The organism is Streptomyces sp. TRM68367, from assembly GCF_014495685.1.
Lineage (GTDB): Bacteria > Actinomycetota > Actinomycetes > Streptomycetales > Streptomycetaceae > Streptomyces.
The window spans coordinates 1-205,450 of the sequence record NZ_JACTVI010000006.1 but is presented as its reverse complement, the minus strand read 5'-3'; the positions used below and the strand labels follow the sequence as shown (position 1 = coordinate 205,450).

Here is a 205,450-nt window from a genome sequence, read left to right as displayed (position 1 = left end):
CAGCCCTGTCTGGCAAAGGGGAAGGAATCTGCCAGACACCAACCTCCCAACCAGACACACCGTAATTAAGCAGCGACACACCACTAGAACAGGGCACTGTAGGCGTTCAGTGCAAGCTGGCCGCCCAGATGGGCGTAGAGGACGGTCGAGTCCGGGCCGATCTCGCCGCGGGAAACCAGGTCGATCAACCCGGCCATCGACTTGCCCTCGTACACCGGGTCGGTGATCATCCCCTCCGTCCGGGCGGCGAGCCGCATGGCCGCGAGCGTGGCCTCGTCGGGGATGCCGTAGGTGCCCGCGTGGTAGCGCTCGTCCAGTTCCACGTCGGCTTCGGTCAACTCGGCCTGTACGCCGATGAGCCGGCCGGTGCGGTGGGCGATGCGGGCGATCTGCTCGCGGGTGGCGGCGGGCTTGGCCGAGGCGTCGACGCCGATCACGCGCCGCCGCCGGCCGCCGGCCTCCTCCAGGGCGCGGAACCCGGCGACCATGCCCGCCTGCGTCGACCCGGTCACCGAGCACACGATCACAGTGTCGAAGAAGACGCCCAAGTCGCGTTCCTGCTCGGCGACTTCGTACGCCCATCCGGCGAAGCCCAGGCCGCCGAGCGGGTGGTCGGAGGCGCCGGCCGGGATGGGGTACGGCTTGCCGCCCGACTCCTCGACCTCCTTCAGGGCCTGTTCCCAGCTCTCCTTGAAGCCGATGCCGAATCCGGCCCGCACCAGCCGTACGTCGGCCCCGGCTAGCCGGCTGAGCAGGATGTTGCCCACCTTGTCGTACACGGCGTCCGGCCAGTCCACCCAACTCTCCTGCACCAGCACGCACTTGAGTCCGGCACGGGCGGCGACGGCGGCGACCTGGCGGGTGTGGTTGGACTGCACCCCGCCGATCGAGACGAGGGTGTCACAGCCCTGGGCGAGTGCGTCGGCGACCAGGTACTCCAGCTTGCGGGTCTTGTTCCCGCCGTACGCGATACCGGAGTTGCAGTCCTCGCGTTTGGCCCACAGGGCGGCGCCGCCGAGGTGCGTGGTCAGGCGCTCCAGGGGGTGCACGGGCGAGGGCCCGAAGAGGAGGGGATAACGCGCGTGGTCGGCAAGGGACATGGGAGTCCTCCAGGTGTCAGGGGTCGGCCAGCTCCTCCAGGCCCCGCCAGATCTCCGCGGTGACGTCGACGGCCGCGGCCACGTCGCCGGGCGCGCAGGCCTCGATCAGCCGGTCGTGCAGTCCGGCCGAACGGCAGGTGCCGCCCTCACCGAAGCGCCGTCGCGCCAGGCGGCGGATGAGCGGGCTGTAGCGGGTGATGGCGGCGGCCGCGCGGTTGCCGCTCACCCGGACGAGGACGTCGTGCAGGGCGTCGTCCGCCTCCAGGGCGGTGTCCACGTCGCCCACGCGCACGGCCGTCGCGAACCGTTCGTTGGCGGCGCGCATCGCCTCGATGTCCGCGGCGAACAGCCGGAGGCACGGCGACCCGGGTGACCAGCTCGTGCATGGCTCCGACCACGGCAGCCGCGTCCCGTACGTCGGCGGCCACCAGCGGCGTCACCCGCGTGTAGCTCTGCGGCTTGCTCTCCAGGAGCCCTTCGTCGACCAGCCGGGCGAACGCCTCGCGCACCGGCGCCCGGGACAGCCCGAGCCGCTCCGCGAAGTCGGCGTCGCGCACCACCGCTCCGGGTTCGATGTCGCCGGTCACTATGGCGTCCCGGATCACTTCGTAGGCACGGTCTCTGAGCAGGACTCGGCGGACGGGCTGCACGGCCTCCATGAGCTGACATGTTAGATATCAAGTGACGATCAGCACCCGGTCGTGCTTCCTCTTCCTCACTGGTGCGCCGCGCTACTCACACAACTTGGACATGTGTGAACCGTGGGTTCAGCGCCAGGGGCCGTCCGTCGAATCGGACAGCCCCAGCCATACGAATGACCCCGTGTTCTAACGCTGCTGGCGCTTCCAGGGCCCCGTGATGGCGAGCAGAATGCCCGGCTCCTGGATGCTGGCGAACAGGGTGCGGCCGTCGGGCGAGAAGGTGACGCCGGCGAACTCGCTGTATTCGGGCTCCTCTTCGGTGCCGATGTTCACCTCGTTGCGGGCGATGGGGTACGTACGTCCGCTGTCGGTGGCGCCGAACAGGTGCTGGATGCCCTCGCCGTCCTCGGCGATGACCAGGCCGCCGTAGGGGGAGACGGTGATGTTGTCGGGGCCGTCGAGGGCGCCGTCCTCAGCGGGGTCGGGGTTGACGCCGAGGAGGACCTTCAGTGTGAGGGTGCGGCGGCTCGGGTCGTAGAACCAGACCTGGCCGTCGTGCTGGACCGGGCTCTCCTCGCGGGCGTACGAGGAGACGATGTAGGCGCCGCCGTCGCCCCACCACATGCCCTCCAGCTTGCGGGCGCGGGTGATCTCGCCGGGGCCGAACTGCTCGCGCACGGCGGTCTTCCCGGCGTCTCGGTCGGGTACGTCGATCCAGTCGACGCCGTACACGGTGCCGATCTTCGTGGCGCGGGAGAGGTCGTCGACGTGACGCCCGCCGGAGTCGAAGCACTTGGGGGCCTGGAGGACGCCGACGTCGTCGGCGAGGGTGCGGAACTGGCCGCGGCCGTGGCGGAAGCCCTTCGGCGGCACCCAGCGGTAGAACAGGCCGTTGGGGTCGGCGTCGTCCTCGGTGAGGTAGGCGTGGCCGCGCCGGGGATCGATGACAACGGCCTCGTGGTCGTACCGGCCGAAGAACTTCAGTGGCTTGGGGTCGCGGTTGGCGCGCCGGTCGAGGGGGTCGACCTCGAAGACGTAGCCGTGGTCCTTGGTCATGCCGTTCTCGCCGGCCCGGTCGGAGTTCTCCTCGCAGGTGAGCCAGGTGTCCCACGGGGTGCGGCCGCCCGCGCAGTTGGTGGAGGTGCCGGCGATGCCGACCCACTCGGCGACGCGGCCGTCGGGGCGCACCTCGACGACCGTGCAGCCCCCCGAGGCGGCCGGGTCGTACACGAGTCCCTCGGTGAGCGGCACGGGGTGCTCCCAGCGGGCGCGCGAGCCCTTCAACTCGTGGTTGTTGACCAGGAGGGTGGTGCCGCGGGGGCCGTCGAAGGTGGCGGTGCCGTCGTGCTTCTGCGGCGTGAACTCGCCGGACTCCAGCTTGGTCTTCCCGCTGTACGTGATGATCTTGTACGAGAACCCGGCGGGCAGGGCGAGGATGCCCTTGGGGTCGGGGAGCAGCGGGCCGTAGCCGACACCGTGGTGGGTGACCGCCGACTCCTCGGCTGCCTCGTCGGCGGCATCGGTGTCGTACGACGCGAGGGCGTTCGGCGCGGAGGCGAGGGCGCCGACGCTGCCCGCGAGCGCGACACCGGCTCCGGTGATCGCGGACGTTCTGGCGAAGTCCCTGCGGGTGAGCGACATGGTGTCTCCTGTGACGGTGGGTGTGCCGTGGAGGGTGGCGGACCTCGATCGGCCACACGGTGGCGCTCACGCTTGAACGGCAGTTGAACGAGGGCCGACTTCACCGGCGCCCCTTCTGTGAATCCGTGACACCTGATCCCCGCCGCCCACTTGGTCCCCCCCGCAACGGCGGTCAGCCGGTACAGCGCGATCCGGCGGTGCCGAACTCTCCGCAGCCCGCACGCGGCACACCCGTCATGGGGCACGGCCGGTTCGGCACCGCCGATCACCACCGTCGTGGCTGAGCGCCGTCGCGGCGGGATGAGGTGAGCGGCGATTGCCGGAAGCCGGGCAGCGGGCGGCGCTCAACCCCCTTGCTGTGACCGCGCCTTGAACGCGGCCTTCCTCGCCTCCTTCGCGATCTTCTTGTCGGGGTGCAGGCGGCCCATGGCCTCCAGGACGTCCGGTGTGGCCGGGTGGTCGACTCGCCAGGCCGCGGCGAAGAAGCCGCTGTGCTGCTGGGCGAGTCCCTCGACGAGTGCGCGCAGTTCGTCGGAGTTGCCCTCGGCGGCGAGCTGCGCGGCCAGCGTGTCGATGGTGAGCCAGAAGACCATGGCCTCCGACGGCGGCGGCACGTCGGGCGCCCCGTGCTCGGTCAGCCACACGCGCGCCAGCCCGCCCAGCTCGGGATCGTCGAGGACTTCCCGGAGCGCCGGCTCGGCCGTGGCCCCCACCAGCGACAGCGCCTGCTGGCAGTGCAGCCGCCGCAGTGGCGCCCCGGCGTCCGCCCCGCGCGCCGCCGCCAGCAACTCGCGTGCCGCGGCGAGGGGTTCGCGGCGGGCCAGCCACAGCTCGGTCTCGGCGTGCGCCGCCGCCGGCGGAAAACCGGCCGTACCGTCGAGCAGCACGTCCGCACCCTTGTCGGACAGATCCCCGACCGCCGGTGCCGTGAGCCCGGCCTCCAGCAGCCGGTGCCGCAGCCCGTACAGCCCGAGCGGCGTCAGTTTGACCATGCCGTAGCGGGACACGTCCGTGTCGTCGACCGGCGCCGCGGGCTCCTCGTCCGCGTCGGCCATCAGCGCCTCGTCCACCGGCTGGTACTCCACGAGCCCCACCGGCTCCAGCAGCCGGAACTGGTCGTCCAGCCGCATCATCGCGTCGGACACCTGCTCCAGCTCGTCGTTCGTCGGCTCACCCATGTCGCTGGGCACGATCACCGACGCGGCCAGTGCCGGCAGCGGCACCGGCGCGTCGCCGGCCCCCTCCTCGCCGGCCGTCAGCACGTACAGGTTGCCGAGCACACCGTCGAGGAGCTCGGCCTCGGCCTCCGGATCCCAGTCGAGGGACGACAGGTCGACCTCGCCGCCCGCGTCCACGGCGTCGATCAGTTCACCGAGGTCGGGTGCGCTCGCCTCGGCGAGCACCGTCTCCAGGGCGGCGAGCCACACCCGGAGCACCTCCTGTGGCGAGCCGCCGGTGAGCAGCGCGAGGTCGGCGCCCGCCGTGACCGTGCCCTCCTCCTCGTCCACGACCTCGACGAGCCCGGTGTCCACCGCCAGCCGCCACGCCTCGCTCGCGTCGGCGGCGGCGTCGTCGTCCCCGGTCAGCGCGAGCGCCTCGGCCGCGGCGGGAAGCTGCTCGTCGACGAGCCCGCCACCGGCGTCGACACGGGTTTCGGGGCCGGCCCAGCGGGCGAGCCGAGCGGCCCGGGACAGCAAGGGCGTGGACAGCGCGTCGCGCGCCAGCTCCGCTTCGGAGTGCAGCCGCACCGGCGGCAGGGGGAAGCTGTCTGACATCGGCTGTTTCTCCTAGGACGCCTCGTACGACTCAGCCGCTCAGCCTAGACGGATTTCCACCCATGCCGCCCACTTCATCTCCCCGCCGTCGGCCGTACATGGCTGAAACCTTGACAAGTGCCGTGAGAAGGCACGAGATTGACGCGCGTAGAGACCGGGGGGACAAGCGCACACTGCGCTACGCGCGTCACCCCGCCCGCTCCACCCCTCGTCCCGGCGCTTCGTCACGTCCCCGGAGGGATCTTCCGTTGCCGAGCAAGTCGTCCGCGCGTCTCGCCGCGCTCACCGTAGCCGCCGCCTGTTCCGCGGCGTCCACCCTCGCCCTGACCTCGCCCGCGCACGCCGACGCCGTGCGGATCCATGACGTTCAGGGCAGCACCCGAATATCCCCGTACGCCGGCAAGCAGGTCACGGACGTGGCCGGAATCGTCACCGGCGTGCGCACGTACGGCTCGTCCAGGGGCTTCTGGATCCAGGACCCGTCCCCGGACGCCGACCCGGCCACCAGTGAGGGCGTCTTCGTCTTCACGAAATCCACCCCGAAGGGGGTCGCCGTCGGCGACGCGGTCACCATCTCCGGCACCGTCGCGGAGTACGTCCCGGGCGGCACCTCCTCCGGCAACCAGTCGCTGACCGAGATCACCCGCCCGACGTTCACGGTCGTCTCCAGCGGCAACCCGCTCCCCGCGGCCACCGCCGTAGACGCGAGGTCGGTGCCGGACGCCTACACCGCGGCCGGCGACGCCGCGGCGAACGGCTCGGTCAACGCCCTCCCCCTCCGCCCGTCGACGTACGCGCTGGACTACTACGAGTCCCTGGAGGGCATGAACGTCCGGGTCGCCGACACGCGCGTGGTCGGCGCGACCGACCCGTACACCGAGCTGTGGGTGACCGTGAAGCCGTACGAGAACCGCAATCGCCGCGGCGGCACGGTGTACGGCTCGTACGGCTCCCAGAACACCGGCCGCCTCCAGATCCAGTCCCTCGGCTCCACGGCCGCCTTCCCGAAGGCGAACGTCGGCGACACCCTCGCCGGCACCACGTCCGGCCCGCTGGACTACAACCAGTTCGGCGGCTACACGCTGGTCGCGAGCGAGCTCGGCACGCTCAAGAAGGGCGGTGTGGAGCGGGAGTCGACCCGCAAGCAGCGCCGCGACGAGCTGGCGGTGGCGACGTACAACGTCGAGAACCTCGACCCGTCCGACGACACGTTCGCCGCGCACGCATCCGCGATCGTGAACAACCTGAAGTCGCCCGACATCGTGTCCCTGGAGGAGATCCAGGACAACAACGGCGCCACGAACGACGGCGTGGTCGCCGCCGACGAGACGGTGCGCAAGCTGACCGACGCGATCGCGGCGGCGGGCGGCCCGCGCTACGACTGGCGCGCGATCGACCCGGCCGACGACGCCGACGGCGGCCAGCCCGGCGGCAACATCCGCCAGGTGTTCCTGTTCAACCCCGAGCGGGTCTCCTTCACCGACCGCGCGGGCGGCGACGCGACGACCGCCACCGGTGTCACGAAGGTGCGCGGCAGGGCGGCCCTGACGGTCTCCCCCGGCCGCATCGACCCCGCGAGCCCGGCCTGGGAGAACAGCCGCAAGCCGCTGGCCGGCGAGTTCGTCTTCCGCGGCCGTACGGTCTTCTTGATCACCAACCACTTCGCCTCCAAGGGCGGCGACCAGGCCCTGACTTCCCAGTACCAGCCGCCGGCCCGCAGCTCGGAGACCCAGCGCCACCTCCAGGCGACGGCGGTGAACACCTTCGTCAAGGACATCCTCGCCACGCAGAAGAACGCGGACGTGATCGCCCTCGGCGACATCAACGACTTCGAGTTCTCCGGCACCACCAAGCTGCTGGAGGACGGCGGCGCGCTGTGGCCGGCGGTCAGATCGCTGCCGGAGAGCGAGCGTTACTCGTACGTCTACCAGGGCAACGCCCAGACCCTGGACCAGATCCTGATCAGCCCGTCGATCCGCCGCGACTGCGACTTCACGTACGACAGCGTGCACATCAACGCCGAGTTCCACGACCAGATCAGCGACCACGACCCGCAGGTGCTGCGGTTCCGTCCGTAACGCCCTTCGGGCTCAGGGGTCCTTGCACTATGAGCGCCCGATTAGGTCGCGTGCAGGGGCCCCTTAGGAGGGCTGGCTGAACACGCGGTTCAGCCAGCCCTGCCAGGCTGCCTCGTTCGCCTCGGCGTCGGCGCCGGGCGCGAAGTCGTGCACGGACATGCCGACCGTCCCGCCCCAGTGGTTGCGCCCGAAGAACCGCACCAGCGCATCCCCGGTCCGCAACCCGATGAAGTACGGATTCCGGAAGTCCACCACGGCGTCGAACTCCTCCGGCCCCCGAGCCGCCACGCGCGTGCCCTCGGCCACGTCGTCCCCGAGTCCCAGCGCCCGCCCGACGACGGCGAGGGCATCGGCACCCCCGGACGCCTCGGGCCCCTCGAAGGTGGCGAAGGCGACCGGCCGGGGCGCGAAGTGGACCAGGTACTCCCTGAGCGTGTGCAGGTAGAAGTCGGTGTGCTTGCTGGCACCGTCGTACTGGTTGTCCCAGTCGTCGGTGAAGATCCCGCTGTGCACGTACCGCACCCAGGCACGCCGCCCCTCGTCACGCGGTTCGACGACCCAGTCCAGCTGGTTGAGGCTCTGGGTCGGCATCCCGACGTCCTCACTGCGCACGGTCAGCCGGCGCGGCGGATCCCAGGCGGTGAACGTCGAGCCGAACGGCCCTTTGGCCCCCTCGCGCGGCTCCTCCGGGAACTCCTCCGGCCACAGCCAGCCGCCCGAACCGGTGGTGACGGCCTCCCACACCTGCTCCGGCGTGGCGTCGACCTCGAACTCCCGGGCGATCTCGAATTCCTTGGACATGACGGGCTCCTGCTCCTACTGCTCGATTTCCGGGGCGGGCTGGACCTTGACCATGGGATGAAGGGCGACGACGATCCGGTGATCGCGCCCGCCCTCGGCGTCGGCCGCGTCGTACTTGCGGATCAGCGCACTGACCCCGGCCGTCAGCTCCTCGACGAAGGCGGCCCGGTCGGCGGCCGAGGCGAAGCGCACCTCACCGTCGAGCGCATACGTCGCGAGCCGCTTCCTCGCCTTGGCCGCGCCGGTGATCAGCGAGCCGACGTCCCGCACCAGCCGTGCACCGAGGGCCAGCAGCCAGCGCGCCGACAGCTGGTCCCGGAACCGGTCCGGGTCCGGCTGCACGGAAGCGAGGGCGAGCGGCGAGATGACGTACGACGCGGCGGTAGCGCGCATCAGCCGCTCGGTGACGTTGCCCTTGCGGCGCTCCCCCGCCAGCTCGACCAGGCCGTGCCGCTCCAGGGCCTTGAGGTGGTAGTTCACCTTCTGCCGGGGCAGCCCGACCTTGCCGGCCAGCATGGCGGCTGACGCGGGCCCGGCGGCCAGCTCGGCGAGCAGCCGGGCCCGCGTGGGGTCCAGGGAGACGGCGGCGGCCTCGGCGTCCTCGATCACGGTCACGTCCAGCATGACTCCACCCTCCCACCGAACACTTTTTTTGTCCAGACGGTTTGAGTTTTCGGCTCGCGAAGGACCGATGGCCAGTGCGCCTGGACGCTCTTCCACTCCGCGTAGTTGAGGACCTGGTGCCGTCGATGCTGAGACCGATCACCTCACCAGCACCACCAGTCACACAGCCTGGCCCGTAGGACGGATAAGGCGCAAGCTTGAATCAAAGGGCTCAAACTCCCGCAAACTTAGCGGAGGGAATCGAGATGACGGAGCAACCCACCACCGGTCCCCCGCCCTGGCATCTGGCAGGCGACTGGTTCGACGTATGCAAGTGCGCCATCCCGTGTCCCTGTACGTTCGCGCAGGCCCCGACCTACGGCGACTGCGAGGGCGTGCTGGCCTGGCACGTACGGGAGGGCAACTTCGGCGATGTGCGGCTCGACGGCCTCAACGTGCTCATGCTCGGCTCCTTCGTGGGCAACCCCTGGGCCCGCGAGCACACGGACGCCTACGCCGCGGTCTTCTTCGACGAGCGCGCCGACGAACAGCAGCGCGCCGCGCTCCAGGCGATCTTCGGCGGTGAGGCGGGCGGATGGCCCGCGGAGTTCGGCGAGATGTTCGGCCCCGAGATGAGGGGCATGGACTTCGCGCCCGTCCGTATCGAGGTCGACGAGGACCTGGCAGCCTGGCGCGCGGAGATCCCCGGAAGGGTGACGGCAACCGCCGAAGCGCTGACCGGCCCGACCACCCCGGAAGGCGCACGGGTCCAGGTCCACAACGCCCCCGGCGCGGAGGTGGGACCCGGCCAGATCGCCACCTGGGGCCGCGCCACCACCGACCGTGCCGACGCCTTCGGCTTCACCTGGCACCGTTCAGGCAAATCGAGCAAACACTTCCCCTTTGACTGGACCGGCCCGACCTGAACGCGGATCGGTGTGGTGAGTGAGGGCTTTGAGGCCACACGCTCCCCCACGCACCCACAGTCGCCGACGGCGGGAAGGGGACGTGTCGGGGAGTGTCCGCCGCAGCGGCCGGCGTCAACACACGACCACCCCGTCGCCGACCACATCGCCGGACCGAGGACGGACACTCCCCGGCGCGGCCCCGACCCACAACCCCACCGCAGGCGTTACGCGCACCCCCACCGAAGCCGCACAGGCCGCCGCGGGCATCCAACACATCCCGCACCCGAACCCACCGGCCGAACCCCCGCGCAGACGAATGACCCGGCGCAGCTCAGTGGTGATGGCCATCGTGGCGCCTGCGGAGCACCCCCGCTGCGAGCAGCGCCCCCGCCGCCGCCCCCGCGATCAGCACCGGCCGCGGATGCCGACGGACCGGCGTCGGCACATTGTGTCCGACGGTGCTGCGCAGTTGCACCGTCATCGCCCCGGCCTTGTCCCTGATGTCGGCGGCACGTGCCCGCGCGCGGCCTTTCACATCCGTCCGCCCCGCCAGCTCCGCCACTGTCTCGCCGAGCTCGCTCCGCGTCCGCGCGATCTGCCGCCGCAGCTCATCGGGCCCCTTGGCCCCACTCCTCGCATCCGTCATCGATGTGCCCTTTCCCTGATCTCCTCGACATCGGCCCGCACACTGCCCAGCGTCTCCTCGGGCGCAGCCGGCGCCGCCCGCCGCAGCTGGGCACGCCCGGTCACCGCCAGCACCCCGGCGACGGCAAACAGCACCGCCGTCACGACGAGCCCCGCGGCCCACACGGGCAGCACCAGCGACAGCGCGGCGACCCCCGTACCCGCCAGAGCCAGCAGACCGGCGTAAGCAACGGCACCCGCGGCGCCCATCAGCCCGCCGCCGCGCCCCGCACGCCGCCCCTTTTCGGCCAGCTCCTCCTTGGCAAGGGCCACTTCCTGCCGCACAAGCCGGGAGAGCTGCTCCGCACCCTGACCAACGAGCTCACCCACCGAGTGGTGCCCGTCGCGGGGCCTGTCACGCACAGCCCGCCCGGATTCCATGGTCCCGGTCACGGTATTCCGCACCTCCTCGCATGCCGCCGCCTCAGGGCGCCGACCGCCACCGCACGGCGTCGACCGGCTCCTCACGACCCCGTCGGCCGGAACACCGGGTACCCAACCCGACCTCCACTACCCGCCCGCCCCACACTCATCCCGCCCCGGCGCCGACGCCCCGCCCCGCCCCGGGGACACACCCCGCCGCGACGCCCCCGTTCCCCACCCGCTACTCCCGCGCCGCGCCCCCGGCCCCACGCTCACCCAGCCGAGCCAACTGCGCCTGAAACCAGTCCAGCCGCGCCTGCAACAACGCGGCCTCCGCCACGAGTTCGGGCACACCAAGCCCCTCACCGGGACCAAGCCAGCCACGGCCTCCGCACCCACACCCCGCCCCCGCACACACCCCCGGGACCTCTTCGGGCGCCGCGGCCTCGGCCTCCCGGGCCTCTTCTACCGCTTCGGGCAGTTCGAGGCCTTCCTCGTGGACGACGGGCCGCACCTCCGCGACACCGGTGGCCAGTGCCTTGCCGATCCTCATGACACCTCCCATGACATTCCGCCCATGACATGATCGATGTCCCCGGCACCCTCAGCCATGCCGCAGCACGCCTTACGAATATCTCGTAGAAGAATTAAGTGGAGCTACACCTTTTCTCTGCCGAGACTACTCCCGTGACCAACCCCGCCTCCGCCCCCGCCGCGAGCCCGACCTCCACGGCTCCGCCCGCCCCCGCGCCTCCACCTTTCGGCCGGGCCCTCTGCGCCATGATCACCCCCTTCACCGACACCGGCGCCCTCGACCTCGACGGTGTCGCACGGCTCGCCGACCGGCTGGTGTCGGAGGGGTGTGACGGCCTGGTGCTGTCCGGTACGACGGGCGAGTCGCCGACCACCACGGACGAGGAGAAGTCGGCGCTGATCCGCGCGGTGCGGGAGGCGGTAGGCGGCCGGGCGTCGATCGTCGCGGGCGTGGGCACGTTCGACACCCGGCACACCGTCGAGCTGGCGTGGCAGGCCGAGAAGGCGGGCGCGGACGGCCTGTTGGTGGTGACGCCGTACTACAGCAGACCCCCACAGGACGCGGTGGAGGCGCACTTCCGGGAGGTCGCGGACGCGTCCGGGCTGCCGCTCGTGCTGTACGACATCCCGGGCCGCACGGGCACCCGGATCGAGCCCGAGACGATGATCGGGCTCGCCGGGCATCCGAGGATCGCGGCAGTCAAGGACTGTGCGTACGACCTCCTCGGCACGCAGAAGGTGCTGGCCCGCACGGAGTTGGCGTACTACACGGGCTGCGACGAGTACGTCCTGGCGACGCGCGCGATCGGTGGCGCCGGATACATCAGCACGGTCGCCAATGTGACCCCACGTCACTTCCGGTCGATCATCGACGCGTTCGACGCGGGCCGTACGACCGAGGCGGCCCGCCGCCAGCAACAGGCCTGCGAACTGGTCGAGTTGGCGATGGCGTCCGGCCTGCCCGGCTCGGTCACCGTCAAGGCCCTCCTGAACGCGCTCGGCGTGCCCGCGGGCCCGGTCCGCGCACCGCTGCGGCCCGCCGGCCGCGAGGCGACCGACGGGCTGCTGGCGGCGTACCGACGCCTCGTCGGGGCGTGATCAGCGCGGGGCGAAGACCGGTTCCCACGCGTAGGAGACGTCGTCATCCTGCTGCCGGTCCGGGACGGCCCCTGTGCCTCTTGTGACGCGCGTGGTGCCCTGCCGCTGTGCCTGCGCACGGAAATGGGCCGGGCCCGTACCGCACAGGGATGCGGGGCCCGGCCCGTTTCCGAGAGTGCGGCCGCTACCAGCGGTAGCCGTCTCCGAAGAGCAGGGTGTGCTCCAGCACGTCCTCCTTCGGGTCGTCGACCTGGCCCACGTTGATCAGCCCGATCCGGGGGCCGTTGTGCGAGTGCTTGTTGGTCTCGACGGCATGCGCCGCACCAGCGGGCAGCCCGCAGGCCACCACCGCCGTGACCGCCCCCGTCAGGCAGCGCGCCACGATCCTCACTCGCTTGATCCTCATACCAAGGTTCCTCGTTTCGTCGGTTCGGCGTCTGATCGGACTGAAGCGTCCACCTGTTCATCTGACGGAACCGCCGGGAGGTCACGCCGGGTAACTCGTACGGGAGTCAGTTGTGGCTGTGCAGGATCTCGTTCAGGCCACCCCACACCGCGTTGTTCGGACGGGCCTCGACCACGCCGGTGACCGAGTTGCGGCGGAAGAGGATGTTGGAGGCGCCGGAGAGTTCGCGGGCCTTGACGATCTGGCCGTCGGGCATGGTGACCCGGGTGCCGGCGGTGATGTAGAGGCCGGCCTCGACGACGCACTCGTCGCCGAGGGCGATGCCGACGCCCGCCTCGGCGCCGATCAGGCAGCGCTCGCCGATGGAGATGATGACGTTGCCGCCGCCGGACAGGGTGCCCATGGTGGAGGCGCCGCCGCCGATGTCCGAGCCGTCGCCCACCACGACACCCGCGGAGATGCGGCCCTCGACCATCGACGTGCCGAGGGTGCCGGCGTTGAAGTTGACGAAGCCCTCGTGCATGACGGTGGTGCCCTCGGCGAGGTGCGCACCGAGGCGGACCCGGTCGGCGTCGGCGATGCGGACGCCCTTGGGGGCGACGTAGTCCGTCATCCGCGGGAACTTGTCGACCGAGGTGACCTGGAGGTGCAGACCCTCGGCGCGTGCGTTGAGGCGGACCTTCTCGATGTCGTCGACGGCGACCGGGCCGAGCGAGGTCCAGGCGATGTTGGCGAGGAAGCCGAACATGCCGTCCAGGCTCTGGCCGTGCGGCTTGACCAGGCGGTGGGAGAGCAGGTGCAGGCGCAGGTACACGTCGTGCGCGTCGATCGGCTTCTCGTCGAGGGAGGCGATGACCGTGCGGACCGCGACGACCTCGACGCCCCGGCGGGCGTCCGGGCCGACCGCCGCGGTCGCGCCGCCGCCGAGCAGCTCCGCGGCACGTTCGGCGGACAGCCGCTCGGTGCCGGACGGGCCAGGGCCCTCGGCACTCGCAGTGACGAGCTCGGGCGCGGGGAACCAGGTGTCGAGGACGGTGCCGTCGGCGGCGATCGTGGCGAGGCCGGCGGCCACGGCGCCGGTGGTGCGAGGAGCAGTCGTGTCGGTCATGAGGGCAACCTAACGTGACGGGGGCCGCCCGGGGAAACCGGTCCGAGAGGCATCTCACGTGCCGAGCGGCCCACCCGCGGACGGCTCGGGCCCGCACGCCGTCGGCCGCCCGCGGACGGTTGAGAGCCTCACGCCTCCGCCGTCCGCGGCGGCTCCAGGAGGGTTCGGGCTCCGGGAGCCGGCCGCAAGCCGTTGACGGTCACCGATCCCGGCCTGCTCCCGGCGCTGGAGTCGTTGATCGAGCCGCACACCCGGTGATCCCGTCTCTCCGTTGCGGTGGACCACCCTGTCGCTGCGTGCCCTGGCCTCGACCCTCACGTCACAGGGCCACCGGGTCAGCGCCGCAACCGTCGGGCGCCTGCTGCACGGCCTGGGTTACAGCCTGCAGGGCACCGTCAAGTCCAGGGTTGGCGGGCCGGCGAACTGGCCGGAGCGCTGGTAAGAGAGCTTCGGTCGCCTTGATGAGGATGAGCGGTACGAGGAGATCAGTCCGAACTGAATCCACTCGCCGACCGCCAACAGAACGGCAGATCGGCCGATCTCGTGCACGCGGGGCCCCTTCACTTTTCGGTGACCCGAAGGGCGGTCAGCTTGTCGAAGACGGCCCGCAGTTTCGGCTCGCGTTGGGCAGGGGCTTGTCGAGGACCTTCTTCCCGGCCGGGGTGAGTCCGTGGCCGTGATGAGTGGTCTTGCCGACGTCCAGGCCGAGGAACACGCCCACGTCTTCGGTGTCGAACATCGCGCCCTTCCAGGAGTGTTGAGCGTGCCGGCCTTGGCGATGGTGTCGTACGCGCGCATCCACGTTATGCCAGGCACGGGACTCACGCCTCACACGACACCTTCCCGAACCCGAGAGCCACGCCTCACCGAGCGGCTCATCGCCCCCCCTGGCTTCACGCCGCACCACCACCCCCGCCCAGCCCGGAAGTTCACTCCGCCCCGCCGATGATCCGCCCCAACGCCTCCCGCGCGTACTCCTCGTCGTACGACGCGCCCGTCAGCAGCACCTGCAGACTGATCCCGTCCATCAGCGCGACCAGCGCCCGCGCGGTGACCGGGCCGGTCCGGCGGGCGACCAGGTCGACGAGGTCCTCGCACCACTCGGCGGCGACGGGACGCAGGGCGGGGCGGCGCAGGGCGGCGAGATAGAGCTCGTACTCCAGCTCGACGCCGGCACGGTCGCCGTCCAGCCACTCCCCCAGGACGCGGGCGAGTTCCGCGGCGAGGTCGGCATCGGGGCCGGTCAGGGCGGGGTGCGCGGCGACGACCTTGGCGAAGCCCTCGCTGGCCTGGCGCAGCGCGGCGACCATCAGGTCGTCGAGGGTCTTGAAGTGGTACGTCGTGGAGCCGAGCGGCACATCCGCCTCGGCCGCGACGGAACGGTGACTGAGCCCGGCAATGCCCTTGGCGCCGACGACCCGGATCGCCGCGTCGATGATCCGCTGCCGCCGCTCGGGGTCGTAGCGCCGCGCCATCAGTGCGCACCGCCCAGGTTCAGCACCACCACACCCACGATGATCAGCGCGATCCCGGCGGCCTTGGCGACGGTCATCCCCTCCCCCATGAACAGGATCCCGATCGTGGCGATGGCCGCCGTACCGGCGCCGGACCAGATCGCGTACGCCGTGCCCACGGAGACGGTCTTCAGGGTCTGGGCGAGCAGCGCGAAGGAGACGAGGTAACCGACCGCGGTCAGCAGCGATGGCCAGAGCCTGCTGAACCCGTCGCTGTACTTCATGGCGGTCGTCCCGGCCACCTCAGCGGCGATGGCGGCGGCCAGCAGCAGATATCCCATGTGTACGAGCGTACACAACGATGCGTACTGCCGTACACAACGGGGACCGCCCGCCGTTACGGACAAGATGTGGAAACCGCTCTCCCAAACCACTCCTCCAAAGCCACAGCTTCCACTAGTGTTTCCCCGGTCACAGCGGGTCATCGCAGCCGCGGCCGCCGTCACGGGCGCCGCTGGAGGAACAGCGCATGCCAGAGAACAAGCCACGGCCCCCCTTGGACGAACCGTGGGAGAACGGCTGGGCCCCGGACACCTCCCGGGCACCGGGAACGCGTCGGCTCTGGCTGGCCGGCGTCCTCGCCCTGGTGACGGTCACCGCCTGCATCACGGCGATAACCGTCATGGATCGGAAATCCGGCGAACGGTCACAGGCGACCCCGGCGGAGTCCGTCAACACGACCGTGCCGGGCCTGATCTCCTTCGGCACCCCGTCGAAGAGCGGCGAGCCCATCAGCCACAAGCACTCCCGGCCGTCCCCTCACCCCTCGAAGACCACACCCCCCGCGCCCACCACCCCCGAGCCACGGCCGAAGGCCCCCAAATCCCCGGCACCGGACAGGACTTCACCGGCCCCGAACCGGCCCCCGGCCAGCGCCCCGTCCACCACGTCCGTCCGCGCGGTCAACTACCCCGACCGCTACTGGCACCTGAGCGACGGCTACGTACTCCTTGACCGGATCGGCTCCGGCCCCGAACAGCGCGAGGACGCGACCTTCCAGCGGGTCAAGGGACTTGCCGACTCCTCCTGCTACTCCTTCCGCACCTCGGACGGCGGCTACCTCCGCCACCGCAGCTTCGTCCTGCGCGAGGACAGCGACGACGGCTCCGCCCTCTTCCGCCAGGACGCCACGTTCTGCCCCCGCTCCTCGTCCTACTCGGGCGCGATCATGCTGGAGTCGGTGAACTACCCCGGCCGCTTTCTGCGCCACCGCAACTTCCAGCTCCGCCTGGACCGCTACGAGTACTCCGACGTGTACCGCGCGGACTCGGCCTTCCGGATGGTCGACGGGCTGGCCTGAGCACGAGAAACGGCGACGCCCGGACAGGCGTCGCCGTTTTCTTCAGCTTCTTCAGCCGGTGTGTCTCAAACGTTGAACCCGAGCGCCCGGAGCTGCTCGCGGCCGTCGTCCGTGATCTTGTCGGGGCCCCACGGGGGCATCCAGACCCAGTTGATGCGCAGTTCGTTGACGAGGCCGTCCGTGGCGGACTTGGCCTGGTCCTCGATGACGTCCGTCAGCGGGCAGGCCGCCGACGTCAGGGTCATGTCGACGGTCGCGATGTTGGACTCGTCGACGTGGATGCCATAGATGAGGCCGAGATTGACGACGTCGATGCCCAACTCGGGGTCGACGACGTCCATCAGGGCCTCGCGGAGCTCTTCCTCCGAGGCCGGCTTCATCTCCACGGTGTCACTCATGCCGTCTTCCTTTCGGCGTCGGCGCCCAGCACCTGGGCCGTCGCGTCCTTCCACGCCATCCAGCTCAGGAGGGCGCACTTCACCCGGGCCGGGTACTTGGAGACTCCGGCGAACGCGACCGCGTCCTCCAGGATGTCCTCCATCGCGTCGTCCGGCTCGATCCGGCCCTTGGACTGCATCAGCTCCAGGAAGGTCTCCTGGATCTTCTGCGCCTGGGACAGATCCTTGCCGACGAGGAGGTCGTTCAGTACGGAGGCGCTCGCCTGGCTGATGGAGCAGCCCTGGCCCTCGTACGAGACGTCCCTGATCGTCGTGCCGTCGTACTTCACGCGGAGCGTGATCTCGTCGCCGCACGTGGGGTTGACGTGGTGCACCTCGGCGTCGCCATCCCGCAGACCACGCCCGTGGGGGTTCTTGTAGTGGTCCAGGATGACTTCCTGGTACATCGAATCAAGCTTCACGACCCAGCCAGCTCCTCAGCCGAAGAAGTTCCGTACGTGCTCCAGGCCGTCGACCAGGGCGTCGATCTCGGCCGGCGTGGAGTACAGATAGAACGACGCTCGCGTGGTCGCAGGAATTCCGTAGCGGAGGCAGACCGGCCGCGCGCAGTGGTGGCCGACCCGGACCGCGATGCCCTGTTCGTCGAGGACCTGGCCCACGTCGTGCGGGTGGATGTCGCCGAGGGTGAAGGAGATCGCCGCCCCACGGTCCTCGGCCGTCGACGGGCCGATGATGCGCAGATCGGGGACCTCCCCCAGCCGCTTCACCGCGTACTCGGTGAGCGCGTGCTCGTGGGCCAGGACCTTGTCCATGCCGATCGAGGAGAGGTAGTCGACCGCCGCGCCCAGACCGACCGCCTGGGCGATCGGGGGGGTGCCCGCCTCGAACTTGTGGGGCGCCGGGGCGTACGTCGACGAGTGCATCGACACCGTCTCGATCATCTCGCCGCCGCCGAGGAAGGGGGGGAGGTCCTCCAGCAGCTCCTGGCGGCCCCAGAGCACACCGATGCCGGTCGGACCGCACATCTTGTGGCCGGTGAAGGCCACGAAGTCGGCCTGGAGGGCCTGCACGTCCACTGGCATGTGGGGGGCTGCCTGGGAGGCATCGATGCAGACCAGCGCGCCTACCTCCTGCGCGCGGCGCACGATCGCCTCGACCGGGTTGACCGTGCCCAGGATGTTCGACACCAGCACGAAGGAGACGATCTTCGTCTTCTCCGTGATGATCTCCTCGATGTTGGACAGGTCGAGGCGGCCGTCATCGGTCAGGCCGAACCACTTCAGCTTCGCGCCCGTGCGCTGCGCCAGCAGCTGCCACGGCACGATGTTGGAGTGGTGCTCCATCTCCGTGATGACGATCTCGGTCTCGTCGTCCACGCGGTAGGGATCGTCGGCCCAGCCCAGCATGTTCGCCACGAGGTTGAGCGACTCCGAGGCGTTCTTGGTGAAGATCACCTCGTCGCGGCTGGGCGCGTTGATGAACTCGGCGACGTTGTCGCGCGCGCCCTCATACAGCGCCGTGGCCTCCTCGGCGAGCACATGCACACCGCGGTGGACGTTGGCGTTGTAGCGCTCGTAGTACTCGCTGAGTGCGTCCAGCACCTGACGCGGCTTCTGCGAGGTCGCCGCGTTGTCCAGGTACACGAGCTTCCGGTCGTCGTGGACCAGACGGTCCAGGATGGGGAAGTCCTTGCGGATCGCCTCGGTGTCGAGGAGGCCCGGCAGCTGTGTCACGCGGATGCGCCACCCTTCGTGTATACCTCGTAGCCCTCTTCCTCCAGCTTGTCGGCGAGTTCGGCACCGCCGGACTCCACGATGCGGCCCGCGGAGAACACGTGGACGTAGTCGGGCTTGATGTAGCGCAGGATGCGCGTGTAGTGCGTGATCAGCAGGGTGCCGACCTCGCCCGTCTCCCGGACGCGGTTGACGCCCTCGGACACGACACGGAGCGCGTCGACGTCGAGACCGGAGTCGGTCTCGTCGAGGACCGCGACCTTCGGCCTCAGCAGCTCCAGCTGGAGGATCTCGTGGCGCTTCTTCTCACCGCCGGAGAAGCCCTCGTTGACGTTGCGCTCGGCGAAGGACGGGTCGATGTTGAGGCGCTCCATGGCCTCCTTGACCTCCTTCACCCAGGTGCGCAGCTTGGGGGCCTCGCCGCGGATGGCGGTGGCGGAGGTGCGCAGGAAGTTGGAGACCGAGACGCCGGGGACCTCGACCGGGTACTGCATCGCCAGGAACAGGCCCGCGCGGGCGCGCTCGTCGACCGACATCTCCAGGACGTCCTCGCCGTCGAGGGTGACGCTGCCGCCGGTGATCGTGTACTTGGGGTGACCCGCGAGCGAGTAGGCGAGGGTCGACTTGCCCGAGCCGTTGGGGCCCATGATGGCGTGCGTCTCGCCCTGCTTCACGGTGAGGTCGACACCCTTGAGGATTTCCTTCGTGCCGTTCTCGACCTCGACGGTGACGTGCAGGTCTCGGATTTCAAGCGTTGCCATGGGTGCCTCAGGACTCCTGGGTGAGGGAGACGAGCACGTCGTCCCCTTCGATCTTTACGGGGTATACGGGGACGGGGCGCGTCGCCGGAAGGGCGTCGGGCTTGCCGGAACGGAGGTCGAAACGCGAGCCGTGCAGCCAGCACTCGATGTGGCAGTCGTCCACCTCGCCCTCCGAAAGCGAGACGTTCGCGTGCGAGCAGATGTCGTAGATCGCGAACACCTCGCCCTCGGTCTGCACGACGGAGACGAACGTGCCGTCGAGTTCCACCCGCTTGGGGGTGTCGTCCTCCAGCTCGCTCAGCCCACAGACGCGTACGTATGCGGTCATCCGACCGACGCCTCCAGCTCCTCCTCGATCTTGGCGATCAGGCGCTCCTCGATGTCCGGGACGCCGATCTGCTGGACCAGCTCGGCGAAGAAGCCGCGGACCACCAGACGGCGGGCCTCGTGCTCCGGGATGCCGCGGGCCATCAGGTAGAACAGCTGCTCGTCGTCGAACCGGCCGGTCGCCGAAGCGTGGCCGGCACCGACGATCTCGCCGGTCTCGATCTCCAGGTTCGGCACCGAGTCGACGCGGGCGCCGTCGGTCAGCACGAGGTTGCGGTTCATCTCGTACGTGTCCGTGCCCTCGGCCCTGGCCTCGATGAGCACGTCGCCGATCCACACCGCGTGCGCGTCGTCGCCCTGGAGCGCGCCCTTGTATGCGACGTTCGACCTGCCGTGCGGGGTGTTGTGGTCGACCAGGAGGCGGTGCTCCTGGTGCTGGCCCGCGTCGGTGAAGTACAGGCCGAAGAGCTCGGCCTCGCCACCGGGGCCCGCGTAGGACACGCGCGGGTGCAGCCGTACGAGGTCGCCGCCGAAGGTGACCACGACCGACTTGAACGACGCGTCCCGGCCGACGAGGGCGTTGTGCTGGGCCACATGCACAGCCTTCTCGTCCCAGTCCTGGACGCAGACGACGGTCAGCTTGGCGCCGTCGCCCAGGAGGTAGTCGACGTTGGCGGCGAGCACCGCGTCACCGGTGTGGTCGATGACGACGACTGCCTCGGCGAAGGCGCCCAGCTCGATGACCTGGTGGCCGTAGGCGACCCCGCCCTCGCCGTGCACGGCGATCCGGATCGGCTCGGCGAGCACCGTCTCCTTGGGGACGGTGACCACACCGGCCTTCTCGAACGCCGAGTAGGCCTGGGCGGCGACGCGGTCCACCGGGGTGCCCGCCCTGCCGAGCCGCGCGTCGTCGCGGCCGACGGTCTCGACGGTGACACCCTCGGGGGCCTGCACGTCGACCTTCACGCCGTCGCCGGTCGCGACGGCCGTGCCGTCGTGCAGGCCGCGCAGCCGCTCCAGCGGCGTGAACCGCCACTCCTCCTCGCGGCCGTGCGGGACCGGGAAGTCCGCCACGTCGAAGGACGGGGGCGCGCTCATGCGTGTGGCGACGGTCGACTCGGCCGCGACCGCGACCGCGCCTGCGGTGGTGGAACCCACCGGTGATGGTCCCCCCGCCCGAGCGGATTCGAGGGTGGGGGAGTTCTGAGCCTCAGCCATGGCTGTCGTAGTGCTCGCTTTCCTATACGTTGCGACCATCGGCCCGCCCCGGAAGGCGGGCCGCCTGCTGCTCGGAGGGCTGACGCGTCAGCCGACCGCGCCCTCCATCTGCAGCTCGATCAGCCGGTTGAGCTCCAGCGCGTACTCCATCGGCAGCTCCTTGGCGATCGGCTCGACGAAGCCGCGCACGATCATCGCCATCGCCTCGTCCTCCGACAGACCGCGGCTCATCAGGTAGAAGAGCTGGTCCTCGGAGACCTTGGAGACGGTCGCCTCGTGGCCCATGGAGACGTCGTCCTCGCGGACGTCGACGTACGGGTAGGTGTCGGACCGCGAGATGGTGTCCACCAGCAGAGCGTCACACAGCACGTTCGACTTCGCGCCCGGGGCGCCCTCGCCGATCTCGATCAGACCGCGGTAGGACGTACGGCCGCCGCCGCGCGCCACGGACTTCGACACGATGTTGGACGAGGTGTTCGGCGCCATGTGGACCATCTTCGCGCCGGCGTCCTGGTGCTGGCCCTCGCCCGCGAAGGCGATGGACAGGGTCTCGCCCTTGGCGTGCTCGCCCATCAGGTAGACGGCCGGGTACTTCATCGTCACCTTGGAGCCGATGTTGCCGTCGACCCACTCCATGGTCGCGCCCTCGTAGGCCACGGCGCGCTTGGTGACCAGGTTGTAGACGTTGTTCGACCAGTTCTGGATGGTCGTGTAGCGGCAGCGGGCGTTCTTCTTGACGATGATCTCGACGACCGCGCTGTGCAGCGAGTCGCTCTTGTAGATCGGGGCGGTGCAGCCCTCGACGTAGTGCACGTAGGCACCCTCGTCGACGATGATCAGGGTCCGCTCGAACTGGCCCATGTTCTCGGTGTTGATCCGGAAGTAGGCCTGGAGCGGGATCTCCACGTGCACGCCCTTCGGCACGTAGATGAACGAGCCGCCGGACCACACGGCGGTGTTCAGCGCGGCGAACTTGTTGTCACCGGCCGGGATGACGGTCCCGAAGTACTCCTTGAAGAGCTCCGGGTGCTCCTTCAGCGCCGTGTCGGTGTCCAGGAAGATGACGCCCTGCTCCTCCAGGTCCTCGCGGATCTGGTGGTACACGACCTCCGACTCGTACTGGGCCGCGACACCGGCGACGAGGCGCTTCTTCTCGGCCTCGGGGATGCCCAGCTTGTCGTAGGTGTTCTTGATGTCCTCGGGCAGGTCCTCCCAGGACTCCGCCTGCTTCTCCGTGGAGCGCACGAAGTACTTGATGTTGTCGAAGTCGATGCCCGACAGGTCCGAGCCCCAGTTGGGCATGGGCTTTTTCTCGAACAGCCGCAGGCCCTTGAGGCGGAGCTTGGTCACCCACTCCGGCTCGTCCTTCTTCGCGGAGATGTCCCGGACGACGTCCTCGCCCAGGCCGCGACGCGCGGACGCACCGGCCTCGTCCCGGTCGGCCCAGCCGTATTCGTACTTGCCCAGCCCCTCAAGCTCAGGGTGGGCAGTCTCCGTGGGGAGAGTCATGCGGGGTTCCTCCCGGCCGTGCTAGCAGATGCCTTGGTAGTGGTCTTGGAAATCTGAGGGATGAACGTCGTGCAGACGCCGTCGCCGTGGGCGATCGTCGCCAGCCGCTGCACATGCGTACCGAGCAGCTCGGCGAAAAATTCCGTCTCCGCCTCGCACAGCTGCGGGAACTGCTCCGCGACGTGGGCCACCGGGCAGTGGTGCTGGCACAGCTGCTGCCCCTGTTGCGGGTGGGGCGCACTGCGCGCCGTGGCAGCGTACCCGTCCGTGCTCAGGGCCTTGGCCAGTGCTTCTGTGCGCTGTTCGGGGGCGGCGGCCTCGACCGCCTTGCGGTACGCGCTCGCGTGGGCGCGGATCCGGGCGCGGGCGAAGGCGGCGACCGCCTGATCCCCGCCCTCGCGCGCGGCGATCCAGCGCAGGGCGTCCACGGCGAGCGTGTCGTACGACTGGTCGAAGGCGTCGCGGCCGCAGTCGGTGAGCGCGAAGACCTTGGCGGGACGGCCACGCGTGCGCGTGCCGTACACCCGCTGCTCACGGGCCTCTACGACGTCGTCGGCGGCCAGCGCGTCGAGGTGCCGGCGGACGGCGGCCTGGGTGAGGCCCAGCCGCCCGGCGAGTTCGGCGACGGTCGACGGCCCGTGGTCCAGGATGGACCGCGCGACCCGGTTGCGGGTGGACCGCTCCCCGGTCGCGAGTTCCTCCTGAGGGGTCCCCGAGGGGGTCTCCTGAGCCGCGCCGACGTTTTTCACAACGCCATTGTTGCGTAATTCCTCAGATACGGGCAAGCCGCGTCCGGGGCGCCGGGTGGTGCCCTGCGTCACTTAGGCATACCTAATCTGACCAGCGGGAACGATCTTTGACCGATCAAATGGGTGGCACGCCCAGGGATCCTCCGGAACACTCCCAAACCATGCCCACACCCCCTCCGACCGGCCCACTCGTCACCCGCGCCACGCTGACCGAAGACCTGCGCACGCTGGGCGTCCGCCCCGGCGAGACCCTCCTCGCACACTCCTCCCTCAGCTCCCTCGGCTGGGTGTGCGGCGGCCCCGTCGCGGTCGTCCAAGGACTGCTCGACGCGCTCGGCCCGGACGGCACGCTCGTGGTTCCCGCCCAGTCCGCCGACCTCTCGGACCCGGCCTGGTGGCAGTATCCGCCCGTGCCCCAGGAGTGGTGGGAGACGATCCGGGCCACCATGCCCGTCTACGACCCCCGGCTCACTCCCACACGCGGGGTCGGCGTCATCCCGGAGACCGTGCGCACCTGGCCCGGCGCCCTGCGCAGCACCCATCCGCAGACGTCGTTCGCGGCCGTCGGTCCCCGCGCGCGTGAGGTGACCGAGGAACACGCGCCCGACTGCCGGCTCGGCGAGCACAGCCCGCTGGCGAAGCTGGAGCGGCTCGGCGCCCGGGTGCTCCTGCTGGGCGCCGGATACGACGCCTGCACCAGCTTCCACCTGGCCGAGTACCGGATACCGTCCCCGCTCGTCGCGGTGGGGCGTCCGGGACCCGAAGGCTGGGAGACAGTGACCGAGGTGTCGATCAGCTCGGACGGGTTCGAGGAACTGGGCCGCGACTTCGAACGGGACCGTCCCGTCGTCGTACGAGGGAAGGTCGGTGCGGCCGACGTACGGCTGTTCCCGGTGGCGGACGCGGTGGACTACGCCGAGCGGTGGCTGCCACCGCGCCGGCCCCGCAAGGAACAGTCCTGTTGACCCGCTCGCCCCGCCCGCCTGGGCTCCCGCCCGTGTGACCTCGGACGCGACCCGCGCACCGACGGCGCCTGGGTGATCCTCACATGGTGATTCGCCGGCCCGGAGGCCGGTGCGCCACGCTGTGCGGGGGCAGCCTCCTGTGGCGGATGGTGCGCATGAATCCTACTTTGTCACAAAGGCCCTACTTTCCAGGATGGCGATGGACTCTCCGCACGTACCCGTTCACGTACTGGTCATCGAGGACGACCGGGACGTGAGCGCGCTGCTGGAGCGGTATCTCAGGGGTCTGGACTGCCGCGTGACGGTGACGGACTCGGGTGAGGAGGGCCTGGACCGGGCGTTCGCCGACCCCCCGGACATGGCGATCATCGATGTGCTGCTGCCCGGGATCGACGGGCGGGAAGTCATCCGGAGGCTGCGGGCGGACGAGCGGACGAAGGGGTGCCACCTCGTGGTCTCCTCCGTGCTCGACTCGGACGAACTGGTGGAGCTGGCGACGGACGAACTGCTGGCCAAACCGTTCCGGCAGGCGGCGGTGGCACGGCTCCTCGCCTCCTACCGGAACGCCGTCTCGCAGGAGGAATGATGGCGCGTGTCCTGATAGCCGACGACGACGCCGACATTCGCGGCCTCGTGGCGTTCAAGCTGAGTCAGAGCGGTCACCAGGTCACGGCTGTGGAGGACGGCCTGGCCGCGCTGCACGTGGCGCGGGGGCAGCCGCTGGATCTCGCACTCCTCGACATACGGATGCCGGGAATGTCGGGACTGGACGTCTGCCGGGAACTGCGTGCGGCCCACGACACCGCGTCGCTCGCCGTCATCCTGATCACGGCCCGGTCGCAGGAGGGAGACGTCGAACTCGGCTTCGCGGCGGGCGCCGACGACTACATCATCAAGCCCTTCAGCCCGCGCGAGCTGTCCAGCCGGGTCAACGCAGTGCTCACCCGGGTCGAGCGGTGATCCCTCTCGGCTTCGTCACCGATGCGCTGCTGTACCTGCTGGCCGTCGTGCTGGCGCTGAGCCTGCTGACCGCCTCGATCCGCTGTGTGCGTACATACCAGAGGCGCAGACGCGAGCGGGTTGCGGCGCCCGTACGCGGCCTGCTGCTGGAACTCCTGTGCGCCGAGGAGGACGGGCAGAGCGAGCTGCTGGACCGCCTGGCGCAGATCGACAGGCGGACCTGGGCGGCGCTGGAGCCGACCGTCACGGCGATGCTGGTCAAGGTCTCCGGAAGAGCGCGCGCGGCGCTGGTCCTTCTGTGCGAGCGACGGGGGTCCCCCGCGGAGGCCGTCGCCGAGCTGCGCAGCCGCAGCGCGGCCCGGCGGGGGCGCGCCGCACAGGTACTCGGTCAGCTCCGCCACCGCCCGGCGGCCCCGTCACTGTGCCGTCTGCTCGACGACCGTGACCCGGAGGTGCGGCTGGCCGCGACACGGGCGCTGGGACGGACGGGTGATCCGATGGCCGTACCGTATCTGCTGAGGAGCCTGCACGGGCCGCGTACCGTGCCGTACAAGGTTGTCACCGCGGCGCTGGCCTCCCTCGGCCCTGCCGCGCAGCTCCGGGTCGCGGCAGGCCTTCAGGACCCGACGCCTCTCGTCAGGGCCGTGGCCATCGAGGTGCTCGGCGTGACCAGAGCGATTGCCCGCACCACCGAGGTCGTCCGTGCGCTGCGCGAGGATCCGGCGACCGAAGTCCGGGTCCGGGCGGCACGCGCGCTGGGCAGGCTGGGCATGCCCGACGGCCTGGAACCGCTGCTGGCGGCCATCAGGACCGGTCAGCCGGGCGCCCTGCGCATCGTGGCGGCCGGGGCCCTGGGCAGTCTGGGGGCCGGCGCCGCGACAGGCCCGCTGACGGAGCTGCTCGGCGACGCGGACCCGCATGTGGCGGGCACGGCGGCGCGGGCGCTGCTGCGGCTCGGCCCCGTGGGTGAGGCGGCGCTCCGCGAGGCCGCGGACGGCCGCTCGGACGCACCGGCCGCAGCCCAGGCCAGGGCAGTCCTCGGGGAGGCGGCCGTCGGAGGCGTGCGTCACGACGTCCTGGTGGAGGTGGCTCTGTGAGCGCGGCGGGCGTCGAGATGTGGGAGGGACTGCTGGGCACGTTGCACGGTCTGATCGCGCTGTGCGACACCGCGGTCATCCTCTACTTCCTGGCCATCAACACCGGCCATCTGGTGCTGATCCTCTTCGCCCTCACCGAGCTGGTCAGGAGGCTGCGCCGGGCTCCCTTCGCCGGCTACGAGGACGCCTCCAGCAGTCCCTTCACCCCGCCCATCTCGGTGATCATGCCCGCGTACAACGAAGCGGCGGGCATCACAGAGGCCGTACGGGCCATGCTGCTGCTGCACTATCCGGTGTTCGAGATCATCGTCGTCGACGACGGCTCCACCGACGGCACGCTCGACGCCCTCGCCGACGCCTTCCACCTCGCCGAGGTGGATCACGTCGTACCCGAGGACGTCCCCGTGCGGGGCAGCGTCACCTCGCTGCATCTGCCCAGGGGAGGCCCCGTGCCCCTGGTGGTGGCACGCAAGGGCAACGGCGGCAAGGCCGACGCGCTCAATGTCGGGATCAACCTGGCGCGTTATCCGCTGCTGTGCATGGTGGACGCCGACTCCATCCTCGACTCCCAGTCCCTGCTGGCCGTGGCGAAACCGTTCAGCGACGACCCGCTGCGGGTGGTGGCGACCGGTGGCGTGGTCGGCGTCGCCAACGGCTGTACCGTCCAGGCCGGGCGCGTGGTCGAGGCACACGTCCCTGCGGACCTGCTCGGACGCGCCCAGGTCATCGAGTATCTGCGCGGCTTCTTCCTCGGCCGTACCGGATGGTCCAAGGTCGGCGGCCTGCTGATCATCGCCGGCGCCTTCGGCCTGTTCCGCCGGGACGCGGTGGTGGCGGCGGGGGGCATGGACCCCGAATGCATCGGCGAGGACGCCGAACTCGTCGTCCGCCTCCACCGGCACCTGCGCGAGCAGGGCCGCCGCCACAGCGACTACCGCGTCGTCTTCGTCACCGAGCCGATCGCCTGGAGCGAAGCACCCTCCAGCCTCCGGGTCCTGGGGCGCCAGCGGCGTCGGTGGCACCGTGGTCTGACCGAGATCCTGATCAAGCACCGCCGCATGATCGGCAACCCCCGCTACGGCCGCATCGGGATGGTGGCCCTCCCGTTCTACGTGCTCTTCGAACTGGTGGCCCCACTGGTGGAACTCGCCGGCCTCGTGCTGGTGCCCCTGGGCGCGCTGATCGGCGCCGTCGAAGTGGACTTCATGTGGCGTTTCCTGCTCGCCGCCTACGCCTACGCGATGGTCGTCAGCCTGGTGTCGGTCGCGGTGGAGGAGTACGCCTACCACCGCTTCTCACGGTGGCGGGACGTGTGGGGTGCCCTCGTCGGCGTGGTCGTCGAGAACATCGGCTACCGCCAGTTCACGGCGTGGTGGCGGCTGCGCGGTATGTGGGACGCGCTGCACCGCGCCCCGCAGGTGTGGGGTTCGATGACCCGCACTGGATTCGGCCCGCCCGAGCGGAGCCGGGAGGACCGGCCATGAGGATCACCACAGGGCGGCCTGGCGTCTGCGTGGCACGCCGGCTCACCATTGCCTTCGGACTGCTGATCGCTCTGCTCCTGCTCGTCGGGGCGGGCGGGCTGTCCGCGGCCGTGATGGCGAACCGGTTGCACGACAGGGCCATGGAACCACAGCCGACCCTGCGCGAGAACGCGCGCGTGCACGACCAGGCAGCCGCTGTGCACCGTGCCGTGCGCTCCTATCTTCTCACCGGTGACACGGGAGAGCTGAACGTCTACTTCCGCACACGCGACACGCCGTTCGCGACGCTCGCCGAGGCCCGGCGCCACGCCTTTCCCGGAGCGCGGGAGAACCTTGCCGCGCAGGAGCGGCAACTGCGCGCCTATGTGCGGGTGGCCGACCAGCAGGCCGAGGCGGCGCCCGGCAGCGGCCAGGGGGTCCGTCTGACCGAGGAGGCCTCGCGGCTGTTCGCGACGTTCGAGGCCTCCAACCAGCGACTGATCAACCAGCTGAACGAGGAGAGCCAGCGTCTGGAGGACCGCGCCCACAGGCTCGTCGACAGTGCCATCGCGGGCACCGCGGTCGCGCTGGCCGCCGGTGGGGCCCTGGCCGTCTTCGCGGCGGTGCACACCACCCGTGCCCTGACCCGGCCGCTGCGGAACACCGCTCGCACCCTTGGCAGACTCGCCGCAGGGGAGCAGTCGGCGCGGGCCGAGGAGGACGGACCGGAGGAGATCAGGGCGGTGGCGCGCTCGGTCAACCTGCTCGCCGACGAGGGAGACCGGCTGCGGGCGATCGAGCAGGAGCGCGCCAGACTGTCGCGCACCGCACGGGCCATCGGCGTCCAGATCCGGGAGCAACTCGACGTCGAGCAGGTCCTCGACACGGCGTGCGCCGGAATCGGTGAGGGGCTGGAGGCCGATCACGCCTTCGTTCTCCTCACCGAGCAGGACAGTCCGCTCGTCTGCGTCATGCGTGCCTGGAGTGCGGGCAGAGGGCTGCTCCCCGCGCAGGAGCAGCCGATTCCGCCCGTTCCCCTCGACGTGGTGCGCGACCACTACCGGCGGGGAACCGCATGGTGCCGCAACGATCTGTCCGCCGCGCCGGCCGAGGGTTCACCGCTGCCCGGGGCGCCCGGCTCCTTCGGCGAGGGCGGCCTGCTGCCGGACGCTCGGGCGGCGGCCGAGGCGCTGGGCCTGGTGGGCGTGCTCGTCATCCCGCTCGGCGTCGGTGACGAACCGCTCGGTGCCCTCTTCCTGGCGCGTACCCGGCGGGACCGCCCCTGGCTCCCGGTGGAGATCGAAATCGCCGAGTCCATGGCCGCCGGCGTCGGCCGCGCGCTGCACACCGCGCTGCTGTACAAGAAGGAGACACACCTGGTGGAGAAGCTGCGCGCTCTGGACAAGGCCAAGAGCGACTTCCTGTCCACCGTCTCCCACGAGCTGCGCACCCCGCTGACCAGCATCGTGGGATACATCGAGTTGCTGAAGGACGAGGAGACCGGGCCACTCAGCCCGCCGCACCAGCACATGCTGGACGTCGTCGACCGCAACGCCAACCGCCTGCGGGCGCTCATCGAGGACCTGCTGACCCTGTCGCGCATCGAGTCGGGGGCGTTCGGCTCGAGGAAGGAACCGGTCGACCTGTGCCGGCTTGTGGCGTCGGCGGTCGACACCTTCCGGCCGGCCGCCGAGGCCGCCTCCGTCACCCTGGAGACACACTGGCCCTCCTCCCGCCCCCTGATGCTGGAGGCCGACAGTGACCAGCTCGACCGGGTCCTGATGAACCTGCTGTCCAATGCCGTCAAGTTCACCCCGAGGGGCGGAAAGGTCACCGTACGGGCCGAGGCCCGGGACGGCGAGGCGGTCCTGAGTGTCAGCGACACCGGCATCGGCATCCCCCCGGCCGAGCAGGAGAAGCTCTTCCAGCGGTTCTTCCGTGCGTCGAACGCCACCGCCGCGGCCATTCCGGGCACCGGTCTCGGGCTGACCATCGTCCTGACGATCGTGGCGAACCACGGCGGCGAGATGCAGGTGGACTCCGAGGAGGGCCGCGGCACCACCTTCACCGCCCGGTTGCCGCTCACCGCCGCGAGCGGGGCAGCCGCCTCGCCGTGAACCGCCCCGCCGCATGCGGGCGCCTCAGACGGTGTCCTCGAAGGTCACTCCCCGCGACCGGTAGTCGGCGACGGCTGCCTGTACATCGGCCGGGCTGAGCACCTGGTCCTGGACGAAGTACACGTAGTCGACCTTTTCCTCGTACGCACGGGTCTTCCGGCTGTTGATCCCCAGCAGGTTGATCAGCCAGTGGTTGAAGCGGATGCTCATCGTCGACTCGGGCAGGTACGGCTCGTTGTGCGTGGCGAAGAGCCGGCCATCGATGTAGTAGGTGATGGCCGTGCTGTCGACCGTGATGACCAGGTCGTGCCAGCCGGCGAAACTCGCGCGCTCCTGTGTGGTGACGTGCTCCTCCTGGGGCGGGTCCTCCGAGTACGTCTCCCAGGAGCTGGCGAGCAGCGCACTGCCGGTGATGCCCCATCCGCCGTTGGGCAGGTACTCGAAGTCGAGTTCGCTGTAGGCCGGGTCCATCGGGTAGTTCAGCGGCGAGATGGTGAAGAACGTCTGCACCATGCGGTCGCCGTCCGGTCCGTAGACCGGCACATCGCTGAAGCGGACCCGCGCGGCATAGGTGCCGTGCAGGAACTTGCGCTGCTGGTAGATCTCGGTGTGCTCGGTGCCGGTCGCCGTGCCGTTGGTGCCGGAGCGCATCGTCATGACGGAGTTGCCGGACTCGGCGGCGAAGGTGATGTTCTGCGGCCTCCACGTGGCACCGGGCACGCCCGGCCCGCCCTGGCCGGACCGCAGGGTCCAGCCGCGCTGGGTGAGCCGCGGATCCGTGTAGCCGGTGTAGTTGAAGTCGTCGAACAGCGCCGGCCCGACGACGGGCTGAGCGGCCGCGCGCGGGGCGGAGGCATGGTCGGCGGCTGTCGCCGTGCCGGGGTGGACGGCGAAGGCCGCGCACATCAGCCCGGAGACGACGAGGGCGGCAACGCCCCTCATCCGGGTGAGCAAGGCGCATCTGATCATGGATCAACTGCCTTTCTGCGCAAGGAAGATGACGTCCGCGTCCCACCCTGGCGGACCCCGGCCAGTGAAGCATCGTCAGAAGATCGGCATACGCCGGATACAACCGGTTCACCCGAATGGCCCAAACTGCATGGTTCGCGGGATTTGGGAGTCTGGGATTCTGCGGTCGTGGCCGTCTCAGCGCAGACGTGCGGCGCCCCGGCTCATACCAGGCGTACGGCGCCCTTGACGGCCAGGTAGACGCCGAAGACCAGGCAGATGACCATGCCGATGGCGCGGGTATGCCGTTTCGCCGCGGCCAGCATCGGGGTGAGCACCGCCTGCGCCTGCACGGGGGCGATCAGGTACAGCACGAGCGGCACGAGCACGGCGAGCAGCGCCAGCACCACGACGATGGCCAGGAGGACGACCTGGTCGGCCGTCGAAACGGAGTCGTCGAGGGCGATTTCCTTCACCGCGGGAACGAACAGCGCCAGGCTGGAGAAGTTCACCGCCATGAGGCCGGCCCCGAGCAGGGCACAGGCCCCGGGACTGGTGACGGCGTGGCGCGGGTGGCGGTGTGATGTGCCGTCGGCGGGTCTGAGCGCGGTGCGCACGGCCAGGAGCAGCAGGAGCGCGCCGAAGACGAGGTCGACGACCGGCGAGACCCTGAAATGGTCCTGTCCCCGGGCGTTACGGAAGAGAACGAGTCCGGCCGCCCCGATGACGGCGAGCGGAACCGCGGCTCCCGCCGTGAATGACCCCGCTCGCCGGCGGGGGCGGACCGGGTCGGACAGGAGCACGACGGCGGCCACGAAGAGAGTCGGGCTGAGCGCGGCTCCCAGAGCCAGCGGCAGGACTTTGGCCAGCAGTGTCGTCACGAGGTCAGTCAACGCCGCCGCGGCGCCGTGCCGATGTGGACACGCCTGGCCCGGCTGCGGCAATCACCCGGAGAGGAACGGCCCGGAAGAGGGGATCAACAACCCGCCCGTCCGGGGCTGTGGGCGCGTACCTAGACTCGGGGCCATGCGAAGCGAGCCCGTGGTCCAGGTCCAGGCCCTGGTGAAGCGGTACGGCACGAAGACCGCGGTGGACGGCCTCGACCTGGTGGCCCGGGCGGGTGTGACCGCCGTGCTCGGTCCCAACGGGGCGGGCAAGACGACCACGGTCGAGACCTGCGAGGGGTACCGGCGGCCGGACTCCGGCACGGTGCGCGTCCTGGGCCTCGACCCGGTCAGACAGTCCGGCGCGCTACGGCCCCGGATCGGGGTGATGCTGCAGTCCGGGGGCGTGTACTCCGGCGCGCGGGCCGACGAGATGCTGCGCCACGTCGCCAAGCTGCACGCCCAGCCGCTCGACGTGGACGCGCTCATCGAACGGCTCGGGCTCGGCTCCTGCGGCCGTACGACCTACCGGCGCCTGTCCGGCGGCCAGCAGCAGCGGCTCGCGCTGGCGATGGCCGTGGTCGGGCGCCCAGAGCTGGTGTTCCTGGACGAGCCGACCGCCGGACTCGACCCACAGGCCCGCCGCGCCACCTGGGACCTCGTGCGCGACCTGCGCGCCGACGGCGTCTCCGTGATCCTCACCACCCACTACATGGACGAGGCCGAGCAGCTCGCCGACGACGTCGCGATCATCGACGCCGGCCGGGTCATCGCCCAGGGCTCCCCCGAGGACCTGTGCCGCGGCGGCGCCGAGAACACGCTGCGGTTCACCGGACGGCCGGGACTGGACGTGGGTTCACTGCTCAAGGCCCTGCCCGCCGACTGCTCGGCCGCCGAGCTGACCCCGGGCTCCTACCGGGTCGTCGGCAAGGTCGACCCGCAGCTGCTCGCGACGGTCACGTCCTGGTGCGCGCAGCACGGGGTGATGCCGGAGAAGATCTCGGTCGAACGGCACACCTTGGAGGACGTGTTTTTGGAGCTCACCGGCAAGGAGCTGCGCTCGTGACCACCGTCGGCACCGGGATGTACACGCCCAAGCCGGGAGCCGCCCCGCTCCCCCGCATGATCGCCGCCCAGGCCGCGCTGGAGGCGCGGATGCTGCTGCGCAACGGCGAGCAGCTGCTGCTGACCGTGGTGATCCCCACGCTGCTCCTGGTCCTCTTCAGCACCGTGGACATCGTCGACACCGGCGCCGGCGACGCGGTGGACTTCCTCGCACCCGGCATCCTCGCGCTCGCCGTGATGTCGACGGCGTTCACCGGACAGGCCATCGCGACGGGCTTCGAACGCCGGTACGGGGTCCTGAAGCGGCTGGCCTCGTCCCCCCTGCCCCGCTGGGGCCTGATGACCGCGAAGACGGCGTCCGTGCTCGTCACCGAGATCCTCCAGGTCGTCCTGCTGACGGTGATCGCGTTCGCGCTCGGCTGGTCGCCGCACGGCGCTGGGACATTCACAAGCGTGCTCGCGGTGCTGCTCCTGCTGATTGCCGGCACGGCGGCCTTCTCGGGCCTGGGCCTGCTGATGGCGGGCACGCTGAAGGCGGAGGCGACGCTGGCCGCCGCGAACCTGGTGTTCCTGCTGCTGCTCGTGGGCGGCGGGGTGATCATCCCGCTGGACAAGTTCCCGAGCGGGGCGCAGGACGTCCTGGGCCTCCTGCCCATCTCGGCGCTCTCGGACGGCCTGCGGGACGTGCTGCAGCACGGGGCCGGCATGCCATGGGGCGACCTGGGGATTCTCGCCGGGTGGGCGATCGTGGGGCTGGCGGCTGCCGGGAAGTTCTTCCGCTGGGAGTAGGGCCATGACGGACCCTCGTGAAAGCGTGCACAAGCGGCGCCCTACGATGGGGCGCGTGCCAAACGTGACCCGCGCCGACGCCGTGGCGGCCGTGCGCAACCCCCTCGCCTTCATCGCCGAACGCTGGACCCCGGCACCCCGGACGGTCCAGCGGGCGGCCCTCTCCGCGCTCGTCATGTCGGTGATCATCGTGGTCACCGGCGGTGCCGTACGGCTGACCGGCTCGGGCCTCGGCTGCCCGACCTGGCCCAAGTGCACCGACGACTCGCTCACCGCGACCAGCGCGATGGGCGTGCACGGCGCCATCGAGTTCGGCAACCGCATGCTGACGTACGTGCTGTGCGCCGCCGTCGGCTGGGCGATCATCGCCGCGCGCTCCCAGAAGCCGTACCGGCGCAGCCTGACCCGGCTGGGCTGGACGCAGTTCTGGATCGTGATGAGCAACGCGGTGCTCGGCGGCATCGTGGTGCTGGTCGGCCTCAACCCGTACACCGTCGCGGCGCACTTCGTGGCGACGTCGGCGCTCATCGCCGTCGCCACGGTGATGTGGCAGCGCACGCGCGAGGGCGACGCGCCGCCCCGGCCCCTGGTCGGCAAGGCGGTGCGGCAGCTGGTGTGGTTCCTGGTCGCGGCTGCCGTGCTGCTGATCCTGGTCGGCACGGTGGTCACCGGCGCGGGTCCGCACGCGGGTGACTCCCGTGAGGTCGAGCGGATGCCGGTCGACTGGGAGACGGTGGCCAAGGTGCACGCCGTACTGGCGTGGATCGTGGTGACGCTGACGTTCGCGCTGTGGTTCGTCCTGAAGGCGGTGGACGCACCGAAGGGGCCGCCTGGGCGGACGCGGGAGCTGTTCCTGATCCTGCTTGCGCAGGGTGTCATCGGTTACGTGCAGTACTTCACGGACCTGCCCGAGCCCCTCGTCGGTCTGCACATGCTCGGATCGGCCCTGATGTGGATCTGGGTACTGCGGGTGGCGCTGTCGCTGCGGGAGCGATCCGAGGAGGTGGCCGGGGTGCCCGGGCCCGCGGCCGAGGCCACGCTGACGAAGGCCTGACCCCGCCGCCCTCCGAAAAGGGCTCACTCCAGGCCGTACACCCGCCGCGCGTTCCCCGCCGCAATCATCCCCGCCACCCGCTGCGCGTCCGCCAGGGACCACGCGCCCTCGGCCGCCCAGGTGCCCAGCACGCGGGCGAGGGCCTCGCGGAACAGGCGGGCCGCCACGACATGCAGCTCGGGCAGGACCTGGGCGCCGCTGGAGAAGAGGATCTTGCCGAAGGGGGCCAGCTCCAGGATCTCCGCGAGGACGGTCGCGGCGCGGGCGCCGGTGCGGACCAGTGCGGCGCCCGAGTCGGCGTACACGTGCGGGAACACACCGGCGAGGTGGGCGGCGTGCCGGTGGTACGGGTAGCCGTGCAGCAGGACCAGGTCGGTGCCGAGCCCGGCCGTGGCGCGCACGAAGTCCGTCAGCAGCACCGGATCCGTACGGTCGATGCGCAGCCCCGGCGCACCGAGCCCCGCGTGCAGCTGGAGCGGCAGCCCCGAGGCGACCGCGATCCACAGCAGGTGCCGTAGCAGCACCGGGTCGCTCAGCTCGCCGCCGACCCGGCGCCCGGCCAGCCAGCGGCCGACGGCGCCGCGCACCTCCCCCGGCCCCGGCGGCTCGGGCGCCAGCGCGAGTCCGTGCCGTACGCCTGCGACGGAGGTGAAGGCGACGGCGTGCGCCGCGGCGACGTGCACCGACTCGGCGACGTTGGCGAGGAAGGATTCGACGGTGCCGGAGGTGTCGGCGACCTGCTCGGCTAGCAGTTCCAGGCGCACGATCTCGTGGGCGTCGGCCGCCGCGGCGGTGGCGAGTTCGGCGGGGCCGGTCAGGTCGCCGGGCAGGCCGGTGTCGACGAGGTACGCCGTGATGCCGCTGCCGCGCAGCAGCCTGCGGCCCGCCTCCAGTACGCCGAGTTCACGGCGCCGGGCGAGGTAGTGGGCGGGGGCGCAGTGCGGTTCCAGACCGAGGAGCGGGGGGCACCAGCGGCGTACGGCGAACCCGGTCTGGGTGTCGAAGAGCGTCGTGCCGGGGGCGGGTGGGCCCTCGGTGCGGGCCAGTTGGGCCTCGAAGGTGCCGAGGCCCAGCTCGGTTCTCAGTACGCCGTGGCAGTACTGGTCCACGAGGGACGGCGTTTCGATCATCCGGGCTCCCCGTGGAGTGGGCCGTGTGCTCCTCACACGTCCTAACGGGTGAACCGGGTGTCAGGTGTTGCATGCCGTTCGTGGGAGTGCCGGTTTGTTTGGCGGCTGCGGGTTGTGTGGCCGGTCGCGCCCACGCGGCGGAGCCGCACATCGGTACAGACCCGCGCCCCTTTGCGGCGCCTTTCAACCGCCGATTTGAATGCCTGCCATGCGTTTCCATTCATACGGGCCCGTCTTCACCTTTGACGCGAACTCGCCGTCGAAGGATTCGTGGACGGTGATGCCGGACTTCTCCACCGCCTTCTCCGCGATCGCGTAGGTCGGGGCCACCAGGTCGCCCCAGTCGCCGTCCTCACCGACCAGGACGATGCGGGCGCCGCGCTGGCCGATGTAGGCGACCTGGCCCTCGGCGCCTCCGTGGGCCTTGGCGAAGGCGTTGATCTGCTTGGCGAGCCGGGCCGCGCTGCGTTCGGCCTTGGCGGCCTTCTTGCCGTCGGCGGTCTCGTCCGCCTGCTTGCTGTCTGCCATGGTCAGGATGCTACCCACGGGTAGATCAAACAGCGACGGGCGGGACGCGTGGCTTTGGCCACGCCCCCGCCCGTCGAGGACCGGCTACCGGAGGAAGGGGTCCACCGCGACCGCCACGAACAGCAGCGACACGTAGGTGATCGACCAGTGGAAGAGCCGCATCTCCTTGAGCTTGGCGCCCGTCACCTCGGCCTTCGCCCGGTTCATCAGCGAGTGCGCCTCCCACAGCCACCAGCCGCCCGCGGCCAGCGCGACCGCCGTGTAGAACCAGCCGGTGTAGCCGAGTGGCTGCAGCAGCAGGGAGACGGCGACCATCACCCAGCTGTAGATCACGATCTGCTTGGCGACGACCTTGTTGGAGGCGATGACCGGCAGCATCGGCACGCCCACGCGCGCGTAGTCCTCCCGCACTTTCATGGACAGCGGCCAGTAGTGCGGCGGCGTCCAGAAGAACATGACGAGGAAGAGGATGACCGGCGCCCAGGAGAGCGAGTTCGTGACGGACGACCAGCCGATCAGCACCGGCATGCAGCCGGCGATGCCGCCCCACACGATGTTCTGCGACGTACGGCGCTTGAGGATCATCGTGTAGACGACGACGTAGAAGAGGAGTGCGCCGAGCGACAGCCAGGCCGACAGCCAGTTGACGGTGAGGCCGAACAGCAGCGTCGAGACGACCGCGAGGGCGATGCCGAAGGCCAGGCACTCGCGCGGGCTGACCATACCGGTGACCAGCGGGCGCTGCGCGGTGCGGTCCATGAGCGCGTCGATGTCCCGGTCGATGTACATGTTGAGCGCGTTGGCGCCGCCCGCCGAGAGGTAGCCGCCGACGCAGGTGAGCAGCACCAGCGTCAGGTCCGGCACGCCCTGCTGGGCGAGGAACATCACCGGAACAGTGGTGATCAGCAGCAGCTCGATGATGCGCGGCTTGGTGAGAGCCACGAACGCCTTGACACGGGCCCCGAACGGCCGGTGGGCCGGGCTTTGGCTCGCACCGATTACCCCCGCTGGACGGGATTCAACGGCCGTCACGCACACCCCTACAGAGACATCCCAGCAAGCCTCCCCGTGTGAAGTCCCGGTAAAGGCTCGCGCGTACCACGCCACTGTAGACGTTGCCCATACCTCGGCATTCGCGGGGGTGGGGTCGTGTTGGGGAGCGTGCTCCGGCGGACGTGACGGGGCCCGACGGCATGGTCGTCCGACGGGCGCACGACAGCTCGATTGAGCACTCGGACGAGCGGCTGCGTATTCACTTGCCGAATGCGGTCAGGGCTGGTGGGGAGGCGGATCTCCACGAGTCCCGGCAGTCTGGAATGACTCGAAAAGACGCACGTACTTCCGGGGGTAGGCTCGAAGCCGCCGGCCGACGCACGGATACGCCGGCAGCCGGTGGGCGCCCACGTGCACCGGCATCCGAACATGTGGAGAGGAGCCCTGACTCAGGGTGAGCACCAAGCCGACCACCACAGACCTCGACTGGACCGAGCTGGACCAGCGGGCCGTCGACACCGCGCGCGTCCTGGCCGCCGATGCCGTACAGAAGGTCGGCAACGGCCATCCGGGTACGGCGATGAGCCTGGCGCCTGCCGCCTACACCCTCTTCCAGAAGGTGATGCGGCACGACCCGGCGGACGCCGACTGGGTAGGCCGCGACCGTTTTGTTCTGTCCGCCGGTCATTCCTCCCTGACCCTCTACACCCAGCTGTACCTGGCCGGCTTCGGCCTGGAGCTGGACGACCTGAAGGCGTTCCGTACGTGGGGTTCGAAGACCCCCGGTCACCCCGAGTACGGCCACACCGTGGGCGTGGAGACCACCACCGGCCCGCTGGGCCAGGGTGTCGCCAACGCCGTGGGCATGGCGATGGCCGCCCGCTACGAGCGGGGCCTGTTCGACCCGGACGCCGCCCCCAGGGCCTCCCCCTTCGACCACTTCGTCTACTGCATCGCCGGTGACGGCTGCCTGCAGGAGGGCATCTCCGCCGAGGCGTCCTCGATGGCCGGTCACCAGAAGCTGGGCAACCTGATCCTGCTGTGGGACGACAACCACATCTCGATCGAGGGCGACACCGAGACGGCCGTCTCCGAGGACACCGTCAAGCGGTACGAGGCGTACGGCTGGCATGTGCAGCGTGTCGCCCCCAAGCCGGACGGCGACCTCGACCCGCACGCCATCTACAACGCGATCGAGGCCGCCAAGGCGGTCACCGACCGGCCGTCGTTCATCGCGATGCGCTCGATCATCGCCTGGCCCGCCCCGAACGCGCAGAACACCGAGGCCGCGCACGGCTCGGCGCTCGGCGACGACGAGGTCGCGGCCACCAAGCGCGTCCTCGGCTTCGACCCGGACAAGTCCTTCGAGATCGCCGACGAGGTGATCACCCACACCCGCACGGCGATCGAGCGCGGGCGGCAGGCCAGGGCCGAGTGGGAGAAGTCCTTCCAGGAGTGGCGGGGCAACAACCCGGAGCGCGCCGCCGAGTTCGACCGGATCAGCAAGGGCGAGCTGCCCACCGGCTGGGAGGAGAAGATCCCGGTCTTCGAGGTCGGCAAGGGCGTCGCCACGCGTGCCGCGTCCGGCAAGGTGCTCCAGGCGCTCGGTGCGGTCGTCCCCGAGCTGTGGGGCGGCTCGGCCGACCTGGCCGGCTCCAACAACACCACCATCGACAAGACCAGTTCGTTCCTCCCGGCGGACAACCCGCTGCCGGAGGCCGACCCGTACGGCCGTACCCTCCACTTCGGCATCCGCGAGCACGCGATGGCCGCGGAGATGAACGGCATCGCGCTGCACGGCAACACCCGTATCTACGGCGGCACATTCCTGGTCTTCTCCGACTACATGCGCAACGCGGTGCGCCTGTCGGCCCTGATGCACCTGCCGGTGACGTACGTGTGGACGCACGACTCCATCGGCCTGGGCGAGGACGGCCCGACCCACCAGCCGATCGAGCACCTCGCCTCGCTGCGCGCGATCCCGGGCCTGAACATCGTCCGCCCGGCGGACGCCAACGAGACCGCGATCGCCTGGCGCGAGATCCTCAGGCGGTACACCAAGGAGTTCGGCAAGGGGCAGCCACACGGCCTCGCGCTGACCCGTCAGGGCGTTCCGACGTACGAGCCCAACGAGGATGCGGCGCGCGGCGGTTACGTGATGATCGAGGCCGAGGAGCCCTCCGGGCAGAACACCGCGCCGGAGGTCATCCTGATCGCGACCGGTTCCGAGGTGCACGTGGCCGTCGCGGCGCGTGAACAGCTGCAGGCCGCGGGTGTGCCCACGCGGGTGGTGTCCATGCCGTCCGTGGAGTGGTTCGAGCAGCAGGACCAGGGGTACCGGGACAGCGTCCTGCCGCCGTCCGTCAAGGCGCGGGTCGCGGTCGAGGCCGGGGTGGGCCTGACCTGGCACAAGTACGTCGGGGACGCCGGCTGCATCGTTTCCCTGGAGCACTTCGGTGCGTCGGCCGACGGCAAGGTCCTCTTCCGCGAGTTCGGGTTCACCGCCGAGAACGTGGCTTCCGCCGCCCGGGAATCGATCGCCGCAGCCCAGCGCTGACGCTCATATACGACACGTAGGAGAAGGAATTTCCATGACAGACGCACTCAAGCGCCTCTCCGAGGAAGGCGTCGCGATCTGGCTGGACGACCTGTCGCGCAAGCGGATCACGTCCGGCAACCTCGCCGAGCTGATCGACGAGCAGCACGTCGTGGGCGTCACCACCAATCCGACGATCTTCCAGAAGGCGATCTCGTCCGGCGACGGCTACGAGCAGCAGCTCACCGACCTCGCCGCGCGCAAGGTCACCGTCGAAGAGGCCGTCCGCATGATCACCACGGCGGACGTCCGGGACGCCGCCGACATCCTGCGCCCGGTGTTCGACGCCACCGGCGGCCAGGACGGCCGGGTCTCGATCGAGGTCGACCCGCGTCTGGCGCACAACACCCGCGCCACCGTCGCCGAGGCCAAGCAGCTGGCCTGGCTGGTGGACCGCCCGAACACCCTGATCAAGATCCCGGCCACCAGGGCGGGCCTCCCGGCGATCACCGAGACGATCGGCAACGGGATCAGCGTGAACGTGACGCTGATCTTCTCGCTGGAGCGCTACCGCGAGGTCATGGACGCCTATCTGAGCGGCCTGGAGAAGGCGAAGGCCAAGGGCCTGGACCTGTCCAGGATCCACTCGGTGGCGTCCTTCTTCGTGTCCCGCGTCGACACCGAGATCGACAAGCGGATCGACGCGCTGGGCACCGACGAGGCCAAGGCGCTGCGCGGCAAGGCCGCCGTCGCCAACGCGCGTCTCGCGTACCAGGCGTACGAGGAGGTCTTCGCCTCCGATCGCTGGTCGAAGCTGGAGAACGCGGGCGCGAACAAGCAGCGTCCGCTGTGGGCCTCGACCGGCGTGAAGGACCCGGCGTACAAGCCGACCCTGTACGTCGACGACCTGGTCGCGCCGAACACGGTGAACACCATGCCGGAGGCCACCCTCCAGGCCACCGAGAAGCACGGGCAGATCACCGGCAACACCGTCGCCGGTACCTACGAGCAGGCCCGCGCGGACATCGACGCCGTCGAGCGGCTGGGCATCGCCTACGACGACGTGGTCCAGCTCCTGGAGGACGAGGGCGTCGAGAAGTTCGAGGCCTCCTGGAACGACCTGCTCAAGTCGACCGAGGCCGAACTGGAGCGCCTCGCCCCCACGGAGGGCTGAAGCCTTGCCTCCCCTTTCCGGATCCGGAGCGAACCCACTCCGTGACCCTGCCGACCGACGGCTCCCGCGCATCGCGGGGCCGTCGGGCCTGGTCATCTTCGGGGTCACGGGCGACCTGTCACGCAAGAAGCTGATGCCCGCGGTGTACGACCTCGCCAACCGGGGTCTGCTGCCGCCGGGCTTCTCGCTGGTCGGCTTCGCCCGCCGCGAGTGGGAGAACGAGGACTTCGCCGCCGAGGTCCACGACGCCGTCAAGGCCCACGCCCGCACGCCCTTCCGCGAGGAGGTCTGGCAGCAGCTCATCCAGGGCATGCGCTTCGTGCAGGGTACCTTCGACGACGACGACGCCTTCGAGCGGCTGCGCGGCACCATCGAGGAACTGGACAAGGCGCAGGGCACGGGCGGCAACTTCGCCTTCTACCTGTCCGTGCCGCCGCGTTCCTTCCCGGTGGTCATCCAGCAGCTGAAGAAACACGGGCTGGCAGACCAGACGAGGGGCTCCTGGCGCCGTGCGGTGATCGAGAAGCCGTTCGGCCACGACCTGAAGTCGGCCGAGGAGCTCAACGCGACCGTCGAAGAGGTCTTCGCCCCCGACCAGGTCTTCCGCATCGACCACTACCTGGGCAAGGAGACCGTCCAGAACATCCTGGCGCTGCGCTTCGCCAACCAGATGTTCGAGCCGATCTGGAACCGGTCCTTCGTGGACCACGTGCAGATCACCATGGCCGAGGACATCGGCATCGGCGGCCGGGCCGGCTACTACGACGGCATCGGCGCCGCGCGCGACGTCATCCAGAACCACCTCCTCCAGCTGATGGCGCTCACCGCCATGGAGGAGCCGTCCTCCTTCGACGCGGACGCGCTTGCCGCGGAGAAGACCAAGGTGCTCGGCGCGGTACGGCTGCCGAAGGACCTGGGCCGGGACACCGTGCGCGGGCAGTACGCGGCCGGCTGGCAGGGCGGCGAGAAGGCGGTCGGTTACCTGGAGGAAGAGGGCATCGACGCGGCCTCGAAGACCGACACGTACGCCGCGATCAAGCTGGAGGTCGACAACCGGCGCTGGGCGGGTGTGCCGTTCTGTCTGCGCACCGGCAAGCGGCTGGGCCGCCGGGTGACGGAGATCGCGGTCGTCTTCCAGCGGGCTCCGCACTCCCCCTTCGACACGACGGCCACCGAGGAACTGGGGCAGAACGCGATCGTCATCCGCGTCCAGCCCGACGAGGGCGTCACGGTCCGGTTCGGCTCGAAGGTGCCGGGCACGTCGATGGAGATCCGGGACGTGTCCATGGACTTCGCCTACGGCGAGTCGTTCACGGAGACCAGCCCGGAGGCGTACGAGCGCCTGATCCTGGACGTCCTGCTCGGCGACGCCAACCTCTTCCCGCGCACCGAGGAGGTCGAGCTGTCCTGGAAGATCCTCGACCCGATCGAGGAGTACTGGGACAAGAACGGCACGCCTGCCCAGTACCCGGCCGGTACCTGGGGACCCGTCGAGGCGGACGAAATGCTCGAGCGAGACGGACGGAGCTGGCGCCGGCCATGAAGATAGACCTCACGGACACCACGGCCAGCAAGATCAACAAGGCACTGGTGCAGGGCCGCCGCGCCATCGGCACGCCCGCCGTCGGCATGGTGCTCACGCTGGTCATCGTGACGGACGAGGAGAACGCCTACGACGCGCTGAAGGCCGCGAGCGACGCCTCGCACGAGCACCCCTCGCGCACGCTCGTGGTCATCCGGCGCGTCTCGCGCACCCCGCGCGACCGGACGCAGTCCCGCCTGGACGCCGAGGTGCGGGTCGGCGCGGACGCGGGCACCGGCGAGACGGTCGTGCTGCGCCTGTACGGCGAGGTGGTGAACCACGCCCAGTCGGTCGTGCTGCCGCTGCTGCTGCCGGACGCGCCGGTGGTGGTGTGGTGGCCGGTGAACGCCCCGCTGGACCCGGCCAAGGACCCGCTGGGCGCGCTGGCCCAGCGCCGGGTCACCGACAGCTACTCGGCGGAGAAGCCCGTCGAGGAGCTGCGGGCCCGGGCCGGCAGCTACCAGCCGGGCGACACCGACCTGGCGTGGGCCCGGATAACGCCGTGGCGCTCGATGCTGGCCGCCGCCCTGGACCAGGTCACCTGCGAGGTCATCTCCGTCGCGGTGACCGGCGAGGAGCACAATCCGAGCGTCGAGCTGCTGGCCATGTGGCTCGCCGACCGGCTCCATGTGCACGTGCGGCGCGGGGTCTCCGCCGGTCCCGGGCTGACCGAGGTGCGGATGGAAACGACCTGCGGTCCGATCACGCTGAACCGGCCGGACGGGGCGATGGCCACGCTGTCGCTGGACGGGCAGCCGGACCGGGCGGTGGCGCTCAAGCGGCGTGAGACCGCCGACCTGATCGCGGAGGAGCTGCGGCGACTGGATCCGGACGACACGTACGCGTCGGCGCTGCGGTTCGGGGTGGACCGGCTGGGCGGGATGGCGCCGGTCACACCGCCGACCGCGCCTGCCCTCGCTGCCGAGCCGGCCCGGGGTTCGGAGCCGGCCCGGGTGTCGGCACCGGCGCTGCCGCCTGCGTCCTCGTCGCGGTCGGTGGATGCCTCGAGTGCGCCGGGCGCTTCGAGTAAGTCGAGTACGAGTACGTCAGGCTCACCTGGTTCATCGGGCTCCTCGGACGACGGTGAGGGCGACCGGCCGTCCCCCGCGCAGATGCCCCCGGTCAAGAAGGCGGCCCCCTGATGACCACGGCACCGCAGCTGGTCGTGCACCGCGACAAGGAGCTGATGGCGCAGGCCGCGGCGGCACGGCTGATCACGAAGATCGTGGACGCGCAGACGTCCCGCGGCTCGGCGTCGGTCGTGCTGACCGGCGGCCGCAACGGCAACGCCTTGCTGGCGGCGCTGGCGGCGGCCCCGGCCCGGGACGCCGTCGACTGGGGCCGGCTGGACCTGTGGTGGGGTGACGAGCGGTTCCTGCCCGAGGGCGACCCGGAGCGCAACGTCACCCAGGCGTGCGAGGCCCTGCTGGACGACGTACCGCTGGCCCCGGAGCGCGTGCACGCCATGCCCGCTTCGGACGGCCCGCACGGCACCGACGTGGACGCGGCGGCCGCCGCCTACGCGGAGGTGCTGGCCCGGGCGGCGGGCCCCGAGAACCACGGCCCCGTCCCGGTGTTCGACGTCCTGATGCTGGGCGTGGGCCCGGACACGCACGTGGCCTCGCTGTTCCCGGAGCTTCCGGCGGTCCGGGAGACGGAGCGGACGGTGGTCGGCGTCCATGGCGCGCCCAAGCCGCCGCCGACCCGGGTGACCCTCACGCTGCCCGCGATCCGCGCGGCCCGCGAGGTGTGGCTCCTGGCGGCCGGCGAGGACAAGGCGAAGGCCGTGGCGATCGCCCTCTCGGGCGCGGGCGAGATCCAGGCCCCGGCCGCGGGCGCCTACGGCCGCTCCCGCACCCTGTGGCTCCTGGACGCGGCGGCAGCCTCCCAGCTCCCGCGGTCCCTGTACCCGCCGGCACTGGCATAAGCCCGAGCGGCCAGTCCGCCATGGCGCGACCCGGGGCGGCGAGGTGGGACTTCCTCCCCTTCGCCGCCCCTCGCCGTGCAGCCCTTCGGCGATCGCGGACCGGATCGCGTCGGCGTACGGTCCGGGCGGCACGTCATCGAGGCGCGCGGCGGCCCGCTCGCAGTGCTCGCGCGCCCGGTCGTGGTCGCCGAGAGCCGTGTATGCGGTGGCCATGTTCACGTGCAGGGAGGCGTAGCAGCCGGTGACCCGTTCGTCGCCCACCCGGTCCGCGCGGTCCAGGCTCTCCCGGTTCCAGCGCAGGGTCTGCTCGAGTGTGGCCTGGTGGCGGGCGAGGTAGTGGGCGGCGACGCACGCCTCGTAGTCGTCGGTGGCGCTGTCCCACGCCTGCTGGAAGAGGGCGCGGGCGTCGGCGGTCCGGCCGTCGGCCTCGGCCCGCATGCCGTCGGAGCAGAGCCTGCGGACAGGGTTGGTCGGGTCCATTGGGTACGGCTTTCTCGATTCATCGATTTGTGGTCGGTGGTGCGGCTGTCACACAGGGGCGCCGGTGTCCTGGGCCGGCATCGCCAGTGTCGTGAAGCTGCCCTGGTCCGCGGAGCGGACGACCACCGGCCGGTCCGGTGTCGAGATCTCCAGCAGCACGTCGGGGCCGACACCGGCGTCGACCGCCGCCAGCAGGACGTCCGGGTCGAAGGCGATGCGTACCGGCGCTCCGGTGCGGACGGCGGTGAGCGTGGTCGGGGCCGCGCCTCGGAAGGCCACGTCCAGCCGCTGCCCGTCGGCGTGCAGCGTGACCGGCCCGCTGTGCCGCGCGGCGGTCAGGACGGTGCGCAGGGCCGCCCGGTCGGTGATGACGCGGTGCCGGATGACCGGCAGGTCGTCGAGGAGCAGCTGGTAGTCGGGGAACTCCTCCTCGACGGCGGGCAGAGGGAGTGACCCCGAGTCGCCGGTCAGCCGCGCGCCCCGTCCGTCCACCTCGATGCCGACCTCGGGACGGCGCAGCGCCCAGGCCGCGGCCTCCGTCAGCTCCGTGACGTCGATCAGGGCGCGGCACGGCTCGCCCTCGACGCGCAAGGGCCGCAGCGCCCGGACTGCCAGCCGGTAGCGGTCCGTGGCCACCAGCCGCACTTCCTGATGGTCGATCTCGATCAGCACGCAGCCCAGCGCGGGGAACTCCTCCCGTACGGCCGCACCGGCCGCCGCGGGCGCGACCTGCCGCACGGCACCGGCCAGCTCCGCACCGCCGAGCCACGCCCCGGTCCGTGGCTCGCAGTCCAGCAGCTCGCGCAGGATCTCCTCGATCACCGCCTGCGCCGACGCCGCGCTCTCCCGGGCCTTCCCGGCGTACTCCCGCAGCGCGGCACGGGCGTCCTCGGGGCTGCCGTCCAGCACCACGCCGGCCTCGCCGAGCGGCACTCCGGTCTCGCGCAGCCGCCGTACCAGCACCGCGCGGGCCTCCTGCTCGGGGGCGTAGCACCGGTAGCCGGTGCCGTCGTCCACGTGGGCGGGGCGCAGCACCTCGCAGTCGTCGTAGAAGCGCAGCGCGCTCGGTGCCAGCCTCACCCGGCGCGCGAACGCCCCGATGCTCATCAGCCCGTCGGTGTCGTAGTCCATGCCGGCGATTGTGGGCCTTCAAGCGACTCGAAGGTCAAAAGAGCCGCCGGGCTGCCGTGGGAAGCGGACGGGCGCGCGCCATCCACCTCCCACCCGTGGGTCACTGCCGACCGCGCAACTCCCGGTACGTGGCGACCAGAGCCTTCGTGGACGCGTCCAGGCCCTCGACCTCGGCGCCCTCGGTCAGGGCGGGCTCGACGCGCTTGGCGAGGACCTTGCCCAGCTCCACGCCCCACTGGTCGAAGGAGTCGATGTTCCAGACCGCGCCCTGGACGAACACCTTGTGTTCGTAGAGCGCGACGAGCTGGCCGAGCACGGACGGGGTCAGTTCGCGCGCGAGGATCGTGGTCGTCGGGTGGTTGCCCTTGAACGTCTTGTGCGGCACCAGCTCCTCCCGCACGCCCTCCGCCCGCACCTCGTCCGGCGTCTTGCCGAAAGCCAGCGCCTGCGTCTGCGCGAAGAAGTTGGCCATCAGCAGGTCGTGCTGGGCGCCGAGCTGCTCGCTCAGCTCGTCCACCGGCCGGGCGAAGCCGATGAAGTCCGCCGGGATCAACTTGGTGCCCTGGTGGATGAGTTGGTAGTAGGCGTGCTGCCCGTTGGTGCCCGGCGTGCCCCACACGATGGGCCCGGTCTCCCACTCCACCTCACGCCCGTCCCGGCCGACGTACTTGCCGTTGGACTCCATGTCGAGCTGCTGGAGGTAGGCGGCGAACTTGGACAGGTAGTGGCTGTACGGCAGCACCGCGTGCGACTGCGCGCCGTGGAAGTTGCCGTACCAGATGCCCAACAGGCCCAGCAGCAGTGGCACGTTGGACTCGGCGGGCGCGGTACGGAAGTGCTCGTCGACGAGGCGGAAGCCGTCGAGCATCTCCCGGAAGCCGTCCGGGCCGATGGCGATCATCAGCGACAGGCCGACCGCCGAATCGTAGGAGTACCGGCCGCCGACCCAGTCCCAGAACTCGAACATGTTCGCCGTGTCGATGCCGAACTCGGCGACCTTCTCGGCGTTCGTCGACAGCGCCACGAAGTGCCTGGCGACGGCGGCCTCGGCACCGAGCGTTTCCAGCAGCCAGGTGCGCGCGGAGGTGGCGTTGGTGACCGTCTCGATGGTGGTGAAGGTCTTGGAGGCGATGATGAACAGCGTCTCGGCCGGGTCCAGGTCGCGGATGGCCTCGTGCAGGTCGGCGCCGTCCACGTTCGACACGAAGCGGAAGGTCAGCGAGCGGTCGGTGTAGGCGCGCAGCGCCTCGTACGCCATCGCCGGGCCCAGGTCGGAGCCGCCGATGCCGACGTTGACGACGTTCCGGATGCGCTGTCCGGTGTGGCCCGTCCACTCCCCGGAGCGCACCCGGTTCGCGAAGTCGGCCATCTTCTCGAGGACGGCGTGCACCGCGGGGACGACGTTCTGCCCGTCGACCTCGATCACGGCGTCACGCGGGGCCCTGAGCGCGGTGTGCAGCACGGCGCGGTTCTCGGTGGTGTTGATCTTCTCGCCGCGGAACATGGCGGCCCCGAGGCCCAGGACGCCGGTGGCGGCGGCCAGTTCGCGCAGCAGCCGCAGGGTGTCGTCGGTGACCAGGTGCTTGGAGTAGTCGACGTGCAGGTCGCCGACCGTGAGCGTGTACCCGGAGCCGCGGCCCGGGTCGGCGGCGAACAGCTCGCTCAGCTGCACCTCGCCGAGCTCTGCACGGTGCTTGGCCAGAGCGGTCCACTCCGGCATCTGGTTGAGCCTGGTACGGCCGTCTGCGTTCATCTCGGACTTCCGCCTTCTTCCTTGCCTGCCTGTGGCTGCTGCGTACCTTGCCCCGCTGCCCGTCCCAACCTAATTGATCAGCGGTGGACGTGGGCTGTCGTAGCTCCGTCGTCCGGTACAACGACAGGTACGTCCGGCTTGCGCACGGGTATCAGCGCGATGACAGCCAGGACGAAGAAGGCGGCGGTGAGCAGCGCCGGGCTGTTGCTGCCCCAGGCGGTCGCGACGGTCCCGCCGAGCAGTGCGCCCAGGGGCGCGCCGGCGACCGCCAGCGTCCGGTAGGCGGAGCTGACCCGGCCCAGCATCTCCGCGGGGCTGCGCTGCTGCATGAGCGTCGTGGTGTTGACGTTCCACACCAGCCCCATGAACCCGAAGGCGGCCATCGCGGCCACCAGTGCGGCCAGGCTGCGCACCGAGCCCATCACGAGGAGCGCGGCGATCTGCGCGACTCCGGCGACGAGCACCGCGCGGACGGCACCGACGCGGGCCACCAACCGGCGATTGGCCGCTCCCCCGGCCAGGCTGCCGGCCGTGTACGCGGTCATGGCGGCCGCGTATCCGGCGGTGCCCGCGTCCAGCCAGCCGGTCACGAGGAGCACCAGCGTGGCGATGAGGGCGCCCATGCCGATGTTGCACAGGGCCGTGGCGGCGCACAGCCCGCGCAGCACCCGGTCCCGGGCCAGGGTGCGCAGGCCCTCGCCGATCTCCCGGCGCAGGGTGCTGCCCGCCGGTCTCGGCTTCCGCTCGGGCGCGCCGGCGCGCAGGGAGGCGACCAGCGCGGCGGCCACCAGGAACGTGACGGCGTCGGCCGCGAAGGGCGCGGCGGCCCCGGCGGTCAGCAGCAGCGGCACGACGGGCCCGCCCAGCAGGCCGCCCGCGACGCGCTGGCCGGTCATCAGACGCGCGTTGGCGCTGCCGAGCGCCGCCCGGTCCACCAGGGAGGGCAGCAGGGCCGTGGCGGCGTTGTCGAACAGTGTCTGGAGGGTGGTGAGGGCGAACGCCAGCGCGATCAGCAGGCCGATCGAGGCGTGACCGAGCGCGACGGCCACCGCGAAACCGGCGACCAGCAGTCCGCGTACGGCATCCACGGTCCACATCGCGCGCCGCTGGTCCACGCGGTCGGCGACGGCGCCGCCGAGCAGCCCGAACACCAGCCAGGGCAGATAGCCGCAGGCGGCGACGCAGGCGACGAGCAGCGGATCGTCGGTCAGCGTCACGGCCAGCAGCGGCAGCGCGGCCGTACGCAGCGCGTCTCCGAAGCTGGACAGCACCGCGGCGCTCCACAACCGTCCGAAACCCCCGCGCCACGCGGGCCCGCGCACACCCGCGGCCTCGACCGTCGCCACAACTCCCCCTCACGGTTCGCCCGATACACAAACCGTAGAGGGCACCACTGACAATCGGTCCGCGGAAGAGCCGGCCGCCGGAAGGACGGCCAGGGGAGAAACAACTCCGGCCAGGCGCCCTCGGGTGCCCGGCCGGTTCAACTCCTAGATCTCGCCCCGCAGTTTGGCGAGCGCCTCGGCGAGGATCGCCTCGCCGTCGGCATCGCTGCGGCGCTCCCGCACATACGCCAGGTGCGTCTTGTAGGGCTCGGTGCGGGGCGGGTCCGGCGGGTTGTCCCGGTCCTGCCCGGCGGGAAAGCCGCAGCGCGGGCAGTCCCAGGTGTCGGGGACCTGCGCATCACTGGCGAAGCTGGGCTGTGTCTCGTGCCCGTTGGAGCACCAGAAGGAGATGCGCAGACGCGGCGCGGACTCGCCGCGCTCGGCCTCGCCCATCGGCCCCGCCCCGACCCGGCTTCCTCGGATCGCGTTGCCACTTGCCACGGTCGTAACTCCCTGCGTGATGGTGCGGCGAAGCGAGTCGGCGTGCCGCTTCGCTGCGAGCGCCTCAGTCTACGTAAGGCCCAACGCGCGTCCAGTGATCGGAGTTACAAGCTCCCCACTCTGACGCAAGCCCCATGATAGGCCGCGCTCACGAGCGCGTACCGAACATGGGGCCTTGCGTCGGAATGCGTGCGGAATACGCGCAGTGGTCAGTTGTTCGCCTTCATCAGCAGACCGAGCACGACAATGCACGCGAGCCACAGCAGACCGACCACGACGGTGATCCGGTCGAGATTGCGCTCGGCGACCGAGGAGCCGCCGACGGACGACTGCATGCCACCGCCGAACATGTCGGACAGGCCGCCGCCCTTCCCCTTGTGCATCAGCACCAGCAGCATCAGCAGCAGGCTGAAGACGATCAGGGCGATGGAGAACCCCAGAACCACGGCTGGACCAACTTCCTCGGATTCGGATGGACGACGGGGCCCAGCAGAATGTGCTGGACCCCGCCAGGGTACGACGTTCCGCCGCTACCGCATACTCACTGGTCGCGGAAGCGCACGATCTTGACGAATTCATCGGCGTCCAGGGAGGCACCTCCGACCAGGGCGCCGTCAATGTCGGCCTGGGCCATGATCTCGGCGACGTTGCCGGACTTGACCGAGCCGCCGTACTGGACGCGGACCTTGTCGGCGAGCTCCTGCGAGTACAGCTCGGCGATCTTGCCGCGGATGGCGGCGCAGACCTCCTGGGCGTCGCCGGCGCCGCAGACCTTGCCGGTGCCGATGGCCCACACCGGCTCGTAGGCGATCACGATCGTCTCGGCCTGCTCGGCCGGGAGATCCTTCAGACCGCCTTCGACCTGGGCGAGCGTGTGCGGGACGGCGCTGCCCGCCTCGCGGACCTCCAGCTCCTCGCCGACGCACAGGATCGGGGTCAGGCCGTGCTTGAAAGCGGCCTTGACCTTGGCGTTCACAAGTGCGTCGCTCTCGTTGTGGTACTGGCGGCGCTCGCTGTGGCCGATCACCACATACGTGCACTTCAGCTTGGCCAGCATCGGGCCGGAGATCTCGCCGGTGTAAGCGCCGGAGTCGTGCGCCGAGATGTCCTGGGCGCCGTACTTGATCTTCAGCTTGTCGCCGTCGACCAGGGTCTGCACGGAGCGCAGGTCGGTGAAGGGCGGCAGGACGGCGACCTCGACGGCCTCGTAGTCCTTGTCGGCCAGGGCGAAGGCGAGCTTCTGGACGTGGGCGATGGCCTCGAGGTGGTTGAGGTTCATCTTCCAGTTGCCCGCCATCAGCGGCGTGCGAGTCGTCATGCGGGGTCAGTCCTCCAGTGCGGCGAGGCCGGGGAGCGTCTTGCCCTCGAGGTATTCGAGGGAGGCGCCGCCACCGGTCGAGATGTGGCCGAATGCGTTCTCGTCGAAGCCCAGGGTGCGGACGGCTGCGGCGGAGTCGCCGCCGCCGACCACGGTGAAGCCCGGGGAGTCGATGAGGGCCTGGGCGACCGCCCTGGTGCCCTCGGCGTAGTCGGGGTGCTCGAAGACGCCCATGGGGCCGTTCCAGAAGACGGTGGCGGCGTCGGCGAGCTTCGAGGCGTACAGCTTGCGGGTTTCCGGGCCGATGTCGAGGCCCTCCTGGTCGGCGGGCATGGCGTCCGCGGCGACGGCCGTGGGGTTGGCCGGGGCCTTGGTCTTCAGGTCCGGGAAGCCGGGCCCGACCAGCGTGTCGACCGGCAGGACCAGCTCGACGCCGGTCTTCTCGGCGCGCTCGACGTACTCCTGTACGACCGGGATCTGGTCCTCCTGGAGGAGGGACTTGCCGATCTCGTAGCCCTTGGCCTTGAGGAAGGTGTACGCCATGCCGCCGCCGATGAGGATCCGGTCGGCCTTGCCGAGCAGCTGGTCGATCACGGCGAGCTTGTCGGAGACCTTGGCGCCGCCGAGGGCGACCACGTAGGGCCGCTGGACTTCCTCGGTGAGCTTCTTCAGGACGGCGACCTCGTTCGCGATGAGGTAGCCGGCGGCGTGCGGCAGGCGGGCCGGGAGGTCGTACACGGAGGCGTGCCCCCGGTGCACCGCGCCGAAGCCGTCACCGACGTAGAGGTCGGCGAGGGCGGCGAGCCGGTCGGCGAAGGCGCCGCGCTCGGCGTCGTCCTTGGCGGTCTCGCCGGCGTTGAAGCGGAGGTTCTCGATGACCGCGACCTGGCCGTCGGCGAGGCCGGCGACGGTCGACTGCGCGGACTCGCCGACCGTGTCGGTGGCGAACCGGACGTCGGGGCCGAGGAGTTCACCGAGGCGCGCGGCGGCCGGGGCGAGGGAGAACGCCGGGTCCGGGGCACCCTTGGGGCGGCCGAGGTGCGAGGCGACGACCACGCGGGCGCCCGCCTCGGCGAGGGCCTTGACGGTGGGCAGCACGGCGCGGATGCGGCCGTCATCGGTGATGCTGGTGCCGTCCAGCGGCACGTTCAGGTCGGCGCGGACGAAGACCCGCCGGCCCGCGACGCCTTCGGAGAGGAGTTCGTCGATCGTCTTCATGAGGGGGCTCCTGAGGAGGGCTCGTGATCGCTCGGAAACGCTCGTGATCCAACATGTCCGAGCTGTACGTGAGTCAGGGCTCGGACAGCGCGTCCCTGCGCTGCCCGAGCCCTGGCCTCACATCAAAGGTGCCTGCTTCGGTGTTGATCAGAGCTGGTTGCCGACGAATACCGTCAGGTCGACGAGGCGGTTGGAGTAGCCCCACTCGTTGTCGTACCAGCCGATGACCTTCACGTTCTTGCCCTCCTGGACCATGGTCAGGGAGGAGTCGAAGGTGCAGGACGCCGGGGCGTTGACGATGTCGGAGGAGACGATCGGGTCCTCGGTGTACTCCAGGAGGCCCTTCAGCTCGCCCTCGGCGGCCTTCTGGAAGGCGGCGTTGACCTCTTCCTTGGTGACCTCGCGGCCGAGCTCGACGACCAGGTCGGTGACCGAGCCGGTCGGGACCGGGACGCGCATCGCGATGCCGTCCAGCTTGCCCTTGAGCTGCGGCAGGACCAGGGAGGTGGCCTTGGCGGCACCGGTGGTGGTCGGGATGATGTTCTCGGCGGCGGCACGGGCGCGGCGCAGGTCCTTGTGCGGGAAATCCAGGATGCGCTGGTCGTTCGTGTACGCGTGCACCGTCGTCATCAGGCCCTTGACGATGCCGAAGTTCTCGTCGAGGACCTTCGCCAGCGGCGCCACACAGTTGGTGGTGCAGGAGGCGTTGGAGATGACGTGGTGGTTCGCCGGGTCGTACTTGTCCTGGTTGACACCCATCACGATGGTGATGTCCTCGTCCTTGGCCGGAGCCGAGATGAGGACCTTCCTGGCGCCGCCGTCGAGGTGCTTCGCGGCGTCTTCCTTCTTGGTGAAGATGCCGGTGGACTCGATGACGATGTCGACGCCCAGCTCGCCCCAGGGGATGTCGGCGGGGTTGCGCTCCGACAGGACCTTGATGGTCTTGTCGCCGACGCTGATCGTGTCGGCGGTGTGGGAGACCTCCTGCTTGAGGCGGCCCAGGATGGTGTCGTACTTCAGCAGGTGGGCGGTGGTCGCGGTGTCACCCAGGTCGTTGACAGCCACGATCTCGATGTCTGCACCCTGCTCCAGCAGCGCGCGGAAGTAGTTACGACCGATGCGGCCAAAGCCGTTGATGCCTACGCGGATCGTCACGAACCGATCTCCTCGTTGGTACGCCGGCTCTCGATGCCGGCGAGCTGTATGGGATGTCCCCGACCACCCCCGACCCTACCTCCCCGGGCCGTCGGGGGTGACATCTAGATGCCCCATACACGGCAGGGCGGTCCGTACCCGCCAGTAGGGGTACGGACCGCCCGGACCGGAGCCCGCGACAGGGGTCGGTTCACTCGATTTCGCTACGGAGTGTCAGTGCCTGTTGACTGGGGTCGTCACCCTTCCAGTGCCCCGAGGGCCTTCTTGATGAGCGCCTTTCGGTCGGCCGCCGCGGGGATCTGCTCCAGGCCGAAGCCCAGCAGCACGGTGTCGCCCGTGGTGACCGCGCCGTAGGTCTGGAAGAGCGCTCCGCTGCGGGACCAGTCCTTCTGGACGGCCGGGCTGCCCGGGGGCGGTCCGGCGACTCTCCAGGCGCCGAGCGAGGTCTCGAAGCCCTCGGTCTCGGTGGCGGTGCCGCCGACGACGAGGGAGGCCTCGTCGGCGAGGACGCCGTGGCCGCCGGTGCCGGGGTCGGTGACGTAGCTGATCGACACCTCGACCGTCTTCCCCGCGTACGCGCTCAGGTCGAAGGCCACCTGCTGCCAGCCGTCGGAGGCGCCGGTGAGGCTGTTCCACTTCCCGGTGGTGCCGGTCGCGGTGCAGCCGTCGGCCGCCACGGTCAGGTAGTGCTTCAGCCACGGGTGCTCACCGACGTAGAAGCCGCCCGCGCAGTCGGCCGGCACGGCGGTCCCGGTCGCGCCGCCCGCCTCGGGGAGCGTCGTCCAGTCGTCGCCCCCGGCGGTGCGGGCCTCGACCAGCACGTGGTCGTAGCCGGACTCGGTGTCCCACAACAGCCGGGTGCCGAGCGTGGGCTTGTCGGCCGCGCCGGTGCCGGTGAGGTCGATGGTGCGGGTGAGGCGCTTGTAGGCATCGTCGGTGTGGACGGCGGCGGCCATGAACGAGCCCGCATACGGCCCGTACGGGTTGGCCGTCCCGGCGAACTGTCCCGCGCCCGCGCTCGCGAACTGGGGGAACTCGTCGGCGGGCAGCTCGTCGGAGGTGACCCCGTACGTGCCGGCCTTGTCCAGCGGGTTGCCGGGCGTGCCCCCGAGGGCGCCGGTGAAGCCCCCCAGCTTGCCGGCGCCGGTGAAGCCGGTGGCCCCGGAGGTCGACGTACGCGAGTAGGCGCCCAGGTAGTACTGACTGAAGTCGTCGGACAGGACACCGCCGCCGAGGTCGACGCTGCCGCCGGCCTGCTCGCCGGCCTCCAGGAGCTTGCCGCCCTCGTTGAGAAAGGCGCGCAGCTGGAGCTGGGTGGCGACGCCGGGGACGCTCGCGCCCGTGTAGTGGAGGACGGTGTCGAAGTGGCTCAGCACGCCGAGCGCGTCGGGCGCGCCCCGGGTGGCGACGTCCCAGATCACCGCCCTGCGGCCGTTGGCCCTGAGCGCGTCGACGTATTTCTGCGCCTGTGTGGCGGCCTGGCCCTCCTCGGCGACGACGAGGGTGTCCGCCCGGGGCCGCTCCGCGACGGTGTAGGTGAAGCGCTTGCTGGAGACGGGCTTCCCGCTCTTCGTCTCGCCGGTGAACCACACCTCGACCTTGTCACCCGGGTCGCCGTCGGCGACCTCGGCCCGGTACTCGTCGAAGTGAAGGTTGTCGTCACCGCCGTACGTCTGGCCGCCCTTCCACGGCTTCAGCGCCATGTCCTCGGTGCGGCCGCCGTTGACGCGGTACTTGAGCTCCTTGTCCCGCACCGACTTGCGTGCGACGACGGAGACCTCCTGGTCGGCACCGCGCGAGTACGACGTCGTGAACGCGGCCGGGGTGAAGTCGGCGGCGCTCAGGCCGACCGCGGAGGACGGCCGGTCGGGGTGGGCGGCGGACTCGGCGACGGAGAGCGCGAAGGGGATGTTCTTCGCGAACTCCTGCTGGATCAGCTTCTCGTCGTCCGGGAAGGTGAAGATGGAACGGCAGTCGGTGGGCTTCCACGCGTCGTTCGGGTCGGCGTTCGAGGCGGTCTCGCAGGTCGACATCTCCGGGGTGAACATCGCCATGCCGTTGACGTTGGCCGCGTGGCCGTCCGATTCGCCGTTGGTGGTGTACAGCTCGGAGGAGAGCTGCGGGTGGTAGCCGGGGATCGCGGGCTCGTCGGGGGTGCCGGCGAGGGCCTCGTAGAGGACGTCGTCCGGGGTGTGGGTGGCGACCTGCCAGCCGACGCCGTAAAGGATGAGTTCGGCCGCGGAGTGGTAGTTGATGCCGTAGGTGAAGCCGATCCGCTTCTGGAAGGCGTCCATCGCGCGGGTCTCGGGCTCGGAGTTCGGTCCCGCGCCGCGGTAGGTCTGGCTGGTGGGGTTGGGGGACGAGCCCTCGTCGTCGTAGCCCCACTTGTAGGCGAAGTTGCGGTTGAGGTCGACGCCGTCCCCGGTGGTGATGGTGCCGTCGCCGTTGACGTCCCGCAGGTTCTTGCGCCACAGGCGGGTGTCGTCGCTCTCGAACGTGTAGTCGTAGCCGTCGGGGTTGGCCGTCGGGACGAACCACAGCTCGGTCGTGTCGACGATCTTCTTGATGCGTTTGTCGGTCTTGTAGTGGTCCAGGTAGTGGTGGAGCAGCCGCCTTGTCATCTCCGGCGTGATCCACTCGCGCGCGTGCTGCGCCGACAGGTACAGCACGGCGGGCCTGGAGCCGTCCTTGGACTTCTTCGCGCCCTTGGTGAGCTTCAGCGCGAGGATGTCCTGGCCCTTGATCGTCTTGCCGATGGAGACGACCTTGGTCAGGCCGGGATGCCGCTGGCCGGCCCTGAGGATCTCCTCCTTCAGGCCGCCGCTGCCGCCGTACGGGCGGAACACGCTCTGCGCCGCGTCCTCGACGCGCGCCTCGGCCTTGGTGGAGAGGGTGTGTTCGGTGAGGTCGACACCCTGTTTCTCCAGCTTCTTCGCCTGCTGGTCGGTGAGGTAGAGCTCGACGGTACCCGTGCCCTTGTCGGGCACCCGTTCGCCGAGTTCGTGGCCGTCCTGTCCGGCCGCCAGCAGCAGAGGTACCTGCTGCTGCGTGACGTCGGCGCGGAAGACCTTGACTTCGGCGGTGTCGGATGCGGGTGAGCTTCCGGGTTCTGCCCGGGCGATGGGTGCGAGGCTCGCTCCGCCGATCAGGAGCGCGCCGACAGCGAGGATCGATCTCGCTCTGTGTCTCATGAACCCCCCTAGCGGTGGTTCGCCACAAGGACGAATGGTTGCCAGGCTCATGCCACCGCGCGATCCGGTCAAGAGCGCCTCAACGACACGCAAACGCCGGTGCCGATCACCCAAGTGGGCGTCGGCACCGGCGTGTTGGTTCCGTGTCAGGTTGGTGCTGTGTCAGCTCACCCCACGAGGTTGTCGGCCAGCTCCTCCGAGAGGTTCGCCTCCGTACCCGGGATGCCGAGGTCGCCGGCGCGCTTGTCGGCCATGGCGAGCAGGCGGCGGATACGGCCGGCCACCGCGTCCTTGGTGAGCGGCGGGTCGGCGAGCGCGCCCAGCTCCTCCAGGGAGGCCTGCTTGTGCTCCATGCGCAGGCGCCCGGCGGCGGCCAGGTGCTCGGGGACGTCGTCGCCGAGGATCTCCAGGGCGCGCTGCACGCGGGCACCGGCGGCCACGGCGGCGCGCGCGGAGCGGCGCAGGTTGGCGTCGTCGAAGTTGGCGAGGCGGTTGGCCGTGGCGCGCACCTCGCGGCGCATCCGGCGCTCCTCCCAGGCCAGCACCGACTCGTGGGCGCCGAGCCGGGTGAGCAGGGCGCCGATCGCGTCACCGTCGCGGACGACCACCCGGTCCACGCCGCGCACCTCCCGGGCCTTCGCGGCGATCTGCAGGCGGCGGGCGGCGCCGACCAGGGCGAGCGCGGCCTCGGGGCCTGGGCAGGTCACCTCCAGGGAGGAGGAGCGGCCGGGCTCGGTCAGCGAGCCGTGCGCCAGGAACGCGCCGCGCCAGGCCGCCTCGGCGTCACAGGTGGCGCCGGAGACCACCTGCGGGGGCAGGCCGCGGATCGGGCGGCCCCGGCCGTCGACCAGGCCGGTCTGGCGGGCCAGCTGGTCGCCGCCCGCGACGACGCGCACGACGTAGCGCGAGCCGCGGCGCAGTCCGCCGGGCGCCATCACGATCAGTTCCGAGCTGTGGCCGAAGATCTCCAGGATGTCCCGCTTGAGGCGGCGGGCCGCCATCGCGGTGTCCAGCTCCGCCTCGATCACGATGCGCCCGCTCACCAGGTGGAGGCCGCCGGCGAACCGCAGATTGGCGGAGACCTCCGCCTTTCTGCAGCAGGTCCGGGTGACGGGGAGCCGGGAGATCTCGTCCTTCACCGCTGGCGTCATCGCCATGGGCCGATCCTTCCATGCATCCGAAAAATACGGTCGTACGCGGCGGCCAACAGCTCCGGGTCGTGCCTCGGTGTCCCGTCGGGCCGGACCACGGGCGCCAGCTCGACCGCGGCCCCGAACCGCTTGGCGGCGTCGGTCAGCGAGGCGCGGTCGGGCACGGCGGCCTCGTCGGCCAGCACCACGTCCAGGGCGAGTTTAGGGGCGTGTCGTCCCAAAACCTCCAAATGACGCTGCGGGGAGAAGCCCTCGGTTTCTCCGGGCTGCGGGGCGAGGTTCAGGGAGAGCACCCGGCGCGCCTTCGTCGCCGTGAGTGCGTCGCGCAGTTCGGGCACCAGCAGGTGCGGGATGACCGAGGAGAACCAGGAGCCGGGGCCCAGCACCACCCAGTCGGCGTCGAGGACGGCCTCCACCGCCTCGGGGACGGCCGGCGGCTCCTGCGGCACGAGGCGCACGGTCTGCACCTCGCCGGGGGTGAGCGCGACCGTCGCCTGCCCCCGTACCGTGTCGATCTCGTCGGGCCGCTCCGGGTCGTGCCCCCTGACCAGGGCCTGGAGCTCCAGCGGGACGGCCGACATGGGCAGCACGCGCCCGTGCGCGCCGAGCAGCTTGCCGACCAGGTCCAGGGCCTGGACGTGGTCACCGAGCTGCTCCCACAGGGCGACGATGAGCAGGTTGCCGACCGCGTGCTCGTGCAGCTCGCCCTGGGACTGGAAACGGTGCTGGATGACCCGGGCCCAGGTCTGGCCCCAGTCGTCGTCGCCGCACAGCGCGGCCAGCGCCTTGCGCAGGTCGCCGGGCGGCAGCACGCCCAGCTCGTCGCGCAGGCGCCCGCTGGAGCCGCCGTCGTCGGCCACCGTGACGACGGCGGTGAGGTCGCCGGTGATGCGGCGCAGCGCGGCCAGCGAGGCGGACAGACCCATGCCGCCGCCGAGGGCGACGACCTTGGGCTGGGCGCCGCGCCGGCGTGGTCTGGCGCCGCGGGCCTCGACGGACCGGCCGCCGCGTCCCTCGGGCACCACGCGGCGCAGCCGGCTCAGCCGTGGTGTACGTCCGGTCATTCGCGTCCCATGTCCCGGTGCACGACCACCGTCTCCACACCCTCGGCGGCGAGCCGGGCGGCGAGCTTCTCCGACATGGCGACGGAGCGGTGCTTGCCGCCGGTGCAGCCGACGGCGATGGTCACATAGCGCTTGCCCTCGCGCCGGTAGCCGGTCTGCACGAGGCGGAGCAGCTCGGCGTACCGGTCGAGGAACTCCTTGGCGCCGGGCTGGTTGAAGACGTACGCCGACACCTCCTCGTTGAGGCCGGTGTACTGGCGCAGCTCCGGGACCCAGTGCGGGTTGGGCAGGAACCGCATGTCCACGACCAGGTCGGCGTCGACGGGGAGGCCGTACTTGAAGCCGAACGACATGACGGTGGCTCGCAGCTCGGGCTCCTCCTCGCCGGCGAACTGGGCGTCCATCTTGGCGCGCAGCTCGTGCACGTTGAGCCCGGAGGTGTCGATCACCAGGTCGGCGTCGCCGCGCAGCTCTCGCAGCAACTGGCGCTCGGTTGCGATGCCGTCGACGATGCGGCCGTCGCCTTGGAGGGGGTGCGGGCGGCGCACCGACTCGAAGCGGCGCACCAGGGCGTCGTCGGAGGACTCCAGGAAGACGATCCGCCGGGTGACCCCGCGCGTGTCGAGGTCGGCGAGGGACTCGCGCAGGTTGTCGAAGAAGCGACGGCCGCGGACGTCGACGACGACCGCGATCCGCGCGACGTTGCCCTGGGAGCGGGCGCCGAGCTCCACCATGGTGGGGATCAGCGCGGGCGGCAGGTTGTCGACGACGAACCAGCCGAGGTCCTCCAGACACTTGGCGGCCGTCGAGCGGCCGGCCCCGGACATGCCGGAGATGATCACCAGCTCGGGGATGGCCGCGTCGGGGGCCCCGCCCGCCTCGCTGGTCGCGCCCGTACTCACCTGTGCTCCGTCTCCGCCTTGATCTTGTTGCCCGTCGTGCTTGTTCACATTCATGTCTCCTGCCCCCGTCGCTCGTCCGAGGCGCCCGTCTTCACGGGCTCCCCACTGGAGCCCATTGTTCCGGGTTCCTCCTCCATGATCTCCCCAGTCGCCGTGTTGACGGCAGGTGCGGCCGGGGTCGCCTGGGCGAGTGCCACAGCAATGGTTTCAGCCGTTTTGCGGCCTATGCCGGGAACCTCGCAGATCTGGTCGATGGTCGCGGCCCGCAGCTTCTTCACCGACCCGAAGTGCTTGATCAGGGCCTGCTTGCGGGTCTCGCCGAGACCGGGCACGTCGTCCAGGGGGCCGACGCGGAAGCGCTTGGCGCGTTTGCTGCGCTGGTAGGTGATCGCGAAGCGGTGGGCCTCGTCACGGACGCGCTGGAGCAGGTACAGGCCCTCGCTGGTGCGGGGCAGCACCACCGGGTCGTCGTCGCCGGGCAGCCAGACCTCCTCCAGGCGCTTGGCGAGGCCGCACACGGCGATGTCGTCGATGCCGAGCTCGTCCAGGGCCTTCTGGGCGGCGGCGACCTGCGGCTGTCCGCCGTCGACGACGACGAGCTGGGGCGGGTAGGCGAACTTCTTGGGCCGGCCTTCGTCGTCCTTGAGGTCGTCGGTTTCGTCGGTGAGGGTGTTCTCGCCGTCGGCCCACTCGCCGGTCTTCTCCTTCTCGGCGAGGTAGCGCCTGAACCGGCGGGTGATCACCTCGTGCATGGACCGGACGTCGTCCTGACCGGCGAAGCCCTTGATCTGGAAGCGCCTGTACTCGCTCTTGCGGGCCAGTCCGTCCTCGAAGACGACCATGGAGGCCACGACGTCGTCGCCCTGGAGGTGAGAGATGTCGAAGCACTCGACCCTGAGGGGGGCGCTGTCCAGGTCGAGGGCGTCGGCGATCTCCTCCAGGGCACGCGAGCGCGTGGTCAGGTCGGAGGCGCGCTTGGTCTTGTGCAGGGCGAGCGCCTGCTGGGCGTTGCGCTGCACGGTCTCCATGAGTGCCTTCTTGTCGCCGCGCTGTGGGATGCGCAGCGAGACGTTGGACCCGCGGCGGCCGGTCAGCCACTCCTGGACCGGCTCCACCGGGTCGGGCAGGGCCGGAACCAGCACCTCCTTGGGGACGGCGTCCCCGCTCTCCTCGCCGTACAGCTGCTGCAGGGCGTGCTCGACCAGGGCGCCGGTGGTGATCTCCTCGACCTTGTCGGTGACCCAGCCGCGCTGGCCGCGCACGCGTCCGCCGCGCACGTGGAAGATCTGCACGGCCGCCTCCAGCTCGTCCTCGGCGACCGCGATCAGGTCGGCGTCGGTCGCGTCGGCGAGCACGACCGCGTTCTTCTCCATGGCCTTCTTCAGGGCCTCGATGTCGTCGCGCAGGCGGGCCGCACGCTCGTACTCCAGCTCCCCGGCCGCCTCGGTCATCCGCTTCTCCAGGCGGCGGATGTACGTGCCCGTGCGGCCGGTCATGAAGTCGCAGAACTCGTCGGCCAGCTCGCGGTGCTCCTCGGCGGAGACCCGGTCGACGCAGGGCGCGGAGCACTTGCCGATGTAGCCGAGCAGGCAGGGGCGGCCGGTGCGGGCGGCGTTCTTGAAGACGCCGGCCGAGCAGGTGCGCACCGGGAAGACGCGCAGCAGCAGGTCCACGGTGTCGCGGATCGCCCACGCGTGCGCGTACGGCCCGAAGTAGCGCACTCCCTTCTTCTTGTGGCCGCGCATCACCTGCACGCGCGGGAACTCCTCGCTCATCGTCACCGCGAGGTAGGGGTAGCTCTTGTCGTCGCGGTACTTGACGTTGAACCGGGGGTCGTACTCCTTGATCCAGGAGTACTCCAGCTGCAGCGCCTCGACCTCCGTGGACACCACCGTCCACTCCACGGACGCCGCCGTGGTGACCATGGTGCGGGTGCGCGGGTGCAGGCCCGCAAGGTCCTGGAAGTAGTTCGCCAGGCGCTGGCGCAGGCTCTTCGCCTTTCCGACGTAGATCACCCGGCGGTGCTCGTCGCGGAACCGGTACACCCCCGGAGAGTCCGGGATCTCTCCTGGTTTGGGGCGGTAGCTGGAGGGGTCGGCCATGTCTCACACCCTACTGGCGGGGACCGACACTGCGGCGGCCCCGGCGGGCATGGCGGCCGCCGGACGGGCGCTCGGCGGGCCCGTTCCGGCGGTCGTGCCCGGTCACCCGCACGGCCCAGCGGCCCGCGCCCGGCGCCCCCGCTGCGGACCGCTTCCCAACTCCCTGCCCCACCTGGTGGGTTACGGCCCGCCGGAAGCGGGAATGCAGGCTTTCCGTAGCGACAACGCGGCGCCGCCCACCGGGCGGGGGCCGTGTCGGTGCGGACACAGGTTGTCAGAGCGGCCGGCCGTCTCGGACGAGAAGGCGCCGGTCACCGGTCGAAGGGCGGCTCCGATGCGACAGACGCGGATCGACAGACGACGGCGGCCGATCCGTGCCCGCCGCTACGCGGACGACCCGTACGCGCCGGCCGAGGTTCTGGACCTGGATCCCCGCGACCCGGACATAGTGCGCGCCAAGCGCCTGCGGCTCGCGGCGCGGAAGGAAACCGACGGTTCCTAGTAGCGCTTCGTCGGGTTCTGGCTCTGGGCCTGCTTGTGGGGAGGGGGCGGCCGCAGGTGGTGCAGGTGCCGGTCCAGCACTGCAGTAGGTCCTGGAGCGCGTCCAGGACCTGGTAGAGCGTCAGACCGGCGTGTGGGCTTTGGGGCGGGTCCGCCGGAGGGTGAGGAAGCCCTGGGCGGCGGTGACGAGGGGGACGTGGTGGTGCCAGCCGCGCCAGGTGCGGTGGTGGGCGGGTCCCAGCCCTCCGTACTCAGGCTGATACGGCTCGGCCTTGGCCGAACGGGCGATCTCCTTGGGGTCTACCGCATGACGTAGGACAACAGAGCCGGAAGGCAACGCTGCGGCCGTAGCCGGCATCGGCCACGATCACCGGCACTGAAAGCCCCTGAGCAGCCAGCCGGTCCAGCAGTCCCAGTGTGGGAGACGGCCGGGAAGTATCTCTTCGCCCCGGCGGTCCTGGAGCGGCTGCGCACCACGCTGCTGCTCACCGTGCTCGCCATGGCCATCGGCATCGCGGGCGGGATCGTACTGGCCTCCTGGTTGCACGCGATCCTCGCCACCCCAGGAGTGGACCTGCGCCCCGCGCCCGGCTCCCGCGTCTGCTCGATCTCCTGGCCGGTCGACGCCATGCTGCCGTCCGGCGCCGAACCCCGCAACGGACGGGGCGGTCGCACGCCGTTGTTGGATCTCAGGTGTTGTCGCGGATTGGTCAACACGCTTCAATGCGGGGGAGCTCGGGACCCCGAGCGACGGCGCACGGGTGTGAGGTCCTCCCCTGCGTCGGCGCGGGCGGTCCCGGCCGGCCCGCGCGAACGGTCTGCCCAGCCGTTGTGGACTTCACAGAGAGGCCCTGCATGCCGCAGCACGCCACACCGCACGCGGACGTCGCCACCGCGGAACTTGACTCGCTCCTGCGCGGCGGCCCCTTCCACGTCGCCCTGCGGGCCGCGATCGCCGCCCGCGGCCTGCCGCTGCAGCGCGTCCAGCACCATCTGTCGCGGCACGGCGTGAAGGTCGGCGTCACCAGCCTGAGCTACTGGCAGCAGGGCGCCCGGCGGCCCCAGCGCCCGGAGTCGCTGCGGGCCGTACGGGCGCTGGAGGAGATCCTGCACCTGCCCGAAGAGTCGCTGATCCGGCTGCTCGCCGAGTCCGCCGAGCGCGCGGCCGGACAGCGGCCCGGCGCCCGGTCCTACCGCTCCCTGGTGGCGGCCTCGGGCGTCCTCGACCAGCTGCTGGCGGAGCTGGACTGGGCGGCGGACGGAGGGCTGCACAACCTCGGGCACCACGAGCGGGTCCGCATCGGGGCGCGCCGGGAGCTCGCGGGGCGCGAGGCGCAGTACATCGTGCGCGCCCACCGGGACGGCGCCGACCGCTTCGTGGCCGTCCACCACGGCGACCCGGGGTGCGTGCCGGAGCGCATGACCGTGCGCGCACTGGAGAACTGCCGTACGGGACGCGTCCGCCTGCACCACGACACCGGCGTTCTCGCGGCCGAGCTGTTCTTCGACACGCGGCTGCGGGCCGGGGACACCTTCCTCTTCCGGTACGGCGTCGAGGACGGCACGGCCGGTGTGTCCCGCGAGTATCTGCGCGGCTTCGGCGCCCCGGGCGGCCAGTACGTCCTCCAGGTGGGGTTCGACGCGCAGGCCGTGCCGGTGCGCTGCCGCCGGTTCACGCAGCACTCGGCGGCGGCGCCGCGCAGCGGCCGGCAGGAGCTGGCGATCAGCGAACGGCACCGATCGGTGCATCTCGTGGTGCCGCGGGTTCGGTCCGGAGTCGTCGGGATCGAGTGGGACTGGGAGTGACCGGGCGGCCCTCCTGCCCGGTCTGAACCGGCGCCGGCGCGAGGGTGGTTCCTCGCAGCCTGCTCGGTATGGGCGGTTGGAGCGGCACGAACCTGGTCGACTTACCCGATCGACGTAAACGCTTGCGCAAGCGTTTACGTCGGCCGCCGGATGAGATACGGTCCGGGCTTGAAGCCGCGACGGGATCGACGGGATGCCGCGGCGGCAACGCGTGGAGAGCCTGCGACGGCGGCGGACGCCTGCGAGAACAGCACGGCGCCTGCGACGGCGACGGGAAGACCGCGGCAGCAAGGCCAGGGTCGTGACGGGGAGGCCGGGGCCGTGACGGGAAGGGAGCGCCATGCCGACCATGGCCGATGTCGCGCGGAGCGCCGGGGTCTCCGTGGCGACCGTCTCGCATGTGCTGAACGGCACCCGGCCGGTACTACCTCACACCCGCCAGGCGGTTCTCGACGCCGTCGAGGAGCTCGGGTACACCCCGAACTCCCTGGCCCGTTCCCTGGTGACCTCCCGCACCCGGTCCATCGGGCTGGCGGTGTCGGCGATCAGCAACCCCTACTTCACGGAGATCCTCCAGGGCGTCGAGGCCAGTGCCCTGGACCACGGCTACAGCCTGCTCATCGCCGACCCGCACGACGATCCGGAGCACGAGCGCAAGGTCGTCCAGCTGCTGCACGAGCGCCGGGTGGACGGCATGATCGTCGCTCCCTCGGCGGACCCGCGCGGCCTCCTCGCCTACCTCGACCGGCACGCCGTACCGGCCGTCTTCCTCGACCGGGTCGTCGACACCCGCACCGACGCGGGCCCGCGCTTCGACCAGGTCTGCGCCGAGAACGCCGGACCGACGGCCCGGCTGGTCACTCACCTCGTCGGCCTCGGCCACCGCCGGATCGCCCTGGTCGCGGGCCGCCCCGGGCTCAGCACCACCGACGAGCGGATCACTGGGTATCGGCACGGCCTCGCGAGCGCCGGGCTCCCCTTCGACGAACGGCTTCTGGTGCACGGCGACTCCGAGTCGGCGGGCGCGGAGCAGGCCACCGCGGCCCTGCTGGCCCTCGCCGCGCCGCCCACCGCGATGGTCACCGCCAACAACGCGATGACCATCGGCGCGCTGCGCGCCCTGAACCGGCGCGGTCTGTCCGTGCCCGGGGACATCGCGCTGTGCTGCTTCGACGACTTCGCCTGGGCGGACCTGTTCGCGCCCCGGCTCACCGCGATCGCGCAGCCCAGCAGGGAGATCGGCGCCCTCGCGGTCCAGGTGCTCCTGGATCGCATAGCCGAGGCGGACCGGCCCGCCCGGACCGTGCGGCTGCCCTGCAGGTTCGTCCACCGCACCTCGTGCGGCTGCCCCGACGCACCGACGCAGCCCGATCAGACCGCTCTGCCCGATCACCCCGGTCTGCCCGAGAAAGGAACCGTCTCATGATCGTCGTCGCCGGTGAGGCCCTGATCGACCTGGTGCCGCAGGGCACGGGCGCCCTCGCGACGCTGACGCCGGCGCTCGGCGGCGGCCCGTACAACACTGCGGTGGCGCTGGGCCGCCTCGGCTCCCCCGCCGCGTTCTGCTCCCGGGTGTCGTACGACGCCTTCGGCGAGGCCCTGCTGGACCGGCTGCGCGAGACCGGCGTGGACGTGGCGTCGGTGCAACGCGGCACCGAGCCGACGACGCTCGCCGTCGCCACGGTCGGCGCGGACGGCTCTGCCGCGTACTCCTTCTACGTCGCGGGCACGGCGGACCGCCTGTTCACGGCGCCCGCCACGCTGCCGCCGGGCACGCGCGCGATCTCCTTCGGCACCTGCTCGCTGGTGCTGGAGCCGGGGGCGAGCGCGTACGAGGAGCTGATGCGGGCCGCGGCGGCACAGGGCGTGTTCACGACGCTGGACCCGAACATCCGGCCCGGACTGATCCCGGACGCGGACGCCTACCGGGCCCGGTTCAAGAGCTGGCTGCCGTCGGTGTCGCTGCTGAAGCTGTCCGCGGAGGACGCCGAGTGGCTCGGCGGCACGCCCAGGGAGTGGCTGGCGGCCGGTCCGGCGGCGGTCGTGATCACCCAGGGCGGCGACGGGCTGACCGCGTTCACCCGCGACGGCAGTGTGTACGCGGTGCCGGGCGAGCGGGTCGAGGTGGTGGACACGATCGGCGCGGGCGACACGGTGAACGCCGCACTGCTGCACGGGCTCGCGCTGCGGGAAGCACTCAGTGCGCAGGGGGTGGCCGCCCTGGGCGCGGACGGCTGGGCCGGGCTGCTGGGTTTCGCGGCCCGCGCGGCGGCGATCACCTGCTCGCGGGCGGGGGCGGAACCGCCGTACGCGCACGAGCTGGAGGGCTGACACCTTCCGCGATCAGGACGGACGACACGGAACGCGTCCCGTGCGCGTCGCTCAGCCGGCCTCCCCCACGGCCCGCAGCGCGCCGGGGCGACGGCCGTTGAGGCGGTCCAGGGCGGCGGCCGTGGCGTCGTCCGCGGGCAGGTGAACGATCACGCGCTGGCCTTCGTCGGGCAGCGCGAACGTCTCGTGCAGCAGTCGCAGCGATCCGGCCTCCGGGTGCTCGATCTGCTGGGAGCCCGTCCGCCGGGGTGCCACGGCCAGGTCGGCGAACCGGTCGGCGAAGTCCGCGCCCGCCGTCACCGTCAGCTCGTCGGCCAGCTCGGCGAGGTGCGGGTCCCGCAAGGGGACGCCGTGCCGGAGCCGGGCGACGAGGTCGTCGGCCACCCGGTCCCAGTCGCGGTAGGCGCTGCGGGCCCGCTCGTCGGCGAACAGGTACCGCAGCAGGTTGGGGCGCTCGTCGTCGAGCAGGCCGATGGGTCCGACCAGGCGTTCGTAACCGGCAGTGTGGGCGAGGACGTCGCCGATCCAGTTGACCACCAGTGCGGGAGCCGGCTCCAGGTGGTCCAGCACGGCCCGTATGGTGGGGCGCGCCGTGCGGCTGAGCGACGGGGCCGCCGCGCAGACCAGCGGGTCGCCGCCGTCCGCCTCCTTGGTCAGGCGGCGCAGCAGCATCCGGTCGGCGAGAGACAGGTTGAGGGCGTCGGCGAGGGCGCCGAGCACCTGGGCTGAGGGGTTGCGGTCGCGCCCCTGTTCCAGCCGGGTGAGGTACTCGACGCTGACGCCCGCGAGCGTGGCCAGTTCGGCGCGCCGCAGGCCCGGGGTGCGGCGCCGCGTACCGGTGGGCAGGCCGACCTCGGCGGGGCTGACGGCTTCACGCCAGGTGCGCAGGAACGTGCCCAACTCGTTGTCGCTCACCCGCCGAACGTACCCCGCCCGCGCGCGTGAAGGGTGTCCCTGCCACTACCAGGCTCCGGCCGGTCTCCCTCTTGGGCCGCGCGCCCCTCAGGGTGGAGGCCATGACCAAGGACACCGCTACCGCCGCTTCCGCCACCGCTCTGCCGCTGGCCCCGGGGAACTGGGGCCTGGACCCGTTGCACTCCTCCGTGAACTTCACCATCCGTCACCTGGGAATCGCCAAGGTCCGGGGGCGCTTCGAGCGGTTGGAGGCCGAACTGTTCGTCGGGGAGCGCGTCGAGGACGTGCGGGTCTCCGCGACCGTCGACCTGGCCTCGATCGACACCGGCAACGCCGACCGGGACGCGCATGTACGCGCCTCCGACCTGCTCGACGTCGAGAAGCGCCCGACGATGACGTACCGCTCGACGCGTGTGGCGGGTGAGGGTGAGGACTGGACGATGGAGGGCGAGTTGACGATCGGCGAGGTGACCCGCCCGGTGACGCTCGCCGCGGAGTTCGGCGGGCTGGTCGATGTGCCCATGGACGGCAGCCGGCACGCCGGGTTCGAGGCGACGGGCGAGATCCGGCGCAGCGACTTCGGGCTCGACTTCGCCCCCGGTCTGCTCGGGGAAGTGGTGAAGATCCAGCTCGACATGCAGTTCGTGGAGCCGAAGAACGCCTGACCGCACAACGCCGCGCCGTGTCCCACAGGGAGTCCCTGGGGGGAGACGGCGCGTCGCGTCGGCAGGAGCCGGTCAGCCCTTGGTCGTCCGCGTCGTCTTCTTCGCGGCGGCCTTCGTGGACTTCGCGGCTGTCTTCTTGGCTGCGGTGCTGTTGACCGTCTTGGTGGCGGTCCTGGTCGTCCTGGTCTGCGCCGGGACCGTCTTCTTCGCCGCCGTCCTGCGCGGGGCCTTCACCGAGGACGCGTCGCTGATCCGGTCCGCACCGAGGACCTCGCGCAGGAACTTGCCGGTGTGGCTGGCCGGAACCCCGGCGACCTGCTCCGGCGTGCCCTCGGCCACGACCAGGCCGCCGCCGGCGCCGCCCTCTGGGCCCATGTCGACGACCCAGTCGGCGGTCTTGATCACGTCGAGGTTGTGCTCGATGACGATGACCGTGTTGCCCTTGTCGACCAGCCCGGACAGGACGCTCAGCAGCTTGCTGATGTCCTCGAAGTGCAGACCGGTGGTCGGCTCGTCCAGGACGTACACCGTGCGGCCGGTGGAGCGGCGCTGCAGCTCGCTGGCGAGCTTCACACGCTGCGCCTCACCGCCGGACAGTGTGGTCGCGGACTGGCCGAGCCGGACGTAGCCGAGGCCGACGTCGTTGAGGGTCTTCAGGTGGCGGGAGATCGCCGGGACCGCCTCGAAGAAGTCCATGGCCTCTTCGATCGGCATGTTCAGGACGTCGGAGATGGACTTGCCCTTGTAGTGGACCTCCAGTGTCTCCCGGTTGTAGCGGGCGCCGTGGCAGACCTCGCACGGGACGTACACGTCCGGGAGGAAGTTCATCTCGATCTTGATCGTGCCGTCGCCCGCGCAGTTCTCGCAGCGGCCGCCCTTGACGTTGAAGGAGAACCGGCCCGGCATGTAGCCGCGGACCTTCGCCTCGGTGGTCTCGGCGAACAGCTTGCGGATGTGGTCGAAGACGCCGGTGTACGTCGCCGGGTTCGACCGCGGGGTGCGACCGATGGGCGACTGGTCGACGTGGACGACCTTGTCGACGAGGTCGTCGCCGTCCACGCGCGTGTGCCGCCCGGGGACGTTTCTCGCGCCGTTCAGCTCGCGGGCCAGGTGCGTGTAGAGGATGTCGTTGACCAGCGTGGACTTGCCGGAGCCGGACACGCCGGTGACCGCGGTGAACACGCCCAGCGGGAAGGACACGTCGATGTCCTGGAGGTTGTTCTCGCGGGCGCCGTGCACGGTGAGCCCGCGGGAGGGGTCGACCGGACGGCGGATGTCGGGCAGCGGGATGGCCTTCTTGCCCGCGAGGTACAGGCCGGTCTGCGACTCCGGGTTGTCGAGCAGCTCCTTCAGGGAGCCGCTGTGCACGACCTTGCCGCCGTGCTCGCCGGCGCCGGGGCCGATGTCGACGATCCAGTCGGCGGTCTTGATGGTGTCCTCGTCGTGCTCGACGACGATCAGCGTGTTGCCCATGTCGCGCAGCCGGACCAGGGTCTCGATCAGCCGGTGGTTGTCGCGCTGGTGCAGACCGATGGACGGCTCGTCGAGGACGTACAGGACGCCGACGAGGCCGGAGCCGATCTGGGTGGCCAGGCGGATGCGCTGGGCCTCGCCGCCGGAGAGCGTGCCGGCCGCGCGGTTCAGCGAGAGGTAGTCCAGGCCGACGTCGACCAGGAACCGCAGCCGCTCGTTGACCTCCTTCAGCACCCGCTCGGCGATCTTCTTGTCGCGGGCGGTGAGCTTCAGCTCGCCCAGGAAGTCCGCACAGTCGCTGATGGACATCGCGGAGACCTCGGCGATCGACTTGCCCATGATCGTGACCGCGAGGACGACCGGCTTCAGGCGCGTGCCCTCACAGGTGGGGCAGGGCACCTCGCGCATGTAGCCCTCGAAGCGCTCGCGGCTGGCGTCGCTCTCGGCCTCGCTGTGCCGGCGCTTGACGAACGGGACGGCGCCCTCGAAGGCCGTCGTGTAGGCGCGCTCGCGCCCGTACCGGTTGCGGTAGCGGACCTCGATCTGCGTTCGGTGGCCGTGCAGCAGGGCCTTCCTGGCGCGCTGCGGGAGGCCCGCGAAGGGGATGTCGGTCCGGAAGCCCAGTGCGTCCGCGAGGGCGCCGATCAGGCGGCCGAAGTAGTCCTTGGTGTGGCCGTGCGACCAGGGGTGGATGGCGCCCTCGTCGAGGGACTTGTCCTCGTCCGGGACGATCAGCTCGGGGTCGACCTCCATGCGCGTGCCGATGCCGGTGCAGTCGGGGCAGGCGCCGAACGGCGAGTTGAAGGAGAAGGAGCGCGGCTCCAGCTCCTCGAAGGACAGGTCGTCGTACGCGCAGTACAGGTGCTCCGAGTACATGCGCTCGCGCTCGGGGTCGTCCTCGGGGAGGTCGACGAAGTCGAGCACGACCATGCCGCCGGACAGGCCGAGGGCGGTCTCGACGGAGTCGGTGAGGCGGCGCTTGGCGGAGCCCTTGACCGTGAGGCGGTCGACGACCACCTCGATGGTGTGCTTCTCCTGCTTCTTCAGCGTGGGCGGGCTGGACAGCTGGATCGTCTCGCCGTCCACCCGCGCGCGGGAGTAGCCCTTGGTCTGGAGGTCGGAGAAGAGATCGACGAACTCGCCCTTGCGCTCGCGCACCAGCGGCGACAGCACCTGGAAGCGGCTGCCCTCCGGCAGCTCCAGGACCCTGTCGACGATGGCCTGCGGCGACTGGCGCGAGATCGGGCGGCCGCACTCGGGACAGTGCGGCTTGCCGATGCGCGCGAAGAGCAGGCGCAGGTAGTCGTAGACCTCGGTGATGGTGCCGACCGTCGAGCGCGGGTTGCGGGAGGTCGACTTCTGGTCGATGGAGACGGCCGGGGACAGGCCTTCGATGAAGTCGACGTCCGGCTTGTCCATCTGGCCGAGGAACTGCCGGGCGTAGGAGGACAGCGACTCCACGTAGCGCCGCTGTCCCTCGGCGAAGATCGTGTCGAAGGCCAGCGAGGACTTGCCCGACCCCGACAGGCCCGTGAAGACGATGAGCGAGTCGCGCGGGAGGTCGAGCGAGACGTTCTTGAGGTTGTGCTCGCGCGCTCCACGAACGATGAGACGGTCGGCCACGCCGGTCCGCACCTTTCTTGAGAGAAGTGACAGGGGCGGGGCCCCCGTGCTTTCTCAGACTAGAGGGAGCCACTGACAACGCCGGTCGGATTCACGGGTTGCAAACAATCCCCGGGCATCCAGGATGCCCGATGCCACGACCGACCTTATAGCACGTGCTTTCGATTAGCGGCACGCCTTCACCACCTTCACCCAAAGGTGTGGCCGGGCTAGGGTCAGCTCCATGATTGATCACGCGCATGACCTGGCGTCTGTACGTGACGCTACCGAGCGGCTGCTCCTCGCGGTCGGCAAACTGGACAACGCGTCCGTGACCGAGCCGTCACGGCTTCCCGGCTGGAGCCGCGGCCACGTCCTGGCCCACATCGCCCGCAACGCGGACGCCCTCGTGAACGTCCTCCAGGGGCGACCCATGTACGTCTCCGCCGAGGTCCGGGACGCCGATATAGAGCGCGACGCCACGCGCCCCCTGGACGTCCACCTCGCCGACCTGCGCGAGAGCACGGCGCGCTTCCAGGAGGCGGGAGCCGCACCGGCGGACTGGTCGCGCACGGTGGAGCTGCGCAACGGCGTGACCGACTCGGCGGCGCGGGTGCCGTTCCGGCGGTGGGCCGAGGTGGAGCTGCACCACGTGGATCTGGGGATCGGGTACGAGCTGGAGGACCTGCCCGAGGAGTTCACCCAGCGCGAGATCGACTTCCTCGCCGACCGGTTCCGGGGCCATCCCGACGTACCCGCCGTGGTCATCGAGGAGGACGACGGCCACCAGATCCCCACGGGCCGCCAGGACGGCGAGCCCCGCACCGTCAGCGGCCGCAACGCCGACCTGCTCGGCTGGCTCGCGGGCCGCCGCGACGGATCCGGGCTGACCGTGACGGGCGGCGCGCTTCCGGGCCTGCCGCCGCTGTAGCGCCCGAGAGGCCCCGGGAGAGCCTGGACGGGCCCTGGCTCCCCCGCTATAGGCTGCGGCCATGACGTACAGCGGACAGGTGACGGTCGGCGGCCCTGCCGACGTACACGAGCTCAAGGACCTGATGATCAGCAAGATCGCGGTCGGTCCGATGAACAACAACGCCTATCTGCTGCGCTGCCGGGCCACGGACGAGCAGCTGCTGATCGACGCCGCCAACGACGCGGGCGTGCTGCTCGGGATGATCGGTGACGACGGCATCGCGTCCGTCGTCACCACGCACCGGCACGGGGACCACTGGCAGGCGCTCGCCGAGGTCGTGGCGGCCACCGGCGCCCGCACGTACGCGGGCCGGCACGACGCCGAGGGGATCCCCGTGCCGACCGACGCCCTGGTCGACGACGGCGACACCATCCGGGTGGGGCGCGTGGAACTCACCGCGCGCCATCTGGTCGGGCACACACCGGGCTCGATCGTCCTCGTCTACGACGACCCGCACGGGCATCCCCATGTGTTCACGGGCGACTGCCTCTTCCCCGGCGGCGTGGGCAACACGCGCAAGGACCCGAAGGCGTTCGCGAGTCTGATCCACGACGTCGAGACCAAGATCTTCGACGTGCTCCCGGACGAGACGTGGGTGTACCCGGGCCACGGCGACGACACGACGCTGGGCGCGGAGCGCCCGCAGCTGCCGGAGTGGCACGCGCGCGGGTGGTGACCGCCAGAGCGCAGGGAGTGGTGAACCTCAGCGTTGACACGCGCGGGGTGGTGAACTCCGGGGGGCGCGCCCCGCGTTCGCGCCCCGTGTGAACACTTCGCACATGCTGACGCCGTGTGCGCGCTCCCGACCTTCGTGGTTGCGCAGTCAACTGGAAGGAGCCCCGCACAGGATGACGGCTCCTGGGCGGCAATGGGCCGCTGCTCGACGGGTCACCGCCGCCCTCGACCCGGAGCTGGTCGGGGAAGTCCTCACCGTCGTCCGGGACTTGAAGGACGAGGGCATGACCATGGTGCTGGCCACGCACGAGATGGGCTTCGCCCGTGACGTCGCCGACCAGGTGTGCTTCCTGGACGGGGGCGTGGTGCTGGAGCGCGGCAGCGCCGAGCAGGTCTTCGGCGATCCGCAGCAGGAGCGCACGCAGCGGTTCCTGCGGCGGATCGTGGAGGCGGGACGGCTGTAGGCCGGAGGCTACGCATCGGTCTGCCCTGCCCCCGCCAGCGCCGCGACCCGCTCCACGCCGAACACGTATCCCTGCACCCCGCACCCCCCGATGACCCCGTCGGCCCGCAGCGACACGTAGGAGTGGTGCCGGAACGACTCGCGCTGGTGGATGTTGGAGATGTGGACCTCGATCACCGGCAGCCCGTCACAGGTGTTGAGCGCGTCCAGGATGGCGACGGAGGTGTGCGAGTAGGCGCCGGGGTTGATGACGATCCCGCAGTGGTTCAGCCGCGCCTCGTGAATCCAGTCCACCAACTCGCCCTCGTGGTTGGACTGGCGGAAGTCCACCGTGCCGCCGTGCGCGGCCGCCGCCTTGGCGCACATCGCCTCGACGTCGGCGAGGGTGTCGGAGCCGTAGATCTCCGGCTGGCGCTGGCCGAGCAGGTTCAGGTTGGGGCCGTTGAGGATCATGATCGGGGCGTTGGCCAGGGTGCGGGGCACGGTTCCTCCGGTCCGGTCGGGGCGAGGCGGGGCGGGGCGGGGCGGGTCGGGGCGGGGCGGGGCGGGGCGACGGTGTGGCATCGCTGCTCATCCCCGGTTTATCACGGCCGAGGGCCGCACCTGGGGCGGCTGTCTGGAGATCTTCGGGTGGCTGCTGATGGCCGACCGCGAGATCGCGCACGATCTGTCGGAGTACGGCGGCGGCGTGCTGTTCCTGGAGACCTCGGAGGAGTTGCCGAGCGCCGCCGAAGTCTTCCGCACCCTGCGGAACATGGGCGAGCGCGGGCTGCTCGGACGCTTCTCCGCGCTCCTGATGGGCCGCCCGAAGACCTGGTCCTTCGAGCACCCCCACAGCCCCGAGGAGGCCGCACGGTACGCCGCCGAGCAGCGTGAGGCCGTCACGCCGCGATGCGGACGTACGCGCCCGACGCCGTCACCGTCTTCGACGTGGACTTCGGACACACGGACCCCCAACTGGTCATCCCCTACGGGGGCGTCGTGCGCGTCGACGGCCCTGCGCGGCGCATCACCGTCACGTACTGACCTGCGCCCAGCGCCTCCGTGCGCCCCGTAACCGCCGGTCACCGTGGGTAGTTGTGGCGGCATGCGCGTTGTACGGACCCGTAAGGGCACCCTCCATGCTGCGCCTCACGACCGCCTCGCTCGCGGGGACGGCCATCGAGTTCTACGGCTTCTTCGTCTACGGGACAGCGGGGGCGGTGGTCCTGGGACCGCTGTTCTTCCCGACGTTCTCGCCGGTGACGGGGACGCTGGCCGCCTTCGGCACGTTCGGCGTGGGATTCGTCGCGCGCCCGCTGGGGTCGGTGCTGTTCGGGCACATCGGGGACCGGCGGGGGCGGCGGCCGGTCCTCGTCGGCTCGCTGCTGCTGACCGGCGGCGCGACGGTCGCCGTGGGCTGTGTGCCGACGTACGACACGATCGGTGTCGCCGCTCCCGTGCTGCTCCTGGTGCTGCGCTTCCTGCAGGGGCTGGGGCTCGGCGGAGAGTGGGGCGGAGCCGTGCTGCTGACCGCGGAGCACGCCCCCCGCCGAGCGGCGCGCGCTGTGGTCGAGCTTCCCGCAGGTCGGGCGGGCGCTCGGCTTCCTGCTCGCCAACGGGGTGGTGCTGGGGCTCTCGGCGACGCTGTCGGAGGCGCAGTTCGGGCAGTGGGGGTGGCGGGTGCCGTTCTGGGCGGCGGGCGTGCTGGCCGTGGTCGGACTGTGGCTGCGGTCGTCGCTCGCCGAGAGTCCCCGGTTCCTGGAAATCGACGACCACGCGCGCGTGCCGTTCGCCGAGGTCGTGCGCGACCACTGGCGGCTGGTACTGCTGACCGGCGGCGCCCTCGCCGTCGGGTACGCGGTCTTCTATGCCGTGACGACCTGGTCCCTGGCGTACGCGACGGAACGGCTCGGGGTGAGCCGGAGCGTCATGCTGACCTGCATCATGGCCGCGGTACTGGTGAAGGGCGCGCTCACGCCGGCGGCGGCGCTGCTCGGCGACCGGTACGGGCGACGGCCGCTGTGCCTGGCCGGGTGCGCGGCGGCCGCATTGTGTGCCCTGAGGTGTGGCGGCGTATCTGACGGGGGTCGCGCTGTTCAGCCTGGCGTGCTTCGCGCTGCTCCCGGAGACCCGTCCGGTGCGGGCGGTGGCGGCGGAGCCGGCGGCGGGGTGACGGGGCGGCCCGGGTGACGGTGGGCGACCACCTCGGCGTGGTGCACGCCAGCCGGCACGGACCCGGCGAGGACCGGCTTCCAGCGCGACCACACGAGTGATCACTCAGCGGTCGTCGCAGATGCGAACGGGCCCTGCACGCCGTCGTGCAGGGCCCGTTCTCGGGGGATGGTCAGACGTCGATGCTGTCCTTCGGGGCGTCTTCGCCGCGCGCCTGTGCGGCCTCGGCGGCCGCCTGCTTGCGGGAGGCCAGCAGGCTGGTGATCGTGGTGACGATCAGGACGGAGCAGATCACGCCGAGCGAGACCGGGATGCTGATCTCGGGGACGTGGACGCCGGACTCGTGCAGCGCGTGCAGCACCAGCTTGACGCCGATGAAGCCGAGGATGATCGACAGGCCGTAGCTGAGGTGCACCAGCTTCTTCAGCAGGCCGCCGATGAGGAAGTACAGCTGCCTGAGGCCCATCAGCGCGAAGGCGTTGGCCGTGAAGACGATGTACGGGTCCTGGGTCAGGCCGAAGATCGCGGGGATCGAGTCGACCGCAAAGAGCACGTCCGTCATACCGATCGCGAGCATCACGACCAGCATCGGCGTCATGACGCGCTTGCCGTTCTGCTCGATCCACAGCTTGGTGCCGTGGTAGCGGTCGGCCACACCGAAGCGCCTCTCGGCGGCCTTGAGCAGCTTGTTCTCCTCCCAGTCCTCCTCGGGCTCGTCGGCCCTGGCCTCCTGGATCAGCTTCCAGGCGGTGTAGATCAAGAAGGCGCCGAAGACGTAGAAGATCCAGAAGAAGCTGGAGATCATCGCGGCACCCGCGGCGATGAAGATCGCGCGGAGCACGAGGGCTACCAGGACACCGATGAGCAGTACACGCTGCTGGTACTGCGAGGGCACCGCGAACTTCGCCATGATCAGGACGAAGACGAAGAGGTTGTCGACGCTCAGCGACTTCTCGGTGATGAAGCCCGCGAAGAACTCGCCGGCGGGCTGGCCGCCGCCGAAGACAAGCAGTCCGAGTCCGAAGAGAAAGGCCAGGACGATCCAGACGACCGTCCAGATCCCGGCTTCCTTGATCGATACGTCGTGCGGCTTGCGGCCGATGAAGAAGTCGACCGCGATCAGGGCGGCGAGCCCCACGATGGTCAGGACCCACAGGTTCACAGAAACATCCACTGCGCCTCCGGCAGTTCGTTAGACGGCAAACGTCAGCGACTTCGCTGCCGGAGGTCTCTTCCACCCGTGACGGGCCGACGCCCCGGGATCTGGCCTGATCCGTATTGACGGGTACGCCGCAGCAGACAGGGAGTACTCCCCTCCGTGCTCGACACCGTACCCCAATTACCAAGAACAGGTAAAGCACTTGGCAAAAGAACGGCCAAATCCCCTGGTCGGCGGATTTTACATGTACTTGAAGCGAGCGGTCGCGACCTGCTGGAGCACCTGCTGGAGCACCTCGCTGCCGGGCGGCACGAGCGAGGGCTCGTATGTCCAGGCGTGCCCGACCCACGGGTCGGCGAGGTGGTCGTCGGCCACCGGGGTCAGTCGCAGTAGCGAACGCCACAGCGGGTCGAGCAAAGGCCCGTAGCCCGCGGACTCCGCACGGTCGGCGACCATCATCAGGTGGACGCCGACGGCCGGGCCCTCGTCCGCGAGGTAGCGCAGCTGGTTCACGGCCCGGTCGTCGAAGCCGTGCGGGAAGTCGTTGACGATCAGCAGCTGCTGCGAGGTGTCGAAGCCGGGCGGGAGCGAGTCGGCCGCGCCGCCGCGCACCGCCATCTGCACCAGGTCGACCCGCTCGGTCAGCCGGGCCAGTACGTCCGCCACCCCCGCGGCACCGAGGGCGGGCGGGGCCGCGAGCACCCCGGTCTGCACCAGCGGTGCGAGCGGCTGGGCACCCGAAGCGGCCGGGTCGATGACGTGCACGGTGAACTCGCCCGCCGGGTGGACCGCGAGCAACCGGGCCGCGTGCGCCACCGCCACCTCTATCGCCGGCCGCCCCAGGTCGTGGGAGTCGGCGAACGATCCGTCGACCGATCCCATGCGCCCGCTGTCGATCCACAGGCCGCGCTCCAACGGCAGCCGGGCCAGCAGCGGAATGCGCACCTGGGCCGCCTCGGGCAGATGGAGGTCGCCCAGCCGCAGGGCCATGGGTATCTCCACCGGCACCCGGTAGCCGTGCCAGACGGGGCTGTCCCAGCCGGCGTACGCGGGCGGCAGCGCGGGCTCGACGACCTCGGCCTCGGCGGTGAGCTGGGTGAGGTCCCGGTCGAAGGCCTCCCTGGCCTGGTCGACGAGCTGGGCGTGCCTGGCGCGGGCCGCCTCGCGGGCCGCGTCGCCCTGCCCGCCGATCCGGCTACGCGGGCCGGAAAGGACCTGCTCCAGCTCCTTGTCCATGCGCGACTCGGCGAAGTCGACGGCGCTGCGGTAGGCGGCCGTGGTGCGGGCCAGGTCCTCGAACATGCCCCACACCTGGTTGTAGAGCCGCTCGTCCATGGACCAGCCGGTCGCATCGCCCGCGACGGGCCGCGCGGACTGCCCGGGCTCGGCCGGGGGTGCGGCCGGCGGAGACGGTGGCGGGGCGGCGTTGCGCCGCGCCGGGTGGCTGTAGTCGATCGGGCCGCCGGGGGCCGGCGGCTGAGTGACGGACAAGGCATCCGCCCCGTCCTGGTGGTTCGGCGGCGCGGAATGCGCGGGCTGTTGGGCGCCGTGCGGCCCATACGGGGACGCCGGCAGCGGTGCGGGCTGCTCGGGTGTCTGGCCGCCGGGCATGCCCTGAGGTCCGTACATCGGCGTCGGCGGTACGGGGCCGGTCGTGCCCTGGGGTGCGGTGCCGCCCTGGTCCGGGCCGAGCGCGGGGGCGGCCGCCTGGCGGGTGCGCTCGCCGTCCGCCGTGCGCGGCGGGGGTGCCTGTACCGAGCGGGACAGGCCCCGGGCCACCGCGTCGTTGATGCTGCCCGCGAGCTGGTGGGCCTCGGGCAGGCCCTGGTCGGTGAGGAGTTCGGCGAGGCCGCCGGCGTAGCCCTGGCCGACGGCGCGCACCTTCCAGGCGCCCTGCCTGCGGTAGAGCTCCAGGGCGACGACGGCCGACTCGGCGTCCAGGCCGGTGATGGTGTATCTGGCGATCTCGGCGCCGTCAAGGTCGGTGACGGCGACGAAGGGGGCGGCGACGGCGCCGAAGCGGACCGGGCCGGCGCCGGCGGGCAGGGCGAGCAGCACGTTGACGCGGTGCACTGCCTCCGGCATGGCGCCCAGGTCCACCGCGAGGCGATGGTCGGCGGCCGCCTGCCGGGAGACCTCCAGGCCCTGCAGGGTGGGGGTGCCGGGGTGGGCCACCCACTCGACGCCGTGGACCTTGCCGTCCGCGTCGCTGAGCGTGGCTCCGGCCACGATCGGCGTGCCGGCTGAGATCCGGATCTCCAGACGGATCTGGGAGAGCGGGTGATTCTGCCCCCGCATCAGCTCGGCCGTCATCGCCTTCGCCCCCCCTGTCGCGTGTCCTGCGTGTCCTGCGCCGGTCACCGGCCCGCCCCGACCGGTCTCCCCTGTGGAGGAACGGCGTCTGTTGGAAGACGTCTCTCAGAGAAGCGGCAGGATCGTCGGCATCAGGTCCTGGAAGGTGCGGCCGTTGGCCGGGGAGCCGAGGGCCGTCATCGTCCAGCCCGGGCCCGAGCGGTGCACCTTCGCCATGATCTGGGCCGTGTAGGACCCGCCGCCGGCCAGCGTGTAGCGGGCCAGCTCCTGGCCGTTGGTCTCGTCGACCAGGCGGCAGAACGCGTCCTGCACCTCCTGGAAGGTCTGGCCCGTGAAGGAGTTCACGGTGAACACGATCTGGTCGATGTGGACCGGGATGCGCTGCAGGTCCACGAGGATCGCCTCGTCGTCGCCGCCCTGGCCGACACCGCCGACGAGGTTGTCACCGGTGTGGCGCACGCTGCCGTCGTCGCTCACCAGGTGGCGGAAGAAGACGACGTCGACCGGCTGCTTCTCCGCGAAGAGGACGGCGGAGGCGTCGAGGTCGATCTCCCGTGTGCGCGAGCCGAACAGGCCGCGCCGGGGAGCCGCCTGCCAGCCGAGACCCATGCGCACCGCGGTCAGGCTGCCACCGTCGTTCTTCTGCAGACTGATGGCCTGACCCTTGGTCATGTTGACGGTCACGCGCTGATTCCCCTCTCGGACGTCCCCTGTTGCCGCGAAGCCGCGGTTGACCAGAACCCTACGCAGGGGCGCTGACAGTGGCCCATCCGGCTCCTGACTTTGTGTCGGTCTTGCAACACTGCGCGCACGCGGCCGGGCCCGGGGCCCTGCGGGGCGCCGGTCCGCCGTCGTGGACCGGCGCAGGGCGGGTCACTCAGGCCAGTCCCGCCTCCTGCATCTGTCGCAGTTCCTTCTTCATCTCGGACACCTCGTCGCGCAGCCGGGCCGCGATCTCGAACTGGAGGTCCGCGGCGGCGGCCCGCATGCGCGCGGTGAGCTCCTCGATCTGCTCGGCCAGCTCGGCCGCCGGGCGGTCGGTCGGCACCGTCTCCTTGGCCTTGCCCTTGGCGGACTTGGTGCCCAGGGCCGCCTTGCCGAGGGAGGGCACGGGAGCCTTGGTGCCCCCGCCGTCCTTCTTCGCCTTGCGGTAGCCGGAGCCGAGCAGCTGCTCGGTGTCGATGTCCTCGCGGGCGATCTGCGCGACGATGTCGTTGATCTTCTTGCGGAGCGGCTGCGGGTCGAGGCCCCGCTCCTTGTTGTACGCGATCTGCTTCTCCCGGCGGCGGTTGGTCTCCTCGATGGCCTTCTCCATCGCCGGGGTGATCTTGTCGGCGTACATGTGGACCTGGCCGGAGACGTTGCGCGCCGCGCGGCCGATGGTCTGGATCAGGGACGTGCCGGAGCGCAGGAAGCCCTCCTTGTCCGCGTCGAGGATCGCCACGAGGGACACCTCGGGCAGGTCGAGGCCCTCACGCAGGAGGTTGATGCCGACCAGCACGTCGAACTCGCCGGAGCGCAGCTCGCGCAGCAGCTCGACGCGGCGCAGGGTGTCGACGTCGCTGTGCAGATAGCGCACCTGGATGCCCAGCTCCAGGAAGTAGTCGGTGAGGTCCTCGGCCATCTTCTTGGTGAGCGTGGTGACCAGAACGCGCTCGTCCTTCTCGGTGCGCTGGCGGATCTCGTGCACCAGGTCGTCGATCTGGCCCTCGGTCGACTTGACCACGACCTCCGGGTCGACGAGGCCGGTGGGGCGGATGATCTGCTCCACGACGCCGTCCCCGCGCGAGAGCTCGTACTTGCCCGGAGTCGCCGACAGGAAGACGGTCTGCCCGATGCGCTCCTGGAACTCCTCCCACTTCAGGGGCCGGTTGTCGAGGGCGGAGGGGAGCCGGAAGCCGTGGTCGACGAGGGTGCGCTTGCGGGAGGCGTCGCCCTCGTACATGGCGCCGATCTGCGGGACGGTGACGTGCGACTCGTCGATGACGAGCAGGAAGTCGTCCGGGAAGTAGTCCAGCAGGGTGTTGGGCGGGGAGCCGGGCAGGCGGCCGTCGAAGTGCATCGAGTAGTTCTCGACGCCGGAGCAGGAGCCGATCTGGCGGAGCATCTCGATGTCGTACGTCGTGCGCATCCGCAGGCGCTGGGCCTCCAACAGCTTGCCCTGCTTCTCCAGCTCGGCCAGCCGCTCCCCCAGTTCCTTCTCGATGTCGTTGACGGCCCGCTCCATGCGCTCGGGTCCGGCGACGTAGTGGGAGGCGGGGAAGACGTACAGTTGCTGGTCGTCGCTGATGATCTCGCCGGTGAGCGGATGGAGGGTGGACAGCGCCTCGATCTCGTCGCCGAACATCTCGATTCGGACGGCGAGCTCCTCGTAGACCGGGAAGATCTCGATGGTGTCGCCGCGGACCCGGAAGGTGCCGCGGGTGAAGGCCATGTCGTTGCGCGTGTACTGAATGTCCACGAAGCGGCGCAGCAGCTCGTCCCGGTCGACCTCGTCGCCGACCCTGAGGGGGACCATGCGGTCCACGTACTCCTGTGGCGTGCCCAGGCCGTAGATGCAGGAGACCGAGGCGACCACGACGACGTCGCGGCGGGTGAGCAGTGAGTTGGTCGCGGAGTGCCGCAGGCGCTCCACCTCCTCGTTGATCGAGGAGTCCTTCTCGATGTAGGTGTCCGACTGCGGGACGTAGGCCTCGGGCTGGTAGTAGTCGTAGTACGAGACGAAGTACTCGACGGCGTTGTTCGGCAGCAGCTCCCGGAACTCGTTCGCCAGCTGGGCGGCCAGAGTCTTGTTCGGCGCCATCACGAGCGTGGGGCGTTGGAGCTTCTCGATCATCCACGCGGTGGTGGCGGACTTGCCGGTTCCGGTCGCGCCGAGCAGGACGACGTCCTTCTCGCCGGCTTCGATGCGCCGGGCGAGCTCGGCGATGGCCTGCGGCTGGTCGCCGCTGGGCTGATAGGGGCTGACGACCTCGAAGGGCGCCACCGTGCGTTCGATCTGAGAAACGGGCCGCATGGGTTCCACCGTACGACCACCCACTGACAACGGGCGCGGATCAGCGGTTCTGCGGGGTGCGGGAGCCGCGGTGCCCGACCGGGCGGCGGGGGCGCAGCCGCATGCGGTTCGGCGAGGAGTGGTGGACGGCGGTGTGGGCGGGGATGCCTGGCTTGTGCTCGGCGGGCAGCACGGCGGGCCGCCCCATGACCATCAGCGGGTCGAACAGCACCACGACGCCCGCGAGGAGGAGGAAGGCGAGCGGGCCGATCAGCATCGGCGCGAGCAGGGCGGCGGGCGAGTCCGCCTCGGAGGAGCCGGCCGGGGTGTGGAGATGGACACTGAGGGCGGCCATGCCGGTGTAGTGCATGCCGCTGACGGCGAGCCCCATGACGAGGCTCGCGCCGACGCTCCACATCAGCCCTCGGACCTGTCCGGCGGCCCACAGGGCGGCGGTGGCGGCGACCATGGCGATGAGGACGGACGCGGCGACGGTGAGCGTGTTGTACTCCAGCTTTCCGTCGAGGCGCATGCTGGCCATGCCCAGGTAGTGCATCGAGGCGATCCCCAGGCCGGTGATGGTGCCCCCGGTGAACAGGGCCGCTCCTCGCGCGCCCCGGTAGCCGACGATGAAGATCCCGACGCCCACCATGACGATGGCGACGGCCAGGCTCGCGAAGGTCATCGCCGTGTCGTAGTGGATCGGCGTCCCCTTGACCGTGAAGCCCATCATCGCGATGAAGTGCATGGTCCATATGCCGGAGCCGATGGCGGCCGAGCCGAGGGCCAGCCAGCCAGGACGCCAGGAATGCGCGACGAGCATGGATCTGGTGGTGCAGCGCAGGCCCAGGGCACCGCCCAGGCAGGCCATGAGATAGGCCACCAGCGGTGTGACCAGGCCGTAGCTGAATCCGTCGACCGTGCCCTGCATGCGCGGTTGCCCTTCCGCCCTGTTGCGTCCCGGAAATCCTGATGTGCGCCCCCTCCCAGGCCGCACTGCGGTCAGGGCTGACGCAGAGAGTATGACTCCCACCGGAATGGTCGAACGATTTTCCGGGAAAGAAACACGCCCCTGCCCCAGTTGTGCGGCACCAGTGAGCGGAGTTGGGACAACCCCATTCAATCTGTGGCCATCCTGCACCCCCCTGCTGTTGACCCTCTGCTGTCAGAGTTGATCCGTCCGTGACTGTCCGATCGCTCGACGCGAGGAGTACGCATGCACGCGCGCGCTGCAGCCGCCACGACAACCGCGCTCCTGGGGACCGCCACCCTCCTGCTCGCCACCCTCCCCGCCCGGGCCGACGCCGGGGAGCCGCCCACGGTCATCGCCCACCGGGGCGCCTCCGCGTACGCGCCCGAGAACACCCTGGCGGCCGTCGACAAGGCGGCCGAGCTGGGCATTCGCTGGGTGGAGAACGACGTTCAGCGCACCGAGGACGGCGAGCTCGTCGTCCTGCACGACGACAGCCTGCAGCGCACGACCGACGTCGAGGAGGTCTTCCCCGACCGGGCGCCGTGGAAGGTGCGGGACTTCACAGCCGCCGAGATCGCCCGGCTCGACGCCGGGAGCTGGTTCGACCCGGCGTTCGCGGGCGCGCGCGTGCCGACGCTGGAGCAGTATGTGCGCCGCGTGAAGCACCACCACCAGAAGCTGCTGCTGGAGATCAAGAACCCCCAGCTGTACCCGGGCATCGAGCGGCAGACGCTGAAGGTCCTCAGTAACGAGGGCTGGCTGGACCGGCGGCATATGGCAAATCGCTTGATCGTGCAGAGCTTCAGTGTGGACAGTGTGAAGGCGGTCCACGATCTGAAGCCCGCGGTGAAGACCGGCTTCCTCGGGACGCCGCCCACTTCGGAGCTGCCCGCGTACGCGACCTTCGCCGATCAGATCAACCCGTCGTACGGCTCTCTGTCCGCGGGGTACGTGAACGCCGTGCAGGCGTTCACGGGGCCGCACGGCCGGCCGCTGGAGGTCTTCACCTGGACCGTCGACACCGCGGACACCGCCCGGCGCGTCGCCGGGTACGGGGTCGACGGGATCATCACCAACAAGCCGGATGTGGTGCGGGAGGCGCTGGACGAGAGCTGAGCCGCCGGGGAGCGGGGCGAGGGCCGGCGTCCGCTCCCCGGGCGTTGTCAGTGGCGGATCGTACGGTGGGCGCATGGACAGCCATGGGCAGTACGAGCAGCGGGTCGTGTGGGCCGTCGTGGACAGCGGCATCGGTCCGCTGCTGCTGGCCGCGACCCGCGAGGGCCTGGTCAACGTCGTGTTCCACGCCACGGACCCGGTGCGCGAGCGGGCGCTGGACCGGCTCGCCTCCCGGCTCGGCACCGAGCCCGTCGAGGAGCCCGGCTGCCCGCTGCTGGCCGAGGCGATACGCCAGGTGGAGGAGTACTTCGCGGGTGTGCGCCACGACTTCGACGTGCCGCTGGACTGGTCGCTGATCTCGGGCTTCAACCGCGAGGTGCTGCGCGAGCTGGCCGCCGGTGTGCCGTACGGCACGGTCGTCGGCTACGGGGATCTCGCCGGTCGGGTCGGCCAGCCGGGCGGCGCGCAGGCCGTGGGGGCGGCGATGGGCGCCAATCCGCTGCCGGTCGTGGTGCCGTGCCACCGGGTCGTGGAGAGCGACGGCGGCATCGGGGGTTTCGGGGGCGGGCTGGAGACCAAGCGGAAGCTGCTCGCCCTGGAGGGGGTGCTGCCCGAGCCGCTGTTCTGAGCGCGGTCCCGCGCGCGGAAAGTGGCCGGAAAGCGCCGGCGGTAGCAGACTCCGCCATGCGCACAGCCGCTGGCATCCGAGGGGCTCCGACCGTACGGAGCCGAAGGGACGGCGATCACGCATGAGCGGAAACAGGGCGGTCGCGTATCTCAAGCCGGGCGCGGTGGAGGTCAGGATCATCGACCACCCGACGCTCGGACTCCAGGGCGGGCCGGGGGTCGCTCCGGACAACGTCGGCCGCGAGTGCCGGGTGATCCTCAAGGCAAGGGGCGCAAGACCGGCATCTGTCTGAACGTCAACCCCGCCCCGCCTCAAGGCCCGGGGGCCCGGCCCGGGCCCCCGGGAGGCGCCCGCGCCGGTCAGTCCGTCCAGGCACCAGCCGCAAGTACGTCCTCAACCCGCATGGTGCGCTGGACTTCGTACAGCCGGTCTGACGGCCGCACACCTGACGTCCACGAGAAAGGGAGGATGCCACGCGCGCGTGGCACCCTGTGCGCTGGACGCGTCTAGTCGTAGTGCCGCGCCTCGAACACGTTGCCGTCCGGGTCGCGGAAGTAGAAGCTGCGCTTGGCCGGGCCGCGGGCGCCGAAGGAGTCGCGCGAGACGTCCGAGACGGGGACGGTCTGGTTCTCCAGGCGGGCGCGGAGCGTGTCGAAGCCGTCCGACGGCAACGAGAGGCAGACGTGGTTGACGGGGTGGCCGGAGCTGTCGGCGGCCCCGGGGACCATCGTCATGCGTTCCGCCATGGCCAGCGGCATCAGGTCGAAGATGGTCTCCTCGTTGAGACGCACGGAGGGAAAAGGCACGGTTCCCGCGGCGAAGTCGGTGAGCCTGACCGGCTCCATCCCGGCCGCCTTCTCGTAGAAGGCGGCCGACGCGATCGGGTCGCGCACCCAGAGAACGACGTGGTCGAGACGTGTCGAGTTGTCCGTCATACAGGCCAGGCTCGTGTCCGCCCCCACAGGCCGCAAGGGTTTGACGCGGCGCGCCGCCCGCCAGAGATGAGGAAAGAGCGACAGGCAGGAGGCAGGCACGTGGTGCTGGTGGTGTCCGAAGAGGTGCGAGAGGCGCTCGACGCACGGCGCCCCGTGGTGGCCCTGGAGTCCACGATCATCGCGCACGGGCTGCCGCGGCCGCGCAACCTGCAGGTGGCGCTGGAGCTGGAGGCGGCGGTACGGCAGCAGGGGGCCGTACCGGCCACGATCGCCGTGCTGGACGGGCGGCCCTGTGTCGGTCTGGACAAGCAGCAGCTGGAGCGGGTTGCCAACGAGGACGGGATCCGCAAGCTTGGCCACCGTGACCTGCCGCTCGCGGTGGCGTCCGGGGCGAGCGGGGCGACCACGGTGTCGGCGACCGCGCTGCTGGCGACGCTGGCGGGCGTGCGGGTGTTCGCCACCGGCGGGCTCGGCGGGGTGCACCGGCAGTGGACGGTGACCCAGGACGAGTCGGCCGACTTGGGCCTGCTGGCGCGGACGCGGATCACGGTCGTGTGCGCGGGCGTGAAGTCGATCCTCGACGTGCCGGCGACACTCCAGCGACTGGAGACGTTGGGAGTGGCGGTGTCCGGATACGGCACGGACCGCTTCCCGGGCTTCTACCTGTCCGACTCGGGCCATCCGGTGGACTGGACGCTGGACACGCCGGAGCAGGTGGCGGACGTCATGCGGGCGCAGGACGCGCTCGACGGACCGGAGTCGGCGCTGATCGTCGCCAACCCCGTCCCCGAGGACGAGCAGCTGGATCCCGGCCTGCACGCGCGCGTGCTCGCCGACGCGCTGCACGCGTGCGAGGAGGAGGGCATCACCGGCCAGGCGGTCACCCCGTTCCTGCTCGACTACCTGGTACGGCACACCGAGGGCGCGTCCCTGAACGCCAACCTGGCGGCGGTACGGGGCAACGTACGTCTGGCGGCACGCATCGCGGCGGCCTGGGCCGGGGCGTGAAGGGGGCCGGGGCGGGAGAGCCGGGAGATACGGGCCCGGACAGTGCAGGAGACGGAGGCGGGCCGGGGCGCTCGCGCGACGGTGCGATGGCCGAAGGCGAACCGAGCCATCCACGCGATGGTGCGAGACCCAAGGGCGAACCCAGCCATCAGCGACACGATACAGCGGCCGTAGGCGGACGTGGGCGCTTGCGCAGCGGTGCGTTGCTGGTCGTCGGGGACGTGGTCACCGACGTGGTCGCGCGGTACCGGGGGCCGCTTGCCGTCGGTACGGACACGGCCGCCTCGGTGCGGAGGGTGCCGGGTGGTGCGGGGGCGAACGTAGCCTGCTGGGCCGCCCGTCGGGGTGGGGCCGAGGCGCGGTTGCTGGGGCGGGTGGGTGCGGATGCGGCGGCGTGGCACGAGCGGGCGCTGGCCGCGTGCGGGGTGCGGCCCTGCCTCGTCGTCGATGAGCAGGCGCCGACAGGGACGGTGATCTGTCTCGTCGACACGGGTGCGTCGGCGGAGCGGACGTTCCTCACCGACAGCGGCGCGACCTTGCGGCTCGAACCCGCCGACTGGTCTGACGCGCTGCTCGACTGTGTCGCCCGGCTGCACCTCTCGGGCTATCTCCTGTTCTCGGAGCCGAGCCGTGCGCTGGCCGCCGTGGCCCTGAAGGCGGCACGCGCGCGTGGGGTGCCGGTGAGCTTGGATCCGGCGTCGGCCGGCTTCCTCGTGGAGCTGGGCGTCGACCGTTTCCTGGAGCTGGTCGACGGCGTGGACGTGCTGCTGCCCAGCCGGGACGAGGCGTGCCTGCTGACGGGATTGCCGGACGTGGCGGCCGCGGCGGCCGAGCTGAGCCGGCGGATCCCGCTCGTCGTCGCCAAGCAGGGCGCGGACGGTGCGCTCGTGGCCCGCTGCGGCACCGTACGCGCCCGCGTCCCGGCCGTCCCGGCGACGCCCCGCGACACCACGGGCGCCGGTGACGCCTTCACCGGCGCGTTCCTCGCCGCCCTCCTCAAGGGCGCCACGCCCGAGGACGCGGCGGCGCAGGGATGCCGGGCGGGCGCGCTGGCGGTGCGGCGACTGGGCGGACGACCCCCGTCAGAGGAGTGGACATCGGCGGAGGGCTGGGGGTCGGCACAAGAGTGAGCGTGGGCGGAGGCACGGCATCCGCCGACGCCCCGTCACCTCACTGCCCGGCCTGCGCCTTGCGCCCCCACGCCGAGATCATCGGGGCCGTGGCCAGGTCCATCGTGCCGGAGGCGACGTTGGCGAGGTGGCGGTCGACGTCCTCGTCGGTGGCGAGTCCCGCGGTGACGAGCCGGTCGCGGATCTGACGGATCGTGGCGGCCTCCAGGGCGGCGCAGGCAGGACCGGTGACAGGGAAGTACGCGTTGGCCTCGACGCGGCTCAGCCCGGCCTCCCGCAGCAGCCGCGGGAGCTTGCGGCCGTAGGCCAGATCGGCTCCCCGGTCGGCGAGCAACTGGCGGAAGCCGTGCCGGATCCGGTTCGCCAGCTGCTGCTCGGGGCCGTACTCGTCGGGGCAGACAAGCGGCTGCAGCGCGGGGTCGGCGTCCTCGACCAGGAGCCGGCCGCCGGGACGCAGGGCCCCGACCATCGACCGCAACGCCCGTTCGCGGTCCGGCACATGGACGAGGACGAGCCGGGCGTGCACCAGGTCGAACCCCTCCCCCGGCGCCTCCTGCACCCCCACGTCGTGGACGCGCACCTCGACCGGCGGGCGGGCGGCCGGGACGAGCCGCGAGGTGTCGATGTCCGTCGCGACGACCCGTCCGGTCGGGCCGACCCTCTTGGCCATCCAGGAGACGACGGAGGTGCCGCCGGCGCCGACCTCCCAGCAGCGCCAGCCGGGCCCGATGCCGAGCCCTTCGAGATGCCGGAACGTCGTGGGGTCGAAGAGGGCGGCGAAGGCGGCGAAGCGCTCTGCCGCCTCGGTCTGCCGGTTGTCGAGGAGATAGCCGTCGGTTCGCGTCATGCCGTGATCATCCCAGTTACCCGGCATGTCCGGAACGGTCGACGCTCCGGCACCGGGAGCCCTCAGGCCCCCGTCCACAGCCGGGAACAAAGCGGAATCTTCCGTTTCCACAGGCTTACCCGCAGCTCACACTGACCTGGCAGACTGGCGCGCCAAGGCGCAGGAAGGCGGCGCGAGGAGATCCACCGCAAGGAGATCCAGATGACCATGGCAGGGAATCTGCGGAAGGTGACGGGCCTCGGCAGGGTCGGCGGCCTCCGCAGAGTGGCCCGGCTGACCCGGCGGCGCCCGCGCGTCGACCTGAGTCACCCGGCCCGGTCCCCGCTGGGCTCGTCGGTGGTGAACTGCGTGACGTACCGGGACGGCGTCCGGACTCCCGCGGACGGCGATCTGGTCGACGCCGTGGAGCGGGTGCGCAAGAAGGGCGAGGGGTTCGTCTGGCTCGGTCTGCACGAGCCGACAGATCAGGAGTTCGCCGGCATCGCCGAGCTGTTCGACCTGCATCCGCTGGCGGTCGAGGACGCGATCGAGGCCCATCAGCGCCCCAAGCTGGAGCGGTACGACGAGACACTGTTCGCGGTGTTCAAGACGGTCTGCTATGTCGAGCACGAGGAGCTGACCGCCACGAGCGAGGTGGTGAACACCGGCGAGATCATGGTGTTCGTCGGCCAGGACTTCGTGATCACGGTGCGGCACGGGCGGCACGGCTCGCTCGGTCCGCTGCGCGAGGGGCTGGAGTCCGACCCGAAGCAGCTCGCCAAGGGGCCCTCCGCGGTGCTGCACGCGATCGCGGACCACGTGGTCGACGACTACCTGACCGTCATCGACTCGGTGCATGAGGACATCGACCAGACCGAGACGAACGTGTTCGCGGAGGACGGCGCCCGCGTCGACCCGGGTCACATCTACCAGCTCAAGCGCGAACTGCTGGAGCTGAAGCGGGCGGTGGTGCCACTCGGCCGCCCGCTGGAGGAGCTGGCCACCCGGCCGATCCGGGCGGTCGACCCGGAGATACAGGCCTACTTCCGGGACGTCGCCGACCACCTGCTGCGGGCCACGGAGCAGATAGCCGCCTTCGACGAACTGCTCAACTCCATCCTGCAGGCGCACCTCGCGCAGGTGACGGTGGCGCAGAACGAGGACATGCGGAAGATCACGGCATGGGCCGCGATGATCGCCGTGCCGACGATGGTGTGCGGCGTGTACGGCATGAACTTCGACCACATGCCCGAGCTGCACTGGCGCTACGGCTACGGCATGGTGATGGTCGTGATATCCGTTGCGTGCCTGACGCTGTACCGGAGCTTCCGGCGCAACGGCTGGCTGTGAACCGCCCGTTGGCCGACACCGGCGGACCTCGCGGGTCCGGCGGTGCCGGCGGGGCGGCCGGTTGTCAGCGGGTCGGGGTCGGGGCGTAGACGTTCTCGGCCCAGGTGTGGATCTGATCGCCCGTCAGGTGGTGAGCGAGGTCGGCCTCGCTGATCATGCCGACCAGGCGCTTGTTCTCGATGACGGGCAGCCGGCGGATCTGGTGATCCTGCATCTCCCGGAGCACGTCGCGGATGTCGGCGTCGGCGTCGATCCAGCGCGGGGTGCCCTGGGCCATGTCGCCCGCGGTGACCTTGGACGGGTCGTGTCCCACGGCCACGCAGCCGACGACGATGTCGCGGTCGGTGAGGATGCCGCAGAGCCGCTCGTTCTGGTCGCTGATGGGCAGGGCGCCGACGTTCAGCTCGCGCATCAGCTGGGCGGCGCGGTCCAGGGTTTCGTGGGCGGGGATCCACTGGGCGCCACGGTGCATGATGTCTCCGGCGGTGGTCATGAAGTACCTCCCGGTGCCGGACGGCCGGCGCGGCGCGGGACGCACCGCTGGTACCGGCGCCCTTCATTCTCGCCGCGGGGCCCGGCCCACGCACGCGGAACCGACCGGTGATGACAGCGCGGAAGTGCGGGCGCACACTGTGCCGCCCCGGGTGCGGTTCAGCCGTTCCAGGCCGGGCGGCGGGGGTCGTCGGTACGTACCAGGACGTCGGCCGTGCCGGCCGGGTCGGTCTCGTCCTCGTAGCGGGCGAAGGCGGGCAGGGTCCAGTGCTCGGCCTCGGGAGTGCGGCGGCGCAGGGCGCCCGGGGAGAGCAGGAGGTGGACGCTCAGGTCGAAGGGGAACCAGTGCCGCAGGAGGAATGGGCCGTGCAGGAGGAGCAGGCCGCCGGGCGGGAGCGGGACGTAGGGGCTGCGGGTGGCGCGGTCGGTGACCGGGTCCCACAGGTCGGGCAGGACACGGCCCCCTCCGCCGGGTTCGAGGGGGCCGAACACCTCGCGCCACAGGGCGCCGGTGTCGTACCAGCCGTTGTAGAAGGACTCCGCATCCCGGCCGAACTCCAGGCGGAGCGAGGCGGGGCGCAGGAAGCCCTCGGTGCCGACGACGAGGGAAGGGCGGCCGTGCACGCGCAGGGCGGACGAGACGCGCTCGGCGAGGTCTCCGGGACGGGCGGCCGGGGCGCCGTCGAAGGCGATGCGCGTCCATGGGCTGCCGTCGGTCGGCTTCAGGTCGAGCAGGCGCTCGGCGAGCAGGTCGCCGAGCCGGTCCCAGGTGATCGCTTCGAGTCGCACACGGCCCATGATGCGTCAGGCGCCGTGCGGACGGTCCGGACGTGTGCGGCTCGCGTGCGCGGCGGGCGGCGAGCAGGTGTGGGAGGTGGGCCTCGGCAGCGGACGACCATGCCGGTCCACTTGTCGCCGATACGGAAGGGGACTGCCGCGCCGCGAAGTGCGGGCGGGACAAGAAGGTTGGGCATGGCCGGGATCGTCGTCTTCGGGGCTGGAGGGCGTGCGAGCCGTGGTGCGGGATCCGGGACGGTAACCGGACCTCGGCGCGGAGGGCGTCACCGTCGTACGCGGCGATGTCACCGACGTGGGGTCGGTCGCCGGGGCGGGGGCCGGGCGGGTGGCCGCGGTGCATGCCGTGTCGCCGTTCGGCGGGCCTGCGCAGGGCGTCGACACGTTGGATCCGGAGTTCTTCGTGCAGGCCGCGGACGCGCTGCTGGGCGGTCTGGCCGCCGCGGGGGGGGTACGGCGGCTGGTCGCGGTGGGCCTGTTCGCGAACCTGCTCGGGACGGACGGGCGGCCCGTGATGGATGATCCCGCGGAGTTTCCGCCGGAGATAGGGCAGTTCACGCGGGCGCACACGGCGGGTCTCGCGCGGCTGCGGGAGCGGGGGGCGGTGACAGCCCCGTCGACTGGGTGATGCTCACGCCGGGCGGGGGGGCTGGAGCAGGGTGCGCCGCACACCGGGCGGTACGGGTTCGGCGGCGAGAGGGGGCCGACCGGGCCGGACAGGCAGATGCGCCGGCAAGGGAATCAGGGGGCGTCGGTGGGAATGAACATCGTATGGCGTCGCTCGCACATCCCCGGTCGCGTACCGGACTTGTCGTCATCCAACCGTTGAAGCGGCGGCACTGTGCCGAGTGCCGTGGCGGGCCGCTGTCGCTGCTCGTCGTCGAGGACGGGGCGCCGCGCTGTCTCGACTGCGCCGACCTCGGGCATCTGGTGTTCCTGCCGCGCGGCGACACGGCGCTGACGCGCAGGTCGCGCGAGGAGAGCGTGTTGTCCGCGGTGGTGGTGCGGCTCAACCGGCGGCAGGCGCGGTACGAGCGGCAGGGCGTCCTGGTCGAGGAGGCGGCGCTCGCGCGGGCCGAGCAGCGGTGCCTGGCGGACGCCGAGGCGAGACGACGGCGCCGGGTGCGGGACGCGGCGCGGCGGGCGGCGGAGGATCTGCGGTTCGCGGGGGCGTTCGCGGCGGAGATACGGCGGCTGTTTCCCGGGTGCCCGGCGGAGCGGGCGCGGGCCATCGCCGCGCACGCGTCGGTGCGGGGCAGCGGGCGGATAGGCCGGACCGCGACCGGGCGGGCGCTGTCCGAGGGGGCGGTGACCTCGGCGGTCGCGGCGTCCGTACGGCATGTGGACACGCCGTACGACCGGTTGCTGATGAGCGGGGTGCCGCGGCGTGAGGCGCGGCGGCGGATCGCGGCGGGCGTGGAGGAGGTGTTGCGGGGGTGGAGAGTTGCCGGGGTGGAGGTCGGCTGAGGAGTGAGTGGGGTTGCGAAGGGTTCGGCACCGCCGGGCTGCGCGGTCGTGGGGTTACGCGCCGTTGTGGCGGAGATTTGGGACCGGCGAGTCAGGAACACCGGGCCGGAGGCGTGACCGGTACCGAGTTCGCGCAGGGACGAAAGCCGATGGGGCCGGGTTGCGTCGTCATGGTTGCGCGTCGGTCTCGCCGTCGCGGCAGAACGGAGGAGCCGACGAACGGTGAGCCGCCAAGGCGATGCGGCTGGGCCTGCCGGACTGGGCCGTGGCCGCTCGCGTATGGGTTCGCGGTGTTCTGTGATGGTCGCTGTGGTCCTGGGGGATTTCACTGGTGGTGACGGACGGTGCCGAGCGGCGCTCGGCTCGATGGGCGGGAGTGGACGCTGTCATGATCGATGGACCGTATTTCGTGCTGACGGTGCTGGGTGTGCTCGGGACGGGCCTGATGGCCGGAGTCTTCGGCGCCTTCTCGGTGTTCGTCATGCGCGGGCTCGCCGCGCTGCCGCCCGCGCAGGGCGTCGCCGCCATGAACGCGATCAACGCGAGTGCGCTGGCACCGGCATTCATGGTCCTGTTCCTGGGGACGACCGTGCTGTGCTCGGTGATCGCCGTGGTGACGTTCGTGCTGTGGCCGGACGGGGGGACGGCGGAGTTGCTGGTGGGCAGCGTGCTGTACCTGGTCGGGTCGTTCGGGCTCACCATGGTCGCGAACGTGCCGCGCAACGAGGCGCTGACGAGGCTGGGCCCGGGTACGCCGGAGGCAGCCGCGTACTGGCCGACGTACGTGCGTGAGTGGACGATGTGGAACCACGTCCGCATGATCGCCTCGGCCGGGGCGGCGCTGGCGTACCTGCTGGCCCTCACCTGAGCGGGGAACTGCCGGATCCTGCGCAGAAAGCGCTGTCCGGCACTCTGCGGACGCGGCCGCGGGGACGTATTGTTGCCGCAGGAGTGCCGCCCGACGACGCACGGCTTGTCACACGCGTACGCAAGGAAGACGGCCATGGCCGATCCCAAGGGATTCATGACCACGCCTCGCCAGGACTGGCCCCGCCGGCCGGTCGAGGAGCGGGTCCGGGACTGGAACGAGGTCTACGTCCCCGGGGCGCTGCTGCCCATCGTCAACCAGCAGGCCGACCGCTGCATGGACTGCGGAATCCCCTTCTGCCACGACGCCTGCCCGCTCGGCAACCTCATCCCCGAGTGGAACGACCTGGTCTCCCGCGACGACTGGCGGACGGCGGCCGACCGGCTGCACGCCACCAACAACTTCCCGGAGTTCACCGGCCGGTTGTGCCCGGCTCCGTGCGAGGCGGGTTGCGTGCTGGCGATCAACCAGCCGGCCGTCACCATCAAGAACGTCGAGTGCGCGATCGCCGACAAGGTGTGGGAGGAGGGCTTCGCGCCGCCGAGCCCGCCGGACCGGCTGTCCGGCAAGACGGTCGCGGTGATCGGCTCGGGACCCACCGGGCTGGCCGCGGCGCAGCAGCTGACCCGGGCCGGGCACACGGTCGCCGTGTACGAGAAGGACGACCGGATCGGCGGGCTGATGCGGTACGGCATCCCCGAGTTCAAGATGGAGAAGCATCACCTGGAGCGGCGGCTCGATCAGATGCGGGCCGAGGGGACCAAGTTCCGTACGTCCCTCGCGGTCGGGCGGGATGTCGACGCGGCGGAACTGCGGGCCCGCTACGACGCCGTGGTGATCGCGACCGGGGCGACGGCGTGGCGGGAGCTTCCCGTACCGGGGCGGGAGTTGGCGGGGATTCACCAGGCCATGGAGTATCTGCCGCTGGCCAACCGGGTGTGCGAGGGGGACCTGGAGGTGTCGCCGCTGTCCGCCGCCGGGAAGCACGTCGTGATCGTCGGCGGTGGTGACACGGGGGCGGACTGTCTGGGTACGGCGGTGCGGGAAGGGGCCGCGTCGGTGACCCAGCTGGACATCTACCCCCAGCCGGGTACGGAACGCGACGAGGACGTCGAGCCGTGGCCGACGTATCCGAAGATCTACCGGCTGTCGGCCGCGCACGAGGAGGCGCGCGATCTGCGGACGGCGCCGGAGGCGGAGGCGGACGCGGACGCGCGGCTGTTCGCGGCGTCGACGCTACGGTTCACCGGCGACGCGGACGGGCACGTGCGGTCGCTGCACCTGGTCGAGGTGGACGCCGGGCGCAGCCCGGTGCCGGGCACCGGGCGGGCGCTGCCCGCGGACCTTGTGCTGCTCGCGCTCGGTTTCTCCGGGCCCGACCGGGGTGACGGGCTCATCGACCAGCTGGGGCTGGAGCTGGAGCCGCGGGGCACGGTCGTGCGAGATGCCGGGTTTGCCACGAGTGTCTCCGGCGTGTTTGTCGCGGGGGATGCGGCTCGGGGGCAGTCGCTGATCGTGTGGGCGATCGCGGAGGGGCGGGCTGTGGCGGCGGCGGTCGACCGTTATCTGACGGGGAGTTCGCGGTTGCCGGCGCCGATATCGCCCTTTGACCGGCCGATGACCGTGTAGTGCGCTGCGGCCCGGCACCCGGCCGACCACGGTCAAGGCTGCCGCCTGGCAGGGCATCGCTCTCGACGGGAGTGCCCCACTCCGGCACCCGGACACGCCCCACCGCGACGGGCTCGGAGATGGCCTCGGCGCCGATTGATCCAGGTCCCGAAGCGACGGGTAACGGCCGCGCGGGCTCCTGCGCCCGGAGGAGCCGTGTCGCGCGGGGTCCGGTCCACGGACGAGGTGCCGGTCCTGCGGGTGGAAGAGCCGCCCGGGACGTCGTGGTGCCGAGTCAGGGTTTTTCCGCCGAGGCCGTCCGAAAGGCGGCTTTCACCGCGCACCTGCCCGAACGGTTCACGGCGCCCATGGCGGTGCTGGTGCAGCCGATGCTCACGGCGCGTGTCGGCGGGTGATGTTCGGTGCCGATCCTGTCGAGGTGCGCACCGACCGGATGCGATGCGCACGGGTCGTTGTCGCAGTAGACGACGCGCGCGTCGGGCGCGACCTCCTGGGCGATCTGGTGGAGGTTGGGCTCGGTGGGGATGCCGGTGCCGATGTCCAGGAACTGGCGGACGCCGGCCGTGGCCAGCCAGCGGGTGGCCCGGTGCATGAACGCACGGTTGACGCGCGCCATCACCGGAACCCGCGGGTCGAGGGTGAGCATCTGCCGGCCCATCTCCTCGTCGACCGGGTAGCTGTCCTTGCCGCCGAGGTACCAGTCGTACATCCGCGCGGGATGGGGTCTGCTCGTGTCGATCTCGACGGGGGACTGCCCGGTCATGGCTCGCTCCATAAGGGTCCGCAGCAAATAATGATCAACTCAGTGCCAAGCTTAGGGAATTGACTGAACACAACAGGGTGGCCACACAAGGGGCACAGGCCTTACGTCAGCAGGAAGTCGGCCTCCCCCGCCTTGGCGCCTTCGATGAACGCCGTCATCTCGTCGGTGGTGTAGATCAGCGCCGGCCCGTCCGGGTCGGTGGACTGCCGTACGGCTATCCGGCCGTCGGCGAGCTTCATGGCCTCCAGGCAGTTCCCTCCGTTGCCGCCGCTCCACGGCTTGTGCCAGCCCTCGCTGCCCAGCTCCCGGGCGGGCATGCCGTTGTAGATCCGCTCACCGCGGACCCTCGGCTGGGGCTGGGGCTTGATGCGTTCCATTCACAGCTCCTTGCGGAGATCCTTCAGGATCTCCTTCGTGCGATGTGCAGTAGCGGCCTGCGCCGCCATGCGGTCCATGACCTCGAGGTGGGTCGCCACCTCTGCGCGCGCGTCGAGATAGACGGCGCCGGTCAGGTACTCGCTGTAGACCATGTCCGGAAGCTCCGGCATGGCGAATCGGAACAGCACGAAGGGCCCGTACGTGCCGGGGTGCGGCCCCTTGGCGAACGGGGAGACCTGCAGCGTCAGGTTGGGCAGCTTCGTGGCGTCGAGCAGTTTGTCGATCTGGGCACGCATCACCTCCGGGCCGCCGACCGGGCGGCGCAGCGCTGTCTCGTCCATCACGACCCACAACCGGGGCGCGTCCTTGCGGGTGAGCAGCTCCTGGCGCTGCATGCGCAGCGCGACATGACCCTCGATGTCCTCGGGCCGGGTCTGCCCGATGGCACCGGACTTCAGCACCCGGCGCGCGTACTCCTCGGTCTGCAGCAGGCCCGGCACGAAGTGGGGCTCGTAGCTGCGGATGAGGCTGGCCGCGCCCTCCAGGCTGACGTACATCGAGAACCAGCCGGGCAGGATGTCGTGGAAGCGCTGCCACCAGCCGGGCTGATTGGCCTCCTCGGCCAGCTGGACGAAGGCCTCGGCCTCCTCGTCGGAGACGCCGTACGCCTTCAGGAGCAGCTGGAGGTAGGGGATCTTGAGCGCGACCTCGGCCGTCTCCATACGGCGGACCGTGGCAGGTGCGACGCGCAGGATGCGGGCGGCCTCCTCGCGTTTGAGGCCGGCGCGTTCCCGCAGCTCCAGCAGGCGCCGACCGAGGACGACCTGTCCGACCGTCGGCGCGGACCGTGGCTCGCTCACGCTCCACCTCCAGCAAAGGGATTCCTGACAGCCATACGGCGCCGCTCGAAGACCCACTCGAAGCTCCGGCGGTGCCCCGGCGCGATCCGGGGGCAGACCTTCGGTGATCTCAATTGGCGCCGCTCCACGTGCTGTTGCGAGCAGTGTGCCACGACCGTACAGAACGTCACCCAGCACTCTGCAATTTTCAGAGTGACACTTGCCAAGTGTCCACGGCGGGGCGATAGTGGCAAGCGTGATTCCGTCCGCGCCCTTAGGAACAGACGCCGCCGTTGGCCTTATCGGCCTCGGTGCCGATGGCAGCCCCGCCAGGGCCGCTGCCACGCGCCGGTTCCGTTTCGAGCTGGCCGCTCACCCCGACTCCCCCGCACAGGCCAGGCGCCTGACGCGGGCCCGGCTGACCGGCTGGTCGGTGTGCGAGGACTCGTGCGACACGGCCGCCCTGGTGATCTCCGAACTGGTCACCAACGCGATCGTGCACACGGCGAGTACCCACATCGTGTGCGAGTTGCACGACGACGGCGACGACCTCGTGCGCATTGCCGTGCGTGACGAGGGCTGCGCGCCGGGCGACCCGCACCCGTCGGCCCGGCAGCGTCCGGAGGAGGAGCACGGGAGGGGATTGCTCCTCATCGACGCGCTGTGCCACGCCTGGGGTGCTCACGAGCACGGTCCCGGGCTGCTGGTCTGGGCCGAGCTGCCACGCGGGGCCGACCCGGCCGATCCTCGCAACGACCTGGGGTGGGGCACCCGGCCGAAACCGGGTCCGCCCGGCGGGTCGGTCGGCGAGGAGGCGGCGCGGGCCGGTGCGCGGCGACAGGCCCAGGCACCGATACCGGCACCGGCACCGGCTCGGACCTCGCCGTGGTCGCACGCACAGCCGGCGTCGCGCACACCGCCGGCGTCGCACACACCGCCGGCGTCGCGGCCGCAGCCATGGATACGCGCACAGCGACAGGCACACCGTCACGGAACGGGGGCCGAGTGGGTGTGAGGGCCGGGTCCGGCGGCCGAGTGCTCAACCTGGACACGATGGTCCGCCTCCAGCGCGGGCTGCGTACGCCGGGCACACTCCGGCGGCTGACCGTGCCGGAGGGCATGACGGCCCCCCTGGGCTGCGACGCGGTGGCGGTACCCGCCCGGCTCGGCCCGCTGGTGATGCCCCGGCTGCCCAGCGTGGGGTGCGTCTTCGCCGACGCGGCGCACTGGTGGTGGATCGTTCCGTCCGACTCCGACTACGCCCTGGAGTGGCCCGCGCCCGCGCATTACGCCACGGATGCGGTCGTCCCGGACACGCCGGATCTTCCCGGCCTGATCCACCGCCCGGACGGCACGCTGCCGTACACCCCGCCGATACCGCTCTACCTGGCCGTATGCCTGCTGACGGGGACGACGCCCTCGTGGTCGCGGCCGGTGAGCGCGTAGACACGCGAGGGCGCGAGGGCAGGGCCGTGGGCACGCGCGCGTGAGGTGACGGTCGTACGCCCACATACACGCGCGCGTGGGGGCACACATCCGTGGGCACCTTCCTGCGCACGCGCGCGCGGGCACGCCGACGTACGCCTCACCGCCACCCCTCCCGGCGTGCGCCCGCGCGCATCCGTCGCCCCGGACTGCGCCCTGCCCGCACGGGTCCCGCCCCGAGATAGTGGCTCCTCGTACGTGCGCCGGGGTCCGTGCGTCGGGGGAGGTCGCGGTGGGCAGGAAACGGGGCGGTCCTACGGAGGCGCCGTCGGTCTCGGAGTCGGAGCGGCTGCTCTTCGGGGGGCCGCTGCGCTACGACATGGGCTGGAACCAGCACCGCGGCGCCTTCCTGGAGATGGGCTTCGGGACCATGCTCGTCCGGCTGCCGGCCCTGCTCGCCTCCAGCCTGCGCCTCGCCCGCCAGGCCGACCGGCGGGCCACGCGCGTCGTGCTGGCCGCCGAGGCGGGCCGGGGCGTCGCACAGGCGGTGAGCCTGCTGGCCGTCAACAGCGCGCTGGCCCGGCTGATGGGCGGCGGGTCGATGGAGGACCGGCTGCGCGGCGCGGTTCCGGCGCTGGCGACCGTGGCCGCCGTGATGCTCGTCGCGGCGCTGCTGCGGGCCGCGTCGACGTACGCGACCGGGCGCTTGGAGCCCAAGGTGGAGCGGGTGGCCACCGAGCTGTACCTGGAGCGGGCGGCGGCCGTGGAGCTGGCCGCGATCGAGGACCATGCCTTCCACAAGCTGCTGGACACCGCGCAGTACGGCGCCTCCTCCGCACGCCGGATGATCATGTACGGGACACGGGTGATCAACGCGGTGATCTCGCTGGTCGCGGCGGCCGGCGTGCTGACCGTGCTGCACCCGGTGCTGCTCCCGCTGCTGGCGACGATGACGCTGCCGAGCGCGTGGAGTGCCCTGACGAACGCGAGGCGGCGTTACGAGTCCTTCCACACCTGGGTGCAGCACGCGCGCGCGGGCCGGCTGATCGGCAGCCTGCTCACGGAGCCCGCCGCCGCACCGGAGATCCGCGTGCATAGCGTGGGCCCCTTCCTGCTGCGGCACTTCCGCGCGATGTCGGAGACCGCGGAGACGGAGCAGGCCCGGCTGGCCCGGCTCGCCGCCCGTACCGGACTGATCGCGGCGGCCTGGACGGGCCTGGCGACGGTGGTGACGTACGCGACGCTGGGCGGGCTGCTGCTGACCGGGACGATGGCGCTGTCGGTCGCGGGCACGGCGGTGATCGCGATCCGGACCGGTTCGTCGAGCCTGGACACGCTGGTCCTGGAGGTGAACCAGCTGCACGAGGAGGCGCTGTTCGTGGGTGACCTGGAGCGGCTGTACGTCGAGGCGGCCGAGCGGGCGATCCCGGTCGGCGGGCGGGCGTTGCCGGAGGACCCGCGCGAGATCCGGTTCGAGAACGTCACGTTCCGATATCCGGGAGACCCGGGAGACTCAGTCCGACCGGCCCTGGACGACGTCAGCCTCAGCCTCCCGCTGGGCCGGATCGTGGCGCTGGTCGGCGAGAACGGCTCCGGCAAGACGACCCTGGTCAAGCTGCTCGCCGGGCTGTACACGCCGGAGCGGGGCCGGGTCCTGTGGGACGGGGTCGACGCGGCGACGGCGGACCGGCGGGAGCTGGCCGAGCGGGTCGCGATGGTTGCGCAGGACTTCAAGCGGTGGCCGTTCACGGCCCGGGTGAACATCGCGGTCGGCCGTTCCTCGGCGCCCCTCACCGAGGAGCGGCTGTCCGGGGCGGTCGCCGACGCCGGGGCCGAGGAGGTGGTCGCGGATCTGCCGCGCGGCCTGGACACCCTGCTGGCCCGCGACTTCAGCGGCGGGCACGAGCTGTCCGGCGGCCAGTGGCAGCGGCTCGGGATCGCGCGGGCCGCCTACCGGCGCGGGCGCATCCTGATTGTGGACGAGCCGACGGCAGCCCTGGACGCCCGGGCCGAGCTGGAGGTTTTCGAGCGGATCCGCGCGCTGGCGGACAGCGGGCAGACGGTCGTGCTGATCACCCACCGGCTGGCGTCGGTACGGCACGCGGACCTGGTGCACGTCCTCGACCATGGCCGCCTCGTGGAGTCCGGCACGCCCGACGAGCTGCTGGCCACCGGCGGCATCTACGCGGAGTTGTACGCGCTCCAGGCGGAGCAGTTCACGCCGGTGCCCGCCCCCAAGGCGGGCTGAGCGGGCAGCCGGACCGAAAGCGGATCGGCAGCCGGTCTGAATGCTGGTGAGCACCCGGAGCCGAATGCCGGTGGGCCGCCGGACTGAATGCGGGTGGGCGCCGGACGGAATGCCGGTGGACAACCGGGCCGAAGGCGGTTCGACCGGGCCCTCAGGCCGGTCGACCGCGCGTGGACCCCGGGCCGTCAGGCCGCGGCGTCGGCGGTGGCCGAGTCGCCACCGCGGACGATCACCAGGAACGCGTCCGTCGCTAGGTCCATGACAACCTCAGCGGGCAGTCCTTCGAGCCGCCGAGCGTGAGCGAACTCCTCCGCCGGCCACGAGCCGCGCGGCCCACCTGCGGGAAAGCGTTCGAGCACGGTTCGCCCGTTCACCATCTCGCACCTCCAGAAAGCGTCGTAACTTGTAGGAGTTAACGCCTTCCGGAGGCCGAACGCCTCGCTCGGTGACGCGACTGAGACATAGTTGACACTCGTTCACCACGGAGCGCGATATTCCGGTTACCGAATGCCCACAACAATCACACCGCGTATCAGTCCTCGTACTCGTCGTGATACCGGACGCGCTCACTGCCCGCGGGCGCCTCGAAAGCCGACCACGCGCCCCTGGGGCTCCTCCCACTCCTCCTGCCGGCCGAGCGCGGTGAGGTCCAGCAGGCTGGTGGTCGAGCCGAGACCGTAGAGGCCCCGCCCGTACGTCGAGCAGGCGCGGAAGACCCGGTCGCCCTCGCGCACGAAAACAGCTCAGACCGGGCCGCTCGACAAGCTCCCCGTCGCGCTCCAGGGTCACCTCGAAGTCGCTGTTGAAGTCGGAGAGGTGCGACGAGTACCACGGCACCGTCCAGCCCATCCGCGCCTTGAACGGCAGGATCTTCGGGTACGGCGCCCGGGACACGGCCGCGAGCGAGGTGCCACGCACCCCGAGATGGGCGAGATGTCCTTCTGGTCCAGGAAGCCCGAGCAGCTGCGGCAGCCCGCGTCCCACTTTCGGACGCGCGCGTCAGGCGCCCCTCAGGTGTCGTACTCCTGGATCCGCCGCCCGTGGCTGCGGTCGACGAACGCGGGCAGCCGCTCCCCCAGTTCCGCCACCACCGCGGGCACGTCAAGGGTCAGCAGCTCGCGGTCGCGCATGAGGATCCGGCCGTCGACGATCGTCGTACGGATGTCGGCGGCGCGGGCGCTGTGCACCAGGGTCGCGGCGAGGTCGTGGACGGGCTGGGTGTGCGGGCCGGTGAGGTCGACGAGGACGAGGTCGGCGCGGCGGCCGGGTGCGATGCTGCCGATGCTGTCGCCGAGGCCCACCGCACGGGCGCTCTGCAGCGTGGCGTGGTGCAGTGCCTGGCGGGACGTCAGCCAGCGGGGGTCGCCCTCGGTCTGCTTCTGGATCAGCGAGGTGAGCGCCATCGACTCCCACACGTCGAGGGAGTTGTTGGAGGCGGCGCCGTCCGTGGCGAGCCCGACGGGGACACCGATGCCGGCGAGGGCGCGCAGGGGTGTGGTGGTGGGCCAGGCGAACTTCAGGTATCCGCGCGGCGCGGTGGCGACCGCCGTACTGCCACCCGCCCGCTCCAGGACGGGCAGGTCGTGCTCGATGATGCCGGTGCCGTGCGCGATGAGGACGTCCGTGCCGAGGATCCCGGTGCGGTCCAGGACCTCGATGGGGGTGCAGCCGTGCCGGGCGAGGCTGGCGTCGGTCTGGTCGCGGTTCTCGGCAGCGTGGATGTGCACGGGCAGGCCGTGTTCGCGCGCGAGTTCGGCGGTGGCGGCGAGGTCGGTGTCGGAGACGGTGTAGGGGGCATGCGGGGCGAGGGCGGTGGTGATACGGCCGTCGGCGGCTCCCCGGTGCCGTAGCGCGAACTCCAGTGATCTGTCCCGGCCTTCGGGTCCCTGGGAGGAGAAGAAGGCCTCCCCGAGGTGGGCACGCATGCCGCACTCGGTGACGACGGCGGCGACCGCGTCCATGGCGAAGTAGTGGTCGGCGAAGCAGGTGACGCCGGCGCGGACCATCTCGGCGCAGGCGAGCCGCGCCCCCAACTCCACGTCCTCCTCCGTGAGGTTGGACTCCACGGGCCAGACGACGTCGTTGAACCACTCCTCGATGGGCAGGTCCTCGGCGAGGCCGCGCAGCGCGACCATCGGCGCGTGCGTGTGGCAGTTGACGAGACCGGGCATGGCCACCTGGCCGCGGGCGTCGAGACGTTCGGCGGCGGGAAGGTCCCGGGCCGCGGCAGCGCTCGTCACGGCCTCGACGACCCCGTCCCGTACGACGACGGCGGCGTCCTCCTGGAACCCGACGCGCTCTTGATCGTCGTGGGTGAGGACGGTGCATCCGGTGATGATGAGGTCGGCGGGAACTGCTACCGGAGTAGGCGTCATCACGCCAACGTACGACGCGGCCGACTGGCCGCGTGGGCCGAACCGCACATCCCGAGGATGTGGGTGTCACTGCGGGCTACATGGCGACCGACCGGACGGACCGTACGGGCATCCGCAGGTCCGGCAGCCCCACGCGGTCACTGCTGCGGGAGAGTTCGCACAGCAGGCCGGCGAGGAGCTCGGTGTGCCGGGGTGTGAGCCGTCCCGTGTCGTCGAGGTGCACGGCGCACGCGGTGGTCGTGTCGACGAGACGTTCGAGGATGTCGGCGATCTCGTCCGCGCCCTCCACGTGCCGGGCGAGCGCGGGCAGTTCGGCGGAGCCGTGGGCGATGGCGGTACGGGCTTCGGAGAGCGTGCGGTAGGCCTCGCGGCGCAGCGTCCAGCGGGCGGCTCGGTCGTCGGACTCGCCGAGTACGTGCGTGAGATACGCGTGCGCCGCACCGCCGGCCGCGACCAGCCGGGCCCGCACGCCCCCGCCCCGCTGTCCCGGCATCGGCAGATGCCCGACGATCAGCACGATGGCGCAGGCCAGCAGGGTCTCGCCGATCCGGCTGGCGGAGGCCTGCGGTTCGCCGCCGACCATCACCAGGGCGAGGACGAGGACGGTCACGACGGTGGTCTGGGCGGCGAAGTGCCGGGTCGAGACGGGGATGAGGGCGCCGCACACGGCGACGAGCGCGACGAGCCCTTCGGGGTGGGGCAGCACGGCGGCGAACCCGGCGAAGAGCACAGCACCCAGAACGGTCCCCGCCGCCCGGTTCAGCACCCGGGACGCCAGCGGTCCGAGGTCGGGCTTGACGAGGAAGACGGCGGTGACGGGCAGCCAGTACCAGTGCTCGTGCTGGCCGTACCACCGGGTGTGGTGCAGGGCCTGCGCGATGGCGGCGCTGGCGCCGAAGCACAGGGCGACCCGGAGCCCGTACTCGCGCCCGCCGACCCCGAAGGCGGCCCGCAGCAGATCCCGGGCGGTCCGGCGCCGGGTGTGCAGGTCACCGCCCTTGCCCTGGTCGAAGGCCTCGGCCGCGTGCAGCAGGGCGTCGTCGAGGGCGCGCAGGGCGGGCGCCGAGCGGTGGGGGGCGGGCAGCGGCCCGGTGTGCGTGTTGCCGCGTACGGAGTCCGCGAGCCGTCGTGGTCCCTCAGAGGCACGCTCGGTCACGGCTTCCCCGGCCCAGGCCAGCGCGGTGGCGGCCTCGGCGAGCGGGAGGGCGGCGGCGTACTGGGCGTGCAGCCTGCGCTCGGCCGCGGAGGAGGCGTACCGCCGCAGCCGGGGCCCGCCGAGGGCGTCCTGCGCGTGATCGAGGGCGGCGGTGAGCGCGGCGCGCCGGGCGGTGGCGTGCTCGGTCCCGGCCGCGTCGAGCAGCTCGGCCACGGCGTCGTACACGGCGGCGACGGCGTCCCGCTCCCCGTCGAACCGGAAGTCACCGGCGAACGCGCCCGGCGTGGGAAGAGCGAGCCGCAGCAGGATGAGCCACCCGGCGCCGGCGAGAAAGGCGAGCGCCCGCTCCCATCCCGGCTCGGGCAAGGGCATCCCGGCTCCGACGGCGGCGGCGACAAGGAACTGCGTACCGGCACCGGAGGCGACGAGCCCGATGGCACTCACGCCGCCGGCGATGAGGCCGAGCGCGGTGAGGATCATGGTGAGCACCACGGGACCGGTGTTCTGCCCGGCATACGTCCCGACGAGCAGCCCGACCGCCCCCGCCAGCGCGGGTCCCCCGACGCGTTTGACCGAGGACCGCCGGCTCCCGGGCCGGTCGTTGATCCCGGCGAGCATGGCGGCGACGGCGGCGACGACACCGAGCGAGGTGCGGCCGGCCAGGATGGCGGCCACGAGGAGAGGCCCGGCGGCCAGCACCCCTCGCGTCACCGCACTCCACGGAACCGGCCCGCGCTGAGCACGGAGGGCATGGGCGAGCCAGGGCGGAAGCGCGAGATGAACGCGGCGGGACACGGGGCTCCTGTCGTCTCGTGGAGGGCGGGGGTGTGCCTTCGGGCGACGGTGGCCGGGCTGGTGGGTTGGCTCCACGGTAAGGCGCGTTCTTGGAGGGAAAGGGACGATCGTATTTCCGTGGTGTGACGGTTGGCCGGAAAAGCGTGTTCTTTATGAACGCAACGGGGGCGGCCCGTCAATTCACCGGTGCGACTCGCACACCCCTGGAGGCGTGCAGGGTGGGAGATGCGGTCGGCCCGGGGATCCCAGGTGTCGATCTCCATGCCCAGCGCCAGCTCGTCGTGGAAGCGGTTCAGGTCCGTGCCGCAGCGGTCGGCGAGCGGTGTGAGGAGGTCGGCGGCGGTGCGTACGTCCGGCGCGGTGGCGGCGAGCCGGTCGGCCGCACGGCGAGGCGCTCACGCACCGGCGTTTCCGCGTCCTCGCCGGGCAGGTTCTCCCGCATGTGCTCGTACCGGGCCGGGTGCGTGAAGTCGCCCGTACCGACGAGCGTGATGCCCTTGCGGCGTGCCCACCAGGTCAGGTGTTCCAGGTCGCAGTCCTTGCTGCACGCCCGGGAGTATTTCGAATGGATGTGCAGGTCAGCGTGGAAACGCACGCTGAAAAACCTTTCACCGGCGGGCCACCTCCACTGCCCGGGCGAGCAGCGCCTCGGTCTCGCCGACCGACTGGGCGAGGTGCTCCGGACTCGCCGTCAGATTGCCAACGATCGTGTCGGCTTCGCCGAGTCCGGCCCGCTCGACCAGGCCCTTCTCGTTGGTGACCCACTCCCCTCGCGCCGCCAGCACCGCGTGAGCCGTCTGGGCCGCGGCGACAGCGATCGCGCCCGCGACCTGGGTGACGGCCCCCTTCGGGGCATGGCCGGCCTTGGCGTAGGTGAGGGTGGCGGCGGCCATGCCGTGCCAGCGCTCGGGGGCGGTCTTCCGCAACGCCGCGGGGTAGGCGGCCGGTTGACGCAGGGTGCCCCGCAGCACCTTGTTGATCGCGAGTTCGGCGACGACCAGGTAGCTGGGGATGCCGGCCAGGTGGAACATCAGCGGCTCGACGTGGAAGCGGCCCTCCTCGGCCTCGGCCAGCTCGTGCTCCACGACGTCGAGGTCACGGTAGTGGACGTCCACGCTGCGGCCCTCGATGGTCAGCCACGCTCCCCCGTTGAACACACCGCCGCCCCAGCCGCCGATTTCGGAGACTTCCCCGTCCCAGCCGACCGCGCGCAGGTCGTCGGGGTCGAAGGCGCCCCGGTAGTAGATCGCCAGGTCCCAGTCGCTGTCGGGCCGCTCGGTGCGCTGGGCGCGGGACCCGCCGAGGGTCACAGCCCCGACCGCGGGGAGGGCGGCGAGGCGGTCGGCGGTGACGTCGAGGAACGCCTGGTCCGTGGGGGAGGGCACTGCTTCGGCTCCTGCGGTCGGGCGTGGATCATCTGATGCCAGGAAGGGTACGTCGGCCCTCTGACACCGGGCCGCGGAGATTCGCCCGCCTCGCCATGGACGGAGGTTGCTCAGCCACGCAGGTGGTGCTCACCCGCGCGCAAGTGGTGCCCACCCACGGCCGGTCAGCCCGTCGCCGCCGCCCCGAAGTCCGCCCCGGAGATACCGCCCAGCCGCTCCACGATCCGCAGCAACGGCTCGCGCAGGGCAGCCAGTTCGGCCCGCATGGCCTCGGCCTCCGGCCAGGCCGCCTCGTGGTCAAGCGGGGCCGCGTCCCCCGGGCAGCGGGCCTCGTAGGCGGCGAGGCGCGGGTGCCAGGTGCCGGTGAAGGGCCGGATGGTGTCGTTGATCAGCGTGTACGCCAGGCTCCGCACCGTCGGGGCGCCGGAGCCGGAGTCCGGCTCCAGGGCGATGCTGTACGTGTGCAGCGTCTCGCGCGTGAAGTCGATCAGCGACTTCAGGGACGTCAGGGCCTCGCGCAGGCTGCCGGTGCCGGGTGCCAGTTCCTGCACCCCGATCCGGGTGACCAGCTCGACCTGGATGTCGTACGCCGCCATCCGCTCGCTCTCGCTGGGCGCTGCCATGGGTGCCTCCCTCCGGCTGCCGGGGAAGGCCAGCGTAACCGGCTCGCGGTGGCGGCACAGGGTGCGCAGGGCCGCGTGGCGCAGGGCTTCGGTGCGGGCGGGGGCCGGGTCGTGGTGGTGCCAGGCGTGCAGGGTCACGGGGTGCAGGGACCAGCGCTCGTCGGCGGCGGGGGATCCTCGTGCCAGCAGGCTGTGGGCGCGCAGCTCGCGGACGCCGTTCGCGGCGCGCCGGTCGGCGACGACCCGGGGGACGCGGTCGGCTGCGGCCAGGACGTGGGCCGCGTCGTCGGTGGTGAGGGGCAGCGGGTGGAGGGCCGCCGCGCAGCGCAGGACGTCGGCGGCGTCCGGCGTGTTGACGTCCTGTACGAGGGAGGCGGTCACGTCCTCGTCGGCGAGCATGTCGAGGAGGGATCTCCCGCGCGCGTGGAGCCGGTCGTAGAGGGTGCCGGGAGGGTGGCCGGCGCGGACGGCACGGCCCAGCAGGCCGAGGGCGAGGGGGTGGCCGTCGACGGCCTGGGCCAGGGCCTCGTCGCCGCCGGCGAGCACGCGCGCGTGGGCGGGGTCCAGCGGTCCCAGGTCCACGGGGGTGCCGAGGGCGTCGTGGGCGCGGCTGCGCAGGGTGAACAGGGTGTGGCCAAGGGGGTGCGGTGCCGCCATGGCCGCGATCCCGCGCGCGGGGAGCCGGTCGGCGGGGACGGCGTCGACGATCCAGAGGAACGGTTCGTCGATGGCGTCGAAGTGCGCGAACGGGTCGTCGGTGCCGAGGGCGCGCACCGAGTCGGCGTACGACTCGCCGTTCAGCCAGCAGACGCCGCCGGGGTAGGCGGCCTCGAAGCGGAGGGCGTACTCCTGGGCGAGCAGGGTCTTGCCGATGCCGGCCATGCCGCGGATCTGCACGGCATGGGCGGCGGGGCGCCCGGTGACGAGCGGGGCCGCGTGGGCGTGCAGGGCGGAGTGCACCTGCCACAGTTCGGATATGCGACCGAGGAACTCGGGGCGGGGCTGCGGGATGCCGAGCAGCCAGCGCCGTACGCCCTGTTGACGCAGGGTCATCGGGCCGTCGAGGCGGGCCACGTGCGCGCGTACGTCCGCGGCCAGGGCGGTGAGGTCGTCGTCCGAGGCGTGCCGCGCGTCACGGAGTTCCACGGGGCGGATGTGGTCGGTCTTCGGCTCCGGGTTGACGACCATGACGCGGCGGCGCGGGTCGCCCTCGCCAAGTCCCGCGAGATAGGCGGTGGTCAGCTCCCACTGGCAGGCCTCGCGCTCGGGATAGCCGGTGGAGTAGTACGCCAGGAGCGCCTTGGAGCGGGCCAGTTCGCGGCGGATGGTGTCGCTGATGCCGGTGAAGGAGGCGACGCCCGTCTCGTCCGTGAACACCTCGAGTCCGCCGTCGCGCAACGCGCGCGCGAGCGGGCGGACCCGCTGCACATCACCGCGGCTGTAGCTGAGGAAGACGTCCCACACGACGGCTTACCCTACTGTGGGTACCGGGGAGGGCGATCATGGGACACAGGCAGCGCAGGCGGCGGAGGCCGGGCGGTCCGGCGCAGATCACGGCCAAGCTGACGATTCCCTTCGTCGGCGAGATCTCCGGCACGTGGGAGCCGGCTGACGCGGAGCGCAGCGCGGCCTGGGAGTTGTACCTGGAGCTGGTCACGCGCGTGTCGGTCGAGGAACTCGACCCGGACGAGGGCTTCCTGCGCGAGGCGCTGTCCTCCCTGTACACCTTCTTCAACACCACCCGCGAGATCCTGCGCCGCTACGGCCCCGAGGTCGCGCCGCCGCTCGCCCCCGGCCATGTGAGCTTCGGCGTCCTGGCAGTCACCGTCCTCAACCGCGTCCTGCGTCCGCTGCTCGCGTCGTGGCATCCCCGGCTGACCGCGTACGAGTCCCAGCGGCCGCCCGGCCGGGATCCGGTGGCGCACGAGCGGCAGTGGGAGCACGCGGAGGCGCTGCGCGGGCAGATCGCGGAGGTGCGCCGGACGCTGGTGTCGCTGGCCCGGACGTTGCAGGAGGTGGCCGGGGTGAGCGACCTGATCGAACTGCCCGCACCCCGCTCCCCGGGTTTGGGGCACCCCCCCCCGCAGGTCAGAGGAGCCCTGCCGGCCGCCGAGAGTGAGCTCGCTGACAGCTGGCGGCGACGGGTGGCTCTGGCGGCCTGAGGTCATCTCCCCGCTCAGGCCGATTGTCAGTGGCGTGCGCTATCAATGGAGTCATCACTCAGCGTCACGGGGGAGATCGAGATGACTACACCGCAGACCCGCCGCATGGAGGAGTTAGCGCACTGCTTCGTCCAGACCGTGCGCAGCGAGCCGGTCTTGCTCGCCGGATCGATGCGGACAACATACGGCTGTGCACTCCGCGGGGAGAGCGAAATCCGGGTGCGTGGACGGCACGGTGGCGCGCATGATCGGCGTGTTGTCCACCGCCCGCCGAGCAGCCGGAGCCCGCATGATCCACCGCGTCACCGTCCCCAGCCTCTTCCCGCCGCCCACCTACTCGCACGCGACGATCGTCGAAGCGGGGACGAAACTGGCGTTCCTCGCCGGTTCCGTCCCCCTCGACGCCGACGGCAGGCTGGTGGGCGAGGGAGATCCGGTACGGCAGGCCGAGCAGGTGATCGCCAACCTCAGTGAGCAACTGCGCGCGGCCGGCACGGACTTGGCGCATGTCGTGTCGACGGACGTGTACGTCGTGAGCGGCGAACCGACGGTGCTGTCCGCCGTCTGGGACGTCGTCGAGGCGTCGGGCCTGAGCATCGGCCCGCACTCGTCGACGCTGCTCGGCGTGGCCTGCCTCGGCTACCCTGGCCAGCTTGTCGAGATCACGGCGACGGCCGTCGTACCGGAGGACCCGCGCGCGTGAGCCGCGAGTCGACGGTCGCCCTGCGCCGGGCCACGGCTTCCGACGCCGGCGCCGCGGCGGACGTCTGGCTGCGGTCGTTCGCCACCGCCCTGCCGGGCGTGGTGCGGCCGCGGTCCGACGAGGAGGTGCGGGCGTACTTCCGACAGGTGCTCGTGCCGCTGCGGGAGACCTGGGTCGCCGAGACCCCGGAAGCGCGGGCGATCGTCGGGGTGATGGTGCTCGACGGCGGCCTGTTGTCCCAGCTGTACCTCGCCCCCGAGTGGCGCGGGCGCGGGATCGGCGACCGTTTCGTCCGGCTCGCCAAGGAGCGTTCGCCGCAGGGGCTGAGCCTGTGGACCTTCCAGGTCAACAAGCCCGCCCACCGCTTCTACGAACGGCACGGCTTCGTCGGCGTCGAGTGGACGGACGGCCGCGGTAACGAGGAACGGGAGCCGGACGTGCGGTACGAGTGGCGTCCGTGAGCCGTCGTCGGGCCTGGACGAGCGGTAGTACCTCCTGCGTCCGTGGGCCAGCCGTGCAGCGCCCCGGGCGTCCGGGAGTCGCCAACGGCCCCGCGTCATCCCCGTGGCGGCGGTCCCCACACCCTCCGCTTCGGCAGCGGCGTCGCATAGCTCCCCGTTCTGCTCGTCGTCAGGCCCAGCGCCACCAGGGACTCGGCGAGCTTCACGGCCGCGCCGACGCCGTCGACCACCGGAATCCCCAGCTTCTCCCCCAGGGCCCGCTGTAGCCCGGTCATTCCGGCGCAGCCCAGCACCAGGACCTCGGCGCCCGCCGCGCACGCCCGCTCGGCCGCCGTCAGGAAGACCGCCTCCGTGCGTTCCTCGTCGCCGAGGTCGAGGACGCTCAGGCCGGTGCCGACGACGGCGGCGCAGTTGCGGCCCACGCCTGCCGTCTCCAGGCTGTCCTCGATCTGCCCGCAGGTGCGTTCCAGGGTGGTGACGACGCCGTACCGTCGCCCCAGCAGGCAGGCCAGGTGCGCGGCGGCCTCCGTGATGTCGACGACCGGCACGTCGACCAGCTCCCGGACGCCCTCGCGTCCGTGCTCCCCGAAACCGGCCATGACGACGGCGTCGTACGACGGCCCCTCGTACGTGCGCAGGGCGTCCAGCACGGCCGCGGCGGACAGGTAGCTGTCGAGCCAGCCCTCCGCGGACTCCGGCCCCCAGGTGGGGGTCAGCCCGGTCACGGTGGTGCCCGGACCTGCGGCGGCCCGGGCACCTCGTACGATCTCTTCGGTCATCTCCTGCGTGGTGTTGCAGTTGGTGACGACGATTCGCACGTCTCTCAGACCTCCACCGGCCGGGAAACAGCCATCCGCTCGCTGCGGCACAGCGCCGCGTACAGCACGGCCGCCAGGGCGGTCCCGATGAACCAGGAGTACGGCGCCACGTCGCTGAACGCCTTCACCAGCGCGAGCATCGCCGAGACCGCCGCCGTCGGCAGGAACGCCCACAGCGCCTTGGGGTTGACGCCCTTGCGGTAGTAGTAGCGGGAGCCGGGCGCGCCGTCGAACAGCTCGTCCACGTTAACGCGGCCGCGCTTGACCCAGTAGTAGTCGACCATGATGACGCCGAACAGCGGGCCCAGGAAGGCGCCGAGGCCGCCGAGGAAGTAGTTGACCACGGTGGGGTTCGAGAAGAGGTTCCAGGGGGTGACCACCAGCGCCGCGACGGTGCTGATCATGCCGCCGACCTTGAAGGTGATCTTTTGCGGCCAGACGTTGGCGAGGTCGTACGCCGGTGAGACGAAGTTGGCGACGATGTTGACGCCCATGGTGGCGATGGCGAAGGTCAGCGCGCCCAGCACCAGCACCCAGGTGTTGCCGATCTCAGCGACCAGGTAGGCGGGGTCGGTGATCTCCTTGCCGAACACCTCGTACGCGCCCGCCGTCACGATGACGGACACGATCACGAAGGCCGTCGAGTTGATGGGCAGGCCCCAGAAGTTGCCGCGCCTGACGGTCTTGAAGTCGGGTGCGAAGCGGGAGAAGTCGCAGAAGTTGAGCATCAGCGTGCCGTAGGTGGCGAGCACCAGTCCGATCGCGCCGAACCACTGGCGCCACTGCTCGCCCACGGAGACCGGGTGCGGGGTCGAGGTGAGGGAGATCGTCCAGCCGGCCTTGGCGAGGATCCACACGGCCAGCGCGATCATCACCAGCCAGATCGCGGGCCCGCAGAAGTCCTGGAACTTGCGCACCGACTCCATGCCCCGGCTGATGATCGCCGCCTGGACCAGCCACAGCGCGATGAAGGAGACCCAGCCGAGCGCGTCGAGCCCCAGGAAGGAGCTGTGCGTCCAGGACTTCAGGCCCGGCCAGGCCGCCAGCAGCATCACGTTGACGGCGACGGAGGCCAGGTAGGTCTGGATGCCGTACCACATGATGGCGATGACGGCCCTGATCAGCGCGGGGATGTTCGCGCCCCAGATGCCGAAGGAGATACGGCTGACGACGGGGAACGGCACACCGTGGCGCTGCCCGATCTTGCCCATCCAGTTCATGCCGATGTAAATGATCACGAAGCCGACGAGCAGAGACGTGAAGATCTGCCAGACGTTCATGCCGAGGAAGAGCAGGCCGGCGGCGAACGTGTAGTTACCAAGGTTGTGGACGTCGGACATCCACATGGCGAACAGGTCGAAGACCTTCCAGGTGCGCTTCTTGGCGGGCGCGAGGTCTTCGTTGGTGAGCCGGGGATCTGGGACGAACGCGGGTGTGCCGGAGGCTTCGGCACGGTCGGCGAGGGACACGGGGCCTCCCTGAGCGAGGGGACGGAGGAGGGGGAGAACTGATTATGCAGCGCAGTTTGGTATACCAAACTGCGCACATGGTCCCGCCGTCAACCGTTCCGACCGATGTCGTTGTTGTTAACGCTCGGTAAATCGCACCCCGAGTCGGCGAGGATGGGCCCCATGACGACGATCGAACCGCTCGGGGCGGTGCGCGAACGCGTTCTGGGCGAGGTGCGGCAGGAGATCATCGCGGGCCGACTGCGCCCCGGCGAACGCCTGGTCGAACGCGAGCTGGCGGAGCGCTACGGGGTCTCGCGCGTGCCGGTCCGGGAGGCGATCCGGGCGCTGGTCGCCGAGGGCTTCGTCCACTTCGAGACACCGCGCCGCGCGGTCGTGCGGCGGCTCACCCCGACCGATGTCGAGGAGCTTTTCGAGCTGCGGGAGGCGCTGGAGGTCTACGCGGCCGGACTCGCGGCGGTCAAGGCGACGCCGCAGGATCTGGCCGAGGTCGAGCGGCTCCTCGACGACGCGGCCGACGCCACCGAGGCGGGGGACGCCGAGATGATCACGGACGTCAACAGCCGGCTGCACGACCGCATCGTGGCCATGGCGGGCAACGGCCTGCTGACCAACGCGCTGGAACCGGTCGCGGGCAGGCTGCGCTGGATGACCCGGCGCAACGAGGAGTGGCCCCAGCTCCTCGTGGAACACCGCGAGTTGTACGAGGCGATCGCCTCCGGCGACCCGGACCGGGCCCGCACGCACGCGCGTGCCCACGTGCGGACCAACTACCGGTCGACGGTACGGCAGTTGTTCGGCGAGGAGGCCGAGCTGCCCTAGGTGCGCGGGGTGCTTTCGCCTCCCGCCCCGGCCGCCTCGGCCGCCGTACGCAGCGTCTCCCGCAGCATCGCGGGGGTGAGGCGGCCGGTGAAGGTGTTGCGCTGGCTGACGTGGAAGCAGCCGAAGAGGTCCAGGCCGGCGGGGCCGTCCGAGGCGTCGGGCGCGTTGAGGGTCACGTGGGCGCCGTGGCCGAAGGCGGGGCGGGGCCGGGGCACGGTCCAGCCCGCCTCGGCGAACGCGGGCAGCGCGGCCTGCCAGCCGAAGGCGCCGAGGACGACGGCGGCCCGCATCGTCGGCCGCAGCAGCCGCAGCTCCTGCACGAGCCAGGAGCGGCAGGTGTCCCGCTCCCCCGGAGTGGGCTTGTTGGCGGGCGGGGCGCAGTGCACGGGCGAGGTGATGCGCACGCCGTACAGCTCCAGGCCGTCGTCCGCACTGACGGAGGTGGGCTGCGAGGCTAGGCCCTCGTCGTACAGGGCCTGGTACAGCACGTCCCCGGAGCGGTCGCCGGTGAACATGCGGCCGGTGCGGTTGCCGCCGTGCGCGGCGGGGGCGAGGCCGATGACCAGCAGGCGCGCGTCCGGCGGCCCGAAGCCCGGCACCGGCCGGCCCCAGTACGACCAGTCGGCGAAGGCGGCGCGTTTGGTGCGGGCCACCTCCTCGCGCCAGGCGACCAGCCGCGGGCAGGCACGGCAGTCCGCGATCCGGTGGTCAAGGCCGGGCAGGCCGCTGGTGGTCATGTGTCCACCGTAGGCTCCGGCGCCCTGCCGGAGTCGGGGTGTGGGGCGGTGGGCGCGGTCGCGGGCGGCTCGGTACGGCGGAGCCACAGCAGGGCCGCGCACAGCAGGGCGGCTCCCGCCAGCAGCCAGGGCAGCGGGCCGGGCGGGAAGGCGCCGAAGACCAGGCCGGACAGGGCAGCGACCAGCTGCAGGGCGAGGGACTGCACGGACAGCGCGGTGGCGCGGCCCGCCGCGGTGACCCGGCGGTGCAGCAGGTCGTTCTTGTTCGGGCTCGCCGCGCCGAGGCCGAGGTAGACCAGGCCGAAGCCGAGGACCGCGAGGGCCATGAACACCGGGTCCGTGGTGCGCGCGGTGGCGCCGAGCAGCAGCATGCCGCTCGCGCCGGCGCCCAGCCCGACCAGCACCGCCCGCTCGCCGCTGCCCGCGAGCCAAGCGGTGAGCGGGGCGAGGTGGCTGCCGACGCCGGAGCAGACGTAACCGGCGCAGGCCAGCCCGGCGTAGAGCACCGCCCCCGACTCGGACGCGCCGGTCACGGCCACGGCGCGGCCCGGCGTGAGCAGTTCGATCGCGGCGTAGACGCTGCCCGCGGCTCCGGCGCTGAGCAGCACCCGCCGCACCAGGGCGTCGCGTCCGCCCAGGAGCAGTCCATCCGCGATGGTCGCCGGGATCCCACGCAGCACCGAACGCAGGGTGGCCGCCGGGCGGGGCGGCTCGCTCAGCGCGGTCAGGACGTACGCCACGAACGAGATCTCGATCGCGGCCCCGAGCAGGACGGGAACCGCGAGCGGCGGCACCGCCCCCGACGTCACCTCCCTCAGGCGGGCGCCGAGGTCGGGGCCCAGGCCGAGCAGCCAGGGCAGGGTGCCGCCGAACAGGGTGCCGGCCGCGAGCGCGGCGGAGGTCGCCGTGCCGCCGCGGGCCAGTCCCGTGCGCAGGTCGGCGCCGGGGCCGTGGCACGCCTGGACGGTGTCGACGTACCAGGCCTCGGCGGAGCCGCTGGCCAGGGCACGGCCCGTGCCCAGGAAGACCATGCCGAGGGTGAGCACCCAGGCGGTGCTGCCCAGTCCCAGGAGGGCGAGCGCGGTCAGGTTCAGCAGGCCCGCGGCGGCCAGGACGGTACGGCGGCCGGTGACGTCGGACAGTCCGCCGGTGGGCAGCTCCAGTGCGGCGACGGTCAGGGAATGCGCGGCGAAGAACCCGGCGATGGCCGCGAGAGTCATCCCGCGTTCCGAGAACAGCAGGATCAGCGGGGCGATGGTCAGGCCCGCGGGCAGCCAGAACAGCACGCAGACCGTGACGTAGCGGCGCCGGGCGGTCCGGAGGTCGTCCGGTAAGCCGGTCACGAGAGGTTCTCCGGGGCGGTGGGAGTGTCGGGGGTCTCCGGGCCTGCGGCGGCCGGTGGGCCCGGCTCCGGGTCGGCCGGGGTGTCCGGCTCATCGGCGGACGGCTTTCCCGTTCCCGGGTCCGGGTCGGGGACGCGCGGGGCGACCGGCAGGCGGGCGGTGATGAGCATGATCTGCGCGGCGCGGGGATCGTCGGCGTCCCGGGCGGCCAGTTCCTCCAGCTTGCGGTCGTACGACTCCCGCAGCTCGGCCAGAGAGTGGGGCGTCAGCCGGGTCATCGAGTCGCCGATCCCGGACGACTCCAGCCACTCCTGGCCCAGCCGCCCGTCGGCCACGTCCGCCTCGTACCTGGCGACGGACTCCTCCAGGTGCTCGATCTGGCGCCTCCGTGCCAGGCCGACGAAGGCGCGACCCGCCGCGGAGGACTCCATCGCCGCGTTGCTCCAGGCGGTGACGGCGTGCAGCGCGCGCCAGCGGCGCTCCCGGCTGTCCCGGTGTTCGGCCTCGGCGATGAACGCGTACTTCGCCAGCACGCGCAGGTGATAACTGGTCGACGCCGAGGATTCCCCGGTCCGGGCGGCCAGCTCACTCGCGGTGGCCGGGCCGTCCAGTCGCAGCAATCCGAGAAGCTGGATGCGCAGGGGGTGTGTGAGGGCCTTCAGAGCCGCCGTGTCCTGCTCCGGATCGAGTACGCGCCTGTGCTCTTCGCTGACCATGACGGGAGAGTAGGCCGCCCCGACCATTCTCCAAAAGTATTTTTGGAAAATCTCTTTGGCAGAAGACGCCGAGGACTCTCGGCGGACTAAGGTCGGGGGCATGGCTGAAGCAGGTGCGGACGACAAGAAGGACGGCACTCCCCCGGACCCGAAGGTCGCGGCCGCGATCGCCGCCGCCGAGGCGGCCGGGCCGCAGAACGGCGAGTCCGTCCGCATCGACAGCTGGATCTGGTCCGTACGTCTGCTCAAGACCCGTTCCCTCGCCGCCACCGCCTGCAAGGGCGGCCATGTCCGGTTGAACGGCGAACGGGTCAAGCCCGCCCACTCGGTCCGGGTCGGAGACGAGGTGCGGCTACGGCACGAGGGCCGGGAGCGGATCGTCGTCGTCAAGCGCCTGATCCGCAAGCGGGTCGGCGCCCCCGTGGCCGCCCAGTGCTACATCGACAACTCCCCGCCGCCCCCGCCCCGCGAGGCGGTCGCTCCCGCCGGCATCCGCGACCGCGGCGCCGGCCGGCCGACCAAGCGGGACCGCCGTGAACTGGAACGCCTGCGCGCTCTGGGCGGGTTGGGCGGCCCGGGCGGGTCCGGTGCGCCGGGCGGGTTCGGCGGACCGAGCGGCCCCGGCGGGGGTTCCGAAAGCCGGGGCCGTACACCGAGGTCGTGAATCCTGATCGCGGACCGGTGCTGTACGGCGCGTCCCGTCGTCAGGACCGTCGCCGCAGGAGGCGCAGCAGGTCGGCGTTGTGGGCGCGTCTCGCCCAGGCTATGAGGGCGAGCGGGACGATCAGGATGAGCGGCGTCGCCGCGTACCCCCCGTCGAAGGCGGTGATCTGGACGACGAACGCGCCCACCATCAGCGCGCTCAGCGCCATCGCCGCCACCGACTGCAACACCGGGATCAACAGGGCGACAGCCCCGGCCAGTTCGAGCGCCCGGCGTACCAGTGCCCTCCGCCCCGCAGGTGGTCCACGAGGGCCCGCTCCAGGCGGGTGCGGCGGGGCAGCCGGTCCAGCGGCCCGTCATCGGCGCCGAAGACGAAGCGGAGCGGCGTCCCGTCCTCGGGCTCCGCCGGCACCTGGCTGATCCGGAAGCGTTCCTGGAAGCGGACGATGTTGGAATCCTCCGGGAGGTACCGCTTCAGCTGGGGATCGAGCAGCCAGGAGCCGCAGGTCGCCACTTGGTAGGGCTCCTCGGGATAGTGGCGGGCGAAGAACTCCCGCGCCAGCGCGAGGGAACGCTCGCAGGCCTCAGGGGTCAGCGGTCCGAGAAAGGCGGGGATGTGCACGCCCAGACCGAGGTCACCGGGTCCGAGGGGAAGGCCCTCCGCCGCGATGGAGTCGCTCGTCCACCGGCCGATCCGGCCGCGCTGGAACTGCAGTCGCCCCAGCTGGTACAGCTCGCCGTGGAAGTGCAGCGTCAGCCACCGCGGGTGCAGCATCCCGCCCGTGCCGTACCGCCGACGGTGCGCGGCGACGTTGCGGCCGGCGTCGGCCAGGGTGCGCCGGGTGACCTCCGGCAGAATGCCCCGCTCCCGGTGGTGGGCCCGCACGGCGGGCAGCGCCGCGACCAGGACGTACAGGGGGAAGAAGCGTTGCAGGGCGCCGGACGCCCAGTCGAGCTCGGGCAGGTCGATCGAGCCGCGGATCTCCCCCATGTCCCGCACGAGTTCCTCGACGGAGTGCTCCAGGAACCGCAGCAGTTCAGGGTCGTCCCTCACCCGTCGCCCCATCCGTACGAGAGCATTGATGTCCTCGTGCGGAACTCCCAGATCGACGAGTGTCTCGGCCAGCCGGTCGGCGTCCGGAACCACGCAGAACCCCCCTCTTCGGGCCGCTCGGAGAACGTTCGGACCGCTTGGAGAACGTCGGAACCGAAGAGTACGTTGCAAGCAGGAGTGGTGATCCCGATGCGTACGGGCAGTGAGCCGAAGACCGCGCGCAGTGCTCTGCGGATGCGGTTCTGGCTGAGCGTGTGGGGGCTGGTCTGGACGGTCTTCGGGACGGCCGCGTTCGCGCTCGCCGGACGGCCTGGCTGGGCCCTCGCCTGCGGAGTGCTGTGGCTGATCGTCACGATCGACCTGGTCGTGGTCCTCAGGCACATCCGCCAGGGCCCGCACTACCAGCCGGGGCCCGACATCCCGCCGTACCGGCCACCGGACCGCCGCGGGCCGTAGCCGCGCACGATGGCCGTAGACAGGCCGCGAGCCGGCCGCCGCGGCCCGAATTCCACCGGCCGCGAGCCCTGCCCGTCACGGACCGGATTCCGCAGACCGCGGGTCCCCGGACGGGCGCTCACGGGCCCTGGGCGGGCGCTCACGAGTCGAAGCGCGCCGCCTCCAGGTACTGCGGCTTGGGGTCCAGGGCGGCGGCCAGGCGGAAGTGGCGCTTGGCCTGGTCGGGACGGCCCTGGCGCTCGTAGGTGCGGGCCAGTGCGAAGTGCGCGAACGCGTTGTCCGGCTCGCGCTCCAGGACGATGGAGAACTCCAGCTCCGCGGGCCGCAGTTGCGCGGCCGCGAAGAAGGCACGCGCGCGCAGCAGGCGGGCGGCGGTGTTCTCCGGGTGCGCGGCGACGACCGGGTCGAGCAGCTTCACCGCGCCCCGCGGATCCCGCGCGGCGAGCAGCTGCTCGGCGGCACGGAAGTCGATGACATGCGTCTCCGGAGTGCGTCCGGTGGATCCGCTGGTGTCGGGCACGGCACAGTCCTTCCCTCGCTGGAGGGGTTCAACGCCCCGCTGAGGATCCGCTATTCCTGACGGGTCTCCCGGCGCCCCTGAGCCGATTCCCGCGCCGCACGCGCCCGGCGGACCAGCCCGGCCCACATGTCCTTCACGCGGCTTTCCAGCTCGTCCAGCGGCACGTCGTTGTCAATGACGATGTCCGCGATCGCCACGCGCTGTTCGCGTGTCGCCTGGGCGGCCATACGCGCGCGTGCGTCCTCCTCGATCATGCCGCGCAGCCGGACCAGCCGGTCGAGCTGGGTCTCGGGGCCGACGTCGACGACGACCACGACGTCGTACATCGGTGCCAGGCCGTTTTCGGTGAGGAGCGGAACGTCGTGGACGACGACGGCGTCCTCGGCGGCGGCCTCTTCGAGCTCGCGGGAACGGGCGCCCACCAGCGGGTGCACGATCGAGTTCAGGAGGGCCAGCTTCTCCTGGTCGGCGAAGACGATCGAGCCCAGCTTGGGCCGGTCCAGGCTGCCGTCCTCGGCGAGCACCTCCGGGCCGAACGCCTCGACGACCGCCGCGAGGCCGGGCGTGCCCGGCGCGACCGCCTCGCGCGCGATGCGGTCCGCGTCGATCAGCACGGCCCCGCACTCCACGAGCAGCCGCGCCACCTCGCTCTTGCCGGCACCGATGCCGCCGGTCAGGCCCACTGTCAGCATGAGCCGAAGCTTAGGGCCTGCCGCGGGCAGGGCGCCCTCCCCGCTGCTCGGGAAGTCAGTTGTCGCCCTCGCGCTCCGCCAGGAAGCGTTCGAACTCCTGGCCGATCTCGTCCGCCGAGGGGATCTCCACCGGCTCGGCGAGCATGTTGCCGCGGGTCTCGGCGCCCGCGGCGGCGTCGTGCTGGTGCTCCAGGCCCTGCACGAGGGCCGTGAGCTCCTCGTCGCCCTCCCGGATCTGGCGGTCGATCTCCGTCTGCGTGCGGTGGGCGTCCGTGCGCAGGGAGTGCGCGATGCCGGGCAGCACCAGGCCGGTGGCCGCCGTGATGGCCTCCAGGACGGTCAGCGCCGCGTCCGGGTACGGCGAGCGCGCGATGTAGTGCGGCACGTGCGCGGCGACGCCCAGGACGTCGTGTCCGGCCTGCATCAGGCGGTACTCGACGAGGGACTCGGCGCTGCCGGGCACCTGTGCCTCTTCGAAGGGGCTGCGGTGGCCGGGCACCAGGTCGGCGCGGTTGCCGTGCGGGGTGAGGCCGACGGGGCGGGTGTGCGGGACGCCCATGGGGATGCCGTGGAAGTTCACGGACAGGCGGACGCCGAGCCGCTCCACGATCTGCTGCACGGCCGCCGCGAAACGCTCCCACTCCACGTCCGGCTCCGGGCCGGACAGCAGCAGGAAGGGCGCACCGGTGGCGTCCTGGACGAGCCGCACCTCGATGGTGGGCTCCTCGTACTCGGTCCAGCGGTCGCGCTGGAAGGTCAGCAGCGGGCGGCGAGCACGGTAGTCCACGAGCCGGTCGTGGTCGAAGCGCGCGACGACCTGGTGGGGCAGCGAGTCGAGCAGCCGGTCGACGATCTGGTCGCCGGTCTCGCCCGCGTCGATGTAACCGTCGAAGTGGTAGAGCATGACAAGGCCGGCCGACTCCTGGGCGAGCGCCATGTCGACGACCGCCAGGCCCTTCGGCTCCCATGCGTACAAACCCTGCGGATCAAGCACAGTGACCGCTCCTCCTCGTGTTCGTACTGCACAACGACGCACAGCGCGCCGGCATTCCCGTCCTGTGCCCCTGATCAGGTTCTCTTTACCCTCGTCGGCCACGCGACTGCGCAGTGTCACGACGGCACGCGCGCGTGCTCCGGGCCCGCGTCAGGCCGACAACTCCTGGTCCAGGCGCTCTTGTCGGTGGCCCTGGCGAGCAACTCCGAGACGTGGCCGTGGCCATCGGCTTCCGGCCGACCCGTTGTAGATGTAGGCCTTGACGTTCCTGAACATCTCGACGGGGGCGCCGAGTTCACGGCGCGTGCGAACGACAACAGGCCCCCGAAAAAACTCTGAGGGGCCGTACCCCGAAAGGTACGGCCCCTCAGCCAGGAGCTATTGCCCAGTGGGCGTCAGCTCTGCCCACCCGCCAGCTTCTCGCGCAGCGCGGCCAGCGCCTCGTCCGAGGCCAGCGCGCCGGAGTTGTCCGGACCCTCGGAGGAGTACGAACCGCCACCGGACGCGGCCGGAGCCGCACCCGCCGCGTCGCCACCCTCGGCCGCAGCGGCGGCGTCCGCCTCGCGGGACTTGATGACCTGCTGCTGGTGCTGCTCGAAGCGGGACTGCGCCTCGGCGTACTGGCGCTCCCACTCCTCGCGCTGCTTCTCGTAGCCCTCGAGCCAGTCGTTGGTCTCCGGGTCGAAGCCCTCGGGGTAGATGTAGTTGCCCTGGTCGTCGTACGACGCGGCCATGCCGTACAGGGTCGGGTCGAACTCGACCGCCGCCGGGTCGGCACCGAAGGCCTCGTTGGCCTGCTTCAGCGAGAGGCTGATGCGACGGCGCTCGAGGTCGATGTCGATGACCTTGACGAAGATCTCGTCGTTGACCTGGACGACCTGCTCCGGGATCTCCACGTGGCGCTCGGCCAGCTCGGAGATGTGGACCAGACCCTCGATGCCCTCGTCCACGCGGACGAACGCACCGAACGGAACCAGCTTCGTGACCTTGCCGGGCACGACCTGGCCGATCTGGTGGGTGCGGGCGAACTGCTGCCACGGGTCTTCCTGGGTCGCCTTCAGCGACAGGGAGACGCGCTCGCGGTCCATGTCGACGTCGAGGACCTCGACGGTGACCTCCTGGCCGACCTCGACGACCTCGGAGGGGTGGTCGATATGCTTCCAGGACAGCTCGGAGACGTGGACCAGACCGTCGACGCCACCCAGGTCCACGAAGGCACCGAAGTTGACGATCGAGGAGACGACCCCGGAGCGGACCTGGCCCTTCTGCAGGGTCGTGAGGAACGTCTGGCGGACCTCGGACTGGGTCTGCTCCAGCCAGGCACGGCGGGACAGGACCACGTTGTTGCGGTTCTTGTCCAGCTCGATGATCTTGGCCTCGAGCTCCTTGCCCACGTAGGGCTGGAGGTCGCGAACGCGGCGCATCTCGACCAGGGAGGCCGGGAGGAAGCCACGGAGGCCGATGTCGAGGATGAGACCACCCTTGACGACCTCGATGACGGTACCGGTGACGATGCCGTCCTCTTCCTTGATCTTCTCGATGGTGCCCCAGGCACGCTCGTACTGGGCGCGCTTCTTCGAGAGGATCAGGCGGCCTTCCTTGTCCTCCTTCTGGAGGACCAGGGCCTCGATCTCGTCGCCGACGGCGACGACCTCGTTCGGGTCGACGTCGTGCTTGATCGAGAGCTCTCGGCTCGGGATGACACCTTCGGTCTTGTAACCGATGTCGAGCAGGACCTCGTCCCGGTCGACCTTCACGATGACGCCGTCGACGATGTCGCCGTCGTTGAAGTACTTGATCGTCTCGTCGATCGCTGCGAGGAACGCGTCCTCGTTACCGATGTCGTTGACCGCTACCTGCGGGGTGGTTGCGGTGGTCTCGGTGCTGCTCGTCATGTGGGAAAGGGCTCCGGTACGGACATTGAAGTCGTAGGTACTGCTACGCCGGAGCCCGTTTCGCTCTGCAGAAGCCGGACAGCCAAGGAAGCGCCACTCCAGACACCGGGTGTCCGGTGGCGCCTCGACAACCGAGGGGACATACATACAGATGCGAGCGCAGCCTGCTACGTCTGAGGTGCGCAGGCCCGCAGCGCAACTTGTAGCATACGGGGGCAGCCGGACAGGGTCAATGCGCGAAGCCGCACACCCGGGGCGGATCGCCGCAATCCCGGCACAAGTCGCCACGCGACGGCAGCCGCATACCCGTTGCAGCCCCGTGGCCACGCAGGTCACAGCCCGCCCCACAGGTGACACCACCGGGCCGGCTGGACCGAAGAGTACGACGAGGGAGCCAATCATCCAAGAGCCCGTATCCGCCGAGTCCGTGTCCGCAACCGCCGAGCAGACGTTCGAGCCGGAGGCCACCCGGCGTGACGCCGGTGTCGCGGAGAGCGCCCTGGCCAACCGGGGCTGGTGGGACCGCAACGCGGACGAGTACCAGACCGAGCACGGCACGTTCCTGGGCGACGACCGCTTCGTGTGGGGGCCGGAGGGCCTGGACGAGGTGGAGGCGGAGCTGCTCGGCCCGCCGGAGGACCTCAAGGGCAGAGACGTCCTGGAGATCGGCGCCGGCGCGGCGCAGTGCGCGCGCTGGCTGGCCGCCCAGGGCGCCCGCCCGGTGGCCCTGGACCTGTCCCGTCGCCAGCTCCAGCACGCGCTGCGTATCGGGAGTGCGTTCCCGCTGGTCTGCGCCGACGCGGGCGCGCTGCCGTTCGCGGACGGCTCCTTCGACCTGGCGTGCTCGGCCTACGGCGCGCTGCCGTTCGTGGCCGATCCGCGGCTGGTGCTGCGGGAGGTGCGCCGGGTGCTGCGCCCGGGCGGCCGTTTCGTGTTCTCGGTGACCCATCCGATCCGCTGGGCCTTCCCGGACGAGCCCGGTCCCGACGGGCTGACCGTATCCGGCTCGTACTTCGACCGCACGCCGTACGTCGAGCAGGACGACCAGGGCAGCGCGGTGTACGTCGAGCACCACCGCACGCTCGGCGACCGCGTCCGGGACATCGCCGCCTCCGGGTTCCGGCTGGTGGACCTGGTCGAGCCGGAGTGGCCGGCCTGGAACACGTCCGAGTGGGGCGGGTGGTCCCCGCTGCGCGGGAACCTGATCCCGGGGACGGCCATCTTCGTGTGCGAGCGGGACTGACGAGCGGGACTGACGAGAGGGACTGACCGGGGCGGGCACACGCGCGTGCGGGCCTTTCGGCCACCCGCGTGCAAGGGGCCTTCCGGCCACGCGCGCGTGCGGGGTGTTTCGGCACGCGTGTGTGACGGGTGTTTCGGAGGGCGTACGACACTGGGGGCGTGATCCGTTACGACGCTCTGGACGCCCTGCCCGTGTGCGGTGCGCTGTCCGCTCTGTCCGACGCCCTGGACGCGCGCGGTGCCGCGGTGCTCGTCGCGCCGCCCGGGACCGGCAAGACGACGCTGGTGCCGCTGGCGCTGGCGGGGCTGCTGGGGGACGGACCGGCGCGGCGCGTGGTGGTCGCCGAGCCGCGGCGGATCGCGGCGCGGGCGGCGGCGCGGCGGATGGCGTGGCTGCTGGGCGAGAAGGTCGGCGACAGCGTCGGCTACACCGTGCGCGGCGAGCGGGTCGTCGGGCGGCACGCGCGCGTGGAGGTCGTCACGACCGGTGTGCTGCTGCAGCGCCTGCAACGGGACCAGGAGCTGGCCGGGATCGACGTGGTGGTGCTCGACGAGTGCCACGAGCGGCATCTGGACGCCGACACGGTGGCGGCGTTCCTGTGGGACGTCCGGCAGCTGCTGCGACCGGAACTGCGGCTGGTGGCCGCGTCGGCGACGACCGACGCGGAGGGCTGGGCCGGGCTGCTGGGCGGGGCGCCGGTGGTCCAGGCGCGGGGCGCGTCCCATCCGGTGGAGGTGGTGTGGGCGCCGCCGGCGCGTCCCGTACGGCCGCCGCACGGGATGCGGGTCGATCCGGCGCTGCTGGCGCACGTGGCGGCGGTGGTGCGGCGGGCGCTGACCGAACGGGCCGGGGACGTGCTGTGCTTCCTGCCGGGCGTCGGCGAGATCGCACGGGTCGCCGGGCAGCTGGGCGGCCTCGGGGACTTCGGGGACGTAGAGGTGCTCCAGGTGCACGGGCGGGCTCCGGCGGCCGTACAGGACGCGGTGCTGGTGCCCGGTGAGCGGCGGCGGGTGGTGCTGGCGACGTCCGTGGCCGAGTCGTCGCTGACGGTTCCGGGGGTCCGGGTGGTCGTCGACTCCGGGCTGGCGCGGGAGCCTCGGGTGGACCACGCCCGCGGGTTGAGCGCGCTGACGACGGTGCGGGCCTCGCAGGCTGCGGGGCGGCAGCGGGCGGGGCGGGCCGGGCGTGAGGCGCCGGGGGCGGTGTACCGGTGCTGGGCGGAGGCCGAGGACGCGCGTCTGCCGCGGTTTCCGGCGCCGGAGATCAAGGTGGCCGATCTGACGGCCTTCGCCTTGCAGGCCGCGTGCTGGGGGGATCCGGACGCGTCCGGGCTGGCGTTGCTGGATCCGCCGCCGGCGGGAGCGATGGCGGCGGCGCGGGCCGTCTTGGCGGCGGTGGGTGCTGTGGACTCCGTCGGGCGGGCCACGCAACGCGGCGCTGCGCTTGCGCGGCTGGGGGTGCATCCGCGGCTGGGGCGGGCGTTGCTGGACACGGGTACCTCCGGCGGGGTGGCCGAAGTTGTCGCCCTGTTGAGTGAAGAGCCGCCTCGGGAGTACGGAGATGATCTTGCTGCGGCTTTGCGGGGTGCTCGGCGTGGGGGTGACGCCTATGCCGCGCGGTGGCGGGCGGTAGTGCGGCGGCTGCGGGCCGTATCGGGGGAGTTTGCCCACGCGCCCACCCGTTACTCCCTTCCGGTGGAGGTGGACGCCGAGGCCGGACCAGGCGCCGGGCGTCCGGAAGCGGCCCTGCTCCACGGGGCCGGAGAGGATCGCGTCGCCGGAGTCGTCGCCTCGCTCGCCTTTCCCGAGCGGGTCGCCAAGCTGGACGGAGGGTCGTATCTCATGGCCTGCGGTACCCGCGCCGAGCTGTCCGACGGCTCCGCTCTAGGGGGGTCGCCCTGGATCGTGGTCGCCGCGGCCGACCGGCCCGTGGGCCGAGGGCACGCGCGTGTGCAGCTTGGGGCCGTGATCGACGAGGACATCGCCCGGATCGCCGCCGGTGCGCTGCTGGAGGAGGGCGAGGAGGTGCGCTGGGCCGACGGGGACGTCGTCGCGCGGCGGGTCGAGCGGCTGGGGGCCGTCGAGCTGGCGGTGCGGCCGCTGGCCGGCGCCGGTCCCGGTCTCGTACGCGCCGCGCTCCTGGACGGGCTGCGGCGGGAGGGGTTCGGGCTGCTGCGGTGGTCGCCGGATGCGGAGGAGCTGCGGGAGCGGCTCGCCTTTCTCCGGCTCCATCTGGGCGAGCCCTGGCCCGACGTGTCCGACGACGCGCTCCAGGTACGCGTGGAGGAGTGGCTGGAACCGGAGCTGAGCCGGGCCCGGCGGCGGGCCGACCTGGCGCGGATCGACGCCGGACAGGCGCTCGCGCGGCTGCTGCCCTGGGCGTCCGGGGAGGCCGCGCGGCTGGACGAGCTGGCCCCGGAGCGGATCACCGTACCGAGTGGGTCCAGAATCCGGATCGACTACGCGAATCCCGAGCAGCCCGTGCTCGCGGTGAAGTTGCAGGAGATGTTCGGGCTCCAGGAGTCGCCCGCCGTCGCCGGTGTGCCGCTGCTCGTCCACCTCCTCTCCCCCGCCGGGCGGCCCGCCGCGGTCACCGCCGACCTCGCCTCCTTCTGGAAGGACGGTTACAAGGGCGTACGGGCGGAACTGCGCGGGCGCTATCCGAAGCATCCGTGGCCCGAGGACCCGGCCGGTGCCGAGCCGACCCGGAACACCCACGCGCGTCTCAGGCGCTGACCGGCTCCGGTTGCGTGCTCTGGCTCGGCGCCGGGCCGGCGGGGCGGCGGCTACGGGCCTCCAGGTAGAGGGACAGGGCCAACAGGAGAGCGCCGAGGGTCAGGAAGCCCCACGGCAGGTACGACGTCATCAGGAGGATCAGTACGCGCTGGGAGGAGACCAGGTCGACGGTGTGCTCGATGTAGTCCTCGCGCATCTTCACGTGGCCGGAGAACGCCGTCACCTTGTCCCGGCCGCCGAGGAGCGTGCCGCCGCGCAGCTCCTCCTTGTGGATCTCCTCGCCGTAGACGGGGGCGCCGGTGAGGGGCTCGACCCAGAACTTGCGGACCGTGCTGTACCAGCGGGTCGTGCCGGTCTTCGCGACCGACTCGGGGGTGATGCCCTCGACGGGCATGGCCCTGGGGAAGGGCACCTTGGTCCACGGGATGGTCTGCTCGAAGTAGTAGACCTCGACGCCGCGGAAGTTCTGGGTGCCCTTGTAGTGGATGGGGGCCGTCACGCGCGCCTGCGCGTCGAAGTACTCGTAGTCCCGTTTCTCGGTCAGGAAGGGCCACTTGAACTCGATGCCCTCGCGCCTGACCGGGTCGCCGTCGACCATCTCGCCGGTGGCGTGGACGGGTTCCTGGGTGTGGGCGTCGAAGAGGTAACGCTCGGGGATCTTTGACACCATCTTGCCGTCGGAGTCGACGACGTAGGAGAGGCCGTCCCAGACCACCACGTCCCTGCCTGCCGTCTTCTCGACCTTCTCGGAGGCCTCCACGTTGCCCTTGAGGGTCTGCACGATGGTGACCTCGGGAACCTTCCTGGCCTTCATCGTGCCGTAGTCGAGGAGGGTCGCGTCCTTCGCCACCAGGACCATGTCCTGGTAGTGGCCGGCGGGGATCTTGGCCAGGCGCGGGAAGGCGTACCAGCGCAGCAGCGGGGACAGTGCCGCGCAGAACACGGCGAGGGCGAGCAGGACCAGGCCGGCCTTGCGGCGCATCGCGGGCTCCCTCCGGGCGGGCGGGGTCAGGGGTGTGCGGGCACGGTCGTCAGCAGGGGCTTCGGGGAGGTCTCGCCGGACGGGGAACCCACGGCGGTGAGGGTGAGGACCAGGGCGAAGGCAGCGCCGAGACCGATCGCGGCGGCGATGATGGCGCGCATGCTGCCTCCCGGCGGGCGCGAGCTGATACATCGTCAGGTCCGGCACCGTAGCAACGGGGGCGTGAGATGAGAACACGGCGAGCACACGGCGGCGGCGCCCCTCTCGGGCGAGGGGCGCCGCCGTCGTCGTATCAAGTCACGTTGCACCAAGCCGTACGAAGCGGTGTTGCGGGTTATGCCGAGGGGCTCGTGGACGGGCTCGGTGACGACGACTCGGCCGCCGCCACGGTCAGTTCGACCGTGAGGGTCGCGCCGCCCACGGTGGTGATGCGGAGCAGGAACGTGCCGGTGGTGTCGTCCGCGTACAGCTTCGGCAGCTTCAGCAGGCCCTTCGCGTCGGTCTCCAGGTCCTTCAGGGTGCGTACGGCCTTGCCGTCGGCGTCCTTGAAGTAGGGGCCCTTGTCGTTCACGGTCGGGTCGTCCGCCGACTTGATCAGGGTCGCGGTGGCGGCGACCTTGTCGGCCGCGGCGCCCTGGTAGGTGGCCTTCACCTCGACCTGGTCGGCGAACTCGCCGCCCGGGGTGCAGGTCAGCGCGGTGTCGCTGGTGCGGGTGAGGGTGTCGGCGGCCCGCTCGGTGACCGTGGCCTTGTAGTCCAGGCCGGGGAGGGTGCGGCCGACGACGGTGGCGCGGACGGTGAAGGTGCCGGTCTTCTCGCCGGCCTTCAGCGCGGGCGCGGCGGCCACGCCGGAGCTGTTCGTGGCGACCGTGGCGACGCTCTCGCCGCCGGTGAAGGTGGCGTCGGTGTCGCCGATGACGGTGAAGCGGACCCTGACCTGGCCGACGGACTTGCCGGCCTCGGTCTCGGCGCGGGTGCTGATCCGCTGGCTGAACATGTCGCCCGCCATCGCGGTGAGCTTTGCCGTGCCCGCGTCCTCCAGGTGGTCCACCGTATCGGTGTTGGCGGGCGGCGGGGTCGGGTTCGGGGAGCCCGCCGCGGGCGGCGTCGGGGGCTTCGGCGAGGCGCTGCCCGGATCCTTGGGCTTGTCCGGGGGCGGCGTACCCGGAGTGCTGTGCGCGCCGGGCGTCTGGGGGGTCTTGGGCGTCTTCGGCTCCGTGGGCGACGGCTTGGGCTTGGCCCTGTCGTTACTGTCGTCACTGCGGCCCACGGGCAGCGTGCCGGTGCCGTCGGGGATCTCGTGGGCGCCCTTGCGGTAGTACTCCAGCCACCTCAGGACGAGGTTGAGGTAGTCCCGCGAGTTGTTGTAGCTGAGGATCGCGCGGTCGAGGTCGCCCTGGTCGGACAGGTCCCAGCCGTTGCGGCACAGGTAGTGGCCGGCGGCGAGCGCGGCGTCGTAGACGTTGTTGGGATCCTTCTTGCCGTCGCCGTTGCCGTCCCGGCCCGCCCACGCCCAGGTGGACGGGATGAACTGCATGGGGCCGACGGCCTGGTCGTAGGCGCTGTTGCCGTCGTAGGCGCCGCCGTCGCTGTCCTTGATGAGCGCGAAGCCGTTGCCGTCGAGCTGCGGGCCGAGGATGGGGGTGACGGTGGTGCCGCTCGCGTCGACGCGGCCGCCTCTTGCCTGGCCGGACTCGACCTTGCCGATGGCGGCGAGGAGTTCCCAGTCCAGGTTGCAGCCGGGCTTGGCCTCGCGCAGGGCGGTGGCGGCCTTCTTGTAGGCGTCGAGGACGGTCGCGGGGATGCCCGCCTCGCCGGTGGCCGTCGGGGTGGTGCCGGTGGTCGGCGAGGGGTTCGGGCTGTTGAGCGGCGGCAGGTCGGTGTAGTACGGCGAGTTGCCGGTCGCGCTGTCCTCGGCGTGCGCGTCCGGTGAGGGCGTGGAGTCGGCGGCGGCCCGTCTGCCGTGCTCGTCGGTCGCCACCCCCGGGGCCTGGGAGGCGGACAGGGCCGCGACCGCGACCGCGGCCAGGGCGGTGGTCGCCGCTCCCTTGCGCAGCCTTCTGCCGAATTGCGCCGCCATAGAGTGAACCCCTCCCGTGGACGCCCGAGCGCCCGTCTCTGTCTGCTCGCCCGATTCTGACAGTCGGCCCTCCGCGAGGGTTGCCCCCGCGACGGGCGTCACTTCGTATTGCTCGTGCGCTGTGTCGGCGCACGCTTTGTGTTCGTACGTTCGACCGTGCGGCCCAGCACTGGTGACGCAGGCGACCCTACGACAACTTCCTTTGCGCGGGCACCCGTTCATGCCCGATTTTCACCAGTTGGCCAGAGACGGCGAAGGGGGTGCTGCGGGGCTTCATACTGGGCCTCACCGATCACGGGGGCCGTCCCGTCCCTCAACGTCCTTCGTGAGGAGCCCTGTTGCCGTTCACGCTGAGCCATGCGGCGGCCGTCCTGCCCGCCGTGCGCACCGACGGAACCGGCCGGGGCTCGCTGGTCCCGGCCGTGCTCGTGGCGGGTTCCCTCGCACCCGACATGACCTATTCCGCGGCGAATTTCCTGTCCGGTGCGATGGAGTTCGGTGAGGTCACGCACTCCTTCCCGGGGGTGTTCACGGTCGACGTGCTGGTGGCCTGGGCGCTGGTGGGTCTGTGGCTGCTGGTGCGCGAGCCGTTGGTGGCGCTGCTGCCGCGGGCGCGGCAGGGGCGGGTGGCTGCGCTGCTGCGGTGCGGGGTGCCACGCGCGCGCGTACGGCCGGCGTTGGTGGTGCGCTGGTACGTGTCCGCGGCACTCGGGGCGCTGACGCATGTCGTGTGGGACGCGTTCACGCATCTCGACCGGTGGGGGATGCGGCTGTTCCCGGTCCTGGGCCGGGAGGTGGCGGGCTCGCCGCTGTACTGGTATCTGCAGTACGGCGGTTCGGCGGTCGCCGCGGTGGTGATCGCCGTGTTCGTGGTGTACGCGGTACGGCGGACGCCGCCGGCCGAGCCTGTGGGGGTCGCGGTGCTGTCGGTGCGGGACCGGTGGTGGGCCGGGGCGGTGATCGGTGGCTGTGCGCTGGTGGCGGCGGTGCAGCGGGCGTCGCACGGATGGGAACTGCGCCGCGCAGCGGCTCCTTCAAGGACGGTGGCGGGCGACGGGTGGGCGTACTGGGGGTCCACCGCGAAGCCCTGGGACCTGATCCCGGCGGTGTGCTTCGGGGCTGGCGCTGGGCTCGTGCTGGCGCTGCCGCTGTACGCCGTGGGGGTCAGGGTGTGGCGTCAGGCCACGGCCCCGGGTGGTCCCGGGAACGTCGGTACGGAGGTGAGGCGTCCGGCCGCGCGGTGAACACGGTGAGCGTGGGGGCGGGGCGCGGCTGCGGGAGCAGGGTGAGGGCGAGGGCGAGGTAGCCGCGGGCCAGGTCGGCCCACAGTCGCCAGACCGGTGTGTCGCGGCGGGTGAGTCGTCGGCGGAGGCCGGACGCGGTGGCCGTTGCCCGGTGCAGGGCCGTGGTGAGAGTGGCGGGGATGCGGGCGGTGCTGGCGGCGGCCGCGTGGGCCGGGACCGGCGAGAGCGCTCCGCGGAGGGGTGCGTCGGCAGCCACCCGCGCTCGCGCTGTGCGGCCGCGATGGAGCATGCGTATACCCATGCCCGCATCTTGGCGGGCGATCCGGGGGTGGGGCTTTTTCGCGAGGGCCACTCGGGTGACGGGCCCTCCGGGGATGGGGCGGGTTGGCGGTGCGGGTCGGGTTGGGGTGGTGACCGGGAGTTTGTGTGGGTTGGGCACCGCCGGGGTGCGCCGTGGAGGTTTCTTGCGTTCCGGCGGAGTTTGGGTGCGGGGAGTGGAGTGGGTGCCAGGCGTGGGGGCGGGCCTGACGGGTGCTTCGGTGAGTTCGGCACCGCCGGGATGCGCCGTCGTGGTTGAGCGCGGTCAGGGCAACCCGGCACGCGCCGCCTCGTCAGGCCAACCCGCACCGTCCAGGGGCGCTCCGCCGGATCTCGTCAGTGCGCTGCCGACTCCCAGTCCGGGCCCGCGCCCACGGAGACGCCGAGGGGGACTCGGAGATGGACGGCGTTGGACATTTCGTGGCGGATCAGGTTCTCGGCGGTGGTGCGCTCGCCGGGGGCGATTTCCAGGACGATTTCGTCGTGGACCTGGAGGAGCATGCGGGACTTGAGGCCGGCCTCCTTCAGCGCGCGGTCCACCTTCAGCATGGCGATCTTGACGATGTCGGCCGCCGTGCCCTGGATGGGCGCGTTGAGGGCCATCCGCTCTGCCGCCTCGCGGCGCTGGCGGTTGTCGCTGTTGAGGTCGGGAAGGTACCGACGGCGCCCGAAGAGCGTCGCCGTGTAGCCCGTCGCCCTGGCCTCGTCCACCGCCCGGCGCAGATAGTCCCGTACGCCACCGAAGCGCTCGAAGTAGGCGCCCCTCAGGGCGCGGGCCTCCGCGGCCTCGATGTTCAGCTGCTGGGAGAGGCCGAAGGCCGACAGCCCGTACGCCAGGCCGTACGACATGGCCTTGATCTTGCGGCGCATCTCCGCGTCCACCGCGGCCGGTTCGACGGAGAACACCTGCGCCGCCGCGGTGGTGTGCAGGTCCTCGCCCGAGGTGAACGCCTCGATCAGGCCCTCGTCCTCGGAGAGGTGGGCCATCACGCGCAGCTCGATCTGGCTGTAGTCCGCCGTCATCAGGGACTCGAAGCCGTCGCCGACGACGAAGCCGCGGCGGATCGCCCGGCCCTCGTCCGTGCGGACCGGGATGTTCTGCAGGTTCGGGTCCACCGAGGACAGGCGGCCGGTGGCGGCGACCGTCTGGTTGAACGTGGTGTGGATACGGCCGTCCGCCGCGATGGTCTTGATCAGGCCCTCGACGGTGACGCGCAGCTTCGCCTGTTCGCGGTGGCGGAGCATGATCACCGGCAGTTCGTTGTCGGTCTGGGTGGCCAGCCAGGCGAGCGCGTCGGCGTCGGTGGTGTAGCCGGTCTTGGTGCGCTTGGTCCTGGGCAGGGCCAGCTCCTCGAAGAGCACCTGCTGGAGCTGCTTGGGCGAGCCAAGGTTGAACTCGTGCCCGGCCGCGGCATGCGCCTCCTTCACGGCCTGCTGCACGGCGCCCGCGAACATCTGCTCCATGGTCTCCAGGTGGGCCCGGGCCGCCGCGATGCCGTGCCGCTCCATACGGGCGAGCAGCGCGGACGTGGGCAGCTCCATGTCGCCCAGCAGATCCGCCGCGCCGACCTCCTTCAGACGCTCACCGAACGCCTCGCCCAGGTCGAGGACCGTGCGAGCCTGCACCATGAGCGCCTCGGCCTCGGCGCCGTCGTCCGCGCCGAACGCCAGCTGCCCGTCCGCCGCGGCGGCGGGGGCGAGCTCCCGGTGGAGGTACTCCAGGGAGAGCGCGTCCAGGTCGAAGGAGCGGCGGCCGGGCTTGACCAGGTACGCGGCGAGGGCGGTGTCCATGCTGACGCCGTCGATGCGCCAGCCGTGCTCGGCGAAGACCCGCATCGCGCCCTTGGCATTGTGGAACACCTTGGGCTTGGCGGCGTCGGCAAGCCAGGTCGCCCACGCGGTCTCGTCCGCCTCGTCCAACTGCGTCGGGTCGAACCAGGCGGCCGCTCCCCCGGCGCCGGCGAGGGCGACCTCGGCCACCGCGCCCGTGCCCAGCGTCCAGGTGTCGACCGTGGCCACCCCGAGGACGGCCTTGCCGTGCTCGGCGAGCCAGGGCGCGAGCTCGCCCGAGCCGAGCACCGTGCCGTCCAGCTCGACGCCCTCGGCGGTCGGCTGGGGCTCGGCCTCCTCGGCGCCGGGGTCGACGGCGAAGAGCCGCTCGCGCAGCGACGGGTTGCGGATCTCCAGGGTGTCCAGGACCATCGCGACGGCCTTGCGGTCGTACGCGGCGCGCTCCAGGTCGGTGACCGTCTTCGGCAGCTCCACGTTCCGCTCGAGCTCGGTGAGCCGGCGGTTGAGCTTGACCGCCTCCAGGTGGTCGCGGAGGTTCTGCCCGGCCTTGCCCTTGACCTCGTCGACGCGCTCGACCAGCTCCGCGAACGAGCCGAACTGGTTGATCCACTTCGCGGCGGTCTTCTCGCCGACGCCGGGGATGCCGGGGAGGTTGTCGGACGGGTCGCCGCGCAGGGCGGCGAAGTCGGGGTACTGCGCGGGCGTCAGGCCGTACTTCTCGAACACCTTCTCCGGGGTGAACCGGGTCAGCTCGGAGACGCCCTTCGTCGGGTACAGCACGGTTGTGTGGTCGGAGACCAGTTGGAAGGAGTCGCGGTCGCCGGTGACGATCAGCACCTCGAAGCCCTCGGCCTCGGCGCGGGTGGCGAGGGTGGCGATGACGTCGTCCGCCTCGTACCCCTCCACCGCGAAGCGCTCCGCGGCCATCGCGTCGAGCAGCTCGCCGATCAGCTCGACCTGGCCCTTGAACTCGTCCGGGGTCTTGGAGCGGTTCGCCTTGTACTCCGTGAACTCCTCGGAGCGCCAGGTCTTGCGGGAGACGTCGAAGGCGACCGCGAAGTGCGTGGGCGTCTCGTCACGCAGGGTGTTGGCCAGCATCGACGCGAAGCCGTAGATCGCGTTCGTCGGCTGTCCGGTCGCGGTGGTGAAGTTCTCCGCGGGCAGCGCGAAGAACGCGCGATAGGCCAGCGAGTGCCCGTCCATGAGCATCAGCCGCGGGCGGTCTCCGCCGGGGGTCTTGTCGGTCTGCTTCGATGCTGTCTCTGCCACGCCCCCGATCCTGCCACGCCCCACCGACAGTCGGCCCCGGCCCTGCGCTCGGCGGGGAGGGCCCGGGGGCTTTCGGCCGGTTTCGGCACCGCCGGGCTCCGCCGTCGTGGTTGCCCGCCGTTGCGGCGGAAAGTAAAGCCGCCGGAGGGAGAAGGAGACGGACGGGAGAAAGTGAGGACGTGGCAAGGAAAGGACCCGGGGCCCCACGGCGGGCAGCCCCACGGCAGGCAGGCCCGCCGGAAGGGCCGAGCAGCGGGAAAGGCGCGGCCACGAGGTGTGGACCGGCCGCGAGCGTTGTCAGCGAGCCGTGCGAGGATCGAAGAGGTACCTCACACTCACGGTCGAAGGAGAGCGTGCGATGGCCACCAAGCCGCCCAAAGGTGATCCGGTCCAGGACGCGCCGCAGGTCGCCGAGCCGAAGCACGCGGCTGCGGGGCTGCCGGCCATCGGGCACACGCTGCGCATCGCCCAGCAGCAGATGGGCGTGAAGCGCACCGCGCTGACGCTGCTGCGCGTCAACCAGAAGGACGGCTTCGACTGCCCCGGCTGCGCCTGGCCGGAGCCGGACCACCGGCACAAGGCGGAGTTCTGCGAGAACGGCGCGAAGGCGGTGGCCGAGGAGGCCACGCTGCGCCGGGTCACCCCGGAGTTCTTCGCCGCGCACTCCGTCACCGACCTCGCGACCAGGAGCGGGTACTGGCTGGGCCAGCAGGGGCGGCTCACGCACCCCATGTATCTCCCCGAAGGGGCGGACCACTACGAGCCGGTCACCTGGGAGCGCGCCTTCGACATCATCGCGGAGGAGATCGCCGCCCTCGGCTCCCCCGACGAGGCGCTCTTCTACACCTCCGGCCGCACCAGCAACGAAGCCGCGTTCCTCTACCAGCTCTTCGCGCGCGAGCTCGGCACGAACAACCTGCCGGACTGCTCCAACATGTGCCACGAGTCGTCCGGCTCGGCCCTGTCCGAGACGATCGGCATCGGCAAGGGCAGCGTCATGCTGGAGGACCTCTACCAGGCGGACCTGATCATCGTCGCCGGGCAGAACCCGGGCACGAACCACCCGCGTATGCTCTCCGCCCTGGAGAAGGCCAAGGCGAACGGCGCGCGGGTGATCAGCGTCAACCCGCTGCCCGAGGCGGGCCTGGAGCGCTTCAAGAACCCGCAGACCCCGCAGGGCATGCTCAAGGGCGCCTCGCTCACCGACCTGTTCCTGCAGATCCGCATCGGCGGCGACCAGGCCCTGTTCCGGCTGCTCAACAAGCTGATCCTCGAGACGGAGGGCGGGGTCGACGAGGCCTTCGTCCGGGACCACACGCACGGGTACGAGGAGTTCGCCGAGGCCGCCCGCGCCGCCGACTGGGGCGAGACGCTGACCGCGACCGGCCTGTCCCGGGAGGACATCGACAAGGCCCTGGGGATGATCCTCACCTCGCAGCGCACCATCGTGTGCTGGGCGATGGGCCTCACCCAGCACAAGCACGCCGTGCCGACCATCAGAGAGGTCGTGAACTTCCTCCTGCTGCGCGGCAACATCGGCCGCCCGGGAGCGGGCGTGTGCCCGGTGCGCGGTCACTCGAACGTGCAGGGCGACCGCACGATGGGCATCTTCGAGCGGCCCGCTCCGGCCTTCCTGGACGCCCTGGAGAAGGAGTTCGGCTTCACTCCCCCGCGTGAGCACGGCTACGACGTCGTACGGGCCATCCGCGCGCTGCGCGACGGCGAGGCGAAGGTGTTCTTCGCGATGGGCGGCAACTTCGTGTCGGCGTCACCGGACACGGAGGTCACCGAGGCGGCGATGCGCCGCGCCCGGCTCACCGTGCACGTGTCGACGAAGCTGAACCGCTCGCATGCGGTCACGGGCGCGCGGGCGCTCATCCTGCCCACCCTCGGCCGTACCGAGCGTGACCTGCAGGGCAGCGGCGAGCAGTTCGTGACCGTCGAGGACTCGATGGGCATGGTGCACGCCTCGCGCGGCCGGCTGGAGCCGGCGAGCCCGTACCTGCTGTCCGAGCCGGCCATCGTGTGCCGGCTGGCCCGCCGTGTGCTGGGCGAGGGCAGCGCGACGCCCTGGGAGCAGTTCGAGAAGGACTACGCGACGATCCGCGACCGCATCGCGCGCGTTGTCCCCGGTTTCGAGGACTTCAACGCGCGCGTGACTGGTTCTGCTGGTCGCCCTGGCGGCTTCGCGCTCCCGCACGCCCCGCGCGACGAGCGCCGTTTCCCGACGGCCACCGGCAAGGCCAACTTCACCGCCGCGCCAGTGGAGTACCCCGAGCTGCCCGAGGGCCGGTTGCTGCTGCAGACCCTGCGCTCGCACGACCAGTACAACACCACGATCTACGGCCTGGACGACCGCTACCGGGGGATCACGAACGGCCGCCGTGTGGTCATGGTCAACCCCGAGGATGCCCGGCGGCTGGACATCGCCGACGGCTCCTACGTCGACCTGGTCAGCGAGTGGCAGGACGGCGTGGAGCGCCGGGCAGCCGGCTTCCGGGTCGTGCACTATCCCACCGCCCGCGGCTGCGCCGCCGCGTACTACCCGGAGACCAACGTGCTCGTCCCGCTGGACGCCACCGCGGACACCAGCAACACCCCGGCCAGCAAGTGCGTCGTGGTCCGTCTGGAACAATCGGCGACCGACTGAGCGTTTGCTCAGCCAGCAGACAGCTGATTGATCACGATCACGACGAACGGACGGGCCCTATGGGCGAGCAGCAGCACGTGACGTTCCCGCAAGAGGTCATCGACGAGTACTCCGCGCTCGGCATCGACCTGGTCGCCCTGTTCTCCGCCGGGCACCTGGGCACCCGGATGGGGGTGCAGATCGTCGAGGCCTCGCCGGAACGGGTCGTCGGCACCATGCCGGTCGAGGGCAACACCCAGCCGTACGGGCTGCTGCACGGGGGCGCGTCCGCGGTGCTGGCCGAGACGCTGGGCTCGGTGGGCTCGATGCTGCACGCGGGCAGCTCCAAGATCGCCGTCGGCGTCGACCTCAACTGCACGCACCACCGCGGGGTGCGCTCCGGCCTGGTCACGGGCGTGGCCACGCCCCTGCACCGGGGGCGCTCCACGGCGACGTACGAGATCGTCATCAGCGACGAGGAGGACCGGCGGGTGTGCACCGCCCGGCTGACCTGCCTGCTGCGCGACGTACGGCCGGGCGACGGCGACCACGTGCGCGCGGCGAGCTGACCGGCGGCACCCACCTGCGCGCTGCGGTCGGACCGGCGTAGGGAAAACCCTCGCGGGGGCGGGCGCACTCTTGTCGCGGCCGCCCCCGCACGCTTCACTGGCGCTGCTCCGCCCCCACAGGAGAACACCCGTCCCACCGCAGAAGGGTTTCTCTTGACCAGCCTCCGCCCCGCCACCAGCCGTCGCATCCCCGCCGGCCTCCGCGCCCCCACCCGTCGCCGCGCTGCCGTCGTCACCGCCGCGGCCTGCACCGCCGTACTCGCCACCGCGCTGCCCTCCTCCGCGATCAACTCGTACAACGCGACCCCCGCCCCGGAGCGCACCGAGGTCGGCGCACTCGTCGCGACCTGGGACAACGACGGCAACCCCGCGACCCCGGACCGGGTCGACTGGGTCTGCTCCGGCACCATGATCGACGCGGACACGTTCCTGACCGCCGCGCACTGCACCACCGGCTGGCCCGCCAACGTGAAGTTCTACGTGTCGCTGGACCAGGACGTGCAGTCCGGGCTCGACGCCGCCGCGAAGAAGTACCCGGGCGACCCGGCCGCACAGGCCGGCGCCGTCGCCGTCCAGGGCGCCGCCCACAGCCACCCCGACTACCCGGGGCCCGCGTCCGACCCGCACGACATCGCCGTGATCGAACTGCCCGCCGCCAGGATGAAGGCGCGCTGGAGCTTCACCCCGGCCGCCCTGCCCACCGCCAACCAGCTCGGCAAGCTCGGCCCGCGGGGCCTGAACACCACCGACTGGCTCGTCGCCGGATACGGCACCCAGGAGGCGGCGAACGGCCCCGGTGGACAGGCCCACCCCGGCGGCGGCGTCCGGATGAAGGCGCCCGTCACCTTCGACGCCCTCAACGACGCCTGGGTACGCCTGGCCATGACCGCGCCGCAGGGCAACGGCGGTGCGTGCTACGGCGATTCGGGCGGCCCCAACTTCGCGATGGTCGGTGGCAAACGGGTCCTCGCCGCGACCACCATCACCGGCGACACCCCGTGCTACGCCACGAATGTGACGTACCGTCTGGACACCCCGGGCGCCCGCTCCTTCCTGAAGCCGTTCGTCGCCCTGCCCTGATCACCGCGACGCACCCCCGGGGCGGTTCGATCTTGAAATGGGGTCCGGCATTCCGTAACGGGGCACCCGATAAGGAAAAGTGCCCGGAACGCCGGACCTCCTTTCCCAGCCGTAACGCTGCGTAATTCACTAGCAATCAAGCAAAGCGGAATGGAACCCTCCATGGCTGGCTCCTTTTTGGCCCGAACGTGGCATAACCCCCGCCCCTCCGGAGGTCAGGTCGCCTTCGGCAGCAAGTGCCGTCATGAGCAAAACACAGAAACACTCCTGCAGTCGACGGCGGCACACCCTGCACGTTCTCACCATGCGGACATGACGAACCGGACGGAATTCACCCTTTCCACCCCTCGCGTAGCGCTCTGCGATACTCCGGGGCATAACAAGAGAGTCACATCCTGGGCCAGACCACTCCACCATTTCCCCACCCCGGCTTAGAGTCACCGCCAGTCACCGCGCCACCGGATGCGAAGTCACTTCGGTCCAGCGCTCGACTCGGCGCGTCCCAAGAGGGCCGCCGTGCCAGGGAAAGGACTGGATTCCGTGCGTCAACGTTCGCTCATTGCCATCACCGCCGCGCTCGCGGCGGGATCGCTCACCCTCACCGCATGCGGGTCACGCGACAACAACGGCAGCGGTGGTGGCGGCGACAAGACCACTGTTGTGATCGGGGTCGACGCCCCGCTGTCCGGTGATCTGTCCGCCCTCGGACTCGGCATCAGGAACTCCGCCGACCTGGCCGCGAAGAACGCCAACAAGGACGAGTTCGTCAAGGGCATAGAGTTCAAGATCGAACCCCTCGACGACCAGGCCCAGCCCTCCGTCGGCCAGCAGAACGCGCAGAAGTTCATCAGCAACAACGAACTCCTCGGCGTCGTCGGCCCGCTGAACTCCAGCGTCTCCCAGTCGATGCAGAAGCCGTTCAACGACGCCGGCCTGGTCCAGGTCTCCCCCGCCAACACCGGGACCGAGCTGACCCAGGGCGACGGCTGGAAGACCGGCAACTCGGTCCGCCAGTTCAAGACGTTCTTCCGCACGGCCACCACCGACGAGATCCAGGGCGCCTTCGCGGCCGAGTACCTCTTCAACCGGGCCAAGAAGAAGAAGGTCTACCTGATCGACGACCAGAAGACCTACGGCGCCGGTCTCGCCGCCTCCTTCAAGACGAACTTCACCAAGCTCGGCGGCCAGATCGTCGGCACCGACCACATCAACCCCGACGACCGCGACTTCAACGCCGTCGTCGCCAAGGTCAAGAAGACGGGTGCCGAGGCCCTCTACTACGGCGGTGAGTACCCCGCGGCCGCCCCGCTCAGCCAGCAGCTCAAGGACAGCGGCAACACCATCCCGCTGATGGGCGGCGACGGCATCTACTCCGGCGAGTACCCGAAGCTCAACAAGAAGGCCGAGGGCGACCTCGCCACCTCCGTCGGCAAGCCCGTCGAGCAGCTCGCCTCCGCCAAGAAGTTCATAGCCGACTACAAGGCCGAGAACTACGAGGACCCGTACGAGGCGTACGGCGGCCTCACCTACGACGCCACCTGGTCGATCATCGAGGCCGTCAAGAAGGCGGTCGAGGACAACGACGGCAAGCTGCCGTCCGACGGCCGCAAGGCGGTCCTGGACGCCATGAGCAAGATCAAGTTCGACGGTGTCACGGGCACGATCTCGTTCGACAAGTTCGGGGACACCACCAACACGCTGATGACCGCGTACGTGATCAAGAACAACGCGTGGGTGCCCGAGTACAGCGCCTCCCCCAAGGTGTAGCCGAGAGAAGGACCAGTGGGGACCCCTCCCCGCATCAGACATTGATCAGGCCGCGCGGCAGCGCCCACCAGCGCTTCCGCGCGGCGCCGTATCCGAACCACTCCACGGAGGCCCTGCGGTGAACGAACTGCCGCAACAGCTGGCCAATGGACTCATCCTCGGCGCGATGTACGGTCTCATCGCGATCGGCTACACGATGGTCTACGGCATCGTCCAGCTCATCAACTTCGCCCACGGCGAGATCTTCATGGTCGGGGGCTTCGGGGCCCTGACCGTCTGGCTGTGGCTCCCCGACGGCTTCGGCCTCGGCGCCGCCGTCCCGCTCATGATCCTCGGCGGCATCGTCGTCTCGGTCGCCGTCGCCACCGCGGCCGAACGCTTCGCGTACCGGCCGCTGCGCGGCGCACCACGCCTCGCGCCGCTCATCACCGCCATCGGTCTGTCCATCGTGCTGCAGCAGATCGTGTGGAAGTGGTACCCCGACGCCAAGAAGGACAGACCCTTCCCCCAGTTCGAGGGCGGCCCGTTCGACATCTTCGGCGCCAACATCCAGCGCGGCGACCTCTTCGTCCTCATCGCCGCACCCCTGTGCATGCTCGCCCTCGGCCTCTTCGTCACCAAGACCCGCTCCGGCCGCGGCATGCAGGCCACCGCCCAGGACCCCGACACGGCCAAGCTGATGGGCATCAACACCGACCGCGTCATCGTCATGGCGTTCGCCATCGGTGCCGCGTTCGCCGCCATCGCCGCCGTCGCCTACGGCCTGAAGAACGGTCAGGTCGGCTTCCGCATGGGCTTCCTCATGGGCCTCAAGGCGTTCACAGCAGCCGTGCTCGGCGGCATCGGCAACATCTACGGCGCGATGCTCGGCGGTGTCGTCCTCGGTGTCGCCGAGTCCCTCGCCACCGGCTACATCGGCGACATCCCCGGCATGGAGCTGTTCGGCGGCGGCGCCTGGAAGGACGTGTGGGCGTTCAGCCTGCTCATCCTCGTCCTGCTCTTCAGGCCACAGGGTCTGCTCGGCGAACGCGTCGCGGATCGGGCGTGATACCCATGACCACCAACACCACCACCGACAAGAGCGGGAACGTCCTGAAGACCCCCGCCACCACCCCGGCCCCGGTCATCCCGCTGCCGCCCGCCGCGGCACGCGCCATCACGGCCGTCGGATCCCTCATCGCCCTCGCGGGCACGTTCCTCGCCTGGACCTGGACGCATGACTTCCCCGGCAACCTCACCGTCACCGCCTACCCAGGCGGCCTGCAGGTGCTCACGCTCGTGGGAGCCGTGGTCACGCTGCTGTTCCTGCTCTCCGGCTACGGTATCCGGGGCCTCGGCTGGCTCACCCCCGGCGGCACCAACAGCCCCGTGCTGCTGGCCGCGCTCGGTGTCCTCGGCACCACCGGCTACACCATGGGCGCGATCTCCGCGGAACTCGGCGGCCTCATCAACCTCGAACCCGGCGCCTGGGTGTCCGGCATCGGCGCCCTGATCGCCGTCCTCGGCGCACTCGGCCTGCCCGCCGACGAGCCGTACGGCGCCGACGAGTCCACGCCGAACCTGTGGGCACGGCTGCGGCACTCGTTCAGCGCGCCCGCACCCGGCCGCGCCAAGGAGCTGCCGGCCTGGGCCGAGATCCTGATCATCGCCGCAGGCTTCGGCCTCGGGCTGTACATCTTCGCGTACGGCATCGGCACCGAGTACTCCCAGCTGTTCGTCGGCTTCCTGGTGCTGGCCGCGTTCGGCTTCGCGTCGGTCGCCAAGGCGGGGCTCGTCAAACGGCTCTCCGCCCTCACGGCCAAGCACCGCAACGTGACGCTGGCCGCCGCCCTGGTCGCGGCAATCTGCTTCCCGTTCACACAGACCAACGACCAGTACGCGCTGATCGGCGCCAACATCCTGATCTTCGCCACGGTCGCACTGGGCCTGAACGTGGTCGTCGGCCTCGCCGGCCTGCTCGACCTCGGCTACGTCGCCTTCCTCGGCGTCGGCGCATACGCCGCAGCGCTGGTATCCGGGTCACCGCAGTCCACCATCGGCGTGCAGTTCCCGTTCTGGGCCGCCGTCCTCACCGGCGCGGCAGCCTCACTGATCTTCGGCGTGGTGATCGGCGCCCCGACCCTGCGGCTACGCGGCGACTACCTCGCCATCGTGACGCTCGGATTCGGTGAGATCTTCCGCATCACCATGAACAACCTGAACGGCAACAGCGGCCCGGACATCACCAACGGCTCCACCGGTATCCCCAACATCCCGGACCTGGAACTCTTCGGATTCAACCTGGGGAACGCGCACGACGTCCTAGGCCACGAACTGACCCGTTCCGGCAACTACTACCTGCTGATGCTGCTGTTCACGGCCATCGTCGTGATGGTCTTCCGCCGCTCGGCGGAGTCCCGCATCGGCCGTGCCTGGGTCGCCATCCGCGAGGACGAGACCGCCGCCAACGCCATGGGCATCAACGGCTTCCGCCTCAAACTCCTCGCATTCGCGCTCGGCGCCACGCTGGCAGGTCTGGCCGGCACCGTACAGGCTCACGTGTCGTACAGCATCACGCCCGAGCAGTACCAGTTCGCCGGTCCGGTGCCCCCCAACTCGGCGTTCCTGCTCGCCGCCGTCATCCTCGGCGGCATGGGCACGATCAGCGGCCCGCTGATCGGCGCCGCGCTGCTCTACCTGATCCCGGCCAAGCTCCAGTTCATGCAGGACTACCAGCTGCTGCTGTTCGGCTTCGCACTGGTGCTGCTGATGCGCAGCCGCCCCGAGGGCCTGATCGCCGACCGCAGGAAACAACTCGAATTCCACGAGACCGGACAGCTCGACGTACCGGACGACAAGGCGCTGCCCGAGGGCGCGACCGGCGTCGCGAAGGCAGGTGCGTGACCGCCATGACCACCACGACCGCACCCACCGGCACAACGGTGCTCGACGCGAGCGGCGTCACCATGCGCTTCGGCGGCCTGACCGCCGTACGCTCCGTCGACCTCACCGTGAACACCGGCGAGATCGTCGGCCTGATCGGCCCCAACGGCGCCGGCAAAACGACGTTCTTCAACTGCCTCACCGGCCTGTACGTGCCAACCGAAGGCACGGTGAAGTACAAGGACACCGTCCTGCCGCCCAAGCCGCACCTGGTCACCCAGGCCGGCATCGCCCGCACCTTCCAGAACATCCGGCTGTTCGCCAACATGACAGTGCTGGAGAACGTGCTCGTCGGCCGGCACACCCGGACCAAGGAAGGCCTCTGGTCAGCACTGCTGCGCCTGCCCGGCTTCAAGAAGGCCGAGGAGGAGTCCCGGATGCGGGCCATGGAACTTCTGGAATTCACCGGGCTCGCCACCAAGGCCGACCACCTCGCCCGCAACCTGCCCTACGGCGAGCAGCGCAAGCTGGAAATCGCCCGCGCCCTCGCCAGCGAACCCGGCCTGCTCCTGCTGGACGAGCCCACCGCCGGCATGAACCCGCTGGAGACCCGGGCCACCGAGGAACTGGTCTTCGCCATCCGCGACAAAGGCGTCGCCGTCCTCGTCATCGAGCACGACATCCGGTTCATCATGAACCTCAGCGACCGGGTCGCCGTGCTCGTCCAGGGCGAGAAGATCGTCGAAGGGTCCCCCGAGGCAGTCCAAGCCGACGAGCGGGTCATCGCCGCCTACCTCGGCACCCCCTTCGAGGGCGAGCCGGGCCGGGCGGAGGCCGCGGAGGTCGAGACCGCCGAGGCGCACAGCACCACAGAAGGGGACGACAAGTGACCGCACTGCTGGAGGTCGAGGACCTCAGGGTCGCCTACGGCAAGATCGAGGCCGTCAAAGGCATCTCGTTCACGGTCGACGCGGGCGAGGTCGTCACCCTCATCGGAACCAACGGCGCCGGCAAGACCACGACACTCAGGACCCTGTCCGGCCTGCTCCAGCCGGTCTCCGGGCACATCAGGTTCGACGGCACGTCGCTCAAGAAGATCCCCGCCCACAAGATCGTCTCGTTGGGCCTGGCCCACTCCCCCGAGGGACGGCACATCTTCCCGCGCATGACGATCGAGGACAACCTCCGCCTCGGCGCCTACCTCCGCAACGACAAGGAGAGCATCGAGAAGGACATCAAGCGCGCCTACGACCTCTTCCCCATCCTCGGGGAGCGCCGGAGGCAGGCCGCCGGCACCCTGTCCGGCGGCGAGCAGCAGATGCTCGCCATGGGCAGGGCGCTGATGTCCCGGCCGAAGCTGCTCATGCTCGACGAACCCTCCATGGGACTGTCGCCGATCATGATGCAGAAGATCATGTCGACCATCCAGGAACTGAAGGACCAGGGCACCACCATCCTGCTCATCGAGCAGAACGCCCAGGCCGCGCTCTCCCTGGCCGACCACGGCCACGTCATGGAGGTCGGCAAGATCGTCCTGTCCGGCTCGGGCCAGGACCTGCTGCACGACGAGTCCGTGCGCAAGGCCTACCTCGGCGAGGACTGAGCAGCGCCTCATCGGCCGTACGACGCCGTACGACGAGGCCCGCGCCCCTGTGCTCCGGGGGACGCAGGCCTCGTCGTACGAGTCGGCGGGAATCAGCCCTTGGACGACTTCTTCTCCTCGGAGTCGTCGATGACGGCCTGCGCGACCTGCTGCATGGACATCCGCCGGTCCATCGAGGTCTTCTGGATCCACCGGAACGCGGCGGGCTCGGTCAGCCCGTACTCCGTCTGCAGAATCGACTTCGCCCGGTCCACGAGCTTGCGCGTCTCCAGCCGCAGGGAGAGGTCGGCGACCTCCTTCTCCAGCTCCCGCAGCTCGGTGAAGCGCGAGACGGCCATCTCGATCGCCGGCACGACGTCGCTCTTGCTGAACGGCTTCACCAGATACGCCATGGCCCCCGCGTCACGGGCACGCTCGACGAGGTCCCGCTGGGAGAACGCGGTCAGCATCAGCACCGGGGCGATCCGCTCCTCGGCGATCTTCTCGGCCGCGGAGATGCCGTCCAGCTTCGGCATCTTCACATCGAGAATCACCAGATCCGGCCGGTGCTCCCGGACCAGCTCGACGGCCTGCTCACCGTCACCGGCCTCACCGACGACGGTGTATCCCTCTTCCTCCAGCATCTCTTTCAGGTCGAGCCGGATCAGGGCCTCGTCCTCGGCGATGACGACACGGGTCGTCAGCGGAGGCACGTGCGACTTGTCGTCATCGGACACGTCTTGCGGCTGGGGCGACTCGGGGGCGCTCACGTGGGCTCCTTGTTGCGGGGCAGGCCGGTACTGCTTCCAAGCAGGGTACCTAGCTGCGTATGTATGCAGGGAACCGGTACACTCCCAGCAGCCCTGTTGCCGGGTTGATGGAAGGGTAGACATGATCGCCTCAAAAGCGATTGCCTGAAAGGGCGTGCGGGTTCGAATCCCGCACCCGGCACCTCTGAAGCGGAGGCTCACGTTCGCGTGAACCTCCGCTTTTTGCTGCACACGGCCACGATCAGTAACTCAGAGTGGCCGCATGAACTTCCATGGCACTGAAGTGCGACAGAAGGCCCTCACCCTGCTACGCAGCGGCGCGAAGAACGCGGACGTGGCCCGGAAGCTCAACGTACCGAAGGGGACTATCGCCTACTGGAAGCACACAGACCGAGCCAAACGCGGCGAGTGTCCCGGAAGGCATGATCCCAAGTGCCCAAGATGCGACGGGCGACGCCTTGACGAGCCCGCCTACGCCTATTTACTCGGCCTCTATCTCGGCGATGGCCACATCAGCCATTACTCCGGGCATCTCGTGCCCAATCTCATGATCAGCTGTACCGAATCATGGCCCGGCCTCATGGACGACTGCGAGGAGGCCATGCGCGCGGTCTTCCCCGGCAACTCCGTCTGCCGCGTCCGCAAGACCGGCTGCCGCAACGTGAAGGTCTACTCCAGGCACCTGCACTGCCTCTTCCCCCAGCACGGCCCCGGCAAGAAGCACGAGCGCCGCATCGCCCTCGAACCCTGGCAACAGGAAATCGTCGACGCTCATCCCTGGGAGTTCATCCGCGGCCTCATCCACTCCGACGGCTGCCGCATCACCAACTGGACGACCCGTATGGTCGCCGGTGAGCGCAAGCGCTATGAGTACCCGCGTTACTTCTTCGCCAACAAGTCGGACGACATCAGGACGCTCTGCACCGACACCCTCGACAAGCTCGGCATCGACTGGACGCACTGCACCCGAAACGGCAACCCGTACAACATCTCCGTCGCCCGCAAAGCCTCCGTAGCCCTCATGGACCTCCACGTAGGCCCCAAACACTGACCCCGCCCCTGGTCACTTGGAGCTGTCGTCCTCCCCGATGTGATGGACGCGCACCATGTTCGTCGTGCCCGACACCCCAGGAGGCGAGCCCGCCGTGATGACCACCGTGTCGCCCTTCTGGCAGCGGCCGTACTGCAGGAGCAGCTCATCCACCTGGTCGACCATCGCGTCCGTGGAGCCGGCGTGCGGACCGAGGAAGGTCTCGACGCCCCACGTGAGGCTCAGCTGCGAACGTGTCGCCGGCTCCGGTGTGAAGGCGAGCAGCGGGATGGGCGAGCGGTAGCGGGACAGGCGGCGGGCCGTGTCGCCTGACTGGGTGAAGGCGACGAGGAACCTGGCGCCCAGGAAGTCGCCCATCTCCGCCGCCGCGCGTGCGACCGCGCCGCCCTGGGTGCGGGGCTTGTTGGTCTCCGTCAGCGGGGGGAGGCCCTTGGCGAGGATGTCCTCCTCGGCGGCCTCGACGATCCGGGCCATCGTGCACACGGTCTCGACGGCGTGTTTGCCGACGCTGGTCTCGCCGGACAGCATCACCGCGTCGGTGCCGTCGATGACCGCGTTGGCGACGTCCGAGGCCTCCGCGCGTGTCGGGCGGGAGTTGTCGATCATCGAGTCGAGCATCTGGGTCGCCACGATGACCGGCTTGGCGTTGCGCTTGGCGAGTTTGATGGCGCGCTTCTGGACGATCGGCACCTGCTCCAGCGGCATTTCTACGCCGAGGTCGCCGCGGGCGACCATGATGCCGTCGAAGGCGGCGACGATGTCGTCGATGTGCTCGACGGCCTGCGGCTTCTCGATCTTGGCGATGACGGGGAGGCGGCGGCTCTCCTCGTCCATGATCCGGTGGACGTCCTCGATGTCGCCGCCGCTGCGCACGAAGGACAGCGCGATCACGTCGAAGCCGGTGCGCAGCGCCCAGCGCAGGTCGGCCTCGTCCTTCTCCGACAGGGCGGGTACGGACACCGCGACGCCGGGCAGGTTCAGGCCCTTATGGTCGGAGATCACGCCGCCCTCGACGACCGTGGTGTGGACGCGGGGACCGTCGACGGCGGTGACCTCCAGGCATACCTTGCCGTCGTCGACGAGGATGCGCTCGCCGGGGGTGACGTCGTCGGCGAGGCCCGCGTAGGTCGTGGCGCAGGTCTGGCGGTCGCCTTCGACGCTCTCCTCGACGGTGACGGTGAAGGAGTCGCCGCGTTCAAGGAGTACGGGTCCTTCGGCGAAACGACCGAGCCGGATCTTCGGGCCCTGAAGGTCCGCGAGGATGCCGACGCTGCGGCCGGTCTCGTCGGAGGCCTTCCGCACACGTTCGTAGCGCTCCTCGTGCTCGGCGTGGCTGCCGTGGCTGAGGTTGAGTCGGGCGATGTCCATTCCGGCGTCGACCAGTGCCTTGATCTGGTCGTACGAGTCGGTGGCGGGCCCCAAGGTACAGACGATCTTCGCTCGGCGCATGAGGCGAGCCTAGGGCTTACTCGCGGGTAGAGAATTGGTCCCGCGTGGCCGCTCAACAGACTTTGCGTGAAGAGTTGTTGACAAGTGTTGAATTGTGCGCCGGGGTGCTCTGATGAGCGTGCGAGGTGTTTCCTACAGACGCGGCGGCGTCATCGTGAAGCGCGCGTTCACCTGGGCGAAGACCCGCTGACGCTGTGGTTCGAGGTCGAGCGGGGCTGCTGCCATGTCCTCGGCGGCCGCGGCACGGGACATCGAGCGCATCCGGCCGGGTTGCTGCGGATGGTCGAGGGCGGCGTTCTCGGCGCCGATGTCGGCCAGTTCGACCAGCGCGGCCAGTGAGGTGCCCAGCGCCTCGGCGTATTCGCGGGCGCGCTGCACCGCTTCGCGCACCGCCTTCTGCCGGACCTCCCGGTGCGCCGGCGAGTCGGGGCGCAGCGCCCACCACGGGCCGTCGACGCGGGTCAGTTCCAAGTCGGCCAATCGGGTGGTGAGTTCGCCGAGGGCGGTGAAGTCGGTGAGCTCGGCGGTGACGTGCACGCTCCCGTGATAGGTGCGGACGCGTTCGCCGCGGCCGTGCTTGGTCAGCTCGGGCGTGATGGAGAAGGCGCCGGTCTCCAGGCGCTCCACGGCCTCGCCGTACGACTTCACCAGGTCGAGGACGGCGGCGTTGCGGCGGGTGAGGTCGTCGAGGGCGGAGCGCCGGTCGCGCCCGCGGGCGCTGACGGTGACGCCGATGCGGGCGATCTCGGGGTCGACTTCGAACCGGGCCTCGCCGCGGACGGCGATCCTGGGGGCGTCGGGGGTGCCGTACGGGACGGCGGGCTGGATTTCGTCTCCGAGGGGCGCGGTCATACGCCCCACTCTGTCACGTCTTACCTGGTTGGCGGCCTGTGGTTGACGGCGTCGGTCACCAGATCGAAACCTGCGGGATCTGTTGCGGCGGTCATGGACGGGTCAGAATCTACGCGCGTTGTTGACCTTGTCCAAACCTTCCGCCAAGTCAGCCGAGTCCCCGAGGAGCAGCAGACATGCCGTTGAACCGCCGCAAGTTCCTGAAGAAGTCGGCCGCGACCGGAGCGGGGGTGGCGGTCGCGGGCGCGGCGACGGCTCCGGCGGCGCACGCGGCGGAGGCCCGGGGTAAAAGGGCCAAGCGGTACTCCGTGACCGTCCTGGGCACCACCGACCTGCACGGCCACGTCTTCAACTGGGACTACTTCAAGGACGCGGAGTACACCGACGCCCAGGGCAACGCGCAGGGTCTGGCCCGGATCTCGGCCCTGGTCCAGCGGGTCCGCGCGGAGCGGGGCCGGCGCAACACGCTGCTGATCGACGCGGGCGACACGATCCAGGGCACGCCGCTGACGTACTACTACGCGAAGGTCGACCCGATCACCGCCGAGGGCGGCCCGGTGCACCCGATGGCGCAGGCGATGAACGCGATCGGCTACGACGCCGCGGCGCTCGGCAACCACGAGTTCAACTACGGCATCGAGACGCTGCGCAGATTCGAGGCGCAGTGCGACTTCCCGCTGCTCGGCGCGAACGCGCTGGACGCGAGGACGCTGAAGCCGGCCTTCCCGCCGTACTTCATCAGGAAGTTCCATGTGAAGGGAGCCCCGCCGGTGAAGGTGGCCGTCCTCGGTCTGACCAATCCGGGCATCGCGATCTGGGACAAGGCCTATGTGCAGGGCAAGTTGACCTTCCCGGGCCTTGAGGAGCAGGCGGCGAAGTGGGTGCCCAAGCTCAAGTCGATGGGCGCGGACGTGGTGATCGTCTCGGCGCACTCCGGCTCCTCGGGCACCTCCTCCTACGGTGACCAGCTGCCGTATGTCGAGAACTCGGCCGCGCTGGTCGCGCAGCAGGTGCCGGACATCGACGCGATCCTCGTGGGGCACGCGCACGTGGAGATCCCGGAGCTGAAGGTCACCAACGAGAAGACCGGGAGGACGGTCGTCCTGTCGGAGCCGCTGGCCTACGCGGAGCGGCTGTCGCTGTTCGACATCGAGCTCGCTTTCAGCAGGGGCCGCTGGCACGTCGAGTCGGTCGCCGCCTCGGTGCTCAACTCGAACACGGTCGCCGACGACCCGAGGATCACCAGGTTGCTGACGGACGAGCACGAGAAGGTTGTCGCGTACGTCAACCAGGTCGTCGGCACCGCCACCGAGACCCTGACGACGGCCGACGCCCGCTACAAGGACGCCCCGATCATCGACCTGATCACCAAGGTGCAGGAGGATGTCGTCAAGGCGGCCCTTGCGGGCACCGAGTACGCGTCGCTGCCGGTGCTCTCGCAGGCGTCGCCGTTCTCGCGCACCTCGCAGATCCCGGCCGGGGAGGTGACGATCCGGGACCTGTCGAGCCTGTACGTGTACGACAACACGCTGGTCGCGAAGCTGATGACGGGGGCGCAGCTCAAGGCGTACCTGGAGTACTCGGCGGAGTACTTCGCGCGGACGGCGCAGGACGCGCCGGTCGACGTGGACAGGCTGACGAATGCGAACGGCCGCCCCGACTACAACTACGACTACGTGTCCGGCCTTTCGTACGACATCGACATCGCGCAGCCGGCCGGTGCGCGGATCAGGAATCTCACGTACAACGGCGCCGCACTGGCGGATGACCGGCAGTTCGTGTTCGCGGTGAACAACTACCGCGCGAACGGCGGCGGCGCGTTCCCGCACGTGGCCTCGGCCAAGGAGCTGTGGTCGGAGTCGACGGAGATCCGCACCCGGATCGCGGAGTGGGTGACCGCGAAGGGTGTGCTCGCCCCGGAGGACTTCGCGTCGGTGGACTGGAAGCTGACCCGGAACGGCACGCCCGTGTTCTGATCACAGCTTGAACGGGGTGACGTCGACGGCGTCGGCGGCGGCCTGCGCGCCGGCGTCGTTGAGGTGCAGGCCGTCGCCGCTGTTGAACTCCTCGCGGGTCCGGTCGGGCCGGTCCGGGTCCGCGACGGCGGCGGCGATGTCGGCGACCGCGTCGAAGGGGTGGCTGCGTTCGGCGCGGGCGAGGTGGTGCTCGCCGATCCCGTCGGTGAGCAGGCGGTTGCCGGAGATGCCCTGGTTGACGATCCAGCCGCCGGTGAGGCGGGCGTCCAGCAGGGCCGGGATGGTGTTGCCGGTGCCCGGGCGTGGTGTTCATGCCCTCGATCCAGGAGTCCCCGAAGGCCACGGCGATGCGGGTGCCCCGCGGGGCCAGGACGTCGAGGCCGGTGACGAAGTGGCCGGTGGTCAGCTCCTCGGCGCCGTCCAGGGTCGCGTCGGTGAGCCGGTTGCCGGGGGCGGCGTGGCCGATGTCGTACGGGACGGCGCTGTATGTGGTCAGGCCGGTGTCGCCCGGCAGGTAGAGGCTGAGGGAGAGTTCCTCGCCGGCGGTCACGGGCCGTTCGACGGGGTCGCTGACGATCTCCTCTCCGGGCGGGACGGTGACGGTCGTGGACCCGGCGAACCCAGGGCGGTGTCGGTCGCCGGGTCGATGCCGCTGCGGCCGGTGCGTCTGGCGGGGCGGGCCCCCGAGGGTCAGCCCTTGAAGTCGCCCGCGGCCGACGTTCCCGGTGGTACCGGTGGGCCTACGACGCCTCCCGCACCCGCAAGGCCCGTGCCAGGTCGTCGAGTTGGTCGAGCAGGCGGCGGCGCAGCTGCGGGGTCGGCTCGTTGTCGCGCAGGCACTCCTCGCCCAGCCGCAGGGTGCCGGCGTCGACGGCGTGGACGGGGAACGCCCAGCGGCCGGCGGCGTCGGCCATGGCGGGGCCGCGGCGGGCGGCGACGGCGACCGCGTCCGCGAAGAAGCGCGGCACGTACTCCCCTACCAGGTCGGCCTGTTCGGGCTGCCAGAAGCCCTGGGCGGTGGCTGTGAACAGGTAGTTGGAGAGGTCGTCGGAGGCGAACATCGCCTCCCAGGCGCGGCGCTTGGCCTCGGGGTCGGGCAGCGCGGCCCGGCAGCGAGCGGCGCCCTCCTGGCCGGTGGCACTCGGATCGCGTGCCAGCTCGGCGGCGATGGCGGCCTCGTCGGTGGCGCCGAGCACGGCGAGCCGGCCCAGGATGCGCCAGCGCAGCTCGGGGTCGAGTTCGGGGCCGCCGGGCACGATGCCGTCGGCGAGCCACGCGGCGACCGTGTCGGGCTGGTTGGCGGTGTCGATGAAGTGGCGTACGGCGATCAGGCGCAGCCCGGGGTGGTCACCGTCCTCGGTGCGGCGGATGAGGTCGCGGCACAGGGCGGTGAGAGTGGACCGGGCGGCGGGCCGGTCCTCGGGCCCGATGTACTGGTCGGCGATGTGGACGCGGGCGAAGGCGAGCACGCCCTGGACGAGCGCGAGGTCCGTCTCGTGCGGGAGGTGGGCGCGGGCGGTCTCCAGGTAGGCGGCGGGCGCGAGTTCGCCGTCGCGGACCGCGTCGCGCAGCGCGTTCCACACGACCGCGCGGGTCAGCGGGTCCGGCAGGCCGGCCAGGTCAGCGCGCACCGCCTCGAAGGACTCGGGGTCGAAGCGGACCTTGGCGTAACTGAAGTCGCGGTCGTTGAGCAGCAGCAGCGCCGGGCGCTTGCCGATGGGTTGCGCCTCGCCCTGCGGCAGGTCGAGGTCGATCCGCTCGCGCAGGGTGAGCCGGCCCTCGTCGGTGAGGTCGCGGTCGTACAGGCCGACGGCGATGCGGTGCGGGCGGCTGCCGGTGCGCTCCACGGTGAGCGTGTACGTGCCGTTGCCGCCGCAGCGCGTGACGCGGGGGCGGAGCGTGTCGACGCCGGTGGTGCGCAGCCAGGCGTCGGCCCAGGCGTGGACGTCGCGTTCGGTGGCGCCGGCCAGGGAGTCGATGAAGTCGGCGAGGGTGGCGTTGCCGAACCGGTGCCGGGCGAAGTGGGCGTTGATGCCGGCGAGGAAGTCCTTCTCGCCGAGCCAGGTGACCAGCTGGCGCAGCGCGGAGGCGCCCTTGGCGTAGGAGATGCCGTCGAAGTTGAGCAGCGCGGAGGCGGTGTCCTCGACGGCCTCGGGGGCGACCGGGTGGGTGGAGGTGCGCTGGTCGGCGTCGTATCCCCAGGCCTTGCGGGAGACGCCGAAGTCGGTCCAGGTGCCGAGGAAGCGGCAGGCCTCGTCGACGATCTGGTAGCCCATGTACTCGGCGAAGGACTCGTTCAGCCAGATGTCGTCCCACCACTTGAGGGTGACGAGGTCGCCGAACCACATGTGGGCCATCTCGTGGCCGACGACCACGGCACGGAGCTGCCGTTCGGCGTCGGTGACGGCGGAGCGGTAGACGAACTCGTCGCGGAAGGTGACCAGTCCGGGGTTCTCCATGGCGCCCGCGTTGAACTCGGGGACGAACGCCTGGTCGTAGGAGTCGAAGGGGTAGGGCTCCTCGAACTTCTCGTGGTAGCGGTCGAAGCACGCGCGCGTGACGTCGAGCAGTTCGTCGGCGTCCTCGTCCAGGTACGGGGCGAGGGAGCGGCGGCAGTGCAGGCCGAAAGGCAGGCCGCGGTGTTCGGTGCGCACCGAGTGCCAGGGGCCGGCGGCGACGGCGACCAGGTAGGTGGAGATCAGCGGGGTGGCGGCGGCTTCCCACCGGCCGTCCCCGATGTGTTCGGTGACGCCGTTGGAGAGGACGGTCCAGCCCTCCGGGGCCGTGACCGACAGGTCGAAGACGGCCTTCAGGTCGGGCTGGTCGAAGGCGGCGAATACGCGCTGGACGTCCGCCATGAACAGCTGGGTGTAGACGTAGGTCTCGCCGTCGCTGGGGTCGGTGAAGCGGTGCATGCCCTCGCCGGTGCGGGAGTAGCGCATGGCCGCGGCGACGCGCAGTTCGTGCTCGCCTGCGGTGAGGTTCTTCAGCGGCAGCCGGTTCTCGTCCAGGGTCTCCGCGTCGAGGGGCTGTCCGTCGAGGGTGACGGAGCGCAGCTCGGCGGGCTTGATCTCGACGAAGGTGTCCGTGCCCTTGTGGTCCCCGCGACTGGTGAACCTGATCACGGTGTTGGAGTCGAAGGTCTCGTCCCCGGTGGTCAGATCGAGTTCGACCGCGTAGTGGTGGACGTCGAGGAGCTCTGCTCGGGCTTGCGCTTCGTCGCGCGTCAGTACGGACATGCAGGCCATGCTGCCTGATGGTGCCGACCCGGCACAGGGGCGGATCGGTTCGTGAGCTATGTCCGGTCGTACGCGTCCTGTGTTCGGTCTTTTTCGAGCCCCCCGGCCGGTCCGAGCTCCCCGGCGTGCGCCCCCTTGGGCCGCTGGTACGGGACGTGGGCGTCGGGGTGCGGCAGGGCGGGCCGCGGTGGCGGGGCACTGGTCCCCGTGTGCTGGGTGTGACCTGCGGGGTCGGTGTGCTCGGCGAGCCGGGCGCGCAGCTCGCGGACCTCCCGCTCCAGGCCCAGCCGGCACTGGTGGGCGTCGTACAGATAGCGGACCTTGGTGCGCAGCGTCCAGGGGTCGACGGGCTTCATCACGAGGTCGGCGACGCCGAGGCCGAAGGCGGCGGAGGCGAGCGCCTGGTCGGAGCCGAAGCCGGTGAGCAGGAGGACCGGTATGTGCTGGGTCTGCTCCAGGCGCCGCATGTAGCGCACCACGTCCAGGCCGTTGACGCCGGGTATACGGACGTCGAGGAGCAGCAGGCCGACCCGGCCGCGCAGCACCTGCTTGAGCGCCTCGTCGCCGCTGGTGGCCCGGCCCAGCAGGTAGCCCAGCGGGGCCAGGGCACTCTCCAGTGCGTACAGCGTGTCCCTGTGGTCGTCGACGATGAGGATCCTGGCATCCGGCGGCATGGCCCAGCGCCCCCTTCCTCTGGACGACGAGACGGACAACCAGCGTACGTCCGGGCACTGACAGTGAGTACCTGTCACCTGACAACGCGTGCACAGCGCAGCACAGCATGCACCGTGCACACGTACCTGTCACTCCCCGGGGCGTCCGTCGAGCCCAGGGTCAGCCCGCGGTGGGTGCCGAGCCGTTCACCGCCTCGTCCGCGATGCGCTCGTGGTGGCGGATCACCTCGGCCACGATGAAGTTCAGGAACTTCTCGGCGAACGCCGGGTCGAGCCGGGCGCTCTCGGCGAGCGTCCGCAGCCGGGCGATCTGCCGGGCCTCGCGGACCGGGTCGGCGGGCGGCATCCGGTGCCGGGCCTTGAGGTGGCCGACCTGCTGGGTGCACTTGAAACGCTCGGCGAGCATGTGCACGACGGCCGCGTCGATGTTGTCGATGCTCTCGCGCAGCCGGGCGAGCTCCTCGCGGACAGCGGGGTCGACGTCGTCGGTTCCGGTGTTGCTGGTGGTCATGAAGGTTCAGCCTACGGGGCGGGCGGGCGGTCGATCATGGGGTGGAGCCGGAATCCGGCCGGGGAGATTCCGCGCGGATCCTCGTAGAGTGGTATCGGGGTCGGCGTCTTGGGGGTACAGGCGTGGCGAACGACGGACCGGTCGAGCACGGCTACCCGCACCTGGACATGGTGCGGGCCTCGATCACCGCGCTGTACAAACGGCTGTCGTACGACACCGTCCACACGTTCGCGACCAGCGTGCCCCCGGCCGACGTGGCGTTCTGCGACACCGACGACCTGTATCTGGGCGCCCAGCGCGTGGCCCGGGAGCTGGTGCGGCACTACCGGCTGCCGGACGCCCGGCTGGTCGTCAGTTTCCGGAAGATGACGCACGCGGCGAACGTCGAACTCGCCGCCGGGCCGGAGTACTTCGTCGAGCTGAACGACCGCTTCCGCACGCATCGGCGGGACATCGGCGCGGCCCTGGCCCACGAGGTGATGCACGTCTACCTGCACCGCCTCGACCTGTCCTTCCTGGGCACGCGGGACAACGAGATCCTCACCGACACGGCGACGACGTACCTGGGCGCGGGCTGGCTGCTGCTGGACGCCTACCGGGAGGACGCGGCGTCGTCGCAGAAGCTCGGCTATCTCACTCCGGAGGAGTTCGGGTACGTGCTGGCGAAGCGGGCGCTGGTGTTCGGCGAGGACCCCTCGGTGTGGTTCACGAGCCCGCAGGCCTACACGGCGTACGTCAAGGGCATGGCGCTGGCCCGCCGTGACGAGCAGCAGCCGCCGCTCACCGCGGCCGGCTGGGCGGGCCGCCGCCGCTACGCCCGCGACCGCCGGCACGCCCAGGACCACCACGTCGGTGGTCCCCGTCCCGGCGTCCCGTACGCCTTCACCCCCGACGGGCACGGGCCTCTCCGGGTGTCCTTCCCGTGCCCGACCTGCCACCAGCGGATCAGGGTGCCGGTGCGGGGGCGGGTGCGGGCGCGGTGCGGGTTGTGCCGGAGGGTGTTGGAGTGCGACACGTAGGCCGGCGGTTCATCAGTGGTGATCCCCGCGCGTGAGCTCCCGGAACTCCTCCACCGTCGGCTTCTGGATCCGCGTCTTCGGGCCGAACATGGCCTTCGCGAGGCGGGCGCGCAGGCGCTGGGACGGCCTGGCCCTGCGGCGGACGCCGCCCGCGTCGACCAGGGGGCCGAGTTCGTACGGCGGGTTCTGCTCGTGCTGGGTGAGGGTGAACAGCTGGCCCCGCGAGACGGGCTCGTGGATCTCGATGAACTCGCCGTGCGGCAGTCGTTTGATCGTGCCGGTCTCCCGCCCGTGCAGCACCTTGGCCCGGTCGCGGCGCTGCAGGGCGAGACAGATCCGTTTGGTGACGGAGAAGGCGATGACGGGCACCACGAAGACGGCGATCCGCACGAACCAGGTGATCGCGTTGATGGACAGGTGCAGATGGGTGGCCACGATGTCGTTGCCGCCGCCGATCAGCAGCACCCCGTACAGGCTCAGCCAGGCCACGCCGAGCCCGGTGCGCACGGGCGCGTTGCGCGGCCGGTCCAGGATGTGGTGCTCGCGTCTGTCGCCGGTGATCCACGCCTCGATGAACGGATAGACGGCGATGGCGAGCATGACCAGCGGGAACAGGGCGAACGGGATGAACACGCCCAGCGCCAGCGTGTGCCCCCACAGGTTGATCTCCCATCCGGGCATCACCCGGATCAGTCCCTCGGAGAAGCCGAGGTACCAGTCGGGCTGGGCGCCGGTGGTGACCAGGTCCGGGCGGTAGGGGCCGTACGCCCACACGGGGTTGATCTGGGCGATCCCGCCCATCAGCGCCAGCACGCCGAAGACGAGGAAGAAGAAGCCGCCCGCCTTGGCCATGTACACGGGCAGGAAGGGCATCCCGACGACCGACTTCTCGTTCCGGCCGGGCCCCGGGTACTGGGTGTGCTTGTGGTAGAAGACCAGGATCAGGTGCGCGGCCACGAGGCCGAGCATGATCCCGGGCAGCAGCAGGATGTGGACCGGGTAGAGCCGGGCGATGATGTCGTCCCCCGGGAACTCCCCGCCGAAGAGGAAGAACGACAGGTACGTCCCCACGATCGGGACCGACAGGATGGCGCCCTGCGCGAAGCGGACGCCGGTGCCGGAGAGCAGGTCGTCGGGGAGCGAGTAGCCGGTCAGGCCGGTGATGATGCCGAGCATGAGCAGGGTCCAGCCGAACAGCCAGTTCAGCTCGCGCGGCTTGCGGAAGGCGCCGGTGAAAAACACCCGCATCATGTGCGCCAGCATGCCGACGACGAAGACCAGCGCCGCCCAGTGGTGGATCTGCCGGATCAGCAGCCCGCCGCGCACGTCGAAGGTGATGTCCAGCGTGGACTCGAACGCCCTGGTCATGACCACGCCGTTGAGGGGCGTGTAGGAGCCGTCGTAGACGACCTCGGCGCTGCTCGGTTCGAAGAAGAGCGTCAGGTAGACGCCGGTGAGGATCAGGACGAGGAAGCTGTAGAGGCAGACCTCGCCCAGCATGAACGACCAGTGGTCCGGGAAGACCTTGCGCATCTGGGACTTGGCCAGCGCGTAGATGCCGAGCCGTCCGTCGGCCCAGTCGGCGACCTTCTCGCCCCGGCCGGGGGCCTCGCCGCGGGTGGCTCCCGCCGTCTCGTTCACCGGTCGTGCGCCGTCGCCGTCCATACGTCGTCGCCTCCCGTCGGATCTCCCCCAGGGTTGCACGGCGGTGCGGCCAGGCCAACGGGAGAACAGGCGCGGCTGAGCCAACGGGGCGAGCAGGCGCCCGAGCGACCGCCGGGATTCCGCCGGCGGGCGATGCGCTCCTCGATGCCGTACGGCTGCTTCCCGACCGCCCTGGCCTGTCCTGCACCGCGCCCCCAACGTGCTCCCCCTCCCGGGAGCCTTCTCCCCCCGCCCACCTGACGGAGAACATGGGCGCTCTCGAAGTCGCCCTCGCCGAGGACCGGTTCAAGCAGCCGGCCGCGTGAGGGGGGCCGGCCGGACGATCCCCAGGGCACGTGCGGCCGCCAGCCACTGCGGGAACTCGCCCACCAGCCGGTCCGTGAGGGGCCTGCTGCTCGGTCCGCCGTCGGTCTGGAAGACGACGAGGGCGGGGTCCTGCGCCTCGCTGTCGAGGTAGTGGTCGATCACGGCGTCATCGCCAGGTGGTAGTTGGTCCGGCCCATGTGCCCGAGGCCGCCGACGATCCGATCGATCCGCCCCTGATGGTCGGCCAGGTAGACCGCGGCCCTCTCCGTCCAGCCCGTGCCTGGCCAGCGACACCCTGGCGCTCTTGTACAGACCGACCAGCGCGGGCGCGCTCTCTTCGACCTTGCTGAGACTGATCGCGGCCATATGGCTCCCCCTCGGCCATCAGGATGGCCCTGAGGGTACGGCAGAGCGGCGACCCCGGCTTCCCGGCGGCCTGGAAGGCGGGGGGCGGGCGCCCGGTCTTCCGCACGGCCCAGGACACCAGGAGACGTACAAAATCTCCTGAGACATGCGGCGGCGCCTGCCCGGTCGTCCGGTCGGGGATAAGGGGGCAGGCGCCGTCTGGTGTTCCGTACGCCGTTGTACGGGACGTATGGGGAGCGGGTGTCAGACCATCAGCGCGCGGTCCGTCGGGCGGATCGGCGCCGGCAGGTCGCTCGCGCCGGTCAGGAAGCGGTCCACGCCGCGTGCCGCCGAGCGGCCCTCGGCGATCGCCCACACGATCAGGGACTGGCCGCGGCCGGCGTCACCGGCGACGAACACGCCGGGCACGTTGGTCTGGAAGTCGGCGTCGCGGGCGATGTTGGCGCGCTCGTCGAGGTCCAGGCCGAACTGGTCCACGAGGCCGTTCTCGCGGTCCGTACCGGTGAAGCCCATGGCCAGCGTCACCAGCTGAGCGGGGATCTTGCGCTCCGTGCCCGGCTTCTGGGTCAGCTTTCCGTCGACGAACTCGACCTCGGTGAGGTGCAGCCACTGGACGTTGCCGTCCTCGTCGCCCTCGAAGTGGGTGGTCGAGACGGAGTAGATCCGCTCGCCGCCCTCCTCGTGTGCCGACGTGACCTTGTAGAGCATCGGGAAGGTCGGCCAGGGCTGGGCGAGCGGGTTCCGCTCGTCGCCGGGGCGGGGCATGATCTCCAGCTGGGTCACCGACGCCGCGCCCTGGCGGTGGGCGGTGCCCACGCAGTCCGCGCCGGTGTCGCCGCCGCCGATCACGACGACGTGCTTGCCCTCGGCCGAGATCGGCGGGGTGACGTAGTCGCCCTCCTGCACCTTGTTGGCCAGGGGCAGGTACTCCATGGCCTGGTAGATGCCCGTGAGCTCGCGGCCGGGGACCGGCAGGTCACGGGCGGTCGTGGCGCCGACGGCCAGCACGACCGCGTCGTACCGCTTCTTCAGGTCCGTCGCCTTCAGGTCGCGGCCGATCTCGATGCCCGTGCGGAAGCGGGTGCCCTCCGCGCGCATCTGCTCGATACGGCGGTTGATGTGCCGCTTCTCCATCTTGAACTCGGGGATGCCGTAGCGGAGGAGGCCGCCGACGCGGTCGGCCCGCTCGTACACCGCCACCGTGTGACCGGCGCGCGTCAGCTGCTGCGCCGCCGCCAGGCCCGCCGGGCCCGAGCCGATCACCGCGACCGTCTTGCCGGACAGGCGCTCCGGGATCTGCGGGGCGACGTCCCCGGTCTCCCACGCCTTGTCGATGATCGAGACCTCGACGTTCTTGATGGTGACCGCCGGCTGGTTGATGCCGAGCACGCAGGCCGACTCGCACGGAGCGGGGCAGAGCCTGCCCGTGAACTCCGGGAAGTTGTTCGTCGCGTGCAGGCGCTCCGAGGCGGCGGCCCAGTCCTCGCGGTAGGCGTAGTCGTTCCACTCGGGGATCAGGTTCCCCAGCGGGCAGCCGTTGTGGCAGAACGGGATGCCGCAGTCCATGCAGCGAGAAGCCTGCTTGGAGATGACCGGCAGCAGCGAGCCGGGGACGTAGACCTCGTTCCAGTCCTCGACGCGCTCCTCGACCGGGCGGGACTTGGCGACCTCACGGCCGTGGTTCAGAAAGCCCTTCGGGTCAGCCATTGATCGCCGCCTCCATCATCTTCTCGTGGGTCTCCGACTCGGAGAGACCGGCCCGCTCGGCGGCGTCCTTGGCGGCGACCACTGCCTTGTACGTGCTGGGAATGATCTTGCTGAAGCGCTCGACGGCCGTGTCCCACTCGGCCAGGAGCTTCTCGGCGACCGTGGAGCCGGTCTCCTCCTGGTGGCGGCGGACCACGTCGTGCAGCCACTGCTTGTCGGTGTCGTCGAGTGCCTCGACCGCGTTCACGTTGCCGGCGTTGACATTGTCCGGGTCCAGGTCGATGACGTACGCGATACCGCCCGACATGCCGGCCGCGAAGTTGCGGCCCGTCTCGCCGAGCACGACCGCGTGACCGCCCGTCATGTACTCGCAGCCGTGGTCGCCCACGCCCTCGGAGACGACCAGCGCGCCGGAGTTGCGCACGCAGAACCGCTCGCCGACCTTGCCGCGCAGGAACATCTCGCCGCCGGTCGCGCCGTACGCGAGCGTGTTGCCCGCGATCGTCGAGTACTCGGCGAGGTGGTCGGCGTTCCGGTCCGGACGGACGATCACACGGCCGCCCGAGAGGCCCTTGCCGACGTAGTCGTTGGCGTCGCCCTCCAGGCGCAGTGTGACACCGCGCGGCACGAAGGCGCCGAAGGACTGGCCCGCGGAGCCGGTGAAGGTGATGTCGATGGTGTCGTCGGGCAGGCCCGCACCGCCGAACTTCTTCGTCACCTCGTGGCCGAGCATCGTGCCGACCGTGCGATTGATGTTGCGGATCGTGACCTGGGCGCGCACCGGCTGCGCGTCTGCGGCGCTGGAGGCGGCGAGCGCGTCGGCGGCGAGCTTGATCAGCTCGTTGTCGAGTGCCTTCTCCAGGCCGTGGTCCTGGGCGATCACCTGGTGGCGCACCGCGCCGTCGGGCAGGTCGGGCACGTGGAACAGCGGGGCCAGGTCCAGGCCCTGCGCCTTCCAGTGGTCGACCGCGCGGGTCACGTCGAGGGTCTCGGCGTGGCCGACGGCCTCCTCGATGGAGCGGAAGCCCAGTTCGGCGAGGAGCTCGCGGACCTCCTCGGCGATGAACCGGAAGTAGTTCACGACGTACTCGGCCTTGCCGGAGAACCGGTCCCTGAGGGTCGGGTTCTGCGTGGCGATGCCGACCGGGCAGGTGTCCAGGTGGCAGACGCGCATCATGACGCAGCCGGAGACGACGAGCGGCGCGGTCGCGAAACCGAACTCCTCTGCGCCGAGCAGCGCGGCGATGACCACGTCACGGCCGGTCTTCAGCTGGCCGTCGGTCTGTACGACGATCCGGTCGCGCAGGCCGTTGAGCAGCAGCGTCTGCTGGGTCTCGGCGAGGCCGAGCTCCCAGGGACCGCCCGCGTGCTTCAGGGAGGTGAGCGGGGAGGCACCCGTGCCTCCGTCGTGACCCGAGATGAGGACGACGTCCGCGTGCGCCTTCGACACACCGGCCGCGACCGTGCCGACGCCGACCTCCGAGACCAGCTTGACGTGAATCCGCGCCTGCGGGTTCGCGTTCTTCAGGTCGTGGATCAGCTGGGCCAGGTCCTCGATGGAGTAGATGTCGTGGTGCGGCGGCGGCGAGATGAGGCCGACACCCGGCGTCGAGTGACGGGTCTTCGCCACCCACGGGTAGACCTTGTGGCCGGGCAGCTGGCCGCCCTCGCCGGGCTTGGCGCCCTGGGCCATCTTGATCTGGATGTCATCCGAGTTGACCAGGTACTCGGAGGTCACGCCGAACCGGCCCGAGGCCACCTGCTTGATCGACGACCGGCGCGCCGGGTCGTACAGGCGCTCCGGGTCCTCGCCGCCCTCACCGGTGTTGGACTTGCCGCCCAGCTGGTTCATGGCGATGGCGAGGGTCTCGTGCGCCTCCTGGGAGATGGAGCCGTACGACATGGCGCCGGTCGAGAAGCGCTTGACGATCTCGGAGGCGGGCTCGACCTCCTCGATCGGGACCGGCTTGCGGCCATGGATACCGGACTTGAAGCCGAACAGGCCGCGCAGCGTCATCAGGCGCTCGGACTGCTCGTTCACGCGCTCGGTGTACTTCTTGAAGATGTCGTAGCGGCCGGTGCGCGTGGAGTGCTGGAGGCGGAAGACCGTCTCCGGGTCGAACAGGTGCGGCTCGCCCTCGCGGCGCCACTGGTACTCGCCGCCGATGTCCAGCGCGCGGTGCGCGGGAGCGATGCCGGAGGCGGGGTATGCCTTGGCGTGCCGGGCGGCGACCTCCTTGGCGATGACGTCGATGCCGACGCCGCCGATCTTGGTGGCCGTGCCGTGGAAGTACTTGTCGACGAAGATCTCGTCGAGGCCGACGGCCTCGAAGACCTGGGCGCCGCGGTAGGAGGCGACGGTGGAGATGCCCATCTTGGACATGACCTTCAGGACGCCCTTGCCGAGCGCGTAGATCAGGTTCTTGATGGCCTTCTCGGGCTCGATGCCCGGCAGGAAGGTGCCCGCGCGGACCAGGTCCTCGACGGACTCCATCGCCAGGTACGGGTTCACGGCCGCCGCGCCGTAGCCGATGAGCAGGGCGACGTGGTGGACCTCGCGGACGTCGCCGGCCTCGACCAGCAGGCCCACCTGGGTGCGCTGTTTGGTGCGGATGAGGTGGTGGTGGACGGCCGCGGTGAGCAGCAGCGACGGGATCGGCGCGTGCTCGGCGTCCGAGTGGCGGTCGGACAGGACGATCAGGCGGGCGCCGTTCTCTATCGCGGCGTCGGCCTCGGCGCAGATCTCCTCGATGCGCGCGGCCAGCGCCTCGCCGCCGCCGTGCACCCGGTACAGGCCGGACAGGGTCGCGGCCTTGAAGCCGGGCATGTCGCCGTCGGCGTTGATGTGGATGAGCTTGGCCAGCTCGTCGTTGTCGATGACCGGGAAGGGCAGCGCGACACTGCGGCAGGACGCGGCCGTCGGCTCCAGCAGATTGCCCTCCGGGCCCAGCCAGGAGCGCAGGGAGGTGACCAGTTCCTCGCGGATGGCGTCCAGCGGCGGGTTGGTGACCTGGGCGAACAGCTGGGTGAAGTAGTCGAAGAGCAGCCGCGGACGGTCGGAGAGGGCCGCGATCGGGCTGTCCGTACCCATCGAGCCGATCGGCTCGGCGGCGGCCTTGGCCATCGGGGCGAGGATGACGCGCAGCTCCTCCTCGGTGTAGCCGAAGGTCTGCTGGCGGCGGGTGACCGAGGCGTGCGTGTGCACGATGTGCTCGCGCTCGGGCAGATCGCCCAGCTCGATCTCGCCGGTTTCCAGCCACTGCGCGTACGGGTTCTCGGCGGCGAGCTGGGACTTGATCTCGTCGTCCTCGATGATGCGGTGCTCGGCGGTGTCCACGAGGAACATGCGGCCGGGCTGGAGGCGGCCCTTGCGGACGACCTTCGCGGGGTCGATGTCGAGGACGCCGACCTCGGAGCCGAGGACGACGAGGCCGTCGTCGGTGACCCAGTAGCGGCCGGGGCGCAGGCCGTTGCGGTCGAGCACGGCGCCGACCTGGGTGCCGTCGGTGAAGGTGACGCAGGCCGGGCCGTCCCAGGGCTCCATCAGCTTGGAGTGGTACTGGTAGAAAGCGCGGCGGGCCGGGTCCATCGAGTCGTGGTTCTCCCACGCCTCCGGGATCATCATCAGCACGGAGTGCGGCAGGGAGCGCCCGCCGAGGTGCAGCAGTTCCAGCACCTCGTCGAAGGAGGCGGAGTCGGAGGCGTCCGGGGTGCAGATCGGGAAGACGCGCGCGAGATCCTTGCCGTCCCTGCTCTCGCCGAACAGCTCGGAGATCAGCTGGGACTCGCGGGCCCGCATCCAGTTGCGGTTGCCCATGACCGTGTTGATCTCGCCGTTGTGTGCGACGAAGCGGTACGGGTGGGCCAGCGGCCACGACGGGAACGTGTTCGTGGAGAACCGGGAGTGCACGAGCGCGATCGCGGAGGCGAAACGGCGGTCGGACAGGTCCGGGAAGAAGGGCTCCAGCTGGCCGGTGGTCAGCATGCCCTTGTAGACGATCGTGCGGGCCGACAGCGACGGGAAGTAGACGCCGGCCTCGCGCTCGGCGCGCTTGCGCAGCACGAAGGCCTTGCGGTCGAGGTCGATATCCGTCGAAGGCTCCGCGATGCCGTCGCTGACGAAGATCTGCCGGAAGGCGGGCATCGTCGACCGGGCGGTGGCGCCCAGCAGTTCGGGGGCGACGGGCACGTCACGCCAGCCGAGGACCGTCAGGCCCTCCTCCGCGGCGATCGTCTCGATCCGCGAGACGGCGTCGGCGGCGGAGTCCTCCGGCAGGAAGGCGTTGCCGACGGCGTACGCACCGGCCTCGGGCAGCTCGAATCCGGCCACCTCGCGGAAGAAGCCGTCCGGCACCTGGGAGAGGATGCCCGCGCCGTCACCCGAGTCGGGCTCGGAGCCGGTGGCACCCCGGTGCTCCAGGTTGCGCAGCACCGTCAGCGCCTGCTCGACCAGCGCATGGCTCGCCTCGCCGGTGAGGGTGGCCACGAAACCGACACCACAGGCGTCGTGCTCGTTGCGGGGGTCGTACATACCCTGCGCAGCAGGGCGAGCATCCATGAACGACCAGTTCTGGCCATTCACGGAGTGCTGGGACGGCTGGCGCGGCGTACGCATCGGCTCTCCCGTCGTCGTCATGTGGCATATGCAGATTGCCGAGGGACGACGTTGGCCCTCTGCGGAGTGCAAAATTTCGTGCAGGTTACATGATGGAGCGGTTCTCGGGAACCGGGATATTCCGTTCCAACATGCGGACGCCGCGCGGGGGTACACGGCAGAGGCCCGCCCTTGGCGGCGGAGGTATGCGGGGGACGATCCGGACAGATCGATGTCCGTCGCCCCGGAGGAGCGGGGGGAGCGTCGTCGCCCACCCCACGGGTGCGCGTCAGGCCTCATTGCCCACAGCGCTTACGGCTCATGCCCCGTGGTTAAGCAATCGAAACCAGCGAGTAACGGCTACTTATGCGGCCCCTCACATAAGTGCGTGCTCAGCTATCCTACGGCGGTTCCGAACAGAGTGCCCAGGGCGTACGTCACACCGGCCGCGGCTCCTCCGAGCGTGAGCTGCCGCAGCCCGCTGAACCACCAGGTGCGCGCCGTCACCTTGGCCACCACGGCACCGGACGCGAAGAGCCCGATCAGCGCCAGCAGCACGGCCGGCCACAGGGAGTTCGCGCCCAGCAGGTACGGCAGTACGGGAACCAGCGCGCCCAGCGCGAAGGACCCGAAGCTCGACACCGCGGCGACGAGCGGCGAGGGCAGGTCGCCGGGGTCTATGCCCAGCTCCTCGCGGGCGTGTATTTCGAGGGCCTGCTCGGGATCCTCGGACAACTGCCGGGCGACCTCGCGGGCCAGCTTCGGCTCGACGCCTCTGGCCTGGTAGAGGGCGGCGAGCTCGGCCTCCTCGTCCTTCGGGTGCTTTCTCAGCTCGCGGCGCTCCACGTCCAGTTCGGCCTGGACGAGCTCGCGCTGCGAGGCCACCGAGGTGTACTCGCCGGCGGCCATGGAGAAGGCGCCGGCGGCGAGCCCGGCGAAGCCGCTGAGGACGACGGCGTGCTGACTGGCCGATCCACCCGCGACGCCGGTCATCAGGGCGAGGTTGGAGACCAGGCCGTCCATCGCACCGAAGACCGCGGGGCGCAGCCAGCCACCGTTCACGTCCCGGTGCGTGTGGTTGTCGCGGTGCGCCTCGTGCAGTACCGCATCGGTGGCGATGATGGCCATGCCGGATCTCCAGACAGGTTCTTCGGGCAGCTTCTTCAGACGCTTCAGGTGACTTCTTCAGAAGCCGGTTTAGACAACTTCTACTCTTCGACAACACCCAATCTAGGTTCCGAATTTCCTTCCCGCCAGCAAGGAAAGGCTGGGCTTACCTGCACTTTTCGACGTCGACCGGGTGACGCTGGGCCGCGTGGCATCGATCGCCTGCATCCCCTGGGTCCCCGCGCCCGGGGACGCCACCGAACTTCGTGAACGGGCGCGCGGCGCGCTGCTGGGCCGGGCCGTCGGGGGAGATCCGCGCCGCTGGGGCCGCATCAAGGGCGTGGCCGAGCACCCCGCGGGCACGGACGGCACCGAGTACGCGATCTTCTCGGGCCTGCTCCTGGCCCGGCACGGCTCCGCCCGCACCCCGGCCCATGTCGAGGCGGCCTGGCACGAGTGGATCGCGGACCGCGCCGAGGGCCCCTTCGGGGGGCGCGGGCTTCAGCGAGCGCGGCACGCTGGAGAACCTGCGCCGGGGCCTGGCCGCGCCCGTCTCCGCGCAGCACCGCCACACGTGGATCGACGGCCTGGCCATGCGCGCGGCACCCTACGGCGTCTTCGCGGCTGGCCGCCCCGCCGAGGCGGCCAGCCTGGTGGCGATCGACGGCTCGCTCAGCCACGACGGCGAGGGCATCTACGGCGGCCAGGCGGTCGCCGCGGGCGTCGCGGCGGCCATGGCCGGGGCGCCGACGGTCTCGGTCGTGGCCTCGGCGCTCGCGGTGGTCCCAGACGACTCCTGGACGGCCCGCTCGCTGCGCAGAGCGGCAGCGGTGGCCCACCGGGGCGAACGCGCGGTCCGCTCCGCGGTCGTCATCGGCGGCTGCCCCTGGACCGATCCTGGCCCCCGAGGCGGTGGCCCTCGCCTTCGGCGCGTACGCGGCCGCCGACGGCGACTTCGCCCAGTCCGTCCTGACGGCCGTCAACATGGGCCGCGACGCCGACACGACGGCCGGGGTGGCGGGCGCCTTGGCGGGCGCGGCCCAGGGGGTGTCGGCCATTCCGGCGGAGTGGGCCGCGAAGATCGGTCCGGCGCGGGGGAGTTGCCTGCCGACCATGGCGGGGCATCACGTGCTGGACATAGCGGAGCTGCTGGTGCCGGGGGCGCCTCGCCAGGACGGCTACGGCGTGCACGGCGCCCGCGCGATGGCGGCGGCCCTCGCCCTCGCCCTGTCCGGCGCGCACGTGATGCCCCCCGAGACACACCGAGGGCGCCCGGAAAACTCCGGACGCCCTCATCGCCGTAGAACCACCCGTCACGTCTTCTTCGCGGACTCGGCCCCATCCTTGGCGCCGGAATCCTCGTCGCCGTCCTTGGTCTCCTCGTGGGCTTCCCCGTCAGAGGATTCCGCTCCGGGTTCGACAACGGCCTCCCGCCCCGGCCGCTTCTTCGCCGACAGCACGAGATACACCACCGCGAGCAGGAACACGATCATCGCGGTCCAGACGTTCAACCGCAGCCCCAGGATGTGGTGGGCATCATCAATACGCAGGTACTCGATCCAGGCGCGACCAGCGCAGTAGGCGGCGACGTACAGCGCGAACGCCCGCCCATGCCCCAGCTTGAAGCGGCGGTCGGCCCAGATCACCAGGAACGCGACGCCGATGCACCACAGGGACTCGTACAGGAACGTCGGTTGGTACGTGCCCGGAACCCGCCCGTCCGCCGACGAGGTGATCTCCAGCGCCCACGGCAGATCGGTCGGCTTGCCGTACAGCTCCTGGTTGAACCAGTTGCCCCAGCGGCCGATCGCCTGCGCGAGGGCGATGCCCGGCGCAAGGGCGTCGGCCCACGCGGGCAGCGGGATGCCCCGGCGCCGGCAGCCGATCCACGCGCCCACCGCACCGAGCGCGATCGCGCCCCAGATGCCGAGGCCGCCCTCCCAGATCTTGAAGGCGTCCACCCAGTCACGGCCCTCGCTGAAGTACAGCTCGTAGTCCGTGATCACGTGGTAGAGCCGGCCTCCGACCAGGCCGAACGGCACGGCCCAGACCGCGATGTCGGCCACCGTGCCGGACCGCCCGCCGCGGGCGACCCAGCGCTTGTTGCCGAGCCAGACTGCAACGAAGACGCCGATGATGATGCAGAATGCATAGCCGCGCAGCGGAATGGGACCGAGGTGGATCACCCCGCGCGACGGGCTGGGAATGTAGGCAAGTTCCATGGCAAGGTCGACGCTACCGTGCCGAACCGGGCCGACGGCAGGCGGCCCGGCTACGGCTCCATAACAGGGGTGTGAGAAAGCCCTACGGGACGGCCTTACCCTTTGTTCGCCTCCTGCACCATCTGCTTCAGCTTCGCCGGTGTCATCGACTGGTCCTGGTAGATGTTCTTGCCGTCCAGCAACACGGTGGGCGTGCCTTGGAAGCCGGCCTTCTGGAAGGCCTCGTTGGACTTCTCGACCCAGCTGTTGTGCGTGCCGTTCTCCACGCAGGAGCGGAACGCGGGGGTGTCGAGGCCGTCGACCTTGCCGGCCAGCTCGATGAGCCTGCTCTTGTCGGCGAAGGCGTCCTCGGTCTCCGGCGGCTGGTTGTCGTAGAGCACGTCGTGGTACGCCGGGAACTTTCCGGCGTCCTGGGCGCAGGCGGCGGCGTTGGCCGCGTTGCGGGAGCCGGTGCCGCGCATGTTGCCGTCGATGATCGTGGCCAGGTGGTACTCGACCTTGAGCTGCCCGGCGTTCGTCAGTTCGTGGATCGTCGAGCGGTACGCCTGCTCGAAGACCTTGCAGGCCGGGCAGCGGAAGTCCTCCCAGACCGTGAGCTTGGACTTGGCGCTCGCCTTGCCGACCGGGATGGCGAGGCCGTCCTCGCCCTGCGCCCCCGAGGGCGCCACGACCTGGCCCGCCTTTGCTGCGCCGTCGTTCTTGCCGGTGTTGGCGGCGACGACGCCGACCACCGCCGCGAGCCCCAGCACACAGACGACGGTCGTGCCCACGATCAGCGCACGGCGTCGCTTCTCCGCGGTCTTCTGCTTCTCACGCTCGACCGCCAGCCGCTCCCGGGCGGTCCACTTTCCCTCACGGTTCTTCTCACTCACACCCCGGAAACGAACCGGGGAGGCACACCGTGCCTCCCCGGCCCCAGGTCCACCCGTACGAGGGACCCGGTATGAGCACCTCACTTGTTACGCCCGGCTGGTCACGCCTGTCCGCGCACGCCCTTCGCCAGCTCTCCCGCCAGCGCGCGGACGGCCTCGACGCCGGCCGCGTCGTCGGGGGCGTCCAGCATCCGCCGGACGAACGCCGAACCGACGATCACGCCGTCGGAGAAGCGGGCCACCTCGGCAGCCTGCTGGGCGTTGGAGACGCCGAGCCCGACGCAAACCGGCAGGTCCGTGCCGGTGGCGCGGGTGCGTTCCACCAGGTCCTGGGCCTGCGAGCTGACCGTCTCGCGGGTGCCGGTGACGCCCATGAGGGAGGCGGCGTAGACGAAGCCGCTGCCCGCCGCCGTGATCTGGGCGAGCCGCTCGTCCTTGCTGCTGGGCGCGACGACGAAGACCGTCGCGAGGCTGTGCTTCTCGGCGTGCTCGCGCCACAGCGCCGCCTCCTGCACCGGCAGGTCGGGCAGGATGCAGCCCGCGCCGCCCGCCTGAGCCAGTTCGGCGGTGAAGCGTTCGACGCCGTAGCGGTCGATGGGATTCCAGTACGTCATGACGAGCACCGGCTTGCCCGTGGCCTGGTGCGCCTCCCGAACCGTCCGCATGACGTCGGCGATCCGGACGCCGCCGCGCAGGGCGATGTCGTCGGCGGTCTGGATGACCGGGCCGTCGAGGACGGGGTCGCTGTGCGGCAGGCCGACCTCGATGAGGTCGGCGCCGCCGTCGAGCACGGCCTTGATCGCCTCGATGCCGCCGTCCACGGTCGGGAACCCGGCCGGGAGGTAGGCGATGAGAGCCGAGCGTCCCTGCGCCTTCGCGGCGGCGAGGGAGTCGGTCAACAGCTGGATGTTCCCGCTCACTTGGCGTCCCCCTCGATCTCGGCGGTGCCGCCGTCGGCGTCGGCGGCGACCTCGGCGTCGGTGTCGTACAGGCCGAAGTAGCGGGCGGCGGTGTCCATGTCCTTGTCACCGCGGCCGGACAGGTTGACCACGATCAGCCCGTCCTCGCCCAGCTCCCGGCCGACCTCCAGGGCTCCGGCCAGCGCGTGGGCGCTCTCGATCGCCGGGATGATGCCCTCGGTCCGCGACAGCAGGCGCAGCGCCTGCATGGCGGCGTCGTCGGTGACGGCGCGGTACTCGGCGCGGCCGGTGTCCTTGAGGTAGGAGTGTTCGGGGCCGATGCCCGGGTAGTCGAGTCCGGCCGAGATCGAGTACGGCTCGGTGATCTGGCCCTCGTCGTCCTGGAGGACGTACGACCGGGAGCCGTGCAGGATGCCGGGCTCGCCGGCGGTCAGGGTCGCCGCGTGCTCGCCGCTGTCGACGCCGTGCCCGGCGGGTTCGCAGCCGATGAGGCGTACGTCCGCGTCCGGGATGAAGGCGTGGAAGAGGCCGATGGCGTTGGAGCCGCCGCCGACGCAGGCGATCGCGGCGTCGGGCAGCCGGCCGGCGCGCTCCAGGAGCTGGCGGCGGGCCTCGACGCCGATGACGCGGTGGAAGTCGCGCACCATGGCCGGGAAGGGGTGCGGTCCGGCGACCGTGCCGAAGAGGTAGTGCGTGTGGTCGACGTTGGCGACCCAGTCGCGGAAGGCCTCGTTGATCGCGTCCTTCAGCGTGCGGCTGCCGGACTTCACGGCGATGACCTCGGCGCCGAGCATGCGCATGCGGGCCACGTTGAGAGCCTGGCGCCGGGTGTCGATCTCGCCCATGTAGATCGTGCACTCGAGGCCGAAGAGGGCACAGGCGGTGGCGGTGGCGACGCCGTGCTGGCCGGCGCCGGTCTCGGCGATGACGCGGGTCTTTCCCATGCGCTTGGTGAGCAGTGCCTGGCCGAGCACGTTGTTGATCTTGTGGGACCCGGTGTGGTTGAGGTCCTCGCGCTTGAGGAGGACGCGCGCGCCGCCCGCTTCCGCGGCGAAACGAGGCACCTCGGTGATCGCCGACGGGCGGCCGGTGTAGTTGATGAGCAGGTCGTCGAGCTCACGGGCGAACTCGGGGTCGTGCTTGGCCTTGTCGTACTCGACGGCTACCTCGTCCACGGCGGCGACGAGTGCCTCCGGGATGAACTTGCCGCCGAACGCGCCGAAGTAGCCTTCGGCACTGGGGGTTTGACCCTCCGGGTCAGGGATGAAGAACTCGCTGGGCATGCGGAAACCTCACGGTGAGTGTGTGAAAAAGACACTGATCGCCGTGGGGGCGGGGATTGTCACTTGACTACGGGCCTGTTGTGGCTTGTCGCGCCCGCGCGGCGGTAGCCGCACATCAAACAGAGCCCCGCGCCCCTTTCGGGGCGCTGCCATCGCCGGCCGTTTACCTGGCCCGGCTCGTCACCGATGACGTAGCGGACCCGGCGGCCGTGCACCCTGCGGGCAGGCGCGCGGCAGCCGCGGGGGCGGCAGCCGCGGGCGAGGCGGGCGTACGGGTCCCTGGTCGCCATGGTGGTCGAGAGAGTCATCGGCGCTCAGCCTACCGGGTGATCAGTCGCGCCCGTGCCGCAATGCGGGATGTGCACCTGCCGCCACCAGATCGGACACCGCTACCTTCGGGTCGCGGCCCGTGACGAGGGACTCGCCGACGAGGACCGCGTTGGCACCGGCGTTGGCGTACGCGATGAGGTCGTGCGGGCCGCGGACGCCGGACTCCGCGATCTTGACGAGGCCGTCGGGGATCTCCGGAGCCACCCGCTCGAACGTGCCGCGGTCGACCTCCAGGGTCTTGAGGTTGCGCGCGTTGACGCCGATGACCTTGGCACCCGCGTCCACCGCCCGCTCGACCTCCTCCTCGTCGTGCACCTCGACGAGCGGCGTGAGGCCGATGGACACGGCGCGCTCGATCAGCGACTCCAGGGCCGGCTGTTCGAGAGCCGCGACGATCAGCAGCGCGAGGTCGGCGCCGTACGCGCGGGCCTCCCACAGCTGGTACGACGTGACGATGAAGTCCTTGCGCAGCACGGGGATGTCCACGCGCGCGCGGACCGCCTCCAGGTCGGCCAGCGAGCCGCCGAAGCGGCGCTGTTCGGTGAGCACGGAGATGACGGCCGCGCCGCCCGCCTCGTAGTCCGCGGCGAGCCCGGCCGGGTCGGCGATCGCGGCCAGCGCGCCCTTGGACGGGCTGGAGCGCTTGACCTCGCAGATGACCTGCACGCCTTCGCCGCGCAGCGCGGCCGCACCGTCCTTGGCCGCCGGAGCCTTCGCCGCACGCTCTTTGAGCTCGTCGATGCTGACGTGCGCCTGCCGCTCCGCGAGGTCGGCACGGACTCCGTCGATGATCTCGTCGAGCACACTCACGCGAGCGGCCCCCTTCCGGACGGCAAGAATTCAGCAAGAAAAACGATGGTCACTGCGATGGTATCCGGAGCGGGACGTAGCCCTCGCATCCGGTTGACGCCGGTCCCACCACCTGGACATACCTCAGTTGATCAGGGATGCAGCCAGCCACCGAACGGCAGGTTCCGGAGAACCGTGAAGACCAGCACCAACGCTCCCACGCCCCACAGGAGCACCGGCGGGGGATCGATCCGCAGCGGCCGGCCCCGCACCGCGTGGACCACCCATACGGTCCACAGCACCGCGAAGGCCGCGTAGCCCAGGACGGCCGGCGCGTTGTCCTGCAGGGCCGCCGCGAAGTCCCCGTGCATGACGGCGTGCGCGCTGCGCAGCCCGCCGCAGCCGGGGCAGTAGATGCCGGTGAGCTGCAGCAGGGGGCAGGCAGGGTAGTGGCCGGGCTCGTTCGGGTCCACCGTCCCCACGTACGCGAAGGCCCCGGCGACGGCCGCGAGGACCCCGGTCGGCAGGGCGAGGCGGCCCACCACGCTGTGTGTCGTCCTTCGGGTGCCTGCGTTCACGGTGTTCACGGTAGGCATTGTGCCCCGCACACGCGCGAGGGGCGGCCCCTGGCACCGTCGTGCCGGGACCGCCCCTCGACGAGGTCGTCCGTGCGTGGCGTACCGCCGCGGATCAGCTCTCGACGCTCGCCGTCTCGCGCTCGCCGCCGGCCTGGTGTACCGGGTGGGCGTGCTGCGGCTGGCCGAGCCCCATCGCGCGCATGATGGCGCCGACGACGCCGCCGAGGAGCACGACGACCATGCCGGCCCAGAAGCCGAGCGGCTGGTCCAGCACCATGAAGGCGCCCGCGACGCAGAAACCGATGAAGGCGATAGTGACACCGGTCCAGGCGGCCGGGGTGTGACCGTGGCTGCTGCCCGCCATTGCTTGCTCCTCGTTGCTGTGTGCGTGTCTGAGCAGGACGCTCGTGGTCATTGTCCCGCACGCGCACACGGGCGGTGCGCGGGGGTGCCTCCCGCACGCCCGGGAGGGGCAGGGCGGGAGTCAGGCCCCGGTCGGGTCCTCGCCGCGGTCGAGGGCCTTCCACAGCTCCTCGGGCCGGTCGGGGTCCGGCGCGGCGGCGGCGCGGCGCGGGCGGGGGGCGCCGGAGCGTTCGTAGCGGCCGGACATCGCGGGCCACAGCCGCCCGTAGCGCAGGGCGAGCAGGCCGGCCAGCAGGATCAGGATGCCGCCCGCGGCGGCGACGTACGGCCAGGCCGTGTGGGTGAAGGCGTCCACGGTGGCCGAGGTGTCGCCGGAGGCCTGGGCGGCCTTCTCGTCGAGCGCGGAGCTGTCGGAGGTGCCGAGCAGGGCCGAGGTGACGGTGCCGACGCCGGACAGCGCGAGCAGCGCGGCGACGACCAGGCGGCCGGCGCGGCGGACGGCGAAGACGGCGACGAGCGCGGCGAGGCCCACTATGGCCAGGGCGGCCGGGACGCCGGTGACGTCACTGCCCTTGGCGGTCAGGGGGAACGCGCCGCCGGCCACCGTCGCGGTGCCCTCCGACCAACGCTGCCGGGTGGCGAGCAGCGCCACGGCCGCGCCGAGCGCACCGCACAGCAGGGCGACGGCGAGGCTCAGGCGGCCGGCCCGGGCGGATCCTCGGGCTTGGGTACGGGGGTTAGGTACGGCAGTCACGTACTCCACTATCGCTTGAACCCCGGGCGAACCCTCACCCGGGGTGACGTGACAAGCGCCCCACCGCTTCTGGAGGTGTGCCCTACCGCCCCAGCCGGTTCGCCGTGTGCACCGCGCGCAGGACGGCCGCCGCCTTGTTGCGGCACTCGGTGTCCTCGGCGACCGGGTCGGAGTCGGCGACGATGCCGGCACCCGCCTGGACGTACGCGGTGCCGTCGCGCAGCAGGGCCGTGCGGATGGCGATAGCGGTGTCGGAGTCGCCCGCGAAGTCGAGGTAGCCGACGCAGCCGCCGTACAGTCCGCGCCGGGACGGCTCCAGTTCGTCGATGATCTGCATCGCGCGCGGCTTGGGCGCGCCGGAGAGCGTGCCGGCCGGGAAACAGGCCGTCAGCACGTCGAAGGCCGTGCGGCCCTGCGCGACCCGGCCGGTCACCGTCGAGACGATGTGCATGACGTGCGAGTACCGCTCGATGGACATGAAGTCGACGACCTCGACCGAGCCCGGCTCGCACACCCGCCCCAGGTCGTTGCGGCCCAGGTCGACGAGCATCAGGTGCTCGGCGCGCTCCTTGGGATCGGCCAGCAGCTCGTCGGCGAGGGCCTGGTCCTCCTGCGGGGTGGCCCCGCGCCACCGGGTGCCGGCGATGGGGTGGACCATGGCCTGCCCGTCCTCGACCTTCACCAGGGCCTCGGGGGACGAGCCGGCGACGTCGAAGGCACCTCCATCCCCGCGGGGGAACCGGAACAGGTACATGTACGGGGACGGGTTGGTCGCCCTGAGGACGCGGTAGACGTCCAGCGCGCTCGCCCTGCACGGGGTCTCGAACCGCTGGGACGGGACGACCTGGAAGGCCTCGCCCGCGCGGATGCGCTCCTTGACGTCCTCGACGGCCTCCTGGAAGTCGGGGCCGCCCCACAGCGCGGTGTACTCGGGAAGTTCGGAGGGCGGCAGAGCGGCCGGGGGCTGGGCGACCGCGCGCGTGAGGTCGGCCTCCATGACGTCGAGGCGGGCGACCGCGTCGGCGTAGGCCTCGTCGACGCCGGTGTCGAGGTCGTTGTGGTTGATCGCGTTGGCGATCAGCAGGACCGAGCCCTCCCAGTGGTCCATGACGGCGAGGTCGCTGGTGAGCAGCATGGTCAGCTCGGGGAGCTTGAGATCGTCCCGCTCGCCGGGGCCGATCTTCTCCAGGCGGCGCACGATGTCGTAACCGAGGTAGCCGACCATGCCGCCGGTGAAGGGGGGCAGGCCCAGGTCGTGGGCGAGGTCGCGGGGGGTGTGCAGGGCCTCGAGGGTGGCGCGCAGGGCGGCGAGCGGGTCGCCGTCGACCGGGACGCCGACGGGCGGGGTGCCGAGCCAGTGGACCCGGCCGTCGCGTTCGGTGAGGGTGGCCGCGCTGCGGACTCCCACGAACGAGTAGCGGGACCACGAGCGTCCGTTCTCCGCGGACTCCAGCAGGAACGTGCCGGGGCGCTCGGCGGCGAGCTTGCGGTAGAGCGCGACCGGGGTGTCGCCGTCGGCGAGCAGCTTGCGGGTGACCGGGATGACCCGGCGGTCGGTGGCGAGCTTGCGGAACGTGTCGAGGTCCATGGCGGCTGACCTTACTGATCCGAGGCCTGTACGCCGGAATCGGCGCCGCTGCTGCCGTCCTTGAGCGGGCCGCCGTCCTTGAGCAGCAAGTCGGCGTCGAAGCAGGTGCGCGCGCCGGTGTGGCAGGCGGCGCCGACCTGGTCGACCTTCACCAGCACGGTGTCCGCGTCGCAGTCGAGGGCGACGGACTTGACCCACTGGAAGTGACCGGACGTGTCGCCCTTGACCCAGTACTCGTGGCGGCTGCGCGACCAGTACGTGCAGCGGCCGGTGGTGAGCGTGCGGTGCAGCGCCTCGTCGTCCATCCAGCCGAGCATGAGCACCTCTCCGGTGTCGTACTGCTGGGCGATGGCGGGCAGGAGGCCGTCGGGGCTGCGCTTGAGGCGCGCGGCGATCTCCGGGTCGAGGCTGCTGGGCCGGCGAGGGGACGTACTGGTCATGGATGCCATTGTGCCGCGCGCCACTGACAGGCAACGGTGAGTGTCCACTGGGCGGACCCAGAGGGCCGTCGTTGGGGCCGCGTCCACTGGGCGGACCCCGGGGACGGTCGTAGGCTTGCTGCATGTCGACCCATGCCAAGCGTGAACGACTCCTGCTCGCCGACCTGCTGGAGACCGCGGGTCCCGACGCCGACACCCTGTGCGAGGGCTGGAAGACCCGTGATCTCGCCGCGCACATGGTGGTGCGCGAGCGCCGCCCGGACGCCGCGAGCGGCATCCTGATCAAGCAGCTCGCGCCGCGCCTGGAGCGCGTGATGGCGGAGTTCGCCGCGAAGCCGTACGAGGAGCTGATCCAGCTCATCCGCACCGGCCCGCCGCGGTTCTCGCCGTTCTCGCTCAAGCCCGTCGAGGAGATGTCGAACACGATCGAGTTCTATGTCCACACCGAGGACGTCCGGCGCGCCCAGCCCGACTGGACGCCGCGCGAACTCGATCCGGTCTTCCAGGACGCCCTGTGGTCCCGGCTGGAGCGCAGCGCCCGGCTGATGGGCCGCGGCGCCCCGACCGGCCTGGTGCTGCGCCGCCCGGACGGCCAGACGGCGGTCGCCCACCGGGGCACGCCGGTGGTGACGGTGACCGGCGAGCCGTCCGAGCTGGTGCTGTTCATGTACGGTCGGCAGAGCGCCGCCAAGGTCGAACTGGACGGCGACAAGGACGCGATCGCCAAGCTGCACGAGACGCAGCAGCTCGGGATCTGAGGGTCCGAGGGATCCGAGGGTCCGAGGGCCGAAGAATCGGGGACGGCTCCGGTCCGGGGTCACGGCAGCTCGGCGCGGCGCAGGGGTCCGGCGCTCAGCGTGACGACGCCGCCCAGGGCGCAGATCGCCGCGCAGGCCGCGAAGACCGGCGCGGTGCCCCAGGCCTCGATCGCCCAGCCGACCACCGGGTAGGTGAGCGGTGCGACGCCGAAGCTGACCAGGGTGGAGGCGGAGATGACGCGGCCGACGTAGGCGGGCCCTGCCCGGAGCTGGAGCAGGGCTCCTCTCAGGGCGCCGCCCAGCCCGGACAGCAGGCCGATGAACAGGGCCACGCAGGCCGCGGCGACGACGGACGCCGCGTGCGCGAGGCCGGTGATCGCCACGCACCCTGCGATCTCCGCCACCGCCGAGACGAGCGCGGCGCGGGGCACCCGCCCACGCACCATGAGCAGCAGCGACGCCGCCCCCGCGCCGATGCCGAACCCGCCGAGCACCCAGCCCATCCCGGACGACCCCCACCCGCGCTCCTCGGACAGCAGGGTCAGCCCCAGATTCATCGGCCCGACGAATCCCAGATCGCCGAGGGCGATGGCCAGCACGAGCGGCCGCAGCACCCGGTCCCGCCGAATGTGCCGCACCCCGTCCCGCAACTCGCCCAGAACCCCATCCCGCACCCGACGACGGCGCGGAACCGCTTCCGCAAGCCGCGCGCATGCGTGCCTCCCCCAGTGCCCAAGAGCCTGGGAGGTACCCCCAGGGAGGCACCGGTGGGCGCGGGCGGCACCCCGTAACGCCGGGCTGCGCGCCCAACCCCCGTCTCGCAACCGCCGGCCATCCGCCAGGCCCCCGCCCCGCGCCCGCCGACCGTCCGGCGGCAGTGGCCGGACACGTACGGCCCACAGCACCGGCAGCGACACCCCGATCAGCAGCGCGGCGGACCCGAAGGCCCCGCTCGTGCCGCCGAGTGCGATGCCGAGGCCGGCGAGGGGGCCGCCGAGGACCGTGGCGAGGCGGGTGGCAAGGCCCCGCATGCCCTGGACGCGGGCCAGCTGGCCGGGGCCGGTGATCCGGGCGGGCAGGGCACCCGCGGCGGGCAGGAACACGGCGTCGACGACCCCGAAGAGCACCGCGACCGCACCCAGCGCCCACAGGCCGGGGCTGGTCGCCAGCAGCAGCCCGGCCGCGACGACGACCAGCAGACAGCGCCCCGCACTGCTGACGAGCACGACCCGGCGCGGCCCGTACCGGTCGGCGACCACTCCCCCGCCCAGCATCAGCACCGCTCGCGGCACCGCGCCGGCGGCCGTCACCAGCCCGGCCTGCGCGGGCGTACCGGCCTGGACGGCGGCCCAGGACAGGGCGACGTAGTAGATGTTGTCGCCGATCGCGGACGCGCTGTACGCGCCGAGCCAGCGCAGGACGTTGGGGTCGCGGTGCGCGGGTCTGTCGACGACCGGCGCCGGGTGGAGGGCGGCGGGCATGCGTATCCCCTCATCCCCTCAGGCACGGAACGGGAAGGCGTTCGTGTGCAGCGCGACGTTCTCGCGGCCCTCGGTGTCACCAGCCGCATCGGCCGCGCGGCCCTTCTCCTGGTACTTCTGGGCCAGGGCCCGCAACTCGGCCGAAAGGTCGGCGAGTTCGTCGGCCGTGAGGCGCATGACGGTCTCGGAGGACTCGGCCGCAGTGTTCCACTCAGGATCCCAGTGGGCCCGCTCGTCGAGGTAGCGCCGGTACATGTCGGCCTGCTGCTCGAAGAGGAGTCGGCTGGTCGCCGTGTGCGCGGCGGCCTTCTCGGGCGCGTCCCGGAAGTCCTCGTCCCGGATGCTCAGGCCGTCCGAGGCAGGCTCCCACCAGCGCTCCCGGCCGTCCGCACGCTGCGCCTCGGCCTCCTCGATCAGCCCGTGCTCGGCCAGTTTCCGCAGGTGGTAGCTGACCAGTGAGACGGCCTCGTCGACCTGCTCGGCGAGCTGTGAGGCGGTGGCGACGTGGGCGATCAGCAGACCGCGGTACAGCTTCATCCGCAACGGGTGGGCAAGCGCCTTGAGCGTGCCCAGGTCGGTGATCCGACGGTCTCTCTCCTTGCCTGACATGCCTGACATGCGATCCACCCTAGGTACGAAAGAGAACTTGCACAAGTTATTTTGCTCAACTCATTTTGCGCAACTTCTCTTTCCTGTCCGGCGATGAAAGAGCCCCGGCCGACCGGCCGGGGCTCGGACCGGCGTCACCTGACGGGGTGCCCCGCCCCGCGCAGCGTCTCCTTCACCTGACCGATCCGCAGATCGCCGAAGTGGAACACCGACGCCGCGAGCACCGCGTCCGCGCCCGCCTCGATCGCGGGCGGGAAGTCGGTGAGCTTGCCGGCGCCGCCCGAGGCGATCACCGGGATGGTCACGTGCTTGCGCACGGCCGTGATCATCTCCAGGTCGTAGCCGTCCTTCGTGCCGTCCGCGTCCATCGAGTTGAGCAGAATCTCCCCGGCGCCCAGTTCGGCGGCCCGGTGCGCCCACTCGACGGCGTCGATGCCGGTGCCGCGCCGGCCGCCGTGGGTCGTGACCTCGAAGGAGCCGGACGAGCCGCTGCGGGAAGGGGTGCGCCGCGCGTCCACCGACAGCACCAGCACCTGACGGCCGAACCGTTCCGCGATCTCCCGGATCAGCTCCGGCCGGGCGATCGCCGCGGTGTTCACGCCCACCTTGTCGGCGCCCGCCCGCAGCAGCTTGTCCACGTCCTCGGCCGTACGGACGCCGCCGCCGACCGTCAGCGGGATGAACACCTGCTCGGCCGTGCGGCGCACGACGTCGTACGTCGTCTCGCGGTTGCCGGACGACGCGGTGATGTCCAGGAACGTCAGCTCGTCGGCGCCCTCGGCGTCGTACACCTTGGCCATCTCGACGGGATCGCCCGCGTCGCGCAGGTTCTGGAAGTTGACACCCTTGACGACCCGGCCGTTGTCCACGTCCAGGCAGGGGATGACTCGGACCGCCAGGGTCATGAATCCACGGCTCCTTACGAATGCCTCTAGCCTCTGAAGGCTTCCACTTCTACTTCCACCAGGATGCGCGGGTCGACGAAGCCCTGGACGACCAGCAGGGTCGACACCGGCCGTACCGCGTCGAAGAAGTCCTTGTGGGCCCGGCCCACCTCGTCCACGTCCCGCGCATGGGTCAGGTACATCCGCGTACGGATCACGGACTCGGCGCCGAGCCCGAACTCGCCGAGCGCCTCGATCGCGCCGGCGAACGCCGTCCTGGCCTGCTCGTACGGGTCGCCCTCCCCGTACAGCACGTCGCCCTTGAAGGACGTCGTGCCCGCGACCAGCACTCGATCGCCCACCGCGACGGCGCGTGCGAAACCGAAGGCCTCTTCCCAGGGACTTCCGCTCTGCACGCGCCGCACGGCATCGGACGTCATGACGACACAGCCTCCAGGGCCTCTTCCAGGGTGAACGCCTTCGCGTACAGGGCTTTCCCGACGATGGCGCCCTCGACACCGAGGGGTACCAACTCGGCGATCGCGCGGAGGTCGTCCAGGCAGGACACGCCGCCGGAGGCCACGACCGGGCGGTCCGTGGCGGCGCACACGTTGCGCAGCAGCTCCAGGTTCGGGCCCTGGAGGGTGCCGTCCTTGGCGATGTCCGTCACGACGTACCGCGCGCAGCCCTCCCTGTTGAGGCGCTCCAGCGTCTCGTAGAGGTCGCCGCCATCGCGGGTCCAGCCGCGGCCCCGGAGGGTCGTGCCGCGTACGTCGAGACCGACGGCGATCTTGTCGCCGTGCTCGGTGATGACCCTGGCGACCCACTCCGGGGCCTCCAGCGCCGCCGTGCCGAGGTTCACCCGGGTGCAGCCGGTGGCCAGGGCCGCGGCCAGGGTGTCGTCGTCGCGGATGCCGCCGGACAGCTCCACCTTGATGTCCATCGCCCGCGCGACCTCGGCGATCAGTTCGCGGTTGTTCCCGGTGCCGAACGCGGCGTCCAGGTCGACCAGGTGCAGCCACTCGGCGCCCGAGCGCTGCCAGGCGAGGGCGGCCTCCAGGGGAGAGCCGTACGAGGTCTCCGTACCGGACTCGCCGTGCACCAGGCGCACCGCCTGACCGTCACGGACGTCCACGGCGGGGAGGAGTTCAAGCTTCCCAGAGGGATTCGAGGACATCAGAGGGTTCCGATCCAGTTGTTCAGCAGCTGCGCTCCGGCGTCGCCGGACTTCTCGGGGTGGAACTGCGTGGCCCACAGGGCGCCGTTCTCGACGGCGGCCACGAAGGGCTTGCCGTGCGTGGACCAGGTGACCTTGGGGGCCTCGATCACCGGGTTGCTCACCTCGAGACCCCAGTCCTGGGCGGCGTACGAGTGCACGAAGTAGAAGCGCGCGTCCGCGTCCAGGCCGGCGAACAGCTGCGAGCCGGGCGCCACGTCCACGGTGTTCCAGCCCATGTGGGGCACGATGTCGGCCTGCAGGGGCTCGACGGAGCCGGGCCACTCGCCCAGGCCCGCGGTCTCGACGCCGTGTTCGATGCCGCGTGCGAACAGGATCTGCATGCCGACGCAGATGCCCATCACCGGGCGCCCGCCGGACAGCCGGCGGTCGATGATCCAGTTGCCGCGCGCCTCGGTCAGGCCCTTCATGCAGGCGGCGAAGGCGCCGACGCCCGGCACCAGCAGCCCGTCGGCGTTCATGGCCTTGTCGAAGTCACGGGTTATCTCGACGTCGGCACCCGCGCGCGCGAGGGCACGCTCGGCGGACCTCACGTTGCCGAAGCCGTAGTCGAAGACGACGACCCGCTTCTGTTTCTTCTGAGGGGCGCTCAATTCCACACCTCCAGCCTCAGGACACCGGCGACCAGACACATCGCGGCGCCGATCGAGAGCAGCACGATGAGGCTCTTCGGCATCTGCTGCTTGACGAACGAGATGATCCCGCCGACGAGGAAGAGGCCGACGACGATCAGGATGGTGGACAGCCCGTTCATGGCTTTACAGCGCGCCCTTCGTCGAGGGAAGGATGCCCGCCGCGCGCGGGTCGCGCTCGGAGGCGTAGCGCAGCGCCCGGGCGAGCGCCTTGAACTGGCACTCCACGATGTGGTGCGCGTTGCGCCCGTAGGGTACGTGCACGTGCAGCGCGATCTGGGCCTGGGCGACGAAGGACTCCAGGATGTGCCGGGTCATCGTCGTGTCGTACTCGCCGATCATCGGCGCCATCTTCTCGGGCTCGGTGTGCACGAGGTACGGGCGGCCGGACAGGTCGACGGTGACCTGGGCGAGGGACTCGTCCAGCGGGACCGTGCAGTTGCCGAAGCGGTAGATCCCCACCTTGTCGCCGAGGGCCTGCTTGAAGGCGGCGCCGAGCGCGAGGGCGGTGTCCTCGATGGTGTGGTGGGAGTCGATGTGCAGGTCGCCCTCGGTCTTCACGGTGAGGTCGAACAGACCGTGCCGGCCGAGCTGGTCGAGCATGTGGTCGTAGAAGCCGACGCCGGTCGACACATCGACCTTGCCCGACCCGTCGAGATCGATCTCGACGAGGACCGAGGTCTCCTTCGTGACTCGTTCCACGCGTCCTACGCGGCTCATGAACTCTGCTCCTTCGGGGGTGTGGGGGTGTCCCCCACAAGACACTGCATCTCACGTACCGCGTCGAGAAACGCGTCGTTCTCTTCGGGGGTCCCGGCGGTGACCCGCAGCCACCCCGGTACGCCGTTGTCCCGGACCAGGACGCCCCGGTCCAGGATCTTCCGCCAGGCCTCGTGCGCGTCGGGGAACCGCCCGAACTGCACGAAGTTGGCGTCCGAGGCGGTCACCTCGTAGCCGATCGCCCGCAGCTCGGTGACCAGCCGGTCCCGTTCGGCCTTCAGCTGCTCGACGTACTTCAGGAGGACGCCCGTGTGTTCCAGCGCGGCCAGGGCGGTCGCCTGCGTGACGGCCGACAGGTGGTACGGCAGCCGGACGAGCTGGACGGCGTCGACGACCGCCGGGTGCGCGGCGAGGTAGCCGAGGCGCAGGCCCGCCGCGCCGAACGCCTTCGACATCGTGCGGGAGACGACGAGGTGCGGCCGGCCCTCGAGCAGCGGCAGCAGCGAGTCGCCGTGACTGAACTCGATGTACGCCTCGTCCACGACCACCATCGACGGCTTCGCCGCCTGCGCGGCCTCGTACAGCGCGAGGACCGTCTCGGGCGGGACCGCTGTGCCCGTGGGGTTGTTGGGGGTGGTGATGAAGACGACGTCCGGCCGGTGCTCGGCGATGGCCTTCTGGGCCGCGGCGAGGTCGATCGTGAAGTCGTCGCCGCGCGGGCCGGAGATCCAGCCGGTGCCGGTCCCGCGCGCGATGAGGCCGTGCATCGAGTACGACGGCTCGAAGCCGATCGCCGCACGGCCCGGTCCGCCGAAGGTCTGCAGCAGCTGCTGGATGACCTCGTTGGAGCCGTTGGCGGCCCAGACGTTGGCCGGGCCGACCTCGTAGCCGGACGTGTCGGTGAGGTACTTGGCCAGCTGGGTGCGCAGCTCGACCGCGTCCCGGTCCGGGTAGCGGTTGAGGTTCCGGGCCGCCTCGCGGACCCGCTCGGCGATCCGCTCGACCAGCGGCTCGGGCAGCGGGTAGGGGTTCTCGTTGGTGTTCAGCCGTACGGGCACGTCGAGTTGGGGCGCGCCGTAGGGGGACTTGCCGCGCAGCTCGTCCCGGACGGGGAGCTCGTCCCATGGGGACACAGACGGGTTGCCGGTCACTTGCTCTCGGGCACCTTCCAGTCGAACCTCGCCTTGATCGCCGCGCCGTGCGCGGGCAGGTCCTCCGCCTCGGCCAGCGTCACCACGTGGTGTGCGACCTCCGCCAGCGCGTCCCGCGTGTAGTCGACGATGTGGATGCCCCGCAGGAACGACTGGACGGACAGGCCCGACGAGTGGCAGGCACAGCCGCCGGTGGGCAGGACGTGGTTGGAGCCGGCCGCGTAGTCGCCCAGCGACACGGGCGCCCAGGGGCCGATGAAGACGGCGCCGGCGTTCTTCACACGGTCGGCCACCTGTGAAGCCTGCGCGGTCTGGATCTCCAGGTGCTCGGCGCCGTACGCGTCGACGACCCTGAGGCCCTCGTCGACACCGTCGACGAGGACGATCGCGGACTGCCGGCCGGCCAGCGCCGGGCGGATCCGGTCCTCGACGTGCTTCGTGGCGGCGACCTGGTGCTCGAGCTCCTTCTCCACCGCGTCCGCCAGCGCGACGGAGTCGGTGACGAGGACGGCGGCCGCCAGCGGGTCGTGCTCGGCCTGGCTGATCAGGTCCGAGGCGACGTGCACCGGGTCGGCGGTCCCGTCGGCCAGGATCGCGATCTCGGTCGGGCCGGCCTCGGCGTCGATGCCGATCCTGCCGGTGAAGTAGCGCTTGGCGGCGGCGACCCAGATGTTGCCGGGGCCGGTGACCATGTTGGCGGGCGGGCAGGTCTCGGTGCCGTACGCGAACATCGCGACGGCCGTGGCACCGCCCGCCGCGTACACCTCGTCGACGCCGAGCAGTGCGCACGCGGCGAGGATCGTCGGGTGCGGCAGCCCGCCGAAGTCGGCCTGTGCCGGGGAGGCGAGGGCGATCGACTCGACGCCGGCCTCCTGCGCCGGTACGGCGTTCATGATCACGGAGGACGGGTACACCGACCGGCCGCCCGGCGCGTAGAGCCCGACCCGCTCGACCGGCACCCACTTCTCGGTGACCGAGCCGCCGGGCACGACCTGCGTGGTGTGCGTCGTACGGCGCTGCTCACGGTGGACGAGGCGGGCGCGGCGGATGGACTCCTCCAGGGCCGCGCGTACCGCCGGGTCGAGCTCCTCCAGCGCGCGCGTGAGCGCGGCGGCCGGAACCCGTACCTGGTCGAGCGTGACGCCGTCGAACTTCTCGGCGAAGTCGATCAGCGCCGCGTCGCCCCGATGATGCACGGCCTCGCAGATCGGACGCACCTTCTCCAGGGCGGCCGAGACGTCGAAGTCGGCTCGGGGCAGCAGGTCGCGCAGGGCGGGGCCCTCCGGGAGGGCGTCGCCGCGCAGATCGATTCGGGCCAAGAAGGAATATTGCAGCACGGGCTCAATTCTCGCAGACCCTCGTCGGACGCCGTCCGCGCATTCCAATGGCTGATACGAGCCCCTGTGCTCTCGGCCGATCCGGGCCCGCGGGAACTTGGAAGATCGCCTTCACGTCTAGTGTTCGGAGCGTCACTCACCGGGCATGAACAGTTGTACGAACCCATGAGGAACCGAGGCAACAGGGGGACGGGAGAACCGTGACCGAGGGGGCCGGCATCCGTGCCGGAGATCCGCCGGAAGACCTGACCGCCGCGGAGGCCGGCATGTGGCAGGCCTTCCGCATCGGCAGCGTGTACGACCTGAGCGCCGGGGACCCGGTGGCCGACGATCCGCACGGCGGGCATCCGTGGGGCGAGGAGCGGACCGTGCGGGCCCGGATCGTGTGCTGGCTGCTGCTGGACGGCCCGCCCGCGCTGGCCGGCCGGGTGTCCTCGCTGAAGCTGACCGGCGTGCAGATCAGCGGCTGCCTGGACCTCGCGGGCGGCACGATCGTGCCATACGTCGAGATGCGGGGCTGCCGGTTCGAGCGGGAGATCCTGCTGCCGGAGGCCCACTTCACGACCGTACGGCTGGTGGACTGCTCGGTGCCGCGGCTGGAGGCGGCCCGGGTGCACACCGAGGGCGATCTGCATCTGCCGCGCTGCCGCTTCCGGGGCGGCATCCGGATCACCGACGCGCAGATCGGCACGGATCTGCTGCTCAACCAGGCGATCGTGTACCGGGACCGCAGCGGCCGCTCGATCGCCGGGGACGGCATGACCGTCGGGCAGGACCTCCAGGCCGAGATGCTGGAGTCGCACGGCGAGCTGAGCCTGCGCGCCGCCGCCATCGGCGTGTCGCTGAGCCTGCGCGGCGCCCGGCTGGCCAACCCGTACACGCAGCGGCGCGCCCTGAACGCCCCGCAGCTGACCGTCGGGCGCAGCCTGTATCTGACCCCGGCGGGCGTCGGCGCCCAGGCGCTGAGCGGGACGACTCCGGCGCATGGCACGCGCGTGCAGCGCTTCGAGTGCCAGGGCGGGGTGCGGCTGGACGACGGGCGGTTCGGGGACGCGGTCGACCTGGAGCAGGCCCGGTTCACCCTCACCGACGACCAGGAGGTGTCGATGCGCCGGGTACAGACGCCCGAGCTGCGGTTCCTCGGGGAGGCGCCGGTGCGCGGCCGGGTGGTGCTGTCGGGGGCGAAGGTCGTCAACCTGATGGACCGGTCGGACAGCTGGCCGGGTCCCGGCCGGCTGCACATGGGCGGCTTCACCTACGAGAACCTCGTGCCGCGCGGCCCGTTCCCGCTGGCCGAGCGGCTGGAGTGGGTGGCCGCCGCGACCGCCGAGTACAACCCGGAGCCGTACGAGCTGCTGGCGGCCGTGCTGCGGGCCGGCGGGGAGGACGAGGACGCCCGCGAGGTGCTGCTCGCCAAGCAGCGCCGGCGCCGGGAGAGCGTGCCGATCGCGGCCAAGTTGTGGGGGTACGCGCAGGACTGGACGGTGGCCTACGGGTACCGGCCGGGGCGGGCCGCGGTGTGGATGGCGATTTTGTGGGCGGCGGGCTCGTTCGCCTTCGCCCATGCCGAGCATCCTCCGCTGAAGGCCGGTGAGCATCCGGCGTGGGACCCCGCGCTGTTCGCCCTCGATCTGCTGCTTCCGGTCATCGACCTGGGCCAGCAGGGCTTCTGGCAGCTGAGCGGTGGCTGGCAGTGGCTGGCCGCCGTCATGATCATCCTGGGCTGGATCCTGGCGACCACGGTGGCAGCTGGGGCGACTCGGCTGCTGCGGCGCAGCTGAGGGCGGCGCGGCTGCACCGGGCCTGGCCTGCGGCCTTACCCGTGAGTCGCACATGCGATGGACGTACGGGGTCTTGAAGGTGAGGAACGGTCACCTTTTGCGCTCCCTTGACCATCGGACGTACAACTTTCCGTGGGTTGTGTGGAGCCGCTGGCGCCGTCGTGACCTGCGGCTTTTCAATGGTCGGCACCATGGCCCTGCTGCCCGCGTTCATCCGCCCCGGGCGGATGGCAAGCACCGCCCCGCACCCCGCCGTCGGGCCCTGCGCCGACGACGAGGTGCTTCTCGACGCGCCCGACACCCGGCTGGGCCCGGCGCTGGTCGCGGCCGCGCGCGGCGAGTACGGCCCCGCCGCCGAGCTGCTGGCCGCCACCCGGACGGGAGCCGAGTGGGAGCGCCGCGACCGGTACGCGCGGCGGCTGGCCACCTTCGCGGACTCCCGCCCCCAGTGGCTTCAGACCTGGCGCGCCGCCGCCCCGCGCCACCCCGACGCCCTGCTGGTCGAGACTCAGCTGGCGGTGGACCGGGCCTGGCGGTCACCGGCCCGCGCCGAGCTGCTGCGCGAGGTGAGCCCGCTGATCACGGCCGCCGCGCGGGCCGAGGACCGCGACCCGGTGCCGTGGCGGATCGCCCTGGACCACGCGCGCGGTGTGCGGGCCGGGCACACGTACTTCGAGGAGCTGTGGGAGGCGGCGGTGCGCCGCGCTCCGCACCACTTCGGCTGCCATGTCGCCGCCCTGCGCTACCTGTCCGCCTTCTGGCACGGCTCGCACCGCGAGTGCTTCGACTTCGCCGACCTGGCCGCGCAGGACGCCCCGGCCGGCTCGCTCACCCAGTCGCTGCCCCTGCGGGCGGCCTTCGCCTACCTGACCGACGGCTGCGGCCCCGAGGTGCCGCGCGAGCGGCTGGACGCGGCGGCCGACCGGGCCATCGCGCTGTCCGCCGGGCTGCCGGAGTCCGATCCGTGGCCGGCCGAGCTGCGCAACCTCCTGACGTACGTCCTGGTGCGGCTTGAGCGCCGGGCGGACGCGCGGGAGCAGCTGCACGTCCTCGGCCCGTACGCCACGTCCTTCCCCTGGGCCCTGGACGCGGACGACGCGCTCGGCTGGTTCCTCCAGGTGCGCGACGACATCCGTTCGGACGGGCCCTCGCACCTGTCGTGGCGGCCACGAAGTGAGCACGGCGGACGGGGGCGCCCGGGGGACCATTAGGCTTTTGCGGCGTGACCACCGTCCGGCTCCCACTCTTCCCGCTGAACTCGGTGCTTTTCCCGGGGCTCGTGCTACCACTCAACGTCTTCGAGGAGCGGTATCGCGCCATGATGCGCGAGTTGCTGAAGACCACCGAGGACGAACCGCGCCGGTTCGCCGTCGTGGCGATCCGCGACGGCCTCGAGGTGGCGCCGAGCGCGCCCGGCATGCCCGACCAGACGGCCCTGCGCGAGCGCGGGCCCACGGCGGGCTTCGGCCCCGACCCGGCCAAGGCCTTCCACAAGGTGGGCTGCGTGGCGGACGCGGCGACGATCCGGGAGGGACCCGACGGCACATTCGAGGTGCTGGCGACCGGGACGACCCGGGTACGGCTGCGGTCGATCGACGCGTCGGGGCCGTTCCTGACGGCCGAGCTGGAGCCGCTGGCCGAGGAGCCCGGCGACGAGGCCGGGGCTCTGGCCGAGGGCGTGCTGCGGGCCTTCCGCCAGTACCAGAAGCGGCTGGCGGGCGCGCGGGAACGATCCCTGGCGACCGGTGCCGACCTGCCCGACGAGCCGGGCGTGGTCTCCTACCTGGTCGCCGCCGCGATGATGCACGACACCCCGACCAAGCAGCGCCTGCTCCAGGCCCCGGACACTGCCTCCCGGCTGCGCGACGAGCTGCGGCTCCTGCGCGCGGAGACGGCCATCATCCGCAACCTCCCGTCCCTGCCGGCGTCGGAGTTGACGCGCGGGCCGACGAGCCTCAACTGAGGCCGGCGAGCGGCTCGACGGCATATCAAGAAGAATCGGCCACGAGACGGCCAAAAATCTGCGGAAGCGGCGCGATCTTCAGGCTTAAGATCATGGCCGACCTGGCCACGATCATGGCCATGACCACAGATCCAAGGGGGAACACCCACATGAGCCGTCGCAGGATCATGACCGTCGCCGCCGGTGTGGCGCTCAGCTCGTCACTCCTGTCCGTGCCCGCGCACGCAGCGGCCGAGCGCGCCCAGGACCGGGTCGAGTGCACCGTCCTGAGCAGCGGGCAGCTCTGCATTTCCCTGAACGTGCAGCCCAGCAGCGTCTCGGTCTTCTACTTGAAGAAGTCCGGCTCGTCGATCAAGGCCAGCCTCGGGCACCGCACGACCAACGGCGGAAGCTCGTTCGCCGCGAAGAGGACCATCAAGTCGGGCGAGCGGGCCCTCGAGAGGTGGACCTTCAGCTACCGGTGCGACATAGACTGGAAGGGCGTGATGAAGGTCGACGGCCAGGGGACGTTCGAGACTCCCTGGGCCACCTGCTGAGGCACTGACCGCGGCAGACCACAGCGCCCTGTCGTACCGCCCCCGCCCGGAGACAACTCCGGGCGGGGGCGCTCCCGTTCGCCAGTCTGGGATGATCAGGGTCCATGGCGAAGAAGAAGGCGAAGAATCAGCAAGACAAGGGCGCGGGCGGCACGCCCGCCACGGTGGCCCTGACGGCGGCCGGGGTCGACTACACCGTGCACTCCTACGACCACGACCCCTCCCACCCGTCCTACGGCGAGGAGGCGGCCGAGGCGATGGGCGTTTCCCCGGACCGCGTCTTCAAGACTCTGGTGGCGGACGTCGACGGCGCCCTGACGGTCGCGGTGGCCCCGGTGGCGGGCCAGCTGGACCTGAAGGCGCTGGCGGCGGCGGTGGGCGGCAAACGCGCCACGATGGCCGACCCTGCCCTGGCCGAACGCACCACGGGCTACGTCCGCGGCGGCATCTCCCCGCTCGGACAGCGCAAGAAGCTCCCCACGGTCCTGGACGACTCGTCCTCCGCCCACCCCACGATCTGCGTCTCGGCGGGCCGCCGGGGCCTGGAGGTGGAGCTCTCCCCCGACGACCTGGCCAAGCTGACGGACGCGGTGCTCGCTCCCATCGGGCGTGCATAAAGCCTCGACCGGCGGTCTCTTCTCGGCTGGCAGTGCCTTAAGGCCTGGGAGGTACCCCGAGGGCGGCACGGGTGGGCGATGGGGGTGCCCCCGCGCGAGCACGTTCGAGCGTGGGGGGAGGCACCCCGCCGGCGCGGGCGAGCGAACCCACCCCCCGGCCGGCACCAACGCCTGGCACCTGGCAATGCACGGCCAAGCCGCCGCACCAACCGTTCCTTTGCAGTGAGCGGGAGTGAGTCCGCCCACTGGCACGCCCCGAACGGTCTTGGGCGCACTGGTCGTCCGCTTTCGCAACCGGGCAGCGACACAGATCCTGTCCGTGGTCCGATCCGGAAGGGCGGAGTCCCTCACGACCTGGCCTATGGATGCGGCCAGAGGCGACGGGGAGGCCCTGAACCATCGCTCCGGTGGAGCAGGGGCCCCGCACGCTGGCACCGCACCCGGCGTCCCAGATCGCACGATCACGCTAACCCGGACGGCCCAGGGCACCGCAAGCCTGCGGGCGGACCATCACACGATCGAGCTAACTCGACCTCGTGCACACTCTCCGTCGAGCAGCTACGAACCCCCGTCGCCCGAAAACCTACGCCCCCGAAGACTCCCCGTACGGCCCCTGCACATACGCCGGCTCCGGATCCCGCGGCCCGAACAACGCCGTCAACCCCAGATGCACCACCAACGCCGCCACAGGCCACGCCAGCAACGCCCCCTTCGCCCCCAGCTGCAACGGCGCCGAGAACGTCACACCCTTCCCCACATGCTTCGCATGCGCGACCACATCCTGCGCAGGCCCGAGCCACACCCCGACCCGCCAGGCCAGCAGCGACCCGAGCAGTCCCCCGACGGCCAGCGCCGCCACCAGCGGCACACCCCCACGCCGCCGTACCAGAAACACGGCGACCGCGCTCACCAAGCCGAAGGCCAGTGCGAGCAACGTGAACGTACCGTCGACCCCGACCGCCTGTTCACCCTCGGTGTCCTTGAGGTAGACGACCCAGTTCTCGCCCACCACGTCACCGACGAGCGGCACGCTCGGCGCCAGCCACCACCACAGCACGCCCAGCAGCACCCCACCGAGCGCCACGGCCACCGTGATCAAGGCAGCCTCCCGCACCTCGGTCTTCATCCCGGGACCGTCCTGTCCGTCCGAGCCGTACCCCACTTCTTCCCGGGGCGCGGGATGGGCGTACCCGGCAGCCGGCGTCTGCCACACGTCGTGCGAGTGCCGGGGGGACTGGCCAGAAGGCTGGTCGGAGGACTGTGCGGAGGACTGTTCATGCGGGGGTGGGGGCGGAGTCAGCGGAGCGGTCACCCTGCCATCGTGCCAGGCCCGCCTGTGCGCCGCGCCATCGGAGGACGCCTCGCCCGTCACCGGACGGCCGCCCGACGGTAGGCCCACGTGGCCACGGCCAGCGAGACGACCCCGACGACCCCGCACACCGCGAGATCACCGAGCACGAAGGCCCAGTCGGGATGCGGCCCGAACGTCCGCGCGAACGCCTCCACGCCGTACGTCGACGGCAGCAGATCCCGCGCGAACCGCACCACCTCCGGCATCCGGTCGGCCGGCAGCACCCCCAGCAGCAGCGCCGCCGACATGCCCAGCTGCCCGAGCAACGTGGCCAGCTCGGGCCGCGGCGCGAGCAGCCCGAGCGCCGCGCCCAGCCCGGCGAGCGCGGCCCCGGCCAGCGGGATCACCGCGGCCAGCACCCACAGATGCGCCACCGGCAGACCGAACAGCACGCACCCGAACACCGCCGTCACGATGGTCCCGGGCACGGTGAACGACGCGTACGCCCCCGCCGCCCCCAGCACCACCGCCGCGGGCGGCACCGGCAGCGTCGCGTAATGGTCGAGCCCGCCGCTGGCCCGCAGCTGCCCGAAGTACTGCGCCAGCAGGTTCAGCGCGACGAAGGCGACCACCAGGACCGCCGACCCGGCGACGACCGCCTGTGCCTCGCTCCCGTCGTCCACCACCCCGCGCATCAGGATCATGATCCCGACCGACTGGAAGGTCGCCACGAACAGCAGCGGAATGCGCGCGACCCGCGCCCGGGACAGCTGCGCCCGGTACACGGCCCCCAGCGACGGCCACAGCCGCGCCCGCGGTCCGAGCTCGGCCTGACCTTCGGGGGCCTCCTCCACGGCCAGGACACCGCCCGGCAGGACATCGGCGGGTACGACACTCACGTCGCGCTGCTCCCTTTCCTAGGGTTTCCTCCGGCAGTCGCCCAATTGCGTACGGATGCGGCGGCCTGCGTACTCAAGGCCCTGACGCTCAAGCTCTCACCAGCCCCTGCCGGGCGGCACCGCCCAGCGCCAGGTACACGTCCTCCAGACTGGGCGTGGTCAGGGTGAAGTCGTCCAGGGCGGCGAAGGCGGCGCCGCCGGTGACCGTGGCCACCACCGCGCGCGCCTCCTCGGGCGCGAGCCGGAGCGTCCAGCGGCGGCCCGACTCCACGGCGCGGTCCCGCAGCGCGGCGACCTCGGGGACGTGCAACGGCGCCGTCTCGCGCCACACCAGGTCGACGCGGACCTCGCCGGCGACCTTCTCCTTCAGCCCGGACGGCGTGTCGCAGGCGATCACCCGGCCCCGGTCGAGGACGGCGACCCGGTCGAGGACCGTCTCGGCCTCGATGACGTTGTGCGTGACCAGCAGGACCGTGGTCCCCCGCTCGGCCCGCCGCCGATCCACCGCGGACCACACCGCCCGCCGCGCCACCGGATCCATCCCGGTGGTCGGCTCGTCGAGCACGAGCAGCGGCCGCTCCCCGACCAGCGCGGCGGCGAAGCACGCCAGCCGCCGCTGTCCGCCGGACAGCTTCTTCAGCGGGCGCCCGGCGATCGGCGCGAGCCCCAGCTCGTCGAGCACGGCGTCCCGCTCGGCCCGTGCCTGCCGCGCCTCCAGGCCGCGCAGCCGCCCGGTGGTCTCGGCGGCGAGGGACACGGTCAGCTCGTCGAGCGCGGTCGACTCCTGGCCCAGGTAGGCGAGGATCCGCGAGGCCCGCTCCGGGTGGCGCACGATGTCGTGCCCGAGGATCTCCACGCTGCCGCAGTCGGGCCGCATCAGCCCGGTCAGCTGCCGGACGAGCGTGGACTTGCCCGCGCCGTTCGGCCCCAGCAGCCCGAAGATCTCACCGCGCCGGATGTCCAGCCTCACGTCATCGATGGCCCGCACGGCCGGCGTCCCCGGCGCCCCGCGCCGCCCGCGCACGGCCGGATAGGTCTTGGCCACCCCGCGCACCGCGCACACGACCTCACCACCGTGCCGAAGAGCCTGTACCGCGCGCGTACTCACAAGGGACGAGCCTACGGGGTCGATTCCCCACACCTGCCCTCGGGTCGGTCGGCAACCGGAAATCCACCGGTAAAGACAGCCACAACACCCCACCCACCGGCAAAGACGGCCGCTTCCCCCCTCACCCGCCGGAAAGAAAATTCCGCCGCAACGGCGCCAGGCCACGACGGCGCAGCCCCGCGGTGCTGAAATCACCGCATCCGATACGTCACTCCCCCACCGTCGACCGCTCGACCCCCGTCCGCACATCGATCTCCCGCCAGAACCCGGCCCGGATCGCATACCGGTCCCGCTCGTCGATCTGATCGTCCTTGTGCGCGAGCAGCCCGAACCGCGCCGCATACCGCAGCAGCTCCCCATCGATGCGGTGCGGGACGCGCGGATACATCCCGGACAGCTTCTGCAGCTGGCTCTGTTCGCCCAACCGCTCCACCCACCGCCGCGCGAACACCTGCCCCACCTCGAACGGATCCCCGCCGACGGTCGTGATGTCCTCCTCCCGGTCCGCCCATCGCTGTTCCGCCGTGGTCAGCTGCGCCAGCGTCGGCATGGACGCGGCCTCGGGCGGCTCGGCGGTCGGCCGGTCCACCCAGCCCTTGTCCGAGGACCAGCGCAGCGTCGCGGTCGCGGGATGCTGCGCGGGCTGCGTACCGGGCGCGCGCAGGGCGGCCAGATCCTTCGGCGTGGGCACGCCCTTGGGCGCCGGCACCCGCTCCTCGGCACCGTTCGGCGCGGCCGCGGCCGCCGGATGCCGCGGCTCCTCGGCGGTCCGCTCGGCCGACGCGGCAAGCGCGGACTCGGGCAGCGGCGCGGAGAGGATCGCGGCGATCTCCGGCCGGGGCGCGGGCGGCGGCGCGCACACCCCGGTGAGCTCCTTGGCGCGGACGGCCTTGGTGATCCACGTACGGTCCAGCACGCGCCGCTCGTCGGCCTCGGCGACCAGGTCCTCGGACTGGTTGTAGTCGCCGTCGGCGGCCTGCACGGCCCACAGGTGTACGGCGACACCGTGCTCCTTGGCGGCCATCATGCCCGGCAGCAGGTCGCCGTCGCCGGTCACCAGGACGACGTCGGAGCAGGCGCGGTTGCGGGCCAGCTCGGTCAGCTCGGCGTGCATCGCGGCGTCCACGCCCTTCTGCGCCCAGCGGCCGTCACTGCGGGTCAGCGCGCCGAGCCGGACGGTGACCCGGGGCATCACGCGCAGTCTGCGATGTTCGGGCTGTGGCACGCGGTCGGGGGCGCCGTCGAACCAGTAGATGCGCAGCAGGGGCTGCTGCGTGTCGGACTCGGCGCGCTCCCGCAGCCCCTGGATGAGGGCGGAGTGGTCGACGGTGATGCGGGACCGCGAGGGCTCCCCGGCAAGGAGACTGGCGGCGGCCCCCAGCAGATACCCGGCGTCCACCAGGACGATGCAGCGGTCCACGCGATCCACCCTCTTTCCGGGAGGTTTGCTTCGGGCTTGCTTCGAGTCTGCCCGACAGCGCGGGGGTTAACGGCCGGAACTCGATCTTCGGCGTGGCGTTTCCGGACTTCGCTCCGCGACAATCCCTGTCACGCACGGTAATTATCCGAAATGCGTCCCTTGTCGGCCTATGTGAATCTGGTCCCGGCCCTGGCCCCTAGATTCCCCACAGGAGGCATCACCATGGCCAAGAACAAGAAGCAGGAGCGCAGGCAGCCGCAGTCCGCGCGCGGCGGGCAGCAGGCCGAGCAGATCTCGCTGGAGCCGCAGTCCGAGCCGCGCGCGCCGCAGGTGACTCCCGGCGACATGGCCCGCAAGGGCCGGCAGAAGCGCTTCGGGCACAACTGACATCTCCATAACGGGTTGTTGAGACCCAGGCACAGATGAGAGGGGCACACCCCGTAACGGGGTGCGCCCCTCTCGCACGTCAAAAGCCTTCCGTCAGCCCGCGCAACGAGAGCCTGCCGTCAGCCCGCCAGGCACGACGGCCCCAACAACACCTTCAGATCGCCGAACAGCGCCGGATCCGGCTTCACACGGTGCCGGTCGAGGCGCAGCACCGTCGTCTTGGTCGGCCCCTGGAGCTTGATCCGCACCTCGCTGTCGCCCCTGTGGTGCGTGAGGATCTCCCCGAGGCGGCTGATCATCGGCGGGGTGACCCGCGTTGCCGGGATGGTGAGGACGACGGGCGCGTTGGTGCCCGCGTTCGACAGGTCGGGGACCATCAGCTCCATCGCCACCAGCCGCGGCACGTCCTCCCGCTTGTCCAGGCGGCCCTTGACGAACACCACCGCGTCCTCGACGAGTTGGGTCGACACCAGCTGGTACGTGGCCGGGAAGAACATGCACTCGATGGAGCCGGCGAGATCCTCGACGGTGGCGATGGCCCAGGCGTTGCCCTGCTTGGTCATCTTGCGCTGGAGCCCGGAGATGATGCCGCCGATGGTGACGACCGCGCCGTCCGCATGCTCACCGCCGGTGAGCTGGGAGATGCCCGCGTCGGCCTTGTCGGACAGGATGTGCTCCAGGCCGAACAGCGGGTGGTCGGAGACGTACAGACCGAGCATCTCCCGCTCCTGGGCGAGCAGATAGGTCTTGTCCCACTCGTCGGTGGAGAACTCCACGTCGAGACCGAAGCCGGGCTCGTCGCCGGCCTCCTCGCCCATGCCGCCGAAGAGGTCGAACTGGCCCTCGGCCTCCTTGCGCTTGACCGCGACCACGTTGTCGATCATCGGCTCGTACTGGGCGATCAGGCCCTTGCGGGTGTGCCCCATGGAGTCGAAGGCGCCGGCCTTGACCAGCGACTCGGTGGTGCGCTTGTTGCAGGCGACCGCCTCGACCTTGTCGAGGTAGTCCGGGAAGGACTGGTACTTCCCCTTGGCCTTGCGGCACCGGATGATCGACTCGACGACGTTGGTGCCGACGTTGCGCACGGCGGACAGGCCGAAGAGGATCACGTCGTCGCCCTGCGCCGCGAAGTTGGACATCGACTCATTCACGTTGGGCGGCAGCACCTTGATGCCCATGCGACGGCACTCGTTGAGGTAGACCGCCGACTTGTCCTTGTCGTCCTTGACGGAGGTCAGGAGCGCGGCCATGTACTCGGCGGGGTGGTTGGCCTTCAGGTACGCGGTCCAGTAGGAGACGAGGCCGTACGCCGCCGAGTGCGCCTTGTTGAACGCGTAGCCGGCGAAGGGCACCAGCACGTCCCACAGGGCCTGGATGGCCTCGTCGCTGTAGCCGTTCTTGCGGGCGCCGGCCTGGAAGATGACGAAGTTCTTCTCCAGCTCCTCCGGCTTCTTCTTGCCCATCACGCGGCGGAGGATGTCGGCCTCGCCGAGCGAGTAACCGGCGATGATCTGGGCGGCCTTCTGCACCTGCTCCTGGTAGACGATCAGGCCGTGGGTGACGTCCAGGACCTCCCTGAGGGGCTCTTCGAGCTCCTTGTGGATCGGGGTGATCTCCTGCTGGCCGTTCTTGCGCAGGGCGTAGTTGATGTGCGAGTTCATGCCCATCGGGCCCGGCCGGTACAGGGCCGAGACGGCGGAGATGTCTTCGAAGTTGTCGGGCTTCATCATGCGCAGCAGGGAGCGCATGGGGCCGCCGTCGAACTGGAAGACGCCGAGGGTGTCGCCGCGCTGGAGCAGTTCGAAGGTCGTGGGGTCGTCCAGCGGCAGCGACAGCAGGTCGATGTCGAGGCCCTTGTTGGACTTCACCATCTTGACGGCGTCGTCCATGATCGTCAGGTTGCGCAGGCCCAGGAAGTCCATCTTCAGCAGGCCGAGCGACTCGCAGCTCGGGTAGTCCCACTGCGTGATGGTCACGCCGTCGGTGTGCCTGACCCAGACCGGGACGTGGTCGGTGATGGTCTCGCTGGACATGATCACACCGGCGGCATGCACGCCCATCTGCCGGACCAGTCCCTCGACGCCCTTGGCGGTGTCGATGACCTTCTTCACGTCCGGCTCGTTCTCGTACATCCCGCGCACCTCGCCCGCCTCCGAGTAGCGGGGGTGCTCGGGGTTGGTGATGCCGTCGAGGTTGATGCCCTTGCCGAGGACGTCGGCGGGCATGGCCTTGGTGATGCGGTCACCCATCGCGTACGGGTAGCCCAGCACGCGCGCGGAGTCCTTGATCGCGTTCTTGGCCTTGATGGTGCCGTACGTGCCGATCATGGCGACCTTGTCGGCGCCGTACTTCTCCGTCACGTACCGGATCACCTCGACGCGCCGGCGCTCGTCGAAGTCGATGTCGACATCGGGCATGGAGACGCGCTCGGGATTGAGGAACCGCTCGAAGATCAGGCCGTGCGGGATGGGGTCGAGGTCGGTGATGCCCATGGCGTACGCGACGATCGAGCCCGCCGCCGAGCCCCGGCCGGGGCCGACGGCGATGCCGTTCTCCTTGGCCCACATGATGAAGTCGGCGACCACGAGGAAGTAGCCGGGGAAGCCCATCGAGATGATGACGTCCATCTCGTACTCGGCCTGCTTCTGGCGGTCCTCGGGGATGCCGCCCGGGAAGCGGCGCTCCATGCCGCGGCGGACCTCCTCCTGGAACCAGGTGACCTCGGTGTAGCCCTCGGGGATGTCGAACTTGGGCATGAGGTCGCGCTTCTCGAACATGCCGGTGGTGTCGACCATCTCGGCGACGAGGAGCGTGTTGGCGCAGCCCTCCTGCCAGGCGTCCGAGGAGTCGATGGCGTACATCTCGTCCGTGGACTTCAGGTAGTAGCCGGTGCCGTCGAACTTGAAGCGGTCCGGGTCGGAGAGGTTCTTGCCGGTCTGGATGCACAGCAGGGCGTCGTGGGCGGTCGCCTCGTGCGAGTACGTGTAGTGCGAGTCGTTGGTGACCAGCGGGGGGATGCCGAGCTTCCGGCCGATCTCCAGCAGCCCGTCGCGGACCCGGCGCTCGATCTCGATGCCGTGGTCCATCAGCTCCAGGAAGTAGCGGTCCTTGCCGAAGATGTCCTGGTAGTCGGCGGCCGCCTTCAGGGCCTCGTCGAAGTGGCCGAGGCGCAGCCGGGTCTGCACCTCTCCGGAGGGACAGCCGGTGGAGGCGACGATCCCCTCGGACCACTGGGAGATGGTCTCCTTGTCCATCCGGGGCCACTTCTGCAGCCAGCCCTCGGCGTAGGCGTCGGAGGAGAGGCGGAAGAGGTTGTGCAGGCCCGTCTTGTTCACGGCCCACATCGTCTTGTGGGTGTAACCACCCGAACCGGAGACGTCGTCCCGCTTCTGGTGCGGCTGGCCCCACTGGATCTTGCGCTTGTTGCGCCGCGACTCGGGCGCGACATACGCCTCGATCCCGATGATCGGGGTGATTCCGGCCTTCTGCGCGGAGTGGAAGAAGTCGTACGCCCCGTGGAGGTTGCCGTGGTCGGACATGGCAATGTGCGTCATGCCCATCTCGTTGCACGCGTTGAACATGTCCTTCAGCCGCGCGGCACCGTCCAGCAGCGAGTACTGGGTGTGGACGTGCAGGTGCGTGAACGGCGGCTTCGACACGTTCGGCCTCCAAGAGAAACGCCGGGCGACAGGCTGCGGACAGTCTGGGGGGACAGCGTCGAAGTCTATGCCTCGGCACTGACACTCGCGGGCCGTCCCCGCGTACCTTCATGCGAGGGTCGCGGGCACTCCCGCGTACCGTCGAACGTTGATCCGAGCGGACGGTCCGCGCCAGCCGGTGCGGAGGATCCGCGCCCTTCATGTCACGCACCACCTGCACCAGGAGGCACCCAGCGATGTCGGTCCCGCAGCTCAGCGTCGAGCACCGCGGCGAGGAGATCCTCACCGTCTTCGACACCGCCTTCGGCGAGCTCCTGGCCGCCGACCCGGCCGCGTTCCGCGTGAAGTTCCGGAAGATGGCGGCCTCGGCGTTCGCGTTCTACCGGGGCACGGCGTGCCTCTTCTACCACGACCTGGAGGCCGACAACGCCGGGCGGGGTGGCGGGAAGACATTCAGCGGCCCGTACCTGGACGAGCGCACCTCGCGCGTGTGGATCCACGGCGACCTGCACGCGGAGAACTTCGGCACGTACATGGACGCCCACGGCCGCCTGGTCTTCAACGTCAACGACTTCGACGAGGCGTACGTCGGCCCCTTCACATGGGACCTCAAGCGCTTCGCCGCCTCCGTGGCACTCATCGGGTACGCGAAGGCGCTCAGCGACCAGCAGATCACCGAGCTGGTGCAGATCTACGCGGGCGCGTACCGCGAGCGGATCCATGCCCTGGCCACCGGCGCCAAGAGCGACGAGGTGCCGCCGTTCACGCTGGACACCGCGCAGGGCCCGCTGCTGGACGCGCTGCGTGCCGCCCGCTCGCTGACCCGCTTCGGGCTGCTGGAGTCGATGACCGAGATCCGTGACTTCGAGCGCCGCTTCGCGCCGGACGGCGGCTCCATCGAGCTGGACGCGGCCACGCGCTACAAGGTGCTGGCCGCCTTCGACGGCTACCTGGAGACGCTCCCGGACGCCTCGCTGGCCCGCCCGGACTCCTACCGCGTGAAGGACGTCGTCGGCCGCCGCGGCATCGGCATCGGCTCCGCGGGGCTGCCGTCGTACAACATCCTCCTGGAGGGCCACAGCGACGCCCTGGAGAACGACGTCGTGATCTACATCAAGCAGGCCCAGACCCCGGCCGTCTCCCGGCACATCACGGACCCGGCGATCCGTGACTACTTCCAGCACGAGGGCCACCGCACGGTGATCTCCCAGCGCGCCCTCCAGGCGCACGCCGACCCGTGGCTGGGCTGGACGGAGATCGAAGAGGGAGGGGGCCGGGCGGGCCAGCTGGTCGCCGAGGTCTCGCCGTACGCGGTGGACCTGGACTGGGGCGACATCGACGACCCGGAGGAGATCGCCCACGTCGTCGCCGACCTCGGCCGGGCCACGGCCACGATGCACTCGGCGGCGGACGACACCTCCGGCGAGTCCCTGGTGCCGTTCTCCACGGAGCGGGCCATCGACGCGGCGATCGCGGCCGACGAGAGCGACTTCGCGCCGCTCCTGGTCGACTTCGCGCACGGCTACGGCGCACGCGCGCGCGCCGACCACCAGATCTTCGTGGACCTGTTCCGCAACGGCCGGATCCCCGGTCTGTGACGGACGCAACCTGACCGGAAACCCATGGCCCGACGGCCTCGCACAGGGACCCTTTAGGGGTCTCTTACAGGCCGGCGTGACACACTCTCCTATCGCTATGGACATATCCGGGATCCACCTCAGAGCCGTACGCGCGGCGCTGTTCACGGCCGTGGTCGTGACGCTCAGCACCGCGTCGCACGTGCTGCTGTCCCGGGTCCCGCTGCCGCTGAACACGGTGGCCGCGATCGCCGCCGCCGTGTTCGTCATCGCCTACGCGCTGGCGGGCCGGGAGCGCTCCTTCGGGCGGATCGCCGCACTGCTGGTCCCGCTGGAGCTGGCCGCCGACACCGTCTTCACCACCGGCCAGCACGTCTGCTACGGCAGGGCGGGCGGCCCGGTCGCCGGACCGCTGCGCGCCGTCGGCTTCGACGTGCTGTGCGGCAACGGCACCGGCATCGGCGCCCCGCTGGCCGGCGTGACCGGCGGCTCCGGCCCCGAACGGCTCGCGACCCTGCTCGCCCATGCCGGCCCGGCCACGCCCTGGCTGCTGCTCGGCGCGCACGTCGGCGTCGGCCTGCTCGCCGCCGCCTGGCTGCGCCGCGGCGAGCGGGCGCTGGCGGAACTGCTGCGGGCGGTGACGGTCGCGGCTTCGACAGCGGTCCGCCCCCTGCTGCTGGCGGTGTCAGCGGTCACCGTGCGGCGGGCTCCGGCCGTGCGCCGGCCCTCGCCGCGCCCCGCCTGCCGCGCGACCGCCGCCCGCGATCTGATCCTCACGCACTCCCTGGGACGTCGCGGACCGCCGTGCCCGGCCGTCTTCGCGTGAAGTACCGCTTCACGCGATCAAGCCCCGAGTACGAGCAGTCCCTCATACGCATTCCGCACACGATGTGTGCGCGTCCCACGGAGAACATCACCATGAGCAAGCGGAACAGCCAGGCGGCGAAGACGGCGGCGCGGGAGCGGCTGCGGGCCCAGCGCGAGCGCGAGGCCAAGCGCGCGAAGGTCAAGCGGCAGCTCGTCGTCGCCTGCTCCATCGTCGGCGTCCTGGCGATAGCCGGCGGCATCAGCTACGCCCTCGTCCAGGGCAACAAGCCCGGTCACTGGGAGGCCGCGAAGGACGACAAGCTGGTCAAGCCGGCCAACACCAGCGGCGCGAACGGCACGACCGTCGTCATCGGCAAGCCCAGCGCCAAGAAGACCCTCATGATGTACGAGGACCCGCGCTGCCCGATCTGTGCGCATTTCGAGCAGAGTGTCGGCTCGACGGTGGACAAGGATGTCGCGGACGGAAAATACAAGATCCAGTTCATCGGCGCGACGTTCATCGACACCACCCAGCCGGGCGAGGGTTCCAAGAACGCTCTCAGCGCGCTGGGCGCCGCCCTGAACGTCAGCCCCGAAGCCTTCCTCCAGTACAAGAGTGCGCTCTACTCGACGAAGTGGCACCCCGAGGAGACCGACGACAAGTTCAAGGACGACTCCTACCTGATCAAGGTGGCGAACACGGTCGACGCCCTGAAGAACAACAAGAAGTTCCAGACGGCCGTGAAGGACGGCACCTACGACAAGTGGGCGCTGCTCATGAGCGAGAAGTTCGACACGGACGGCAAGAAGTACGGCTTCCAGGGAACCCCGACCCTGATCATGGACGGCAAGAAGGTCACCGGCAGCGACGGCCAGAGCGCCCCCATGACGGTGGCCGAGTTCAACACCGCGATCGACGCGGCGCTCAAGGCCTGAACCGCCGGTCCCTGACCGCGCGCTGAAGAGCGGGCGAACTTTCCCGAGTTCGCCCGCTCTCGCTGGTACCGATCAGTAACCTGATCGGCCGTGACCAGTCGATACAGATCATCCGAGACCGCCGACTCGCCTGTCTTCCGCTTCCCGCGCCGCCGTACGGTCGTCAAGGCCACGGCGGCCGCCGCTGTCCTGGCCGGCCCGCTCGCCGCCTCCCTGCCCGCCGACGCCGCTGCCGCGGTCCCCGCCTTCCTGCACGGTGTCGCCTCCGGTGACCCGCTGCCCGACGGCGTCCTGCTGTGGACCCGCGTGACGCCCACGCCCGAGGCGATACCCGGTTCCGGGCTCGGCCCGGACGTCGAGGTCGGCTGGACTGTCGCCCGGGACATGGCGTTCACGACCGTCGTCGCCAAGGGTTCGACCGTCGCCACCGCCGCCTCCGACCACACCGTCAAGGCGGACATCCGCGGCCTGGAGCCCGCCACCGACTACTGGTTCCGCTTCTCCGCCGGCGGCAAGGACTCCCCCGCCGCCCGCACCCGCACCGCGCCCGCCGCCGGTGCCGCCGTAGCGGGCCTGCGCTTCGGCGTGGTCTCCTGCGCCAACTGGGAGGCCGGCCACTTCGCCGCGTACCGCCACCTTGCCGCCCGCGGCGACCTGGACGCCTGGCTGCACCTGGGCGACTACATCTACGAGTACGGCACCGGCGAGTACGGCACGCGCGGCACCGTCGTACGGCCGCACGCGCCCGCCCACGAGATCCTCACCCTGGCCGACTACCGCACCCGGCACGGGCGTTACAAGAGCGACCCTGACCTGCAGGCCCTGCACGCCGCTGCGCCGGTCATCGCCATCTGGGACGACCACGAGTTCGCCAACGACGCCTGGTCGGGCGGGGCCGAGAACCACACCGAGGGCGCCGAGGGCACCTGGGCCGCGCGCCAGGCCGCCGCCAAGCAGGCCTACTTCGAGTGGATGCCGGTCCGCCCGGCGATCGCGGGCACCACCTACCGCCGCCTGCGCTTCGGCAAGCTGGCCGACCTGTCGCTGCTCGACTTGCGCACCTTCCGCTCCCAGCAGGTGCCGGTGGGCAACGGCCAGGTCGACGACCCGGACCGCACGATCACCGGCCGGGCCCAACTCGACTGGCTGAAGGCCGGACTGACGTCCTCCGACACCACGTGGCGGCTGGTCGGCACCTCGGTGATGGTCTCGCCGTTCGCGCTCGGCTCGCTCTCCGCCGACCTGCTCAAGCCGCTCGCCAAGCTGCTCGGGCTGCCGCAGGAGGGGCTCGCCCTCAACACCGACCAGTGGGACGGCTACACCGACGACCGCCGCGAACTCCTCGCCCACCTGCGCGCGAACGCGATCCGCAACACCGTCTTCCTGACCGGCGACATCCACATGGCCTGGGCCAACGATGTGCCGGTGGACGCCGGGACGTACCCGCTGTCCCCGTCCGCCGCCACCGAGTTCGTCGTCACGTCGGTCACCTCCGACAACCTCGACGACATCCTGAAGGCGCCCGAGGGCAGCGTCTCCGCGGTCGCCGCGCCGGTCATCCAGGCCGCCAACCGGCACGTCCACTGGGTCGACACCGACCGCCACGGCTACGGCGTCCTGGACCTCACCGCCGAGCGCGCGCAGATGGACTACTACGTCCTGTCCGGCCGGACCGACCCGAACGCGGCGTCGTCATGGGCCCGCTCGTACCGCACCCGCAGCGGCACGCAGAAGGCCGAGCGCACCTACGACCCCGTGTAGCCAACCCCCTGTAGCCGACCCTTCGTGGCCGACCCTTCGTGGCCGACGCCTCGTGGTCGACCCTGTCTGGCCGACCTGTGTGGCCGACCGGTGTGGCCGACCGGTGTGGCCGCCGCCTAGAGACTGCCGAGGAAGCCGAGCGCAACCCGCCAGGTGGCCTCGGCGGCCTCGGCGTCGTAGTCCGGCAGGTCCGGATCGGTGTAGACGTGACCGGCCCCGGCGTATCTGTACACCTCGACGTCGGCGCCGGCCCGGCCCATCTGCAGGTACCAGGCGCTCAGCCAGTCGTCCGGCTCGAACGGGTCCGGCTCGGCCACGTGCAACTGCACCGGCAGGCCGTCCAGCGCGACGTTCGGCGCGAGGTCCGACGTGCCGTGCAGAAGCAGCAGCCCGCGCGCCTGCTCGTCGCCGAGGCCCAGGGTCTGTGCGAGGGCGGCCCCGAGCGAGAACCCGGCGTACACCAGCCCCCGCTCCGAGTACGGCGCCGCGGCCAGCACCGCCCGCTTCAGCAACTGGTCCTTGCCGATCTCGTCCTGGTGGGCCATGCCTTCCTCGACCGTGTCGAACGTCCGTCCCTCGAAGAGGTCCGGCGTCCACACCTGGTGACCGGCCTCACGCAGGCGGTCCGCGGCCTGGCGCACGGCGGGTCTGAGACCGAAGGCCGAGTGAAAGAGCACGATGTTCATGAGGCCATGGTGCCAGCCGGGTACGACAACGCCCTGCGCGCCGCTTCACCAGGGAGCTCCCGGTAGTTCCGGGGGCGCATGTTCGTGGCGACACCGGCCCGGTTACGTTCGAGGGCATGGAGAACCTACTCCGCCCGGTGATCGTCATCGGTGGTGCGGTCGCACTCACTCTCGTCATCGGCTGGGCCACCGACCGCCTGCTGCGCCGGGCCGACGAACGCCGCGGCGAGACCCCGCTGTGGGGCCTGCTGCGCCGCGGCCGCATTCCGTACCAGCTCGTGCTGTGCTCGGCCCTGCTGGGGGCGTCGTACGACGAGGCGCAGGTGCTGGAGGACCACGACGTCGCCATCGGCCGGGTGCTGACGCTGGTCATGATCGGGTCGGCGGCCTGGCTGGTGATCCGCATCGCGGCCGCTGTCGTCGAGACGTCGTACACCAAGTACGCCAGTACCCAGCGCGACCCGGCGCGGGTCCGCCGGGTGCGCACGCAGGTGACGCTGATCATGCGGGTGGTCTCCGCGGTCGTCGGCGTGGTGGCCGTGGCGGCGATGCTGCTGACGTTCCCGGCGATGCGCGCGGCGGGCGCCTCGCTGCTGGCCTCGGCGGGCATCCTCGGCATCGTCGCCGGTGTCGCCGCCCAGTCCACGCTCGGCAACATGTTCGCCGGACTGACGATCGCCTTCGGCGACATGGTGCGCATAGGCGACACGGTCGTGGTGGACGGCGAGTGGGGCACGGTCGAGGAGATCACGCTGACGTTCCTGACGGTACGCACCTGGGACGAGCGCCGGATCACGATGCCCGTGTCGTACTTCACGTCGAAGCCATTCGAGAACTGGTCGCGCGGCGGTGCCCAGATCACCGGAGTCGTCTACTTCCAGCTCGACCACTCGGCGCCCATGGAGGCGATGCGCGTGCGGCTCCGCGACATCCTGCGCGAGTGCCCCGCCTGGGACGGCCGGGACTACAGTCTGGTCGTCACGGACACGACGCCGAGCACCATGGAGGTACGCGCCCTGGCGACGGCGAAGGACGCGGACGACATCTGGACGGTCCGGGTCACGGTACGCGAGCAGCTGATCCGCTGGCTGGCCGACGAGCACCCCTACGCGCTGCCCCGCGTCAACGCCGCGGACGCGGTCCTGCCGCCG

At 71.0% G+C, this 205,450-nt stretch carries 180 protein-coding genes, 1 tRNA gene and 11 pseudogenes; 76 read left to right on the top strand and 116 right to left on the bottom strand.

The features are described 5' to 3' along the window. Positions 1–83: 83 nt before the first annotated feature. From H8R17_RS07100 to H8R17_RS07085, 4 genes and pseudogenes are all read right to left on the bottom strand, one after another. On the bottom strand, positions 84–1,100 hold the full coding sequence (locus tag H8R17_RS07100; RefSeq protein WP_187822268.1) for a 1-aminocyclopropane-1-carboxylate deaminase: 1,017 nt from the start codon (positions 1,098–1,100) through the stop codon (positions 84–86). A gap of 16 nt (positions 1,101–1,116) precedes the next feature. After that, a pseudogene (locus H8R17_RS07095) lies at positions 1,117–1,759 on the bottom strand (GntR family transcriptional regulator). A 168-nt stretch (positions 1,760–1,927) separates the two neighbouring features. Further along, the gene (locus tag H8R17_RS07090; RefSeq protein ID WP_187822267.1) at positions 1,928–3,382 is read right to left on the bottom strand and encodes an alkaline phosphatase PhoX; all 1,455 of its coding nucleotides are present in this window, start codon (positions 3,380–3,382) and stop codon (positions 1,928–1,930) included. A 344-nt stretch (positions 3,383–3,726) separates the two neighbouring features. Beyond that, positions 3,727–5,157, bottom strand: coding sequence for a hypothetical protein (locus H8R17_RS07085; protein ID WP_187822266.1), 1,431 nt, complete (start codon positions 5,155–5,157; stop codon positions 3,727–3,729). Between the two features lie 248 nt (positions 5,158–5,405). Here H8R17_RS07085 and H8R17_RS07080 point away from each other — a divergent pair, with 248 nt between their 5' ends. Continuing rightward, complete coding sequence (locus tag H8R17_RS07080) at positions 5,406–7,235, top strand: endonuclease/exonuclease/phosphatase family protein (protein ID WP_187822265.1); 1,830 nt, start codon at positions 5,406–5,408, stop codon at positions 7,233–7,235. 63 nt (positions 7,236–7,298) lie between these two features. On the opposite strand, the gene H8R17_RS07075 is transcribed toward H8R17_RS07080, so the two are convergent. Beyond that, on the bottom strand, positions 7,299–8,036 hold the full coding sequence (locus H8R17_RS07075; protein ID WP_187822264.1) for an SRPBCC domain-containing protein: 738 nt from the start codon (positions 8,034–8,036) through the stop codon (positions 7,299–7,301). Positions 8,037–8,051: 15 nt separating this feature from the next. Continuing rightward, positions 8,052–8,660 carry a helix-turn-helix domain-containing protein gene (locus H8R17_RS07070; protein WP_187822263.1) on the bottom strand — a complete coding sequence of 203 codons (609 nt, stop codon included), beginning with the start codon at positions 8,658–8,660 and terminating at the stop codon, positions 8,052–8,054. A 245-nt stretch (positions 8,661–8,905) separates the two neighbouring features. On the opposite strand from H8R17_RS07070, the gene H8R17_RS07065 reads away from it, so the two are divergent. Continuing rightward, positions 8,906–9,565, top strand: a complete 660-nt coding sequence (locus H8R17_RS07065) for a DUF1326 domain-containing protein (protein ID WP_187822262.1) — start codon at positions 8,906–8,908, stop codon at positions 9,563–9,565. A 313-nt stretch (positions 9,566–9,878) separates the two neighbouring features. Here the strand turns inward: H8R17_RS07065 and H8R17_RS07060 are convergent, their stop codons facing one another. From H8R17_RS07060 to H8R17_RS07050, 3 genes are all read right to left on the bottom strand, one after another. Beyond that, positions 9,879–10,193, bottom strand: coding sequence for a DUF3618 domain-containing protein (locus H8R17_RS07060; protein WP_187822261.1), 315 nt, complete (start codon positions 10,191–10,193; stop codon positions 9,879–9,881). After that, positions 10,190–10,624 (bottom strand): phage holin family protein, encoded by a 435-nt coding sequence (locus H8R17_RS07055; protein WP_399476380.1) that lies wholly within the window; start codon positions 10,622–10,624, stop codon positions 10,190–10,192. The genes H8R17_RS07060 and H8R17_RS07055 overlap by 4 nt, the downstream gene beginning before the upstream one ends. A gap of 211 nt (positions 10,625–10,835) precedes the next feature. Beyond that, positions 10,836–11,147 carry a hypothetical protein gene (locus H8R17_RS07050; RefSeq protein ID WP_187822286.1) on the bottom strand — a complete coding sequence of 104 codons (312 nt, stop codon included), beginning with the start codon at positions 11,145–11,147 and terminating at the stop codon, positions 10,836–10,838. Between the two features lie 134 nt (positions 11,148–11,281). On the opposite strand from H8R17_RS07050, the gene dapA reads away from it, so the two are divergent. Further along, the gene (dapA, locus tag H8R17_RS07045; RefSeq protein WP_316959333.1) at positions 11,282–12,226 is read left to right on the top strand and encodes a 4-hydroxy-tetrahydrodipicolinate synthase; all 945 of its coding nucleotides are present in this window, start codon (positions 11,282–11,284) and stop codon (positions 12,224–12,226) included. A gap of 184 nt (positions 12,227–12,410) precedes the next feature. On the opposite strand, the gene H8R17_RS07040 is transcribed toward dapA, so the two are convergent. Together H8R17_RS07040 and dapD are read right to left on the bottom strand one after the other, a co-directional pair. Next, entirely contained in the window at positions 12,411–12,632 is a 222-nt protein-coding gene (locus H8R17_RS07040) for a hypothetical protein (protein WP_187822259.1), read from the bottom strand. 106 nt (positions 12,633–12,738) lie between these two features. Beyond that, complete coding sequence (gene dapD / locus H8R17_RS07035; protein ID WP_187822258.1) at positions 12,739–13,740, bottom strand: 2,3,4,5-tetrahydropyridine-2,6-dicarboxylate N-succinyltransferase; 1,002 nt, start codon at positions 13,738–13,740, stop codon at positions 12,739–12,741. A gap of 159 nt (positions 13,741–13,899) precedes the next feature. Here dapD and H8R17_RS07030 point away from each other — a divergent pair. After that, positions 13,900–14,152 (top strand): annotated as a pseudogene (locus H8R17_RS07030) (ISAzo13 family transposase); the annotation flags it as partial. Positions 14,153–14,321: 169 nt separating this feature from the next. Here H8R17_RS07030 and H8R17_RS07025 read toward each other — a convergent pair. The 3 genes and pseudogenes from H8R17_RS07025 to H8R17_RS07015 all read right to left on the bottom strand — a co-directional run. Next, positions 14,322–14,479, bottom strand: a pseudogene (locus H8R17_RS07025) (transposase); the annotation flags it as partial. A gap of 190 nt (positions 14,480–14,669) precedes the next feature. Further along, on the bottom strand, positions 14,670–15,215 hold the full coding sequence (locus H8R17_RS07020; protein ID WP_187822257.1) for a TetR/AcrR family transcriptional regulator: 546 nt from the start codon (positions 15,213–15,215) through the stop codon (positions 14,670–14,672). Continuing rightward, a complete protein-coding gene (locus H8R17_RS07015; protein WP_187822256.1) occupies positions 15,215–15,535 on the bottom strand; it encodes a multidrug efflux SMR transporter in 321 nt (106 codons plus the stop codon). Before H8R17_RS07015 ends, H8R17_RS07020 begins: the two co-directional genes overlap by 1 nt. Before the next feature lie 188 nt (positions 15,536–15,723). On the opposite strand from H8R17_RS07015, the gene H8R17_RS07010 reads away from it, so the two are divergent. Further along, on the top strand, positions 15,724–16,554 hold the full coding sequence (locus H8R17_RS07010) for an AbfB domain-containing protein (RefSeq protein WP_187822255.1): 831 nt from the start codon (positions 15,724–15,726) through the stop codon (positions 16,552–16,554). Between the two features lie 65 nt (positions 16,555–16,619). Here H8R17_RS07010 and H8R17_RS07005 read toward each other — a convergent pair whose 3' ends face one another. The 8 genes from H8R17_RS07005 to H8R17_RS06970 all read right to left on the bottom strand — a co-directional run bounded on the left by H8R17_RS07005 (position 16,620) and on the right by H8R17_RS06970 (position 23,249). Next, positions 16,620–16,952 carry a metal-sulfur cluster assembly factor gene (locus tag H8R17_RS07005; protein WP_053655099.1) on the bottom strand — a complete coding sequence of 111 codons (333 nt, stop codon included), beginning with the start codon at positions 16,950–16,952 and terminating at the stop codon, positions 16,620–16,622. After that, positions 16,949–17,413, bottom strand: coding sequence for a Fe-S cluster assembly sulfur transfer protein SufU (gene sufU / locus H8R17_RS07000; protein ID WP_187822254.1), 465 nt, complete (start codon positions 17,411–17,413; stop codon positions 16,949–16,951). Before sufU ends, H8R17_RS07005 begins: the two co-directional genes overlap by 4 nt. A 15-nt stretch (positions 17,414–17,428) precedes the next feature. Continuing rightward, entirely contained in the window at positions 17,429–18,685 is a 1,257-nt protein-coding gene (locus H8R17_RS06995; RefSeq protein ID WP_187822253.1) for a cysteine desulfurase, read from the bottom strand. Continuing rightward, positions 18,682–19,446 (bottom strand): Fe-S cluster assembly ATPase SufC, encoded by a 765-nt coding sequence (gene sufC, locus H8R17_RS06990; protein WP_187822252.1) that lies wholly within the window; start codon positions 19,444–19,446, stop codon positions 18,682–18,684. The genes H8R17_RS06995 and sufC overlap by 4 nt, the downstream gene beginning before the upstream one ends. 7 nt (positions 19,447–19,453) lie before the next feature. Beyond that, positions 19,454–19,774, bottom strand: a complete 321-nt coding sequence (locus H8R17_RS06985) for a non-heme iron oxygenase ferredoxin subunit (RefSeq protein WP_187822251.1) — start codon at positions 19,772–19,774, stop codon at positions 19,454–19,456. After that, entirely contained in the window at positions 19,771–20,991 is a 1,221-nt protein-coding gene (sufD, locus tag H8R17_RS06980) for a Fe-S cluster assembly protein SufD (RefSeq protein WP_187822250.1), read from the bottom strand. The genes H8R17_RS06985 and sufD overlap by 4 nt, the downstream gene beginning before the upstream one ends. 87 nt (positions 20,992–21,078) lie before the next feature. Next, on the bottom strand, positions 21,079–22,500 hold the full coding sequence (gene sufB, locus H8R17_RS06975) for a Fe-S cluster assembly protein SufB (protein WP_187822249.1): 1,422 nt from the start codon (positions 22,498–22,500) through the stop codon (positions 21,079–21,081). Beyond that, positions 22,497–23,249 carry an ArsR family transcriptional regulator gene (locus tag H8R17_RS06970; RefSeq protein ID WP_187822248.1) on the bottom strand — a complete coding sequence of 251 codons (753 nt, stop codon included), beginning with the start codon at positions 23,247–23,249 and terminating at the stop codon, positions 22,497–22,499. The genes sufB and H8R17_RS06970 overlap by 4 nt, the downstream gene beginning before the upstream one ends. A gap of 161 nt (positions 23,250–23,410) precedes the next feature. Here H8R17_RS06970 and H8R17_RS06965 point away from each other — a divergent pair, with 161 nt between their 5' ends. From H8R17_RS06965 to H8R17_RS06940, 6 genes are all read left to right on the top strand, one after another. Beyond that, positions 23,411–24,214, top strand: coding sequence for an aminoglycoside N(3)-acetyltransferase (locus tag H8R17_RS06965; RefSeq protein ID WP_187822247.1), 804 nt, complete (start codon positions 23,411–23,413; stop codon positions 24,212–24,214). A gap of 199 nt (positions 24,215–24,413) precedes the next feature. Further along, entirely contained in the window at positions 24,414–24,800 is a 387-nt protein-coding gene (locus H8R17_RS06960; protein ID WP_187822246.1) for a response regulator, read from the top strand. After that, positions 24,800–25,174, top strand: a complete 375-nt coding sequence (locus H8R17_RS06955; RefSeq protein WP_187822245.1) for a response regulator transcription factor — start codon at positions 24,800–24,802, stop codon at positions 25,172–25,174. The genes H8R17_RS06960 and H8R17_RS06955 overlap by 1 nt, the downstream gene beginning before the upstream one ends. After that, positions 25,171–26,271 (top strand): HEAT repeat domain-containing protein, encoded by a 1,101-nt coding sequence (locus tag H8R17_RS06950; RefSeq protein ID WP_187822244.1) that lies wholly within the window; start codon positions 25,171–25,173, stop codon positions 26,269–26,271. Before H8R17_RS06955 ends, H8R17_RS06950 begins: the two co-directional genes overlap by 4 nt. After that, the gene (locus H8R17_RS06945) at positions 26,268–27,755 is read left to right on the top strand and encodes a glycosyltransferase (protein WP_223124728.1); all 1,488 of its coding nucleotides are present in this window, start codon (positions 26,268–26,270) and stop codon (positions 27,753–27,755) included. Before H8R17_RS06950 ends, H8R17_RS06945 begins: the two co-directional genes overlap by 4 nt. Continuing rightward, positions 27,752–29,851 (top strand): ATP-binding protein, encoded by a 2,100-nt coding sequence (locus H8R17_RS06940; RefSeq protein WP_187822243.1) that lies wholly within the window; start codon positions 27,752–27,754, stop codon positions 29,849–29,851. Before H8R17_RS06945 ends, H8R17_RS06940 begins: the two co-directional genes overlap by 4 nt. A gap of 24 nt (positions 29,852–29,875) precedes the next feature. Here the strand turns inward: H8R17_RS06940 and H8R17_RS06935 are convergent, their stop codons facing one another. Then, positions 29,876–30,820: a glycoside hydrolase family 16 protein gene (locus tag H8R17_RS06935; protein WP_187822242.1), complete on the bottom strand. Its 945-nt coding sequence runs from the start codon at positions 30,818–30,820 to the stop codon at positions 29,876–29,878. A 203-nt stretch (positions 30,821–31,023) separates the two neighbouring features. Continuing rightward, positions 31,024–31,680 (bottom strand): GAP family protein, encoded by a 657-nt coding sequence (locus H8R17_RS06930; RefSeq protein ID WP_187822241.1) that lies wholly within the window; start codon positions 31,678–31,680, stop codon positions 31,024–31,026. 145 nt (positions 31,681–31,825) lie between these two features. Between H8R17_RS06930 and H8R17_RS06925 the strand changes: the two genes are divergently transcribed. The 3 genes from H8R17_RS06925 to H8R17_RS06915 are packed head-to-tail and all read left to right on the top strand — an operon-like array spanning position 31,826 to position 34,591. Next, positions 31,826–32,749 carry an ABC transporter ATP-binding protein gene (locus H8R17_RS06925; RefSeq protein ID WP_187822240.1) on the top strand — a complete coding sequence of 308 codons (924 nt, stop codon included), beginning with the start codon at positions 31,826–31,828 and terminating at the stop codon, positions 32,747–32,749. 17 nt (positions 32,750–32,766) lie between these two features. Then, a complete protein-coding gene (locus H8R17_RS06920) occupies positions 32,767–33,537 on the top strand; it encodes an ABC transporter permease (protein WP_187822280.1) in 771 nt (256 codons plus the stop codon). A gap of 46 nt (positions 33,538–33,583) precedes the next feature. Then, positions 33,584–34,591, top strand: a complete 1,008-nt coding sequence (locus H8R17_RS06915; protein WP_262505070.1) for a heme A synthase — start codon at positions 33,584–33,586, stop codon at positions 34,589–34,591. Between the two features lie 23 nt (positions 34,592–34,614). Here H8R17_RS06915 and H8R17_RS06910 read toward each other — a convergent pair whose 3' ends face one another. From H8R17_RS06910 to H8R17_RS06900, 3 genes are all read right to left on the bottom strand, one after another. Then, positions 34,615–35,721 carry an amidohydrolase family protein gene (locus H8R17_RS06910; protein WP_187822238.1) on the bottom strand — a complete coding sequence of 369 codons (1,107 nt, stop codon included), beginning with the start codon at positions 35,719–35,721 and terminating at the stop codon, positions 34,615–34,617. 183 nt (positions 35,722–35,904) lie between these two features. Next, positions 35,905–36,249 (bottom strand): hypothetical protein, encoded by a 345-nt coding sequence (locus tag H8R17_RS06905; protein WP_187822237.1) that lies wholly within the window; start codon positions 36,247–36,249, stop codon positions 35,905–35,907. A gap of 84 nt (positions 36,250–36,333) precedes the next feature. Next, the gene (locus tag H8R17_RS06900) at positions 36,334–37,287 is read right to left on the bottom strand and encodes a heme o synthase (RefSeq protein WP_187822236.1); all 954 of its coding nucleotides are present in this window, start codon (positions 37,285–37,287) and stop codon (positions 36,334–36,336) included. A gap of 409 nt (positions 37,288–37,696) precedes the next feature. Between H8R17_RS06900 and tkt the strand changes: the two genes are divergently transcribed. The 5 genes from tkt to pgl are packed head-to-tail and all read left to right on the top strand — an operon-like array spanning position 37,697 to position 44,461. Beyond that, on the top strand, positions 37,697–39,799 hold the full coding sequence (gene tkt / locus H8R17_RS06895) for a transketolase (RefSeq protein WP_187822235.1): 2,103 nt from the start codon (positions 37,697–37,699) through the stop codon (positions 39,797–39,799). 34 nt (positions 39,800–39,833) lie between these two features. Continuing rightward, a complete protein-coding gene (gene tal, locus H8R17_RS06890) occupies positions 39,834–40,952 on the top strand; it encodes a transaldolase (RefSeq protein WP_187822234.1) in 1,119 nt (372 codons plus the stop codon). A gap of 4 nt (positions 40,953–40,956) precedes the next feature. Next, positions 40,957–42,495 (top strand): glucose-6-phosphate dehydrogenase, encoded by a 1,539-nt coding sequence (gene zwf / locus H8R17_RS06885; RefSeq protein ID WP_187822233.1) that lies wholly within the window; start codon positions 40,957–40,959, stop codon positions 42,493–42,495. Next, positions 42,492–43,676: a glucose-6-phosphate dehydrogenase assembly protein OpcA gene (gene opcA / locus H8R17_RS06880; protein ID WP_187822232.1), complete on the top strand. Its 1,185-nt coding sequence runs from the start codon at positions 42,492–42,494 to the stop codon at positions 43,674–43,676. The genes zwf and opcA overlap by 4 nt, the downstream gene beginning before the upstream one ends. Continuing rightward, the gene (gene pgl / locus H8R17_RS06875; protein WP_187822231.1) at positions 43,676–44,461 is read left to right on the top strand and encodes a 6-phosphogluconolactonase; all 786 of its coding nucleotides are present in this window, start codon (positions 43,676–43,678) and stop codon (positions 44,459–44,461) included. The genes opcA and pgl overlap by 1 nt, the downstream gene beginning before the upstream one ends. Before the next feature lie 528 nt (positions 44,462–44,989). Here the strand turns inward: pgl and H8R17_RS06870 are convergent. The 13 genes from H8R17_RS06870 to uvrC all read right to left on the bottom strand — a co-directional run bounded on the left by H8R17_RS06870 (position 44,990) and on the right by uvrC (position 61,752). Next, a complete protein-coding gene (locus H8R17_RS06870; protein WP_187822230.1) occupies positions 44,990–46,072 on the bottom strand; it encodes a MerR family transcriptional regulator in 1,083 nt (360 codons plus the stop codon). Between the two features lie 100 nt (positions 46,073–46,172). Next, positions 46,173–47,825: a glucose-6-phosphate isomerase gene (gene pgi / locus H8R17_RS06865; protein WP_187822229.1), complete on the bottom strand. Its 1,653-nt coding sequence runs from the start codon at positions 47,823–47,825 to the stop codon at positions 46,173–46,175. Between the two features lie 77 nt (positions 47,826–47,902). After that, positions 47,903–49,171 (bottom strand): MFS transporter, encoded by a 1,269-nt coding sequence (locus tag H8R17_RS06860; RefSeq protein ID WP_187822228.1) that lies wholly within the window; start codon positions 49,169–49,171, stop codon positions 47,903–47,905. 144 nt (positions 49,172–49,315) lie between these two features. Next, positions 49,316–49,651, bottom strand: coding sequence for an RNA polymerase-binding protein RbpA (locus H8R17_RS06855; RefSeq protein WP_003957010.1), 336 nt, complete (start codon positions 49,649–49,651; stop codon positions 49,316–49,318). A 209-nt stretch (positions 49,652–49,860) separates the two neighbouring features. Beyond that, positions 49,861–50,097, bottom strand: coding sequence for a preprotein translocase subunit SecG (gene secG / locus H8R17_RS06850; protein WP_187822227.1), 237 nt, complete (start codon positions 50,095–50,097; stop codon positions 49,861–49,863). Between the two features lie 95 nt (positions 50,098–50,192). Further along, complete coding sequence (gene tpiA, locus H8R17_RS06845; RefSeq protein ID WP_187822226.1) at positions 50,193–50,969, bottom strand: triose-phosphate isomerase; 777 nt, start codon at positions 50,967–50,969, stop codon at positions 50,193–50,195. A gap of 6 nt (positions 50,970–50,975) precedes the next feature. Further along, on the bottom strand, positions 50,976–52,187 hold the full coding sequence (locus tag H8R17_RS06840; protein ID WP_187822225.1) for a phosphoglycerate kinase: 1,212 nt from the start codon (positions 52,185–52,187) through the stop codon (positions 50,976–50,978). A 147-nt stretch (positions 52,188–52,334) separates the two neighbouring features. Then, positions 52,335–53,342, bottom strand: a complete 1,008-nt coding sequence (gap, locus tag H8R17_RS06835) for a type I glyceraldehyde-3-phosphate dehydrogenase (protein ID WP_187822224.1) — start codon at positions 53,340–53,342, stop codon at positions 52,335–52,337. Positions 53,343–53,578: 236 nt separating this feature from the next. Beyond that, entirely contained in the window at positions 53,579–56,533 is a 2,955-nt protein-coding gene (locus H8R17_RS06830; protein WP_187822223.1) for a M14 family metallopeptidase, read from the bottom strand. Positions 56,534–56,700: 167 nt separating this feature from the next. Then, positions 56,701–57,690 (bottom strand): DNA-binding protein WhiA, encoded by a 990-nt coding sequence (whiA, locus tag H8R17_RS06825; RefSeq protein WP_187822222.1) that lies wholly within the window; start codon positions 57,688–57,690, stop codon positions 56,701–56,703. Further along, a complete protein-coding gene (yvcK, locus tag H8R17_RS06820) occupies positions 57,681–58,748 on the bottom strand; it encodes a uridine diphosphate-N-acetylglucosamine-binding protein YvcK (protein ID WP_187822221.1) in 1,068 nt (355 codons plus the stop codon). The genes whiA and yvcK overlap by 10 nt, the downstream gene beginning before the upstream one ends. Then, complete coding sequence (gene rapZ, locus H8R17_RS06815) at positions 58,745–59,704, bottom strand: RNase adapter RapZ (protein WP_187822220.1); 960 nt, start codon at positions 59,702–59,704, stop codon at positions 58,745–58,747. The genes yvcK and rapZ overlap by 4 nt, the downstream gene beginning before the upstream one ends. Then, on the bottom strand, positions 59,701–61,752 hold the full coding sequence (gene uvrC, locus H8R17_RS06810; protein ID WP_187822219.1) for an excinuclease ABC subunit UvrC: 2,052 nt from the start codon (positions 61,750–61,752) through the stop codon (positions 59,701–59,703). Before uvrC ends, rapZ begins: the two co-directional genes overlap by 4 nt. A 334-nt stretch (positions 61,753–62,086) precedes the next feature. Here uvrC and H8R17_RS06805 point away from each other — a divergent pair, with 334 nt between their 5' ends. Continuing rightward, positions 62,087–62,254 (top strand): hypothetical protein, encoded by a 168-nt coding sequence (locus H8R17_RS06805; protein ID WP_187822218.1) that lies wholly within the window; start codon positions 62,087–62,089, stop codon positions 62,252–62,254. A gap of 120 nt (positions 62,255–62,374) precedes the next feature. Here the strand turns inward: H8R17_RS06805 and H8R17_RS06800 are convergent, their stop codons facing one another. Continuing rightward, positions 62,375–62,590 carry a hypothetical protein gene (locus tag H8R17_RS06800; RefSeq protein WP_187822285.1) on the bottom strand — a complete coding sequence of 72 codons (216 nt, stop codon included), beginning with the start codon at positions 62,588–62,590 and terminating at the stop codon, positions 62,375–62,377. A gap of 518 nt (positions 62,591–63,108) precedes the next feature. Here H8R17_RS06800 and H8R17_RS06795 point away from each other — a divergent pair. The 3 genes from H8R17_RS06795 (at position 63,109) to H8R17_RS06785 (ending at position 66,390) form a co-directional block, all read left to right on the top strand. Continuing rightward, a complete protein-coding gene (locus H8R17_RS06795) occupies positions 63,109–64,059 on the top strand; it encodes a hypothetical protein (RefSeq protein ID WP_187822217.1) in 951 nt (316 codons plus the stop codon). A 340-nt stretch (positions 64,060–64,399) separates the two neighbouring features. After that, a complete protein-coding gene (locus H8R17_RS06790) occupies positions 64,400–65,485 on the top strand; it encodes a LacI family DNA-binding transcriptional regulator (RefSeq protein ID WP_187822216.1) in 1,086 nt (361 codons plus the stop codon). Next, entirely contained in the window at positions 65,482–66,390 is a 909-nt protein-coding gene (locus H8R17_RS06785) for a carbohydrate kinase (RefSeq protein ID WP_187822215.1), read from the top strand. Before H8R17_RS06790 ends, H8R17_RS06785 begins: the two co-directional genes overlap by 4 nt. 51 nt (positions 66,391–66,441) lie before the next feature. Here the strand turns inward: H8R17_RS06785 and H8R17_RS06780 are convergent, their stop codons facing one another. Further along, on the bottom strand, positions 66,442–67,305 hold the full coding sequence (locus H8R17_RS06780; protein WP_187822214.1) for a helix-turn-helix domain-containing protein: 864 nt from the start codon (positions 67,303–67,305) through the stop codon (positions 66,442–66,444). A gap of 101 nt (positions 67,306–67,406) precedes the next feature. On the opposite strand from H8R17_RS06780, the gene H8R17_RS06775 reads away from it, so the two are divergent. Continuing rightward, the gene (locus tag H8R17_RS06775; RefSeq protein ID WP_187822213.1) at positions 67,407–67,970 is read left to right on the top strand and encodes a YceI family protein; all 564 of its coding nucleotides are present in this window, start codon (positions 67,407–67,409) and stop codon (positions 67,968–67,970) included. Between the two features lie 72 nt (positions 67,971–68,042). On the opposite strand, the gene uvrA is transcribed toward H8R17_RS06775, so the two are convergent. Further along, complete coding sequence (gene uvrA, locus H8R17_RS06770; RefSeq protein ID WP_187822212.1) at positions 68,043–71,066, bottom strand: excinuclease ABC subunit UvrA; 3,024 nt, start codon at positions 71,064–71,066, stop codon at positions 68,043–68,045. A 223-nt stretch (positions 71,067–71,289) separates the two neighbouring features. Between uvrA and H8R17_RS06765 the strand changes: the two genes are divergently transcribed. The 3 genes and pseudogenes from H8R17_RS06765 to H8R17_RS06755 all read left to right on the top strand — a co-directional run. Further along, positions 71,290–71,976, top strand: a complete 687-nt coding sequence (locus H8R17_RS06765; protein WP_187822211.1) for a maleylpyruvate isomerase family mycothiol-dependent enzyme — start codon at positions 71,290–71,292, stop codon at positions 71,974–71,976. Positions 71,977–72,037: 61 nt separating this feature from the next. After that, entirely contained in the window at positions 72,038–72,694 is a 657-nt protein-coding gene (locus H8R17_RS06760) for an MBL fold metallo-hydrolase (RefSeq protein ID WP_187822210.1), read from the top strand. Positions 72,695–72,905: 211 nt separating this feature from the next. Continuing rightward, positions 72,906–73,157: pseudogene (locus H8R17_RS06755) on the top strand (peptide ABC transporter ATP-binding protein); the annotation flags it as partial. An 8-nt stretch (positions 73,158–73,165) separates the two neighbouring features. On the opposite strand, the gene aroQ reads toward H8R17_RS06755, so the two are convergent. Then, positions 73,166–73,639 (bottom strand): type II 3-dehydroquinate dehydratase, encoded by a 474-nt coding sequence (aroQ, locus tag H8R17_RS06750; RefSeq protein ID WP_187822209.1) that lies wholly within the window; start codon positions 73,637–73,639, stop codon positions 73,166–73,168. Positions 73,640–73,748: 109 nt separating this feature from the next. Here aroQ and H8R17_RS06745 point away from each other — a divergent pair. Next, a pseudogene (locus H8R17_RS06745) lies at positions 73,749–74,182 on the top strand (LD-carboxypeptidase); the annotation flags it as partial. A gap of 95 nt (positions 74,183–74,277) precedes the next feature. Further along, positions 74,278–75,311 (top strand): annotated as a pseudogene (locus H8R17_RS06740) (MFS transporter). Positions 75,312–75,482: 171 nt separating this feature from the next. Here the strand turns inward: H8R17_RS06740 and H8R17_RS06735 are convergent. From H8R17_RS06735 to H8R17_RS06715, 5 genes are all read right to left on the bottom strand, one after another. Then, entirely contained in the window at positions 75,483–76,484 is a 1,002-nt protein-coding gene (locus H8R17_RS06735; protein WP_187822208.1) for a TerC family protein, read from the bottom strand. Between the two features lie 225 nt (positions 76,485–76,709). Then, positions 76,710–78,782, bottom strand: coding sequence for a TerD family protein (locus H8R17_RS06730; protein WP_187822207.1), 2,073 nt, complete (start codon positions 78,780–78,782; stop codon positions 76,710–76,712). Positions 78,783–78,887: 105 nt separating this feature from the next. After that, positions 78,888–79,466: a TerD family protein gene (locus H8R17_RS06725; protein ID WP_187822206.1), complete on the bottom strand. Its 579-nt coding sequence runs from the start codon at positions 79,464–79,466 to the stop codon at positions 78,888–78,890. 193 nt (positions 79,467–79,659) lie between these two features. Further along, complete coding sequence (gene uvrB / locus H8R17_RS06720; protein WP_187822205.1) at positions 79,660–81,798, bottom strand: excinuclease ABC subunit UvrB; 2,139 nt, start codon at positions 81,796–81,798, stop codon at positions 79,660–79,662. Positions 81,799–81,838: 40 nt separating this feature from the next. After that, positions 81,839–82,708, bottom strand: coding sequence for an MHYT domain-containing protein (locus H8R17_RS06715; protein WP_187822204.1), 870 nt, complete (start codon positions 82,706–82,708; stop codon positions 81,839–81,841). A 285-nt stretch (positions 82,709–82,993) separates the two neighbouring features. Between H8R17_RS06715 and H8R17_RS06710 the strand changes: the two genes are divergently transcribed. The 3 genes from H8R17_RS06710 to H8R17_RS06700 all read left to right on the top strand — a co-directional run bounded on the left by H8R17_RS06710 (position 82,994) and on the right by H8R17_RS06700 (position 84,786). Next, positions 82,994–83,866 (top strand): glycerophosphodiester phosphodiesterase family protein, encoded by an 873-nt coding sequence (locus H8R17_RS06710; RefSeq protein WP_187822203.1) that lies wholly within the window; start codon positions 82,994–82,996, stop codon positions 83,864–83,866. Positions 83,867–83,939: 73 nt separating this feature from the next. Continuing rightward, entirely contained in the window at positions 83,940–84,494 is a 555-nt protein-coding gene (locus H8R17_RS06705) for a methylated-DNA--[protein]-cysteine S-methyltransferase (RefSeq protein WP_187822202.1), read from the top strand. A gap of 121 nt (positions 84,495–84,615) precedes the next feature. After that, positions 84,616–84,786, top strand: a complete 171-nt coding sequence (locus tag H8R17_RS06700) for a hypothetical protein (RefSeq protein ID WP_262505068.1) — start codon at positions 84,616–84,618, stop codon at positions 84,784–84,786. 214 nt (positions 84,787–85,000) lie between these two features. Here the strand turns inward: H8R17_RS06700 and H8R17_RS06695 are convergent, their stop codons facing one another. Beyond that, positions 85,001–85,429: a VOC family protein gene (locus tag H8R17_RS06695; protein ID WP_187822201.1), complete on the bottom strand. Its 429-nt coding sequence runs from the start codon at positions 85,427–85,429 to the stop codon at positions 85,001–85,003. A gap of 99 nt (positions 85,430–85,528) precedes the next feature. On the opposite strand from H8R17_RS06695, the gene H8R17_RS06690 reads away from it, so the two are divergent. Further along, a complete protein-coding gene (locus H8R17_RS06690; RefSeq protein WP_316959332.1) occupies positions 85,529–86,437 on the top strand; it encodes a pseudouridine-5'-phosphate glycosidase in 909 nt (302 codons plus the stop codon). Positions 86,438–86,625: 188 nt separating this feature from the next. Then, positions 86,626–87,567, top strand: coding sequence for a carbohydrate kinase family protein (locus H8R17_RS06685; protein ID WP_262505067.1), 942 nt, complete (start codon positions 86,626–86,628; stop codon positions 87,565–87,567). Positions 87,568–87,607: 40 nt separating this feature from the next. Here H8R17_RS06685 and H8R17_RS06680 read toward each other — a convergent pair whose 3' ends face one another. Next, positions 87,608–88,414 carry a methyltransferase domain-containing protein gene (locus H8R17_RS06680; RefSeq protein ID WP_187822199.1) on the bottom strand — a complete coding sequence of 269 codons (807 nt, stop codon included), beginning with the start codon at positions 88,412–88,414 and terminating at the stop codon, positions 87,608–87,610. Positions 88,415–88,615: 201 nt separating this feature from the next. Between H8R17_RS06680 and corA the strand changes: the two genes are divergently transcribed. After that, a complete protein-coding gene (gene corA, locus H8R17_RS06675; RefSeq protein WP_187822198.1) occupies positions 88,616–89,743 on the top strand; it encodes a magnesium/cobalt transporter CorA in 1,128 nt (375 codons plus the stop codon). A gap of 64 nt (positions 89,744–89,807) precedes the next feature. Here the strand turns inward: corA and H8R17_RS06670 are convergent, their stop codons facing one another. After that, a complete protein-coding gene (locus tag H8R17_RS06670; protein WP_187822197.1) occupies positions 89,808–90,236 on the bottom strand; it encodes a CBS domain-containing protein in 429 nt (142 codons plus the stop codon). Between the two features lie 158 nt (positions 90,237–90,394). After that, complete coding sequence (locus H8R17_RS06665) at positions 90,395–91,033, bottom strand: uridine kinase (protein WP_187822196.1); 639 nt, start codon at positions 91,031–91,033, stop codon at positions 90,395–90,397. 292 nt (positions 91,034–91,325) lie between these two features. Between H8R17_RS06665 and H8R17_RS06660 the strand changes: the two genes are divergently transcribed. The 4 genes from H8R17_RS06660 to H8R17_RS06645 all read left to right on the top strand — a co-directional run bounded on the left by H8R17_RS06660 (position 91,326) and on the right by H8R17_RS06645 (position 94,994). Continuing rightward, complete coding sequence (locus tag H8R17_RS06660; protein WP_187822195.1) at positions 91,326–91,658, top strand: hypothetical protein; 333 nt, start codon at positions 91,326–91,328, stop codon at positions 91,656–91,658. Between the two features lie 143 nt (positions 91,659–91,801). After that, on the top strand, positions 91,802–92,497 hold the full coding sequence (locus tag H8R17_RS06655) for a DUF2293 domain-containing protein (protein ID WP_187822194.1): 696 nt from the start codon (positions 91,802–91,804) through the stop codon (positions 92,495–92,497). A gap of 388 nt (positions 92,498–92,885) precedes the next feature. Beyond that, on the top strand, positions 92,886–93,365 hold the full coding sequence (locus tag H8R17_RS06650) for a DUF1772 domain-containing protein (RefSeq protein ID WP_187822193.1): 480 nt from the start codon (positions 92,886–92,888) through the stop codon (positions 93,363–93,365). Positions 93,366–93,500: 135 nt separating this feature from the next. Beyond that, the gene (locus H8R17_RS06645) at positions 93,501–94,994 is read left to right on the top strand and encodes a glutamate synthase subunit beta (RefSeq protein WP_187822192.1); all 1,494 of its coding nucleotides are present in this window, start codon (positions 93,501–93,503) and stop codon (positions 94,992–94,994) included. 445 nt (positions 94,995–95,439) lie between these two features. On the opposite strand, the pseudogene H8R17_RS06640 reads toward H8R17_RS06645, so the two are convergent. The 3 genes and pseudogenes from H8R17_RS06640 to H8R17_RS06630 form a co-directional block, all read right to left on the bottom strand. Beyond that, positions 95,440–95,757, bottom strand: a pseudogene (locus H8R17_RS06640) (SAM-dependent methyltransferase); the annotation flags it as partial. Between the two features lie 101 nt (positions 95,758–95,858). Beyond that, the gene (locus H8R17_RS06635) at positions 95,859–96,134 is read right to left on the bottom strand and encodes a DUF397 domain-containing protein (RefSeq protein WP_187822191.1); all 276 of its coding nucleotides are present in this window, start codon (positions 96,132–96,134) and stop codon (positions 95,859–95,861) included. After that, the gene (locus tag H8R17_RS06630) at positions 96,135–96,995 is read right to left on the bottom strand and encodes a Scr1 family TA system antitoxin-like transcriptional regulator (RefSeq protein ID WP_187822190.1); all 861 of its coding nucleotides are present in this window, start codon (positions 96,993–96,995) and stop codon (positions 96,135–96,137) included. It abuts the gene before it with no gap. 235 nt (positions 96,996–97,230) lie between these two features. On the opposite strand from H8R17_RS06630, the gene H8R17_RS06625 reads away from it, so the two are divergent. The 3 genes from H8R17_RS06625 to H8R17_RS06615 all read left to right on the top strand — a co-directional run bounded on the left by H8R17_RS06625 (position 97,231) and on the right by H8R17_RS06615 (position 100,647). After that, positions 97,231–97,989, top strand: a complete 759-nt coding sequence (locus tag H8R17_RS06625; RefSeq protein ID WP_187822189.1) for an ATP-binding protein — start codon at positions 97,231–97,233, stop codon at positions 97,987–97,989. Continuing rightward, positions 97,980–98,420 carry a hypothetical protein gene (locus tag H8R17_RS06620; protein WP_187822188.1) on the top strand — a complete coding sequence of 147 codons (441 nt, stop codon included), beginning with the start codon at positions 97,980–97,982 and terminating at the stop codon, positions 98,418–98,420. Before H8R17_RS06625 ends, H8R17_RS06620 begins: the two co-directional genes overlap by 10 nt. A gap of 358 nt (positions 98,421–98,778) precedes the next feature. Continuing rightward, a complete protein-coding gene (locus tag H8R17_RS06615; RefSeq protein WP_187822278.1) occupies positions 98,779–100,647 on the top strand; it encodes an ABC transporter ATP-binding protein in 1,869 nt (622 codons plus the stop codon). 185 nt (positions 100,648–100,832) lie between these two features. Here the strand turns inward: H8R17_RS06615 and H8R17_RS06610 are convergent, their stop codons facing one another. The 7 genes and pseudogenes from H8R17_RS06610 to H8R17_RS06580 all read right to left on the bottom strand — a co-directional run bounded on the left by H8R17_RS06610 (position 100,833) and on the right by H8R17_RS06580 (position 108,445). Further along, positions 100,833–101,024 carry a hypothetical protein gene (locus tag H8R17_RS06610; RefSeq protein WP_187822187.1) on the bottom strand — a complete coding sequence of 64 codons (192 nt, stop codon included), beginning with the start codon at positions 101,022–101,024 and terminating at the stop codon, positions 100,833–100,835. 155 nt (positions 101,025–101,179) lie between these two features. Next, a pseudogene (locus tag H8R17_RS06605) lies at positions 101,180–101,633 on the bottom strand (DUF899 family protein); the annotation flags it as partial. Between the two features lie 24 nt (positions 101,634–101,657). Continuing rightward, entirely contained in the window at positions 101,658–103,022 is a 1,365-nt protein-coding gene (locus H8R17_RS06600; RefSeq protein ID WP_187822186.1) for an amidohydrolase, read from the bottom strand. Positions 103,023–103,098: 76 nt separating this feature from the next. Continuing rightward, positions 103,099–104,973, bottom strand: coding sequence for an FUSC family protein (locus H8R17_RS06595; protein ID WP_187822185.1), 1,875 nt, complete (start codon positions 104,971–104,973; stop codon positions 103,099–103,101). Between the two features lie 292 nt (positions 104,974–105,265). Continuing rightward, positions 105,266–105,568: a hypothetical protein gene (locus H8R17_RS06590; protein ID WP_187822284.1), complete on the bottom strand. Its 303-nt coding sequence runs from the start codon at positions 105,566–105,568 to the stop codon at positions 105,266–105,268. Positions 105,569–105,581: 13 nt separating this feature from the next. Further along, on the bottom strand, positions 105,582–106,358 hold the full coding sequence (locus H8R17_RS06585; protein WP_187822184.1) for a nucleotidyltransferase domain-containing protein: 777 nt from the start codon (positions 106,356–106,358) through the stop codon (positions 105,582–105,584). A 164-nt stretch (positions 106,359–106,522) separates the two neighbouring features. Next, a complete protein-coding gene (locus H8R17_RS06580) occupies positions 106,523–108,445 on the bottom strand; it encodes a TIR domain-containing protein (protein WP_187822183.1) in 1,923 nt (640 codons plus the stop codon). Between the two features lie 38 nt (positions 108,446–108,483). On the opposite strand from H8R17_RS06580, the gene H8R17_RS06575 reads away from it, so the two are divergent. The 3 genes from H8R17_RS06575 to H8R17_RS06565 all read left to right on the top strand — a co-directional run bounded on the left by H8R17_RS06575 (position 108,484) and on the right by H8R17_RS06565 (position 110,307). Next, positions 108,484–109,143: a hypothetical protein gene (locus H8R17_RS06575; RefSeq protein ID WP_262505066.1), complete on the top strand. Its 660-nt coding sequence runs from the start codon at positions 108,484–108,486 to the stop codon at positions 109,141–109,143. Positions 109,144–109,432: 289 nt separating this feature from the next. After that, positions 109,433–109,846, top strand: coding sequence for a RidA family protein (locus tag H8R17_RS06570; RefSeq protein WP_187822276.1), 414 nt, complete (start codon positions 109,433–109,435; stop codon positions 109,844–109,846). Beyond that, positions 109,843–110,307, top strand: coding sequence for a GNAT family N-acetyltransferase (locus H8R17_RS06565; protein WP_316959331.1), 465 nt, complete (start codon positions 109,843–109,845; stop codon positions 110,305–110,307). The genes H8R17_RS06570 and H8R17_RS06565 overlap by 4 nt, the downstream gene beginning before the upstream one ends. Before the next feature lie 95 nt (positions 110,308–110,402). Here the strand turns inward: H8R17_RS06565 and H8R17_RS06560 are convergent, their stop codons facing one another. Together H8R17_RS06560 and H8R17_RS06555 are read right to left on the bottom strand one after the other, a co-directional pair. After that, entirely contained in the window at positions 110,403–111,125 is a 723-nt protein-coding gene (locus H8R17_RS06560) for an aspartate/glutamate racemase family protein (RefSeq protein ID WP_187822182.1), read from the bottom strand. Positions 111,126–111,130: 5 nt separating this feature from the next. Beyond that, on the bottom strand, positions 111,131–112,594 hold the full coding sequence (locus H8R17_RS06555) for an NCS1 family nucleobase:cation symporter-1 (RefSeq protein ID WP_187822181.1): 1,464 nt from the start codon (positions 112,592–112,594) through the stop codon (positions 111,131–111,133). A gap of 162 nt (positions 112,595–112,756) precedes the next feature. Here H8R17_RS06555 and H8R17_RS06550 point away from each other — a divergent pair, with 162 nt between their 5' ends. Next, positions 112,757–113,416, top strand: a complete 660-nt coding sequence (locus H8R17_RS06550; RefSeq protein ID WP_187822180.1) for a GntR family transcriptional regulator — start codon at positions 112,757–112,759, stop codon at positions 113,414–113,416. On the opposite strand, the gene H8R17_RS06545 is transcribed toward H8R17_RS06550, so the two are convergent. From H8R17_RS06545 to H8R17_RS06535, 3 genes are read right to left on the bottom strand one after another with little or no spacing between them, the layout of a single operon-like run. After that, positions 113,413–114,153 carry a uracil-DNA glycosylase gene (locus tag H8R17_RS06545; RefSeq protein WP_187822179.1) on the bottom strand — a complete coding sequence of 247 codons (741 nt, stop codon included), beginning with the start codon at positions 114,151–114,153 and terminating at the stop codon, positions 113,413–113,415. The genes H8R17_RS06550 and H8R17_RS06545 overlap by 4 nt on opposite strands. Next, on the bottom strand, positions 114,150–115,496 hold the full coding sequence (locus H8R17_RS06540; RefSeq protein ID WP_187822178.1) for an MFS transporter: 1,347 nt from the start codon (positions 115,494–115,496) through the stop codon (positions 114,150–114,152). Before H8R17_RS06540 ends, H8R17_RS06545 begins: the two co-directional genes overlap by 4 nt. After that, positions 115,493–116,212, bottom strand: coding sequence for a helix-turn-helix domain-containing protein (locus H8R17_RS06535; RefSeq protein WP_187822177.1), 720 nt, complete (start codon positions 116,210–116,212; stop codon positions 115,493–115,495). Before H8R17_RS06535 ends, H8R17_RS06540 begins: the two co-directional genes overlap by 4 nt. 100 nt (positions 116,213–116,312) lie before the next feature. Here H8R17_RS06535 and H8R17_RS06530 point away from each other — a divergent pair, with 100 nt between their 5' ends. Next, the gene (locus H8R17_RS06530; protein WP_187822176.1) at positions 116,313–116,876 is read left to right on the top strand and encodes an RNA-binding S4 domain-containing protein; all 564 of its coding nucleotides are present in this window, start codon (positions 116,313–116,315) and stop codon (positions 116,874–116,876) included. 40 nt (positions 116,877–116,916) lie between these two features. Here the strand turns inward: H8R17_RS06530 and H8R17_RS06525 are convergent. Then, positions 116,917–117,144: pseudogene (locus H8R17_RS06525) on the bottom strand (DoxX family protein); the annotation flags it as partial. After that, a complete protein-coding gene (locus H8R17_RS06520) occupies positions 117,111–118,022 on the bottom strand; it encodes an acyltransferase domain-containing protein (protein ID WP_187822175.1) in 912 nt (303 codons plus the stop codon). The pseudogene H8R17_RS06525 and the gene H8R17_RS06520, both read right to left, overlap by 34 nt. A 96-nt stretch (positions 118,023–118,118) precedes the next feature. Between H8R17_RS06520 and H8R17_RS06515 the strand changes: the two genes are divergently transcribed. After that, complete coding sequence (locus tag H8R17_RS06515; RefSeq protein WP_187822174.1) at positions 118,119–118,385, top strand: DUF6343 family protein; 267 nt, start codon at positions 118,119–118,121, stop codon at positions 118,383–118,385. Positions 118,386–118,524: 139 nt separating this feature from the next. On the opposite strand, the gene H8R17_RS06510 is transcribed toward H8R17_RS06515, so the two are convergent. The 4 genes from H8R17_RS06510 to rpsA all read right to left on the bottom strand — a co-directional run bounded on the left by H8R17_RS06510 (position 118,525) and on the right by rpsA (position 122,486). Then, complete coding sequence (locus tag H8R17_RS06510; protein ID WP_187822173.1) at positions 118,525–118,905, bottom strand: tetratricopeptide repeat protein; 381 nt, start codon at positions 118,903–118,905, stop codon at positions 118,525–118,527. A gap of 50 nt (positions 118,906–118,955) precedes the next feature. After that, positions 118,956–119,597 (bottom strand): dephospho-CoA kinase, encoded by a 642-nt coding sequence (coaE, locus tag H8R17_RS06505; RefSeq protein ID WP_187822172.1) that lies wholly within the window; start codon positions 119,595–119,597, stop codon positions 118,956–118,958. Positions 119,598–119,652: 55 nt separating this feature from the next. Next, positions 119,653–120,591, bottom strand: a complete 939-nt coding sequence (locus H8R17_RS06500; RefSeq protein WP_187822171.1) for a PAC2 family protein — start codon at positions 120,589–120,591, stop codon at positions 119,653–119,655. Positions 120,592–120,986: 395 nt separating this feature from the next. Next, positions 120,987–122,486 (bottom strand): 30S ribosomal protein S1, encoded by a 1,500-nt coding sequence (rpsA, locus tag H8R17_RS06495; RefSeq protein ID WP_187822170.1) that lies wholly within the window; start codon positions 122,484–122,486, stop codon positions 120,987–120,989. 319 nt (positions 122,487–122,805) lie between these two features. Here rpsA and H8R17_RS06490 point away from each other — a divergent pair, with 319 nt between their 5' ends. After that, the gene (locus H8R17_RS06490) at positions 122,806–123,729 is read left to right on the top strand and encodes a class I SAM-dependent methyltransferase (protein ID WP_399476352.1); all 924 of its coding nucleotides are present in this window, start codon (positions 122,806–122,808) and stop codon (positions 123,727–123,729) included. A gap of 158 nt (positions 123,730–123,887) precedes the next feature. Then, positions 123,888–126,464, top strand: coding sequence for an ATP-dependent helicase HrpB (gene hrpB / locus H8R17_RS06485; protein WP_187822169.1), 2,577 nt, complete (start codon positions 123,888–123,890; stop codon positions 126,462–126,464). Here the strand turns inward: hrpB and H8R17_RS06480 are convergent. The 3 genes from H8R17_RS06480 to H8R17_RS06470 all read right to left on the bottom strand — a co-directional run bounded on the left by H8R17_RS06480 (position 126,454) and on the right by H8R17_RS06470 (position 129,526). Further along, complete coding sequence (locus H8R17_RS06480) at positions 126,454–127,446, bottom strand: DUF3068 domain-containing protein (RefSeq protein ID WP_187822168.1); 993 nt, start codon at positions 127,444–127,446, stop codon at positions 126,454–126,456. The genes hrpB and H8R17_RS06480 overlap by 11 nt on opposite strands. A gap of 26 nt (positions 127,447–127,472) precedes the next feature. After that, positions 127,473–127,607, bottom strand: coding sequence for an SPW_0924 family protein (locus H8R17_RS06475; RefSeq protein ID WP_187822167.1), 135 nt, complete (start codon positions 127,605–127,607; stop codon positions 127,473–127,475). 173 nt (positions 127,608–127,780) lie between these two features. After that, positions 127,781–129,526, bottom strand: coding sequence for a lytic transglycosylase domain-containing protein (locus tag H8R17_RS06470; protein ID WP_187822166.1), 1,746 nt, complete (start codon positions 129,524–129,526; stop codon positions 127,781–127,783). Between the two features lie 338 nt (positions 129,527–129,864). On the opposite strand from H8R17_RS06470, the gene H8R17_RS06465 reads away from it, so the two are divergent. After that, positions 129,865–130,770: a DUF4184 family protein gene (locus tag H8R17_RS06465; RefSeq protein ID WP_187822165.1), complete on the top strand. Its 906-nt coding sequence runs from the start codon at positions 129,865–129,867 to the stop codon at positions 130,768–130,770. A gap of 654 nt (positions 130,771–131,424) precedes the next feature. On the opposite strand, the gene polA is transcribed toward H8R17_RS06465, so the two are convergent. After that, entirely contained in the window at positions 131,425–134,148 is a 2,724-nt protein-coding gene (gene polA / locus H8R17_RS06460; protein WP_187822164.1) for a DNA polymerase I, read from the bottom strand. A 358-nt stretch (positions 134,149–134,506) separates the two neighbouring features. Here polA and H8R17_RS06455 point away from each other — a divergent pair, with 358 nt between their 5' ends. The 8 genes from H8R17_RS06455 (at position 134,507) to H8R17_RS06420 (ending at position 144,658) form a co-directional block, all read left to right on the top strand. Beyond that, complete coding sequence (locus tag H8R17_RS06455; protein ID WP_187822163.1) at positions 134,507–136,798, top strand: FdhF/YdeP family oxidoreductase; 2,292 nt, start codon at positions 134,507–134,509, stop codon at positions 136,796–136,798. Between the two features lie 59 nt (positions 136,799–136,857). Continuing rightward, entirely contained in the window at positions 136,858–137,346 is a 489-nt protein-coding gene (locus H8R17_RS06450; RefSeq protein WP_187822162.1) for a PaaI family thioesterase, read from the top strand. A 153-nt stretch (positions 137,347–137,499) separates the two neighbouring features. Next, positions 137,500–138,426, top strand: a complete 927-nt coding sequence (locus H8R17_RS06445; protein ID WP_223124724.1) for a trypsin-like serine protease — start codon at positions 137,500–137,502, stop codon at positions 138,424–138,426. A 540-nt stretch (positions 138,427–138,966) separates the two neighbouring features. After that, positions 138,967–140,193: a branched-chain amino acid ABC transporter substrate-binding protein gene (locus H8R17_RS06440; RefSeq protein ID WP_316959330.1), complete on the top strand. Its 1,227-nt coding sequence runs from the start codon at positions 138,967–138,969 to the stop codon at positions 140,191–140,193. Positions 140,194–140,311: 118 nt separating this feature from the next. Then, complete coding sequence (locus H8R17_RS06435; protein WP_187822160.1) at positions 140,312–141,241, top strand: branched-chain amino acid ABC transporter permease; 930 nt, start codon at positions 140,312–140,314, stop codon at positions 141,239–141,241. Positions 141,242–141,246: 5 nt separating this feature from the next. Next, positions 141,247–143,076: a branched-chain amino acid ABC transporter permease gene (locus tag H8R17_RS06430; RefSeq protein ID WP_187822159.1), complete on the top strand. Its 1,830-nt coding sequence runs from the start codon at positions 141,247–141,249 to the stop codon at positions 143,074–143,076. Continuing rightward, entirely contained in the window at positions 143,073–143,945 is an 873-nt protein-coding gene (locus H8R17_RS06425) for an ABC transporter ATP-binding protein (RefSeq protein ID WP_399476349.1), read from the top strand. Before H8R17_RS06430 ends, H8R17_RS06425 begins: the two co-directional genes overlap by 4 nt. Beyond that, positions 143,942–144,658: an ABC transporter ATP-binding protein gene (locus H8R17_RS06420; RefSeq protein ID WP_187822157.1), complete on the top strand. Its 717-nt coding sequence runs from the start codon at positions 143,942–143,944 to the stop codon at positions 144,656–144,658. Before H8R17_RS06425 ends, H8R17_RS06420 begins: the two co-directional genes overlap by 4 nt. 92 nt (positions 144,659–144,750) lie before the next feature. On the opposite strand, the gene H8R17_RS06415 is transcribed toward H8R17_RS06420, so the two are convergent. Next, the gene (locus H8R17_RS06415) at positions 144,751–145,407 is read right to left on the bottom strand and encodes an ANTAR domain-containing response regulator (protein WP_187822156.1); all 657 of its coding nucleotides are present in this window, start codon (positions 145,405–145,407) and stop codon (positions 144,751–144,753) included. A gap of 98 nt (positions 145,408–145,505) precedes the next feature. Between H8R17_RS06415 and H8R17_RS06410 the strand changes: the two genes are divergently transcribed. Beyond that, positions 145,506–145,588: transfer RNA gene (locus tag H8R17_RS06410), tRNA-Leu, on the top strand. 81 nt (positions 145,589–145,669) lie between these two features. Beyond that, a complete protein-coding gene (locus tag H8R17_RS06405) occupies positions 145,670–146,458 on the top strand; it encodes a helix-turn-helix domain-containing protein (RefSeq protein ID WP_187822155.1) in 789 nt (262 codons plus the stop codon). Between the two features lie 12 nt (positions 146,459–146,470). Here H8R17_RS06405 and pyk read toward each other — a convergent pair whose 3' ends face one another. Further along, positions 146,471–147,907 (bottom strand): pyruvate kinase, encoded by a 1,437-nt coding sequence (gene pyk / locus H8R17_RS06400; RefSeq protein WP_187822154.1) that lies wholly within the window; start codon positions 147,905–147,907, stop codon positions 146,471–146,473. Positions 147,908–148,039: 132 nt separating this feature from the next. After that, a complete protein-coding gene (locus tag H8R17_RS06395; protein ID WP_187822153.1) occupies positions 148,040–148,759 on the bottom strand; it encodes an SIMPL domain-containing protein in 720 nt (239 codons plus the stop codon). A gap of 176 nt (positions 148,760–148,935) precedes the next feature. On the opposite strand from H8R17_RS06395, the gene H8R17_RS06390 reads away from it, so the two are divergent. Then, positions 148,936–150,735 (top strand): bifunctional UDP-sugar hydrolase/5'-nucleotidase, encoded by a 1,800-nt coding sequence (locus H8R17_RS06390; protein WP_187822152.1) that lies wholly within the window; start codon positions 148,936–148,938, stop codon positions 150,733–150,735. Positions 150,736–151,475: 740 nt separating this feature from the next. On the opposite strand, the gene pepN is transcribed toward H8R17_RS06390, so the two are convergent. From pepN to H8R17_RS06375, 3 genes are all read right to left on the bottom strand, one after another. Continuing rightward, positions 151,476–153,974 (bottom strand): aminopeptidase N, encoded by a 2,499-nt coding sequence (gene pepN / locus H8R17_RS06385; RefSeq protein ID WP_187822151.1) that lies wholly within the window; start codon positions 153,972–153,974, stop codon positions 151,476–151,478. A gap of 56 nt (positions 153,975–154,030) precedes the next feature. Beyond that, positions 154,031–154,648 carry a two-component system response regulator gene (locus tag H8R17_RS06380; RefSeq protein WP_187822150.1) on the bottom strand — a complete coding sequence of 206 codons (618 nt, stop codon included), beginning with the start codon at positions 154,646–154,648 and terminating at the stop codon, positions 154,031–154,033. A 160-nt stretch (positions 154,649–154,808) separates the two neighbouring features. Next, complete coding sequence (locus tag H8R17_RS06375; RefSeq protein ID WP_187822149.1) at positions 154,809–155,159, bottom strand: chorismate mutase; 351 nt, start codon at positions 155,157–155,159, stop codon at positions 154,809–154,811. Between the two features lie 122 nt (positions 155,160–155,281). On the opposite strand from H8R17_RS06375, the gene H8R17_RS06370 reads away from it, so the two are divergent. Then, positions 155,282–156,178: a hypothetical protein gene (locus tag H8R17_RS06370; RefSeq protein ID WP_187822148.1), complete on the top strand. Its 897-nt coding sequence runs from the start codon at positions 155,282–155,284 to the stop codon at positions 156,176–156,178. Positions 156,179–156,190: 12 nt separating this feature from the next. Here the strand turns inward: H8R17_RS06370 and H8R17_RS06365 are convergent, their stop codons facing one another. The 5 genes and pseudogenes from H8R17_RS06365 to H8R17_RS06345 all read right to left on the bottom strand — a co-directional run bounded on the left by H8R17_RS06365 (position 156,191) and on the right by H8R17_RS06345 (position 165,944). Next, the gene (locus H8R17_RS06365; RefSeq protein WP_187822147.1) at positions 156,191–157,843 is read right to left on the bottom strand and encodes a cytochrome bc complex cytochrome b subunit; all 1,653 of its coding nucleotides are present in this window, start codon (positions 157,841–157,843) and stop codon (positions 156,191–156,193) included. 285 nt (positions 157,844–158,128) lie between these two features. Further along, positions 158,129–158,515, bottom strand: a pseudogene (locus H8R17_RS06360) (VWA domain-containing protein). A gap of 243 nt (positions 158,516–158,758) precedes the next feature. After that, positions 158,759–160,222: a glutamate synthase subunit beta gene (locus H8R17_RS06355; RefSeq protein ID WP_187822146.1), complete on the bottom strand. Its 1,464-nt coding sequence runs from the start codon at positions 160,220–160,222 to the stop codon at positions 158,759–158,761. After that, positions 160,215–164,837: a glutamate synthase large subunit gene (gene gltB / locus H8R17_RS06350; RefSeq protein ID WP_187822273.1), complete on the bottom strand. Its 4,623-nt coding sequence runs from the start codon at positions 164,835–164,837 to the stop codon at positions 160,215–160,217. Before gltB ends, H8R17_RS06355 begins: the two co-directional genes overlap by 8 nt. Before the next feature lie 375 nt (positions 164,838–165,212). Continuing rightward, complete coding sequence (locus H8R17_RS06345; protein ID WP_187822145.1) at positions 165,213–165,944, bottom strand: VIT1/CCC1 transporter family protein; 732 nt, start codon at positions 165,942–165,944, stop codon at positions 165,213–165,215. Between the two features lie 413 nt (positions 165,945–166,357). On the opposite strand from H8R17_RS06345, the pseudogene H8R17_RS46420 reads away from it, so the two are divergent. After that, a pseudogene (locus H8R17_RS46420) lies at positions 166,358–166,931 on the top strand (ADP-ribosylglycohydrolase family protein); the annotation flags it as partial. Between the two features lie 305 nt (positions 166,932–167,236). Here the strand turns inward: H8R17_RS46420 and lgt are convergent. From lgt to hisI, 11 genes are all read right to left on the bottom strand, one after another. After that, positions 167,237–168,145, bottom strand: coding sequence for a prolipoprotein diacylglyceryl transferase (gene lgt / locus H8R17_RS06335; protein ID WP_187822144.1), 909 nt, complete (start codon positions 168,143–168,145; stop codon positions 167,237–167,239). Between the two features lie 95 nt (positions 168,146–168,240). Further along, entirely contained in the window at positions 168,241–169,017 is a 777-nt protein-coding gene (locus H8R17_RS06330) for a thioredoxin domain-containing protein (protein WP_187822143.1), read from the bottom strand. 101 nt (positions 169,018–169,118) lie between these two features. Next, positions 169,119–169,937 (bottom strand): tryptophan synthase subunit alpha, encoded by an 819-nt coding sequence (gene trpA, locus H8R17_RS06325; RefSeq protein WP_187822142.1) that lies wholly within the window; start codon positions 169,935–169,937, stop codon positions 169,119–169,121. After that, positions 169,934–171,220 (bottom strand): tryptophan synthase subunit beta, encoded by a 1,287-nt coding sequence (trpB, locus tag H8R17_RS06320; protein ID WP_187822141.1) that lies wholly within the window; start codon positions 171,218–171,220, stop codon positions 169,934–169,936. Before trpB ends, trpA begins: the two co-directional genes overlap by 4 nt. 59 nt (positions 171,221–171,279) lie before the next feature. Continuing rightward, positions 171,280–171,528: a tryptophan biosynthesis modulator TrpM gene (gene trpM, locus H8R17_RS06315; protein ID WP_187822140.1), complete on the bottom strand. Its 249-nt coding sequence runs from the start codon at positions 171,526–171,528 to the stop codon at positions 171,280–171,282. Between the two features lie 22 nt (positions 171,529–171,550). Next, on the bottom strand, positions 171,551–172,360 hold the full coding sequence (gene trpC, locus H8R17_RS06310; RefSeq protein WP_187822139.1) for an indole-3-glycerol phosphate synthase TrpC: 810 nt from the start codon (positions 172,358–172,360) through the stop codon (positions 171,551–171,553). 131 nt (positions 172,361–172,491) lie between these two features. Next, positions 172,492–172,935 carry a DUF2752 domain-containing protein gene (locus tag H8R17_RS06305; protein ID WP_187822138.1) on the bottom strand — a complete coding sequence of 148 codons (444 nt, stop codon included), beginning with the start codon at positions 172,933–172,935 and terminating at the stop codon, positions 172,492–172,494. Positions 172,936–173,029: 94 nt separating this feature from the next. Continuing rightward, entirely contained in the window at positions 173,030–173,281 is a 252-nt protein-coding gene (locus tag H8R17_RS06300; RefSeq protein WP_187822137.1) for an HGxxPAAW family protein, read from the bottom strand. Between the two features lie 120 nt (positions 173,282–173,401). Beyond that, the gene (locus H8R17_RS06295) at positions 173,402–174,043 is read right to left on the bottom strand and encodes a TIGR02234 family membrane protein (protein WP_187822136.1); all 642 of its coding nucleotides are present in this window, start codon (positions 174,041–174,043) and stop codon (positions 173,402–173,404) included. A gap of 73 nt (positions 174,044–174,116) precedes the next feature. Then, complete coding sequence (locus tag H8R17_RS06290) at positions 174,117–175,622, bottom strand: anthranilate synthase component I (protein WP_187822135.1); 1,506 nt, start codon at positions 175,620–175,622, stop codon at positions 174,117–174,119. Positions 175,623–175,633: 11 nt separating this feature from the next. Next, positions 175,634–176,062, bottom strand: coding sequence for a phosphoribosyl-AMP cyclohydrolase (gene hisI, locus H8R17_RS06285; protein ID WP_187822134.1), 429 nt, complete (start codon positions 176,060–176,062; stop codon positions 175,634–175,636). A gap of 122 nt (positions 176,063–176,184) precedes the next feature. On the opposite strand from hisI, the gene H8R17_RS06280 reads away from it, so the two are divergent. Beyond that, the gene (locus H8R17_RS06280; RefSeq protein ID WP_187822133.1) at positions 176,185–176,820 is read left to right on the top strand and encodes a TIGR03085 family metal-binding protein; all 636 of its coding nucleotides are present in this window, start codon (positions 176,185–176,187) and stop codon (positions 176,818–176,820) included. Between the two features lie 59 nt (positions 176,821–176,879). Here the strand turns inward: H8R17_RS06280 and H8R17_RS06275 are convergent, their stop codons facing one another. The 10 genes from H8R17_RS06275 to hisD all read right to left on the bottom strand — a co-directional run bounded on the left by H8R17_RS06275 (position 176,880) and on the right by hisD (position 184,853). Further along, entirely contained in the window at positions 176,880–178,301 is a 1,422-nt protein-coding gene (locus tag H8R17_RS06275) for an MFS transporter (protein WP_187822132.1), read from the bottom strand. A gap of 18 nt (positions 178,302–178,319) precedes the next feature. Beyond that, positions 178,320–178,910 (bottom strand): transcriptional regulator, encoded by a 591-nt coding sequence (locus H8R17_RS06270; RefSeq protein ID WP_187822272.1) that lies wholly within the window; start codon positions 178,908–178,910, stop codon positions 178,320–178,322. 134 nt (positions 178,911–179,044) lie between these two features. After that, positions 179,045–179,815, bottom strand: a complete 771-nt coding sequence (hisF, locus tag H8R17_RS06265) for an imidazole glycerol phosphate synthase subunit HisF (protein WP_187822131.1) — start codon at positions 179,813–179,815, stop codon at positions 179,045–179,047. A 26-nt stretch (positions 179,816–179,841) separates the two neighbouring features. After that, entirely contained in the window at positions 179,842–180,234 is a 393-nt protein-coding gene (locus H8R17_RS06260) for a RidA family protein (protein ID WP_187822130.1), read from the bottom strand. Further along, positions 180,231–180,971 carry a bifunctional 1-(5-phosphoribosyl)-5-((5-phosphoribosylamino)methylideneamino)imidazole-4-carboxamide isomerase/phosphoribosylanthranilate isomerase PriA gene (gene priA / locus H8R17_RS06255; protein WP_187822129.1) on the bottom strand — a complete coding sequence of 247 codons (741 nt, stop codon included), beginning with the start codon at positions 180,969–180,971 and terminating at the stop codon, positions 180,231–180,233. The genes H8R17_RS06260 and priA overlap by 4 nt, the downstream gene beginning before the upstream one ends. Further along, positions 180,971–181,630, bottom strand: coding sequence for an imidazole glycerol phosphate synthase subunit HisH (gene hisH / locus H8R17_RS06250; protein ID WP_399476338.1), 660 nt, complete (start codon positions 181,628–181,630; stop codon positions 180,971–180,973). The genes priA and hisH overlap by 1 nt, the downstream gene beginning before the upstream one ends. Beyond that, on the bottom strand, positions 181,621–181,785 hold the full coding sequence (locus H8R17_RS06245; protein ID WP_187822127.1) for a hypothetical protein: 165 nt from the start codon (positions 181,783–181,785) through the stop codon (positions 181,621–181,623). Before H8R17_RS06245 ends, hisH begins: the two co-directional genes overlap by 10 nt. 4 nt (positions 181,786–181,789) lie before the next feature. Then, positions 181,790–182,383, bottom strand: coding sequence for an imidazoleglycerol-phosphate dehydratase HisB (gene hisB, locus H8R17_RS06240; RefSeq protein ID WP_020137489.1), 594 nt, complete (start codon positions 182,381–182,383; stop codon positions 181,790–181,792). Continuing rightward, positions 182,380–183,534 carry a histidinol-phosphate transaminase gene (locus tag H8R17_RS06235; protein ID WP_399476336.1) on the bottom strand — a complete coding sequence of 385 codons (1,155 nt, stop codon included), beginning with the start codon at positions 183,532–183,534 and terminating at the stop codon, positions 182,380–182,382. Before H8R17_RS06235 ends, hisB begins: the two co-directional genes overlap by 4 nt. Next, positions 183,531–184,853: a histidinol dehydrogenase gene (hisD, locus tag H8R17_RS06230; RefSeq protein ID WP_187822126.1), complete on the bottom strand. Its 1,323-nt coding sequence runs from the start codon at positions 184,851–184,853 to the stop codon at positions 183,531–183,533. Before hisD ends, H8R17_RS06235 begins: the two co-directional genes overlap by 4 nt. 218 nt (positions 184,854–185,071) lie before the next feature. On the opposite strand from hisD, the gene H8R17_RS06225 reads away from it, so the two are divergent. The 5 genes from H8R17_RS06225 (at position 185,072) to ybaK (ending at position 189,768) form a co-directional block, all read left to right on the top strand. Next, positions 185,072–186,652, top strand: coding sequence for an oxidoreductase (locus H8R17_RS06225; RefSeq protein ID WP_187822125.1), 1,581 nt, complete (start codon positions 185,072–185,074; stop codon positions 186,650–186,652). Between the two features lie 179 nt (positions 186,653–186,831). Beyond that, entirely contained in the window at positions 186,832–187,863 is a 1,032-nt protein-coding gene (locus tag H8R17_RS06220) for a hypothetical protein (RefSeq protein ID WP_187822124.1), read from the top strand. Positions 187,864–187,874: 11 nt separating this feature from the next. Then, positions 187,875–188,615 carry an LON peptidase substrate-binding domain-containing protein gene (locus tag H8R17_RS06215; RefSeq protein WP_187822123.1) on the top strand — a complete coding sequence of 247 codons (741 nt, stop codon included), beginning with the start codon at positions 187,875–187,877 and terminating at the stop codon, positions 188,613–188,615. A gap of 92 nt (positions 188,616–188,707) precedes the next feature. Then, positions 188,708–189,151 carry a hypothetical protein gene (locus tag H8R17_RS06210; protein ID WP_262505063.1) on the top strand — a complete coding sequence of 148 codons (444 nt, stop codon included), beginning with the start codon at positions 188,708–188,710 and terminating at the stop codon, positions 189,149–189,151. A 104-nt stretch (positions 189,152–189,255) separates the two neighbouring features. Further along, positions 189,256–189,768, top strand: coding sequence for a Cys-tRNA(Pro) deacylase (ybaK, locus tag H8R17_RS06205; protein WP_187822122.1), 513 nt, complete (start codon positions 189,256–189,258; stop codon positions 189,766–189,768). 583 nt (positions 189,769–190,351) lie between these two features. Here ybaK and H8R17_RS06200 read toward each other — a convergent pair. The 4 genes from H8R17_RS06200 to H8R17_RS06185 form a co-directional block, all read right to left on the bottom strand. Next, positions 190,352–191,080, bottom strand: coding sequence for an AAA family ATPase (locus H8R17_RS06200; protein ID WP_316959329.1), 729 nt, complete (start codon positions 191,078–191,080; stop codon positions 190,352–190,354). A 56-nt stretch (positions 191,081–191,136) separates the two neighbouring features. Continuing rightward, positions 191,137–191,958 carry an ABC transporter permease gene (locus tag H8R17_RS06195; RefSeq protein WP_187822121.1) on the bottom strand — a complete coding sequence of 274 codons (822 nt, stop codon included), beginning with the start codon at positions 191,956–191,958 and terminating at the stop codon, positions 191,137–191,139. Between the two features lie 88 nt (positions 191,959–192,046). Further along, positions 192,047–193,021, bottom strand: a complete 975-nt coding sequence (locus tag H8R17_RS06190; RefSeq protein ID WP_187822269.1) for an ABC transporter ATP-binding protein — start codon at positions 193,019–193,021, stop codon at positions 192,047–192,049. 253 nt (positions 193,022–193,274) lie between these two features. Continuing rightward, the gene (locus H8R17_RS06185) at positions 193,275–194,486 is read right to left on the bottom strand and encodes an NYN domain-containing protein (RefSeq protein WP_187822120.1); all 1,212 of its coding nucleotides are present in this window, start codon (positions 194,484–194,486) and stop codon (positions 193,275–193,277) included. A gap of 222 nt (positions 194,487–194,708) precedes the next feature. Here H8R17_RS06185 and H8R17_RS06180 point away from each other — a divergent pair, with 222 nt between their 5' ends. Then, positions 194,709–194,873 carry a hypothetical protein gene (locus H8R17_RS06180; protein ID WP_187822119.1) on the top strand — a complete coding sequence of 55 codons (165 nt, stop codon included), beginning with the start codon at positions 194,709–194,711 and terminating at the stop codon, positions 194,871–194,873. Positions 194,874–194,992: 119 nt separating this feature from the next. Here the strand turns inward: H8R17_RS06180 and dnaE are convergent, their stop codons facing one another. Next, positions 194,993–198,532: a DNA polymerase III subunit alpha gene (gene dnaE / locus H8R17_RS06175; RefSeq protein ID WP_187822118.1), complete on the bottom strand. Its 3,540-nt coding sequence runs from the start codon at positions 198,530–198,532 to the stop codon at positions 194,993–194,995. Positions 198,533–198,768: 236 nt separating this feature from the next. On the opposite strand from dnaE, the gene H8R17_RS06170 reads away from it, so the two are divergent. The 4 genes from H8R17_RS06170 to H8R17_RS06155 all read left to right on the top strand — a co-directional run bounded on the left by H8R17_RS06170 (position 198,769) and on the right by H8R17_RS06155 (position 203,613). Then, complete coding sequence (locus tag H8R17_RS06170; protein WP_187822117.1) at positions 198,769–200,130, top strand: DUF2252 domain-containing protein; 1,362 nt, start codon at positions 198,769–198,771, stop codon at positions 200,128–200,130. A 97-nt stretch (positions 200,131–200,227) separates the two neighbouring features. Beyond that, positions 200,228–200,935 (top strand): hypothetical protein, encoded by a 708-nt coding sequence (locus tag H8R17_RS06165; RefSeq protein WP_187822116.1) that lies wholly within the window; start codon positions 200,228–200,230, stop codon positions 200,933–200,935. A gap of 92 nt (positions 200,936–201,027) precedes the next feature. Then, entirely contained in the window at positions 201,028–201,852 is an 825-nt protein-coding gene (locus H8R17_RS06160; protein ID WP_187822115.1) for a DsbA family protein, read from the top strand. Positions 201,853–201,942: 90 nt separating this feature from the next. Then, a complete protein-coding gene (locus H8R17_RS06155) occupies positions 201,943–203,613 on the top strand; it encodes an alkaline phosphatase (RefSeq protein ID WP_187822114.1) in 1,671 nt (556 codons plus the stop codon). 116 nt (positions 203,614–203,729) lie between these two features. On the opposite strand, the gene H8R17_RS06150 is transcribed toward H8R17_RS06155, so the two are convergent. Further along, a complete protein-coding gene (locus H8R17_RS06150) occupies positions 203,730–204,299 on the bottom strand; it encodes a dienelactone hydrolase family protein (protein WP_187822113.1) in 570 nt (189 codons plus the stop codon). Between the two features lie 116 nt (positions 204,300–204,415). Here H8R17_RS06150 and H8R17_RS06145 point away from each other — a divergent pair. Then, positions 204,416–205,450 (top strand): mechanosensitive ion channel family protein (locus H8R17_RS06145; protein ID WP_187822112.1); only part of this gene is annotated, 1,035 nt, incomplete at its 3' end.

What these genes read in the sequence shown, in the direction of transcription:
- H8R17_RS06920 (WP_187822280.1), top strand. Translation starts at nt 32,767, where the DNA reads ATGTACACGCCCAAGCCGGGAGCCGCCCCGCTCCCCCGCATGATCGCC.
- rpsA (WP_187822170.1), bottom strand. Translation starts at nt 122,486, where the DNA reads ATGACGAGCAGCACCGAGACCACCGCAACCACCCCGCAGGTAGCGGTC.
- H8R17_RS06680 (WP_187822199.1), bottom strand. Translation starts at nt 88,414, where the DNA reads ATGACGCGAACCGACGGCTATCTCCTCGACAACCGGCAGACCGAGGCG.
- H8R17_RS07100 (WP_187822268.1), bottom strand. Translation starts at nt 1,100, where the DNA reads ATGTCCCTTGCCGACCACGCGCGTTATCCCCTCCTCTTCGGGCCCTCG.
- hisI (WP_187822134.1), bottom strand. Translation starts at nt 176,062, where the DNA reads ATGACCAGTACGTCCCCTCGCCGGCCCAGCAGCCTCGACCCGGAGATC.
- hisB (WP_020137489.1), bottom strand. Translation starts at nt 182,383, where the DNA reads ATGAGCCGCGTAGGACGCGTGGAACGAGTCACGAAGGAGACCTCGGTC.
- H8R17_RS06290 (WP_187822135.1), bottom strand. Translation starts at nt 175,622, where the DNA reads ATGGACCTCGACACGTTCCGCAAGCTCGCCACCGACCGCCGGGTCATC.
- H8R17_RS06665 (WP_187822196.1), bottom strand. Translation starts at nt 91,033, where the DNA reads ATGGGCCGTGTGCGACTCGAAGCGATCACCTGGGACCGGCTCGGCGAC.
- lgt (WP_187822144.1), bottom strand. Translation starts at nt 168,145, where the DNA reads ATGGAACTTGCCTACATTCCCAGCCCGTCGCGCGGGGTGATCCACCTC.
- H8R17_RS06305 (WP_187822138.1), bottom strand. Translation starts at nt 172,935, where the DNA reads ATGCCTACCGTGAACACCGTGAACGCAGGCACCCGAAGGACGACACAC.
- H8R17_RS06715 (WP_187822204.1), bottom strand. Translation starts at nt 82,708, where the DNA reads ATGCAGGGCACGGTCGACGGATTCAGCTACGGCCTGGTCACACCGCTG.
- H8R17_RS06165 (WP_187822116.1), top strand. Translation starts at nt 200,228, where the DNA reads ATGGACATATCCGGGATCCACCTCAGAGCCGTACGCGCGGCGCTGTTC.
- H8R17_RS07050 (WP_187822286.1), bottom strand. Translation starts at nt 11,147, where the DNA reads ATGAGGATCGGCAAGGCACTGGCCACCGGTGTCGCGGAGGTGCGGCCC.
- H8R17_RS06545 (WP_187822179.1), bottom strand. Translation starts at nt 114,153, where the DNA reads ATGACCACCAGCGGCCTGCCCGGCCTTGACCACCGGATCGCGGACTGC.
- H8R17_RS07010 (WP_187822255.1), top strand. Translation starts at nt 15,724, where the DNA reads ATGCCAGAGAACAAGCCACGGCCCCCCTTGGACGAACCGTGGGAGAAC.
- H8R17_RS06870 (WP_187822230.1), bottom strand. Translation starts at nt 46,072, where the DNA reads ATGGACTACGACACCGACGGGCTGATGAGCATCGGGGCGTTCGCGCGC.
- sufB (WP_187822249.1), bottom strand. Translation starts at nt 22,500, where the DNA reads ATGACTCTCCCCACGGAGACTGCCCACCCTGAGCTTGAGGGGCTGGGC.
- H8R17_RS06550 (WP_187822180.1), top strand. Translation starts at nt 112,757, where the DNA reads ATGACGACGATCGAACCGCTCGGGGCGGTGCGCGAACGCGTTCTGGGC.
- H8R17_RS06515 (WP_187822174.1), top strand. Translation starts at nt 118,119, where the DNA reads ATGCGTACGGGCAGTGAGCCGAAGACCGCGCGCAGTGCTCTGCGGATG.
- H8R17_RS06695 (WP_187822201.1), bottom strand. Translation starts at nt 85,429, where the DNA reads ATGACGGACAACTCGACACGTCTCGACCACGTCGTTCTCTGGGTGCGC.
- sufC (WP_187822252.1), bottom strand. Translation starts at nt 19,446, where the DNA reads ATGGCAACGCTTGAAATCCGAGACCTGCACGTCACCGTCGAGGTCGAG.
- H8R17_RS06935 (WP_187822242.1), bottom strand. Translation starts at nt 30,820, where the DNA reads ATGATCAGATGCGCCTTGCTCACCCGGATGAGGGGCGTTGCCGCCCTC.
- ybaK (WP_187822122.1), top strand. Translation starts at nt 189,256, where the DNA reads ATGGCGAAGAAGAAGGCGAAGAATCAGCAAGACAAGGGCGCGGGCGGC.
- H8R17_RS06475 (WP_187822167.1), bottom strand. Translation starts at nt 127,607, where the DNA reads ATGCGCGCCATCATCGCCGCCGCGATCGGTCTCGGCGCTGCCTTCGCC.
- opcA (WP_187822232.1), top strand. Translation starts at nt 42,492, where the DNA reads ATGAAGATAGACCTCACGGACACCACGGCCAGCAAGATCAACAAGGCA.
- H8R17_RS06430 (WP_187822159.1), top strand. Translation starts at nt 141,247, where the DNA reads ATGACCACCAACACCACCACCGACAAGAGCGGGAACGTCCTGAAGACC.
- H8R17_RS06765 (WP_187822211.1), top strand. Translation starts at nt 71,290, where the DNA reads ATGATTGATCACGCGCATGACCTGGCGTCTGTACGTGACGCTACCGAG.
- pgl (WP_187822231.1), top strand. Translation starts at nt 43,676, where the DNA reads ATGACCACGGCACCGCAGCTGGTCGTGCACCGCGACAAGGAGCTGATG.
- H8R17_RS06180 (WP_187822119.1), top strand. Translation starts at nt 194,709, where the DNA reads ATGGCCAAGAACAAGAAGCAGGAGCGCAGGCAGCCGCAGTCCGCGCGC.
- H8R17_RS06210 (WP_262505063.1), top strand. Translation starts at nt 188,708, where the DNA reads ATGGCCGACCTGGCCACGATCATGGCCATGACCACAGATCCAAGGGGG.
- H8R17_RS06905 (WP_187822237.1), bottom strand. Translation starts at nt 36,249, where the DNA reads ATGGCAGACAGCAAGCAGGCGGACGAGACCGCCGACGGCAAGAAGGCC.
- gltB (WP_187822273.1), bottom strand. Translation starts at nt 164,837, where the DNA reads ATGCGTACGCCGCGCCAGCCGTCCCAGCACTCCGTGAATGGCCAGAAC.
- H8R17_RS06925 (WP_187822240.1), top strand. Translation starts at nt 31,826, where the DNA reads ATGCGAAGCGAGCCCGTGGTCCAGGTCCAGGCCCTGGTGAAGCGGTAC.
- H8R17_RS06760 (WP_187822210.1), top strand. Translation starts at nt 72,038, where the DNA reads ATGACGTACAGCGGACAGGTGACGGTCGGCGGCCCTGCCGACGTACAC.
- H8R17_RS06805 (WP_187822218.1), top strand. Translation starts at nt 62,087, where the DNA reads ATGCGACAGACGCGGATCGACAGACGACGGCGGCCGATCCGTGCCCGC.
- H8R17_RS06575 (WP_262505066.1), top strand. Translation starts at nt 108,484, where the DNA reads ATGGGACACAGGCAGCGCAGGCGGCGGAGGCCGGGCGGTCCGGCGCAG.
- trpB (WP_187822141.1), bottom strand. Translation starts at nt 171,220, where the DNA reads ATGCCCAGCGAGTTCTTCATCCCTGACCCGGAGGGTCAAACCCCCAGT.
- H8R17_RS07085 (WP_187822266.1), bottom strand. Translation starts at nt 5,157, where the DNA reads ATGTCAGACAGCTTCCCCCTGCCGCCGGTGCGGCTGCACTCCGAAGCG.
- H8R17_RS06160 (WP_187822115.1), top strand. Translation starts at nt 201,028, where the DNA reads ATGAGCAAGCGGAACAGCCAGGCGGCGAAGACGGCGGCGCGGGAGCGG.
- H8R17_RS06830 (WP_187822223.1), bottom strand. Translation starts at nt 56,533, where the DNA reads ATGAGACACAGAGCGAGATCGATCCTCGCTGTCGGCGCGCTCCTGATC.
- H8R17_RS07040 (WP_187822259.1), bottom strand. Translation starts at nt 12,632, where the DNA reads ATGAGGATCAAGCGAGTGAGGATCGTGGCGCGCTGCCTGACGGGGGCG.
- H8R17_RS06405 (WP_187822155.1), top strand. Translation starts at nt 145,670, where the DNA reads ATGAACTTCCATGGCACTGAAGTGCGACAGAAGGCCCTCACCCTGCTA.
- H8R17_RS06955 (WP_187822245.1), top strand. Translation starts at nt 24,800, where the DNA reads ATGGCGCGTGTCCTGATAGCCGACGACGACGCCGACATTCGCGGCCTC.
- H8R17_RS06365 (WP_187822147.1), bottom strand. Translation starts at nt 157,843, where the DNA reads ATGGACGGCGACGGCGCACGACCGGTGAACGAGACGGCGGGAGCCACC.
- H8R17_RS07075 (WP_187822264.1), bottom strand. Translation starts at nt 8,036, where the DNA reads ATGTCCAAGGAATTCGAGATCGCCCGGGAGTTCGAGGTCGACGCCACG.
- H8R17_RS07070 (WP_187822263.1), bottom strand. Translation starts at nt 8,660, where the DNA reads ATGCTGGACGTGACCGTGATCGAGGACGCCGAGGCCGCCGCCGTCTCC.
- sufD (WP_187822250.1), bottom strand. Translation starts at nt 20,991, where the DNA reads ATGGCTGAGGCTCAGAACTCCCCCACCCTCGAATCCGCTCGGGCGGGG.
- H8R17_RS06280 (WP_187822133.1), top strand. Translation starts at nt 176,185, where the DNA reads ATGTCGACCCATGCCAAGCGTGAACGACTCCTGCTCGCCGACCTGCTG.
- corA (WP_187822198.1), top strand. Translation starts at nt 88,616, where the DNA reads ATGACCATGGCAGGGAATCTGCGGAAGGTGACGGGCCTCGGCAGGGTC.
- H8R17_RS06730 (WP_187822207.1), bottom strand. Translation starts at nt 78,782, where the DNA reads ATGACGGCCGAGCTGATGCGGGGGCAGAATCACCCGCTCTCCCAGATC.
- H8R17_RS06480 (WP_187822168.1), bottom strand. Translation starts at nt 127,446, where the DNA reads ATGCGCCGCAAGGCCGGCCTGGTCCTGCTCGCCCTCGCCGTGTTCTGC.
- H8R17_RS07060 (WP_187822261.1), bottom strand. Translation starts at nt 10,193, where the DNA reads ATGACGGATGCGAGGAGTGGGGCCAAGGGGCCCGATGAGCTGCGGCGG.
- H8R17_RS06705 (WP_187822202.1), top strand. Translation starts at nt 83,940, where the DNA reads ATGGACAGCCATGGGCAGTACGAGCAGCGGGTCGTGTGGGCCGTCGTG.
- tal (WP_187822234.1), top strand. Translation starts at nt 39,834, where the DNA reads ATGACAGACGCACTCAAGCGCCTCTCCGAGGAAGGCGTCGCGATCTGG.
- uvrB (WP_187822205.1), bottom strand. Translation starts at nt 81,798, where the DNA reads ATGCGGCCCGTTTCTCAGATCGAACGCACGGTGGCGCCCTTCGAGGTC.
- rapZ (WP_187822220.1), bottom strand. Translation starts at nt 59,704, where the DNA reads ATGAATGTGAACAAGCACGACGGGCAACAAGATCAAGGCGGAGACGGA.
- priA (WP_187822129.1), bottom strand. Translation starts at nt 180,971, where the DNA reads ATGTCCTCGAATCCCTCTGGGAAGCTTGAACTCCTCCCCGCCGTGGAC.
- H8R17_RS06275 (WP_187822132.1), bottom strand. Translation starts at nt 178,301, where the DNA reads ATGCCCGCCGCCCTCCACCCGGCGCCGGTCGTCGACAGACCCGCGCAC.
- H8R17_RS06670 (WP_187822197.1), bottom strand. Translation starts at nt 90,236, where the DNA reads ATGACCACCGCCGGAGACATCATGCACCGTGGCGCCCAGTGGATCCCC.
- H8R17_RS06300 (WP_187822137.1), bottom strand. Translation starts at nt 173,281, where the DNA reads ATGGCGGGCAGCAGCCACGGTCACACCCCGGCCGCCTGGACCGGTGTC.
- H8R17_RS06790 (WP_187822216.1), top strand. Translation starts at nt 64,400, where the DNA reads ATGCCGACCATGGCCGATGTCGCGCGGAGCGCCGGGGTCTCCGTGGCG.
- H8R17_RS06470 (WP_187822166.1), bottom strand. Translation starts at nt 129,526, where the DNA reads ATGGCGGCGCAATTCGGCAGAAGGCTGCGCAAGGGAGCGGCGACCACC.
- H8R17_RS06530 (WP_187822176.1), top strand. Translation starts at nt 116,313, where the DNA reads ATGGCTGAAGCAGGTGCGGACGACAAGAAGGACGGCACTCCCCCGGAC.
- H8R17_RS06795 (WP_187822217.1), top strand. Translation starts at nt 63,109, where the DNA reads ATGCCGCAGCACGCCACACCGCACGCGGACGTCGCCACCGCGGAACTT.
- H8R17_RS06450 (WP_187822162.1), top strand. Translation starts at nt 136,858, where the DNA reads ATGGGCGAGCAGCAGCACGTGACGTTCCCGCAAGAGGTCATCGACGAG.
- H8R17_RS06270 (WP_187822272.1), bottom strand. Translation starts at nt 178,910, where the DNA reads ATGTCAGGCAAGGAGAGAGACCGTCGGATCACCGACCTGGGCACGCTC.
- pgi (WP_187822229.1), bottom strand. Translation starts at nt 47,825, where the DNA reads ATGAACGCAGACGGCCGTACCAGGCTCAACCAGATGCCGGAGTGGACC.
- H8R17_RS06150 (WP_187822113.1), bottom strand. Translation starts at nt 204,299, where the DNA reads ATGAACATCGTGCTCTTTCACTCGGCCTTCGGTCTCAGACCCGCCGTG.
- H8R17_RS06390 (WP_187822152.1), top strand. Translation starts at nt 148,936, where the DNA reads ATGCCGTTGAACCGCCGCAAGTTCCTGAAGAAGTCGGCCGCGACCGGA.
- H8R17_RS06455 (WP_187822163.1), top strand. Translation starts at nt 134,507, where the DNA reads ATGGCCACCAAGCCGCCCAAAGGTGATCCGGTCCAGGACGCGCCGCAG.
- H8R17_RS06840 (WP_187822225.1), bottom strand. Translation starts at nt 52,187, where the DNA reads ATGAAGACGATCGACGAACTCCTCTCCGAAGGCGTCGCGGGCCGGCGG.
- H8R17_RS06910 (WP_187822238.1), bottom strand. Translation starts at nt 35,721, where the DNA reads ATGATCGAAACGCCGTCCCTCGTGGACCAGTACTGCCACGGCGTACTG.
- H8R17_RS06785 (WP_187822215.1), top strand. Translation starts at nt 65,482, where the DNA reads ATGATCGTCGTCGCCGGTGAGGCCCTGATCGACCTGGTGCCGCAGGGC.
- H8R17_RS06570 (WP_187822276.1), top strand. Translation starts at nt 109,433, where the DNA reads ATGATCCACCGCGTCACCGTCCCCAGCCTCTTCCCGCCGCCCACCTAC.
- H8R17_RS06915 (WP_262505070.1), top strand. Translation starts at nt 33,584, where the DNA reads ATGGGGCGCGTGCCAAACGTGACCCGCGCCGACGCCGTGGCGGCCGTG.
- H8R17_RS06775 (WP_187822213.1), top strand. Translation starts at nt 67,407, where the DNA reads ATGACCAAGGACACCGCTACCGCCGCTTCCGCCACCGCTCTGCCGCTG.
- H8R17_RS06220 (WP_187822124.1), top strand. Translation starts at nt 186,832, where the DNA reads ATGGTCGGCACCATGGCCCTGCTGCCCGCGTTCATCCGCCCCGGGCGG.
- H8R17_RS06710 (WP_187822203.1), top strand. Translation starts at nt 82,994, where the DNA reads ATGCACGCGCGCGCTGCAGCCGCCACGACAACCGCGCTCCTGGGGACC.
- H8R17_RS06635 (WP_187822191.1), bottom strand. Translation starts at nt 96,134, where the DNA reads ATGGAACGCATCAAGCCCCAGCCCCAGCCGAGGGTCCGCGGTGAGCGG.
- trpM (WP_187822140.1), bottom strand. Translation starts at nt 171,528, where the DNA reads ATGACTCTCTCGACCACCATGGCGACCAGGGACCCGTACGCCCGCCTC.
- H8R17_RS06395 (WP_187822153.1), bottom strand. Translation starts at nt 148,759, where the DNA reads ATGACCGCGCCCCTCGGAGACGAAATCCAGCCCGCCGTCCCGTACGGC.
- H8R17_RS07015 (WP_187822256.1), bottom strand. Translation starts at nt 15,535, where the DNA reads ATGGGATATCTGCTGCTGGCCGCCGCCATCGCCGCTGAGGTGGCCGGG.
- H8R17_RS06940 (WP_187822243.1), top strand. Translation starts at nt 27,752, where the DNA reads ATGAGGATCACCACAGGGCGGCCTGGCGTCTGCGTGGCACGCCGGCTC.
- yvcK (WP_187822221.1), bottom strand. Translation starts at nt 58,748, where the DNA reads ATGACCGGACGTACACCACGGCTGAGCCGGCTGCGCCGCGTGGTGCCC.
- H8R17_RS06600 (WP_187822186.1), bottom strand. Translation starts at nt 103,022, where the DNA reads ATGACGCCTACTCCGGTAGCAGTTCCCGCCGACCTCATCATCACCGGA.
- H8R17_RS07065 (WP_187822262.1), top strand. Translation starts at nt 8,906, where the DNA reads ATGACGGAGCAACCCACCACCGGTCCCCCGCCCTGGCATCTGGCAGGC.
- H8R17_RS06535 (WP_187822177.1), bottom strand. Translation starts at nt 116,212, where the DNA reads ATGGTCAGCGAAGAGCACAGGCGCGTACTCGATCCGGAGCAGGACACG.
- H8R17_RS06645 (WP_187822192.1), top strand. Translation starts at nt 93,501, where the DNA reads ATGGCCGATCCCAAGGGATTCATGACCACGCCTCGCCAGGACTGGCCC.
- H8R17_RS06375 (WP_187822149.1), bottom strand. Translation starts at nt 155,159, where the DNA reads ATGACCACCAGCAACACCGGAACCGACGACGTCGACCCCGCTGTCCGC.
- H8R17_RS06700 (WP_262505068.1), top strand. Translation starts at nt 84,616, where the DNA reads ATGAGCGGAAACAGGGCGGTCGCGTATCTCAAGCCGGGCGCGGTGGAG.
- H8R17_RS06610 (WP_187822187.1), bottom strand. Translation starts at nt 101,024, where the DNA reads ATGGTGAACGGGCGAACCGTGCTCGAACGCTTTCCCGCAGGTGGGCCG.
- H8R17_RS06345 (WP_187822145.1), bottom strand. Translation starts at nt 165,944, where the DNA reads ATGGCCATCATCGCCACCGATGCGGTACTGCACGAGGCGCACCGCGAC.
- uvrC (WP_187822219.1), bottom strand. Translation starts at nt 61,752, where the DNA reads ATGGCCGACCCCTCCAGCTACCGCCCCAAACCAGGAGAGATCCCGGAC.
- H8R17_RS06985 (WP_187822251.1), bottom strand. Translation starts at nt 19,774, where the DNA reads ATGACCGCATACGTACGCGTCTGTGGGCTGAGCGAGCTGGAGGACGAC.
- whiA (WP_187822222.1), bottom strand. Translation starts at nt 57,690, where the DNA reads ATGGCGATGACGCCAGCGGTGAAGGACGAGATCTCCCGGCTCCCCGTC.
- H8R17_RS06960 (WP_187822246.1), top strand. Translation starts at nt 24,414, where the DNA reads ATGGACTCTCCGCACGTACCCGTTCACGTACTGGTCATCGAGGACGAC.
- H8R17_RS07020 (WP_187822257.1), bottom strand. Translation starts at nt 15,215, where the DNA reads ATGGCGCGGCGCTACGACCCCGAGCGGCGGCAGCGGATCATCGACGCG.
- H8R17_RS06260 (WP_187822130.1), bottom strand. Translation starts at nt 180,234, where the DNA reads ATGACGTCCGATGCCGTGCGGCGCGTGCAGAGCGGAAGTCCCTGGGAA.
- hisF (WP_187822131.1), bottom strand. Translation starts at nt 179,815, where the DNA reads ATGACCCTGGCGGTCCGAGTCATCCCCTGCCTGGACGTGGACAACGGC.
- pepN (WP_187822151.1), bottom strand. Translation starts at nt 153,974, where the DNA reads ATGTCCGTACTGACGCGCGACGAAGCGCAAGCCCGAGCAGAGCTCCTC.
- H8R17_RS06380 (WP_187822150.1), bottom strand. Translation starts at nt 154,648, where the DNA reads ATGCCGCCGGATGCCAGGATCCTCATCGTCGACGACCACAGGGACACG.
- H8R17_RS06650 (WP_187822193.1), top strand. Translation starts at nt 92,886, where the DNA reads ATGATCGATGGACCGTATTTCGTGCTGACGGTGCTGGGTGTGCTCGGG.
- H8R17_RS06655 (WP_187822194.1), top strand. Translation starts at nt 91,802, where the DNA reads ATGGCGTCGCTCGCACATCCCCGGTCGCGTACCGGACTTGTCGTCATC.
- tpiA (WP_187822226.1), bottom strand. Translation starts at nt 50,969, where the DNA reads ATGACGACTCGCACGCCGCTGATGGCGGGCAACTGGAAGATGAACCTC.
- H8R17_RS06965 (WP_187822247.1), top strand. Translation starts at nt 23,411, where the DNA reads ATGCCCACACCCCCTCCGACCGGCCCACTCGTCACCCGCGCCACGCTG.
- H8R17_RS06170 (WP_187822117.1), top strand. Translation starts at nt 198,769, where the DNA reads ATGTCGGTCCCGCAGCTCAGCGTCGAGCACCGCGGCGAGGAGATCCTC.
- pyk (WP_187822154.1), bottom strand. Translation starts at nt 147,907, where the DNA reads ATGCGCCGAGCGAAGATCGTCTGTACCTTGGGGCCCGCCACCGACTCG.
- H8R17_RS06615 (WP_187822278.1), top strand. Translation starts at nt 98,779, where the DNA reads ATGGGCTGGAACCAGCACCGCGGCGCCTTCCTGGAGATGGGCTTCGGG.
- H8R17_RS06355 (WP_187822146.1), bottom strand. Translation starts at nt 160,222, where the DNA reads ATGGCTGACCCGAAGGGCTTTCTGAACCACGGCCGTGAGGTCGCCAAG.
- H8R17_RS06245 (WP_187822127.1), bottom strand. Translation starts at nt 181,785, where the DNA reads ATGAACGGGCTGTCCACCATCCTGATCGTCGTCGGCCTCTTCCTCGTC.
- H8R17_RS07090 (WP_187822267.1), bottom strand. Translation starts at nt 3,382, where the DNA reads ATGTCGCTCACCCGCAGGGACTTCGCCAGAACGTCCGCGATCACCGGA.
- H8R17_RS07005 (WP_053655099.1), bottom strand. Translation starts at nt 16,952, where the DNA reads ATGAGTGACACCGTGGAGATGAAGCCGGCCTCGGAGGAAGAGCTCCGC.
- dapD (WP_187822258.1), bottom strand. Translation starts at nt 13,740, where the DNA reads ATGACCGACACGACTGCTCCTCGCACCACCGGCGCCGTGGCCGCCGGC.
- coaE (WP_187822172.1), bottom strand. Translation starts at nt 119,597, where the DNA reads ATGCTGACAGTGGGCCTGACCGGCGGCATCGGTGCCGGCAAGAGCGAG.